Annotated in this window: 144 protein-coding genes, 1 tRNA gene and 2 pseudogenes; 63 read left to right on the top strand and 84 right to left on the bottom strand. The window is 62.1% G+C overall.

Annotation, left to right across the window (positions count from 1 at the left end):
• The 3 genes and pseudogenes from sdhB to gltA all read left to right on the top strand — a co-directional run.
• Positions 1–77, top strand: a pseudogene (gene sdhB, locus AWB80_RS43450) (succinate dehydrogenase iron-sulfur subunit); the annotation flags it as partial.
• Positions 78–89: 12 nt separating this feature from the next.
• Positions 90–371 (top strand): FAD assembly factor SdhE, encoded by a 282-nt coding sequence (locus AWB80_RS22685; protein ID WP_061176889.1) that lies wholly within the window; start codon positions 90–92, stop codon positions 369–371.
• Positions 372–507: 136 nt separating this feature from the next.
• Positions 508–1809 (top strand): citrate synthase, encoded by a 1302-nt coding sequence (gene gltA, locus AWB80_RS22680; protein WP_061176888.1) that lies wholly within the window; start codon positions 508–510, stop codon positions 1807–1809.
• A gap of 75 nt (positions 1810–1884) precedes the next feature.
• On the opposite strand, the gene AWB80_RS22675 is transcribed toward gltA, so the two are convergent.
• The gene (locus AWB80_RS22675; RefSeq protein WP_061176887.1) at positions 1885–2205 is read right to left on the bottom strand and encodes a type II toxin-antitoxin system PemK/MazF family toxin; all 321 of its coding nucleotides are present in this window, start codon (positions 2203–2205) and stop codon (positions 1885–1887) included.
• Positions 2199–2447, bottom strand: coding sequence for an AbrB/MazE/SpoVT family DNA-binding domain-containing protein (locus AWB80_RS22670; RefSeq protein ID WP_061176904.1), 249 nt, complete (start codon positions 2445–2447; stop codon positions 2199–2201). Before AWB80_RS22670 ends, AWB80_RS22675 begins: the two co-directional genes overlap by 7 nt.
• A gap of 345 nt (positions 2448–2792) precedes the next feature.
• On the opposite strand from AWB80_RS22670, the gene leuC reads away from it, so the two are divergent.
• The 17 genes from leuC (at position 2793) to AWB80_RS22590 (ending at position 20841) form a co-directional block, all read left to right on the top strand.
• On the top strand, positions 2793–4202 hold the full coding sequence (gene leuC, locus AWB80_RS22665) for a 3-isopropylmalate dehydratase large subunit (RefSeq protein WP_061176886.1): 1410 nt from the start codon (positions 2793–2795) through the stop codon (positions 4200–4202).
• Positions 4203–4226: 24 nt separating this feature from the next.
• A complete protein-coding gene (leuD, locus tag AWB80_RS22660) occupies positions 4227–4877 on the top strand; it encodes a 3-isopropylmalate dehydratase small subunit (protein WP_061176885.1) in 651 nt (216 codons plus the stop codon).
• Between the two features lie 28 nt (positions 4878–4905).
• The gene (leuB, locus tag AWB80_RS22655) at positions 4906–5973 is read left to right on the top strand and encodes a 3-isopropylmalate dehydrogenase (protein WP_061176884.1); all 1068 of its coding nucleotides are present in this window, start codon (positions 4906–4908) and stop codon (positions 5971–5973) included.
• A 107-nt stretch (positions 5974–6080) separates the two neighbouring features.
• Positions 6081–6275: a hypothetical protein gene (locus AWB80_RS43445; protein ID WP_143328128.1), complete on the top strand. Its 195-nt coding sequence runs from the start codon at positions 6081–6083 to the stop codon at positions 6273–6275.
• Between the two features lie 82 nt (positions 6276–6357).
• A complete protein-coding gene (gene asd / locus AWB80_RS22650) occupies positions 6358–7479 on the top strand; it encodes an aspartate-semialdehyde dehydrogenase (protein WP_061176883.1) in 1122 nt (373 codons plus the stop codon).
• A gap of 150 nt (positions 7480–7629) precedes the next feature.
• Positions 7630–9651, top strand: coding sequence for a motility hub landmark protein FimV (locus AWB80_RS22645; RefSeq protein WP_061176882.1), 2022 nt, complete (start codon positions 7630–7632; stop codon positions 9649–9651).
• Positions 9651–10454 carry a tRNA pseudouridine(38-40) synthase TruA gene (gene truA / locus AWB80_RS22640; RefSeq protein ID WP_061176881.1) on the top strand — a complete coding sequence of 268 codons (804 nt, stop codon included), beginning with the start codon at positions 9651–9653 and terminating at the stop codon, positions 10452–10454. Before AWB80_RS22645 ends, truA begins: the two co-directional genes overlap by 1 nt.
• Positions 10451–11119 carry a phosphoribosylanthranilate isomerase gene (locus AWB80_RS22635; protein ID WP_061176880.1) on the top strand — a complete coding sequence of 223 codons (669 nt, stop codon included), beginning with the start codon at positions 10451–10453 and terminating at the stop codon, positions 11117–11119. The genes truA and AWB80_RS22635 overlap by 4 nt, the downstream gene beginning before the upstream one ends.
• A 49-nt stretch (positions 11120–11168) precedes the next feature.
• Positions 11169–12362 (top strand): tryptophan synthase subunit beta, encoded by a 1194-nt coding sequence (gene trpB, locus AWB80_RS22630; protein ID WP_061176903.1) that lies wholly within the window; start codon positions 11169–11171, stop codon positions 12360–12362.
• An 11-nt stretch (positions 12363–12373) separates the two neighbouring features.
• Positions 12374–13249: a DNA-methyltransferase gene (locus AWB80_RS22625; protein WP_061176879.1), complete on the top strand. Its 876-nt coding sequence runs from the start codon at positions 12374–12376 to the stop codon at positions 13247–13249.
• Positions 13250–13321: 72 nt separating this feature from the next.
• Complete coding sequence (gene trpA / locus AWB80_RS22620) at positions 13322–14125, top strand: tryptophan synthase subunit alpha (protein WP_061176878.1); 804 nt, start codon at positions 13322–13324, stop codon at positions 14123–14125.
• A 70-nt stretch (positions 14126–14195) separates the two neighbouring features.
• Positions 14196–15068 carry an acetyl-CoA carboxylase, carboxyltransferase subunit beta gene (accD, locus tag AWB80_RS22615; RefSeq protein ID WP_061176877.1) on the top strand — a complete coding sequence of 291 codons (873 nt, stop codon included), beginning with the start codon at positions 14196–14198 and terminating at the stop codon, positions 15066–15068.
• Positions 15069–15147: 79 nt separating this feature from the next.
• Entirely contained in the window at positions 15148–16458 is a 1311-nt protein-coding gene (folC, locus tag AWB80_RS22610) for a bifunctional tetrahydrofolate synthase/dihydrofolate synthase (protein ID WP_061176876.1), read from the top strand.
• Positions 16459–16500: 42 nt separating this feature from the next.
• Positions 16501–17331: an SPOR domain-containing protein gene (locus tag AWB80_RS22605; protein WP_061176875.1), complete on the top strand. Its 831-nt coding sequence runs from the start codon at positions 16501–16503 to the stop codon at positions 17329–17331.
• A gap of 9 nt (positions 17332–17340) precedes the next feature.
• Entirely contained in the window at positions 17341–17874 is a 534-nt protein-coding gene (locus AWB80_RS22600) for a CvpA family protein (RefSeq protein ID WP_061176874.1), read from the top strand.
• 143 nt (positions 17875–18017) lie between these two features.
• The gene (gene purF, locus AWB80_RS22595; RefSeq protein ID WP_061176873.1) at positions 18018–19565 is read left to right on the top strand and encodes an amidophosphoribosyltransferase; all 1548 of its coding nucleotides are present in this window, start codon (positions 18018–18020) and stop codon (positions 19563–19565) included.
• A gap of 88 nt (positions 19566–19653) precedes the next feature.
• The gene (locus AWB80_RS22590; protein WP_061176872.1) at positions 19654–20841 is read left to right on the top strand and encodes an O-succinylhomoserine sulfhydrylase; all 1188 of its coding nucleotides are present in this window, start codon (positions 19654–19656) and stop codon (positions 20839–20841) included.
• On the opposite strand, the gene AWB80_RS22585 is transcribed toward AWB80_RS22590, so the two are convergent.
• The 12 genes from AWB80_RS22585 to AWB80_RS22535 all read right to left on the bottom strand — a co-directional run bounded on the left by AWB80_RS22585 (position 20838) and on the right by AWB80_RS22535 (position 35048).
• Positions 20838–21614, bottom strand: a complete 777-nt coding sequence (locus AWB80_RS22585) for a helix-turn-helix transcriptional regulator (protein ID WP_061176871.1) — start codon at positions 21612–21614, stop codon at positions 20838–20840. The genes AWB80_RS22590 and AWB80_RS22585 overlap by 4 nt on opposite strands.
• Before the next feature lie 11 nt (positions 21615–21625).
• The gene (locus AWB80_RS22580; RefSeq protein WP_040049973.1) at positions 21626–21967 is read right to left on the bottom strand and encodes an FKBP-type peptidyl-prolyl cis-trans isomerase; all 342 of its coding nucleotides are present in this window, start codon (positions 21965–21967) and stop codon (positions 21626–21628) included.
• Between the two features lie 100 nt (positions 21968–22067).
• The gene (locus AWB80_RS22575; protein WP_061176870.1) at positions 22068–23480 is read right to left on the bottom strand and encodes a hypothetical protein; all 1413 of its coding nucleotides are present in this window, start codon (positions 23478–23480) and stop codon (positions 22068–22070) included.
• Between the two features lie 59 nt (positions 23481–23539).
• Positions 23540–23776 carry a hypothetical protein gene (locus AWB80_RS22570; RefSeq protein ID WP_061176869.1) on the bottom strand — a complete coding sequence of 79 codons (237 nt, stop codon included), beginning with the start codon at positions 23774–23776 and terminating at the stop codon, positions 23540–23542.
• A 250-nt stretch (positions 23777–24026) separates the two neighbouring features.
• The gene (locus tag AWB80_RS22565) at positions 24027–26378 is read right to left on the bottom strand and encodes a polysaccharide biosynthesis tyrosine autokinase (RefSeq protein WP_061176868.1); all 2352 of its coding nucleotides are present in this window, start codon (positions 26376–26378) and stop codon (positions 24027–24029) included.
• 493 nt (positions 26379–26871) lie between these two features.
• Positions 26872–27969, bottom strand: coding sequence for a glycosyl hydrolase (locus tag AWB80_RS22560; protein ID WP_061176867.1), 1098 nt, complete (start codon positions 27967–27969; stop codon positions 26872–26874).
• 30 nt (positions 27970–27999) lie between these two features.
• Entirely contained in the window at positions 28000–29193 is a 1194-nt protein-coding gene (locus tag AWB80_RS22555) for a glycosyltransferase (RefSeq protein ID WP_061176866.1), read from the bottom strand.
• 49 nt (positions 29194–29242) lie between these two features.
• Positions 29243–30322 (bottom strand): glycosyltransferase family 4 protein, encoded by a 1080-nt coding sequence (locus tag AWB80_RS22550; protein WP_061176865.1) that lies wholly within the window; start codon positions 30320–30322, stop codon positions 29243–29245.
• Positions 30323–30332: 10 nt separating this feature from the next.
• Positions 30333–31484, bottom strand: a complete 1152-nt coding sequence (locus AWB80_RS22545; RefSeq protein WP_061176864.1) for a glycosyltransferase — start codon at positions 31482–31484, stop codon at positions 30333–30335.
• 509 nt (positions 31485–31993) lie between these two features.
• Entirely contained in the window at positions 31994–32140 is a 147-nt protein-coding gene (locus AWB80_RS44080) for a hypothetical protein (protein ID WP_160147471.1), read from the bottom strand.
• Positions 32141–32296: 156 nt separating this feature from the next.
• Positions 32297–33574, bottom strand: a complete 1278-nt coding sequence (locus tag AWB80_RS22540) for a flippase (RefSeq protein WP_061176863.1) — start codon at positions 33572–33574, stop codon at positions 32297–32299.
• Between the two features lie 400 nt (positions 33575–33974).
• Positions 33975–35048: a glycosyltransferase family 2 protein gene (locus AWB80_RS22535; protein WP_061176862.1), complete on the bottom strand. Its 1074-nt coding sequence runs from the start codon at positions 35046–35048 to the stop codon at positions 33975–33977.
• Between the two features lie 582 nt (positions 35049–35630).
• On the opposite strand from AWB80_RS22535, the gene AWB80_RS22530 reads away from it, so the two are divergent.
• Positions 35631–36755 (top strand): sensor histidine kinase, encoded by a 1125-nt coding sequence (locus AWB80_RS22530; protein WP_341866828.1) that lies wholly within the window; start codon positions 35631–35633, stop codon positions 36753–36755.
• A 61-nt stretch (positions 36756–36816) separates the two neighbouring features.
• Positions 36817–38181, top strand: a complete 1365-nt coding sequence (locus AWB80_RS22525) for a hemolysin family protein (RefSeq protein ID WP_061176861.1) — start codon at positions 36817–36819, stop codon at positions 38179–38181.
• A gap of 58 nt (positions 38182–38239) precedes the next feature.
• On the opposite strand, the gene treY is transcribed toward AWB80_RS22525, so the two are convergent.
• The 8 genes from treY to glgA all read right to left on the bottom strand — a co-directional run bounded on the left by treY (position 38240) and on the right by glgA (position 59336).
• Positions 38240–41152, bottom strand: a complete 2913-nt coding sequence (gene treY / locus AWB80_RS22520; protein WP_061176860.1) for a malto-oligosyltrehalose synthase — start codon at positions 41150–41152, stop codon at positions 38240–38242.
• A complete protein-coding gene (gene malQ / locus AWB80_RS22515; protein WP_061176859.1) occupies positions 41149–43347 on the bottom strand; it encodes a 4-alpha-glucanotransferase in 2199 nt (732 codons plus the stop codon). The genes treY and malQ overlap by 4 nt, the downstream gene beginning before the upstream one ends.
• A complete protein-coding gene (treZ, locus tag AWB80_RS22510; RefSeq protein ID WP_061176858.1) occupies positions 43344–45242 on the bottom strand; it encodes a malto-oligosyltrehalose trehalohydrolase in 1899 nt (632 codons plus the stop codon). Before treZ ends, malQ begins: the two co-directional genes overlap by 4 nt.
• Positions 45243–45310: 68 nt before the next feature.
• On the bottom strand, positions 45311–47536 hold the full coding sequence (gene glgX, locus AWB80_RS22505) for a glycogen debranching protein GlgX (RefSeq protein ID WP_061176857.1): 2226 nt from the start codon (positions 47534–47536) through the stop codon (positions 45311–45313).
• Between the two features lie 710 nt (positions 47537–48246).
• On the bottom strand, positions 48247–50472 hold the full coding sequence (glgB, locus tag AWB80_RS22495) for a 1,4-alpha-glucan branching protein GlgB (protein WP_061176856.1): 2226 nt from the start codon (positions 50470–50472) through the stop codon (positions 48247–48249).
• Entirely contained in the window at positions 50459–53845 is a 3387-nt protein-coding gene (gene treS, locus AWB80_RS22490; RefSeq protein WP_096031986.1) for a maltose alpha-D-glucosyltransferase, read from the bottom strand. Before treS ends, glgB begins: the two co-directional genes overlap by 14 nt.
• An 84-nt stretch (positions 53846–53929) precedes the next feature.
• Complete coding sequence (locus tag AWB80_RS22485) at positions 53930–57334, bottom strand: maltotransferase domain-containing protein (RefSeq protein WP_087131521.1); 3405 nt, start codon at positions 57332–57334, stop codon at positions 53930–53932.
• Positions 57335–57674: 340 nt separating this feature from the next.
• Positions 57675–59336: a glycogen synthase GlgA gene (gene glgA, locus AWB80_RS22480; RefSeq protein ID WP_061176854.1), complete on the bottom strand. Its 1662-nt coding sequence runs from the start codon at positions 59334–59336 to the stop codon at positions 57675–57677.
• Positions 59337–59380: 44 nt separating this feature from the next.
• On the opposite strand from glgA, the gene AWB80_RS22475 reads away from it, so the two are divergent.
• Positions 59381–59572, top strand: coding sequence for a hypothetical protein (locus AWB80_RS22475; protein ID WP_143328126.1), 192 nt, complete (start codon positions 59381–59383; stop codon positions 59570–59572).
• A 34-nt stretch (positions 59573–59606) separates the two neighbouring features.
• Here AWB80_RS22475 and AWB80_RS22470 read toward each other — a convergent pair whose 3' ends face one another.
• The gene (locus AWB80_RS22470) at positions 59607–60263 is read right to left on the bottom strand and encodes a DUF1345 domain-containing protein (RefSeq protein ID WP_061176852.1); all 657 of its coding nucleotides are present in this window, start codon (positions 60261–60263) and stop codon (positions 59607–59609) included.
• A 250-nt stretch (positions 60264–60513) separates the two neighbouring features.
• On the opposite strand from AWB80_RS22470, the gene AWB80_RS22465 reads away from it, so the two are divergent.
• Together AWB80_RS22465 and AWB80_RS22460 are read left to right on the top strand one after the other, a co-directional pair.
• Entirely contained in the window at positions 60514–61251 is a 738-nt protein-coding gene (locus AWB80_RS22465; RefSeq protein WP_061176851.1) for a metallophosphoesterase, read from the top strand.
• Positions 61252–61304: 53 nt separating this feature from the next.
• Complete coding sequence (locus AWB80_RS22460; RefSeq protein WP_061176850.1) at positions 61305–62621, top strand: DNA topoisomerase IB; 1317 nt, start codon at positions 61305–61307, stop codon at positions 62619–62621.
• A 13-nt stretch (positions 62622–62634) separates the two neighbouring features.
• Here AWB80_RS22460 and AWB80_RS22455 read toward each other — a convergent pair whose 3' ends face one another.
• The 3 genes from AWB80_RS22455 to AWB80_RS22445 form a co-directional block, all read right to left on the bottom strand.
• The gene (locus AWB80_RS22455; protein WP_061176849.1) at positions 62635–63366 is read right to left on the bottom strand and encodes an RES family NAD+ phosphorylase; all 732 of its coding nucleotides are present in this window, start codon (positions 63364–63366) and stop codon (positions 62635–62637) included.
• Positions 63366–63800, bottom strand: a complete 435-nt coding sequence (locus tag AWB80_RS22450) for an MbcA/ParS/Xre antitoxin family protein (protein WP_061176848.1) — start codon at positions 63798–63800, stop codon at positions 63366–63368. Before AWB80_RS22450 ends, AWB80_RS22455 begins: the two co-directional genes overlap by 1 nt.
• A gap of 93 nt (positions 63801–63893) precedes the next feature.
• Positions 63894–64166: a DUF2866 domain-containing protein gene (locus AWB80_RS22445; protein WP_087131520.1), complete on the bottom strand. Its 273-nt coding sequence runs from the start codon at positions 64164–64166 to the stop codon at positions 63894–63896.
• Between the two features lie 278 nt (positions 64167–64444).
• Here AWB80_RS22445 and AWB80_RS22440 point away from each other — a divergent pair, with 278 nt between their 5' ends.
• Both AWB80_RS22440 and AWB80_RS22435 read left to right on the top strand, forming a co-directional pair.
• Positions 64445–64669, top strand: coding sequence for a hypothetical protein (locus AWB80_RS22440; protein ID WP_061176847.1), 225 nt, complete (start codon positions 64445–64447; stop codon positions 64667–64669).
• Between the two features lie 17 nt (positions 64670–64686).
• Positions 64687–64995: a hypothetical protein gene (locus AWB80_RS22435; protein ID WP_061176846.1), complete on the top strand. Its 309-nt coding sequence runs from the start codon at positions 64687–64689 to the stop codon at positions 64993–64995.
• 92 nt (positions 64996–65087) lie between these two features.
• Here AWB80_RS22435 and AWB80_RS22430 read toward each other — a convergent pair whose 3' ends face one another.
• Entirely contained in the window at positions 65088–65246 is a 159-nt protein-coding gene (locus AWB80_RS22430; protein WP_086971801.1) for a DUF3309 family protein, read from the bottom strand.
• 329 nt (positions 65247–65575) lie between these two features.
• A complete protein-coding gene (locus tag AWB80_RS22425) occupies positions 65576–67159 on the bottom strand; it encodes an inorganic phosphate transporter (RefSeq protein WP_061176899.1) in 1584 nt (527 codons plus the stop codon).
• Positions 67160–67335: 176 nt separating this feature from the next.
• On the opposite strand from AWB80_RS22425, the gene AWB80_RS22420 reads away from it, so the two are divergent.
• Positions 67336–68793 carry a CHAD domain-containing protein gene (locus AWB80_RS22420; protein WP_061176845.1) on the top strand — a complete coding sequence of 486 codons (1458 nt, stop codon included), beginning with the start codon at positions 67336–67338 and terminating at the stop codon, positions 68791–68793.
• Positions 68794–68837: 44 nt separating this feature from the next.
• Complete coding sequence (locus AWB80_RS22415) at positions 68838–69662, top strand: TOBE domain-containing protein (protein WP_061176844.1); 825 nt, start codon at positions 68838–68840, stop codon at positions 69660–69662.
• Positions 69663–69692: 30 nt separating this feature from the next.
• Here AWB80_RS22415 and AWB80_RS22410 read toward each other — a convergent pair whose 3' ends face one another.
• Positions 69693–70379, bottom strand: coding sequence for a phosphatase PAP2 family protein (locus tag AWB80_RS22410; protein ID WP_061176843.1), 687 nt, complete (start codon positions 70377–70379; stop codon positions 69693–69695).
• 334 nt (positions 70380–70713) lie between these two features.
• Here AWB80_RS22410 and AWB80_RS22405 point away from each other — a divergent pair, with 334 nt between their 5' ends.
• Together AWB80_RS22405 and AWB80_RS22400 are read left to right on the top strand one after the other, a co-directional pair.
• Positions 70714–71892, top strand: coding sequence for an extracellular catalytic domain type 1 short-chain-length polyhydroxyalkanoate depolymerase (locus tag AWB80_RS22405; protein ID WP_061176842.1), 1179 nt, complete (start codon positions 70714–70716; stop codon positions 71890–71892).
• 137 nt (positions 71893–72029) lie between these two features.
• Positions 72030–72203, top strand: a complete 174-nt coding sequence (locus tag AWB80_RS22400) for a DUF3563 family protein (RefSeq protein WP_087131518.1) — start codon at positions 72030–72032, stop codon at positions 72201–72203.
• 62 nt (positions 72204–72265) lie between these two features.
• On the opposite strand, the gene AWB80_RS22395 is transcribed toward AWB80_RS22400, so the two are convergent.
• The 5 genes from AWB80_RS22395 to AWB80_RS22375 all read right to left on the bottom strand — a co-directional run bounded on the left by AWB80_RS22395 (position 72266) and on the right by AWB80_RS22375 (position 75719).
• Entirely contained in the window at positions 72266–72685 is a 420-nt protein-coding gene (locus AWB80_RS22395) for an organic hydroperoxide resistance protein (protein WP_061176841.1), read from the bottom strand.
• 131 nt (positions 72686–72816) lie between these two features.
• The gene (locus AWB80_RS22390; RefSeq protein WP_061176840.1) at positions 72817–73278 is read right to left on the bottom strand and encodes a MarR family winged helix-turn-helix transcriptional regulator; all 462 of its coding nucleotides are present in this window, start codon (positions 73276–73278) and stop codon (positions 72817–72819) included.
• Between the two features lie 104 nt (positions 73279–73382).
• Complete coding sequence (locus AWB80_RS22385) at positions 73383–74204, bottom strand: BPSS1780 family membrane protein (protein WP_061176839.1); 822 nt, start codon at positions 74202–74204, stop codon at positions 73383–73385.
• Positions 74195–75181 (bottom strand): homoserine kinase, encoded by a 987-nt coding sequence (locus AWB80_RS22380; RefSeq protein ID WP_061176838.1) that lies wholly within the window; start codon positions 75179–75181, stop codon positions 74195–74197. The genes AWB80_RS22385 and AWB80_RS22380 overlap by 10 nt, the downstream gene beginning before the upstream one ends.
• A gap of 127 nt (positions 75182–75308) precedes the next feature.
• Positions 75309–75719: a hypothetical protein gene (locus AWB80_RS22375; RefSeq protein ID WP_061176837.1), complete on the bottom strand. Its 411-nt coding sequence runs from the start codon at positions 75717–75719 to the stop codon at positions 75309–75311.
• A gap of 231 nt (positions 75720–75950) precedes the next feature.
• Between AWB80_RS22375 and AWB80_RS22370 the strand changes: the two genes are divergently transcribed.
• Positions 75951–77477 (top strand): AMP nucleosidase, encoded by a 1527-nt coding sequence (locus AWB80_RS22370; protein WP_061176898.1) that lies wholly within the window; start codon positions 75951–75953, stop codon positions 77475–77477.
• 55 nt (positions 77478–77532) lie between these two features.
• On the opposite strand, the gene AWB80_RS22365 is transcribed toward AWB80_RS22370, so the two are convergent.
• Complete coding sequence (locus tag AWB80_RS22365; RefSeq protein WP_061176836.1) at positions 77533–78282, bottom strand: LOG family protein; 750 nt, start codon at positions 78280–78282, stop codon at positions 77533–77535.
• Position 78283: 1 nt separating this feature from the next.
• On the opposite strand from AWB80_RS22365, the gene polA reads away from it, so the two are divergent.
• The 3 genes from polA (at position 78284) to AWB80_RS22350 (ending at position 83628) form a co-directional block, all read left to right on the top strand.
• Positions 78284–81022: a DNA polymerase I gene (polA, locus tag AWB80_RS22360; protein ID WP_061176835.1), complete on the top strand. Its 2739-nt coding sequence runs from the start codon at positions 78284–78286 to the stop codon at positions 81020–81022.
• Positions 81023–81174: 152 nt separating this feature from the next.
• The gene (locus AWB80_RS22355; RefSeq protein ID WP_061176834.1) at positions 81175–82539 is read left to right on the top strand and encodes an NAD(P)/FAD-dependent oxidoreductase; all 1365 of its coding nucleotides are present in this window, start codon (positions 81175–81177) and stop codon (positions 82537–82539) included.
• 213 nt (positions 82540–82752) lie between these two features.
• A complete protein-coding gene (locus tag AWB80_RS22350) occupies positions 82753–83628 on the top strand; it encodes a dienelactone hydrolase family protein (RefSeq protein WP_061176833.1) in 876 nt (291 codons plus the stop codon).
• Between the two features lie 6 nt (positions 83629–83634).
• On the opposite strand, the gene AWB80_RS22345 is transcribed toward AWB80_RS22350, so the two are convergent.
• Together AWB80_RS22345 and AWB80_RS22340 are read right to left on the bottom strand one after the other, a co-directional pair.
• On the bottom strand, positions 83635–84504 hold the full coding sequence (locus AWB80_RS22345; protein ID WP_061176832.1) for a sulfurtransferase: 870 nt from the start codon (positions 84502–84504) through the stop codon (positions 83635–83637).
• Between the two features lie 100 nt (positions 84505–84604).
• Positions 84605–85711, bottom strand: coding sequence for an aromatic ring-hydroxylating oxygenase subunit alpha (locus AWB80_RS22340; protein ID WP_061176831.1), 1107 nt, complete (start codon positions 85709–85711; stop codon positions 84605–84607).
• Between the two features lie 311 nt (positions 85712–86022).
• Between AWB80_RS22340 and AWB80_RS22335 the strand changes: the two genes are divergently transcribed.
• The 4 genes from AWB80_RS22335 to folE2 all read left to right on the top strand — a co-directional run bounded on the left by AWB80_RS22335 (position 86023) and on the right by folE2 (position 90194).
• The gene (locus AWB80_RS22335; RefSeq protein ID WP_061176830.1) at positions 86023–86358 is read left to right on the top strand and encodes an exodeoxyribonuclease VII small subunit; all 336 of its coding nucleotides are present in this window, start codon (positions 86023–86025) and stop codon (positions 86356–86358) included.
• The gene (locus AWB80_RS22330) at positions 86355–87242 is read left to right on the top strand and encodes a polyprenyl synthetase family protein (protein WP_061176829.1); all 888 of its coding nucleotides are present in this window, start codon (positions 86355–86357) and stop codon (positions 87240–87242) included. Before AWB80_RS22335 ends, AWB80_RS22330 begins: the two co-directional genes overlap by 4 nt.
• Before the next feature lie 86 nt (positions 87243–87328).
• Entirely contained in the window at positions 87329–89245 is a 1917-nt protein-coding gene (dxs, locus tag AWB80_RS22325; protein ID WP_061176828.1) for a 1-deoxy-D-xylulose-5-phosphate synthase, read from the top strand.
• 142 nt (positions 89246–89387) lie between these two features.
• Complete coding sequence (gene folE2 / locus AWB80_RS22320; protein ID WP_061176827.1) at positions 89388–90194, top strand: GTP cyclohydrolase FolE2; 807 nt, start codon at positions 89388–89390, stop codon at positions 90192–90194.
• A gap of 7 nt (positions 90195–90201) precedes the next feature.
• On the opposite strand, the gene AWB80_RS22315 is transcribed toward folE2, so the two are convergent.
• On the bottom strand, positions 90202–91119 hold the full coding sequence (locus AWB80_RS22315) for a LysR substrate-binding domain-containing protein (protein WP_061176826.1): 918 nt from the start codon (positions 91117–91119) through the stop codon (positions 90202–90204).
• Between the two features lie 105 nt (positions 91120–91224).
• Here AWB80_RS22315 and AWB80_RS22310 point away from each other — a divergent pair, with 105 nt between their 5' ends.
• Both AWB80_RS22310 and AWB80_RS22305 read left to right on the top strand, forming a co-directional pair.
• On the top strand, positions 91225–92454 hold the full coding sequence (locus AWB80_RS22310; protein WP_087131526.1) for an MFS transporter: 1230 nt from the start codon (positions 91225–91227) through the stop codon (positions 92452–92454).
• Between the two features lie 37 nt (positions 92455–92491).
• On the top strand, positions 92492–93118 hold the full coding sequence (locus AWB80_RS22305; RefSeq protein ID WP_061176824.1) for a glutathione S-transferase family protein: 627 nt from the start codon (positions 92492–92494) through the stop codon (positions 93116–93118).
• 6 nt (positions 93119–93124) lie between these two features.
• On the opposite strand, the gene tsaD is transcribed toward AWB80_RS22305, so the two are convergent.
• Positions 93125–94153 carry a tRNA (adenosine(37)-N6)-threonylcarbamoyltransferase complex transferase subunit TsaD gene (gene tsaD, locus AWB80_RS22300; protein ID WP_061176823.1) on the bottom strand — a complete coding sequence of 343 codons (1029 nt, stop codon included), beginning with the start codon at positions 94151–94153 and terminating at the stop codon, positions 93125–93127.
• A gap of 75 nt (positions 94154–94228) precedes the next feature.
• Here tsaD and AWB80_RS22295 point away from each other — a divergent pair, with 75 nt between their 5' ends.
• The 8 genes from AWB80_RS22295 to AWB80_RS22265 all read left to right on the top strand — a co-directional run bounded on the left by AWB80_RS22295 (position 94229) and on the right by AWB80_RS22265 (position 103141).
• The gene (locus AWB80_RS22295) at positions 94229–95455 is read left to right on the top strand and encodes a BaiN/RdsA family NAD(P)/FAD-dependent oxidoreductase (protein ID WP_061176897.1); all 1227 of its coding nucleotides are present in this window, start codon (positions 94229–94231) and stop codon (positions 95453–95455) included.
• Positions 95456–95671: 216 nt separating this feature from the next.
• Complete coding sequence (locus AWB80_RS22290) at positions 95672–96118, top strand: GatB/YqeY domain-containing protein (RefSeq protein ID WP_061176822.1); 447 nt, start codon at positions 95672–95674, stop codon at positions 96116–96118.
• 21 nt (positions 96119–96139) lie between these two features.
• Entirely contained in the window at positions 96140–98023 is a 1884-nt protein-coding gene (gene dnaG, locus AWB80_RS22285) for a DNA primase (RefSeq protein ID WP_061176821.1), read from the top strand.
• Between the two features lie 399 nt (positions 98024–98422).
• The gene (rpoD, locus tag AWB80_RS22280; RefSeq protein WP_087131516.1) at positions 98423–100486 is read left to right on the top strand and encodes an RNA polymerase sigma factor RpoD; all 2064 of its coding nucleotides are present in this window, start codon (positions 98423–98425) and stop codon (positions 100484–100486) included.
• Positions 100487–100611: 125 nt separating this feature from the next.
• A tRNA-Ile gene (locus AWB80_RS22275) sits at positions 100612–100688 on the top strand.
• Positions 100689–101272: 584 nt separating this feature from the next.
• Complete coding sequence (locus AWB80_RS45335; protein ID WP_341866827.1) at positions 101273–101572, top strand: ParA family protein; 300 nt, start codon at positions 101273–101275, stop codon at positions 101570–101572.
• Positions 101517–102464: a ParA family protein gene (locus AWB80_RS22270; protein ID WP_244206665.1), complete on the top strand. Its 948-nt coding sequence runs from the start codon at positions 101517–101519 to the stop codon at positions 102462–102464. Before AWB80_RS45335 ends, AWB80_RS22270 begins: the two co-directional genes overlap by 56 nt.
• On the top strand, positions 102461–103141 hold the full coding sequence (locus tag AWB80_RS22265) for a RelA/SpoT domain-containing protein (protein WP_061176820.1): 681 nt from the start codon (positions 102461–102463) through the stop codon (positions 103139–103141). The genes AWB80_RS22270 and AWB80_RS22265 overlap by 4 nt, the downstream gene beginning before the upstream one ends.
• A 14-nt stretch (positions 103142–103155) precedes the next feature.
• Here AWB80_RS22265 and AWB80_RS44980 read toward each other — a convergent pair.
• Positions 103156–103506: pseudogene (locus tag AWB80_RS44980) on the bottom strand (site-specific integrase); the annotation flags it as partial.
• A 150-nt stretch (positions 103507–103656) separates the two neighbouring features.
• Between AWB80_RS44980 and AWB80_RS22255 the strand changes: the two are divergent.
• The 6 genes from AWB80_RS22255 to AWB80_RS44435 all read left to right on the top strand — a co-directional run bounded on the left by AWB80_RS22255 (position 103657) and on the right by AWB80_RS44435 (position 106753).
• Complete coding sequence (locus tag AWB80_RS22255) at positions 103657–104046, top strand: hypothetical protein (protein ID WP_208635676.1); 390 nt, start codon at positions 103657–103659, stop codon at positions 104044–104046.
• A 211-nt stretch (positions 104047–104257) separates the two neighbouring features.
• Positions 104258–104491 carry a hypothetical protein gene (locus AWB80_RS22245; protein WP_061176817.1) on the top strand — a complete coding sequence of 78 codons (234 nt, stop codon included), beginning with the start codon at positions 104258–104260 and terminating at the stop codon, positions 104489–104491.
• A gap of 99 nt (positions 104492–104590) precedes the next feature.
• The gene (locus AWB80_RS22240; RefSeq protein WP_143328125.1) at positions 104591–105727 is read left to right on the top strand and encodes a hypothetical protein; all 1137 of its coding nucleotides are present in this window, start codon (positions 104591–104593) and stop codon (positions 105725–105727) included.
• Positions 105728–105965: 238 nt separating this feature from the next.
• Positions 105966–106352: a hypothetical protein gene (locus AWB80_RS22235; protein WP_061176815.1), complete on the top strand. Its 387-nt coding sequence runs from the start codon at positions 105966–105968 to the stop codon at positions 106350–106352.
• An 11-nt stretch (positions 106353–106363) separates the two neighbouring features.
• Positions 106364–106558: a hypothetical protein gene (locus AWB80_RS22230; RefSeq protein WP_160147470.1), complete on the top strand. Its 195-nt coding sequence runs from the start codon at positions 106364–106366 to the stop codon at positions 106556–106558.
• 27 nt (positions 106559–106585) lie between these two features.
• Entirely contained in the window at positions 106586–106753 is a 168-nt protein-coding gene (locus tag AWB80_RS44435; RefSeq protein WP_167390472.1) for a hypothetical protein, read from the top strand.
• An 8-nt stretch (positions 106754–106761) separates the two neighbouring features.
• On the opposite strand, the gene AWB80_RS43435 is transcribed toward AWB80_RS44435, so the two are convergent.
• From AWB80_RS43435 to tssB, 15 genes are all read right to left on the bottom strand, one after another.
• Positions 106762–107493 carry a hypothetical protein gene (locus tag AWB80_RS43435; RefSeq protein ID WP_143328124.1) on the bottom strand — a complete coding sequence of 244 codons (732 nt, stop codon included), beginning with the start codon at positions 107491–107493 and terminating at the stop codon, positions 106762–106764.
• Between the two features lie 315 nt (positions 107494–107808).
• Positions 107809–108075: a PAAR domain-containing protein gene (locus tag AWB80_RS22225; protein ID WP_061176813.1), complete on the bottom strand. Its 267-nt coding sequence runs from the start codon at positions 108073–108075 to the stop codon at positions 107809–107811.
• A gap of 220 nt (positions 108076–108295) precedes the next feature.
• On the bottom strand, positions 108296–109300 hold the full coding sequence (locus tag AWB80_RS22220) for a DUF6708 domain-containing protein (RefSeq protein ID WP_143328123.1): 1005 nt from the start codon (positions 109298–109300) through the stop codon (positions 108296–108298).
• A gap of 10 nt (positions 109301–109310) precedes the next feature.
• Positions 109311–112355, bottom strand: a complete 3045-nt coding sequence (locus AWB80_RS22215; RefSeq protein WP_061176811.1) for a T6SS effector BTH_I2691 family protein — start codon at positions 112353–112355, stop codon at positions 109311–109313.
• Between the two features lie 9 nt (positions 112356–112364).
• Entirely contained in the window at positions 112365–113297 is a 933-nt protein-coding gene (locus AWB80_RS22210) for a DUF4123 domain-containing protein (RefSeq protein ID WP_061176810.1), read from the bottom strand.
• 15 nt (positions 113298–113312) lie between these two features.
• Positions 113313–115433: a type VI secretion system Vgr family protein gene (locus tag AWB80_RS22205; protein ID WP_061176809.1), complete on the bottom strand. Its 2121-nt coding sequence runs from the start codon at positions 115431–115433 to the stop codon at positions 113313–113315.
• A gap of 33 nt (positions 115434–115466) precedes the next feature.
• On the bottom strand, positions 115467–116294 hold the full coding sequence (icmH, locus tag AWB80_RS22200) for a type IVB secretion system protein IcmH/DotU (protein WP_087131514.1): 828 nt from the start codon (positions 116292–116294) through the stop codon (positions 115467–115469).
• Between the two features lies 1 nt (position 116295).
• Positions 116296–117633, bottom strand: coding sequence for a type VI secretion system baseplate subunit TssK (gene tssK / locus AWB80_RS22195; protein WP_061176808.1), 1338 nt, complete (start codon positions 117631–117633; stop codon positions 116296–116298).
• Between the two features lie 2 nt (positions 117634–117635).
• Positions 117636–118643 (bottom strand): type VI secretion system lipoprotein TssJ, encoded by a 1008-nt coding sequence (tssJ, locus tag AWB80_RS22190; protein ID WP_061176807.1) that lies wholly within the window; start codon positions 118641–118643, stop codon positions 117636–117638.
• Positions 118640–120007, bottom strand: coding sequence for a type VI secretion system-associated FHA domain protein TagH (gene tagH / locus AWB80_RS22185; RefSeq protein WP_061176806.1), 1368 nt, complete (start codon positions 120005–120007; stop codon positions 118640–118642). Before tagH ends, tssJ begins: the two co-directional genes overlap by 4 nt.
• Positions 120004–121023 carry a type VI secretion system baseplate subunit TssG gene (gene tssG / locus AWB80_RS22180; RefSeq protein ID WP_061176805.1) on the bottom strand — a complete coding sequence of 340 codons (1020 nt, stop codon included), beginning with the start codon at positions 121021–121023 and terminating at the stop codon, positions 120004–120006. The genes tagH and tssG overlap by 4 nt, the downstream gene beginning before the upstream one ends.
• Positions 120987–122753 (bottom strand): type VI secretion system baseplate subunit TssF, encoded by a 1767-nt coding sequence (gene tssF, locus AWB80_RS22175; protein WP_061176804.1) that lies wholly within the window; start codon positions 122751–122753, stop codon positions 120987–120989. Before tssF ends, tssG begins: the two co-directional genes overlap by 37 nt.
• 26 nt (positions 122754–122779) lie before the next feature.
• Entirely contained in the window at positions 122780–123208 is a 429-nt protein-coding gene (gene tssE, locus AWB80_RS22170; protein ID WP_061176803.1) for a type VI secretion system baseplate subunit TssE, read from the bottom strand.
• Positions 123209–123247: 39 nt separating this feature from the next.
• Positions 123248–124729 (bottom strand): type VI secretion system contractile sheath large subunit, encoded by a 1482-nt coding sequence (gene tssC / locus AWB80_RS22165; RefSeq protein WP_061176802.1) that lies wholly within the window; start codon positions 124727–124729, stop codon positions 123248–123250.
• Positions 124730–124819: 90 nt separating this feature from the next.
• Entirely contained in the window at positions 124820–125329 is a 510-nt protein-coding gene (gene tssB, locus AWB80_RS22160; protein WP_061176801.1) for a type VI secretion system contractile sheath small subunit, read from the bottom strand.
• Between the two features lie 285 nt (positions 125330–125614).
• Between tssB and tssH the strand changes: the two genes are divergently transcribed.
• The 5 genes from tssH to tssM are packed head-to-tail and all read left to right on the top strand — an operon-like array spanning position 125615 to position 135792.
• Positions 125615–128218 carry a type VI secretion system ATPase TssH gene (gene tssH, locus AWB80_RS22155; RefSeq protein WP_061176800.1) on the top strand — a complete coding sequence of 868 codons (2604 nt, stop codon included), beginning with the start codon at positions 125615–125617 and terminating at the stop codon, positions 128216–128218.
• A gap of 8 nt (positions 128219–128226) precedes the next feature.
• Positions 128227–129849 (top strand): sigma-54 interaction domain-containing protein, encoded by a 1623-nt coding sequence (locus AWB80_RS22150; protein ID WP_208635675.1) that lies wholly within the window; start codon positions 128227–128229, stop codon positions 129847–129849.
• Positions 129846–130586 carry a type VI secretion system-associated protein VasI gene (vasI, locus tag AWB80_RS22145; RefSeq protein ID WP_087131513.1) on the top strand — a complete coding sequence of 247 codons (741 nt, stop codon included), beginning with the start codon at positions 129846–129848 and terminating at the stop codon, positions 130584–130586. The genes AWB80_RS22150 and vasI overlap by 4 nt, the downstream gene beginning before the upstream one ends.
• The gene (tssA, locus tag AWB80_RS22140; RefSeq protein ID WP_061176798.1) at positions 130574–132055 is read left to right on the top strand and encodes a type VI secretion system protein TssA; all 1482 of its coding nucleotides are present in this window, start codon (positions 130574–130576) and stop codon (positions 132053–132055) included. The genes vasI and tssA overlap by 13 nt, the downstream gene beginning before the upstream one ends.
• Positions 132052–135792, top strand: a complete 3741-nt coding sequence (tssM, locus tag AWB80_RS22135) for a type VI secretion system membrane subunit TssM (RefSeq protein ID WP_208635674.1) — start codon at positions 132052–132054, stop codon at positions 135790–135792. The genes tssA and tssM overlap by 4 nt, the downstream gene beginning before the upstream one ends.
• 1023 nt (positions 135793–136815) lie before the next feature.
• Here the strand turns inward: tssM and AWB80_RS22125 are convergent.
• Complete coding sequence (locus tag AWB80_RS22125; protein ID WP_061176796.1) at positions 136816–137334, bottom strand: Hcp family type VI secretion system effector; 519 nt, start codon at positions 137332–137334, stop codon at positions 136816–136818.
• A 178-nt stretch (positions 137335–137512) separates the two neighbouring features.
• Here AWB80_RS22125 and AWB80_RS44075 point away from each other — a divergent pair, with 178 nt between their 5' ends.
• Positions 137513–137665, top strand: coding sequence for a hypothetical protein (locus AWB80_RS44075; protein ID WP_160147469.1), 153 nt, complete (start codon positions 137513–137515; stop codon positions 137663–137665).
• 253 nt (positions 137666–137918) lie between these two features.
• Positions 137919–138341: a DUF3375 family protein gene (locus AWB80_RS22120; protein WP_087131511.1), complete on the top strand. Its 423-nt coding sequence runs from the start codon at positions 137919–137921 to the stop codon at positions 138339–138341.
• Here the strand turns inward: AWB80_RS22120 and AWB80_RS22115 are convergent.
• From AWB80_RS22115 to AWB80_RS21980, 28 genes are all read right to left on the bottom strand, one after another.
• Entirely contained in the window at positions 138291–138635 is a 345-nt protein-coding gene (locus AWB80_RS22115) for a hypothetical protein (protein ID WP_143328122.1), read from the bottom strand. The two genes, AWB80_RS22120 and AWB80_RS22115, sit on opposite strands and share 51 nt — an antisense overlap.
• A gap of 26 nt (positions 138636–138661) precedes the next feature.
• A complete protein-coding gene (locus AWB80_RS22110; RefSeq protein ID WP_061176794.1) occupies positions 138662–139240 on the bottom strand; it encodes a tetratricopeptide repeat protein in 579 nt (192 codons plus the stop codon).
• A 1-nt stretch (position 139241) separates the two neighbouring features.
• Entirely contained in the window at positions 139242–140021 is a 780-nt protein-coding gene (locus AWB80_RS22105) for a sigma-70 family RNA polymerase sigma factor (protein WP_244206663.1), read from the bottom strand.
• A gap of 5 nt (positions 140022–140026) precedes the next feature.
• Positions 140027–140818 carry a flagellar type III secretion system pore protein FliP gene (gene fliP / locus AWB80_RS22100; RefSeq protein WP_244206661.1) on the bottom strand — a complete coding sequence of 264 codons (792 nt, stop codon included), beginning with the start codon at positions 140816–140818 and terminating at the stop codon, positions 140027–140029.
• A gap of 5 nt (positions 140819–140823) precedes the next feature.
• Positions 140824–141189 (bottom strand): flagellar biosynthetic protein FliO, encoded by a 366-nt coding sequence (locus AWB80_RS22095; protein ID WP_087131510.1) that lies wholly within the window; start codon positions 141187–141189, stop codon positions 140824–140826.
• On the bottom strand, positions 141176–141559 hold the full coding sequence (locus AWB80_RS22090) for a FliM/FliN family flagellar motor switch protein (RefSeq protein WP_087131508.1): 384 nt from the start codon (positions 141557–141559) through the stop codon (positions 141176–141178). Before AWB80_RS22090 ends, AWB80_RS22095 begins: the two co-directional genes overlap by 14 nt.
• On the bottom strand, positions 141556–142362 hold the full coding sequence (locus AWB80_RS22085) for a FliM/FliN family flagellar motor C-terminal domain-containing protein (RefSeq protein WP_061176790.1): 807 nt from the start codon (positions 142360–142362) through the stop codon (positions 141556–141558). The genes AWB80_RS22090 and AWB80_RS22085 overlap by 4 nt, the downstream gene beginning before the upstream one ends.
• The gene (locus AWB80_RS22080) at positions 142362–143555 is read right to left on the bottom strand and encodes a flagellar hook protein FlgE (RefSeq protein ID WP_061176789.1); all 1194 of its coding nucleotides are present in this window, start codon (positions 143553–143555) and stop codon (positions 142362–142364) included. Before AWB80_RS22080 ends, AWB80_RS22085 begins: the two co-directional genes overlap by 1 nt.
• A 42-nt stretch (positions 143556–143597) precedes the next feature.
• Complete coding sequence (locus AWB80_RS22075) at positions 143598–144014, bottom strand: flagellar hook assembly protein FlgD (protein WP_061176788.1); 417 nt, start codon at positions 144012–144014, stop codon at positions 143598–143600.
• Positions 144004–144732, bottom strand: a complete 729-nt coding sequence (locus tag AWB80_RS43430) for a hypothetical protein (RefSeq protein ID WP_143328121.1) — start codon at positions 144730–144732, stop codon at positions 144004–144006. Before AWB80_RS43430 ends, AWB80_RS22075 begins: the two co-directional genes overlap by 11 nt.
• Positions 144729–145184: a hypothetical protein gene (locus tag AWB80_RS22065; RefSeq protein ID WP_061176786.1), complete on the bottom strand. Its 456-nt coding sequence runs from the start codon at positions 145182–145184 to the stop codon at positions 144729–144731. The genes AWB80_RS43430 and AWB80_RS22065 overlap by 4 nt, the downstream gene beginning before the upstream one ends.
• A complete protein-coding gene (locus tag AWB80_RS22060) occupies positions 145181–146509 on the bottom strand; it encodes a FliI/YscN family ATPase (RefSeq protein WP_061176785.1) in 1329 nt (442 codons plus the stop codon). The genes AWB80_RS22065 and AWB80_RS22060 overlap by 4 nt, the downstream gene beginning before the upstream one ends.
• Positions 146506–147228, bottom strand: a complete 723-nt coding sequence (locus AWB80_RS22055) for a FliH/SctL family protein (protein WP_143328120.1) — start codon at positions 147226–147228, stop codon at positions 146506–146508. The genes AWB80_RS22060 and AWB80_RS22055 overlap by 4 nt, the downstream gene beginning before the upstream one ends.
• Entirely contained in the window at positions 147225–147782 is a 558-nt protein-coding gene (locus AWB80_RS22050; protein ID WP_143328119.1) for a hypothetical protein, read from the bottom strand. Before AWB80_RS22050 ends, AWB80_RS22055 begins: the two co-directional genes overlap by 4 nt.
• The gene (fliF, locus tag AWB80_RS22045; protein ID WP_061176782.1) at positions 147775–149262 is read right to left on the bottom strand and encodes a flagellar basal-body MS-ring/collar protein FliF; all 1488 of its coding nucleotides are present in this window, start codon (positions 149260–149262) and stop codon (positions 147775–147777) included. Before fliF ends, AWB80_RS22050 begins: the two co-directional genes overlap by 8 nt.
• Before the next feature lies 1 nt (position 149263).
• On the bottom strand, positions 149264–149560 hold the full coding sequence (gene fliE / locus AWB80_RS22040) for a flagellar hook-basal body complex protein FliE (protein ID WP_244206659.1): 297 nt from the start codon (positions 149558–149560) through the stop codon (positions 149264–149266).
• Positions 149557–150018 carry a flagellar basal body rod protein FlgC gene (gene flgC, locus AWB80_RS22035; RefSeq protein ID WP_061176781.1) on the bottom strand — a complete coding sequence of 154 codons (462 nt, stop codon included), beginning with the start codon at positions 150016–150018 and terminating at the stop codon, positions 149557–149559. The genes fliE and flgC overlap by 4 nt, the downstream gene beginning before the upstream one ends.
• Before the next feature lie 6 nt (positions 150019–150024).
• On the bottom strand, positions 150025–150390 hold the full coding sequence (locus AWB80_RS22030; RefSeq protein ID WP_061176780.1) for a hypothetical protein: 366 nt from the start codon (positions 150388–150390) through the stop codon (positions 150025–150027).
• Positions 150391–150412: 22 nt separating this feature from the next.
• A complete protein-coding gene (locus AWB80_RS22025; RefSeq protein ID WP_244206657.1) occupies positions 150413–151549 on the bottom strand; it encodes a flagellar basal body P-ring protein FlgI in 1137 nt (378 codons plus the stop codon).
• A gap of 5 nt (positions 151550–151554) precedes the next feature.
• The gene (locus tag AWB80_RS22020) at positions 151555–152145 is read right to left on the bottom strand and encodes a flagellar basal body L-ring protein FlgH (protein ID WP_061176778.1); all 591 of its coding nucleotides are present in this window, start codon (positions 152143–152145) and stop codon (positions 151555–151557) included.
• The gene (locus tag AWB80_RS22015) at positions 152142–152960 is read right to left on the bottom strand and encodes a hypothetical protein (protein ID WP_143328118.1); all 819 of its coding nucleotides are present in this window, start codon (positions 152958–152960) and stop codon (positions 152142–152144) included. Before AWB80_RS22015 ends, AWB80_RS22020 begins: the two co-directional genes overlap by 4 nt.
• Positions 152960–153751 (bottom strand): flagellar hook-basal body protein, encoded by a 792-nt coding sequence (locus tag AWB80_RS22010; protein WP_061176776.1) that lies wholly within the window; start codon positions 153749–153751, stop codon positions 152960–152962. Before AWB80_RS22010 ends, AWB80_RS22015 begins: the two co-directional genes overlap by 1 nt.
• A 2-nt stretch (positions 153752–153753) precedes the next feature.
• Entirely contained in the window at positions 153754–154455 is a 702-nt protein-coding gene (locus AWB80_RS22005) for a flagellar hook-basal body protein (protein WP_061176775.1), read from the bottom strand.
• 48 nt (positions 154456–154503) lie between these two features.
• On the bottom strand, positions 154504–156588 hold the full coding sequence (locus AWB80_RS22000; RefSeq protein ID WP_244206655.1) for a flagellar biosynthesis protein FlhA: 2085 nt from the start codon (positions 156586–156588) through the stop codon (positions 154504–154506).
• Positions 156589–156632: 44 nt separating this feature from the next.
• Complete coding sequence (locus AWB80_RS21995; RefSeq protein WP_087131505.1) at positions 156633–157703, bottom strand: EscU/YscU/HrcU family type III secretion system export apparatus switch protein; 1071 nt, start codon at positions 157701–157703, stop codon at positions 156633–156635.
• Between the two features lie 3 nt (positions 157704–157706).
• Complete coding sequence (locus AWB80_RS21990) at positions 157707–158465, bottom strand: flagellar biosynthetic protein FliR (protein WP_061176774.1); 759 nt, start codon at positions 158463–158465, stop codon at positions 157707–157709.
• A gap of 3 nt (positions 158466–158468) precedes the next feature.
• Positions 158469–158735, bottom strand: coding sequence for a flagellar biosynthetic protein FliQ (locus AWB80_RS21985; RefSeq protein ID WP_061176773.1), 267 nt, complete (start codon positions 158733–158735; stop codon positions 158469–158471).
• Positions 158736–158819: 84 nt separating this feature from the next.
• A complete protein-coding gene (locus AWB80_RS21980; protein ID WP_061176772.1) occupies positions 158820–159977 on the bottom strand; it encodes a tetratricopeptide repeat protein in 1158 nt (385 codons plus the stop codon).
• 401 nt (positions 159978–160378) lie between these two features.
• Here AWB80_RS21980 and AWB80_RS21975 point away from each other — a divergent pair.
• Positions 160379–170863 (top strand): RHS repeat protein (locus AWB80_RS21975; protein WP_143328117.1); only part of this gene is annotated, 10485 nt, incomplete at its 3' end.

Raw genomic sequence — 170863 nt, 5'->3', positions numbered from 1 at the left:
ACGTGTGCCCCAAGGGGCTCAATCCGACCAAGGCGATCGGCAAGATCAAGGAATTGATGGTGCGACGGGCTGTCTGAGTGGGCAATGTGATGGTCGACAATCAAGACAACTCGCATCAGTCCGATCCCCTTCGCCGGGCGCGCCTTCGTTGGCGCGCGCGGCGCGGCCTGCTGGAAAACGATCTGATCTTCGAGCGTTTCTTCAGCCGATATGAGCATGACCTCAGTGACGCCGACGTGGCCGCGTTGACCCGTCTGCTGGAACTGAGCGACAACGAACTGATGGACTTGCTGCTGGCGCGCACGGAGCCTGAGGGCGACCTCGCGACGCCGGACGTGATCCGCTTGCTGGAAGTGCTGCGCACCGTGTGATTCCAGCAGGAATTCGCGGAATTTTGCAAAATACGCCTGTTGCAGTGCACACAGGCCGATCGAACAGTTTTGCCGCGCAGCTTCCGTCGTGCAAATTATCGAAAACCTGTATCCATACTTCGATTGAGGATGTGCTATGACCCCGTCAGATGTTAAAGCCACGCTATCGTTCAGCGACAACTCGCCGAGCGTCGAAATGCCGATCTACAAGGGCACGATGGGCCCGGACGTGATCGACATCCGCAAGTTGTACGGTCAGACCGGCAAGTTCACGTATGACCCGGGCTTCATGTCGACGGCGGCGTGCAATTCCGCGATCACGTACATCGACGGCGACAAGGGCGAGCTGCTGTATCGCGGCTACCCGATCGAGCAGTTGGCCGTGAATGCCGACTTCCTCGAGACCTGCTATCTGCTCCTGAAGGGCGAACTGCCGAACGAAGCGCAGAACAAGGAATTCGTGGACACGGTCACGCGTCACACGATGGTGCACGAACAGATGCACTTCTTCTTCCGCGGCTTCCGTCGCGACGCGCACCCGATGGCCGTGCTGACGGCTGCGGTGGGCGCGCTGTCGGCGTTCTATCACGACTCGCTGAACATCAACGATCCGCGTCACCGTGAAGTGTCGGCCATTCGCATGATCGCGAAGCTGCCGACGCTGGTCGCAATGGCGTACAAGTTCAGCATCGGCCAGCCGTTCGTGTATCCGAAGAACGAACTGTCGTACAGCGCGAACTTCATGCACATGATGTTCGCGAACCCGTGCGAAGAGTACAAGGTCAACGACGTGCTCGTGCGCGCGCTCGACCGTATCCTGATTCTGCACGCGGACCACGAGCAGAACGCGTCGACGTCTACCGTGCGTCTCGCCGGTTCGTCGGGCGCGAACCCGTTCGCGTGTATCGCGGCAGGTATCGCGTGTCTGTGGGGCCCGGCGCACGGCGGCGCGAACGAAGCCGCGCTGAACATGCTGGAAGAGATCGGCTCGGTCGACAACATTCCCGAGTTCATCAAGCAGGTGAAGGATAAGAACTCGGGCGTGAAGCTGATGGGCTTCGGTCACCGCGTGTACAAGAACTACGACCCGCGCGCGAAGCTGATGCGCGAGACGTGTCACGAAGTGCTCGAAGAGCTCGGCCTGCACGACGACCCGCTCTTCAAGCTCGCGATGGAACTCGAAAAGATCGCGCTGGAAGACGAATACTTCGTGTCGCGCAAGCTGTATCCGAATGTCGACTTCTACTCGGGCATCGTGCAGCGCGCGCTGGGCATCCCGACGTCGATGTTCACGTGTATCTTCGCGATGGCGCGTACCGTTGGCTGGATCGCGCAGTGGAATGAAATGATTGCGGACCCCGAACAGAAGATTGGCCGTCCGCGTCAGTTGTTCATCGGACAGACGGCGCGTGAAGTGAAGCCGCTCGCGAAGCGTTAAGCTGATTCACGGCTTCAGGTAGGTGTGAAGGCCCCGGCGGGTGATTGCCGGGGCTTTTTGTTTTTTGAGGCTTATCTAGACGGCAAACACTTCTTGCAGCGCGTGCAGCGCGTCTGACAGCGTCTTGTCGGCCAGGGCGCCTTCCTTCCTGACGAGCCGCATCTTGTCCACAGTGCGGATCTGATCCAGAAGGACGAGTCCTTCCTTTCGCTTGAACGATACGGAAATTCGGTAGGGAGCCGAGGCGCCTTTCGAAGTCATCGGCGCGACGATGACCGTGCGCAAGTGGTCGTGCATTTCCGGCGGAGAAACTACCACGCAGGGCCGAGTTTTCTGAATCTCACTGCCCAAGGTAGGATCGAGCGCCACAAGCCAAATGTCGCCGCGCGCTACCATTCGAGCTCCGAATCATCGTCGTTGGCGAACTCACCCATCACCAGCTTGTCATCCCCGCTCGCGGCAATCGACTTGCTTGCCTCAGCCCAGCCTTCGCGGACCCTGCTGCGGGGTCGACGCAGCACGATAGCATCGTCTTCGACGTTCATTTCTACTTCGTTCTCCAGACCCAGTTGCGCCAGAAACGGCTTGGGTATGAGCACCCCTTGCGAGTTGCCCATTTTCCGGATGGTGGTTTTCATGAGATCGATCATGGTTGTTCGTGTAATTACAATGTTATTACCAGTAGGGAAGTGTCGTCAATAGATGCTCGGTCGCGGGCATCGGGTCGTCAACCAACGATACGACGCCACTCGAGCGTGGAGCAGTCAACCAAATGGGCTAAGCCAGTTGTGCGAAGGGATGCCTTCTCGATGGCCGCTCCCCATCCGGGTAGTCTTTATCCGGGTACTGTAGCCACTACGCAAACCACTGTTTTTATTAGCTTTTTTCGTAGCCTAGTACTACCCGGGCGCCCCTTGACGGTGGCATAATCGACTCACAAGTGGTCAACCCATCCCCCGCAGTCACCTACGAAAGCGCTCACCATGGCACAGACTCTCTACGACAAACTGTGGAACACGCACGTGATCCACACGGAAGAGGACGGCACGTCGATCCTCTACATCGATCGTCACCTGCTGCATGAAGTGACGAGCCCGCAGGCGTTCGAGGGCCTGAAGCTGGCCGAGCGCCCGGTGTGGCGCATCAGTGCGAATCTGGCGGTGTCCGACCACAACGTCCCGACCACCGACCGCTCGCACGGCATCGCCGATCCGGTCTCCAAGCTGCAGGTCGATACGCTCGATAAAAATTGCGACGCCTTCGGCATCACGCAGTTCAAGATGAACGATCTGCGCCAGGGCATCGTGCACATCATCGGGCCGGAACAGGGCGCGACGCTGCCGGGCATGACCATCGTCTGCGGCGACTCGCATACGTCCACGCACGGCGCGTTCGGCGCGCTCGCGCATGGCATCGGCACGTCGGAAGTGGAGCACGTGCTCGCCACGCAGACGCTCCTGCAAAAGAAGAGCAAGAACATGCTCGTCAAGGTCGAAGGCCCGTTGCCGCGCGGCTGCACCGCGAAGGACATCGTGCTGGCGATCATCGGCAAGATCGGCACGGCGGGCGGCACGGGTTACGCCATCGAATTCGGCGGCGCGACCATCCGCGCCCTGTCGATGGAAGGCCGCATGACGGTCTGCAACATGGCGATCGAAGCAGGCGCGCGCGCCGGCATGGTCGCCGTGGACGACACCACCATCAATTACCTGAAAGACCGTCCGTACTCGCCGCAGGGCGTCGAGTGGAATCAGGCGGTCGAATACTGGCGCCAGTTCAAGTCGGACCCGGATGCGCAGTTCGATCGCGTCGTCGAACTGAACGCTGCCGAAATCGTGCCGCAAGTGACGTGGGGCACGTCGCCGGAAATGGTCACGTCGATCGATGGCCGCGTGCCCGATCCCGAGAAGGAAAAGGACCCGGTCAAGCGCGACGCGATGGAGCGCGCGCTGACCTATATGGCGCTGCAACCGAATACGCCTATCGAATCCATCAAGCCGGACAAGATCTTCATCGGCTCGTGCACCAATGCGCGTATCGAGGACTTGCGCGCGGCCGCGTACGTCGTGAAGTCGCTGGGCAAGCGCGTTGCGTCGAACATTCGTCTCGCGATGGTCGTGCCGGGCTCGGGTCTCGTGAAGGCGCAAGCCGAGCACGAAGGCCTCGACAAGATCTTCACGAACGCCGGTTTCGAATGGCGCGAGCCGGGCTGCTCGATGTGCCTCGCGATGAACGCGGACCGGCTGGATCCGGGCGAGCGTTGCGCCTCGACGTCGAACCGCAACTTCGAAGGCCGTCAGGGCGCGGGCGGTCGCACGCACCTCGTGAGCCCCGCAATGGCCGCCGCCGCCGCGATCGAAGGCCACTTCGTCGACGTGCGCAAGCTCGCGTGATCAACCGGGATACAGAGAAAGGTCATGGAAAAATTCATTGTGCATAGCGGCCTCGTCGCGCCGCTGGATCGCGAGAACGTCGACACGGACGCGATCATCCCGAAGCAGTTCCTGAAGTCGATCAAGCGCACCGGCTTCGGCCCGAATGCGTTCGACGAATGGCGTTATCTCGATGTCGGCGAGCCGGGCCAGGACAACAGCAAGCGTCCGCTGAATCCGGATTTCGTGCTGAACCAGCCGCGTTATAAGGGCGCATCCGTGCTGCTAACGCGCAAGAACTTCGGTTGCGGCAGCTCGCGCGAACACGCGCCCTGGGCGCTGGATCAGTACGGCTTTCGCGCGATCATCGCGCCGAGTTTCGCTGACATTTTCTACAACAACTGCTTCAAGAACGGCCTGCTGCCAGTCGTCCTTACGGAGCAGCAAGTCGACAAGCTGTTCAACGAAACGTACGCGTTCGTCGGCTTCCAGCTGACGATCGACCTCGAAGCGCAAGTCGTGCGTACGGGCGACGGCACCGAATACGCGTTCGAAGTGCCGGGCTTTCGCAAATACTGTCTGCTGAACGGCTTCGACGATATCGGCCTCACGCTGCGTCACGCGGACAAGATCAGGCAATACGAAGCCGAGCGGCTCGCGAAGCAGCCGTGGCTGAATAACCGGCTCGTCGGATAAATCGATTCACGAACAGAAGGAAGAGACGATGAAGATTGCAGTGTTGCCCGGCGACGGGATCGGTCCGGAAATCACCGCCGAAGCGGTCAAGATCCTGAACGCGCTCGGCGAAAAGTTCGAGCTGGAAGAAGCGCCCGTCGGCGGCGCGGGCTACGAGGCGAAGGGCCATCCGCTGCCGGATTCGACGCTGGCGCTCGCGAAAGAAGCCGATGCGATCCTGTTCGGCGCGGTCGGCGACTGGAAGTACGACAAGCTCGAACGCGCGCTGCGTCCGGAGCAGGCGATTCTCGGCCTGCGCAAGCATCTGCAGCTTTTCGCGAACTTCCGTCCGGCGATCTGCTATCCGCAACTGACGGGCGCGTCGTCGCTGAAGCCGGAGATCGTGTCGGGTCTCGACATTCTCATCGTCCGCGAACTGAACGGCGACATCTACTTCGGCGCGCCGCGCGGCCTGCGTGAAGCGCCGGACGGTCCGTTCGAAGGCGCGAAGGAAGGTTTCGACACGATGCGCTATTCGGAGCCCGAAGTGCGCCGCATCGCGCACGTCGCGTTTCAGGCGGCGCAGAAGCGCCAGAAGAAGCTGACGAGCGTCGACAAGGCCAACGTGCTCGAAACGTCGCAACTGTGGCGCGACACGATGATCGACGTCGCGAAGGAATATCCGGACGTCGAGCTGTCGCACATGTACGTCGACAACGCCGCGATGCAGTTGGTGAAGGCGCCCAAGGCGTTCGACGTCGTCGTGACCGGCAACATGTTCGGCGACATCCTGTCCGATGAAGCCGCGATGCTGACCGGTTCCATCGGCATGCTGCCGTCGGCGTCGCTCGACAAGAACAACAAGGGCTTGTACGAGCCGTCGCACGGCTCCGCGCCGGACATCGCGGGCAAGGGCGTGGCCAATCCGCTCGCGACCATCCTCTCCGCCGCGATGATGCTGCGCTATTCGCTCGGCAAGACCGAGCAGGCCGATCGTATCGAAAGCGCGGTCAAGAAGGTGCTGGAGCAGGGCTATCGCACCGGCGATATCGCCACGGCGGACGGCAAGGTCGTCGGCACGAAGGAAATGGGCGACGCGGTGCTGAAGGCGCTGTAAGCACCGAAAGGACGATCGGCCGTTGCAGGCAAAAGCGCGGCCGATCGTCTCTTTTTACCGATGTTCGCGCACGATCCGCACGATTTTCATACGCGTGCCGCAAGCGCGTGACGAAAACATCGGGTTATCGTGTATATTCTTTGGTCATGGCGAAGAACTCTCAATTCTCTCTGGATTCCATCGGACGCGGCTCAAATGTCGTCGCGACGGAACTCGCCATCATCACGCGCATCGATGCGGTCACACGCGTCCTGAAAACGCGCATTACGAAAATCTCCATCAAAGCGATCACGATTCGCTGATCGTCCCTCGTGTCCGAGCGTCTTCCCCGCGCGGCCACGCCGGGTAAAGATGCGGGGAAGCGTCCACTAGGAAAGGTTAGTCATGAACGTAGGTCTCGTTGGTTGGCGCGGCATGGTCGGCAGCGTCCTGATGCAACGCATGCAGCAGGAAGGCGATTTCGACTTGATCGAACCGGTGTTCTTCAGCACCAGCAATGCGGGCGGCAACGCGCCGTCGTTCGCCAAGAACGAGACAAAGCTCAAAGACGCGACGAGCATCGACGACCTGAAAAAGTGCGACGCCATCATCACTTGCCAGGGCGGCGACTACACCAACGAGGTGTATCCGAAGCTGCGCGCGGCGGGCTGGAAGGGCTACTGGATCGACGCGGCCTCGGCGCTGCGCATGAAGGACGACGCCGTCATCATCCTCGATCCGGTGAACCTGGACGTCATCAAGGATTCGCTCGTGAAGGGCGGTCGTGACTTCATCGGCGGCAACTGCACGGTCAGCCTGATGCTGATGGCGCTCGGCGGCCTGTTCCGCGAGAACCTCGTCGAATGGACGACGGCGATGACCTATCAGGCTGCCTCGGGCGCGGGCGCGCAGAACATGCGCGAACTGCTCCAGCAGATGGGCGTGCTCTACGGTTCGGCGAAGGAAGATCTGGCGGACCCGTCGTCGGCGATTCTCGACATCGATCGCCGCGTGCTCGCCGCGATGAACGGCGAGCGCATGCCCGTCGACAACTTCGGCGTGCCGCTCGCGGGCTCGCTGATTCCGTGGATCGACAAGGATCTCGGCAACGGCATGTCGAAGGAAGAGTGGAAGGGCGGCGCGGAAACCAACAAGATTCTCGGCAAGCCGGCCATGGGCGCGCCGGGCTCGATTCCCGTCGATGGCCTCTGCGTGCGTATCGGCGCGATGCGCTGCCACTCGCAGGCGCTCACCATCAAGCTCACGAAGGACGTGCCGCTGGACGAAGTGCACGGCATTCTCGCATCGGCGAACGACTGGGTGAAGGTCGTGCCGAACGAGCGCGAAGCGTCGATTCGCGATCTGTCGCCGGCGGTCGTCACGGGCACGCTGGCGGTGCCGGTCGGCCGTCTGCGCAAGCTGGCGATGGGCGGCGAATACCTGTCGGCATTTACTGTCGGCGATCAACTGTTGTGGGGCGCGGCCGAACCGCTGCGCCGCATGCTGCGCATTCTGCTCGACAAGTAAAGTAAACTACGCGCCTGGAAGCGCGTGCCAGCACGGAAAGCGTCGCGTTTCTCGCGGCGCTTTTTGTTTTTGTGCCGTTTTATTGCAATTCTGTGTCTGTCTGACTGTTTTCGCCGTATGTTTCAATTTTCCGCCGTACCCGGAGCCTCAATGATCCAACGACCTCGCCGGTCTCTCCTTTCGTCATCGCGTGCGGCGCTCGCCGCGACAAGTTTCGCCGTATGCGCGATGTTCTGGGCGAATCCCGGCGACGCGCTCGCCCAGGCAAGCAACGCGGCGGCGACGCCGGGCGCGACAGGGCAGACCTACGCGGTCAAGCCGGGGCAGTCGCTGAGCGATATCGCCGGCGAACTCACCGGATCGAAGGACCGCGACGTTCGGGCGCGAGCGGCGCGTGCGCTGTTCGACGCCAATCCGAACGCGTTCGGAAATCACGATATCAACAAGCTAAAGCTCGGCGCGGTGCTGAACGTGCCGGCCGATCTGGGCGGCGCGAAGGCTGCGGCTCCCGCTTCCGCGCCCGCCGAGACGCCCGCTCCTGCGCCCGCTCCGGAGGCGGCGCCCGCGTCCGAGAGCGCAGCGCCTGCATCGGCCATCGAGCCGCCAGCGAGTGCGCCTGCGGAAGTCGCGTCAGCGCCGGAGCCTCAACCCGAAGCCGCGTCTGCGACGCAGGTCCCGGCGAGCGCGCCAGTCATCACGGCGCCCGCGAGCACGGGTCATGGCGGCGTGGCGGCCGCGACGATCGGCCTGACGCCGTTCATCGTCGCGATCGTGATCGTGGTGATCGGCGTCCTGCTGGTCAGGATGCGCCGCCGTAAGCGGCCTGCGACAGCGAGCGGCGACCTGGATCGCACACCGCGAACGTTCTCCAGTCTCGAAGAAGCGCAAGCCGATGCAAACGCGCGCAACGAAGCGCTTCGCAAAGCGCGCGCGGCCGAGGCGGCAGGTGCGGCCGTGAGCGCCGAAGCCGCGCAGGCCGGGCACGATCGATCCGGTGCGGCTGCGGCGGCGAGCATCGACAACGCGGACGCGACGGCGAAGCCCGCCGTCGAACCGGCTCGCGATGAACCATTCGCGCCCGTCGCGCCCGCGGCACGACACTCCGACTTCGTTCCGCCCTTGCCCGAAGCCCCCGCAGGCGACGCCGACGCGCACGAGCAGCACCTGCGCGAAATCGAGGCGCGTGAAGCGGCTCGTGTCGAAGCCGAGAAATGGGAACACGAGGAACGCGAGGCCGCGGCACGTCAGGCGGCCGCGCACGAAGCGGAGGAGCGTGAGATCCGCGCACGCGAAGCCGCCGCGCGGGAGGCGCTCGCGCACGAAATGGCTGCCCGTGAAGCGGAGCAGCGCGAGGCCGAAATGCGTCAGGTGACCGAGCGCGAGGAGCAGTCGCGCGACGCCGCCGCACGCGAGATCATCGCGCGCGAGGCCGAGCTGCGTGAATTGCAGGCGCGCGCCGCTGATGAACAGGCCGCCGAACAGCGTGCAGCCGAGCAACGCGAGATTGAGGAACTGGCCGCGCGCGAAGCGGAGGAGTCCGGCATTGCGCCCGACGAGGAGCCGGCGGTCGCGCATCGCTTTCCGATGCCGAAGTTTCCGCAGGACGCGATTCAGGCGCTGGGCTCCCTCGAGATGGAACTGCCGCCGCGCATGGAACTGACGATCAAGCCGCCCGCGATTACGGAACCGGCCACGCTGACTTCGCCGCCGGCTGACCTTGCCCCGCCGCCGGGGGAAACACATCCGAAAGCGTTGCAGCAGGTGCCGTCCGTCACGCAGCCGATCGAGCAGGCGCCGTTCCTTCCGCAGCCGGTGGCACGGCCCGACCCGGCGCAGCAGCCGCAATCGCAGGTGCAGTCCGTCGTCTCGCAGATCGAAGCGGGCACGGCCGGCGCGGCGTCGGTAGCGGGCCTCGGCGCGACGCGATTCGCTCCGCTGAGCCTCGACTTCGATTTCGGCGCGGCGTCGAGCACCACCGAGCCGCTTCCCGCTCTCACGGTCGCGCAACTAGCGACGATCGCGCGCAACAAACTCGAACTGGCCGCCGAATACATCGAGTTGGGCGATCTTTCGGGCGCGCGCACGTTGTTGCAGGAAGTGATCGAATCGAACGATCCGGCGACGCGTCAGCAGGCCGCCACGCTCCTGTCGACGCTCGCGCCGCATTCCTGATGCGTATTGCACTGGGCGTTCAGTACGACGGTTCGGCGTTTTGCGGCTGGCAGTCGCAGCCGCATGGCAAGACGGTCCAGAACGAGCTGGAGCGCGCGCTCGCCGAGTTCGGCCAGACGCCGCTTCAGACGGTCGTCGCAGGCCGCACGGACACGGGCGTGCACGGGCTCGGTCAGGTCGTCCATTTCGACACCGATCTCGATCGCACCGCGTTCTCGTGGGTACGCGGCACGAACGCGTTCCTGCCGGATACGGTCGCGGTGCAATGGGCGAAGCCGATGCCCGACGACTTTCACGCGCGCTTCGCGGCCTTCGAGCGGACCTATTACTACGTCCTCTACGTCAATCCGGTGCGTTCGCCGATGCTGTCAAGACGCGCGGGCTGGGTCCATACCCCGCTCGACGTCGGCGCGATGCGCGATGCGGTCGCGTGTCTGATCGGCGAGCACGATTTTTCGTCGTTTCGCGCGGCGGATTGCCAGTCGAAAACGCCGGTGAAGCATCTCTTTCAGATCGATGTGCGCGCGCAGGGCGACTTCATCCACTTCCGCTTTCGCGCCAACGCGTTCCTGCATCACATGGTGCGCAACCTGATGGGATGTTTCGTCGCGATCGGGCGAGGCCGTCATCCGGCTTCCTGGATGGCCGAGGTCCTCGCCGCCCGCGACCGCCGCGCCGCCGCGCCGACCTTCATGCCCGACGGGCTGTATCTGGCCGAGGTCGGCTATCCTGATCACTTCGCGGTGCCGCCGCCGCACATCGCCAGCATGCCCTGGAGCGCCGTCTGGGCCGAGCCGACATGACCGAACGAGATTTGCATCGCACCCGCATCAAGTTGTGCGGGTTGTCGCGCGTCGAGGACGTGCAGCACGCCGTCGCGCTCGGCGCGGACGCCGTGGGCTTCGTGTTCTATCCGCCGAGTCCGCGCTCGGTGAGCGTCGCGCAGGCGGTCGAGCTGGCGCGCCAGGTGCCGCCGCTTGTGTCGGCGGTCGGGCTTTTCGTGAATGCGACGCCCGAGTGGATTCGCGAAGTCACGTCGAACGTGCCGCTTTCCCTGCTGCAATTCCACGGCGACGAAACCCCGGAGCAATGCGAGGAACTCGCGGCAATTGCGGGTTTATCCTATTGGCGCGCAGTGCGAATTGGGGCTGATGCGTCTACAAGCCATTTGATAGAATCGTCTTTCAAGTTCAAAGCCGCAGGCGGTCTTCTGCTCGACGCTCTCGTCGAGGGCTTCGGCGGCGGTGGAAAGGTATTCGATTGGTCACTTATCCCAACAGATCTCGGGCATCGGGCCGTTTTGAGTGGTGGGTTGAACGCGCAAAACGTCAGTGACGCCATTCGGCGTGTGCGCCCGTACGCGGTCGATGTCTCGAGCGGCATCGAAGTGCCGGGCGCCAAGGGCGTGAAAGATCCCGCCCGAATGGCGGCATTCGTGCGCGCGGTGCGCGCAGCGGATGCCGGGTGAATCGAACGCGGGCCGCGCTGCCGGTCCGCGGAACCGAGAGAGTGACGCAATGTACAACTTGCCAGACGAAAGAGGCCATTTCGGCCAATATGGAGGCGTGTTCGTCTCCGAAACGCTCATCCACGCGCTCGACGAACTGCGCGTCGCGTATGAAGCGGCTCAAAAAGATCCTGAATTCATCGCCGAATACGAGTACGAGCTCAAGCACTACGTGGGCCGTCCGTCGCCGATCTATCACGCGAAGCGCTGGAGCGAGATGCTCGGCGGCGCGCAGCTTTATCTGAAGCGCGAGGACCTGAATCACACCGGCGCGCACAAGGTGAACAACGTGATCGGCCAGGCGCTGCTCGCCCGCAAGATGGGCAAGCCGCGCGTGATCGCGGAAACCGGCGCGGGTCAGCACGGCGTGGCGACGGCGACGATCGCTGCCCGCTTCGGCATGGAATGCGTGGTCTACATGGGCGTGGAGGACGTGCGTCGTCAGGCGGCTAATGTTTATCGCATGAAGCTGCTCGGCGCGACGGTCGTGCCGGTCGAATCCGGTTCGAAGACGCTCAAGGACGCGCTCAACGAAGCCATGCGCGACTGGGTGACGAACGTCGAGAACACGTTCTACATCATCGGTACGGTGGCGGGTCCGCATCCCTATCCGATGATGGTGCGCGACTTCCAGCGCGTGATTGGCGACGAATGCCGCGTGCAGATGCCGGAAATGACCGGTCGCCAGCCGGACGCTGTGATCGCCTGCGTGGGCGGCGGATCGAATGCGATGGGCATCTTTTATCCGTATATCGAAGACAAAGACGTCAGGTTGATCGGCGTCGAGGCGGCCGGCGACGGCATTGATACGGGCCGTCATGCGGCATCGCTGATGGGCGGCAGTCCTGGCGTGCTGCACGGCAACCGCACGTATCTGCTTCAGGACGAGAACGGGCAGATCATCGAGACGCATTCGGTGTCGGCCGGTCTCGACTATCCGGGCGTCGGACCCGAGCACGCGTGGCTGAAGGACGCGGGGCGCGCGGAATACGTCGGCATCACCGATGACGAAGCGCTCAAGGCGTTCCACGACTGCTGCCGCATCGAGGGCATCATCCCGGCGCTGGAGTCGAGTCACGCGCTCGCCTACGGCGCTAAGCTCGCGAAGACGCTGCCGCGCGACAAGGTGCTGCTCGTCAACCTGTCGGGCCGGGGCGACAAGGACATGCACACGGTCGCCGAGCGATCGGGCATCCAGTTCTGAGCGCCTGATACATGCGCACCGTCATCGACGAGCCCTTGTCCGCCGGCGCTCTGCAGGGCACCGGCAACGACATCCGCAACCGCGATTTCCTGGCCGATGCCGCGAACATTCCCGACGCCTCGATCGATCTGATCGTCGCGGACCCGCCCTACGGTCTGGGCAAGGATTACGGGAACGACTCGGACATGCTGTCCGGCGACGCTTTTCTTGAGTGGACGTTTCGCTGGCTCGATCTGGCGATCCCGAAACTCAAGCCGAGCGGCTCGCTGTACATCTTCTGCACCTGGCAATATTCGCCCGAACTGTTCGTGTTCCTGAAGCGTCGTCTTCTGATGATCAACGAGATCGTCTGGGACCGGCGTGTGCCGAGCATGGGTGGAACGACACGGAAATTCACGTCAGTGCACGACAACATCGGCTATTTTGCGGTATCGAAGGATTACTACTTCGATCTCGATCCGGTGCGCATTCCCTACGACGCAGAGACGAAAAAGGCGCGTTCGCGCAAGATTTTCGAAGGCAGCAAGTGGCTGGAGCTCGGCTACAACCCGAAAGACGTCTGGTCGGTGTCGCGTCTGCACAGGCAACACGCGGAACGCGTGGATCATCCCACGCAAAAGCCGCTGGAAATCGTCGAGCGCATGGTGCTCGCGAGTTGTCCACAGAGCGGCCGCGTGCTCGACCCATTCATGGGCAGCGGCACTACAGGCGTCGCGTGCGCGCGTCACGGGCGGCAGTTCATCGGTTACGAGATCAACGCGGACTACTGCGCGATTGCGGAAAGCCGCGTCGCGCAAGCAAGGGCCGCGCGAGTCGAGCCTGAAGACGCCGTTCGCACGCGCCCCAAGACGCTGCTGGCCAACGACATCGCTCAAGCCGCCGAATAGCGCCTTTTCGTTGCTGATCGCGTCAGATGCGAACAGAAGCATCGACGCTAACGAACGTTCAAGAGAATTCTCATGTCCCGTATCAAGCATACTTTTGCGGCCCTCGCCGCGCAGGGAAAGAAAGGTCTGATTCCGTTCATCACGGCGGGCGACCCGAATCCGGAGCAGACGGTCGAGTTCATGCACGCGCTGGCGAAGGGCGGCGCGGATGTCATCGAACTGGGCGTGCCATTTTCCGATCCGATGGCCGATGGCCCCGTCATCCAGCGCTCGTCCGAGCGCGCGCTCGCGCGTGGCGTGACGCTGAAAAGCGTGCTCGCCGACGTCGCGCGTTTCCGCCAGACCGACGACAAAACCCCCGTCGTGCTGATGGGCTATGCGAATCCGATCGAGCGCATGGGCGCCGATGCGTTCGCGAAAGCCGCGCAGCAAGCGGGCGTCGACGGCGTGCTGGTGGTCGATTACCCGCCCGAGGAAGCGATCGAATTCGGCGAGAAAATGCGCGCAGCCAGCATCGATCCGATCTTTCTGCTCGCCCCGACATCGACGGACGATCGCGTCGCGGCGGTCGGCAAGATCGCGAGCGGCTATGTCTACTACGTATCGCTGAAGGGCGTGACCGGCGCGGCAAATCTGGACGTTTCCAGCATCGCGAGTAAAATCCCGGCCATCAAGTCGCATGTGCCGCTGCCGGTTGGCGTCGGTTTCGGCATTCGTGATGCCCAAACCGCGCGCGCCGTCGCCGATGTCGCGGACGCCGTCGTCATCGGCAGCCGCCTCGTGCAACTGCTCGAAGAGGCGAAACCGGACGCCGCGGCTGCATCGCTGACGAGCTTCATCGCCGAAATTCGTCAGGCGCTCGACGCCGCACAGTAAAATACGCGCCGCCGCGGGCCGTCCGATTCGGGCGTGCGCCGCGCGGCAACCGATCAGTCAAGGAAAAACGATGAGCTGGCTCGACAAACTGCTGCCGCCGAAGATCAAGCAAACCGATCCCAAAAGCCGCAAGGGCATTCCCGAGGGCCTGTGGGTGAAGTGTCCGGCGTGCGAGGCGGTGCTGTATCGCAACGACGTCGAGGCGAATCTGCACGTCTGCCCGAAGTGCAGCCATCACATGCGCATCGGCGCGCGCGAGCGGCTCGACCGCCTGCTCGATCCGGAAGGCCGTTATGAAATCGGCCAGGAAGTCGTGCCGGTCGACGCGCTCAAGTTCAAGGACAGCCGCAAGTATCCGGACCGCATCAAGGAAGCGATGGAGGATACCGACGAGACCGACGCGATGGTCGTCATGGGCGGCGCGATTCATACGATTCCGTGCGTCGTCGCGTGTTTCGAGTTCTCGTTCATGGGCGGCTCGATGGGCTCGGTGGTCGGCGAGCGCTTCGTGCGCGGCGCGCGTAACGCGATCGAGCAGAATGTGCCGTTCATCTGCTTCACGGCTTCGGGCGGCGCGCGCATGCAGGAAAGCCTGCTTTCGCTGATGCAGATGGCCAAGACCACTGCCTTGCTGACGAGACTCTCGGACGCGAAGCTGCCGTTCATCTCCGTGCTCACCGACCCGACGATGGGCGGCGTGTCCGCGAGCTTTGCGTTCCTCGGCGACGTCGTGATCGCCGAGCCGAAGGCGCTGATCGGCTTCGCTGGCCCCCGCGTGATCGAGCAGACCGTGCGCGAAAAGCTGCCGGAAGGTTTCCAGCGCGCCGAATTCCTGATGACGAAGGGCGCGATCGACATGATCGTGGATCGCCGCAAGATGCGCGAAGAACTGGCCCAGTTGATGGCGCTCATGACGCGGCAACCCGCCGATTCCGTCGCCTGAGTTGCTGATTTAGCAGCGCCGCGCCGCGCGAGAGCCCTACGGTTTTCGCGCGGCGTTTTGCTTTTCTCCGATCTCGAAAATGAACACTTTCCCCACTCTCGACGCCTGGCTCGCCCATCTGGAAGCGGCGCATCCGGTCGGCATCGACATGGGCCTCGCGCGCATCGGCAAGGTGAAGGACGCGCTCGGCCTGCATTTCGACTGTCCGGTCATCACGGTCGGCGGCACGAATGGCAAGGGCTCGACGTGCGCGATCATCGAAACGATTCTGCTGCGTGCGGGCTATCGCGTCGGCTGCCATACCTCGCCGCATCTGCTGTCGTTCAATGAGCGTGCGCGTATCGACGGCGCCGAAGCCAGCGACGCCGAGTTGCTCGAGCATTTCGAGGCGGTGGAAAAGGCGCGCGCGAGCCTGCCGGAGCCGGTTTCGCTGACCTATTTCGAATTCACGACGCTCGCGATCCTGCATCTGTTCGCCTCGCGCGGACTCGATGCGGTGATTTTGGAAGTGGGGCTGGGCGGGCGTCTGGACGCCGTGAATATCGTCGATACGGACTGCGCGGTGATCACGAGCATCGATATCGACCATACGGACTATCTCGGCGATACGCGCGAGAAGATCGGTTTCGAGAAAGCGGGCATCTTCCGGTCCGGCAAGCCCGCCGTGTGCGGCGATCCTTCGCCGCCGCAGAGTCTCATCGACCACGCCGGGGCGGTCGGCGCGGACCTGTGGCTCGTCGGACGCGATTTTCGTTACGAAGCGCAGCCGGGCAACGAGCGCCAGCAATGGAGCTATATCGGACGCGAGCAGCGGCGCTCGGCGCTGGCCTATCCGGCGCTGCGCGGCGCGAACCAGCTGATCAATACATCGGCGGCGCTGGCGGCGCTCGAAGCGTTGCGTGCCCGCCTGCCGGTCTCGGCGCAGGACATTCGTCTCGGCCTCGCCAATGTCGAGTTGCCGGGCCGTTTTCAGGTGCTGCCGGGCAAGCCGCAGATCATTCTCGACGTGGCGCACAATCCTCACGCCGCCGCTGTTTTGTCGCAGAATCTCGGCAACATGGGCTATTTTCCGTACACGTACGCGGTGTTCGGCGCGATGGGAGACAAGGATATCGAGGGCGTCGTGAATCAGTTGAAGGGCGAGATCGATCACTGGAACGTCACCGCGCTGCCGACGCCGCGCGCCGCTTCGGCGGAGCAACTGGAGCACGCATTGCGCGATGCCGGTGTCAACGATGGCCCCGACAGTAGCGTTTTCCGTTTTGAAACCCCGGCCGCGGCTTTTCAAGATGCCTTAGGCCGTGCCTCCGAAAATGATAGAATCTTGGTCTTCGGCAGTTTCTACACGGTAGCCGGCGTCATGGCCTACCGTAAGTCGCAGCATCACTGAGCAGCATCACCCAGACGGTCGGCCGTCAGCACCAAGCGATACATGGGACTCTTCTCGTTCGGCAAGAAAGACGACTCCGGTCGCGACGCATCCTCCGATTCCTCACGCGGCTCGCGTCACACCGTCCGCACGGAACGCCGCACGCGCAGATCCGACCGTAGCGAGCGCACCGACACCGACGCGATGATGCTCGATCCCACCTTGCCCGAAAAGCAACGCGCGCGCCGCAGGCTCGTCGGCGCAGTCGCGCTGGTGCTGGCCGCGGTCATCGTTTTGCCGATGGTGCTGGATTCGCGCCCGAAGCCCGTCACCGACGATATTTCCATCGATATTCCCAATCGCCCGGCGCCTGCCGCGAAGCAGTCGCGCGACGCGAACGACGCGGACACGCAGGCCGGTGTCGCGCACGAAGCGCCGGCGGGCGGGTCGGGCAGCGTCGCCGCTGGCGTGACGCAACCGCAGGCAGCAGCACCGGCCGCGACGGCGCAGGCGAAGCCGGAATCGAAGGAACAGCCGAAACCGGAAGCGAAACCCGCCGTCGCTGCGCCTCAAAACACCAAGCCGCAAGCGGCACCGCCCTCGGACGACACCACCGCCAACGCAGGCACCGCGAACACGCCGTCGTCGCCGGCCGGCAGCCGCTTCGTGCTGCAGATCGGCCAGTTCGACGATGAAACCGCCGCGCAGAACTGGGTCAACAAGTTGAAGTCCGCGGGCGTGCCCGCATATCTCGAACATCGCAAGCAGTCGGACGGCGCGACCAAGTCGCTGCTGCGCGCGGGTCCGTTCCCGGATCGCGCGGCGGCGCAGGCAGCGCTCGTGAAGGTGCGCCAGGCCGGCCTGGGCGGCGGCACCCGGTCGACATCGAACTAAGCAGGCTCGATGTTCACCGCTTTCGACTACGCCGTGATGGCCGTGATCGGCCTGTCCGCGCTGCGCGGCATGTGGCGTGGCCTGCTGGCCGAGGCGTTCGGGCTGGTCGGCTGGATCGCGGCCATTCTGATCGCCGGGCGCTTCGTCGGGCTCGTCGTGCCCTATATTCCGGCGACTTGGCCGGGCGGCGCGCTCACGCAATGGCTCGTGGCGTTCCTGCTGGTGGTCGCGGCGGTGCTGCTGGTGTCGAGCGTGCTGTCGTCGCTATTGACGCGCATCACCGAAGTGACCGGCCTGCGCGGCGTGGATCGCTCGTTGGGCTTGCTGTTCGGCCTCGTGAGAGGCGCTATATTGGTAGTGATACTGGTCGCGCTGGCTGGCTTGACCGAACTGCCGCAAAAGGATTTTTGGCGCAATGCGCTGCTGAGGCCGATGGCCGAGCAAGGCGTGCGCGAATTGAAACCGCTGCTCCCCGATACGCTCGCCGCGTATGTGCATGTCGCTCCTCAACCGAGCGGACTGGCGCCAGACGCCGCACAATAGACGAACGGCCAGCTACACGAGGAACGCGCGACGGCTCGAAGACGCTTCGACCCGGCCACGTCACGGCCAAATATCGAGAGAAGCGTCGATGAGATCCGGGCAACGCCTTGTCTACCCGTTTCGACTCTTTGAAGGACCATGCCATGTGCGGCATCGTAGGTGTAGTTTCCCAAAGTCCCGTCAATCAGCTGATCTATGACAGCCTGCTTCTGCTCCAGCATCGCGGACAGGACGCGGCGGGCATCGCCACGGCGGACGGCAACAACTTCCACATGCATAAGGCCAACGGCATGGTGCGCGACGTGTTCCGCACGCGCAACATGCGCAGCCTGCCGGGCAACGTCGGCATCGGCCAGGTGCGTTATCCGACCGCCGGTTCCGCGTCGAGCGAGGAAGAAGCCCAGCCGTTCTACGTGAATGCGCCGTTCGGCATCATCCTCGCGCACAACGGCAATCTGACGAACTGGATGCAGCTGAAGGACGAGATGTTCCGCATCGACCGCCGGCACATCAATACCGCATCCGATACCGAAGTGCTCCTCAACGTGTTCGCGCACGAACTGCAGCTCGCCAGCTCGGGTCTGCAACTCGACGCCGCCGCGCTTTGGAAAGCGGTCGCGGGCGTGCATCGCCGCGTCAGGGGTTCGTATGCGATCGTCTCGCTGATCGCGGGCTACGGGCTCGTCGCGTTCCGCGATCCGTTCGGCATCCGCCCGCTCGTGCTCGGCAAGCAGGAAACGGCGACGGGCGTCGAGTGGATGGTCGCGTCGGAATCGGTGGCGATCGAGGGCATCGGCTTCGAGTTCGTGCGCGATGTCGAGCCGGGCGAAGCGATCTTCATCGACGCCGAAGGCAACCTGCACAGCCATCAATGCGCCGAGAAGCCGGAACTCAATCCCTGCATCTTCGAGCTCGTGTATCTCGCACGTCCGGACTCCTGCCTCGACGGCGTGCCGGTCTACAACGCGCGTCTGCGCATGGGCGATTACCTCGCCGAGAAGATCAAGCGCGTGCTGCCCGACGTGCCGATCGACGTCGTAATGCCGATTCCCGATTCGTCGCGCCCCGCCGCGATGCAGGTGGCGGCGAAGCTCGGCGTCGAGTACCGCGAGGGCTTCTTCAAGAACCGTTACGTGGGCCGCACCTTCATCATGCCGGGTCAGGCGGTGCGCAAGAAATCGGTGCGCCAGAAGCTGAACGCGATGGGCATCGAGTTCAAGGGCAAGAACGTGCTGATCGTCGACGATTCGATCGTGCGCGGCACGACCTCGCATGAAATCGTGCAGATGGCGCGTGATGCCGGCGCGAGCAAGGTGATCTTCGCATCCGCCGCGCCGCCGGTGAAGTTCCCGAACGTGTACGGCATCGACATGCCGACGCGTGGCGAACTCGTCGCGCACGGCCGCAGCGATGACGAAGTCGCGCGCATGATCGGTGCGGACTATCTCGTCTATCAGGATGTGGAAGATCTGAAGAACGCGATCCGCGACATCAACCCGGCGCTGAAGGAATTCGAAGCATCGTGCTTCGACGGCAACTACATCACCGGCGATGTGACGACCGATTATCTCGATCGCATCGAAACCGCGCGTCTCGCGCCGCAATCGCAGTCGGATCGCGATGCGGCCAGCGATGCGCAGGACGGCGGCATGACGCGCTCACAGTTGCATCTGCAACTATCGGTCGAGTAAGTTTTCGGCGCTTCAAACGAGCCCGCTTTGTCTGCAAGGACCAAGCGGGCTTTTTTGCGCCGCGAGCCTGACAACAAGGGAGAAAAACATGGACGACCCATTCAACTTCGACACACTCGCCGTGCGCGCCGGCACCTTGCGTAGCGAATTCAACGAGCATAGCGAGGCGCTCTTTCTCACGTCGAGCTTCTGCTTTTCGAGCGCGGCGGAAGCAGCCGAGCGCTTCAAAAATGCCGAAGAAGCCTACACGTACTCGCGCTTCACCAATCCGACCGTGACGATGTTCCAGAACCGCCTCGCCGCGCTCGAAGGCGGCGAAGCGTGCATGGCGACGGCGTCGGGCATGTCGGCGATATTGTCGGTCGTGATGGCGTCGATGCAGCAGGGCGATCACATCGTCAGTTCGAAGAGCCTGTTCGGCTCGACGATCGGCATGTTCACGCAGATCTTCCCGAAGTTCGGCATCACGACGACGTTCGTCGATCCGACCAGGCCCGACGAATGGCAAGCCGCCGTGACGCCCGCGACGAAGATGTTCTTTCTGGAGACGCCATCGAATCCGCTGACGGAAATCGCGGACATCGAAGCGATCGCGAAGACCGCGAAGCACAACGGCGCGCTCTTCGTCGTCGACAACTGCTTCTGCAGTCCGGCCTTGCAGCAGCCGCTGAAACTCGGCGCGGACGTCGTGATGCATTCGGCCACGAAGTTTCTCGACGGCCAGGGCCGCGTGCTCGGCGGCGCGCTCGTCGGCTCGAAACGCTTCATCATGGAGACGGTGTTTCCGTTCGTGCGCAGCGCCGGTCCGACGATGTCCGCCTTCAACGCATGGGTGTTGTTGAAGGGCATGGAAACGCTCGCGCTGCGCGTGGAGAAGCAGTCGGCGAATGCGCTGGAGATCGCGCGCTGGCTCGAAGCGCATCCGGCCGTGAATCGTGTGTTTTATCCGGGGCTCGAATCGCATCCGCAACATGCCATCGCGATGAAGCAGCAGAAGGCGGGCGGCGCGATCGTATCGTTCGAACTGAAGGGCGAGACGCAGGAACAGCAGCGCGCGAACGCCTGGCGCGTGATCGATGGTACGAAGCTTTGTTCGATCACCGGCAATCTCGGCGATACGCGCACGACGATCACGCATCCTTCGACGACGACGCACGGACGCCTTGCCGTCGAAGTGCGCGAGGCGGCGGGCATACGCGAAGGATTGATTCGTCTTGCCGTGGGTCTCGAAGATCCGGCGGACATACGCGCCGATCTGGGGCGTGGGCTGGGTTAGACGCCGCGCGGCGATCTGAACCCGCCATTGCGCCATTGCCCCGGCGAAATGCCGAAGCGTTTCGAAAACGCGTGAGTGAACGCGCTCTGATCCGCGAAGCCGACATCGAGCGCGATATCGGTAAGCGACGTGCGCGGATCGGCCAGCAGCGTCAGCGCCGTATCGAGCCGCAGACGATGCAGGTAGCGATGCGGCGTCTCGCCGAACGCTTCGTTGAATAGCTGATGAAAGCGCCGCATGCCGAAGCCGCAATGCGCGGCGAGATCGGCGATACGCAGCGGCTCCGACAGATGCAGACGCAACCACCGGTCGATGCGCGCGAAGTCGAGACCACGCATCATGTCGATGGAATCGTCCGTGTCGTGCATCAGCGCGCCGCACAGATGCGCGGCCGCCTGCCATGCGACGCGGTCGGAGAGCGAAGCATCGCCGAAACGGGCATGACGGGCGACGTCGGCGACGGCCTGCGTGACGCGCGGATCGATCGCGATCGCGCGGGCCCGCGCGAAGTAGCGCTCGGGCACCGCGACGGACGTGGCGGGCAGATCGAGCACGAGCTGGCGGTTGTCGCCGTCGGCCCAGTAATCGTGGCGCGCGCCCGCCGGAATGATCCACGCGCCGCTGCAGTCGATACGCGCGCCGTTGCCATCGACGGCCATTTCCATCGATCCGTCGAGGCCGAGCACGATCTGATGAAAGTCGTGCACGTCCGACGCCTGCGCCGCTTCATAGCGGCGCAGCGAGACGGCAGGGCGATGCAGCGGCGCGCTCATGCCGTCGACGCTCAGACGTCCAGCAGTTCCACTTCGAACACGAGCGTGGCGTTCGGCGGAATCACGCCGCCCGCGCCGCGCGCGCCGTAACCGAGTTGCGGCGGAATCGTGAGACGGCGCACGCCGCCCACCTTCATGCCCTGCACGCCTTCGTCCCAGCCCTTGATGACCATGCCGCCGCCCAGCACGAATGCGAACGGGTCGTTGCGGTCCTTGCTCGAATCGAACTTCTGGCCATCCGTGAGCCAGCCCGTGTAGTGCACGCTGACCGTCTTGCCCGCGACGGCTTCGGCGCCTTCGCCAACGGTGACATCTTCGTACTTGAGACCGGAATCGGTCGTGACTGTCGACATGGTTGCTCCCTGGTTGCCCGGCGATCCCGAACGATGGATCAGCCGGTGGTCGAAACCGACATTGTAGAACGTCGGACGGAAGCAAGCCGCCGCGCGAACCTCAGAGATGACGCCCGCGCGGACCGAAGCGCGAGCCGATGCGCGCGCCGATCTCAGGCCGCACATGTCTGCCGATCGCCGTGCCGATCGACGCGCCGTCCTGCGACGCCTGCATCGCATTGGCGGCGGCCTTGTCGCCGACGTGCTGGCGCGCGAGCTTGAGCGCACGCACGCGCACGTAGGCCAATGCGACCAGCGTCCACGGCGCGAGATAGGCGAACTCGGGCACGGAGACCATCATCATCGTCCAGGTCGCGGCGCAGCACTGGCGCAGCGCCATGCCGCGCGGGTCCCAGTCGAGCTTGAACGCGGGGTAGAGCATCATCGCGCTGATGAACACCGTGCCGACGACGCCGATGTTCACCAGCAGCGTCGAGAAGAGATCAGTCGAACGGATATAGCCGAAGCCAACGCCGAAGAGCTGATTGAGCGGCGCGGCATGAAACCACAGACGCATCGATTCGAGGAACAGCAGCGAGCGATCCGAGCCCGACTCGGTTTTCGCCTCAAGCTTGTCCGTGACCATCTGCTTGAAGAGGTCGGCGATATAGTCCTGCAGAACATAAGCGACGATGCACAGCACGAACAGGCCGATCAGCGCCTTGACCGGATTGATGCCGAGCTTGCGCACGCGGATGAGCGAGTACACCGCATAGCCGATCAGCACCGTCGACGACGTGGTCATCAACAACGACAGCCCGATGACCCATACCGGCCAGCGCACGCGTGACGTCGCGTTGAAGTAGACCCAGAACGGGAAGATGGACATCGCGTACATCGACGGCTCGCCCGTGAGCGCCTTGAGACGCTGGATCGGAAAGCCCTTGACGTCGATCTGCTGGAACGAACTGCCGTTCACCGTGCCGTCCGAGCGCACGATGCCCTTGCCGAACTGATCGCCGAACGCGCGGTTCGAGATGAAGTCGCCCGGCTGCCCCGTCACGATGTAGTAAGCCACTTCGAACATGCCGTAGAGCGCGAACAGCGTGATGGCCGCGAGCAGCCATTGGTCCCAGGTCGGCTTGTAGTAGTGGTACACGTAGGCCGCATAGAGCACGACGGCCGCCACGTAGGCGGACTGCGTGAACAGGCTCTTGCGCATGAGGAACGTGAAGGGATCGGTGTCGTCGACGAGCACGACCTTGCTGAAGTCGGGATCGAAAGGCGCCATCACGTCCGCGAACTGCGACGTGAAGAACATGATCAGCCAGACGAGCAGCGCCGCGCCCACGAAATGCAGCCAGTGCTTGCGCGCGCGGCCGCCGAACAGCAGCACGAGCGGCACGGAGAGGAAGCACATCAGATAGCCGATCGTCGTGCCTTGAATCGAAGGCATGACGAGAAACGACGTCACCGGCATCGCGAAGGCCCAGATTCGGTAGTAAAGGTCGGTCAGCGCCGCTTTTTCTTTCATCGTCGAAGGTTAGTGTTGGATGGAGCGAGTGCGGCGAACCATCGGATGAAATCGCCGGTTCAGCGCGACAGGAACAGGTGTGTATCGATTCCCGACTCGCCCAGATAGAGGCAGCCGCCGATCGCGAGCAGCGCCAGCACGACGACCAGCGCCATGCGCAAGGGCGCGCGTTTGCGCGATGCTTTCGGCTTGCGATGAAAATCGCAATGAGGGCACACGGACGAATCCGCGGCCACCTGTCTGCGACAGCGCGGGCATTGCACGAGCCGATGCCTGAAGGAAAAACGTCCGCTCATATGCGTCTCTTTCCTCGATCCGGTTGGCGACGCGAAGCGCGCCGAAGCCCCGTGAACCAACGCGCTGATCGCAAGCGCTCAGCGCGCGGCGATCACATCCGGAGGATAGCTCGTCATGCCGCAAATCGTTTGACATCCCGATCGCGCGAGTGTTTCCCGCAACGGATGGAACGTAAAGCGCCGCGTGACGGGCACGCGGCGTGATGCATCGATACATATATACGATGTGCGCCTCATCGCGCGCACGCCGTCAGTTCACCGACCTGAACGTACTCGTGTAAGCCGCCGCATAACCGTAGCTGCGGCGATTGCTCGGGCGTCGCGGAATCGCGTTGAAGACCGAACCGACCAGTCTGCCGCCCGCGCGCTGCACCTTCTTCACGGTCTCTTCGATCTCTTCCTCGCTCTGGATGCCGGAACGCAGCACGAGCACCGTCGAGCCCGCGTCGCTTGCGACGATCGCCGCATCGGTCACGACGAGGAACGGCGGCGTATCGACGATCACCAGATCGAACTGGTCGCTCATGCGCGCAAGCATATTGCGAAAGCCCGGCATCATCAGCAGCTCAGACGGATTCTCCGGATAGCCGCCGCACGACATGAACGACAGGCCCGGCACGCCGACATAACGGATCGCATCGCCGAGCGCCATCTCGCCCTTCAGCACTTCCGAGAGCCCGCCCGGATTCGACTGCTTGAAGAACGAGGCGATATGGCCGCGCCGCATGTCGCCGTCGATCAGCAGCACGCGCAGACCGATTTCGGCGAGCAGCACCGACAGATTCGCCGCGACGAAGCTCTTGCCCGCCGACGGAATCGGACCCGTCAGCATCACGACGTTGTTCGGCGCGTTGGCGAGATCGCGATACAGCTCCGTGCGCACCGCGCGCAGCGCCTCGACGGCCGGATCGTGCGGATAGCGCGTGGCGAGCACGCGGGCGTCGCGATCGGTATCGGCGACGTGCGGCATCGCGAACGCATCATGTTCCGGCAGGTGAACGTACGGCAGCGCCTTGGGTGGTCCGCCCTGCTCGGCGCCGGAGTAGGTGAGCGGCGCATGCTCCGCTGGCGAGACGGCGATCTCGTGATCGAGCATCGCCTGTTGCCGGCTATACAGCACTTCGCCCAAAACGGGCACCGACAGACGGCGCTCGACGAACATCGGATCGGTCACGCCGATCATCGCGTGGCGGCGCAGGAAGATGAAGAAGGTGCCGATGAAAAAGCCCAGACCCGTGCCCGCCATGATGACGAGCGGCTTGTTCGGCTTCACCGGACGATACGGCCGCAACGCGTTATCGACGATATGCGCGCCGCCGCTCGTGCTCGCACGACGCACTGAAAGCTCCTGCGCCTTGTTGACCATGCCCATGTAGATGGTTTCGGCCACGCGCGCATCACGCGTGAGCGTCGCGTTCTGGCGCTCGGACGCGGGCATGCTGTCGAAGCGCTGCTGAATCTGCTTGTTCGATGCTTCGAGCTCGGCGATCTGCTGATCGAGATTGACGACTTGCGGGCTGCTGGGCTGGAAGCGCTGCAAGGCCTGCGTGCGTTGCAGCTTCAGGGTCGCGAGTTGCTGCATCGACACGATGCTGCCTTGCAGATACGCCTGCGCTTCGTTGATCGGCTGCACCGACTGCGACTTCGAACGGAACGCGCTCAGGTTGCCTTCGGCCTGGCGCAGATCGCGTTCGAGGCGCGGCAGTTCTCCGCGGATGAATTCGAGCGTCTTCGTGTCGTTCGCCTGCCGCGCCTGCACGGCCGCCGCCAGATACGCCTGGCCGAGCGCGTTGGCGACCTCGGCGGTGAGCGCGGGGTCGTCGGCATTGAAGGTGATCTGCACGACGCCCGTGTCCTTCGCGGACTCGGCCACCTTCATCGTCTTCTTCATGAGTGCGATGGCGTCGAGCGTATTGAGGCGCGTCACGTCGAAATGCACGCCGGGGTGGCCGACCACGCTATCGACGAGTATCGACACGCCATTCGCCGATGCCGGACGGCCGACCGTGCCGCGCAGAAGCGTTTCGCCGTCCGGGTCGCGCAACTCGTACTGGCTGTTTTCGAGCACGACCAGATCGAGCTTCTGATCTTCGAGCGCGGGCGGCACGTCGAGCCGGCCGATCTGCAGCGACTCGCCGCCCCAGGCGTACGAATCGAGACCGAACCATGCGGGCGCGAGATGTCCCTTCTTCGCGAACAGTTCCGCGATCGAGCCGAGCACGGGGAGCGTGTTGGGCTTGACCTTCACGTCGAAGTGAAACTGCTTGACGACGGGCTCCAGCACCGAGCGGCTCTGCATCATGGAGATTTCGGCGGGCGCGAGCTGATTCACCGTCTGCACCGCCTGCGGCATCTGCTGCTGGCTTTGCGGCGCGATGCCGAGCGCGTTCGGATCCGGTGGATCCACGCGCACGACCACGTCCGACGAATAGATGGGCTTGGCAAGAAACGCATACGCGCTCGCGAGCGCGGCTGCGATTCCGATGAACAGGAAGAGGATGCCAAGGTGATCGCGCAGTAGCCTGAGCATATCGCTCGCGGTGAATTCACCGTCATCCTTGCCTGGGCGCGAAGGTAAGGCGTTGACATAGGGGGTGTTCAAAGGCGCAGTCCTCAGTCGATAAATTGAGCGTTGTTTCCGGGCTGCGGAAAAAGCAGAGAGCCCGCGCGGCATGCCGCGGTACGTTACGTGTCAGTGGTCCGGCGAGAGAGCCGTTGGAACTTCCAGACTTAAGACGCGAGAGGCTCTTGAAAAGCGGGCGAAGCGCTCGACGCCTCGCGTTCGCATGACGAAGCATGTCGGCTCGTCGAAGTGCGATATATGCCTGAAGCACACACCGTGCCTCGGAACCGCGTCCTGGATTCAGCGGATGAAACTCGCCAATCCGTTTCGAATCGCTTGCTAACAACGATACGATACGCCCGGAAAAAATAGCGTTCAAAACTATCTTCCGGGCGTGAGTTGCTCGCGTCTGTTAAGTAGCGAACGTTAAATGCCTTCCAATGCTGGGCACGCCACTTGCGCGCCGGTGATTTCGCGCGATAATCGTCGGTTCGGCGCGCGCTGCTTTCGTCATACAAGACGAGCCGATGCTTCACGGCATCGGGTTCGCCTTGATGAAGTCGCGCACGGTATCGAAGCGGGATTTGCGCGTTTTGCCGTCATCGTGAATCACGCCGTAGTTGCCATCGCCACCATAACGCTGATCGTCGTAAAGCTCATACAGGGTGACGTTCTGAATGTTGTAAGTCTTTGCAAGCGAGACGAATCCCTTCAATGCATCCTTGCCGACGAGATAGCCCGCCGGGTCCTCATGAGTCGGCCGCACGCCGTATTCCGTGATCCAGATGGGCTTGCCATAGCTGTCGCGCAGGCGCTCCAGCACGTTGACCTTGTTCTGTCCCGCCGCCGTGATCGATCCCATGTTCGAATACCAGTGCCACGCGGTGATGTCCCATTGCGGAACCGGATGGCCCTTGCTGCCGTCGGGCTGCGTTCCTGCATAGAGCATGTCCGTGAAGCCGTAGTGAAGCCAACTGAACGATGTCAGCAGGATCTTCGCGTCCGGATTCGTCTCGCGTATGCCCTTGATCAAGCCGAGGATCGATCCGCGCGCCTTCATGAACCGCGCGTTGTCGTAATCCGACGGATGTTCGCCGCTGCGGTCCGAACCCAGGATCGTCCAGTTGTCGTACTCGTTGCCTACTTGATAGTACGTCACGAGACCTTTCAGCAAGCGTCCTGCGATCTTGCCGAGCGCATAGCCCCGCTCGAACGTCTCCTGCTCGTTCGCGCGCTTCTCCTGCTCGAACGGCGTGACGAGCGCAAGCACGCCGATGCATTGCTTCGCCGCCGCGCGCGCGAAATCCGCGACCATGTGCGCACTTTCCTCGTTCGACACATCTTGCGCGTACATCGTGACACCCAGATCGCGGAGTTGTGAAATCTGCAGACCATAGTCGCTCATGCGATACGCGCCGCGATGTTCCAAGTGTCCAGCGATGCCGTAAAACACGCCCGTCGATCCCTTGCCGCAGGATATCTTCGGCGTTGCGTGGCTCGCGGCATCCGCCTTGGGGACAGCCGAGCGACTGCTGTGATACGCGTCCGACGTGCCGCTGCGCGCGAAAATAAGCACCGACGCGCACAGCAACGCGCCAAACACCAATACCGCAGCCACCAGAGTTCGCATCGATGTTCGGCCTCGTGAAAGTGCGCGCGCTTACTTGACCAGCGCGTCGGAGTGTCGTGCGGTCGGCTCGACGCCCGCGTTGCGCGCATCGCCCGCTTGCAACACGACGCTCTGCGCCTGCGCATCGAAAACTTCGCGCGAGAAGCGTCGCCGGAATGCGGCCGACAACGAGGCGAGCGGAAAATCGCGCGCGGCGAAGATGCGCTCGACGAAGGCATCGTGGTCGTGCGCGGGAAAGAGCAATGCATCGGGCAGATACGATTCGAGTCCCGACACGCGCGCGACGACGATCGGCCGTTCCGCGAGCACGGATTCGATCATCACGAGCGGTACGCCTTCATACGCGGACGGCAGCACGAGCGCATCGCTTGCGACGATATACGGCAGCACGTCCTTCTGCGGCCCGACCATGCGCACGCACGCGCAGAGCGCCGGGCTCGCGTCGATCGTCTCTTGCAGACGCGCCGCGTCCGGCCCTTCGCCGACGATCAGCACGAGCGTACGTGCGAATGCATCGGCGTGACGTTCGATGGCCTGCATCAGGAAGTCCTGACGCTTCTGCTGAAAGTTCAGCCGGCCGACATGCGCGATGATCGTGGTGCCGTCGTCGGGCAGGCCGAGCGTCGCGCGCGCGGCCTCTTTCGTGAGCGTCGAGCGGCTGAAGCGATCGTCGACATAATTCTCGAGCACCATTGCGCGCGCGTTCGGCGCGAGCGTCTTGAGCTTGCCGCACAGATGATCGTTCAACGTGACGTACGCGTTCGGCATGCGATACAACCGGCGCTTCACGAGCCACTTGAGCTTGCCGGCGCGGCTCGCGTTCGCGGGCGCTTCGTCGACGAGCGGCAGATAGCTGACCGTCTCGATACGTGCCCGGCGCGCCGCGAACAGCCCTGCTATTCCTGAGGCGATCGTGCCTTGCGCGATCAGCACCTTGTCCAGCCGCAGCGCGCGCAGGGTCGCGGCGGTTGCGCGCATCGTGCGCCAGAGTGCGATCACATTCCCGCGTATCGATTCGGCCGTGTACGAAAGACCGATCGCCTTCACTTTCGGATGCGCGTTCGCCAGATCGCGCACATAGCGATACAGCGGCTCGTTGGTGATCGGCACGAGGATATGCAAGGTTTCGACCTGCGTGCTCGGCACGAGCGCAAGCATGAAGCGCTTGAGCATCTCTTCGTGACCGCCGTTGATACCCGAGTCGCAGTAGATTCCCAACCTCACCGGCTCCCTCCCTCGCTGCGCGCGTCGGCATCGCTGCTCTCACGCGCCATCACGGCTTGTCGATGAACTGCATCAAGAGGCGTGCGCTTTCCGTCCATCGGAAGCGCTCGGCATGCGCGAGGCCGCGCCGTTTCAAGTCCGCGCTCAGCTCCGGCGAATCGAGCAGCTCGCGCAGTTTGCTCGAAATATCGTCGACCGAGTAGGGGTCGCAATAGATCGATGCGTCGCCGCATGTTTCCGGCAACGCGGCCGCGCGGCCCACGAGCGTCGGGCAGCCGTTGCGCATCGCTTCCAGCGGCGGAATCCCGAAGCCTTCGTAAATGGAAGGATAGAGGAAGCATGCCGCATGTTGGTAGAGCGCTCTCAGCTTTTCGTCGCTGACATAGCCTGCCTGCTTGATGTTCGGCGCGCTCGACAGATCATGCGCCTTGCCAAAAATCGACGCATTCTTCATACCGACGATCACCAGATCGATCGACGGATCGTTCAGCTTCATGAATGCTTCGACGAGACGCTTGAAGTTCTTGGTCGGATTCATGCTGCTTACGGCGAGCACGTAGCGATTATTCGTGAGCTTCAGTTCGTCGATCACGGAGGCATCCGGCGTGATGTGATCGAGATGATCCGCGGCGAGCGGCACCACACCGATGCGCTCCGCGGGCACGCCGACATGATGCGCGAGCCGGTCGCGCGAGAACGTCGAATTGGTCAGCACGCAACTCGACGTGCGCGCGAGAATCCAGAACATCACGTGATACCAGGTGCGGAACTTCCACGAGAAGTGCGCGGGCGTATCGAACACCGCGGCATCGTGCATGTAGATGATCTGGTTCGTGCGGAAGATGGAACCCGAGTTGGACAGATTCACGATGCGCGAGCGGCCGGCGAAGAGCGGCAGCACGATCTGCTCCCAGAAGACGCCCTTGCCGAAGCCGAGCTTGACGGTGTCGACACCCTGCACGGGATCGAGTCCGTTTTGCGGCGGAACCGCGAGCGTCACATGCGAGCCTTGCGGCAACTGCACGAGTGCGGCGACGAGTTCGCGCGCGACGCGCTGCACGCCGGTGGTCTTCTGGCTCGTGAAACGGCCGTTGTAGACGAGCTTGTTCGTGGCGAAGGAAGTATCCATTGTCGAGGCGTCAGAACTGTGAATCGGAGCTGGTTTCATAGGCGATCTCGTCCTTGTCGAGCGGCGCGCGCGCGTGCGTGTAGGAGTCGAGCTCGTATATGGAGAGCCATTGACGGAAGATCGCGTCCATCGAAAAGCGCTTGCTCGCCGACGTTCTCGCCGCTGTTCCCATGCGCGCGCGCAGGACGGGGTCGTCGCGCAACATCGTCGTGTACTGCGTCATTTCTTCGACACTCTTTGCGACGAAGCCCGTCACGCCATGCTGAACGACATCGCGATTGCCGACCACGTCAGTAACCACGGCGGGAATGCCCGCGACCTGTGCCTCGATCAGCGCGATAGGCATGCCTTCCCAGCGGGACGTCTGCACATAGATGTCGAGACTGGCGGTAAGTTCAAGCGCACGGTCGCGCGTGACCCAGCCACTGCACGACACGACACCGTTGCGCGTTCCGGCCGGCAACTCTTCGGCATGGCCGCCGATCCACAGGAATTGCGCCGAGTCGCCATGCAAGGCGTTGGCGAGATCCACGAACGCTTCATGATTCTTTTGAAACGTGGCGCGCCCGCTCATGCCGATGAGCACCTCCCGCGCGTCTTTCTCGATGCGTGGCGGAATCTCCGGCACGTTCACGCCGTTCTCGATCATGCGCGCCTGTCGCGCGTGCATCCTCGTTTCGATCTCCGAGAGTTCGCTCTTCGAGCACGCGACGATGGTGCCGCCGAGGCGCGCGGCGATGCGCTCGAAGCTCAGATAGGCGAACTGCTTCGCGGGCGACACGTCGCGGCGCAGAAAGGCGAGGCCGTGCGGCGAATAGAACACGCGGGCACGCGGCGCGGCGATGCGTGCCGCGGCGCGTCCCAGTACGCCGGCCTTCGACGAATGCAGATGGATCACCGATGGATCGCACTCCCTGAGCTTGCGAACCAGGTTCCACAGGCCGGTGAGGTCGCTTCGCATGCTCACTTCACGGACCATGTTCACATACGTCAGCTTGACCGCCGGATGAAACAGCCGGGAAAAATTGTTGGGCGTTTCCTGCCGGATCGAATGAAGGATCGTTACGCCGACGCCCGCGGCTGCCGCTCGGTTCGAAAGCTGGGTCAGCATGGATAGCACACCGCCACCGAAAGCTTCGGTGATATGGACGATCTCTTTCATCTTGGACTCTTCGTTGGCGTCCTGCCGAGCACCCGCGGCAATACGCAATAAGAAGTAAATGGCCTAATCGTTATCGGTGATCGACGTGACAGTTTCGAGAAATGACCGATGCATCAAAGAGGTGCACGGTCGTCACGAGGAGTACTGATCGAGCGTTGAATTGCGCAGTCGAAAAATACGCACGCGATGCGGCATAGCATGAGTCGTTCCCGCGCACGGATGCGAGGAACCCCGTCATGCTCGAAAACCATCCCCGGAGTTACCTGTCGAAAGCCCGGTCCAGATCAATTTGGCCGGATGACTCCCGCAGATCGGTCTTTGTGACGATTAATCTGTGCCGCACGATAGAAAGTGCAGTGGAATCCGGTAAAAAGGACTGCTCTGCAACCGTGCATGAAGCCGACTAATCATTCGGGTTTTTTGGTGTCCCGGTGTCGGGACTGCGGCATCCGGCTCGGGCACCTTCCTCATTGAAGTGCTCAAGAGCTCAAGACACGGATTGTTTGAGGTCATTTCGTTACTGAGGCATTCTGCTGAGCAATCGCCGCTTCGCAAATCTGCAGCACTATCTGCAGGTCCTTGAGCGGAACCGCGACCGATTGCATGCGCAGGCTTTCGGCCTGCTGCACCAGCTTCTGGACGTGTTCGATCGACATTTCCTCTGTTTCCATTCCACAGGCTCTCTTAATTAAACACTGGTCATACCAATACGATACCGGCTCGAACTGCATCGGTCGGTTCGCTGACTCACATACATGTATGCAACTTTGGAGTAGGGCGGGTGTCGAATGTCGCCGCATCGAAAACATGAATCATGTCGTTCCTGAGCGCGCGCCTTCGGCGATTGGACGACGCTTGAGCAACGGCACACCTTCCAGATGCAGCGTGAATGCCATCGCGGCAGCGACCACGGTCTCGGTGATCAGCACCGTAGCCGCCGCGCCCTGCTCGCCGAACAGCGTTGCGAGCACGGCGAGCAAGCCGAAGTTCACTACCGCGGACGCCATCAGCACGCGACTGAATTGCGCCTTCATGCCGAGCGGAAGCATCGTCTGAACACCGAAGAGATCGGACAGACCGGCCATCAACGGCACGAACGCCATCCATCGCAACACCTCTACGGTAGGCAAGAACTTCGGTCCATACAAGAGTTTTACTGCAAGCGGTGCGCCGAAGAAGATGCACAACGAGATCAGCGACACGATCACGGCTTGCGCCACGAACATCTTGCGCAGGAACGCGAAGGCATCTTCCCTTGCGTGATGCATGAGAAAGCTCACGCGTGGATACGCCGCGGTCTTGAGTGGTGTCAGCATATTTAGTGCCGCGCGGATCAGCTTGTCGCCCGCGGCGAAGTAGCCTGCAGCGACATTGCCTGCAATGAACGTGAGTATCACGATGTTGCTCGACGCATAGATGTCCACGATCGCGGTGGCGATGAACACGCTCCAGCCGTCCTTCAGACGAGCGACGATGGTCCTGAACGACACGCGCACGAAGTCGAGTTCGCGCCGGGAGTACAGGTATGTGCAGATCGCGATTCCCGATAGCAGCGGCACCAGCGCATTCACGGCCATTGCAATGTAGACGTCGTCGTGCTCGCGCACGAAGAGATACATCGCAGGAATGCTGAGCGCGCGTCCGATGAATACGAAGAGGCTCAGCATGCCGAGATCTTCGACGCCCTGGAAGTACCACGTGGGGATCAGCATCGCGCCGATCGCCTGGCCATAGCCGATGAGAAGCAGCTCGCGATTCTCTTGCAGATAAGGAATGACCGACGTCAGTATGACCAGCACGACGAATCCTGCGCATGCGAGCGCGGCTTGCGTGAGGATGGTTTCCCAGAAGACGCGCGAGCGCAGTTCGCGGTTCTCGCGATTGATCGAGATCTTCGGCGTGGCCGTCAGCGAGAAGCTGTAGTTGGTGACCGAGATGAAGTAAGCGGTAAAGGCCAGGCCAAATGCAAGACGTCCATATTCGCCCGGACCGAGGACGCGCGCGAGCCACGGCAGCGTCAGCAGCGGTGCGAGGTATGTGGATACCTGCAACGTCATCAGTATCGTGAAGTTCTTTCGAAAAGATGCCATTGAACGGTTTTTCCCCGGCTTGAGCGCAGCGTGGTGATCTTTGATGACTATGCCGCAAGGTTGCGAACCGTGCAGGTTCGCCCGACGCGAGGGGCTTTTGCGTGACAGCTTCTCGAGCGAATAGTTTCGCTTGCGCGCGCTGCCGTCAATGCGGCTCGCGGCCAGGAGAGGTGCACGTCTGCGCCTTTGGGCTGGCGTCGGGTGCGCGGAAGTTGAACGGAATACACCGCCTTCGGGCCGTCGATTCGAAGCCGGAAAGCGCCAGTGTATTGCAAACCTTATTTAACAAAATAAAAGCGTATTCATCAGTGGGTTGGCACACGCAACGATGCGCCTGAAACAGGATCGTTCGATTGCAAACTACCTGAAGTGCTGGTAGGACATCGCGCCTTCCCATGCTTCATTCATTCACCGTCGACGCCTGCCGGGGAACGCGATGCGCACGCGATGCCGCCGCAGGCGGACGCAGTTCGAGGCCGAGCGCCCGCTTGACGAGGCGCTTGGCGAGGAACACGCGACGATCGACTGCAATCTTCCTTTGAAAGCGCAGCTCCTTCGGCGTATCGGTGCGATGCGCGGCGAAGTCGCGATAGCGCGCCGCCGTGGTTTCGATGATGCGCATCGATTCTTCGAACGCGCGGCCATCGACGCGGGCGGCCTGAAAGCACGCATACGCAAAGACCTTGTGGAACATCGCGAGCCAGAACGGATCGAGCGGACCGCCGTTGCAGCGCTGCATGGTGTCTTCCGCGCAGGTCGCGAGCGACTGCACCGTGTACGGTGTCGCGCGCGTCGTGATGCTGCCCGCGCGGCGTCGATAGAAGTAGAGATCATCGGTGAGACGAAAGAGCGACTGCGCGCGCGCATAGACGAGCGGAATCGCGGCGGCGTCTTCATAAACGCGTCCAGCCGGAAACTCGATGCCGTCCCACAGCTTGCGCTTGTACACCCGCGCGACCGGAAACACCTGATACACGCGCGCGAAGTCGAGCAGCGCGTCGAGATCGCATGCGCGATGACCTTCCGTGCCCGCATCGATCAGTGTGACCTTGTCGATGACCTTGCCGCCCGAATCGATGATGCCGACATTGAATTCGATGATGTCCGCGGCGTTCGAATCGAGCAGCGGCATGATCTTCGCGGTGAAGTCCGCTGCCCAGACGTCGTCGGAATCGAGAAAGCCTATGTACGGCGATGTCGCTTCCGCGATGGCGCGATTGCGCGCGGCCGACACGCCGCGGTTCTCCTGATGAATGACGCGGATATTGCGGCCGCGCGCGCTGCGCTGCACGTCGAGAATGCGTTCGAGTGTGCGATCCGTCGAGCCGTCGTCGATGACGATCAGTTCGATTTCATCGGAACGCGGTTGCGAGAGCGCGGATTCGAGAGACGCGGCGATGAAATGCTCCACGTTGTACGCGGGGATGATTACCGACAGCAAGGTTTCAGGGTTGCCATTGCGGATGCGTGTCATTGTGCTCGTGTCACCGGTTAGAGTTGAATCGAAAGCCACCGTGGACAAGGCGGTCATGCGTGCCGGCGGGTCAAGTGCTGAACACCGGAGGGAATGCTATGGACAGGTTGATGCGGGGAAAGTTCTGCTACACGTGAATGCGGAATCGAATGCGTATTCTCCAGATTGCGCGCCCCAAGTCGTGGTCAAGAGAAAAATAAAATCGATGCGAGGATTTGCGTAGGGAATTTTCATTGCCGAAGGCATCGCATTTTGCAGACTGAAGCGGGTTTGCAACCGCAATTCGCGTTTTAAATCTCAACGTGTAAAAAACGTAACGAGACTTTATTGCCGCGACTATTCGGTTATCAAAAAGCGAATTAATAGCATTCCGATCTTTCCAGCGGAGGCGTCTGATTGGCACGATCGTGCACGCGAATTGCTACACAGGCGCGGCGGGCACAAGTGCACCGCTGCCGCATGCGTCGTAGGCGCTCACATATAATGACCCGCAAGGATTCATTCGAGCTGCCCATTCATCAGGCAGATGCAACCGGCTTCGCGACTTCGCCGCAACACCGATACACGCAAGGATCCATAACTGTGACAACGTCTTTTTCCAGTACGGTCGAGCCGGAAGGCGACAACTCCTTCGGCGCGGCCGTCGCAGGAAACGACGGCGTGCTGGTGCTCGACGCCGCCCAGCGCTGCCTCTCCGCCGACGCCGTCCTGGCGCATCTCTTCGATCTCGATCCCGCCGCGCTCGTCGGCCGCGCGCTCGCCGATACCCCATTGCCCCGGCCGCTCACCGCCGCGTTCGCTTCGGCAGCCGATGCCGCGCTCGCGTGCAACGGCACGCGCCGCGCGCACGTGTCGATCGAAGACGACGACGCCACGCGCGCCTTTTCGATCATCGCGCTGCCGGGTCCGGATTGCGTCACGCTGATCGTGTCGCCATCGGCAGGGGCATCGGACAGGGAGCACGACACCGCCGATCGCGTCGCGCATCTGCGTGCGGAGGCTGCGCTCTTCATGCGCGATCATGTGCTGTCGGTGGTATCGCACGATCTGCGCGGTCCGTTGAACGCGATCCATAGCTGGGGCTACGTGCTCGAACGCAAGGTCGACGCCAACGATCCAGCCGCGCAGCGCGCGCTCGCGGGCATCCGCTCGGGTGTTGAGCAACAGGTGAAGCTGATCGAGCAATCCGTCGATACGACGCGCGCCGAGACCAAGGCGCTGTCCGTCGCGCTCGCGCCGGTCGCGGTGCGTCCGCTGCTGGAAAAGAGCGCGGCGCTGGCGCGCGCGGGCGTTGCGCGGGCGCGCGGCGTGACGATCGAGATCGACTCGCCGCTCGCGGACGAGCAACTCGAAGGCGATGCGGAGCGTCTGTTGCAGGCGCTCTGGCTCATGCTCGCATTCGCCGCCGAGGCGAGCGCGGCGGGCGCGACGGTGCGCGCGTCGAGCAATATCGAAGGCAGCATGTGGCGCACCGACGTGCGTTTCACGGTATCGGCCGAGGCGCTCAGCGACGCGGCGTCGCCACACGTGCTCGAAGCCTTCGCGCGCCGGCAGGCGCTGGAACCGCGCGAAGGCGGGCGCATTGCGTGGGGCCTCGCGCTGTGCAAGCGCGTGTCCGAAGCGCATGGCGGCGCGTTCGAGCACAGCGATATCGTGGACGGCGCGGAGGTGACGTTGTCGGTGCGCCTGCCGGTCGCAGGGATGTAAATTGACTTTCGATTTCCTGTCGGCCATATACTGACGCTTTCCATTTTCGAAGAGAGTTGCTTTGGCTCAGGTTGTCGCGCTGATCGGCGCATTGTTGCTCGTCGCGTTGAATGGCTTCTTCGTCGCAGCGGAGTTCGGGCTCGTCAAGCTGCGGCCCACGCGCGTCAAGGCGCTCGCGCGCACCAACGGCCTGCCTGGCCGCCTGCTCGCGAAGGTGCACGGGCAACTCGACGCCTATCTGTCCGCATGCCAGCTCGGCATCACGCTGGCGTCCCTCGGGCTTGGCTGGATCGGCGAACCGGCGTTCGCCACGCTCCTGCATCCGTTGTTCGCGCTGATCGGTGTCGAATCGGAGAAGCTGATCGATTCGATCTCGCTCTTCTTCGCGTTCACGGTCATTTCGTTTCTGCATATCGTCGTCGGCGAGCTGGCGCCGAAGTCGTGGGCCATCCGCCGCGCGGAGCAGGTGGGTCTGTGGCTCGCCACGCCGCTCTATGGCTTCTACTGGGTGATGTATCCGTTCATCTGGGTGCTGAATTCGAGCGCGAACTTCGTGTTGCGGCTTTTCGGCATCTCGGCGGACCACGGTCACGACGCGCATTACTCCACCGACGAACTGAAGCTGATCCTGCGCGGGCGTCATCATGGCGGCGGGTCTTCGTATAACGAGGACGAGTGGAACACCATCGCGCATTCGCTCGATTTCAGCCGCATGACGGTCTCTGACCTGATGCGTCCGGCGCATGAACTCGTCGGGCTGCGCAACGATCTGGCGATGCGCGACAACCTCGCGGTGATTTCACGGCATCGTTTTTCGCGCTATCCGCTGTTCGCCGATGCGTCGGGTGAGCGCGTGATCGGCATGATCCATCTGAAAGATCTGCTGCTTGCGGGCGATGGCAGCGGGCGTGGCTTCAACTTCAGCTTGTCGAAGGATGCCGCGGAAAAGATCGACAAGCTTTCTCGCCATGTGCGGCCGGTGCAGTATGTCGCGCCGAATCTGTCGGCGCTGGAGTTGTTCAGGCGCTTTCGCAAGGGCGCACCGCATCTGGCGATCGTCGGGCGCAAGGGGGCGAAGCCAATCGGCTTCATCACGCTCGATAACCTGCTTGGCGCGCTCGTCGGGCAGATTCACGATGAGTTCCGTCAGGGCGATGCCGACTGGTCGCGCATGGACGATGGCACTTTGATGGGCAAGGGGAGCTTGCCGGTCGTTTCGCTCGAGCGCGCGTTGGGGATCGATATCGATGAAGGACGGGCGGAATCGGTGGGCGGGCTCGTGATCAATGCGCTCGGTGATTTGCCCACCGAGGGGCAACGGGTGGAGTTCGATCGGTTCGATATCGTGGTCAAGAAGATGAAAGGGCCGCGCATCGTGCTGGTGCGGGTTTATCCAAGGGAAGAGGCGCTTCAGGAAGCGGAATGACCGTTGGGTTTCGCCTGGTTTGTCGCCGGGATTCGGCGACAAACCAAAAACTTGAACCCTAAGGCTTCGGCACGCCTTCCTCCACCAGCAAAGCCACTGGCATCACCCCCAACGCATCGCGCAGAAAGAGCCTCTCCCCCTCGGCCTTGGGCGCATTGGGCCCCAACCAATCGAACAACGCCCGCGAATGCAGCGCCTCGGGCAACACGATAGCCGTATCCCCCCAACGCTCAGGCTCCACAAGCGGCACATCCCGCTCGGGGTCCAGCAACGGCGCCGCGAGCCGCGTCGCGATCACGATGGCAAACGCACTTCCTGCATGGCGCGCATAAGCGATCACATGTCCCGCCTGCTCACCCTGAACTTCGAGCGGCACATACTCTCCTTGAGCAAACAACGACTCGCAATGCTTGCGCAAAGCCAAAGCGCGCCTCACGAGCGCCAGCTTCACACGCCCATCGCGCCAGTTCGCCAACTGCTCGGACGGTGGCCCTTTCTCTTCCACCTCGGCAAGCCACTGCCGACGCAACGCATAATCGACAGGCCTGCGATTGTCAGGATCGACGAGACTGAAGTCCCACAATTCGGTACCCTGATAAAGATCCGGCACGCCCGGCGACGTAAGCCGCAGCAACGTCTGCTGGAAACTATTGATCGCACCGAGCGGCGCGACCCGCGCGACGAACGCCGACAACTCCTGCAGAAAGCCATTGCGCCGCTGCGGTGCGACGATATCGAACAGAAAGTCCTTGCACGCGTTCTCATACGCTTCGTCAGGCGCGAACCAGCTCGTGCGGAGCTTCGCCTCGCGCAGCGCCTTCAACTGCCACTGCGCCACACGTTCGGCAAGCGCGTGAACGCCCGCTTCGTCATCGGGGGCGAGCGTCGTCGGCCAGCATCCGACGAGCGTCTGATAGAGCATTGCCTCCGCAGCCGGTCCCGGCGCCCAGTCATGCGGATCGCCGCGTCTTAAAGGGGTGTTCAACGTGGACCATTGCCGGAGCGTCGTGGCCCATTCGTCCGGAATCTCGCTCAACGCCGCGATGCGCGCGCGCACGTCCTCTCCGCGCTTGTGATCGTGCGTCGCCGTGCAGAGCATCGCGTGCGGGAACGCTTCGAAACGCTCTCGATTGCAGGCGTGAAACTCATCGACGGATAACGCGAACTCGCCCGGGTCCGCGCCGACTTCGTTGCGCGAAATGAGCCGCCCGTAGCGATAACACGCCGTATCCTCGACGGCCTTCGCCGCCACCGGCGAGGTCAGTTGCGAAAATAGCGTCTGCGCAGCGCGACGCTGCGAACCGCTCGACGATGGCGGATTCGGCCCCGCCTGCGCCTGATTGCGATCACGCTCGCGCGTGCGCTCCGCGGCACGATCGCGGCCGCGTTCCGGACGCTCACCACGCTCGATGCGCTCAGGCTGCGGCACATCGTCCGGCAGCTTGCCGCCGAGCCATTGCGCGACCTGATCGAGCACGACATGATCCGCCCGCGCGAGCACCGCGCGCGCGGCGTCGAGCGCTTGCGTGAAGAAGCGCTCGTCCTCGGGGCTGCGCACGCTGCCGATCGGATAGATGCGATACACCGGAAACTGCACGACGAGTTCCGCGACCACCCGCCTGATCGACGTAAAGGTGAAATCGCGCGTCGTCTGCGCATCGCGCGCGATACGATGCAGCGCGCGCGTGACGCGATCCAGTTCCGCCGACAGATTCTCCGCGAGTATCTTGCGGCGCGCGGCGAGCGCTTCGTCGGCGAAGCATGCGCTCATTCCCGTGATCTCGGCCCACAACGCGGCAAGCGGTTCCGCGCCCGCCGGATCATGCAGCAGCGCGCCGACATCGTTCATGAAGTCGTAGCCGGTCGTGCCGTCGACCTGCCAGTCGCGCCGCAGCGGTTCGCCACGCGCAAGAATCTTCTCAACGACGAAATACGTGCGGCCATTGCCATGCTGCAGTGCCTCGGGACGTTCGACCGACAAATCTTCGAGCCGCGCGCGCAAACGCTGGCAATACTCGCGCGGTTCGGCGAGACCATCGACGTGATCGACGCGCACGCCGTCGATCAGCCCTTCAGTAAAGAGTCTGAAGACGAGCGCATGCGATGCCTCGAACACCTCGGGCCGCTCGACGCGCACGCCGCCTAGCGTGCTCACGTCGAAGAAGCGCCGCCAGTTCACTTCGTCGGCGGCGGTGCGCCACCATGCGAGGCGGAAATGCTGCCGTTCCAGCAGGCGATGCAGCCGATCGCGGCCCGCGGGCGTATCCGGCGCATGCGCGGCTATGATCGCCTCGATTGCGGCCTGGCCGCCCTCGGTCTGCGCGATGGTGACGAGCGCGGTGCGCGCGTCGGCGGCGCGTGGCTGATCGACGGGCTGCGTCGTCAAACCGACGAAGCGTTGCGCAAGCTCGGGCGCTTCCTGAAACACCGCCGGGTAGTCGACCGGGCAGACCGGAAATGCATTCGAGTAATACTCGATGACGAAGCGCCCTTCGTCCGCGCGATACGCGAGCGCGATCTTGCCGGCCTGCAATTCCTCGCCATAGGACGCGCCGAGAAACGGCGCGAGCACCTTGCCGCGCAACGCGGGATCGGGCGAATGCCAGTCGACGTCGAAAAAGCGCGCGTGCGCCGCATGGCGGCCCCATTCGAGGATGTCCTGCCACCACGCGTTCTGCGATCCGCCCACGCCCATGTGATTCGGCACGATATCGACGATGAGTCCCATCTCGTGCGCGCGCAGCTTCTCGACGAAGCGCCGCAGCCCATCCTCGCCGCCCAGCTCGGGATTGACCGTCGTGTAGTCGACGACGTCGTAGCCGTGCGTGGAACCGGCCGTCGCGGTCGTGATCGGCGACACATAGGCGTGACTCACGCCGAGTTGCGCGAAGTAATCCACGAGCGCGGCGGCGTCGTCGAAAGTGAAGCCTTTGTGAAGCTGAAGCCTGAGCGTGGAACGCGGTACGGTCATGGTGATTCGGGTTTCGATGTAGTTTCGTTCGGCTGCACGGAGCGCTTGCGCGCGGCATCCACGGCGAGCAGGCGGTCGGAGAAGGCATCGTCGAGAAACAGCTCGTCGACGGCGCGGGTCATGCGCCTTCGCCAGTTCGGATGCTCGTCGATCGAGCCGGGCAGGTTCGGCTGCTCCGCGAGCGCGAGCAGGTCTTCGAGCGGATACGTGACGAGCGGCGCGGGCGTCGCGGCGACGAAGGCGAGCGCTTCATCGACGGGCGCATTGTCGATGCCGGGCGCGTCCACGTCGTCGGGTGCGATGCCCGCTTGCTGAAACGCGCGCCATAGATACGCACGGTCCTCGCCGCGCTCTTCGAGCGCGACTTCGACGGCGTCGCGGCCATCGGCGCGCGCGTTCGTCTGGCCGATCTTCGAGCGCCACACGATGTCCTCGCCGCGCCACCATCCGGTGACGGTCGGCAGGTCGTGCGTGGTCGTCGTCGCCGTGACGCCGCTGTCCCATTCGCGCGGCGGCTTGAAGCCCGGGCCATCCACTTCGCGCTCGAACCACAGCACGCGTATGCCCAGCAAGCCGTGCTCCTGCAAGCGTTCCGTAAAGCCGGGCGGCACGGTGCCGAGATCCTCGCCGACCACGATCGCGCGATGCCGCCACGATTCGAGCGCGATGAGCCGCAGCATGTCGTCGAGCGGATAGCGCAGATACGCGCCGTCCTTTGCGCTTTCGCCCTCGGGCACGAGCCAGAGCCGGCGCAGGCCGAGAATATGATCGATGCGGATGCCGCCCGCGCGCGCGAACGCGCAGCGCAGCATGTCGATGAATGCCGCAAAGCCCTGCGTGCGCATCGCGCGCGGCGAGAAGGTCGTAAGGCCCCACGATTGCCCGGCCTGATTGAAGAGATCGGGCGGTGCGCCGACCGACACGCCCGTGAGCATTTCCTCGCGATACGACCATGCGTGACTGCCCGCGCTGTCGCAACCGACCGCGAGGTCCGCGACGAGGCCGACGGCCATGCCCGCATCGCGCGCGGCGTATTGCGCGTGCATGAGGCCCTTGGCCGCGAGCCATTGCGTGAAGAGATGAAAGTCGACTTCGCGGCGATGGGCGCTGGCGAATGCCGTTACCGCGTCGCTGCGCGGGTCGCGCAATGCCTCGGGCCAGTTGCGCCAGTGGCCTTCGCCGTTCTCCGCGATCTGCGCGGCCTGCAGCGCCTCGAAGCGCGCATGGTCTTCGAGCGGGCGGCCGCCTTCCTCGACGAACGCGGCGAAGTCCTTCGCGAAGGGCGAATCGCGGTCTTGCGAAAAGGTGTCGAAGAGGGCGCGCAGAATCGCAAGACGCGCTTTCGATGCGCGCGGCCAGTCGATCAGCGCGAGACGTTCGAGTTCGTCGAGCTCCTGGGCCACGCCCGCCTTCTCGATCGCCGCGCGGGTCGCGGGCGCGCCGAGCACGGCGGCCGGATCGACATGCGCGATGTTGAGAAAGAGCCGCGATGACGGCGAGTACGGGCTGAACTTGTTCGGCTCGGCGCTGAACATCGCGTGCATCGGGCTGATGGCGACGGCATGTCCGCCGCGCTTCGCCGTCTGCGTCGCGAGCGAAGCCAGCGCGGTGAAATCGCCGACGCCGCCATCGCCGTTGCGCCGCAGGCCATACACCTGCGCCGCGACGCCCCAGAGCGGCGGCGCGTGCTCGGCGTTCTCATCGACGGTGCGCCATGCGTCGTCGATCGTATAGCAGCGCGCGGGCGCGACCGCGAGCGTCGTGCGATGGTCGTTGATGACGAGCGTGTGATAACCCGGCTCGGCGATCGGCGAGAGCAGCGCGGTCTCGCCCTTGGGCGACGTGAAGCGCCCGTCGATGACCTCGCCGCTTTCCAGTTCGATGCGATAGCGCGCGCCCGACTTCGCCGCCGACACCGGCAGCGCGATGCCGCGATCCACTTCGGCTGTGATGAGCGGCGGCAGCTTGCGTCCGCTCATTTCGGCATCGACGGCGGCCATGCTCTGTCTGATCTGCGTGGCGTTGCCGCACGGCAGGCCGAGCTTTTCGAGCAGAATGCGCAGCGTCGTTTCCGGCACGCGCTGCATGTTCCTGTGCGCGTTCTGCCATTCGATCTCGAAGCCCGCGCGCTCCGCGAGCGCTTCGATGCTGCTCACGGGACGCGCGGCGTTCGCTTTGTTTGTGGCGGCGCTCACGAGATTTTTCCTTCGGCCGATGCCGGTTCGAAGCGGCGCGCGTCGTGCGCGATTGCGTATTCGTTCACGTCGCCGGTGAGCCAGGCGAGGAACGTGCGTCCGCTGAGTTCGCCGTCACGCGCGCGATCCTGCGCGCGCGCCGGCGTCTCGAAGATGATCTTGCCGGCGGGACTCTCTTCAAGCGTGATGCTCGCATCGCCGAGATTGAGTGCGACGGTCAGCGTCTCGCCGTCGCCGAGCTTCCAGCGCGCGACGAGCGCCTTGTCGCCGAGAACATCCGCGCCGAGCGCTTTCGCGCCCTTCAGACGCGGCGTGATGAGCTTCGCGCGCACCGTGAGCGCCGAGCGATAGAAGTGCAGCCATGCAAGGCGGTCCGCTTCGTCCTGTTCGTCGGACGGCTTCGGCGAGGACATCTCGAAGGTCTGTTTATCGTTCGGATCGGGAATCTGCGCGCGGCGCTTTTCGTCGCTGAACGCGGAGAACTTTGCGAATTCCTTGCGACGGCCTTCGCGCACGGCATCGGCGAGCTGATCGTGATAGTCGGTGAAGAACAGGAACGGTTGCTTCGACCCGTATTGTTCTTCCATGAACAGCAGCGGAATCTGCGGCGACAGCAACAGAAGACCCGTCGCGGCGTAGAGCGATTCATCGTCGGTCAGTGAGCGCAGACGCTCGCCCATCGCGCGATTGCCGATCTGATCGTGGTTCTGCAGGAACATCACGAAACGCGCGGGCGGCAGATGCGCGCTCGTTTCGCCGCGCGGCTTGCCGTCGTGGATCGGCGACGGATCGCCCTGATACGCGAAGCCTTCCTTCAGGATGCGCGCGAGCTTCTCGATGGGCCTGTCGCAATACGCGCCGTAGTAGCTCTCGCTTTCGCCGGTGAGAAGGACGTGCAGCGTGTTGTGCGCGTCGTCGTTCCATTGGGCGTCGAAATGCGTGTCGAGCAGATTCGCCGTGTTGTGCTCGTTCTCCAGCACGAGATGCACGTGACGGCTCGCTTCGACGGAACTGCGCACGCGGTGCGCGAATTCGCGCAGCCATTCGTCGTCGTCGATTGCGTGCACCGCATCGAGGCGCAGGCCATCGAAACGATATTCGTTGAGCCAATACAGGGCATTGTCGAAGAAGAGATCGCGCACTTGCGGACGCTCGAAGTCGATCGCCGGGCCCCACGGCGTGTGCACGCCTTCGCGGAAAAAGGTCTTCGCGTAGGCGTTCAGATAGTTGCCGTCCGGGCCGAAGTGGTTATAGACGACATCGAGAAACACCATCAGGCCGAGACCGTGTGCCGTGTCGACAAGCTTCTTCAAGTCCTCGGGGCGGCCGTAGGACGAGTCGGGCGCGTAGGGCAGCACGCCGTCGTAGCCCCAGTTGCGCGTGCCGGAGAAATCGTTGAGCGGCATCAGTTCGATGGCCGTCACGCCGAGTTGCGCGAGTTCCGGCAGACGCGCGGTGACGCCCGCATAACCGCCCATCGCGCCGACGTGCAGTTCGTACAGCACGGTCTCTTCCCACGGCCTGCCGTGCCAGTTCGTGTGGGTCCAGCGATACGCGCGCGGATCGACCACTTCGCTCGGGCCGTGCACGTCCTGCGGCTGAAAGCGCGAAGCGGGATCGGGCACCGCGAGATCCTTATCGAGCCGATAGCGGTAGAGCGTGCCCGCGCCGCCATCGGCTTCGGCTTCGAACCAGCCGTCGCCGGTTGCCTGCATGTCGACCAGTTCGGGCGCGCCGCCCGCGCGTTGAATCTCCACCTGCACGGCATCGCGCGAAGGCGCCCAGAAGCGAAAACGCGTACGCGGATTTTCGCGCACGGCGCCCGTCAGATGAGCGCCGAAAGGAAGGCAATACGCATGATGATGCTTGTGCGGATCGATCGGACGTTCGGACATGATTTCCTGCCTGTATTGCTGCTGTTCGGCGAATTTCTCGCGGGCGTGTCAAGCGTTCTACTAGCGCGTCAATGCGGCGAATCGCTGTCGGGCGCGTGATGCGCAGGCATCGTACCGGGGTCGGGCGGCAAAGCCGTCAAAAGTCGTGGCCCCTGATGCGCGCCCGCCATCCACACCGCCTGCCAGTCGGCCTCGCCGGTCGGCTCGGCCAGCAGCACGGTAATGCTGTGCGCGGCCACCTCCAGATCGCTGCCGACGAGCGGCCGCGTCACGGAGTCGGGCTCCGCGCTATCGATGAGCACGTTCCATTCCAAGTGCGGCGCGGGCGGCGTGAATACCAGCGTTTGCGACGATCCGTTGAACATGATGAGCAGCACATCGATTTCGCCGTCGATACCGGGGCCTGCGCGCCGCAGCGTGAGCGCGCGCCGCTCGGCGTCCTGCCATGCTTCGATCGCGAGCGCCTCGCCGCGTTCATCGAACCAGCTCACATCGTAGAGTCCCGGCAACACTTCGCGGTCGCCGTAGAGAAAGCGCGTTTCGCGCAGCACGGGGTAACTTTTGCGCAGTGCGATTACGCGCGCGACGAACCCGGTCATCTCGACGCCCTGCGGACTCGCCGCCGCGTCCCAGTCGAGCCACGATATCTCGTTGTCCTGGCAGTAGGCGTTGTTATTGCCTTGCTGCGTGCGGCCGAATTCGTCGCCGGCGAGCAGCATCGGCGTGCCGAGCGAGAGCAGCGTCGTCGCGATCATCGAGCGGGCGAGGCGCGCGCGGATGGCGAGAATCGCGGGGTCGTCGCTCGGGCCTTCCACGCCCCAGTTCGCGCTGCAATTTTCGTTGTGGCCGTCGTTGTTGCCTTCCTGGTTTGCCTCGTTGTGCTTGTGCGAATACGCGGTGACATCGGCGAGCGTGAAGCCATCATGCGACGCGACGAAATTCACCGACGCCCACGGTTTCCTGAAGCGGCGGTTGAACAGTTCCGCGGAGCCGGTGAGGCGCGCGGCGAGATCGGGACGCATGCCCGCATCGCCGCGCCAGAAACGTCGCACGCCATCGCGATACTTGTCGTTCCATTCGGCGAAGCCCGGCGGATGATTGCCCACCTGATAGCCGTCCGGCCCGATGTCCCACGGCTCCGAGATGAGCTTGCGCGTGGACAGGATCGGGTCCTGACGGATGGCATCGAAGAAGCCCGAGCCCGGATCGAAGCCGTGGCCTTCGCGGCCGAGCGTGACGCCGAGATCGAAACGAAAGCCGTCGATATTGAACGCGGTGCTCCAGTAACGCAGCGAATCCATCACCATCTGCAGCACGCGCGGATGCGACAGGTTCACGGTATTGCCGCAGCCGGTCTCGTTGATGTAGTGGCGCTCATCGCCGGGAATCAGGCGGTAATAGCTGGCGTTGTCGAGGCCGCGCCACGAGACCGTCGGTCCGAGTTCGTTGCCTTCGCACGTGTGGTTGTAGACGACATCGAGAAACACTTCGATGCCCGCGGCGTGCAACTGGCGCACGGCGATACGCATTTCGTTGAGCCGATGGGTCGACAGATACGAAGGTTCGGGCGCGAAGAACGCCGCCGTGTTGTAGCCCCAGTAGTTCCTGAGGCTGCGCTCGACGAGAAAGCGGTCGTTCAGAAACGCGTGAACCGGCAGGAACTCGACGGCGGTGATGCCGAGTTTCTGCAAGTGCTCGATGAACCACGGCGACGACAGCGCCGCGAACGTGCCGCGTTCGTGCTGGCGGATGTCGTTACGCATCATCGATGTGCCGCGTACGTGCGTTTCGTAAATGATGGTTTCGCCCCAGGGCGTGTCGGGGCGCACGTCGCGCGACCAGTCGAAGGCGTCGTCGGTGACGATGCATTTGGGCATCGCGGGTGCGGAGTCGCGGCGGTCCATCGACATGTCGAGCCGGTTCGAATGCACGCGATAGCCGAAGAGTGCGTCGGACCAGCGCCAGGGCCCGACTAGCTTCTTTGCGTAGGGATCGAGCAGCAGTTTGTGCGGATTGAAACGATGCCCTTGCTGCGGCTGATACGGGCCGTGGGCGCGGAAACCGTAGACCGTTCCCGGATGCGCGCCGGGGAGATAGCCGTGCCAGATTTCATCGGTGCACTCGGGGAGGTCGAAGCGCATCAGTTCCTTGCGGCCGGTGCTGTCGAAGAGACATACCTCGATGCGGTGGGCATTCGACGAGAACACCGCGAAGTTGACGCCCAGTCCGTCCCAGTTGGCTCCGAGCGGGTAGGAGGCGCCCGGGAGTAACCTTTCGGGGAGTGCATTTGCCATGTGGGCTTTCCTTTAGGTTGGGTCTTTTTGTTGCCGAATCCCGTATTCGTGTTGATGGGTTAGTTCGCCGGATCCCGTTTTCGTGTCGGTCTATTAGCGTTGCCCCTGTGCGGGGCGGCAGTCACTTTCTTTGCTGCTGCAAAGAAAGTAACCAAAGAAAGCAGCTTTCCCCATCCTGAACGCTTCACACCGGCCGCGGCACAGGCGAACGGCTAGGGCACAGCAGTAGCGAGTGCCCTCATAGGCCGCCTCGGGCTTGGACCGCGCACGCTCAGCCACATCGCACCGCAAAACAAACTGGTTCAGCACCAAATAGCTCCGGCCCGCTTCGCGGCCGATGGGTCCATCGGGGATGCGTGTGCTTCTGCGTTGCTCTTCCTCGTCGGTTTCCCTTGCGTACCCTACGGCAGCGCGTAGCGCTGTGCCGGAACTCTTTCGTGCTGAACCAGCGCCCTAAACGTCCTCGCTTGTCAGACCGTGCGCGGTCCACGCCCGAAGCGGCCTATGAGGGCACTTGCTACTGCTGTGCCAAGACCGATCGCCTGTGCCGCGGCCGGCATGAAGTGTTCCGGATGGGAAAAGCTGCTTTCTTTGCCTACTTTCTTTGCAGCAGCAAAGAAAGTAGGTGCCGCCCCGCACAGGGGCAACGCTAATAGACCGACACGACCACGGGATCCGGCGAAAAGCAAACCCAAACCCAAATCCAAACCTCAATCCGCCCTCAACACAATGGTCGCCAACGGTGGCAACGTCAACGCCGCCGACTGCTCCCGCCCATGACTCGGATAGTCATCCGTATGAATAACCCCGCCATTCCCAGTGTTGGAGCCGCCATAGATCGCAGCATCGGAATTGAACACTTCACTCCAACGCCCGCGCCGTGGCAATCCAATCCGATAAGCCAGCCGCGGCACCGGCGTCATATTGCAAACCACAACGAGATCCCGCCCTTCGGCATCCGTGCGACGATACGCATACACGCTGTTCGCATTGTCATCCCCGACGATCCACTCGAACCCGCGCGAATCGCTATCGAGCTTATGCAGCGCAGGCTCGCTCGTGTAAAGCAGATTCAGATCGCGCACGAGCTTCTGCAATCCACCGTGCAGTGAATCATCGAGCAGATGCCAGTGCGGCGATTCATCGTGATTGAACTCCGCAAACTGCCCGAATTCCCCGCCCATGAACAAGAGCTTCTTGCCCGGATGCGTCCACATGAAGCCGTAGTACGCGCGCAGGTTGGCGAACTTCTGCCAACGGTCGCCCGGCATCTTGTTGATGAGCGATCCCTTGCCATGCACCACTTCATCGTGCGACAAGGGCAGAACGAAGCGCTCGGAATATGCATACACCATCCCGAAGGTATAGAGATGATGGTGATACTGCCGATAAACCGGATCTTCCTCCATGTAATGCAGCGTGTCGTGCATCCAGCCCATGTTCCACTTGAAGTCGAAACCAAGGCCGCCGCTCTCGACATTGGCCGTCACGCCCGGCCACGCAGTCGATTCCTCCGCCACGGTGATCGCGCCCGGAATCTGCCGCACTTCGTGATTCAAGCGTTTGAGAAACGCAATCGATTCGAGATTCTCTCGTCCGCCATAGATGTTAGGCACCCACTCGCCCGCCTTGCGCGAATAGTCGCGATACAACATCGACGCCACCGCATCGACCCGCAAGCCATCGACGTGATAGCGCTTCAGCCACGCCAGCCCCGATGCGATCAGGAACGCGCTCACCTCGTTGCGGCCGAGGTTGTAGATCATCGTGTTCCAGTCCTGGTGATAGCCCTCGCGCGGGTCCGCGTGTTCGTAGAGCGGCGTGCCGTCGAATTCCACGAGACCATGCGCGTCGTTCGGGAAGTGCGCCGGCACCCAGTCGATGATCACGCCCAGGCCCGCCTCGTGCGCGCGGTTCACGAACTCCGCGAACTGCTCCGGCGTGCCGAAACGCGCGGACGGCGCGAACTGCCCGAGCGGCTGATAACCCCACGAGCCGCCGAACGGATGCTCGGCGATCGGCATGAACTCCAGATGCGTGAAGCCCATACCCTTCGCATACGGAATCAGGCGCTCGGCCAGCTCGTGCCAGTTCATGCCGCGATTGGCTTCCTCCGGCACGCGCAGCCACGATTCGGCATGCGCCTCGTAAATCGTGATCGGCGACTGCGCGGTCTGCTTTTCGCCGCGCGTCGCCATCCATTCGGCATCGGTCCATGCATAGTGTTCGATGGCGTCCGCATCCGCAACCACCGATGCCGTCGAAGGCGGCTTCTCGCTCTGCATCGCGCAGGGATCGGCCTTCAGCGGCAACGTGTGGCCGTCGCGCGTGACGATCTCGTACTTGTACCGCGTGCCCGCGCCGATGCCCGGAATGAACAACTCCCACACGCCCGCATCGTGACGCAGACGCATCGGGTGACGCCGGCCATCCCACGTGTTGAAGTCGCCGACCACCGACACGCGGCGCGCATTCGGCGCCCACACCGCGAAGCGCACGCCCGCGACATTGCCATGCGTGAGCGGGCGCGAGCCGAGACAGTCGAGCACCGCATACGGGTCCGCGTGCGATAGACGCGTGAGCCATTCATCGGGCAAAGCGGGGCCGAAGGAATACGTGTCGTGCGTTTCCTGCGGCGTGCCGTTCCAGTCGATCTGCAGACGATACGCCGTCGGCCGTTCGACGAAGCCCGCGTAGAGGCCCGCATTGTGGATGCGCGCGAGCGAACCGATATGCTCGCCGTCGCCCGCATCCGTCACGCTCACCGACGATGCGCCTGGCATAAACACGCGCACGACATGCCCCAGATCGGTCTGATGCAGGCCGAGCATCGAGAACGGATCGGGATGCCGGGCCTCGACGAGTGCGTCGATGTCGAGCGGATTGAGGCCGTGCGCCGGATTCCTGGTATCCGCCGGAGCGCTACGATTGTTCATGGTGGGTTCCATCCGGATTGTCCTTGGTTGCTCCGAACACGGGTCGCGTGCCCGGAGCGGGCGGCTCGCCCGTGTCTCCCAGCAAACGGCTCGCGAGCGACGCGAGACCCCGCAACGGAAGGCCGATCCAGGTCGGCCGGTTCGCTGCTTCGTAGCGGATTTCGTAAGCGGCCTTCTCGATCAGGAAGAGATCGAGCAACGGTTGAAACACGTCGTCGGCCGCGATCGTTTCAGGCGACGATGCAATCGCCGCCATGTACTCACGCAAGAAGCTCTCCTCGGCGAACGCGCGCATCCGCTCGAACAGCGCGCGCTTGCGATCGGCGGTCTGCGCGGGCGCGTTTTCAGTCGTCGATTGCGCCGCCGCGCTCGCATACGACAGCGATCGCAGGAGACCCGCGACGTCGCGCAGCGGGCTCGTCTTTCTGCGGCGCTCTTCGAGCGCGCGCGCGGGCTCGCCTTCGAAGTCGATCAGATAGGCATCGCCCTGGGCCATCAGCACCTGGCCCAGATGGAAATCGCCGTGGATGCGGATGCACAGCGCATCGGCGCCGGGCGTGACGAGCTGCTTCACGGCGTCGACCAGAAGGTCGCGTCGATCGAGCAGGCTCTGCGCAAGGAAACGGTCGTGCTCGTTGAACTCGCCGAGCTTCTGCGCGAGGATATCGAGCGCTGAGTCGAGCAGCTTCAGCGTGCCGTCGATCCATTCTTGCGCGTCTTCGGCGCTCGCGCGCTGCGGCGCGAAGGCTTCATCGTCCGTGGGCGTGGCGAGCGCGACATGCAGTTCGCCCAGCCGCTTGCCGATCACGCCCGCAATCGTGCCATAGCCCGCGAAGCCTTCGGCCTGCGCATCGCGTTCCTGCGTATGTTCTTCCGATTCCACCGCGACGGCGAGTTCATCGACCGTGCGGCGCAGATAGTCGAGCGCGTAGTTCCACGCATCGCCCTGATTGTCGATATAGCCCTGCAGGATGATGAGCGTATGCGGCACGCCCTGCGGATCGACACGCACGACTTCGCCGTACAAGGGACCCGTGTTCGCATAGCCGAGCTTCGTCAGATAGCGGCTCATCTCCGCTTCCGGATGAATGCCGCCGACCACGCGCCGCACCAGCTTCAGCACGACCTTGTCGCCGACCACGAGCGAGCTGTTGCTCTGCTCGGCCGCGAGCCAGCGAATTTCGGGCGGATCAGCGGGATAGTAATTGAGCTCGTTCAGACGCTCGGTCGGAATGAAGCGGATCTCGCTCTTCTGCACGGTCGGCACGACCGCGCGCTCCTTCAGCTTGCGCAGCACGCCGTAGGTGAATTGCGGCACCGAGAACGCATCGGTGAGATGCCCGATGTTGCGGTTGCGCCGCACGCGCGCGAGCGCGAGTTGCATATAGAGCGGCGAGGTGGTTTCCGTGCCCCACGCGATGGACAGCGGCAGCACATAGCGTTCGCAATGATCGCCGACATCGGCTTCGATTTCGGTGAACGCGAAGCCGGCGTTTTCGATCGTCGTCAGCGCGGCGAGACGCACCGCATGCAGTTTCTTGTCCTTCGACGCGAACCAGCGGCGCTTGCTCAGGTAATTCGGCAGCACTTCCGATTCGAGCAGGCGCACGTTTTCCGGCGTCGGGCCGGTCTGTCCCGCGCGGATCACCATCGTGACGAATTCGGGCAACTGCTCGGACGGCGCCTGTGCCCACGCCGGCCGCATGTTGCCGGGGCAAAGCTGGAACCACAGGAAGCCGTAGGGCGGGAAAGTCAGCAGATACGTGAGCTTGCCGATGGCCGGGAACGGCGAATCGGCGGTCATTTCGAGCGGCACCGAGCCATCGAACTCCGACAGGTCGAGTTCCACCGCTTGCGGCGCGCGCGAAAGATTCGCGACGCACAGAATCGGCGGTTCGCCTTCGAGCTCGCGCAGATACGCGAGGATCTTGCGGTTCGCGGGCCGCAGGAAGCGGATCGTGCCGCGTCCGAACGCATGCTTCGAGCGACGCACCGCGAGCATCTTGCGCGTCCAGTTCAGCAGCGAATGCGGATCGCGGCTCTGCGATTCGACGTTCACCGCGTCATAACCGTAGAGCGAGCCCATCACGGGCGGCAACACGAGCTGTTCCGGATCGGCGCGCGAGAAGCCGCCGTTGCGGTCGGACGACCACTGCATCGGCGTGCGCACGCCGTCGCGATCGCCGAGGTGGATGTTGTCGCCCATGCCGAGTTCATCGCCGTAATAGATCACGGGCGTGCCCGGCATCGACAGCAGCAGCGAATTGATCAGTTCGATGCGTCGTCTGTCGCGCTCCATGAGCGGCGCGAGACGCCGCCGGATGCCGAGATTCAGACGCGCGCGGCGATCGCTCGCGTAGGTGTTCCACAGATAGTCGCGCTCGGAGTCCGTGACCATTTCGAGCGTGAGCTCGTCGTGGTTGCGCAGGAAGATCGCCCATTGATTGGTCGTGCCGAGATCGGGCGTCTGCCGCATGATGTCGGTGATCGGAAAGCGGTCCTCGCTCGCGATCGACATATAGATGCGCGGCATCAGCGGGAAGTGGAACGCCATGTGGCATTCGTCTTCATCGCCGAAGTATTCCTTCACGTCTTCCGGCCACTGATTCGCTTCCGCGAGCAGCATGCGGTTCGGATACTCCGCGTCGATGGTCGCGCGAATCTTCTTCAGAATGTCATGCGTTTCCGGCAGATTCTCGTTGTTGGTGCCTTCGCGCTCGACGAGGTAAGGCACCGCATCCAGCCGCAGCCCGTCGATGCCCATGTCGAGCCAGAAGCGCATCACCGAAAGCACTTCCTTGAGGACCGCGGGATTGTCGAAATTCAGATCCGGCTGGTGCGCGTAGAAGCGATGCCAGTAATACTGGCCCGCGACCGGATCGTGGGTCCAGTTGGACGGCTCCGTGTCGATGAAGATGATGCGCGTCTCTTCATACTTCTTGTCCGTATCGGACCACACGTAATAGTTGCGATGATTCGAGCCCGGCTTCGCATGCCGCGCGCGCTGAAACCACGGATGCTGATCCGACGTGTGATTGATGACGAGCTCGGTGATCACGCGGATGCCGCGCGCGTGCGCTTCCTGTATGAAGCGTTTGACGTCCGCGATGGTGCCGTAGTCCGGATGCACGTTGCGGTAGTCGGCGATGTCGTAACCGTCGTCGCGGCGCGGCGACGGATAGAACGGCAGCAGCCAGATCGTATCGACGCCCAGCTCCGCGATGTAGTCGAGCTTCGCCAGCAGGCCGGGGAAATCGCCGATGCCGTCGTTGTTCGCATCGAAGAATGACTTGATGTGAACCTGATAGATGATCGCGTCCTTGTACCAGAGCGGATCATCACTGAGACTCGACGCCTTCTTGTTGCGCTTCACCCTTGTATCCACGTTTCGCTCCAATGTTCGTGCGGGCTAGCTGCCGCCCTTGTTATTGGTGTGCTCTCGTTCGCCGCCGGTGATTCATGCTTCCTCGTTCGGCTGGGGCTTCGGCAAGCCCCATGTCGGCGAAATGCGCCATATCGCGAACGGCAGCGAATGCGGATTGAGCCGCACGTGCTGACGCCGTCCACGCCATTCGAATTGTTCGCCCGTCACCTGATCTTCGACCGCGACCGCGTCCCAGTCATGCACGCCCCAGCGTTCGAGCGTCTGCCACGGCAGGTCGATATCCGCGCCCTGCTCGTTGAACGGATCGAGATTGATCGCGACCAGCACGACGTTGTCGCGCGATGCGTTCGCCTTCTCGAAGAACAGGATGTGATCGTTATGCGCGGGCAGGAAGTTCACGCCGAGATGCGTCTGCAACGCGGGATTCGCGCGGCGGATGCGGTTGAGCGCGGTGATCTCGGTCACGATGTTGCCGGGCCGGTTCCAGTCCCACGCCTTGAGTTCGTACTTCTCGGAGTGCAGATATTCCTCGCTGTTGGGCAGCGCCGCAGATTCGCATAATTCGAAGCCGCTATACACGCCCCACAAGCCCGATAACGTCGCCGCCAGCGCCGCGCGGATCACGAAGCCCGGCCGCCCCGAGCTTTGCAGGAAGCGCGGATTGATGTCAGGCGTATTGACGAAGAAGTTCGGCCGGAAGTAATCCTTCGCGTCGGTCTGCGTGAGATCGTGCATGTACTCGATGAAATCGCGCTTGCTTTCGCGCCACGTGAAGTACGTGTACGACTGCGAGAAACCGAGCTTGGCGAGGCGATTCATCACGCGCGGCCGCGTGAAGGCTTCGGCGAGGAAGATTACGTCGGGATGACGCGCGCGCACGTCGCCGATGACCCATTCCCAGAACGGAAACGGCTTCGTATGCGGGTTATCGACGCGAAAGATGCGAACGCCCGCCGCGACCCAGTGCAGGAAGACATCGCGCAAGGCGATCCATAGTTCGGGCTTCGCGTCCTGCGCATAGAAGTCCGGATTCACGATGTCCTGATACTTCTTCGGCGGATTCTCCGCATAGCGCAGCGTGCCGTCGGGACGCCACGCGAACCATGTCGGATGTTCCTTGAGCCACGGATGATCCGGCGAGCACTGCACCGCGAAGTCGAGCGCGATCTCGAGACCGTGTTCATGCGCGGCTTCGAGCATGCGCTTGAAGTCGTCGAGATTGCCGAGCTCGGGATGCAATGCGTTATGGCCGCCTTCCTTGCCGCCGATCGCATACGGACTGCCGACATCGCCCGGCTCGGCCGTGAGCGTGTTGTTCTTGCCCTTGCGGTTCGCAATGCCGATCGGATGGATCGGCGGGAAATAGAGCACGTCGAAGCCCATCTCGCGGATGCGCGGCATCTTGCCGATCACGTCGATGAACGTGCCGTGGCGATTCACGTCGTCGCTCATCGAGCGCGGGAAGATCTCGTACCAGCTCGCGAAGCGCGCGGCGGCGCGTTCGGCATCGACGCGATACACCACCGGATCGCGCGACAGGAACGGCCGATGCCTCGCCGCCGCCACCGCCTTTGCGGTCGCAGGCGCGAGCACGAGTTCTAGCTTGCGTGCGTCGTTGGCTTTGGTGAACTCCTTGACGATCGCGTCGAGCGGGGCGCTGTCGCTGTCGGCGTCGTCGGCGGTCTTGACTTCGGCGAGGATCAGCGCGAACAGATGCTTCGCTTCCTCGACTTCGAGCTCGACGGTCTGCCCGGCCTTCAGCTTCTTCTGCATGTGATCGACGAGCGACGCGTAATCGTCGCGCCATGCCATCACGACGAACTCATGCCGGCCCACGCGTTCGAGCGGAATGCGCGTCGACCACAGATCGAGGCCGGCGGGCTGCACGGCGGTCATCGGCGCTTCGTGCCAGTCGGTTTCGTCGGCGGCGCGCCATTGCACGGAGGCGGCGATCTTGTCGTGGCCTTCCGCGAAGATCGCGGCCTGAATCTCCAGCGCCTCGCCGACGATGCGCTTCGCCGGAAAGCGCCCGTGATCGACGCACGGCGTGACGCTTTCGATCGACACGCGCGGCGCGGCGATCGCCTCGGTCACGGATTTCTTGTCGGCGGTTTTCGCGCCGCGCTTCACCTGCGGTTGCGCAAGCAGAACGAAGGGCTCGGCTTCCGCGCGGAACAGGCGCACCTCGCCCGCTTTCAGCGTGAACGGCGCGAGACGTTCGGCCTTGCCCATCGCATCGTCGATGAGCGCGAAGCGCGTGTAATTGCCCGGCACCGATTCGAGCAGATGCAGCGTATCGACATGCACCGGCGCGACGAGATCGGGATTGATGATCGCGAGCACGGCGCCTTCGCTGTGACGCAGATCGCCGCCATCGGCGCGAATGAGCGCGGCGTACGGCGTGCCCGCGCCCGTCAGCGCGCGCAGTTCGCCGACGCTCGACAGCGTGCCGACGTTGCGTTGCAGTTCGTTCGCGCGCCGCACGCGCGCCGTGAGATCGATGCGCTTCTCGTTCTTCGCGCGCTGGTACTCCGCCGCGACGCCGTATTGCGGCGACATCGGCAGGCCGACGCCGTACTCGAAGCCCATCGGCACCATGATGCCGGTGCCGAGCGCGGCGGCGGTGTCGAGCGCGCGCGTGTAGGCGCGTTCGACGAGCGCGGTGTCGCTCGTGTCGGAGAGATCGCTGATGAGACGCGCGCCGAACGGATCTTCGGGGAACGTGATCGGCGAGGCGATGCGCGTGAGCGCGCCGTGCTCGTCGAAGAGCCATGCGCTTTTGAAGTCCCACCAGCGCGTCGAGGCAAACACCGCGTCGAACGCGGCATCGACGAGACCATGCAGATCATGGCGCGTCGCGCCGACCGTCCATGCGAGCCAGCGCGTGTCCGGATGCTTTTCGCGCACGGCCGCGCCGAGCTTGCGCCAGACATGCGCGGGCACCGCGTAAGGCGAATCGAAGCGAAAGCCGCCGACGCCCGCCGCGGCGAGCACGTTCAACTCCCGCGCCCACCATTCGGTCAGATGATGCGCGGACTCGCCATCGGCGAAATTCGCCCAGGCGACATCGCGCTGACGCGGCGGCTTGCGCGGATCGAGCCGCGCGTCCGCGCTTTCGAACGGCTGGAACCAGTGTTTGTTGTCCTGATAGAGCCCGCCCTCGGCGCTCACGCGATCGATCACGATATCGACGAGCAAGGTGAGTTCGTGTTTCTTCGCGGCGTCGGCGAGTTGCCGCAGACCGTCGGCAGCACTCGCATCGGATTCGAAAACGGGATGCAGCCGATGATGATCCGCCACCGCTTCGCGATGCCCGTTGCTGCCGGGCACGAACGGCGAGCCGATCAGGACATGGTCGAAGCCGAGCGCGGCCGCGTGCTCGAACTGGGCGGGCCAGTTCGCGAGCGGGCCGACGAGCAGGGGATCGATGAAGTAGATACGCGGCGCGTACGCATGATGAGCTTGATGGTTTTCCATCGTTAGTCTTTTCCAGAGTCGTCCTGCGGTGGCGGGGATGCGGGCATCGATCGCGATCACGCTCACGGGCCAAACTGGCTGAAGAGCCGTCCCTGTGTCGCGGATCGCGCGGGCTCTCAGGCGGAACTCAGATTACACCCTGGCGCCGTTCGAATCGACGCCTGCCTGGCCGCGCTTCGCGATGCACCGTGCTTCGCGCGCTGCTCGCGGGCACGGTGGGCGCCACGGTCCCCAAGTGATCGTCAACGCACGGCGAGACAGCACGTAGCGTGCCGCGCCCGGCGTGCCCGGCTCAGTGCAACATCAGGGCACTACTATGGAACAACTGCGGCGGACATGCTCAGGCAGTGCGCGCAAGCGAATGCGCGTCGTGCGCCTGCGCGGGCATCTGAGCGGGCGCCTGCATGATGTCGGCAACGCGGCGCGGGCGCAGTGCCGTGCGGCTCGGGCGCGCATCGCTCACGCCGACGTACAGTGCGACCATCTTCGTGACGGCTTCGTTCCATCCGAAATCGCGGGACATCGCGTTGCGCTGCAGCGCCCGCCACACTTGCGGGCGCATATAGGCGTCGAGCGCGCGGCTCGCGGCGTCGATGACATCGCCCGCGCGTTCGCCATCGAAGAGAAAGCCGGTGGGCGCGTGCGAGGCGCGCGGCGCGGGCATCGACGCGATCGGCATGTCGTGCGTGCCGTCGCGCAGCAACACCGACGGACGCAGCGCGGAGTAGGCAGCGTGATCCGCGTTTTGCGCCGCATCGACGATCGTGTCGGCGAGGCCGCCCACGCGCGATGCGACCGGCAGCGTGCCATAGCGCATCGCGTACATCTGCGTGAGGCCGCAGGGCTCGAAACGGCTGCCATGCAGCAGGATGTCGGCGCCCGCGTGCAGTGCATGCGCGCGCCGCTCGTCATATCCGATATACACGCCGACCCGGTCCGGCCATTCCTGCGCGAGCTTCCTGAAGCCGGCTTCGATATACGCTTCGCCCTTGCCGATCACCGCCAGCTGCAGGCGCGGATGTCGCTCCAGCAGACGCGGCAACGCTTCGAGCACGACATCGGCCAGTTTCTGACCGGTCATGCGGCTGCCGATCGCCATCAGCGGCGCGAACGGATCGACGGGCAAGCCGAACTTGCGTTGCAGCGCGCGCTTGCAGGCGTGCTTGCCGCGCATATCGTCGAACGAATAGTTGCGTTCGATGAGCGCATCGGTAGCGGGATTCCACGCCTGTTCGTCGATGCCGTTGACGACGCCGCACAGCTTGTCCGCGCAGCTTTGGAGCACGCCTTCCATCAGATGCCCGAAGCGCGGCGTGAGAATTTCGCGCGCGTAGGTTTCGGAGACGGTCGTGACGCGATCGGCATGCACGATGCCGGCTTTCATCAGACTCAGCGCGCCGTAGAACTCGATGCTCTTTGGATCGCTGAGCGCGTGCACGAGCCACTTCTCCGGCACGCCGAGCGACGCACCAAGCGAGCGCGCGTAGTTGCCCTGGAATGCGAGATTGTGGATCGTGAATACGCTCTTTGCGTGCACGCCCGCATGCTTCATCAGGAGCGGCGTGAGGCCGGTATGCCAGTCGTGCGCATGCACGATATCGGGCTTCTTCACGCCGCGCACGCCTTGCGCGATTTTGACCGCCGCGGCCGAGAGCGTTGCGAAGCGGATCGCGTTGTCCGGGTAGTCGCGGCCCTGCGCGTCCTGATAGAGGCCGGTGCGCGCGTAGAGCGCGTCGCAGCGCAACAGCAGCACCGGCACGCCGGTGTCGGGCATGCGCGCGCGCAACAGCGTCGCATCGCCGCCAGGCAGGCCCCTGAGCGTGCCGACCTTGCTCAGACCTTGCGCCTGGGCGATCGCGTTCGGGTAAGCGGGAAGCAGGATGGTGGCGTCGACGCCGGCTTCGCGCAGTGCGGCGGCGTAGGCGCTGACCATGTCGCCGAGTCCGCCGGTCTTGGCGAGCGGGACGGCTTCGGAGGCGACCAGCAGAACGTTCAAGGGCAAAGTGGGCTCCTATGGAAGCGGAATGCGCGGGTGAACGGCCGCGCATGCAAGTGCTGATCGGGATGGGATTCGGAATGGCTGGCGCATGGCAGCAATCGGTGTGCCACGCGTCGCGATGTGTGCAGTGCAGCATGCCGGACGATGGCGACGCGCGCTTCGGCCATGCGCGAAACGGCACGAACACGCCGCGTGTAAAACTGACAGCGGCGCGCGCCGCGTTTTTACACGGCGCGTGAGATGAGCTTATGGCGTGCGCGTGACAGCGTCGTTTCAGCCGCCGACCATGCTCGCCGCGATGTTGATGGAGAGCCCCAGCACCGCGAGGTTGAAGAAGAACGACAGCACCGATTGCCCGAGCGCCGTGCGGCGCGCGGAGGTCGAGGCGAGCGCGACATCGGCGGTCTGCGAAGCCACGGCGATGGTGAAGGAGAAGTAGAGGAAGTCCCAGTAGTCGGGTTTCAGATGCTGGTCGGGAAACCTGAGCGCGGGATCGTTGTCCGGCGACTGATAGTAGTGCCGCGCGTAGTGCAGCGTGAACATCGTCGGGATCAGGAACCAGGCGCCGAGCATGGTCGCGCCGGTCAGCAGGTAATGCAGCACCGCGCCGGCGCCCATGTTTTTCGCGGTCGACAACTCCACGACGATCGCGACAATGCTCGCAATCGCCGCGACGCTCACGATCATCAGCACGGTCGCGGCGTTCTCGTCCTCGCGCTCGGCGAGTTCCTGCACGTCGCTCTGGCGCGCGGTCGCCATCTTCAGCCAGATCAGCACGAGATAGAGCCACACCGCGGTGTCCCAGCCGAGCAGTGCGCGCGCAGTCGGACGCACGTGCGCCGGAATCAGGGCGGCCACGACGCAACCGACCAGCAGGGCGATCAGGGCGCGCGGCCGGTTGCGCAGGACGGGCGGGAGAATCTGCTTCATCGCGTTTGATCCGCATGGGAGCCAGGCTTCGCTCGATGGCTGCGATTATTGCCCGCCCGCCTTTCAGCAAGCTGAGTGTGAATTCGTCGCGCAATAAATGCGGTTTCGGATAAGCTGGGGCGGCAGCTTTTACGTCGATGACGAGCGCGCACGTAACGCCGATGTAACGGTTGTCGAGCCGGCTTCCAGATTGCTTGCAAAAGCGATGCAGCCCTCACACGGTGTCATTGAGCAGCGCTATCATCCACGCATGAATGGTCCTACCTATCCTATCGTCTGCAGGCATCCCGTCAACGAAAGCGGCCGCGATTTCGTGGTCGGCGATCTGCATGGCTGCGTCGATGCGCTGCGCTATCTGCTGCACGAAATCGGCTTCGATGGTGCGCGGGACCGGCTGTTCTCCGTCGGTGACCTCGTCGATCGCGGTGCGGATTCGCTCGCGGCCATCGATCTCATCGACAAGCCGTGGTTTTATGCCGTGCGCGGCAATCACGAGGATTCGCTGATCTCGGTCGCGACCGGCACGATGCGGCGCCAGTCGTGGTATGCGATCGGCGGCGAGTGGGCCGAATCGGTCTCCGATGAGCAACTCGCCCAGCTCGCGGCGCGGCTCGCGACGCTGCCGCTGGTGCGTATCGTCGGCGAGGGCGCGCAGCGTTTCAATGTGTTGCACGCGGAATTTTTCGGTTGCGACGCCGAACTCGACACCGCCGATTTCCCCGACGACGTGCGCAACCAGATCCTGTGGGGACGCGGCCTCGCGCTCGGCCACGCGGACCCGGCCCAGCAATATGGTCTGTCGCCCACGTACTGCGGCCACACGCCGACGCGCACGGTGAAGCAGATCGGCGCGCAGATCTTTATCGATACCGGCGCGTTTGCGTCGGACGGGCGGCTCACCATCGTCCAGCCCGGCACCGACGAGCGCTGGTCCGTGAAAGAGCGCTGGGCCACGGCGGAAGGCGCGGGCGCGCTCGCGCTGCCCTGACCACAGGTAGTCCGGCACGCGCGTTGCTCGATGTTTCGCCATCAATCGAATGCATGGCGAGGCGCACGGTGGCACGAATCGAAAACGACATCGAGACGGGAGGCGTGCAGGGCTGCCCCGAGGATCTGCCGCCGGGCTTGCGCTACATGGACGATTCGCGGCGCGGCTACACGCGCGAATGGACCGACGGCGCATTCGCGTACTTCAACACGCAGAGCAGGCGAATCGACGATGAAGCGGAGATTCGCCGCATCAATGCGCTCGCGATTCCGCCCGCTTACACCAATGTCTGGATCTGCCCCGACGCGCGCGGCCATCTCCAGGCGACCGGGCGCGATGCGCGCGGGCGCAAGCAGTATCGCTATCACCCGCAATGGCGCGAAACCCGCGACGCCACCAAGTACGAGCGCATGCTCGCGTTCTCCGGCGTGCTGCCGAAGCTGCGCTCACGCGTCGCGCGCGATCTGACGCTCGACGGCATGCCGCGCAACAAGGTGCTCGCGACTGTCGTGCGCCTGCTCGATACGACGCTGATCCGCGTCGGCAGCGAGGAGTACGCGCGCGAGAACCGTTCGTATGGGCTGACGACATTGCGAAAGCGCCATCTGAAGGTATCGGCGGGGATGCTGAGGTTCAGGTTTCGCGGCAAGAGCGGCATCGAGCACGATGTCGCGGTAAGCGATGCGCGTGTCGCGCGCATCGTCAAACGCTGCATGGATCTGCCGGGTCAGGATCTTTTCCAGTATCTCGATGCGGACGGCACGCGTCATTCGGTCAGTTCATCGGACATCAACGAGTATCTGCACGAGATCACCGGCGCGGACTTCACCGCGAAGGATTATCGGACGTGGGCCGGCAGTGTGTTCGCGCTCGCGGCGCTCAGAAGGCTCAAATGGGAGACGGTGACGGAGGCGCGCAAGCATGTCGTCGGCACGATCAAGGAGGTCGCGCAACTGCTGCGCAACACGCCCGCCGTGTGCCGCAAGTGCTACGTGCACCCCGCGGTGATCGACGCATTCGAGGCGGGTGAGCTGGCGGAGACGTTGCCTGCGTCGCGGCGCCACGGACTCAAGACCGATGAAGCCGCACTCGCGATCTTCCTCGATAAGGAAGCGAAGCGCCGCACGCGCGAGGCGGCGCGCAAGAACCGCAAGGGCGCCACGCCGAGCGACACGCGCCTCACGAAGCTGCTGACCGAATCGAGTCGCAAGGCGCGCGCCGGTGCGCTTAAGGCGAGCGGCAAGAATGCGGCGGGCCAGGCGCTGGAGCAGGTTGTCAGGAAGCCGGCGAAAAAGGCCGCGCGGCCGGCGTCGAAGAAACTCGCGCGCACGCGCACGGAAACCGCGGTGGCGATCGGCTCAGGCGCGTGAAACGTTTGCCCGGTCAGCCGATCTGGTTCAGCTCGAACACATAGTCGACCGTTTCGCCGTTCCAGTTGTACTCCAGATAGGCCGCGTGACGGCAGTCGCGCAGCATGGTCGTGCGCAGGGCGGCGAGGCATTCGCCTTCCGGATCGCGCACCGACGGATACGCGATTCCACGCGCTCCCGCCGCCCGCACCGCGCGGCCGAGCGCCTTGCCCGGAGCGTAATCATCCGGCGCGAGAATGCGCGGATCGAGCCCCGCCTCCGCGATCGCATCGCCGCGCAGATCGACGACTTCGCCGTGCGCCCGCACCGTGTAGAGGCGCATCTGCTGACGCAATGGCGCTTCGTTGGTGGCCGCGAGAAAGAGGCCCGAGTGATAGCGCGTCTCCGCGATCGCCGTCTGCCGTTCGCGACCGCAATAAAACACGCCGTAGCTGCCGTCGGAAAAGCGGCTGCCGTTCGGGTTCAGATGCGTGAACGCCGCCATGATCGGCCCGCATCCCGGTCCGAAGCAGCGTTCCTCGGGCGGCACGAGATCCAGTTCGCCGACTTCGGTGCGCAGGCGGTCGTTGGTCATCGCTTCGAGCGCGTAGAGCGCCTCGAAATCCTGCGGCGAGGCGACCCGGTCGAAGAGATTGACGGCCGGAAAGCGCGTCGGAATCACGCGGTACGCGGGCGTCCAGTCGAGCAGACCGTGCGGCCATCGTTCGCGCCAGTTCGATGTGTCCTTGCTGAATGCGATCCCCATCACGCCCAGCCGCCTCGCATTGCGTCGAGGTACTGGCGCACGGCGACGAGATCGCTGATGTTGCCCGCCAGCAGGCGATCGAGCGCCGGACGACCGCCGAAGGGCGGCGCGGCGTTGGCACGGCGAATCCAGGTATCGGCGGCTTTCGGGTCGGGCAGAAGGATTTGCAGCGCCTTGTAGATGCCGAGAATCAGCGACAGGCGCTCCAGCGTGTCGCGGGCGAGCCGCGCGGACTCCGGGTCATGCTTCCATTTGAAAAACGTGGAGCGCCCCGGCGAGCCGAGCAGCGTGATCTGCTCTTCGGCGGAAAGCGCCCAGTCGCGAGCGATATTGAAGAACGCGCGCAGGCCGGCGGCGGAGAGATCGCTCGAATCCAGCGCCGGACGCGGCACCGGATGGCCGGCCGACGCGGCGGCGTGTGCGGCGTTGGGCATGTCGTTGAGTCTCCAAAGGAACTTTCAACGAATATTAGTCCATATCTGGATTAATACAAGCATGCCATGAGTGTTTCTGCTCGTAGCGCCGGATCAATCCTCGTCGTCGGACGGGCCGTAGCGGCGGCCTGGAACATGGGATTTGAGTGCGTCGGCGATCTGGGAAGGCGTGCAATTGGCGGGAACCACGCGGCGCTGCACGCGCGGATCGTTCTTCAGCGCCCACTCGACCATGCGATATGCCGGTCCCCACGGCGGTTCGACGGGCAGTGACAGACGGCATTCGCGCAGGGTGAGCGCATACTGCTTGCGCAACGTCGGTGCGAGGTTGGCGGGGCGTCGGCGCGCGGCGGTATTGGCGGACATGGCAACATTCCTCACGTTAATGGCTCGGCCGTCCGATGCGGACGGAGGCGATGGAGCCGGATCGTGAGTCGAGTGTGTCGGTAGAGAATTAAGGGCGACTTAATTCGCGGGGGCGCAGCCGACAGGCGCGGCGAAATGTCACCACACGCCGCTGAAGTCGGCTCGGCGCGTCGGTCAAGAGGCGCTTCGGCATTTTCACCACGGCACGCAGCGCCTGTTTGCCGCCGCGATCGCTTACTGTATATTCGTACAGGTTGTCCGCGACAAGGAGGTTGCCGATGAATCCACGCAACGATCCGCTCGAAGCCGCCGCGCTCGAACGGTTCATGCGCGCGACGCGCGCGGTCCACGCAGCGTTCGACGCCACGCGAGGCGAGCCCGATTCCGGGCAGGACGGGCGCTTTGTCGCACGTGCGCTTGCGCGACTCGACGCCGCGTTGCGCGAGTTGCAAACATCCGAGCAGTCGCTCGACGCCATCCTCTCGCGCAGAGCGGGTCACTAATCGTTGGAGCGAATCACTTGAAGCGCGTATTCCTGATCGTCGTTCTTCTGATCGGCTCGTCGACGCTATTTGCGGCCGAGCGCTACACGGAAGTCTGGAATCCTCCCGAAGCACAGAGCGTCAAGGGCAAGAGCAAATCGCACGCGAGCACGCAGGCCTCGGCCAAGAAGAAGCGCAAGAGCGCCACCGCGGTGAAGCAGGTCGCCGACAAGACCGCCATCGAACAGCCGCCGGTGACGCCGCGTCCGAAGGCTTCATCGCCGAAACAGACCGAGCCGGTCATCCCGCGCAAGATCGAGCCGAACGGCCAGGTGATGCGGGTCTAGAAGAAGTTCACAAAGCGTAGACGACAAAAGGGGCGCCCCGACGGAGCGCCCCTTTTTCTTTGCGACTGAACGCGGCTGGCAGCCGCATCGCTTCATAGGCGACCCATCAGCAGCAGGACGATCACCACGATCAGCACGACGCCGACGATCCCGCTCGGTCCGTAGCCCCAACTGCGGCTGTGCGGCCACGAAGGTATGGCGCCGATCAGAATCAGGATCAGGATGATCAGCAGTATGGTTCCGATCGTCATTCGACTTCTCCTTGTTCAAATAGACCGCGTGGGCGAATCGGCGCCCGGCGCGGCCTCCCAACTGTCATCGACAGTCATACGCCAGGGGCTCGGCAGCACGTGGCCGCCGGCAGATCCGTTGTGCGATCGACGAGAGCAATAGAGCAACGGTTATGCCAGCGCGCCTGAAAGCCCGTGGAACAAGGCGCTCGCCGTTTTGGTGAGCGCGCGCGTGAGCATACGATTGTCGAAAAGGAGAGGTGAAAAGCGGTGGGGCGGGCAAAAGTTGCACGGCGCGAAGCATCCCGTCGATGGGATTCTCCGCGCCGTTCCTGAGCGCCGAAGACCGATCAGAACAACCCGCGGAAGGCCCAGAACAGCAAACCCGCGAGCGCGATCGATACCGGCAGCGTGAGAATCCACGCGAGCGCGAGGCTGCGCACGGTGCGCCATTGCAGGCCCGAGCCGTTCGCGGCCATCGTGCCTGCGACGCCCGACGACAACACATGTGTCGTGCTGACCGGGAGGCCGTAGACATCGGCGGCGCCGATGGTCAGCATCGCGACGAGTTCCGCCGACGCGCCTTGCCCATACGTCAGATGCGACTTGCCGATACGCTCGCCGACCGTCACGACGATGCGCTTCCAGCCGACCATCGTGCCGAGGCCGAGCGCCACCGCGACGGCGACCTTCACCCACGTCGGGATGAACTTGGTCGCGTGGTCGAGCTGCTTCTTGTAGTTGTCGAGCACGGCGGTGTCATCGGCGGAGAACGCGGGCGTCTTCTGCTTTTCCATGATGCGCAGCGCTTCGGACGCGATGTACATCTCGTTGCGCACGTTGCGCACGCTGTCCTGCGGCACGCCGGCGATCGTCTGGCTCGGGCGGATTTGCGCTTCGATCGAATCGACCACGCTCTTCAGCGACGCGATCGTGTCCGGTGCAAGGGTCTTCGTCTGCACGAACTTCTCGACCTGGCCGCGCGCGTCGGCGGCGGGCGCCGCGCCGTTGGTGTAGCGCTGCAGCACCTCGGATGCGCTGTGGCTCACCGCGACGAAGGTCTGCGTCTCGTTCGCCGTCACGGCCTTGTTGAGCGCGTAGGCGGTCGGCACCGTGCCGATCAGGATCAGCATGATGAGGCCCATGCCTTTCTGGCCGTCGTTGGAGCCGTGCGCGAATGACACGCCCGTGCAGGTGAGAATCAGCAGGCAGCGAATCCAGAACGGCGGCGGCGTGTTCTTCTTCGGCTCCTTGTAGAGCGCCGGCACGCGCACGACGAGCTTCAGCACATAGAGCAGGAAGCCGGCCGCGATGAAGCCGATGATCGGCGAAAACAGCAGCGATTTGCCGACCGACGCCGCCTGGCTCCAGTCGACGCCCGACGTGCCGTTGGTCCCGTGCAGCATCTGGTTCATCAGGCCGACGCCGATCACCGAACCGATCAGCGTATGCGAACTCGAAGAAGGCAGGCCGAGCGCCCAGGTGCCGAGATTCCAGATGATCGCCGCGATCAGCAGCGCGAACACCATCGCGAAGCCCTGCGAGCTGCCCACGCCGATGATCAGCTCGACCGGCAGCAGTTGCAGGATGCCGAACGCCACCGCGCCGCTCGACACCAGCACGCCGATGAAATTCCATGCGCCCGACCAGACGACGGCGAGGTTCGGCGTCAGCGAGTGCGTGTAAATTACCGTTGCGACTGCATTGGCCGTATCGTGAAAGCCGTTGACGAACTCGAAGCCGAGCGCGATCAGGAGCGCGATGCCGAGCATGATGTACGGAAACGCCGACGATTCGCGCACCGGCGCGAGATCGTCGAGCAGATGCATGACGCAGTACACGGCGCCCGCGAAAATCGCCAGCAGGAACACCAGCAGCGCGAACCGCTGTCCGGGCGTGCGGCCGTTCTGGGATGGGAAGGCAATCTGGTTCATGTCGCGTCCTTGGGGCCGGGCTTGCGCGAGGTCGTATGAGAAGTTGAAAGGCAGACGAGCAGCGTTCAGAAGCACAAATGGCCATGTTTCCTGCGCCATGTGTCGATTTCATGACGCGGGGGAAACGGGCTTTTCGTATGACTTGACAGCGGCGCGCGACCGCTTCGGGAGACTTCATGACGGTGTGGGTCGAAGTGGCGCTGCAATCGCATCGTTCCGGCGACGGTTCCATCGGCGCGCTTGCCGACGCGTTGCAGCGCGTTGCCGCCTTCGCGGGCGTGACGCCCGCGAGCACGCGCTTCACGACGCGCGACGTTCCGCTGAAAACGCCGGGCTGGCGGCTGTCGATCGATACGCTGGACGGCGCGCGCACGCTATGCGCGGTGCAGGCAGAGGGCACGCCGATTTCCGGCTTCACGCGCTACCGCACCTTCGCGCGGCCTGCGGGCGACGATCTGGCGGCATCGCTGACGGAATTCGCCCACGCCGACGGCGCGTTGCGCGAACCGCTCGACGTGCCGCTGCCGGATAGCGATGCGGAGCGCGAGATCGCGCGCATCGAATGGCGCATCGACGCGGGCGGCGCGGACATCCTCGCCACGCTCGAAACTTCCAGCGAGGGGCCGCCGACGTTGCGGCTCGCGGCGGCATCGGTGGACGGCGCGCTCGATGCCGTTTTCAGGGTCGCGGGCGAGGTCATCGACGCAGCGCCGTTTTTCATCGCGCCGGACGAAGCGCAGGAATCCGAGACGGCGCCCGTGCATGCGGCAAGACTCGATCTGCCGCGCACCGCGACGCGCCACGATGCGTTCGTCGCGATCGCGGCGTCGGTGGCGCAGCAGTGGTTCGGCAACGCGGCCGCATCGCATGCAAGTCTCGGCGATGAGCACGTGCATCAGTTGCGCGTCGCGCAGCGGCGGCTCAAGACGCTGCTGAAACTCTTCAAAAGCTATGTCGACGATGCCTGGAACACGCGCATCGCGCCCGATCTCGAGTGGTTCGGCGAGCTGCTCGCCAATGCGCGCGACTGGGACGTCTTCACCGATCAAACGCTGCCCGCCTACGCCGAAGCAGACGACAGCGCCGAGCGCTGGCAGACGCTCATCGCCGCCGCCGACATCAAGCGGCGCATCGCGCGGGACGCGGTGCGCGACGCGCTCGCGTCGAAGCGTTACGCGCGTCTGACGCTCGCCTTCGTCGAATGGCTCGCGCGCTTCGCGTCACAGGAAGATGCAGAGCCGGTACGTCTGGTCAGCTTTGCCGAGAAGCGTATTCGCAAGGATTATCGGCGCATCGCGCGCGTGCCCGATCTCGCGTCGCTCGAAGCGCACGAGCGGCATCGCGTGCGTATCCATGCGAAGCGGCTGCGCTATGCGCTCGAATTCTTCCGTTCGGTCACGTCGCGGCGCACGCGCAAGAGCACGGCGCAGCGGCTCGGCGAATTGCAGACGGTGCTCGGCGAAGCAAACGATGCGGCCGTCGCCGCCGACCGGCTCGCGGCCATTCCCGAGGCCAGCGACTACCAGCGCGGTTTCGCGCGCGCGTGGGGCGCGGCGTCGGCGAGAAAGGATGCGCAGGAAGGCGAGCGGCTGCTTCGCTCGATGCATCGTCCGCGCGTGAAGCGGTCGATATAATGCGGTTCGCGTTCATCGTATAGGCACGTCCGCAGAGGCAACAGATGACCAAAACAGCATCACCAGCGGTGCGCGATCCGCTGAAACTCGGCGGCTCCGTGTGGCTGAGCAGCGGCACGGAGACGCTCGGCGGCGCGGCGCGCATCGGGCTTCTGGCCGCGATTCGCGATGCGGGCTCGATCACCGGTGCGGCGAAAGCCGTCGGCATGAGCTACAAGGCCGCGTGGGATGCAGTCGATACAATGAATAACCTTGCCGGCGAACCGCTCGTGACGACCGCGGCCGGCGGCCGGGGCGGTGGCGGTACGACGCTCACGCCGGCGGCGCTGCGTCTCATCGACACATATCGCGCGGTCGAGCAGGAGCATCGAAGATTTCTGGAAAGAGCGGGCGCGGCCATCGAAGGCTTTGCCCATGACTGGCAACTGATCGGGAGACTAGGAATGAAAACAAGCGCACGCAATCAACTGGCCGGCAAGGTGACGAAGGTCACGCGCGGTGCGGTGAACGATGAAATCGAACTCGGTTTGCCGGGCGGCCAGACGATCGTCGCGGTCGTCACGCACGAAAGCACCCAGTCGCTCGGGCTGAAGGAAGGCAGCGACGCGTTCGCGCTCATCAAGGCGTCGTGGGTCATGCTGATGGAAGACACGAACGCGAAGTTGTCGGCGCGCAATCAGTTGCGCGGCACGGTTGCCAGCGTGACGAAGGGCGCGGTGAATGCCGAGGTGACGCTTTCGCTCGACGGCGGCACCACTGTCGCCGCGATCATCACGAATCAGAGCGCCGACACGCTGGGGCTCGCGCAAGGTCAGAAGGCCGTAGCGGTGATCAAGGCATCGAGCGTGATCATCGGCGTGAACGACTGAGCGTCACGCCATACGAGCGCGCCGGCCGCGTCAGGCGGCCGCGCGCTCTTCGGATTGAACTTCGGTGCGGCGCTCAGGGACGCGATAGGTTTTCGCCTTCCAGCTCGCCCGCACGTAAGGGCGCTCGTGGCCCGACAGCCCGAGCGCGATTTCGGTGATCCAGCGCTGAGTCGGCACCGGCACGCCATGCAGGGCGACGAGGACTGCCGCGAGGCTCGCGGCGACGGGCGTCGCCGCAAGCTTGCCGGATTCGGCCCGCCACGCGATCCACACGAACGCCAGCGCGACCACCGCGCCGAGCGCACAACCCGCCACCACTTCCGACACCGAATGCGCATCGAGCACGACGCGCGATACCCCGACCCATACGCCCACCAGCAGGCCGATCGCGACACCGGCCGCGCGGAATGCGCTGCGCGCGGGCAACAGCGCGACGAAGATCGCGACTGGCAGAACGGCCGTTGACATCAGCGCGTGTCCGCTGATGCCGGTGAAATCGAGATGACGAACGCCGATGCCCCAGCCGATGAAAGCGATCTTGCTCAACGCGACCAGACCGCTCGCCGCGCCGAGCAGTGCGAGCCATGCAAGTGCGTATTTCCAGCGATAGCCGAGTGCGAGCCATGCGGCGACGATGAGCGCCGCAGGGCCCATGACGCCGACGCTACCGAGCGCGGTGATGGAGATCCAGGCGGAGATGGGCAAGTCTACGGTCATTAGTATTCTTGGGAACGAGGTTTGCTGCAGTGCGGCAGCCTTGGCGCAAATGATGCTCAAGCTGAACGGTCAGTGTGCGCCGCCGCAGATCGACAGAAGTATAACGCTTGGGAAGATACTGAATTATGCGACATTCCTTAAAGCAAGCAGACCGTTACATCGCGTAACTTGCGTTTAATTTTGCCTAATGTATTGAATTTACGTTAACTCATCCCGATATGTGAGTGGCGGGCGCGCGACGGTCAGCCATGTTTGGTGTTATTGTGCAATGCACAACCCGGCGCGATCTTTCGTCGCGCCTGTCGACTTGCATGTTTGTGGAGGACCCAGCCGAATGTCGAAAAGCCTTACCAAGCTCTGGTTCCGCGGCTTGAGACGCCTGGTCGCCGGCCAAGTGGAATCGTTTCGCGCACCGAAGCCCCGCCCGGCGGCCAAACCCGCGCGCGCGAAGACCGTCAAATCGAAGCTGAAGTCGGGCGCGGCCACGAAGGCGACCGCGACCGCCAAGGCGACTGGCGCGCCTCGCGCCAGTGCGCGGCCGGCCATGCGCGAGTCGCGCGTGCGGCCACGCGCATCGGCGTGGGCGCGCGGGAAATGGGCGCGCTCGTATCACTCCGCACCGCCTACAACCGGCCGCTTCGTGAATCACATGTCGTATGCGCTTTACATTCCGCCGAAAGACGGCCCGGAACCGATGCCGCTCGTCGTGATGTTGCATGGCTGCAAGCAGAACGCCGACGAATTCGCGCAAGGCACGCGCATCAACCTGCTTGCGGACCGGTACGGTTTCGCGGTGCTCTATCCCGAGCAGTCGAAGCACGATCACGCGCATCGCTGTTGGCGCTGGTACGACGATTCGGGCGCGGGCGGCGGTGGCGAGGCGGCGTCGGTCGTGTCGCTGGTGGGCGCGATCGTCCAGCAGCATGATCTGGATCCGGAGCGCGTGTATGTCGCCGGCATGTCGGCGGGTGCGGGGCTCGCAGCGTTTCTCGCCGTGCGTTATCCGTATGTGTTTGCGGCCGTTGGCCTGCATTCGGGCGTGGTCTTCGGCGAGGCGCGCTCGGCCATCGGCGCGATGGACGTGATGCGCCGTGGCAGCCGAAGCGATCCCATCACGCTGATCGACGCGGCCGTCGATGTGCGCGAGTATCCGGGCATGCCGGCGATCATCGTGCATGGTGAACTGGACTCGGTCGTCACGTCCGCGAACGCCGAACAACTGGCGAAACAGTTTCTTCGGCTGAACGGCTTTGTCGATGCCGCGGGCAATCGCCGCGCGGGCGAAACGCGGGAGGAAACGCAGCCGGACGGCGTCGTGACGGATTACGTCAAGAACGGCAGACGCGTGGTGAAGACCGCGATCGTGCGCGGCCTCGGCCATTCATGGGCCGGCGGCGACGATACCGTGGCATTCCACTCGTCCAAGGGTCCGGACTCCTCGGCGCTGATGTGGGAGTTTTTCAAGCACCAGCGGCGGCCGAGCGTGGCCGCGCGCGATGTCTACGTCGCCTGAGGGCGGGCGGACCGTTTCGAGTGTTGCAATTTGGTCTTTAGTATCAGCGTTCTAGCAAACACGGCTGGTGTTGAGTCAGGGATTACCCTATAATCGGTTTCATAGGTAGTTACCCCAGTATTCAAGCGAGGCCCACCATGTTCCTGCTCAGCCGCATTTTCCTGTTCCTGACCAAATCCGCCGACCAACGCGACCGCGAGCGCGACGACGCTTACCTCGCCGAAGCAACGGATATCTACGATCTCGAATATCGTATGAAGAAGCTGGACCAGCGCGTGACGGCGCGTCACCCGTCGTGGATGTCGAACTAAGATTTCGATTCAGCAGTTTGAAAATGCCGGCCCGAAAGCCGGCATTTTTCATTTCCGCTATCTCAGATGACTTTCACGCGCACATCGACGTTATTGCGCGTGGCGTTCGAGTACGGACAGACCTTGTGCGCGGCATCCACCAATGCCTGCGCTTCCGCGGCGTCGAGACCCGGCAACGAAACGCGCAGCTCGATGTCGAGTTTGAAGCCACCCGTATCGTTCGGACCTACTCCCACGTCGGCCGTGACCGTCGTATCGGCCGGAACTGCGCGTTTTTGCTGGCCGCCAACGAACTTCATCGCCGACAAAAAGCAGGCCGAATAGCCCGCCGCGAACAGTTGCTCGGGGTTCGTGCCCGGCGCGCCTGATCCGCCGAGTTCCTTCGGCGCGCTCAATTTCACGTTCAACTGCTCGTCCGAAGACACTGCGCGGCCATCACGTCCACCCGTGCTCGTTGCGGTTGCCTTGTACAGAATGCTCATCGTTTCTCTCCGTCGGTTTCGGTGTCTGTTGGGTATTGCGTGAACCACGGAAGAAATATATCGCGATAACAATTAGCGTGCAAATTAAAAATTATCAATCGATTCGTTGAGAATTCGCTATCGGGCGACAGTCACGCGTCGAGATATTCGTTGAGCGAGGCGCGCAGGCGCACGAGGTCGTCGCGCAAGCGCAGCATGGCGTCGGCATCGGAGCCCGATGCGCAGTAGATTTCCGGCGGAATCGCCCGGGCGGCGCGTTTGAGATCGCGACCGACGTCAGTCAGCCGGATATGAACCTGCCGCTCGTCCTCGACTCCACGCACGCGCTCGACATAGCCTTGCGCTTCGAGGCGCTTGAGCAGCGGCGTCATCGTCGCGGAATCCAGCGCGAGGCGCGCGGCGATGTCCTTCACGGTCAGATCGTCGGCTTCCCAGAGCACGAGCATCGTCAGATATTGCGGATACGTCAGCCCGAGTTTCTCCAGGAGCGGCTTGTATGCCTTCGTCATCGCGAGCGATGTCGAGTAGAGCGCGAAGCACAACTGCTGATCGAGTTCGAGCGGGAAGTCGGGCGAGGCGTCGGGCGAAGTCATGGAAGGCGCGGCAAAAAGGCCGGGGCGGCCGATGGCGCTAGTGTACGTGCAATGCTTCGCGCACGAAGGATCGCCGCGTGGCTTCGCAGCGCGCGGCGTTTCGGTCAGGCGTTCGGTGTGCCAGGCGCGTCGGGAATGTCCGGCGAGTCGGGCGACTGCACGCCGAAGCAGCCGCGATACGTCGCGTAGAACGAGCAATACAGCGCAGTCGTCACAATGATCGACGCCGGCATCAGCACCGCAAGCGCCATTTCCTGACCCGCGCCGAGCGCCTGCATCAGCGCGGTGAGGCCGAACGACACCGCGAGCGCGATGACGATCCACAGCACGCCGTAGTAAACGAACGCGCCACGGTTGCGCCAGCATGAAACGAGGCTGAAGAACAGCGCCTTCGCGGGCGGCACGTCGTGCCACGCGACGAGAATCGGCGCGAACCAGAACAGCATCGCGACCGGGAGATAGCACGCCATCGCGACGAGCACCGCGAGCGGGCTGAAGCTCGCGGCGACCGTTTCCGGATCGCCGGTCGGGGCGTCGCCCATCATGAGACTAAGTAGCGTGCCGCCGTCGACGAGCGCGGATGCCGCGAAAATCGCGGCCATCGCAATGATGTACAACGCGCCCAGCGCGAGCAGCCTGCGCGCGACGATGCCGCCGTACGAGCGGAAGCCATCGACGAGAATCGTCGGCCAGACGGGCTTGCCCGAGATCGTGTTGCGGCACGCCGCCATGAAGCCAACCGCGATGCCCGGAATGAACAGGAGCGGCAGGATCGGGCCGATGAGCGGCACGCGCGAGATCAGCGTCATCACGAACAGATAGGCGAAGAACACCGTGAGAAACGCAAACGGGTTGCGGCGGAACAGCCAGATGCCCTGACGGAACCACACGTAGCCGGTCTTGGCGGGAACTTCGATCAGTCGCATGTCGCAGGGTTATCGGTTGAGGGGGGAACGGCTTTGACGCGTTCGCGCAGAATGCGTTCGAAATGGCCGGGATCGTGCGCCTTCAGCATCTGAGCTTCGCGCGGGCGATAAAAGTCGAACAGGCGCGAGACCCAGAAACGCATCGCGCCGGCGCGCAGCATGTCGTTCCAGTGACGCTCCTCGGCGGGCGTGAACGGACGCACCGTCTGATAGGCGCGCAGCATCGCATCGACGCGCGCCGGATCGAGCGCGCCCGTCGCGAGATCGATGCACCAGTCGTTCACCGTCACGGCGACGTCGAAGAGCCATTTGTCGACGCCCGCGAAGTAGAAATCGAAGAAGCCGCCCAGACGCGCGTGCTCGCGGCCGGGCGCGAACAGCACGTTGTCGCGAAACAGATCGCAATGGCACGGGCCGTCCGGCAGCGACGCGTAATCCGCCGAGCCGAAGAACGCCGTCTGATGCGCGAGTTCGCTCTCGAACAACGCGCGTTGCTCCGGGCTCAGAAATCCGACGATCGACGGCGCCTTCTCCTGCCACCACGAAAGGCTGCGCAGATTCGGCTGATGCCGCGAAAAGTCGCGACCCGCGAGATGCATGCGCGCGAGCATCTGCCCGACCTCGATGCAGTGCGCGGGCGTGGGCGCAAGCTCGGGCGCGCCTTCGAGCTTCGTCACGATGCTCGCGGGCTTGCCGTGCAGCAGGCCGAACAGCGAGCCGTCGCGGCGCGGCATCGGATCGGGCACCGGTACGCGATGCGACGCCAGATGACGCATCAGATCGAGATAGAACGGCAGTTGCGTCGCCGTGAGATTCTCGAAGATCGTCAGCACGAACTCGCCGTGCGTCGTCGTGAGAAAGAAGTTGCTGTTCTCGATGCCCGACTGGATGCCACGAAATTCGACGACATCGCCGAGATCGTAGTCTTGCAGCCAGTCGCCGAGTTCGGCGTTGGTGACGGGAGTGAAGACAGCCATGCAGGAAAACGTCGGTCAGGTTGGACGGCCAGGAGCGGGCCTGTGAACGATGGCGCCGGGCAGGAAGCCACAGTGCCGCGACCCGCTCGGAAGGAGCGGGTCCGAAGCAATCTTACGGGATCGGCGATCAGTAACGCAGGTTGACCGAGGGCAAGCGCGTGCTTGCCTTGCCGTTGTCGCGCACTTGCGGCGATGTATCGGCGGGCGAACTCATCTGGTAGCGCGTGCCGAGATTCGAACGCACGTCGATTTCGACGGGCTTGCCTTTGTCGCGGAATTCGGTGATTTCGGTGCCATTGGTGCTTAGTTCGTGATAGCTCGGCACGCGCGGCGGCGAAATCTCGACTTTCGAGCTGACATTGGCGGGCGGACGGTTGATGGCTTTCAGGTCCGGAAGGCCCGCGGCTTCTTCCGGCGACATTTTCTGCGCCGCGGGTTGCGGTGCTGCGTTGGCGGCTGGCTGCGCCGGTTGCGCAAATGCGCCGAGGCTTGCTGCGGCGAGGACTGCCGCGGCGGCGGCGCAAAGGTGCGGCTTCATGATGGTTCTCCAGGCGATGGCCGGATTCTAACAAAACGGTTGCTGACGCAGTGGCTCACTCGGGTCGAACGCCTTATTTTGCGCTGCTTTCGCGAATTTTGACCGGACCCGCCAAAAAGGTGTTGCACGGTGTGATCGCACGCACTCACGCGAAGAGGGACTTCATGGTTCGCACATTCTTCCGTGTTAATGTCGATTCATCACGAGGGCATCGAAGAAAGACACAAGATCATGACAAACGACCGGACTCAAAGCACACAGGGCACACCCGCCAACGACTTCCCGACCGAATCCTTCGAGGACCCGGCTGCCGCCGTCACGCGTCTTTCGGCGATCTATGAAGCGAATACCGCATTTCTGCGCGATGCCTTCGCGCGTTATCGCCGCAACGAGCAGTTCACGCATCGCGTGCGCGCGTGTTATCCGTTCGTGCGCGTGCGCTCCGAGCTCAACACGCAGATCGACTCACGGCGTTCGTATGGCTTCGTGGCGGGCCCGGGCATCTATGAAACGACGCTGACGCGTCCCGATCTCTTCGGCGATTATTATCGCGAGCAATTGCGACTGCTTACGAAGAACCATCACGTGGGTCTCGAAGTAGGCGTGTCCGCGCAGCCCATTCCGATTCACTTCGCGTTTGCCGAGGGCATCCATCTCGAAGGCGATCTCGATCGCGACCGCCTGCTCGCGATGCGCAATATCTTCGATACGCCCGACCTTGCGTTGCTCGACGACCGCATTGTCAACGGCACGTACGAGCCGGGTCCGGGCGAGCCGCATCCGCTCGCGCTGTTCACGGCGGCGCGCGTCGATTTCTCGCTGCATCGGTTGAGGCACTACACGGCCACGTCGCCGACGCATTTTCAGAACTACGTCCTGTACACGAACTACCAGTTCTATATCGATGAATTCGTGAAGCTCGGCCGCACGATGATGTCGCGCGCCGATGACGAGGAAACGCGCGCGTATCGCAGCGAGTATTCGTCGTTCGTCGAACCGGGCGATGTCGTCACGTACAACGCGAATCTCGGCGAGCAGCCGGAGGAAGGCGCGCCGATCGCGCGCCTGCCGCAGATGCCCGCGTATCACCTGAAGCGCGCGGACGGCAGCGGCATCACGATGGTGAACATCGGCGTGGGGCCGTCGAACGCGAAGACGATCACGGATCACATCGCGGTGTTGCGGCCGCATGCGTGGATCATGCTCGGACACTGCGCGGGTCTGCGCAATACGCAGCGTCTGGGCGATTACGTGCTCGCCCACGGTTATGTACGTGAAGATCACGTACTCGATGACGATCTGCCGCTGTGGGTGCCGGTCCCCGCGCTCGCGGAAGTGCAGGTCGCGCTGGAGCGCGCGGTTGCGCAGGTGACGCAACTGGAAGGCGTCGAACTGAAGCGCGTGATGCGTACGGGCACGGTCGCGAGCGTCGATAACCGCAACTGGGAACTTCGCGATCATCGCGAGCCGGTGCGTCGGCTGTCGCAGAGCCGCGCGGTGGCGCTGGATATGGAAAGCGCGACGATCGCGGCTAATGGGTTCCGCTTTCGCGTGCCGTACGGGACGCTGCTATGCGTGTCGGACAAGCCGCTGCATGGCGAACTCAAGCTGCCCGGCATGGCCGATCAGTTCTATCGCGCGCAGGTGGATCAGCACTTGCAGATCGGCGTGAAGGCGATGGAGTTGCTGAGGATGAATGGCTTGTCGAAGCTGCATTCGCGGAAGTTGCGGAGCTTTGCGGAGGTGGCGTTTCAGTGATCAATCGATCCTGAAACGAAGCGAGCGGGTTCGAGATCCGCTCGCTTCCACTGCCTCACAGATAGAACATCCGATCCTCATCCGACTTGCCTTCCGCCGGCTGCTCGACCGAATCCTCGCGGTCTTCATAGAACCGCAGCACGGCATCGAGCACCTGATCGGGATCGTCGATCACCTGCATCAGATCCAGATCCTTCGGGCTGATCACGCCATTGGTCAGGAGCGTGGTCTTGAACCAGTCGAGCAAGCCAGCCCAGAACTCCGAGCCGACCAGCACGATCGGCACGTGACGCGACTTCTTGGTCTGAATGAGCGTCAATACTTCGGCGAGTTCGTCCAGCGTGCCGAAGCCGCCCGGCATCACCACGACCGCGTCCGAGTTCTTCACGAAAGTGACCTTGCGCGTGAAGAAGTGACGGAAGCGCAGCGAGATGTCCTGCCACTGGTTGCCCGACTGCTCGTGCGGCAGCTCGATGTTGAGGCCCACCGAAGGCGACTTGCCCGCGTGCGCGCCCTTGTTCGCGGCTTCCATGATGCCCGGCCCGCCGCCGGAAATGACGGCGAAGCCCGCGTCGGAGAATTTCTGCGCGATTTCGATCGTGCGCTGATAGTACGGCGACTCGGGTTTAAGCCGCGCCGAACCATAGATGCTGATGGCAGGTCGGATCTCCGAGAGGTACTCGGTCGCCTCGATAAACTCTGCCATAATCGTGAACATCTGCCACGATGCGCGAGCCTTCTTGGCCGTCGCGCGCTCTTGATCTGCGAGCGATCGCAGACTCGGAATCACTTTTCTCTTGTTCATAATGCCTGAAGAACTAAGTCTTGAAGGTAAGACCCTGCTATTGGTCGACGGTTCTAGTTACTTGTACCGGGCCTACCATGCGATGCCGGACCTGCGTGGCCCCGACGGCGGCCCCACCGGCGCTCTGTACGGAATGATCAACATGCTGCGGCGCTTGCGGCGCGAAATCAATGCAGAGTATAGCGCGTGCGTATTTGATGCCAAAGGCAAGACTTTCCGCGACGACTGGTACGCCGAGTACAAAGCCAATCGTCCCTCGATGCCGGAAGACCTCTCCAGACAGATCGAACCCATCCACGTCGCCGTGCGCGCGCTCGGCTGGCCGCTCGTGATGATCGAGGGCGTCGAGGCCGACGACGTCATCGGCACGCTCGCCGTCGAGGCCGAGAAGCGCGGCATGAAGGTGATCGTGTCGACGGGCGACAAGGATCTGGCTCAGCTCGTGACGGATCATGTCACCCTCATCAATACGATGACCAACGAAACGCTCGATCGCGCGGGCGTGCTCACCAAGTTCGGCGTGCCGCCGGAGCGTATCGTCGACTATCTGTCGCTCATCGGCGATACCGTCGACAACGTGCCGGGCGTCGAGAAATGCGGCCCCAAAACGGCGCTCAAGTGGCTCACGCAATACGACACCCTTGATGGCATCGTAGAACATGCCGGCGAGATCAAGGGTGCGGTAGGAGACAATCTGCGCAAGGCTCTGGAGTTCCTGCCGATGGCGAGAAAACTCGTCACCGTGCACACGGAATGCGACCTCGCTTCGCAGATCGAGTCGATCGACGGCACGCTCGCGACGCGTCCCGAATCGCGCGACGAACTGCGCGATGTGTTCATGCGTCATGGTTTCAAGACCTGGCTGCGCGAAGTCGAAATCGCCGACGCCGTGGAAGGCCCGACCGACACGCCGCCCGCCGAAGTCACCGAAATCGTGCATCACTACGAGACGGTGCAGACGTGGGAACAGTTCGACGCGTGGCTTGCGCGCATTAATGAAGCGGAGATCACGTCGTTTGACAGCGAGACCACCTCGCTCGACCCGATGACCGCGCAGATCGTCGGCGTGTCGATTTCGACCGAGCCGGGACACGCGGCCTACATTCCGGTCGCGCATCGTGGCCCGGATGCACCCGAGCAATTGCCGCGCGATGAAGTGCTCGCGAAGCTCAAGCCCTGGCTCGAAGATGCATCGAAGAAAAAGGTCGGTCAGCATCTGAAGTACGACGAGCAGGTGCTGGCCAATTACGGCATCGAGATGCGCGGCGTCGAACACGACACGCTTCTGCAGTCGTACGTGCTCGAATCGCATCGTCCGCACGACATGGACAACCTCGCGTTGCGTCATCTCGGCGTGAAGACGATCAAGTACGAAGACGTCGCGGGCAAGGGCGCGTCGCAGATCGGCTTCGATGAAGTGCCGCTCGACAAGGCATCGGCCTACGCAGCGGAAGATGCCGATATCACGCTGCGTCTGCATCACGCGCTGTATCCGCAAGTGACGCAAGAGGAAGGCCTGCTGCACGTCTATCGCGACATCGAGCTGCCGACCTCGCGCGTGCTGCGCAAGATGGAGCGTAACGGAGTACTGATCGATCGCCAGAGGCTCGATACGCAAAGCAACGAGATCGCGAAGCGTCTCATCGAACTGCAGGCGCAGGCGTATGAACTCGCGGGCGGCGAATTCAATCTCGGCTCGCCGAAGCAGATCGGCCAGATTTTCTTCGAGAAACTGCAATTGCCGGTCGTGAAGAAGACGCCGAGCGGCGCGCCTTCCACCGACGAAGAAGTGCTGCAGAAGCTCGCCGAAGACTATCCGCTGCCGAAGGTGCTGCTCGAGCATCGCGGTCTGTCGAAGCTCAAGTCCACTTATACGGACAAGCTGCCGCGCATGGTGAATGCGTCGACGGGGCGTGTGCATACGAACTATGCGCAGGCCGTCGCGGTGACGGGACGTTTGTCGTCGAACGAACCGAACCTGCAGAACATTCCGGTGCGTACGGGCGAAGGGCGGCGCATTCGCGAGGCGTTCATCGCGCCGCCGGGCAGCAAGATCGTCTCGGCCGATTACTCGCAGATCGAGTTGCGCATCATGGCGCATATCTCCGGCGACGCATCGCTGATGCGCGCGTTCAAGGAAGGCGAGGACGTGCATCGCGCGACGGCATCGGAAGTGTTCAGCGTCACGCCGCTCGAAGTCGACAACGATCAGCGGCGCATCGCGAAGGTGATCAACTTCGGCTTGATCTACGGCATGAGCTCGTTCGGGCTCGCGTCGAATCTCGGCATCACGCGCGATGCAGCGAAACTGTATATCGACCGCTATTTCGCGCGTTATCCGGGCGTCGCGGCGTATATGGAGAACACGCGCATGAGCGCGAAGGCCAACGGCTTCGTCGAAACCGTGTTCGGCCGACGCCTGTGGCTGCCCGAGATCAACGGCGGCAGCGGACCGCGTCGTCAGGCGGCCGAGCGCGCCGCGATCAATGCGCCGATGCAGGGCACTGCGGCGGACCTCATCAAGCTGTCGATGATCGCCGTGCAGGACTGGCTCGAAAGCTCGGGCATCGGCGCGAAGATGATCATGCAGGTTCACGATGAACTCGTGCTCGAAGTGCCGGAGGAAGCGCTGCCCGAAGTCAGGAAGCGCTTACCTGAATTGATGTGCGGCGTCGCGAAGCTGAAGGTGCCGCTCGTCGCGGAAGTGGGTGTCGGCAACAATTGGGAAGAAGCGCACTGAAATAGTTTGCGCAAGGCATGCGCGGCAGATGTCGCGTATGCCCGACATCTCGGTGACACGCTTGTGACTGTCATCGAAGCTCACGCACAATAAGTCAATAGAGGAAAGCAAGAACGATAGTCGGTCGAATATAAAAGGACAGGGAGAGTGCCATGCATCGCTTCATCATCGTCGGCGGAGGGGCCGGCGGCCTCGAACTCGCGACGCGTCTCGGCGACCGTTTCGGCTCGACGGACGGCAAGACTCCGCCGAAAGCGCAAGTCACGCTCGTCGACCGCAACCCGACGCATATCTGGAAGCCGCTTCTGCACGAAGTCGCGGCGGGCAGCATGGACCCGTTCACGCAGGAGCTCGAATACGCGGCGCAGGCGCTGTGGCATGGCTTCGAGTTTCAGCAGGGCGAACTCGTCGGGCTGAATCGCGCGACGAAGCGCATCACGATCGGCCCGTTGCGCGATGAAGAAGCGGGCGAGCTCCTGCCCGAGCGCGAACTGGAGTACGACACGCTCGTCGTCGCTATCGGCAGTACGACGCATTTCTTCGGCGTCGAAGGCGCGCAGCAAAACTCGATCGCGCTCGATACCGTCGGTCAGGCCGAGCTCTTTCGCAAGCGCCTGATCGCGGCTTGCATGCGCGCGGAGCATTTCGCGCCGGAGCCGGTCGCGGCAGGCGTCGAGGAGGGCGAGGACGAGCCGGGCGTCGATCCGGTGCCGCGCATTCAGGTGGCGATCGTCGGCGCGGGCGCGACCGGCGTCGAATTGTCCGCGGAACTGCGCAACACGGCGCAAGTATTGTCCGCGTACGGCTTGCACAAACTCGATCCGAAACACGATATCGGCATCGTGCTGATCGAGGCGGGGCCGCGCATTTTGCCCGCGCTGCAGGAGCGCGTGTCGAGCGCGACGGCGGAACTGCTCACCAAGCTCGGCGTGAAGCTGATGACGGGCGAGACGGTCGCGCAGGTCTCGCGCGATACGATCCGCACCGCGAGCGGCAAGACGATACGCGCGGATCTCACGGTCTGGGCGGCCGGCATCAAGGCCCCCGCCATTCTCATGAATCTCGAAGGTTTGCCGACTAACCGCCTCGGCCAGCTCGTCGTGCGCCGCACGCTGCAAACCGAAACTGACGACAACGTCTTCGCGCTCGGCGATTGCGCGGCGTGTCCGTGGCCCGGCAACGAGCGCAACGTGCCGCCGCGCGCGCAGGCCGCGCATCAACAGGCCAGCTTTCTCTTCAAGTCGTTCGAGCGGATGTTGCAGGGCAAGCCGCTGCCCGAATACACCTATCGCGATTTCGGCTCGCTGGTGTCGCTCGGGCATTACAGCGCGGTCGGCAATCTGATGGGCGGGCTGATCGGCGGCAACATGCTGATCGAAGGGCTGTTCGCGCGCTTCATGTACATGTCGCTTTACAGGCTGCACATTGCGGCACTGCACGGCTACGCCCGCATGGTGCTCGATACGGTCGCGCACTGGCTGCGCCGCTCCACCGCGCCGCGCGTGAAGTTGCACTGACGTGGAATAGAACGCCTGCGTGATTCGTTGAAAGCTGTTTAGAATGGTCACCGCGATGGGCGGCGCGCCCGATCCATCGCGCGTCCATCGTCGTGCAGCACCGCGTCGCGTGCAGCCTTGAGCACGTTGCCCGGTTCCAACGATCCACGCCGTCGCTGCATCGCGAACATCCACAGCGATAATGACGCGACGGCCCTGCCGCGGGAGTTCTCCATGCTAGACCCTGAAGTCGACAGCCTCATTCCGCACGTGCCATTCAATCGGCGCACCTTCATCAAGGCAACCTTCGGCACAGGCTTCGCGGCTGCGGTACTGCCGGTGTCCGCGCAGACCATCCAGACCGATACCAACGGCCTCGAAGCCGGCGCCATCGGCATTCGCGGCGCGGACGGTACGCTCGTGCCGGCTTATCGCGCGCAGCCAAAGGGCAAGACGCATCTGCCGGTGATCATCGTGATTCACGAGATTTTCGGCGTGCACGAGCATATCGCCGATGTGTGCCGGCGCTTCGCGAAGCAGGGTTATCTGGCGATTGCGCCGGACCTCTATACGCGTCAGGGCGATGCCACGGCGTACAAGTCGATGCAGCAGCTCAACGAGCAGCTCGTATCGAAAGTGCCCGACTCGCAGGTGATCTCCGACATCGACCAGACCGTCAAATGGGCGGGCGAGCACGGCGGCGATCCGAAGCGCGTCGGCATTACGGGGTTCTGCTGGGGCGGGCGCATCGCGTGGCTCTACGCCGAGCACAATCCCAATCTGAAGGCGGCGGTGGCGTGGTACGGACGGCTCGTCGGCAACAAGACGGAGAACACGCCGAACAATCCCATCGACCTCGCGAGCCAGCTAAAAGTGCCGGTCCTCGGGCTATATGGACGGCAGGATCAGAGCATTCCGCAGGACAGCATCGAGCAGATGAAGCAGGCGCTCGCAAACGACCCGCCGCCCGCGAAGAACTCGCAGTTCGTCGTCTACGACGACGCGCCGCACGCGTTCTTCGCGGATTATCGTCCGAGTTATCGCAAGGCCGACGCCGAGGACGGCTGGAAGCGCGCGCTCGCGTGGTTCCGCGAGCACGGCGTCAAATAACGCGCTTCAGGGCGTCGGGCCGGTCGCAACGGGCCGTCCCGGATCGGCGGTCCATTCGCTCCACGAGCCCGGATAGAGCGCCGCGCCGTGCAGGCCGGCGATTTCCATCGCGAGTGCGTTATGGCAGGCCGTCACGCCCGAGCCGCATTGCAGCACGATGCGGTCCGCCGGCACCGTGCCGACCAGCGAGCCAAACGCCTCGCGCAACTCGTGCGCGGTCTTGAAGCGGCCTTCGGGCGTCAGGTTGTTCTTGAAGAAGTGATTGAGCGCGCCGGGAATATGCCCGCCGACGGGATCGATCGTCTCGTTCTCGCCGCGATAGCGGTCGGCGGCGCGGGCATCGATCAGCAGATGATCGCGAGTGCCGATGCTGCGCTCGATTGCCTGGGCGTCGATCGTCACCTGAAGCGGTGCGCCGGCCTTGAACGTGCCTTGCGTCTTCGGCGGCACGGCCGTGTCGAGCGGCTGGCTCGCGGCTTCCCACGCCTGCAGGCCGCCGTCGAGGAGCGCGACGGAATCGTGCCCGAGCCAGCGCAGCAGCCACCAGACGCGCGCCGCGTACATGCCGCCGTGGGCGTCGTAGGCGACCACTTGCTGGCCTTCGTTCAGCCCGAAGCTCGCCAGCTTCGCGACGAGCGCGGCGCGCTCCGGCAACGGATGACGCCCGTTCGCGCCGGTCTTGACGCCGGACAGATCGCGATCCAGATGGAGATAGTGCGCGCCGGGAATATGCCCATTCGCATAAGCCGCTTCGCCCGATTCGGGCGCGGCGAGATCGAAGCGGCAATCGAAGACGAGCACGCTACCGGGCGCGGCGGCGAGCCGTTCGGCGAGATTGGTCGCCGAGATGAGCGTGGTGTAGTGAGTGTGCGGCATGACGGCTCCTGAATCGGCGCGTGTGATGCGGGGATGAGCCAATAGTCTAAAAGAAAAAACGGGCTCGAAAGCCCGTCTTTTCCCGATGACTCAACTGCCGTCAGATAGTCCCGAGTCGATGCCGCAGAAACTCGTGGAAATGCTGCATGCCGGATTCCATCGGGCTCTGGTACGGCCCGACCTGGTTTTCGCCGCGCGCCATCAGCGCGCGCCGGCCGGCGTCCATGCGTTCGGCGATTTCGTCGTCCTCGCGCGCGGTTTCCATGTACGCGGCGCGCTCCGCCTCGATGAACTCACGCTCGAAGAGGGCGATTTCCTCGGGGTAATAGAACTCGACAATGTTGGTCGTTTTCTGCGTGCCCTGCGGAATGAGCCACGACACGACCAGCACGTGCGGATACCACTCGATCATCAGGCCGGGGTAGTACACCATCCAGATCGCGCCGAATTCGGGCGGCGTGCCGTTGCGGAAGCGCAGGACTTCGTCGTGCCACTTGCGGTACGTCGGGCTGCCCGGCTTCTCCAGATTCTTGTGGACGCCGACGGTCTGCACGCTGTACCAGTCGCCGAATTCCCACTCGAGGTTGTCGCACGACACGAAGCTGCCGAGGCCCGGATGGAACGGCGCGACGTGATAGTCCTCCAGATAGACCTCGATGAAGGTCTTCCAGTTGTAGTTGCACTCGTGGACCTCGACGTGATCGAACATGAAGCCCGAGAAGTCGAAATGTTTCGCGGTGCCCAGCTTCGCGAGATCGGCCGCGACGTTGCGGCCCTCCGACTCGAAGAGCAGGCCTTGCCAGTTCTGCAGCGGCGTCTTGCCGAGGTTCAGGCAGGGTTTGTCCGCGAAATGCGGCGCGCCTAGCAGTTGACCGTCGAGATTGTAGGTCCAGCGGTGCAGCGGGCAGACGATGTTGTCCGCGCTGCCGCGGCCATTGAGCATGATCGCCTGGCGATGGCGGCACACGTTCGACAGCAGTTCGATATTGCTCTGCTGATTACGAACGAGCACGCGCCCTTCGCCCTCGCCCGGAAGCGCGAAATAGTTTCCCGCTTCGGGCACCATGAGTTCGTGCCCGATGTAGCGTGGACCCTGCTTGAAAAGTGTGTCGAGTTCGCGCGCAAGAAGCGCTTCGTCAAAGTAAGCCGTGACTGGCAGCTGACTGTGAATGGCGTTCAGCTGCAATGCATTGCTCAGATTGGACATTCCCACTCCCGATGAAAACGTGAAAGCAGTGAACAACCCAACCATCGAAGATTCGATTTAGGGAGCCCGCGATTATACCGAAATCCCCCTCCTTGGGGTGCTTAAGGTCTTGATTTGGGTATAAATTGTCGCGAGAGTTCCTCGCAATCGCAGCAAGAGCGCGGGCCTGTGGCGCACCGTGCAAGGATCGGGAGAAAATGCCGCAATCCGAACGCCAGCCTTCGATGCGGACGGGATGCGGGTCGAAAATTTGGCTTTTGCCGTAGAATGTGCGACTTGGTTCCAAAAATTCAATTGCACATCCACGATTCATGGCGAAGACCGCTGTCCAGGAAACAGGCGAGAAAACCGGCGCCGACGCACAGAGCGCGGACGCCGCGCAGCTTCCGGAAAACTACGAGGCGGCGCTGGCAGAACTCGAATCGCTCGTCGCGCGCATGGAAGAGGGCGCGCTGAGCCTCGAGGCATCGCTTGCGGCGTATCGTCGCGGCGCGGCGCTTGTCGGCTTTTGCCAACAGCAGCTCGAGAAAGTCGAGCAGCAGGTACGCGTGCTCGACGGCGAGACGCTCAAGCCGCTGCCCGCCGAGGTACAGCGCGCCACCCAGGGTGCCGGAGCGACAAACGACAACGGGGACGACGACCTATGACCTTCGAACAATGGATGCGCGCGACGCTCGATCGCGTCGAGACGGCACTCGAACACACCCTTCCGGGCACGGATGTCGCGCCCGCACGCCTGCATGAAGCGATGCGCTATGCCGTGCTGGGCGGCGGCAAGCGCGTGAGGCCGCTCTTGGTCCACGCGGCGGGCGAGCTGACCGGCGCGAGCGCGCAGGCGGTGGAAGCGGCGAGCGCCGCGCTCGAGATGATCCACGTCTATTCGCTGGTGCATGACGACATGCCCGCCATGGACGACGACGCACTGCGCCGGGGTAAGCCCACGGTACACATCCAATATGACGAAGCGACGGCACTGCTCGTCGGCGACGCGCTGCAATCGCAGGCCTTCGTCGCATTGACGGCCACGGGCAATGGTCTGAACGATGCCCAGCAAGCCGCGCTCGTGCGCGAACTGGCGCTCGCGAGCGGCTCGCTCGGCATGGCTGGCGGTCAGGCCATCGACCTCGAAAGCGTCGGGCGCAAGCTGACGCGCCCCGAGCTCGAGACGATGCATCGCAAGAAAACGGGTGCGCTGTTGCGCGCGTCGGTGCGCATGGGCGCGCTCGCGGGCACGCATCCGGGCGCGGACGCGCTCGCGTCGCTGGACGATTACGCTGCCGCGGTCGGCCTCGCCTTCCAGGTCGTCGACGACATCCTGGACGTCACCGCCGACTCCGCCACGCTCGGCAAAACCGCCGGCAAGGACGCCCAGCACGACAAACCGACTTACGTGTCGATCATCGGGCTCGATGCATCGCGCGAACTCGCCGCGCAACTCGGTCGCGACGCGCATGCCGCGATCCAGCCGTTCGGCGCACGCGGCCAGCGTCTGGCCGAACTCGCCGATCTGGTCGTGAACCGGGTGAATTGATTGTTGAACGCGTGACGAACCCCACGGCGAGAAGAGACATAATCTCGCCGAACGAATCACGCCAGTTTTCCTAAAATGGGACGACGATGTACGACTTGCTGAAAACCATCGACGATCCGGCCGATTTGCGGGCCCTCGATCGCCGCCAACTGCAACCGCTGGCCGACGAGCTGCGGGCCTACGTGCTCGACAGCGTGTCCCAGACGGGCGGCCATCTGTCGTCCAATCTGGGCACGGTCGAGCTGACGATCGCGTTGCACTATGTGTTCGATACGCCTAATGACCGCATCGTATGGGATGTCGGCCATCAGACGTATCCGCACAAGATCCTGACTGGCCGTCGCGATCAGATGCCGGGCCTGCGTCAACTGGGCGGCATTTCCGGCTTCCCGCGACGCTCCGAGTCCGAATTCGACACCTTCGGCACCGCGCACTCCAGCACGTCGATTTCGGCGGCGCTCGGCATGGCGATCGCCAACAAGCTGCAGGGCGACAACCGCTTCTCGATCGCCGTGATCGGCGACGGCGCGATGACCGCCGGCATGGCCTTCGAGGCGATGAACAACGCGGGCGTCGCGGATGACGTCCCGCTGCTCGTCATCCTCAACGACAACGACATGTCGATCTCGCCGCCGGTCGGCGCGTTGAATCGCCATCTCGCGCGCCTGATGTCGGGCCGCTTCTACGCCGCCGCGCGCGCGGGCGTGGAACGCGTGCTGCGTCACGCGCCGCCGGTGCTCGACCTCGCCCGCAAGCTCGAAGAGCACGCGAAGGGCATGATCGTGCCGGCCACGCTGTTCGAGGAATTCGGCTTCAACTACATCGGGCCGATCGACGGTCACGATCTCGATTCGCTGATCCCGACGCTGCAGAACATCAAGGAACTGCGCGGCCCGCAATTCCTGCACGTCGTCACGAAGAAAGGCCAGGGTTACAAGCTCGCCGAAGCCGATCCGGTGCTCTATCACGGTCCGGGCAAGTTCAATCCGGCCGAGGGCATCAAGCCGTCGACGGCGCCTTCGAAGAAGACTTACACGCAAGTGTTCGGCGAGTGGCTGTGCGACGCCGCTGCGCAGGACTCGCGCGTGGTCGGCATCACGCCGGCGATGCGCGAAGGCTCCGGCATGGTCGAGTTCGAGAAGCGCTTCCCAGAGCGTTATTTCGATGTCGGCATCGCCGAGCAACATGCGGTCACGTTCGCGGGCGGTCTCGCGGCAGACGGCATGAAGCCCGTCGTCGCGATTTATTCGACCTTCCTGCAACGTGCCTACGATCAGTTGATCCACGACGTCGCGTTGCAGAATCTGCCGGTCGTGTTCGCGATCGATCGCGCGGGTCTGGTCGGCGCCGACGGCGCGACGCACGCGGGCAACTACGATCTCGCCTTCCTGCGCTGCATTCCGAACATGACCGTGATGGCCGCATCGGATGAAAACGAGTGCCGCCAGATGCTCTACACGGCCTTGCAGCAGCCGAACCCGACGGCGGTGCGCTATCCGCGCGGCGCAGGCACCGGCGTCGCGACGGTCAAGCAGATGACCGCGATTCCCGTCGGCCGTGGCGAGATGCGCCGCGAGTCGTCGCAGAAGCTCGGCTCGGGCAAGCGCATCGCGATCTGCGCGTTCGGCACGATGGTCGCGCCGTCGCTCGCAGCGGCGGAAGAGCTCGATCTGACCGTCGCCAACATGCGCTTCGTGAAGCCGGTCGACGCCGACCTGCTGCGCGAGCTCGCCGCGACGCACGACGCCATCGTGACGATCGAAGAAGGCGCGATCATGGGCGGTGCGGGTTCCGCGTGCGTAGAAGCGCTGCTCGCCAGCTCGATCATCAAGCCCGTGCTGCAACTCGGCCTGCCGGACGTTTTCATCGATCACGGCGATCCGGCCAAGCTGCTGTCGAGCGTCGGACTGGACGCGGCCGGCATCGCGCGCTCGATTCGCGAACGCTTCCTCGATGCCATCGAAAGCGCCAATGCCGGCAAGCTGACCAAGCGCGTCGCCTGACGCACGGCTGAAAACGGCGCGCTCGGGGCGCGCCGCGCATCAACGCTTTGGCACACGGCGCGGGCTTAATCCCGCGCCGTGTGCGCTTGAACGTTTCGAACCGCTCGCGTCTCGCGCGATGCGGCGCATAAGGACAAAACAAATGAATCAGATGAATCCCGCCTTCGTGATGCCCGACGTCCAGAGCACCCCCGACACGCGTCAGATCGCGATTCAGCGCGTCGGCGTGAAGGGCGTGCGCTATCCGCTGACGGTATTGACGGAAGACGGGCTGAAGCCGACCGTCGGCGTATGGAATCTCGACGTTCATCTGCCTGCCGAGCAAAAGGGCACGCATATGTCGCGTTTCGTTGCTTTGCTGGAAGAAAACCGCCTGCCGCTTGATCAGCACGCGCTGCGCGGATTGCTCGCGCTGATGCTGGCGAAGCTCGAAGCGCATTCCGGCCGTATCGAAGTGACGTTGCCGTACTTCGTGATGAAGACCGCGCCGGTCTCGGGCGTGAAGAGCCTGCTGGACTACGAAGTGACGTTCATCGCGGAGCGGCGCGACGGCGACACGCGCATGTCGATCAAGGTGCTCGTGCCCGTGACGAGTCTGTGCCCGTGTTCGAAGCAGATTTCGCAATATGGCGCGCATAACCAGCGCTCGCACGTCACGATCGCGGCGGAGCTGATCGAGGATATCGCGGTCGAGGATCTTATTCGCATCGCCGAGGAAGAGGCGTCGTGCGAACTGTGGGGCTTGCTGAAGCGCCCGGACGAGAAGTTCGTGACCGAGCGCGCGTATGAAAATCCCAAGTTCGTCGAAGACCTCGTGCGCGATATCGCGACGCGCCTGAACGCGGATGCGCGCATCGTCGCGTATGTGCTCGAAGCGGAGAACTTCGAGTCGATCCACAATCACAGCGCCTACGCGGTGATCGAGCGGGACAAGCGCCGCGCTGTTTGAGCGCGTCTCAGGCGAGCGCCGTTTCCGAGGGAACGTGCGACTGCCGCACCGAAGCCATCACGAGCGACGCCAGCCGCTCGACCGGCGGCGACGCGCTTCCCGATGCGCGATGCAGCGCCAGCGGAATCGATGGCAGCGCGGGCAATCCGCCTTCGCCGGCGTCGAGCGCGCGAACCGTCGACGGCAATCCGTAGCTCGTGCGCACAGTGACGCCCAAGCCCGCCGCCGCTGCTGCCCATAGCCCCGACAAGCTCGGGCTCGTGAACGCCACCCGCCACTTGATGCCCGCCCGATCCAGCGCGGCAGCCGCGGCGCTGTGAAACAGGCAAGGCCGGTCGAACGCGATGAGCGGCAAGGGCTCGTCGGCGTCGAAGTGCCACGGAACCGTCGATGACGCGATCCAGCGCATCGGCGGCGCGGCGATCGGCTCGGCGATCATCGCGGCGTTGCTGTCGTCGGTGACGGCGCTCGCGCCCCACACGAGCGCGAGATCGAGTTGCCCGGAATCGATGCGCTCCAGCAATTCCGTATTACGCGCGACCCGCGCTTCGATCCGCACCTTCGGATGCGCCCGTGCAAAGCGGCCGAGCACATCCGGCAACACCACTTCGCCGAAATCCTCCTGCAAACCGAGCCGGATCCATCCTTCCAGATCGACGCCGCGTATTGCCACGGCGGCTTCGTCGTTCAGTTCGACGAGACGCCGCGCGTAGCCGAGCATCACCTCGCCGGCGTCGGTGAGCGCGAGCCCGCGCCCAGCCTTGCGAAACAGCGGCGCGCCCGCCTGCTCCTCCAGCTTGCGTAGCTGCGCGCTCACCGCCGACGTCGAGCGTCCGACGCGATCCGCCGCCTTCGCGAAGCTGCCTAGATCCATCCCTGCGACGAAGCTGCGCAGCACCGCGAGATCGAAGGTCGTCTGGCTCATTATGATCGTCCTGATTTTCTGAATTATCGTTTAAAAACTTTGCGATTTTCAGGACGATGCTAAGCCTTCACACTGGTCGCAGTCAAATCCGACATGGACCGCGTGATGGCCACTCCTCTCGTTCTGAAATCGAAAAATGCGCCCGTGCTCGGCGGCGGGCATCGCTGGAAAGTGCTCGGCGTCGGCGTGGCGGCCAACGCGAGCTTCTCGGCCGCGGCGGCGGGTATTCCGACGACGGCCGTGTGGATGCGCAGCGGCTATCACCTGAGCAACGGCGAACTGGGCCTCGCGCTCGGCGCGCTCGGTCTGGGCGTAGCGCTGTCCGAGTTGCCGTGGGGCGTGCTGACCGATCGCTGGGGCGATCGTCCGGTGTTGCTGACCGGTTTGCTGTCGACGGCCGCGGTGCTCGTCGCGATGAGCCTGTACGCGGTGCCGTCGTCGGCGACGCTCGGCTGGCTCGTCTTCGCGATGTGCGCGCTGGGGCTCCTCGGCGGCAGCGTCAACGGATCGAGCGGGCGCGCGGTGATGGCGTGGTTCGCCGAGGGCGAGCGCGGCCTCGCGATGAGCATCCGGCAGACGGCGGTGCCGCTCGGCGGCGGAATCGGCGCGGCATTGCTGCCGTGGCTGGCTTCTTCGCATGGGTTTGCGGCGGTCTACGGCGCGCTGGCGGCGATGTGCGCAATCTCCGGCGCGTTCGCCTGGCGCTGGCTGCATGAGCCGCCGGACGCGGTCCATCGCGCGGCGACGAGCAAAGGCGTTGCGCCGTTGAAGAACGCGCTCGTCTGGCGCGTCGTGCTGGGCATCGGCATTCTGTGCGTGCCGCAGTTCGCGGTGCTGACCTTCGCGACCGTGTTTCTGCACGATGCCGGCCATTTTGGCGTGACGGCGATCAGCGCGACGATGGGCGCGATCCAGCTCGGCGCGATGGCCATGCGCGTGTGGAGCGGCCGTCACACGGACCGGCGCGGCAATCGGCGCGCGTACCTGCGTGGGTCGGTGATCGTGGCGTCGATGTCGTTCGTCGTGCTGGCTGCGGCGATCGTGAGCGGCGCGGCGCGTGCGCCCTTGCTGCTCTCGGCGATGCTCGTGTTTGCCGGCATCTGCGTGTCCGCGTGGCACGGCGTCGCGTACACGGAACTGGCGACGCTGGCCGGCACCGCCCGCGCGGGCACCGCGCTCGGCATGGCGAACACGGCGGTGTACGCGGGGTTCTTCGTGACGCCGCTCGTCATTCCGCAGGTGCTCGCGATCAGTTCATGGCCGACCGTATGGCTGGCGACGGGCCTGTGCGCGTCGTTGGCGTGGCTGTTGTTTCCGAAGCCCGCGCGACCTTAAACTGTGCGTCCGAGAAATCGACCCTGCGGAGCGCACCTTGATCCTGATCGGCCAATACGATTCCCCGTTCGTGCGGCGCGTCGCCATCGCGCTGAAGCTTTACGACATCGCGTATGAGCATCGCCCGTGGTCGGTGTTCGGCGATGCCGACAAGCTCGCGCCCTTCAATCCGCTGATCCGCGTGCCGACGCTCGTGCTCGATTCCGGCGACGTGCTCATCGAGAGCACGATGATCCTCGATTACCTCGATGAACAGGCGGGCGACGCGCGCGCGATGATCGCGCCGGGCGGCCCGCAGCGTCGCGAGGCGCTGAAGGTCTGCGCACTCGCGACGGGACTGGCCGACAAGGCCGTCGCGCTCGTCTATGAACGCGTGTTGCACAAGGAAAGATCGCAGACGTGGCTCGATCGCTGCACGGGGCAGGTGCAGCGCGTGTTGAACGCGCTGGAAGCGGACCGCGCCGCGCGTGCCACGCCTTACTGGTTCGGCGATGCGATCGGGCATGCCGACATCGCCGTGGCCTGCGCGCTGCGCTTCGCGCGCGAGGCGCATCCGGAGATCTTCAGTTCGACGCGCTGGCCGACGCTCATCGGCCATAGCGACCGCTGCGAGACGCTGCCCGTGTTCCGGGCGATCGTGCAGCCGTTCAATCCGCCGAAGTAAAAAGCTTCAGGCGCGCGCGAGCGAGGTGAGATCCCAGCGCGGCTTCACGGTGAACGCGTAGTCGCGCACGGCCTGCTCCGGCCAGCGCGAAAGCCTCAGCGCACCGGCGAGCGCGATCATCGCGCCGTTGTCGGTGCACAGCGAGAGATCGGGGTAATGCACGTCGAAGCGGCGCTTCTTCGCCGCAGCCGACAGCGCTTCGCGCAACTGCCGGTTCGCGCCGACGCCGCCCGCCACGACCAGCCGCTTCAAGCCCGTCTTCTTCAGCGCGGCGAGCGACTTGGCGACGAGCACATCGACCGCCGCATCGACGAAACCGCGCGCGAGATCGGCCTTCGCCTGCTCGCACACGTTGTTGCCGAGCTTGCGGCTTTGCGTGAGCACGGCGGTTTTCAAGCCGCTGAAACTGAAATCGAGATCGCCGGAATGCAGCATCGGACGGGGCAGCGTCACTGCGCCGGGCGTGCCGAACTCCGCGAGCCGCGACACTTCCGGCCCGCCCGGATAGCCGAGGCCGAGCAGCTTCGCGGTCTTGTCGAAGGCTTCGCCGGCGGCGTCGTCCAGGGTTTCGCCGAGCGTCTCGTACACGCCGACGTCGGTTACGCGCATCAGTTGCGTGTGGCCGCCCGACACGAGCAACGCGACGAACGGAAACGGCGGCGGCGCATCGACGAGCAGCGGCGACAGCAGATGCCCTTCCAGATGATGGATGCCTACGGTCGGTTTGTCCCACGCCATCGCGAGCGCATTGGCGATGCTTGCGCCGACCAGCAGCGCGCCCGCGAGCCCCGGCCCCTGCGTGAACGCGATGGCGTCGATGTCGCCACGCTGCGCGCCGGATTGCGCGAGCACTTCTTCGAGCAGCGGCAGCGCGCGCCGGATGTGATCGCGCGAAGCCAGCTCCGGCACGACGCCGCCGTAATCGCGATGCATCGCGATCTGCGAGTGAAGGGCGTGCGAAAGCAGGCCGCGCCCGGTGTCGTAGAGGGCGAGGCCGGTTTCGTCGCAGGAGCTTTCGATGCCGAGAACGAGCATGGATTCAATGCCTTGGAGGAACAGAAAAGTATAGCAGCGGGCGTCAACGCGCGTGCCGAAGGTAAAATGCGCGCCATGGAATCCTTCGATATCGCCGTCATCGGCGCGGGCGCGGCCGGCATGATGTGCGCGGCCGTGGCCGCTCAATCCGGGCGCCGCGTCGTGCTCATCGACCACGCCGAACGTCTCGCCGAGAAAATCCGCATCTCCGGCGGCGGACGCTGCAATTTCACCAACATCAACGCGCAGCCGGCCAATTTTCTGTCGGCGAATCCGCATTTCTGCCGCTCCGCGCTCGCGCGCTACACGCCGCGCGATTTTCTCGCGCTGCTCAAACAGTACCGCGTCAAATGGCACGAGAAGCACAAGGGCCAGCTCTTTTGCGACGACTCCAGCGACACCATCATCGACGTGCTGAAAAGCGAGTGCGATGCCGGCGGCGTCGCGTGGCGGCGCCCAGTCGCCGTGCATGAGATCCGGCACGACGGCGCGCGTTTCGCACTCGACACGAGCGCGGGCGCGATCGGCGCGGAGGCGCTCGTGATCGCGACCGGCGGCCTGTCGATTCCGAAGATCGGCGCGACGGATTTCGGCTATCGCGTCGCGAAGCAGTTCGGCCACACGCTCGTGGATACGCGGCCGGCGCTCGTGCCGCTCACGTTCACTTCGGGCGACTGGGCGCCGTTCGCCGCGCTCTCGGGACTCTCGCTGCCGGTGCGCATCAGTGCAGGAAAGGGCAAGACACGCGGGGAATTCGACGAGGACTTGCTGCTCACGCATCGCGGGGTATCGGGGCCGGGCGTGCTGCAGATTTCGAGCTACTGGAACACGTCGGAGCCGATTCACGTCGATCTGCTTCCCGATGTCGACGCCACCCAGATGCTGATCGAGGCGAAAGCGGGCTCGAAAAAGCAGATCGGCAATTTTCTGGGCGAGCACGTGCCGGCGCGTCTCGCGCACGTGTGGCTCGAGGCGCAGCGCGTGTCCGTCGATGCGCGTCTCGCCGATCTGCCCGACCGCGCGCTGAAGGCGCTCGGCGCATCGCTGTCGGACTGGACGCTCACGCCGAGCGGCACCGAAGGCTATCGCAAGGCCGAAGTCACGCGCGGCGGCGTCGACACGCGCGAGCTGTCATCGGCGACGATGATGAGCGAACGCGTAGCCGGCCTCTATTTCATCGGCGAGGCGGTGGATGTCACGGGCTGGCTCGGCGGCTACAACTTCCAGTGGGCGTGGGCGTCGGGCGTCGCTGCCGGAAAGGCCGCCTCCGAGTTCGCGCGAGGTGCGGCGAGCGCCGCCTGAGCGAGCCTGCCCGGGGGTTTTGGCGAGTCTCGGAATACGAACCCGTTTGCTATACTCAGACGGTCATCGGAGGAGGGTCCTCTCCGCTCTGGCAGGCGCTGGAACGGCCCGCTAAAAGTCCCGCTTGAGGAAGCGTTCCCAAGCGGGTTTTTGCTTTCGCGGGATAGCCCGGGCGCCGGCCGGAATCCATATTTTCGCAATTGCAACGGGTGAAAGATGAGCCTCAAAGACCAGATCAACGACGACATGAAGACTGCCATGCGCGCGAAGGAAACCGAGCGCCTCGGCACGATTCGCCTGCTGCTCGCGGGAATCAAGCAGCGTGAAGTCGACGATCGCGTCACGCTCGACGACGCGGGCATCACCGCCGTCATCGACAAGATGATCAAGCAGCGCAAGGATTCGATCAGCCAGTTCGAAGCCGCGGGCCGCAACGATCTCGCCGACAAGGAAAAAGCGGAACTGGCGGTGCTCGCCGCGTACATGCCCGAACAGCTTTCCGCCGAAGCGATCGCCGCCGAGGTCCAGGCCGCCGTTGCAGCGACAGGCGCCGCCGGTCCGCAGGACATGGGCAAGGTGATGGGCGTGCTCAAGCCGAAACTTGCCGGCAAGGCCGACATGACCGCGGTCTCGGCGCAGGTGAAGGCCGCACTCGCCAAGTAACCGCCGCGGCTTATTCGATCGGTGATTCCGCACGCATTCCTGCAGGATTTGCTCAACCGCGTCGACATCGTCGACGTGGTGGGCCGCTACGTCCAGTTGAAAAAGGGCGGCGCGAATTTCATGGGGCTCTGTCCGTTCCACAACGAGAAGAGCCCGTCGTTCACGGTCAGCCCGACCAAGCAGTTCTATCACTGCTTCGGCTGCGGCGCGCACGGCACCGCGATCGGCTTTCTGATGGAGCACACCGGTCTGAGCTTCCCCGAGGCCGTGAAGGACCTCGCGCAAGGCGCGGGGCTGACGGTGCCGCAGGAGCCATCGAACGGCTTCCGTGGCGGCAGCGGCGGTGGCGAAAGCGCGCCGAGCAAGGCGGTCAGCGTCGCGCTGACCGAAGTCATGCAGACCGCCTGCGATTTCTATCGCAAGCAACTGCGCGGCGCGCCGAACGCCATCGCTTATTTGAAGAAGCGCGGTCTGACGGGCGAGGTCGCCGCGCGTTTCGGCCTCGGCTATGCGCCGGACGGCTGGCAGAACCTCGAAACCGCGTTTCCCGATTATCGGCATGACAACCTGGTGGAATCGGGGCTCGTGATCGTCAGCGAAAAGACCGATTCGCAGGGTCAGGCCCGGCGTTACGACCGCTTTCGCGAGCGCGTGATGTTTCCCATCCGCAATGTGAAGGGCAACGTGATCGGCTTCGGCGGGCGCGTGCTCGACGGCGGCGAGCCCAAATACCTGAACTCGCCCGAGACGCCGCTGTTCAGCAAGGGCAGCGAGCTGTACGGACTGTTCGAGGCGCGACTGGCGATTCGTGAACTGGGCTACGTACTCGTCGTCGAAGGGTATATGGATGTCGTCGCGCTCGCGCAGCTCGGGTTTGCGAACGCTGTCGCGACGCTCGGCACGGCCTGCACGCCGATCCACGTACAAAAACTGTTTCGTCAGACGGATACCGTGGTATTCAGTTTCGACGGCGATTCGGCCGGCCGGCGCGCTGCGCGTCGTGCGCTGGAGGCGGCGCTGCCGCACGCGGCGGACAACCGGACGATCAAGTTCCTGTTTCTGCCGAAAGAGCACGATCCGGACAGCTACGTGCGCGAGTTCGGCACCGACGGATTCGGCGAGCAGATCGATCGCGCGATGCCGATGTCGCAATTCCTGCTGAACGAGGTGTTGAACGACAAGGAACTGGAGCAGCCCGAAGGCCGCGCGAAAGCGCTCTTCGATGCGAAGCCGCTGCTGCAGGCGCTGCCCGCGAACGCACTGCGGGTGCAGATCCTGCATATGCTCGCGGACCGGCTCGACACGCCGTTCACGGAGATCGCCGCGCTGTGCGACATCGATTCGCGCGCGGCAGCGGTCGCCCGCGCGAACGTGCCGAAGAGCGAGCGCCGCCGCGTGACGGGCCAGGAGCAGCGCGCGTTGCGCAATCTGGTGATGTATCCGGGGATCGCGGTAGCGCTCGATCAGGACATCGAGCGCACGCTCGTCACCATGACCGAGCACGGCGAAATTTTCAGCGAGGTGATCGGCCACGCGCGCGAACTCGGCGGCGAAGCGGAATTCCAGATGCTTTCGGACGTCTTGAGAAATGCAGCAAATGCGCCCACGTACGAAGATATCTTCCAGGAAATTCTCGCCTATGATGAAAACGTTCGCGATTTGCTGATGCGCGACCCGTCGGACGAGGATGCGGCGCAGCGCGTCGAGGAGCAGAAGCGACTGCTCGCGGAGGAATTGCAGGCGACGGTGGTGAAGCTGCGGCACGACAGCTATCGTGCGCGGCTGGATCAATTGGCGCGACAGTCGAGCCTGTCGGCGGAAGAGGTCGCGGAGTTCTCGGAGCTGTCGGCGAAAGTCGCTCAGATCAAGGCTGGACGGGGCGCGAGCCCGGATGGCGGAAAATGAGAATGCTATAATCAGAAGTTCAAAAAGAGTTGCTTTTTGTCAACTGTTGATGCGTTCTGGTGCAGCGTCGACGGGGTCATGCAGCGGTCGGTAGAGGAAGAGGGGCGGGATAGAAGCAGGAAGGCGCTGGCTGAACCGGCGGTCCGGGATGCGGTGTCGTGCGCATACGTGGTGCGCGCCGCACAAATCACACGGAACGGGCCGGTAAGCACGCCGACGAACAGACGGGCATAAGGGAAGCGGCTGCTATTGCGGGTAGGGCGAGAAGACGATTCACACTCGTTCGATCCGCGATGGCGCCCCGGGCAGGGCACGCAGGACGAAGCAGCGTGCGCAGATTGGGTATTCACGGTTCCATCGGCTGTTGTCCAGCAGCCGCGAGTCGAGACTAAAGCCGGTATGGCGAACTCCATGACGAAAAAGCTGAACGATGTATCCGTCGAAGACGACGCAATGCAAAACGCAGAGTCTGGCGCCGCTCCCGCGGCGAAGGTCGAGAAGGCCAGGGCCCGCGATCGCCGCGCGAAGGAAAAGGCACTGCTGAAGGACGCGTTCTCGTCGAGCGCTCCCGGCACCGTCGAGGAACTCGAGGAGCGGCGCGGCAAGCTGCGCGCGCTCATCAAGCTCGGCAAGGAGCGCGGTTTCCTCACGTACGGCGAGATCAACGATCATCTGCCCGACAACTTCACGGAAACCGAGGCGATCGAAGGCATCATCAGCACGTTCAATGACATGGGCGTGGCGGTGTATGAGCAAGCGCCCGACGCCGAAACGCTGCTGCTGAACGACAACGCGCCGAATGCCTCCTCCGACGACGAAGTCGAGGAAGAAGCCGAAGTCGCGCTCTCCACCGTCGATTCCGAATTCGGCCGCACGACCGACCCGGTGCGTATGTACATGCGCGAGATGGGCACGGTCGAGCTGCTGACGCGCGAAGGCGAAATCGAGATCGCGAAGCGGATCGAAGACGGTCTCAAGCACATGGTCATGGCGATCTCCGCCTGCCCGACGACCATCGCGGACATCCTGGCGATGGCCGAGCGCGTCCAGAACGAGGAAGTGCGCGTCGATGAACTCGTCGATGGCCTGCTCGATCCGAATGCGCAGGACACGGACGGTTTCTCCGAGCAGGAAGCGGAGGCGATCGAATCCGAGGAGGAGGAAACCGAGGAAGAGAAAGAGAGCGACGAGGAAGAGGAAGAAGAGGACGACGGCAGCGCGCAGGCCAGCGCCAACGCTGCGCAGCTCGAAGCCCTGAAGGCCCAGTCGCTTGAGAAGTTCGCGCTGATCAGCGAATGGTTCGACAAGATGCGCCGCGCCTACGAGAAGGAAGGCTACAAGTCGAAGGCGTATCTGAAGGCGCAGGAAGCCATCCAGACCGAGCTGATGAACATCCGCTTCACGGCGCGCACCGTCGAGCGTCTATGCGACACGTTGCGTGCGCAAGTGGACGAGGTGCGTCAGGTCGAGCGGCAGATTCTGCATACCGTCGTCGACAAGTGTGGCATGCCGCGCGCGGAGTTCATCACGCGTTTCCCTGGCAACGAGACCGATCTCGAATGGTCCGACAAGGTCGTTGCCGAAGGGCACGAATACAGCGCGGTTCTGGAGCGCAATATTCCGGCGATCCGCGAACAGCAACAGCGTCTGCTCGATCTTCAGGCGCGCGTCGTGCTGCCGCTGAAAGACCTGAAGGAAACCAATCGTCAGATGGCGGCGGGCGAACTGAAGGCGCGTCAGGCGAAGCGCGAAATGACCGAGGCGAATCTGCGTCTCGTGATTTCCATCGCGAAGAAGTACACGAACCGTGGCTTGCAGTTCCTCGATCTGATCCAGGAAGGCAACATCGGCCTGATGAAGGCGGTGGACAAGTTCGAATATCGGCGCGGCTACAAGTTCTCGACTTACGCGACGTGGTGGATTCGTCAGGCCATCACGCGCTCGATCGCCGACCAGGCGCGCACGATCCGCATTCCGGTTCACATGATCGAGACGATCAACAAGATGAACCGCATCTCGCGTCAGATTCTGCAGGAGACCGGTCTGGAACCGGACCCGGCGACGCTGGCCGAGAAGATGGAAATGCCGGAGGACAAGATCCGCAAGATCATGAAGATCGCGAAGGAGCCGATCTCCATGGAAACGCCGATCGGCGACGACGACGATTCGCACCTTGGCGATTTCATCGAGGACACGAATACGGTCGCTCCGTCCGATGCGGCGCTGCATGCGTCGATGCGCGATGTCGTGAAGGATGTGCTCGACTCGCTGACGCCACGCGAAGCGAAGGTGCTGCGTATGCGTTTCGGGATCGAGATGAGCACCGATCACACGCTCGAGGAAGTCGGCAAGCAGTTCGATGTCACGCGTGAGCGGATTCGCCAGATCGAAGCGAAGGCGCTGCGTAAGCTGCGGCATCCGAGTCGGTCGGACAAGTTGAAGTCGTTTCTGGAAGGGAACTGACAGGGCTTGTTTTGAGAGGCGTTGTGAGGCAAACTCGCTACCCTTCGAGAGCCGCGCTGCGCAATGTTCGGAAGTATGGAAAGCGCCCGTAGCGGCGCTTTCTTTTTGCCCTCTGTGTGCAAAAAGGGCCGGAAGCTTAACTGGTATAAGCTGTCGACTCATAATCGACCGATAGTGGGTTCGAGCCCCACCCGGCCCACCAGCTATTTCTTCGTTATATCAAACGGATAGCGGTTTTGCGTCCCTGACGAGGGGTTTTCAGGGACAGTCCGGGGACAGTTTCGGGGACCATGTGGGTCTCAGCACCCATACGGGCCTTTCACTTTGCGCTCTTGCCGAGTCTACATTTGCGCCGCCGCCGCTCGGGCCTTTCCTGTTCGCTAGTTATCCCAAAAATAAAAGTAGCCGACGAAGGGAACATGGCCCTGAGATCAGCGCGCTTATCGCGGGGCGAAGGTACAGCGGTTCGCCGCCTCGACGACGGTCGTCACCTTCGCGGAACAGGCGGAGCCGAATTGCCAGAGGAAATTCAGGTGGTGGCCGCATGTCGCGTTTTCCAGCCGCGAATAGCTAGTTCGACGTCAGCGCGGCAACCAGTCTTCCGACGCCAAAACGGAAACCGATTTGAGGCCATTGTCGACCCCTTCCTCGCTCTTCGACTGAACGCCGCCGCTACGGGTCGCGTCGAACGTGCAACGATCGCCCGAGCAGTCGTCTCGGAGGCCGGCCAACAAGTGCGCTCGTCTGTGAGTCGCATCGCGCAGTTGCGGGAACGTCGTCCAGCATATGAACACTGAGAAACGCCCTCGTTTGCACGTACAATTACCAAACCAACTTTCTGCAAACCTCGACCACGACGTGACGGGGCTTGCATCGACGACACCTATGAAAACTATATCTGTCTTCAATAACAAAGGCGGGGTCGGTAAGACCACCTTGACTTTTCATTTGGCACACGCGTTTGCCGAAATGGGCCTGCGAACGCTGCTGATCGATCTGGATCCCCAAGTGCAATTTGACAATCTTGAGCATGGACGCCGAGAAGCTCCACGAAATTTGGCAGACGGAGGACTCCTTTATCGATGATTTCGAGGCGACGAAGAATGGTATGCCTGCTGGAGAATTTAGAAAGATAAGCTCCTCCACGCGATCGATTCATTTCATTCTGAAGCCTACGGAAGATGGTGTATCGGACCTTGACGACGTTAGCCCGCCGTGGAATCTCGCCCCATCCCTCGACCTTATTCCAGGGCGGCTCACTTTGCACATGTACGAAGATCCTCTTTCCAATCGCTTTCCCCAGGCGTATCAGAGCGACCCACTTGCTATTCGTACGCTAACCAAATTTCGAAGTATCGCTGCGAGCTACGCTGATCGGTTTAAGTACGATGTCGTCATTTTCGATACATCTCCAAGTCTAGGGATGCTGAACAAAGTCATCATTTCAACGACCGATGGTTTTGTCATTCCTTGCATGCCAGACATGTTCTCGCTTTATGGAATCAGAAATATCGGCAACGCGCTTCGCATGTGGAAGACTCAGTTCGACTCCTTGTATACTTTATTGTCGAAGGATAAGCGCAATCAATTCCCCGCAGAATACGTTCGCTTGCTTGGCTATACGATCTATAACTCGAAGAAATACTCGAGTCGAAATAAATGGGATCTTGCGACCGCACACTACAACTACGCGATGCAGATCCCTCCGACGATAACCGAGTTTATTGGTGAGCAGGTTCGCGGAAAGCTCACGAACGAGCAACTCAACGAGCCAATCGGGGGCACTGCGGTTATGCACACTCATAACACGCTCCCCAACATGGCGCAAAAGTATCACGTCCCTATGTGGAAGGTTCCCTCTTTGAAAACGCTCGAATCGGATGACGTTCCGACGATTTTTGGGAACCGCACGACGTACGAGACGACGAAAGACAAATATATGTTCTTCGCGGCGGATCTTTTGGCGAGGATGCAATGAGCGACATCCAGCTCAACGAGGAGGCTTTTCAACCAATACTGGAGCGCTACAAAGATGATTACGGTGATCTCGAGCTATGGAGACGTCACATCGTAGATTTCTTTAGCCTGCATCCGAAGCTTAATGACCACGTCCATTCCGTTAAGTCTCGGCTCAAGGACCCGGATCATCTCAAGGAGAAAATTACCAGAAAATGGGATGAGAAAGATCCGATAACTCCGGAGAATCTACTCTCTAAAATCACCGATCTGGCGGGAGTGCGGGTCTTGCTTCTTCATCAGGAGAAATTTCTTCCTCTGAAAACTGCAATCGATGCGAGAATCGATCGGAGGGAATGGTATCTAGTCGAGCCGCCAAAGGCTTATACTTGGGACCCGGAGGCGAAGATTTTTTTTGAATCGTTAGGATATACGGTCCACACAAAGGACTGTTTTTATACGAGCGTGCATTACGTCATTAAGCAATACGAGGAATCGTCGATTTGTTGCGAAATTCAAGTTAGAACGCTTTTTGAAGAGATTTGGGGGGAGGTTGATCATAAAATCAACTACCCAGAGAAGACAACGAATCCGAATTGTCGCGACCAGATTCTGGTCTTGGCAAAATTGATCGGTGCCGGTAGTAGGCTCGTCGATTCCATCTTCGCATCACATGCGATAGGCCACGCGGACCAGTGATCGCCGTCGAATGGCTACGATAGTTTTGCGGTACGCGAGGACGCGTCGGACACCGCAAGGGCACTCTCCAGGCGCGCCATCTCCAGATCGTTTTGGCTACCGTCGATCCACTTCGCATACGTTCGCAAAAACATCTCGACAGTGTGACCGAGTTGGCGCGCGCAGAACGCGGGCGTCATGGCGGCCATCAGCATGCTGGTGGCGTAGGAATGGCGCATGTTGTAGGGGCGGCGGTAACGGATTCCTAGGCGCTTCAGAATCCGCGCCCAATACACGCGCTGGAACGCCTCCTCGCTGTGCCACGGCTTGCCCGAGCGCGGATCCTGAAACACGCGTCCGCCCGCCACTTGCGTGAAGACACGCTGGAGCGTGGAGGTCTTGCCGGCGCCGGCGTATGCCTTGATCTTGAGATTACCGCCGCGCCGCGCTGCTTCGAGAACTGCGTGTTGCTCTTGCGTGGGCTTGATTGAGGTGGACATGGGCGGGGAGCGCTGAGGAGGAAACCACCGAGGAGTGTGCCAGAAACGTGCGCAATCGGTGGCTTCCCGTTCACGGTCAACAGCGACAACTCGATCTCGGTTCCCACTGGCATGTACCTGATCGACGCCGACGCCGAGATCTACGCGCCGGTCGAGGACGATTGGCAGATTCCGGCGCAAATGACATTGTCGGTCTGCAACCGTTACGGCTATCTCGGCGTCTATCAACAGGCGGTGCGACGCTTCCCGGACCTGCCGACGGGCACGCAGAAGAAGGGCGGTACGCTCGGTTCGGTCATCCTCGCGGGGCCGCTCTGGATATCGGCCGGGGATCACGTGTGGGCGGGTTTCAGCAAAGTGCTCGGCGCGAACACGCAAACCTCGCTCACGATTCGCGGGCGCTTGTCGCTCACCAAGGTCGCATAGCGCGCTCGGCTATGAACTCGCTCGCGCGCATGTGCATGCCCGGCGTGCTGCTCGTGCTCGGCGCGTGCACCTTCGTTTATGTTGAGGGCGACCATAACGCTGTGAGCGACACCGGCGGACACGGCGGCGGCATTCAACTGCCTGCTCGCGCAGAGGCATCCAATCCACTTCAACGATTCACTCAACCGCAACACCAAACAGAGAGCACGCGATGAAGCTCAAGATCGAAAACCAGGGCGACACCGATGTGCGCGTGATCGTCGACCGCGACACCGTGAACGATTCAGCGCTTGAGCCGGGCGAGCGTAGTCTTGAGAGTGAAACCGAGAGAATAGTCGAGCTGCGGGCGTTCCATGAAGAGCAAGAAAGCCGACTGGCATCCAGCGAAACACCGACGAGGAGCGAGATATTCTTCTTGTCAATTTTTGACAAATTTCGCTTATAGGCTTTCTTAAAATGCCTCAAAGTACGGCTGTCCTGGGTGCCCAGCCGTCGCGCTGAGCATAAACGCCGTCACGATGTCATGCCCTCGTATAAGTGAACTATGAGAAATTTGAAGATAGGATTGACGGGCATATTGTTGATGCTCTGGACCGCGTTGGCCTTGGCACAAGCGTCAACAAGCAAGCCTACGTTGACGTTCGAGTTGTTGCCTGTCTTAAAGGAATTTACTGTGCTCGGCCTCAATGCAGATGGAACGGTCTTGGTGGGCGCCGTTATGCAGGAGCGCGACACTCGCTCTCAGGCATTCCGTTGGAACGGCCAGGGCGTACCCGAACGGCTAGGTTGTCAGCCCGGTATTTGCGAAAGCGTTGCCAAGGCGGTGAGTGCCAATGGCAAAGTCGTAGTGGTGCAAGGAACCGATAGCGCCGACAAGACCCACGTATTTCTTTGGAAAGAAGGCAACGCTGAACTGGAAGAAGTTACGCCTCAACAAGGTGGATTTTTTGCTGAAGCGATCAATGCTGATGGCAGCATCGTCGTAGGCGGGAGCGGTGAGCGCCAAGAGCAAGGTTCAGAAGTTGCTTTTGTGTGGAACCGACAAAAAGGTTGGAAAGCCTTACCATCTCCGTCCGAATACAACAGTGTTACGTCCTGGGTTACGGCTACGTCCATCAGCGAAAATGGGCAAACCATCGAAGGACTGGTTAGCTTCCCTCTTCAGTCGGATCAGAGCCAATTTCCGGAATCCGTTAAGACCCGCTGGGTGGATGGGCAGAACACGGGCGTGGAATTGCCCTCCGTTTCTCCTTCGGCCTCCGAGAACACCATTCCAAGGGTGCTGCTGACCGAAGCGCAGATCGCTGAAAAATTTGCCAGACATGATCTCTTTGATCCAGAACTTCCCGAAGCGGGAGCTCACGGCGTGCCCATCGACTGGGAAAGCACCGACGGTAAGCTGATTTTGGGTCATCAGATTGCTGGCGGCAGCTCGATGATCTGGACCCAGGCCAATGGAATTTGCAAGTTCAAGGACTGGTTCAATTTGTTAGGCTTGAACGTCACTGCCGATGAACGCTTCAAAGGGGTGCGAGCCAGCGACGACGGGCGTGTTCTGATTGGCGAACAACGCGACGAAGAAGGAGCTAATGTGCCGTGGCGGCTGCGCGCCGATCAGGCGTTGAGTTCCATCACGGTTTCCGACAAGCCTTATTGCGGCGCCGCGTTGGCTCGGGAGTAGGACGAGGCGCGATTTTGAGGACTGACTCCGCGCATGACAAGCGCGATGCTCGGAACGCCTCCTCTAGCGCCGGCTTACCCCATCATCCGCTTGGCGCCTTCCGACGGAAGGCGTAGCCCAGATCCTTCACAAGCCGACATCGCTCGGCGGCTCGGCGTCGGGCTTGCACATCGAACTCGGCTATCAACTTGAAGGCTGAGGCATCGACTGCGGCGACCACTACGAGCTGGATTTCGCGATGGCGACCAACACGTTTGGGAGCTTTCAGTTCGCCGTGAACAGCGATAACTCGATCTCGGTGCCAACCGGCATGTACATGGTCAACGCGGATGCCGAGATCAACGCGACGGTGGAGGACGAATGGCAAATTCCGTCGCAGATGACGTTCTCGGTCTGCGTGGGGTACGGGTATCCCGGCATCTATCAGCAAGCGGTTCGACGCTTCCCCGACCTGCCACTGGGCACGCAGAAGAAGGGCGGCACGCTCGGCTCGCTCGTCATCACAGGACCCTTGCCCATTTCGGCGGGCGATCACGTGTGGGCGGGCTTTACCAAAGTGCTGGGCGCAAACACCCAAACCCCGCTGATGATTCGCGGGCGCTTGTCGCTCACCAAGGTCGCATGATGCACCCGCATATGAATTGGCTCGTGCGCGCGAGCCTGCTCAACATGCTGCTCTCGCTCGGCGCGTGCACCTTCGTGTACATCGAGGGCGATCATAACGCCGTGAGCGACACCGGCGGTCATGGGGGCGGCGTTCAATTGCCTACCCGCACCGAAGTATCGCATCCCGAATCGCCGCTTCAACAAATCATTCCACCGCAGCACTAAACCGCAACACCAAACAGAGAGCACGCGATGAAACTCGAGATCGAAAACCAGGGCGACACCGATGTGCGCGTGATCGTCGATCGCGACACCGTGAACGATTCGATGCTCGAACCAGGCGAGGCCAAAATCTACGAAACGCTATCCGAGGGTGTCATCGAGCTGCGCGAACTCGGGGACGCAGAACAGGATGGTTGAGCTTTGGCTTACGCGTCCTGTTCTTGCGCTACTGGCAGGTACTTGCGCCGCGATTTGTACGTCTTGCATCGAGCAAGCCACGCACACTCGGGGCACCAGCATCCTCTGATGACGTGGCGCGGTGCCGTCGACCATTCATGTCCTCGCTCGCAACGCCAGCGAAGCTTCACGGTGGTCTTGGCGACTTGCTCCGGCGGATGTTCCGACAGACACTCGCCTCCACGGCGTCGCGCCAGCGTTTGCATGTCGGCAATGGTGTAGGAACGCCATGCACAGGCCGGACACCAGTTGCCCCCTCTGATTCTTACCGGCTCAGCCATCCACTCGTGACCCTTGGCGCAGCGCCAACGCAGCTTCGTGTGGTTGTTCTCGTACTGTGTCGACAGGCATATGCCGCCACGGGCCTGTGCCGCCGCGTGCATATCCGCCATTGTTGACTTGGCATTGTTGAGCGCGCACACGCGACACCACGCCCCAAGGCGGATTCGATTCGGCGGTGAATCCCATTCGTGGCCGTCCTTGCATCGCCAGCGCAGCTTGACTTGGCTCTGAACGTAGTGAGTCGACAGGCATTCGCCACCGCGCTCGTGGGCGATGGTCTGCATGTCCTCGATGGTCAGTTTGCGTTCTTCAGCGGCACACTTCATGCACCACGCATCGCGATATAGAAGCGAATGCGACCGAGCTTCCCAGATATGGCCTTTTGCACATTGCCAGCGCAGCTTTTCGTTATCCGACACGTAGCACTCCGATAGGCATCGTCAGCCACGTGCCTCAGCCAGGGCGCGTAGTTTAGCCAGCCAGTGCGCCTGTTTCTCCGCCTTGCTGCAAAGCTGGCACCATATGCCGGCTTTCACGTTGATAGGTGTCGAATCCCAGTCGTGTCCCTGATCGCATTGCCAGCGTAGTTTTGTGTGACTATTGACAAATGCAGCCGACAGGCAGCGCCCATTGTGCTGACGCGCGAGCGCGTGCATGTCGTTCAGAGTTAGGGGTGCTGGCGTTTCAAATACCCGATCACGCGGATGCCGCGGGAAGCCGAGCACCCTTCATCTTCAAAAGCGCGCATAGCTGTCCGCGCACGACGAATAGACCGAACAGCCGCAGGCGAGCAGGGCGGGCTCGAACGCGAGCGGCTTGCCGTTGATGACGGCTGAGCCATCGCCACCCGAGACGAGGGGGAACTTGCCGTCGTGCTTGGGGCAGATGGCCATGTCGCCCAACACGCACTGCCGGATGTCGTTCACGGGGAAGCCGTTGGCGTCCACCATGACGCCGCCGCCCGAGTGTTTGTCGCCTAAGCGAATTGCACCGCGTGACATTCTGAATCTCCTATTGTTAAGAGCATTAAAAGTACGTAAATGTCTTCTCAGATACTGACAGTGTGGCCGGGACTTCTGTGCTGCGTTTAAGGTCGGACGCGCGTAGACGGACAGCGATGAGAAGTGTGTGCATAGCGTTGCAGGATTCCCAAGATTGAATATGATGGATCTCGTTGCTTCACCTATCGACTCGCCCAGAAGAGCAAGCACGGCACTGACCTTACGGGCGCATTCCCTTAGCGGCCATTTCAGGTGTGATCATCGGACCGATATTTCCTACCCAAGCTTCGGAAGGTAGGTCGGTCAGATGAATCCAGCAAATTTTGACGACCAACCACCAAGGCAAAGCGATCGCCATGCAATAGGGAAAAGAGAAAAATGTCCAGATCGGCCAAAAGCGGACCTTTGCGGTCCGTTCGAAGTCGTCAGTAGGCTCAACTAATGGCCATGGAGCATAATGGCGCCAAGCTTCCATGGGTGTGAATGAAATCTTGTGGTCTGCAGTTTGGAACCAGTCACGTTTGGTAGGGATGGGCAGTAGATCTGGGCCTTCTTCCATGAACGTTCGGACATATTCCCATACCGATATAATGTCGGTATTGTTGTGAGGGGCCAAACGGAAGACTTGCGTGGCAGTTTCCAGTTTCCCCCACTTATTGACGCGCTTCAAGTTGAGTTGCAGGCGCGGATGTGTCACGGCTCCGTAGACGCCGAGATCTGTCTCGGTCGTTGCCTGGATATCCTTCCAATCCACTTGCCACAAGTTCTTACCGAGCATGCCATACACGCGTTGCGTATGACGATTGAACACAATATTGCTGAGTCTCTTGAAAGCAAAAATAAGGAAGCAATCAATCGTTAACATTGCTACATCCGCTAGGAGAAACGGCAGTGATGCGGGATCAGCTTGTCGAATTGGGTCTACAAAGTCACGGACCAGAGCGTAACCGACAAAGAGCGTGAAGTAGAAAGTCAATACACTCCACATACGTGCGAGGGTGACACCGCTTCCAGACATGACTGACTGCACTTCAAGACACTGTTGACTGATGGCTACAAACTGTTCGCCGATCTGCGGCTTCACATTTGCATGTTTGCTCCCAGCGCGCCATCCCTCTCCAGTCGTAGTCTGGTAGTGGACCTTTTTGAAAGACTCCTCGGGCAGCTTATCAATCGGCTTCTCCAGGGCCCGCATATCTGGTGCTAAAGGCTTTTGTTTTTTCATGATGAGCGATCTATGCATGTAGCTCAAAGGTTTGCAAGACGCTGACGTCGGCGTCTATCCCTTGATGCGGCCAGTATGTGACCTTCAGCTCAGCGCTGAGTGCTTCGATCTGCCCTTTCTGAGCTCTCGCGAGTAGGCCACCATTCACTACACGGTACGAAGTGTCATAGCTACGGAAGGACGAAACGACGACAGGGGATAGATTGACTACTCCGTCGGGCCCGACAGTGACTTGATGCGGCGGTTGTGCAACCTTGGGTCCCATGTTTATTTGTAAGTCACTGAGACCAACGACAAAGCCTGGCAAGAGCACAGTGAACTCTACGTCATCCTTGTCGAAGTAGTGGCCATGCCAATCAGTATCCACGCCAACCCAACCTAAGGTTTTGGACTGCTTGGCGGTGAGCGTTACGGGAGCATAGTAGGCGTCATAGTAGCCTTGAATCTCGGCGCTTACGTTATCCCCGTAGGAGGTAAGCGAATCATTATCGCCGTCGCTGTGAAGGTTGCCAAAGATGCCTTGCGTGACCCAGCGCTCCATTGGCGTATTGTTCATCGCATCGGCTTGCAACGCGAGCCAAGTCCCACCCGCGATCAAAAGGATACCTGCGGCGACCACCCAGCCCGCGAAAGGGATAGTCGAAGCCCCGGTTGCCGCAGTAAGATACCCGCCGATAAGAGCACTCTCCACGACCATAGCTCCACCCGCAGCATTTGCAAATGCCGCTCCGACACGATAGTTGCGTGCGTCACTGTTTGCTGACCACGCTTTTTGAATGTCAGTGGCGAAACTACCGATCACGCCTCCCCAACCGGCAAACCTTCCAAATCCATCCGATGCCAATCTTCTCAACAATCCTTTTTCAAATGCTTCTCCAGCAAACGCCACCCCCGCATTGGTAGCACGGCGCTTGACCAAATCGCGTGTGGCAACGAGCGCCACATTGATGGCCGCCGTCATACCCATCAAAGCAGCCAGGAAGTTGGTGGAATTGACCCCGGAGTGATCTTTGGCCAACGTGAGCGCGGCGTCTTTAAGGCAAATGGCATTAAAAACCAACAAAATGGGAGCGACAGCTCCGTGGAACATTGCGCGCGGCATCTCGGGGGGGAGACCCTTACCAGCTTTAAGGTGCAGCTCTTCAGACGTGATAACGCGCACGACTTTTGAGCCTGTGTCAGTGCTGACTTTAGACACGGATTTCTCGACTTCGAGCATGCCGTTGTCGATCATCGCCTTGGTTTTTGCGCTCAGGGCGTCAGCTGCGATGATCTCGTCAATCAGGTTGTAGCGCGGGCGCAACTGTCCGAGTAATTTCTTGATGTTGCCGTCGGCCACAGCTCTATCCACCTGAGCCACGAGTGACGGGCTCTTGGTCCACTTTGTCTGGCCGGGAATCTTCGTAAGGATGTACTGACTGAGATTCCGCACGATGACATCGGTTGCCGCATTCGCCTCGAACTTGCTGCCCAACGCCCTGATCGTTTCGTTGGCAGCATTGAGAAGATTTCCAGCGCTTCCCGCATCCTTGGCGAACGGTGCGAACGCCAATATACCCAGATAAAGAGGGCTATTAGTGTCGTTGACCCAAGAGGCGATGCGCTTTGTGCGCGGATCCTTGTCCTCGCGTCCGGACAATGGCATGCCGGCACCTTCCAGGATCAGTGCGATGGAGTACTCTAGTGCGGTGGCGGAGATCAGCTTATCGCGATCGTAACTTCTGAGGGCGGCAGCGACGGACAGGCGATTGGCAGCCTGAGCGTTCTCTGCTGATCCGAGCCAGCCATCGTGATCGGCGCTAGCTTGCTCGATCCGCACGAACAACCGCTCGATCTCAGCGTCTGCCTTGGCGCGCTCCTGCAAGAAATCGGTGTACTTCTTTTTGTCGATGCGCTGTGCAAACCGTTCACCAGCTGGCGATAGCCTTTCGTCTGTCAGCACCTCGTATTGCAACTCCGCGCATGACGGTACGCGACGTTGCGGATACTGAGTTGAGTACGACTCGTGCCGAAGGCGGGCTAAGGTGGCGGGATCGCTTTTGCTCGCGTTCGGTGGATACATCTGTAGCAAAGTCTGCTCGATGAGCATCGCCATCAAGTTCTTATGATGGAAGTTCTCGCTGTTGGCGGTGAGGCGTTGCACATCGAGCTTGAGCGCTGGCGGCAATTTGCCGGAATCGGCAGCATTGTTTGCAGGTGCAGTAGCGGGCTTGGCCTGAGCCGCTGCCTCGACGCCGGGCGCTTTGAGGTCCGCGACCTGGTGAGCGAGCAATGCCTGAATGGCGCCGAGGTCCTGCGCGATGCCTTCTGCATCCAGCAGCGCTACGACCACGGGAATCTTGGGACGATTGGCGCCCCAGCCCGCTGCCAGTGCGTGATAAAGGCCCATACCCTCGAAAGCAGCCTTGTCGTACGGCGCACTGCTCCATTTCAGTTCGGGACGTTTGGCCACCGGTTTGCAGTCTTCGACCCAAGTCTCCATGGCATCAACGGGCAGCACATGCGCCTGCGTCGAGGGCGAACCGGGCTTCTGGATGAACTCCTTCATGTCGAGCTTGTGCATGCACAGCGCGCGTTCGTCTTCGGAGCTTTCGATACGCTGAGCTTGCGTGGCGGTCCAAAGATGCGCGCTATAGCCGATCCAGACCTGGGTGGCGGAGAGATCGGCCCAGACGTTGATGGTGCGCGCGCCTTCGGCGTACACGCGCTTCTTATCCTTCTTGCCTTTGCCATAGGCTTCCAGATCCTTGATGAGCAGTTCGCGGTAATGTCCTCCGCCTACGTGCTCATGGATGACCAGTTTGCGCGCTTGAGGGGACTCCATGAAAACATAGACGTATCCCGGTCTGAGCAGACGCAAGGTGTACTTCGAACAGTTCAGATTGGCGATGCCGGTAAAGCCCTTTTCCAACGGGTACGGTGCGTCGGCATAGGCAAACTGAGCGGTGTCACCGGGATTTTTCGGGATGACCGCGTAGCGTACTGGAATGATGGGGATGTGTGGCGCGCAGGCGGAAGAGTTGGTCGCACAGCCGATTTCATTTTGTTGGCCCATGAATTGTCCTCAGTTATTTGCCAATGCGCGCAAGGCGTCCAGCCGCGATTCGGGCGATCTTGTGGTGTCAGCCACGATGGCTCGCGCTTCGTGCGTGTTCAATGTCCGACCTTGCTCGATGCTCAGCCGAAGCAGGGCGCAGACGATGGCTTCGTTGTGAATGCCGACATTTCCGAAGTATTGGATGGCCTGCCGGGCCTGCTCATAGATCCACGCATGGTCGCGACCTGCGCAAGCCGGCAACTCCACCAGTTCGTTAGTCAATGCGTCCAGGAAATGTTGTTTGTCCAGTTCACCGAGACGCCGAAGTTCGCCGTCTTGCCAGGAAAAGGGAGCAGACGAAGCGGCCTCGCGAGACGCGGGCGTCGGATTGAAGGTTTGACGCCAGTACGATCGCGGCCCGCTGTTTTCGATCCATACCAGCCGTGTAATGGGACCGAGAAACTCGCTGCCACGATGGTGCGTGAGCGCTCGCATGACAGCCGCCCATCGTTGTGGTTCCCATCGCAAGGTTGCCTCGCCTCCCTGTGGGAGCCCCGCGACAACGCGTGTTGTCAGGAATCGGTGCAGTCCTTCGATATCCAGATCGGTGAAGAGGACCATGCCTCCATTTGCAGGCGCCCACTGCTTAACGAATGTTTCGAGAAGGGCCGAGCCGTTGCCCACTTGAACCAGCAATGGTCCACGCTGGCGTCTGACGTCGAACTGGGTGTCGCTCCACATCCAGCGCGAGACTGGAAAGGGTTCGATCGCCTTAACCAGATCCATCACGCCAGGCGCGTCTGGGAACTGTGCCGCGTCGGGCGCGAGCCCGGGATAGGCCCAGTCTTCCAGTGCTTCGGTGGCGAGCAGCAAGATGATGTTCCCTTGGTCGGCTTTGAGCACGCTCGTCAACTGGGACGACGCAAGCGTCTCGGCATTGAGGTACGTCGTATCGTTCACGTATAGAGCCTCCGGTCAAGCGGCTTTGCCACAAGGGCAATCGGATTTCGGACAGGTCCCGTCTGCGCGCATCGCGCAAAGCTCATCCATGGGTTTGCTCGTGTTGGGTGTGCCGCCCAGGGAGGTTCTCGTCGCAACGCCGGGGGCTTGCAGAGCTAGATTCCCTTTGAGTTTGATCGTCGTGCTGTCGAGCGTGATGCCGCTGCTGTCGATAGTGATGGTGCCGCCCGGTCCGCGAAACACCACGCGGTCCTCGGCGCCAAGGTCATAGATCTTGGTGCGCGTGGCGATACGCTCGCCGGCTTCTGTCTCAATGCGGCCTTGCACCCGATGCGTGTAGTTGCCGCCGGTCTCGACCTTCCTATCGGCGGTGGTGCGTTCCTGACGGATGTTGCCGACCGTTTCGATCAGATCCTTGGTCACATCGATCTGGTGGTTGCGGCCGACGTTGAGAAGGCGATCGCGGCCGATCGTTTCGCGACGATCCTGGCCGACGTGAAGTGAATCATCGTGACCGATAGCGACCTGCCGGTCGTTGCCGACGCTGACGGCTTCATCGTTTCCAACGTCTTCTTTTCTATCGTGACCAACGCGAGTGGTTTCGTCGTGGTTGACCTCGATGTTTTGATTTTTCTGCGCATGGACGTAGATTTCTTCCTGATCTTTCTCGTCCTCGAAGCGCAGTTCGTTGAAGCCTTCACCCTTGTGCGTCTGGCTCTTGATGGTCATGCGCGTCTTGTGACGCGGCAGCTCATAGGGCGGCAGGTCGGTGGCGTGATAGGTCCTTCCAATGATAATCGGCTGATCGCAATCGCCGTCCAAAAACGCCACGATCACTTCCTGTCCGATGCGGGGGATCGCCATGTGCCCCCAGGTCGCGCCGGCCCAGTTTTGCGCCACACGAATCCAGCAGGAGCTGTGCTCGTCGTTCTTGCCTTCGCGGTCCCAAGGGAACTGCACGGTCACGCGTGCGAATTCATCGGTATGGATCTCTTCTCCGGCGGGGCCGGTGACGGTGGCGATTTGAGGACCGTCGATGCGCGGCTTGGATAGAAGCGGCGCCTTCCATTCGACGTCATCGGGCACGAGCTCGGCGGTGTAGCTGTAGTGCGTGCCTTGGATCGCCTCGGCCGACTCTTCCTGCTGGCTGGTGTGCTGCGTGCCGCGATGTTCGATACGCACGGGCCGCCAGCCGCGATTCCACTCCTCGCGCGGATGGTCAGCGAGTGTGAACGCCATGCCAGGCACGAGACGCGCATCGTCGCCCTCGGTGATGACGAGACGTGCATCGCGGCGCAGCGCGAGCAGCCGAGTTTGCGTGAATGGCTTGCCGGCCTGGTCATGCTTGTAGCGTCCCGGATAGTCGTAGCGCTCGTACTCACGATTTTGGTGATCGAGGTTCGCGCCGTCTTGCACATGTTGCTGGTTGTACTGGGGGTGCTTGAATGTGTAGTCGCGCTGGGTCTGGCGTGCGGTGCGCACCTGTTCGGTGTAGCGGAACGAACGCAAGCCCGGCTCGGGCGCATCGCCACCGGGGTTAGGGTTGTACGACACCGGACCACCATCGATCGCGCCGTGCACGATGAGCTTATCGCCGTGAATCAGGCGATGGCCCTTCGCGGAATGGAAGTAGGCGTTATACAGCCCTTCCTCCGCAGACACGCGATCGATGAAGCCCAGCGTGGTCTCGCCCGGTTGCACACAATACTCGCGCGGCAAGTGTTCGAGGAACAGCTGTTGTTCGTAATCGGTGACGCCTTGTTCGTCCATCAAGGTCTGAAGGAGCTGGGGCACGGATCTCTGCTGAAAGATACGCCAGTCGCTGCAGAGCTCGGTGCGAGCGAGCGCGGGGGTGACAACGGCCTGATAGCGGGTACGTCTAAACCCTGTCTCGCTTTGATCGAAAGTGCTCACGATACCGTGTACATAGCGCACGGGCGTGACGCCGCGCCAGAGCGTGAAGAGCGCGGGTTGATCGAGCATCTTGCCGAAGTCAACGGCGGGGTCGGCACTGGAGAGTTCCAGCGTGAGTTCGAATATCTCGGAGAGCGCCTCCTTGAGATCGAATTCCAGCACATCGAAGGCCACGCCACTGGCCGGCTCGAAGGTGAAACGCAGGTCGGATTGACGTGGCATAAAACGATTCCCGATAAGTCAAAAAATTAAACTTCAACGCTTGAGCATCGCGTCGAGCGAACGCAGCACTTCATCCGTGGTGCCGTGCAGGCTCAAGGCATAGAGCGCGTAGACGACGGTGAGCACGACGAGTGCGGCGACCCACGGCGTCCACCAGGGCCAGTGCTGGCCAATGCGGTAGCGGCGCGTGGCGATGTTCTTGCTCGCGTCGGTTAGGTGCTCGGGCGTGTCACCACGCAGGCCGCGCAACACATCGTGCAGCTTTCTGATGAGTGTCTGCAGGGCATCGCTCTGGTTGTGCTGCATGCCGTACTTGCCTTTGAATCCCAGGCACAGACACAGGTACTTGAACTCGAGCACGTCGCGATACTTGCGCGGATCCATGAGCATGCGCGAGAGGACGGTGAAGAACTTCTCGCCGCCCCAGGTTTCGTTGTGAAAGGCGCTGAGCAAGGAGCGCGCTGCCCACATCGAGTGCGAACCCCAAGGCGTGGCCATCACCGCTTCATCGATGAAGGCACACAGCGCGTAACGGAAGGCCAATTGCGTGGCGCCGTCGTAGCCGTGCGTGCGTACCTCTTCATCGAGCGCGGTGATCTGATCGCGCACGTTCGCATAGAGCGTGCCGACATCCTCATAGCGATCGAGCCGGCGCAACCGGATGACTAGACCAAATAGCGGCAGCGCGCCGTTGACCAGCGGGTTATAGCTACTGCCGCGCAACTGAAAGCCGAGATCGGCGTCACGGTCGAGCCCGTCGATGGTTTCAAAGCCGATCGCGCGCTTGTTGGGCACAGTGGGCGCGGGCGTGTTATGCAGGAAGTCGCCCTTAGGTTCTTTCGGCGTCTCGATGGTGCTCATTTCATTCACTCCGGATGGCCCAGAACTGCAACTCCAGCTCGGGGTAGTCGCCCGCGATGTGGAAGCCGAAGCCCGCCGTGTCGCGCATCATCTTCCAGGCCGGATGGCTGCGATCGAACTGGAAGTAGGTGAAGCCGGCGTGGTAAGGCAGATGGCGCGGGGCGACCGGCAGGGGGCTCAGCGGGATGCCGGGCAACTGCAGGCTGACCAGCTCGCCGAGCTTTTCAATCGAGGCCACCTTGGCCTGTTGCACGAACTGCTGCCGCAACAGTTCCAGCGGCATGCGCGCACGCACGGCGAGAATGAACTCGGCGCTGGCGATGAGGCTTCGATCCTGTACGGCGGCCGTAAGGATACCGTATTGTTGTCTGACGATTGGCAACGATACGGCGCGCGGTTGCAACACCGTGCTCAGCGAGCGCCGCAGGGTTTCCTCGAGCAGACGGAACGAGAGGCGAAGGTTGTCGTGCTGGTAGGGCGGGTACTCCTGAGGCAGGCGGCCTTCGTCGGTGAACGTGACCAGTTCGCCGCACGCCTGGCTGAAGGCGATGTAGAGCTGCTCGGGATGCACGTGGCGCAGGCGCGCGAGGTGCTGAAAATAGGGCTGCAGGCGGTTGAGGGTTTGCAGCAAGTTGAAGTCGGTGACATCGGCCACGCCCGATTGGGCGGGCGAGCCGATGCGCTCGGCGATGTTCTTGGCGCGTTCGCGCATGAGGCCCGCCGTTTCACCCAGAAATCGAGCGAGCGGCCGCACGGCATTGAGCGACAAACTGGTCGGGTAAAAAGCGTCGTCCAGCACGAGGCTGCCATCGGGGCGGCGGTCCAGGATGCGTGCGAGCGCGATGCCGGTGAAGGCGCTGCGGTCATCTCGTTCCAGGCTCAGTTGCAGATTGAGCGTGGCGAGTTCCATCGAGACGTGATCGCCGTCCTGACTGTGGGTGTCGTGCACTTCCTCCATGCGGGCGCGGTAGCGCGCATTGGCGTAGGTATCGGGCCATTGCACTTCCAGCACGCCGTCGGACCGGAGCGGCAAAGTCAGATAGACCACCTGATTGGCGGCGGAGCTATCGCTGATGGCGAGCGGTGCGGGCGGAGGCTGATCGTTAGGAATGTCGAACACGGAGCCATCGGGCATGATGCCGCGCGCACGCACGATGGCGACCTTGCCAAAGCTCAGGTATTCCTGGTTCAGCTCGAGCTCGGAGAAGCCGTACAGATGCTCGCTGATGCCGCTCACGCGTTGATTGACGTGATGCTCCAGCGCGCGGGCCTGCTGCTGAAAGTGCTGCGGTTTGACGAACAGGCCTTCGTTCCAGATGACGGGATTGCGTGAGGTCATGATTATTTACTCGGCTGCGGGGCGCGGTAGCCTTCGTCGGCGATGGTGACTTCCGAGCCGCGGAGGATCACTGCCAGCGCGTAGCGATAGCCGCGCGATTCGAGGCGCAGCACCTGTTTCCAGGTCGCGCCGTTCTGGTTGTGGAAGTTGGCGAGCACGGCGATGAAGCGTGCTTTCTTGTCGATGCCCGCGTACTCGATGTATTTGAACTGCCCGGGCTGCAGCACGTAGTCATCGTCGTCGATGTAGGTGCTGCCCAGCGTCTTTTTGAGGTCCTTCGTTAGCTGGCTGTAGTCGGCGCTGAGGAACAGCGTGTCGTCCTTCAACTGCAAAATCTTGAAGGAGACGGGCGTAGCCACAGCGGTGGATTCAGAGCGCTCCTGCTCCTGTTGCTCCTGTGCGCGCGAGCGCGTGAAGGAGGGGGCGTCGGCGTACTGGCCCAGAGCCGGTTCCGGCTTGCTGGCGGAGCGTGCGGTATCGCCCACGCCTTCGATCGGAAGCGGCGGGTTGACGATCACGTGCGCGGATGATGCGCCCTTGGGCAACGTCCATTGAACGGGCAACGGAGTGGCCGGCGCCTCAAGCGGATAGCGCGGCTGAGTTGACGCGGAATCCAGTCGTCCCAGTGACGTTGTAGCCGGACGGAAACGTACGCGCGCACCGTGCGCGTCGCCGTCCTTTTGCAACGCGTCGAGCAAGGATTTCAACTGTCTGGTCAGGTCGGCCTTGTTGGCGCCCTTCAGGTTGAGCTCATAGGGACCACGCGCGGCGTCCGGATCGATCGTGATGGCGGGAAGCTCCGGCGTTTCGCGCGTAGTGGCGGCGGAATCGGGAACCACGCTGTCCGGATTCGGATTGACGTCGGGACCGGCATACAGGCTGAAGGCGACCTGCGTCGGGGGCGCATTGTCCTTGCTGAACAGGCTGCACCCGGCGATCGACAGGGCGGCCAGTATCGCGAGAAGCGGGCGCAACGAACGCAAGGGACGGAATGGGCACAACAGCGTCATGGCGTCTCGGTCCGCAACGCCTGATCGTAGGCCTGCTCGAACACTTCCCAGAACAGCTTCTCGAAGCCCTTCTGCCGGGGCGAGGCGAGCTCGTTGTAGTAATGCGTGTACATCTGCCAGGCCCAGTCATTGGCCTCGCCGTCGGGCTGCTGCGTCTGGTCCGGACGATAGCGGTGAAAGCGCTGGAGCAGCAGCTCGGGCGAGAAGGCGCGTAGCAGTGCCTGAAGACTTGCATTGATCGCCTCAACGAGCGCCTTGTTGTGCAGACGCGTCTGCGTGAGGCTCTCGTCGATGGCGGCCATCGGCGACAGATGGACCACGCTGCGCTCCGCGGAAAACAGCGCACGCACGGTGTCCGCGTACTCCATTCCCAGGCGCAACGGATTGTCCTCAATGGGCTGCAATGTGCGACCCATCAAGGCCGGGCGGCCCGCCTGGCTCGGTTCGCTGTCATAGAGCGCCCCGAGACCGCGAATGGCGGCCTGCAAGGCCTGCCCCGCTTCAAGCAGGAGTCGGTAGGCGGCATGCTCGTCGAGCGCGCCGAGCGGCACGCCGAGTCCCTGCAACAGCGGCGTGACGGTCTGCTGAGGGGTACCGTGTGCGGACGACTGGGCGGTGATCCAGTCCTGGACCTGAGGTGAATCGGCGCGTTGCGATGGCATGCGGGTGTTTCCGGGTAAGGATCGGGGGGCGCCGGAGACGGCTTCAAAGCGCGTGTCGGCGTAGTTGAATTGGGCGCGTGCCGGCGACAGTCCGTAGTGGGCGGAGTCGAGCGATTGCGATGCGGCGCCGGGCGAGCGGTACGCGGCGGCGTCGAGCGCTGCGAGCGGATCGAGGTCTGCCCGTGGTTCGTCGGTGGGGCCTTGGGCTTCAGGCGTTGCGTACTGATTGCCCGGACGCGTTTCGCCGTCGACGAGCGTCGACGCGCCAAAGTCGTCCATGCTGGCGTTGCCGCCGAGCAGCTCATCTACGCCGTACTGGGCGAGATGACGTGACGGGTCGGGTAGCAGATCGCCCTGCTCGTGCAGGTGCACGGCAATCTCGTAAGAACCGATATGCAGCAGATCGCCATCGCTCAGAAGGGCGGCCACGTTCTTGCCGATGGGATTGTCGCTGCTGTTCAGACGCGTGCGGCCCGAGCGGTCGATGAGACCAAAACCTCCGTCCTTCGAGAAGATTTCAGCGTGGATCGGATCGATGCCGTCGCGGCGATCGACCAGTATCCAGTTGGCGCTTTGGCTACCGATGGTGCCGCCAACGCTGTCGAAGACATGGCGTGGCGTGCTGCCCTTCTGCAGCGCCTGAGGATTGGTGACGGCCAGCGCGATGCGGCGCGCGGTAGTCGTGGCGGTTGTAGGGTTCATGTACGGACCTTGATTCGGACGGTCGATGATTGGCGCAGCGTCTTGTTATCGACGAAACTGGTCCAGCCGAGATGTGCACCGCTGGCGCGGCCGAGGTTGAACGCCGGAACCTCTTCCTGCCGCAGCCCCAGTTCGAGGTCATACGCGGTGGGATCGCGCAGCAGGAATTCGACCAGCCGGGTGAGACGGGCGAAGTTCTCGCCGCTGGGCAGAAACTGGCGAAAGCGCCGCTGGTCCAGCCCTGAGATGACGATGGTGAACTTGCTGTGGCGTGTGCGAACGCGGCTGCCCAGGACAAAGCTTTCGCCGAGTTCGCCATTGCGCGTGCCCAGCGACAGGCGCTGCTCCTCGGCGATTTGCACGTAACGCGGCTCGAACTCCCGGATATGAACATGCGGCAGATCGAAGCAATGCGTGATGACACCGGCGACCACGGTGGGCGAGCGGCTGGGACTAGCGATCAGACCTGCGTAACTCAGCAACCGGCTCCAGGGCAGGGGCGTGGCGCCGCGCAGTTCTTCATCGCCCAGACCGATCAGGGCGAACACGTGACGCGAGAAGCGATCCTTCGCCTCCTGGCGAAAGCGGATGTAGTAACGGTACTTGCGCCATGCCTGATGCAACAGCGTGAGTACGCGATGATTGAAGAAGTCGAAGAACGCCGGACGAATGCCCACGCCTTGTCCCTGCTCGTAGGCGAGCCGGTCCAGGTAATAACCAGGCAGGGGCGAGTCCGTACCGTGCATGCCGAAGAACGAGGTCTGCACACGATAGGCGCTATGCGCAGCGTCTGGCATGCGCTCGGCCATCAGCACGTCGGAGGCGGGAAAGCCTAAACCGGCGTGCGTGCCCAGCCGCACGCGCTGGCGTTCCGGCTCCAGGGTGTCGAGGGCTTCGAGATCGTCGTCGTGCAGGCCGTGCAGATGTTCGAGCAGGCGGAAAAAGTCGTAGTTTCGCGCATCGGCCAGCAGGGTGTCGGCTAGATCAGGGGCTGTTTGCCGGTCTGCCAGGGCCATTGATAGCGCTCGTTGTTACTGGTGTTGAGAACTTCCAGTTGATGGAAGGAGTTGATGCTCGCGTACAGGGCGAAGAAGTGGCTGAGCACCGTGCCGAACAGGTACAGATCGCCTTCGCAGAGGAACGCTGACTGGTCGAGCGAGAGCCGCGTCTTGAGACCGCGAATGGGCAGTCCCTTGACCAGCATGTCCGTAGGCGTCGTCACCGCGTCGCCGACGCCGCTGAGGCGTTTGCTTGTGGCGCGGGCCTGCTGGATGTCGTGCAGGGCGGCGAAATCGTAGGCTCGGATCACGGCTTTCAAGGGCTCCGCCGAAAGCAGCGACAAATAGTTCAGCGACAGATTGGAGATGAGCGTCCACTGCAATTCGCCGTCCAGTACCGGGCGGCAGGCGAAGGTAGGCCGCGTGATGTTGCCAAAGCGTGCGAACGTCGGCGTGGTCTGGGTCGGGATGCAGATATCGCCCACCCCCAACGCTTGTGGCAGATCGCGATTTGTGCAAGTGAGCGCGAGCGAAACCGTTTCGTTCTGACCGATGTAGCCTTCTTCGTCCCCGCGCACGAACGCAATGCGATGAACGGCGCCGGCGCCATTGGGCACCTCTTCGATTCTCGTGCGGTAGTAGAGGGCGGTGCGCCCTTGCGCGTGCTCGATCTCGTGCTGAAACGACTCGAACGAATGGAACGTGCGCAGGCGCTCGCCGGGCCTGCCGTCTACGGTTCGCCGCCAGCTCTGCACAGAGTCGATGCTGAAAATCTCGTAGCACTCAGGACGCTGGCCCGTTGGCTGCAGGCGTTGATTGACCGCGCGACCGTCAAGCGTGATCGGTTCGGCGTCGTGCTCGAAAAGGTTCACGGCCGGCGCGCAGTACAAGGAGATGTCGGTCGTGCGCAACCTGATGCTGGCGGGCATCGGTCGGCCGAAGTGAAACTCCACGCGAACGTGGTCGGATGTGTCCGCCGGCCACAGCGAACGCAAACCGGTGATGCTGAAGAAATGGAAGCGCTGCGGGAAGATGAAATATTCCTGCAGGATGCGGTAGCCATCGAACACATTCTTTGGATACGGCAGCAGTGCTTCCTCGGCCTCAAAGCCAGGAAACACGATGTTGCGCGCCGGGAGCCGTTGCGTCTTGCCATTGAGCTCGACACGAATATCGACGAGGTATTTGGCGAGCCACAAATACAGGGTTTGCGCGGTTGTATCGTCACCGCTTAAGTGAAAATCCAGCCGGTCGCAATCGATAGTGTCAAGCGCATTGCCGGCCAGGGTGGCCAGATCGACGCGCACGATCGACTTTTCGCGCGAATGCGCGTCGCTCACCTGATCGATGCGCAACGGATAGAGCGCGACATCGACGCAGGTGCGGAACTGGCACTGAATCCCGTTGACGGGTTGAGAAAGGAGCGTGGTTCCCTTGGGGATGACCTGGCGTTGGGTGATGGCCCGTTCGACGGGGTCGAACCGCATGATGACGGCGCTGGGCAGCGGGCGCAGGTAGTTCGGCCAGAGCAGTTGCAGCAGCGAATGGGTCAGCTCCGGAAAATCGTCTTCGATTTTCAGGCGCAGTCGCGCGCTCAGGAAGGCGAAGCCTTCGAGCAAGCGCTCGACGTCCGGATCAGTCGCTTCTTCGCCGAGAAAGCGCGCCAGTTGTGGATTGTCCCGGGCGAACTCGCGTCCCAACCGGCGAAGGTAATTGAGTTCCTCGCGAAACTTCTCTTGCAACGACATGGTCTTGCGCTCTTTCTGGCCTGATCTTAGACGATCCGCGCCTGTCGGTTCTGGTGATGAATCACGAGTTCGATTTCCAACTGCTCTTCCTTGTTGAAAACGGGCATGAGGCAGTCGAGCCTGAAATGCAGGTCCAGCGGCTGCTCGGCGTCTGGGCAAGCCCGGACCCCGAGTACGGAAATGCGAGGCTCAAACGCGGACACCATCGCCTCGATATCGCGGCGAACCTGCAACAACAGATCCGCGCTGCCGGTCACCGCGTCATTGAAATCGCGGAGACCGAGCTCAGGGCTGCTCAGCGAGCCGCCCTGGCGGCTGTTGAGCAGCCACTGCAGGTGCCTGCGGACAGCCTGAACGCGTTCTTGCGCCAGTTGCTCACGCGTGCGCAAGCGTAGCGGCGGGATGTCAGGGTCGAGCCTTTCGAACAGGCTGCCTTGACCGAGCGACCTGGGCATGACGTGCTTCTCCTTATCGAGAGGCTAGATTTCGACCGCTTATTCCTGATCGAGTCGACCGACCAGCGACAACTCGAAGCTGGCGCCCATGTACTTGAAGTGCGGACGTACCGACATGGAGACCTGATACCAACCCGGGTTGCCTGCCACGTCCATCACTTCGATACGCGCCGCGCGCAACGGACGGCGGCTGCGCACGTCGGAGGACGGATTCTCCTGATCGGCGATGTATTGCTTCAGCCACGTGTTGAGTTCGCGCTCGAGATCCTGACGCTCCTTCCAGCTACCAATCTGTTCGCGCTGCAGCACCTTGATGTAGTGCGCCAGGCGATTGATGATGAACATGTAGGGCAGTTGCGTGCCCAGCTTGTAGTTGGTTTGCGCCTGCTGGCCTTCGGCGGTTTTTGCGAAGAGCTTGGGTTTCTGGATCGAGTTGGCCGAGAAAAACGCCGCGTTGTCGCTGTCCTTGCGCATGGTCAGCGGAATGAAGCCTTCCTCGGAAAGCTCGAATTCCTTGCGATCGGAGATCAGCACCTCAGTCGGAATCTTGGCTTGAAGCTGCCCCAACGATTCGTACAGGTGCACAGGCAGATCATCGATTGCGCCACCCGACTGCGGGCCGATGATGTTCGGGCACCAGCGGAAACGCGCGAAGCTCTCGGAGATGCGGCTTGCCATCAGATAGGCCGTGTTGCCCCACAGATAGTTGTCGTGGTTGCCATCGATGCCTTCACGATAGGCGAAGCTGCGCACCGGGTTTTCGAGCGGATCGTACGGCTGACGCAGCAAAAAGCGAGGCATGGTCAGGCCGAGATAGCGCGCGTCTTCCGATTCGCGCAGGTTGCGCCACTTGGTGAAGCGCGGACCTTCGAAGATGTCCTTCAGTTCCTTCAGGTTCGGCAGATCGTTGAAGTTCTCCAGATTGAAGAACTCCGGACCGGCAGCGGCCAGAAAGGGGGCATGCGCCATCGCGCCGACCGAGGCCAGATAGCTGAGCAGCTTGATGTCGGGCGAGGATGGTCCGAAGGTGTAGTTGCCGACCATGGTCGCCACCGGCTCGCCGCCGAACTGACCGTAACCCGCCGTGTAGACGTGCTTGTAGAGGCCGCTGCGCGTAATATCGGCGGCACCCTCGAAGTCGTCCAGCAACTCTTCCTTGGTGACGTGCAACATCTCCAGCTTGATGTTCTCGCGGAAATCGGTGCGATTGACCAGCAGTTGGAGTCCACGCCATGCCGATTCGAGCTCTTGGAGCCGTGGCTGGTGCAGGATCTCGTCCATCTGGGCGCTTAGCTTCCGATCGATTTCGGCGATCATCTGGTCGACCAGATGCTTGTTGACCGGCTGCTCCTGTTCACCGCTCTTGAGCATTTCCGCGATGAAGGCGGCCACTCCTCGCTCGGCCACGGCGTAGCCTTCATGGTTGGGCTCAATACGGGTCTGGGCCATGATCTGGTCCAGCAGGCCCGTGGAGGCGGACGGATCCGTTGCGGCGACGAACGTGCTTTCTTGTTGATTCATGAGACGGAGATCTTTGCTCAACGCTTCAGGTAAGACGGAGCAACGCCGCGGCGTTGGTCCGTCATCGATTTTTCGAGGATCAGGCGCCGGTCAGTTCTTGGCCGGCTGCTCAAGCACCAGATTGAGTTCGCTGGCGAGTTGCGCGCGTGCGGCGTCATCAGCGAGTAGCGTCTGCAACTGCTTGCGGAACGCGGGCACATTACCGAGCGGACCCTTGAGTGCGACCAGCGCCTCGCGCAGGTCCAGCAGCTTGCGCAGTTCGGGAACCTGCTGGGCAATCGCATCGGGTGCGAAGTCCTGCATGGACTTGAAGTTCAGGTCGACCGCAAGCGTGTCATTGACGCCGCCATCGGCAAGCCTCGCGGGCACGTCCATTATCAGATTTAGCTCGGCCTTGGCGAGAACGTCATCGAACGTTTCCTTGTCGATGCGAACGGCCTGACGGTCCTCCAGCGGCGCGGCTTCTTCGTGTCCCTTGAAGTTGCCGGTCACCAGCATCTTCAGGGGCAGCTCGACTTCGGCCTGCTGATCGCCCGTTGCAGGAACGTACTTGATGTTGATGCGCTCTTGCGGCGCAACGGATGAAGATTTTTTTGTCATTATCCAAGACTCCTGACGGATATATCGAGGCACCATACCTGTGGTACAGCAATGGTAAACGGTCGTTGCACGGATTTTCAACAGCAGTTCGAACAATTAACTAAAAAAGGACCACTTAGGACTATTCTGATATATCTCGATGTTTATAAGTGGTCTGCTCACGGGTTCTCGGCATAAGAAAACACGTTGCTTAAATAATAAGCACTTCATATGATCCGTCGGTGTGAGAAATAACTGCTATTAGTCAGGCATGTGCCTGACGTTCATTGAAAGAGAACTGAGTGCATGATCAGAGTTGATCTACCGGCGTTGATTGGACGGCTGAACCTGTTTTGCCGTCATGGCCTTGAAGAGGCGGCGAGCCTGTGCATCAGCCAGCGAGGCGCCGAAGTTACGGCGCCTCATCTATTGTTCAAGCTGCTCGATACGCCGCAGGGCGACTTGCGTATCGTGTTGCGACACGCAGGGCTGGAACTCGACGCGGTACGCCAGGCTCTCGCGACGGCGTTTGTGCCCCAGGATGACAGTCCCGCTCAATACCCGGCGTTCTCGCCGCTGCTGGTCGAGTTGCTGCAGGAAGCCTGGCTGCTGGGTTCGGTCGAACTGGAGCAAAAGGAGATTCGCGGCGGGACGCTGTTGCTGGCGGCGCTGCTCAATCCGGCGCGATATTTGCCGCTGGCGGCCGTGCGGTTGTTCGAGGCCTTCAACCGGGAAGCATGGCGCAAGCAATTCCCCACACTGCTCGCGCCATCAGTGGAAACGCCGGATTCCGCGTCGTCTGCGACGTCGCAGACGAGTTCCGCAAACGCAGAGGGGCAGACGGCGCTCGCGCGCTATGGCCATGATTTCACGGCGCGGGCGCGCGCGGGACGCATCGACCCGGTCTTGTGCCGGGACGCCGAGATCGACCTGATGATCGATATTCTGTCGCGGCGTCGCAAGAACAACCCAATCGTGGTGGGCGATGCCGGCGTCGGCAAAAGCGCGGTGGTCGAGGGACTGGCGTTGCGCATCATGCAGGGGCGGGTGCCCGAACCGCTCCGTCAGGTTTCGCTCTGGGGGCTGGACCTGGGTGCACTACAAGCAGGCGCTGCGGTCAAGGGCGAATTCGAAAAGCGCCTCAAGGCGGTCATCGATGAAGTCAAGGTCTCCGCGCAGCCGATCATTCTGTTCATCGACGAAGCGCACACGTTAATTGGCGCGGGCAATGCCGCCGGTGGCAGCGATGCGGCCAATCTGCTGAAGCCGGCGCTCGCGCGTGGCGAGTTGCGCACGATCGCCGCCACGACCTGGTCCGAATACAAGAAGTACTTTGAGAAGGACCCGGCGCTCGCCCGGCGCTTCCAGCTGGTGAAGCTCGATCCGCCCGATGAGACGCAGGCGGTCCATATCCTTCGCGGCTTGCGCGCGGTCTATGAAAAGGCGCATCGGGTGGAGATCGGCGACGATGCCGTGCGGGCGGCAGTCGACTTATCGACGCGCTACCTGTCGGGACGTCAGTTACCGGATAAGGCCATCGACGTGCTGGACACCGCGTGCGCGCGAGTGGCCACCGCGTTGGGTGAACCGCCGCGGCGGCTCTCGGCGCTGGAGCACGAGCGTATGCAGATCGAGGCGGAAGCGGCTCATCTGGCGCGCGACGAACGAGCAGGGCGTGCGGTCGATGCGCGCAGGCTGCAAGCGCTCGAACAGGCGCGCGAGGAGGTCAACGCACAGATCGAACGCCTTAACACAACGTGGCAGCAGCAGAAAGCGTTGGTGGATGAAATCCTCACCTTGCGACATCAGGCCGAAGAGAACGAGTCATCCGACGCGTCCGAAAGCGATGAGGCAACGCGAACGACCTTATCTGTCAAGGTTTTGGCGCTGGCCGAACTTCAGCGCGAAGGCGCGCTCCTGCACGCGGACGTGGGTCGCGAGCAAATCGCTCAGGTGATCGCCGATTGGACCGGGATACCGGCCACGAGCATCAGCAGCGACCGGATGGAGCGTCTGGAGGCGCTGCCGGCCATGCTGCGCGAACGGGTGAAGGGGCAGGACGCAGCGCTCGATCATCTTTATCGTCATCTCTTGACGGCGATGGCCGATCTCAGGCGTCCGGGCACGCCGCTCGGTGCGTTCCTGCTGGTGGGCCCAAGCGGCGTGGGGAAGACCGAAACGGCGCTGGCGCTGGCCGATACACTCTTTGGCGGTCGACAGTTTCTCACCACGATCAACATGTCCGAGTATCAGGAGAAACACACGGTGTCCCGCCTGCTGGGTGCACCGCCGGGATACGTCGGCTACGGCGAAGGCGGCATTCTGACCGAAGCCATCCGTCAGCGGCCCTATTCGGTCGTGCTCCTCGACGAGGTGGAGAAAGCGCATCCTGAGGTGCTCAACATTTTCTATCAGGCGTTCGACAAGGGCGAGCTTTCCGATGGTGAAGGGCGGCTCATCGACTGCCGGAATGTGTTGTTCTTCCTGACTTCCAATCTGGGCTTTGACCAGCAGGATGGTTTGCTGAATGACCTGGACGACGAGTCGCTGCGCAAGCGCCTGATGCACTTTTTTAAGCCCGCGTTGCTGGCCCGCATGCAGGTGGTGCCGTACCGCTATCTGGACGAAAGTGTGCTCGCGGACATAATTGATGCTCGCTTGGGGCGCTTGATCGCGCAATTCGCCGAGCGTTATGAGGCGGGGCTCAAGATTGACGACAGCGCACGGTTCGAACTGCGCGCGCGTTGCATCCGTCACGAGAACGGCGCGCGCATGCTTGATGCCAATCTTGACGGTGAACTCTTGCCGCCCTTGTCCCTCGCCGTGCTGCAACGCATGGCGTCAGGTGAGTCGTTCGCCCAGGCTACGCTCGGTTGGGAAAACAACGCCTTTTCAGCTGTCCTGCATTGAGCATGCGGATGGATGCGCTAGCGGTGGCGAGGATCGGGCAGGACATGGTGTCCGCGGCACAACTGAATGAATTGTGCGGCGCGTTTATGCAAGGCGTCGTTCAGTCGGGAGGCGTGCAGCTGGCGTTTTGCTATGCCCAGGACGTTACGGGCGAACGACTCTTACCTTTGACCGATGTCAAGGCGGCCACGGCCACGTCATTGGCCACATCCACGCAGGAGTGGCCCGTCATCGAAATGGGCGAACTCGACAATCCGCTGGTGTACAGCCTCTTAGGCAGCGAGCCGTGTCAGGTTGACCACGTCGATCAACTCGTGTCGGTGGGACAGGGGTTTGACCTGTTGCGCGAGCACTTTCCGGCGCGGTGCGCGCTGCTGGCCATGCCGTTGTGCAGCACGCGCGCGCATACACTGGCCGTGCTGGTGTTCGTCGGCTCCGCTGTGACGCTGCGCGCGTGGCGAACCGATCCCGTGTGGCAGACACTCGCTGGCATGCACGAACAGCTCTTCGCGCGGCTGAGCGAGCAGATGGACGAAGCGCAACGCTTGCGCTATGAGCGCACGGTCGCGCACAGACTCGAGGCCGAACAGGGGCGCTCGCGCGCGCAGCGTTTGCTGGCGGCGGAGTTCATTGGGAAAAGCGCACAGGCTCGGTCCATCCGCGAGGATATGCTCAGGTTGGCCGACTCGAGCCTGTCGACCTTGATCACGGGCGAAACAGGAACAGGCAAGGACCATGCGGCTTGGCTGATTCATCAGGCGTCCTCGCGCAGCGGCGCGTTCGTCCCGGTCAACTGCGCTGCGATTTCAGCCGAACTGATCGAGGCGGAACTGTTCGGCAGCGTCAAGGGTGCATTCACTGGCGCGACTCAATCACGCAGCGGTCTGGTTGCGGAGGCGAACGGCGGCACGCTCTTTCTGGATGAAATCGGCGACATGCCGTTGCCGCTGCAAGCGACCCTGCTACGTGTGCTCAATGAAAAGAGATACCGGCCCGTTGGCTCGACGCGGGAGTGCGAGTCAGATTTTCGTCTGATCTGCGCGACGCATCAGCCTTTGCCCAGACTCATCCGCGAAAACCGGTTTCGTGAGGATCTCTACTTTCGCATCCGGCAGATGACGTTGCATATGCCATCGCTGCGCGAACGTGCCGAAGACATTCCCGCCCTGGCGATGCACGTTTTGCTGCATTTCAACCGTGAGCGGCGGGCGCATTTAAGCGGTATCGACGAGCAGGCGCTCGCCTGGCTGTGTGGCCAGACCTTTCCGGGCAACGTGCGCGAGTTGCGCAGTCTTGTCATGGCCGCGGCCGAGTATGTCGGTCCTGGCGCCAGGATCGGCGTCGAGGCGCTACGCAGGCTCAAGGTGAGTCTGGACGTGCCGACCGTTCCCGAGCAATGCGCTCAGCGAGAGGCCGCTCCGGGGCCCGTCGATCAGAGTGTGCGCGAACTGCTATCCATGCCCAGTTTGCCCCAGGCTGTGGACGCCTTCGAACAGATGCTGATCCGCCAGCGTCTGAGGCAGTCCGACGGGTCGCGCAGTCGCGCGGCAGTGAGCCTCGGTATCCCCAAACGCACACTGGCGCGTAAATGTCAGAAATGGAATCTTGATCAGGAGAGTCACGTTTCATGAGGTTATTCGTAACGTTGTTGTCGCTGTCGTTGCTGACGACGACGCTCGGGCTTGCAGGATGCGGCCCACACGATAAGAGCACGGCCGCCGCACCCTGGCACGATTGCACGTCGATTGCCTCGCCGGTTCGACGCTTGGCGTGTTTTGATGCGGCGGCCGGCACGCCGCCTGAACATGCCGATCCGAAGGCCGATTCAACAGTCGCTCCCAGTGCGCCGGCCGCGGTCTCGGACGCGGATCTCCAGGCGCGATCTGCACCCGCCGGCCGCTCGGCCATCGCTGCGCTGGTTCAGCGCAACGAAGCCGAGCGCCGGGGCGCGAGCACTCAGTTCCTGCTTTCGCGTGTGGCCACCGACGACTCCGACGGGGCGCAGATGATTATTTCCGCGCCTGCGCTGGGCAGTGCAGCGCCGCGACCTTACCTAGTGGTGAGTTGCATCTCGGGTATCACGAGGCTGCAATTGCTCACGAGCGAACTCGTGTCCAGCAACCGTATGCGCATGCGCCTTTTTTTGGACGGTAAGCCATTGTCCGACGCCACGACTTGGCAGGTGCTTGACACCGGCGATGTCGTAGACGCCGGACGAGGACTCGTTGCGATCGATCTTGTGCGGCGCTTGAGCGACGGCGCTCGCCTGCGGATCGAAAGCGACTACCCGCAGGCGGACGGGTTGATGTTTGACGCCACGGGCCTGAAGGCGTTGATCGCGCAGGAGCGGGAGGCGTGTCACTGGTGAGCGGCTTTTCTCCCCTTGATCTCAAAACGCTGCTGGAGCCGCTTGGGCCGGGCCAGCCAGCGGGCCGCTTCGATGAGGACGACGAGACCTTCCAGGCCATCGACGCGGAGATGATGAAGCTAGGCGGTTTGCATCAGGCCGCACTGAACTGGACATACGTCGATCAGGCCTCGCGGCGATACCTCGCTCAGCAGTGCAAGCATTTTCGCGTGGCAGGACACCTGATCACGGCATATTTGCGGGCGCGAAGTTGGCAGGCGTGGATCGAAGCGCTCGGTCTTTTCGCCGGCTTGACCACACAATACTGGGAAACAGGCCATCCGAAACCGGGACCGGGCGGCTACGGGCTCAAGCGCAAGCTGGCGGCGATGCTGATCGAACGACTGGTCCAGGCATCAGGCGATCTGGATCCACACACCTTCACGAAAGACCAGCAGGCTTTTGCTCAAGAGAAATTGGGCGAGTTGCAGGCAGTTGCCGCCACAGCCCAGCTCGACGCGCCACTGATGAACCGGCTGGAGGCGAAGCTGCGTCAGGCGACTGAAGCAACACAGGCGCCGGACACGGCGTCGTCAAAGCAGTCGTCCGCGCCTTCACAGGGCCCGAGCGCGAGCGCTGCGATCAGCGAGGAATTTTTCAGCACCAGCAATACGTTGCGGCTCGGCGAAGAACGCGACAATCGCCGCTCGCTCCTGGCCGTGGCGGATTTGGTCAACCTGCAGGATCCCTATGATCCCACCGGCTATCAACTGCGCCGCTTCGCGCTCTGGGGACATTTGCGGGTTGCGCCCGCCGCCCGACGTGAGCAGCGCACCGAACTGATGGGCGTGCCGGGCGACATCGTGGACGGCTATCAGGAAGCGCTCACTCGCAATGCAGTCAATCCGGTGCTGTTGCAGCGCGTTGAGAAAAGCGTAGTGGCGTCACCCTACTGGATACGCGGCAGTTTCCTCGCAGCCGGTATTGCCGAACGGCTGGAGATGAAAGAAGTGGCCGAGGCGATTCGCCATGCCGCGACCCGCTTCATCACGCGCATGCCGATCGTGGCCGAACTTTGCTTTAGCGACGGCCGGCCGTTCGTGGATCCTGAAACGCGCAGCTGGTTGGGCGGCGCTTCAGAGGATGGACACCGCGCTGCTGTTGCTGTGCCAGAGTATGCGGGCTTGCGCGAAGAGCTTGTCGCACAACTGGATCAGGAGGGGGTGGAAGTCGTGCTGCGGCGCCTTCAGGATCTGCAGTCGACATTTCATGCGCCGCGCCAGCGCTGTTACGCCACGGTCATTGCGGCTGACCTGCTCGCCTCCCGTGGTTTGTCGTGGCTTGCCGCCGATCTGTACGCCAGCGTCGGGCGTCTCATGCAGGTTACGCTGGCCGAGCAGTGGGAGCCGGATCTTTACGGTCATCTCGCCAAACAAAATCCGCCGTCGTTGAATTCAGAACAAAGAAGCAAGGGGCAAGAAGCATCATGATGTCGAAGCTGTGGTCATTCTTTAAGCGGTACGGTTCGCTTCTGCGCAACCAATTCCGCAGTGCCATGCCGGTGCTGTTACTGCTCGGACTTCTATTTCTTCTGGTGGGCATATGGTGGCTTGGGCCGCAGTGGACATGGCGCGACACTCACCCCCTTGCCAGTCTGCCTGTTCGCGTCTTGTTGACGCTCGTGCTGCTCATGGTGCCGATCGTGACCTGGGCGCTGGTCTTGCGTCACCGCAATCAGCGCCTGGAGGCCGAGCAAAGGAAAAAGGAAGCGAGCGAGAAGGACGCTCGTTTGCGCTATGTACATGCGCAAGAACGCGCGCTCGATCACAGTCTGGAGACGCTCAGGTCTAACCTGACGGGGCGTGACACGCTCTATCAGTTGCCCTGGTATCTGGTGCTTGGCCAGGAAGGCGCGGGCAAGACGAGTTTCATCAATCGTTCCGGCCAGAGCTTCTCGCTCACGGGTGTGACCAAGGCGGGCAGTCGCGGGGCGTCGAGCGATCCGGAGTTGGCCTACGACATTGATTGGTGGATCGGCGAACAAGCCGTGTTGATTGATCCGCCAGGGGAGATCATCAGCCAGTCCGACATGGCTGGAGGCGATACCATGGTGGCGAATGCCGAGGCGCAGGCAGTCGATGTGGCAACCTCCGCCAACGGCACGGCCAGTGCGCTGGTGGCGTCGGCAGCGAATCCTTCCGCGACCTCTGCACATGGTCATCCCTTGCCGCCCGGCACCCAGGCGAGCCTGTGGAACAACTTGATCGACTGGCTGGGCCGCAATCGCAGTCGCCGTCCACTGAACGGCGTCGTCCTGATGGTTGATCTGGTGACCCTGCTCAATCAGAAGGCGAGCGATCGCAAGGCGCTCGCGATCCTCTTGCGCTCGCGTCTGACCGAACTCAGTAGCCATTTGGGCACGCGACCGCCGGTCTACGTCGTGTTGAGCAAGTTCGATCAGCTAGAGGGGTTCGATACTTTCTTCGCGCGTTTGCCGCGTTCCGTTCGCGAGGACATCTTCGGGTTCACCTTTACGTTGAACTCGGTGCAGGATTTCAACGCGTGGCAAGAAGAACTCTCCGGCCTCTACGACGCTTTTATCGCGCGACTCAATGAGCAAATTTTCGACGCATTGAGCGAGCTGGCGGTGTTGGTTCAGCGCGAAGCGCTGTTTTCGTTGGCTCGCCAGCTCGATGGTATCCGTTCTATCCTGTTCGGCTTTCTCGCCGATGTGCTCGCGAGCGACCGCTACGCGACCCCGGCCTTGCCCCGCGGCGTGTACTTTTCTTCTGTGTATCAGCAGGGACTTCTCAGCAACACATTCGTCTCGGCAGCCGCGCAGTCCTACGGACTCGACGCCCCGCTCATGCGCGCGCAGCCGGCTGGGCGTGGCATGGTCTATTTCGCCCAGCAGTTGTTTCAACGTGTGATCTACCCGGAAGCAGGGCTCGCAGGCGACAACCTCAAGGTACTGGCTACCAAGAAGCACATCCTGTGGGTGGGCTGTGGCGTTGCCGCGCTTGGTAGTCTGCTGATCATCGGAGGCTGGCATCACTATTACACCGTCAATCGCGACATGGCGTTGAGCGTGCTCGCCAAGAGTCGCGATTTCCGCGGCCGCAACATCGACGCGAATGTCGACGCTACGGGCCGCAATCTCCTGCAACCGCTCGACCAGATCCGCGCGGCGGTGTCCGTCTATGGCGACTATCGTTCGGCATGGCCCGGGGTGGCCGACATGGGCCTGTACCAGGGACGAAGGATCGGCCCAAAGGTGGATGAGGCGTATCTGAAGCTGTTGTCTCAGCGTTTCTTGCCAGCGCTCGCCGGTGGCGTCATAGATGCGCTTAATGCCGCACCGGCCAACAGTAGCGTTGAACTGGAAGCCTTGCGGGTGTATCGCATGATCGAGGATCGACAGAATCGCCGCGCGCCGATCGTGGAAGACTGGATGGCTCGGTACTGGCAGATGGCGATGCCAGAAGATGGCGCCACTCAGAACGCTCTGATGCGTCATCTTGATTACGCGATGAAGTACGCCGACACCGATCTGCCGCAATACCACGCTCGGGTGACCGAGGTGCAGCAGCAACTACGGCAGATCCCCATGCCTCAGCGCGTCTATATGACGATGCAGCAGCAGGCTGAAGCCATGCTGCATTCGCCGCTGGATTTGCGCCAGGAAATCGGGCCGGCGTTCGATATTGTCTACAAGCTCGCGGCCACCGGCGCGCAGGGTGACGCGAATCAGGGTACGCGTATCGATGCGCTGCTGACGGCGAGGGGCTTTCGCGACTACTTCGGTCCGCACAGCGGGAATCTCACCGAACTGGCCATGATTGATCAATGGACACTGGGCGAGCGCAACCGCATCGACTACTCGGCGGCGGATGAGCAGGAACTCGGCGAGCGCATTCGCGCGATCTATAGCGCGGACTACGTGGGCGCCTGGCGCCGAGGATTGAATCAGCTCGACATCGTGGATTTCAACGATATCGGACAAGCGGTCAGTGTGCTCGAGAGCATCACGAGTCCGGCGGCGCCAATGCGTCGCCTGTTGGAGACAACGCGAGACAACGCAGTGTTGTACTCGACGGACGACACGAAGGCAAAAAGCGCCAAACCAGTCAGCGAAGCCGACCGCAAACAAGCGGCGGACATCGCTCGCCCCTTCGCAACGCTCGTTGGGACGTTGTCTGCGAAAGGAGACAAGCCGGCCTATTTGGACGAGACTATGACGGCGATCGCCAATGTGCGCGATGTGATGAAGTCCGTGCAGGACAGTCCCGATCGTGGCAAGGCAGCGTTGGGTGTCGTGCTTGACCGTTTCGCGCTCAAGGGACTGGACCCGATCAGTAACCTCCAGCGAATCGCTGCGGGATTGCCGGAGCCGCTCAATCAGCAGGTTAAATCGCTGGCGAGCGAATCATCTCAGGTCTTGCTCGTCGAAGCGTTGCGCGAACTCGAGCGACGCTGGGATACGGAGGTCTACAGCTTCTACAGCGCGCATCTGGCCGGACGCTATCCGTTTGATCCGGCCAGCCGCACAGATGCCTCACTAGAAGACTTCGAAGCGTTCTTCGGGCCGCAGGGTCGACTGCAGCAGTTCAGGGACAAGTACCTGAAGGTGTTCCTGGAAGACAATCTCGATGCGTTGTATTTCGAGCGCCGCGGCGGCTATCTCGTGCGCACTGATGTCATGACGCAGCTGGAGGCGGCCAGCCGGATCCGCGATGCCTTCTTCAACAATCGCGGTGCGCTGGGTGTGCAATTCACCGTGGAGCCGAGAGGGCTGACGCCGAACCGGCGTAGCGCCGTGTTGGGAGTGGAGGGGCAGTTGATCACGTATGACCACGGCCCCAGTACCGGCGTAGGTTTGATCTGGCCTAACAGCCTGGGCGCCAGCACGGAGAGCCGTGTGACGCTAGTCAATAGCAACGGCAGCAGTAGCAGTTTGGTGTATCAAGGCGCATGGTCGCTGTTCCGGCTGTTAAGCCGAGCCCAGTTGAATGGCGCCACGGCGAGTAGTGTGGATTTGAGCTTCACGGCAGACGACGGTGGTGCGATGCGTTACCGGATCACGGCCGAGAAGGCCAACAATCCATTCACACAACGTATCTTCAGTGGCTTTGCGCTACCACACACGTTGTTGAGGGATACCGGGGCCCAGGAAGGTACGCCGGTCAAGCAGACTGTTTCGTCGTCGCCGGCCACACCGGCAAGTTGACGTTGTTGAAGACAAAACCCGCTACGGACGGTCTGCATTGGAACGATTCGCGGCGGGTTCGACTGAATTTCGCAGATTTACGCTGCGATGAATCAGGTGCTTGTCTGGAGCTCCGAAGCTGGAAGTGCGAAGCACTCATGTGAAGTTGCATCAATTCTGGACGCAATGGCCGTCTTGTCGCGCTGGCTTGCTTGACCGATTCAGCGATGTGATTTCAATGGTTCAATGAGTGGATGGGCGGCCTGTTAGTTTTACCTTCCTATGGTGTTCGTCTTTGCCGCAGGACGAGCAGTAGTCCCCTGCTTGCGGCGTGTTCCGCGGTGGTTGCGCTTACAAAATGACCAGCCTGAAATTCAATCCTCACCCGCGCGCGACTGATTCGCTCGCAACTCATCCGAGTCGAGACTGCACTATGAACCACTTGTAACAGGATCTGCGGAGATCACCTTCGAGGCAACCGTTGGATCGAGAGGATGGGTATCTATCGCCGAGAAAATCTGAAGGCTTGCGGAGCGCCGACTGAGTCTTCCTGGCCCGGCGCTGACTTGTATCGCATTGCGGCGATGTTGCTACGAAGCTTTGCCCAAACCCGGTCGAGAATTTGGAATTCACGACCTCTATGAGCCACGGCATGCCTATCGCGTGTTCGATACTTTCTTAGATTCACCATGCAAAAGCGCCGAAGTCGTACAGGAGCGAGGCAATTTCGTTGATGGGCGGTTTTTCACCGGGGACGTCTTTCTGCGTGTCGTTCGTGACTATCTGAACGGCGACGTGGAGGTAAAAGCCATTACACGCGCGAATCTGAAATCCACGGTCTTTCGCGAACTCGACAGATTGAAAATGCACTTGCGAAGCGCTGCGTAGTAGCTTCGAGTCCCTTGCATGGGCGGTGCCCTTGGTCGGCGAAAAGACACAGCAGACACGAAACTGTACTTCGTTGGAGCAGAGACGCGGCCCGGTTCGCGTGTCGCGAGACCGGGCAAAGCTGCTGGCTGTCAAGCCAGCAGCCCGATCCTTGGCTTAGGATTCCATCGGTTTGCGCCAGTCGTCGGCCGCTTCGGTGCCGGCGATAGCGTGGGTCCAGGTGATCTTGCGGTAGGCCAAGGAGACCTTTATCAACTGGGTGTAGTCGGACTTCGTGCTGTCCTGTGCGTGCGGCAGCACCGTGTTGATGTCGACAATGGTGGCGTCTTCGAGCTTCGTGGTGAAGAAGTGCTCCTGCTTGCCGTCGGTCGAAGTGCGATACCAGTGCGTCTCGACGGTCGGCAGCATTTCGCCGGAAGCCAGTGCCTGATACAACAGCGGCACGGACTTGTTCAGCGCGCAAGTGAAGATGAACGGTTTGTGAACACGCTGACCCGAGGGCTGGCCGCTCTGCGGATCAGTCGGGGTGGTCACGCGATGTTCGATTTCCTGAACCAGGATCTGGTCTTCGTGACCTTCGACGTAGACGTTGCCCACGGAGTCCGCAGTGAAGGCACCCTTGGTGATGTTGCCCTGGGTTTTACCGTTGATGCTGATATAAGCCGGTGTCGGCATAGTGTATTCCTAACAATGAATCAAAGGGAGGCCTGTTGGCCCGTGCGCCACTGATGACAATGGCTCAACAGTAAGGCAGAATTCATGCCAGCTTTGATCCGTTTGACCAGTATCAAATTACAACAATAAGTTAGGTATGCTTTGTTAAATTATGTGATGCTCGGATGCGGAGATCACGATGAGCCAGCTGGCCAAGGTTGGCTCGCTTTACTCTAAATGTTTGATAAAAATGGAATGTAATCGGGCCATTCTTGTCCCCATCGGGCCAGAAATGGCTTGGTTTAAATTCTCACTGGTCTCGCGTGGTGTGCTAATGAAGTCAGGGCATTGATGTGCGACGTAATAAGAAAGGTCTGACGTCATCTTCGCCTTGAATGAACGATGATTTATTTTCGATGAGTGATGAACTTGAGGAACTGAGTTTGGAACTGGCCCGGCTCAATCGCGCGATTCATTCCGCGCGAGATCGCCGGTACGGGTCTGCAGCCAAGGAAAAGCGTGTACGTCTGCCTCGAGAGGACTTGCAGACCTCAGCGTGGTCTGCCAACATGCCGCTGCGCACGCGTCAGCGCGGTCCATAAGAAGTGGGTAGACCATCATGCCAACTGGCTGATCGGCACCTCGAACGCTTACGCGCCGACCTGCTTAATAACGAGGGTAGCCGCGGCCAAGTCCTGGAGCTGTTGTTCGCGGGCATGGATCTCATTGGCGAGACCGCGGCTGGCAAAACTTTCTACGGATTCTGGCGTCTGCTGACTGATATTGAGCAATCGACCATCTTCTCCGAGTCGCTCAGCGATGTGCCGCGCGCTAAAAGGAAACCGCGCAGGCGGCTGGTCGCGACCAAAGATGAAAGCGCGCGCGGCGGGGCCGCAATCAACGTTGACTCGTGCGAGTCGCGGATCGTGAAATCTTGCCGCGCAGCGGGCACTTGTTGCGCATGCGATCAAAAGCTTTCAGTTCAACAGCTTGATCAATGCGGCGTTGACGTCCTCGCTGCCAGTTAGTGCTGTGGAGACGTCATCCACCATCTGCTGAAATTGCGGGTCATTGCGAAGTGCGCGGCCGAATTCCCTATCGAGTACGAGTTCGACGACCATGCGATTCAACTGACGCTGATCGAGTCCGTCCGGGCCCTTGAGTTCGTTGACCTTGTGTAAGAGTGCGGCAGCGTCCTCGGCGTTTGCGTCGGCGTGCGAAAGCTCGCTGCTCTTGTTCGCAGCCTTGGTCCGGTTGTCACGAACGGCATGCCGCTCGCTGCTTATCAACTGCTGGCGCAGCATCGCGAGCGCCTGATTCAATGTCGAGACAGGATCCATCACTGAGATTAATGACGCGTTGAGTTGGCGAGGTATCCCGTCATCAGGAAGTGCTGCTCGCCCGACTCCGCCGGAGCGGACGTGTTGTTGCGAGTCTCAATGGCAGCAAGCAGTTTCTCGACGAAAGAATTGAGTTCAGGATAGTGGACGTTCGAACCGAGCGTGGCGTAGAGCTCAACACGCGCGCGCTCGAATTTATCTTCGACCAGAAGGTCCAGACCGTGAGCCAGACTTTGCAATGTGTCATCGGAAGGAACCTCGCTCAACTTTGCCCAACAGCGTCTTGTTTCTTCGAGTTGTCCATGAAGAAGCTGAATGAAACCGAGCATAAACCAGCTTACATAAAATAAAGGGTCGATCGCGATGCATTGTCGAAGTTCTTGCTGTGCCTCATCATAGCGTACGAGGCTTGCAAGCACGGCACCTCGAAAGAAGCGCAGCCTCGGATCCCCCGGATACACGGTGATGAGCTCATCAAGCGCTGTGAGCGAAGTTTCTTCGGAAGAGGACAGGGCGCGGGTAACGGTCTCAAGTGTATCTTGATCTACGTACTCGAGAGATTGCTGAGGTTGATCGGTATGGCTCATATCAGGTTTTCATATAGATTCGGTCGGGCCTGCCGATAAGGTCTCGCAATTGCGTCAAGGCATCGCGATGCATTTGCGAGATGCGGGCTTTGCTCAGTTCCAGAATGCTTGCGATCTGATCGAATGGAAGTCCGTTGAAGTAATGGTATTGGATGATCTTGCGATGTCGCTCGGGCATGGATGAAACCGCGGCGAGAAGACGCTCTTTGGTCTGACGCCACGCAATTCGCTGCCATGGAGAGGGCTCCGGACTCGGCGCGTTCTCGGATGGCGCAAGCATGCTCGTTTCGTCGAGCATGTAGCCGATAGCGAGGCCCGCGGCGAGGTTGGCGACGGCATGGAGGGTCTGATGTTTGTCGGCGTCTTCTGGGAGTTGGCCCGCTTTGAGCGAATTGAGCCGTTCGCGCTGCATGCGTCGTATGAAGGATATCTGTTCCTGACCATCGGTGAGCTTTTGCACGCCATCAAGCACAGCCCCTTTCACACGTGGCGTGCAAAAGGTCTCGAATGCGGCGCGATGTTCGGGATCGTAGCGATCCACCGCCTCGAGCAGTCCGATAAGCGCGAGTTGTCTGAAGTCGTTGAACTCGACATCATCCCGATGTCGCTGCGCGAAGAGCTGCGCGGCCAAGGCGCGGGCATATGGCAGATAGTGCAGAAAGAGCGCCTCCCGCGCAGCGGTTGCGCGCGTCGAAACGAAGGTCTTCCAAAGCGTGTCCCGCGCAGCGCCGTGCGAATCCTGGTCTCGTGTCTCTGTCTGTGGACCCTCGTTGTCCTGCATTGAGGTCATCTGAAACTACCGAGTACGCCTCGTAGCACGAGCCCCCAACCGTCGATCAGCACGAACAACAGAACCTTCAAAGGTAGAGCGATCGAAGCGGGCGGCACCATCAACATGCCGAGCGACAAGAGCACGCTCGAGACCACCAGGTCGATCAGCAAAAATGGCAGCAACACGACGAAGCCAATCTGAAAGGCGACGCGCAACTCGTTCAGGATGAATGCCGGCGTGAGTTGAAGCAGGCTGACCTCTGCCGGATCATTGGGCAAGGGCTTGCCCGATAGCTCATACGTCAGCCTGAGCTCATCATCGCGAACCTGTCTTAGCATGAAATCACGCAGCGGCGCGGCGGCCTTGTTCAAGGCGTCTTCAATACCGATGGCGCCATTCATGAACGGCTGAAACGCATCATGATTGATGGATTCAAGCGTTGGCAGCATTGCAAAAGCCGTCAGAAACAGCGCAAGACTGATCAACACGGGAGTGGGTGGCGTTTCCGGCATGCCGAAGGCGTGGCGAATCATCGAGAGCACGATGATGATTCGTATGAAAGCCGTCATCGAGATCACGAGCGCTGGGCCGATGCTCAGCACGGTGAGCAGTGTCGCCGTGCGAACGGCGGTGGATGTGGCCTCGCCGGCACGGGCCGAGTTCCCGAACGCGTCGGAGACGGAGACACGCAAGGCGGGAGCGGGACCCGTCGGCGTGCGTGCAAGCGCGGGGTCAGCCGCCAGGAACATTAGCCCGGCGATCATTCCGAGCACGAACCTACGGATCATGACAATAAAGCGAGACATCGGAATTACGGTTCCTGCGTCAAGGAGCGAGTGTGCAGCGACGTGATGCCTTCGGGGCCGCAGCCGAGCAGCACTTGGGTGTTGCCGTACTCGATCAGATGAAGCGTGGCACGCGCGTCGAGGCGCAGCGTTTGCAGCAGTCTGAGCTGACCCGTGGAACGCGGCGCAAAAGCGCCCCCGCGAATATTCCACCGTCGCATCAGGAAGATGATCGCGACGCCGAGCAAAAGACAAAAGACGAGTGCGGCAATGATCCGCAGCGGACTGATGTCGGAAGCGATCAACGCGTTCGAGACGGACATGCCACTATGCACGACGGCGTCCGATGCCGGCAATGGCGGTATGCCCCGGCTGCTGTCAAATATCGCCATGGGTCGTGTCCAGGATCTCGCTGATGCGAACGCCGAAGTTCTCGCCAACGGCGACAATCGTTCCCCGCGCGATCGGTCGGCTATTCAACGTGATCTCGACGGCATCCTCGAGATGTCGGTCGAGCTCGACCACGGTGCCGGGCGCAAAATTCATCAGTCGTTCGATGGACGTGAGCGCTGCGCCGAGTCGTGCTTCGAGCCTTACTTCGACGTCGCCAACGAGGTCCAGAGCGTTGGAGCGTGACGGCGTGGACGCTGGATCGACGGCGCCATGATCGAGCACGGGAAGGGGGGCGTCGTGCACCAGGGTTGTCTCCAAAGCCGTTGCGTTTGGGGTGGCCGATTGGCGAGCTTCAAGCTGTTTGGTCATTTGGAGTAGTGTGCGGCAAGAGAGTCCAGTTGGACGGAAAAGCGATCCTGGGTCTGACCCAGACGACCTGTCGCGACCACGGACGGAGCAAGGCTCCCGTCACCCTGGACAAACAGTTCGACGCCTTCGTCGACCTTGCGATCGAGGCGAATCACATCCCCTGGTGCAAGTTCGAGCAGATCGCGGATCGCGAGAGCAGCGCGTCCCAGCCGCGCGTGAAGTTGCACCTTCGTCGCGGCGAGCGCATGACGGCGCGATGTGAGCGAGCGTTGGAAAGCGGTTTTCGAGCGGGCAACCGTGGATTTTCGGATGATCAAATCTGTCGCATAGAGGACGGAGCAAAGCGCCTGACCTTGTTGTGTCGTCAACTGCACGAGGACGCCGTTCAATCGCGCTTCGGATGTCGATTCGATGGCCTGCGGAATGCGGTGCTGTACGCTTGCAAGCGCAAGCGACAACTCGTGAATGATCCGCTCACCGAGCATGGTGAAAGGCGGACATGTAGCGCCGGAAACGGTCGCCGCCTCGTCCTGCGTGAGCCCGAGCGCCATGCCGGCCAACGCGCGCGAGGCCTCTTTCGCGACACTCCACCACACCCTGTCACTGTCCGGTAGTCTCGACAGTTGCGGGTCCGACCACGGCTCAGTCTTGCAGACGATCCGACCCGCCGTGACGCGGACGCCTGGGGCGTCTGACGAACCGAACCAGTCGTCACGCCACAGGGCAATCGATGCTTCCATCATCGTGCATGCCACGTCCAGATCGGACTGAGCCAACGGACGCCAGCGTACAGGCGCGTTCATCAACCCTGACCTCGCATCTGGAACAATTGCATGATCATTTCATTGGCCGTGGTGACGACTTGGGACGATGCCTGAAAGCCGCGCTGGATCAGGATCATTTGCCCGAATTCGTTCGAGAGATCGACGTTGGAGGCTTCGGTGGCGCCAGCAAGCAACTGGCCCAACGCACCGCTGCCGCTCTTGCCGTAGATCGGCGCAGGCACATATGAGGCATCGAAGAGGCCGTGTCCAAGCTGGGTGAGCCGTAGCGGGTCAGTGAAGTTCGCAAGCGCGACGAGTGCCGTGTGGTCCGTCTGCCCGTTCGAATACGCCAATCCGATCTGCCCGTCGTCGTTGATCGACATGGAAGTCAGGGTGCCGGCCGCATACCCGTCCGTTTTGGTGACGCGCAGGCTGGAGGTGCTGCCGGCCGAGAAGTTCGTGACGCCTTGCGAAAAATCGAGCTTGATGGACAGCGGCGGAGCGTCGACCGAAGTCAGCGTGACGTCGATGCTGTCGGCGCCCGGCTGCGGTATGCCCCCGAAGAACTGCAAATGGTCTTCCACAACGGGCATGCCCTGTTCATCGGTGACGGTCACTTTCCAGCGCCCGGGCATGATGGTCGAGTCCGGCTCGAAAGCCGCCGTGAGCGTGTGTTTGCCTCCGTTCGCATCGTAGACGTCGATGTTGGGGACCGAGAAATTCGTCGCCCCCGAGGAGAGGTTGTCGGTGAACGTCACCGCGGTCGTGGCCTGTGGCGGGCTCATTTGTTTGCCCGCTATCGAGATCGCTTCGAGGTTTCCCGACGCGTTCAGCGCCGCGAGCTTCAGGCCGCTCACCTTGTCGACCACGAAACCATCATCGCCGACCGTGAATTGACCGGTGCGTGCGTATCGCACGGCGTTCCCATCGAGCAAAGTCAGGAAGCCGTTTCCTTGAATGGCCAGATCGAGTTTCCCATCGCTGCTGCGCACATCGCCCTGGGACATGTTCAACGATGCATAGCCATATTCGACGCCGCTGCCGTACTGAATGCGCGCGGGCGTCGTCGGCGTGTTGCGCGCGAACTCCTGTCCGTAGTAGACGTCTTCGAAGCGCGGCGTAGAGGTCTTGAAGCCCTGGGTGTTCATGTTTGCAACGTTATTGCTGATGGTTTGCAAACCCTTGGAGTAGGACGCAAGCCCACTCATTCCGATGTAGATGCTGTCCAGCATTGAGCGATTGCCTCTTCGTAATGACGTTCGGCCAGGTGCTGCCTAGCGCACCGCGGCGATTTGCGAAAGGGTGGCGTTGGTCAGGAACTGGCCGTCGGCCGTCTCGATCGTGAGTTGCGGCTGTGTGCCCTGAAACGAGACGCTCTTCACGACACCTGACACGGTGGAAGTGTCTGTCGTCACGTCGACATTGCGGCCGAGTAGTCCAACGGTCTGGTTCGATGATTGCAGCGACAGCAGACTGTCGAGCTTGTCAGTCATTTGGCGAGACTGCTCCATCGAGGTGAACTGGGCGAGTTGAGAGACGAACTCGAAGTTGTCGACCGGCTTGAGCGGATCCTGATAGGTCAGTTGCGTGAGAATGATCTTGAGCAGCGACTGAAGATCGAGACCCGTCGATTCCATATTTCTATCGGCCGTGCCGACGCCCGGTGTCGAGCCGATGGAACTAATTGCCATATGTTTCTCCGTGAAAAGCAGGGTAAGGCGACTTGTGCGAATTCACTTCTTCATTCTGGGCGCCATTCACAACGACCCGCACGGGGCCCGCCATGCGCCGGCGCAGGTCGTCAGTGGTCTGACGGGATATCGCCAGCGCTTCGTCGCGTGACGCGCCCAGTACGCGCATGACGAGTTGCATGCCGTCATCGCCGAGATGAACCGTCGTTCGGTTTTCCGCACGGGGCGATGTCCGTTCTTGATGCTCACGCGCCGAGGACGACGGCGCGGTGTACGCATCCATTTCGCGGACCGCGGGTTCTTTTGCGCATGACCTCGCCTCTGGACGCTCTGGCGACAAGGCGGCGGTTGGCGCGAACACATCGGCATGAAGAAGACGCTCAAGAAGGGGAGGCCCGATTGCCGTGCGGTCCGCGTCTGATCGAGTGCGGACGAACTGGGCGTCATCGCGCGCGTCGGGATAGGGGCCGAGTGCAACTAAATTGCGCTGATCCGTCTGGCGCGCACTCGCCTCCTCGAATCTGTTTTGAGGAACGGCCTTGTGCGCATGCGTTGAAGGCTCGGATCTGGCGGCATGCGTGTGCGACTCGTCCGCGGCGGCGCCAGCCCACATGTCGCGTTCCAGCGCGCGAAGCGTCTGTTCGAATGCACCACCCGATGTCGGTCTGGAAGCGCCTCCAAGCAGCAAGGGCATGGCGCAGCCGGTCTGGATCTTCATGGCGTGAGTTTCCTTGCTCTATATGTGTCCTCGACCAGGTTGCCTTGCCGTTCTTCATTGGCTCTTGCGCATGCCGACGATGCCCGGTTGGCGAGCGTGTCGGCGAGTTCATGAAGTCGTTCCTTTTCGGCGAAAATTGCGCGCTGCGCGTGCGCCTCACGGGATTTCTGTGCGGCCCGCATCTGCGCTGCGAGTACGCTGCTGTGAGCCGATTCGACTGACGCGCGCACGTTATCGGCAAGTTCGATCGGAAGAATCGAATCTGTCGCGCTCAGGATCTCGCGCATGAGCGCATGCTGTGCGTCGAGACGAGCGCGTGCGTTCTGCGCCGAGGCGAGTGAACGCTGATGCTCATGCGCGACGCGCGTCGCATCGTGAAGCGCCCGTTCGCGCTGCAGGTCGCGGATCAACGCGATCTCCCTGGTCATCTTCATGAGCCGGCGCTTGTTCATGATCTGGCTCCGGCGAGCTTATCGAGCGTGGCGAGTGCGTCTTCACGCGAGTGTCGAGACGAGAGATCCTGCCGCAGGAACTCGATGATGCGTGCTCGTTGCGCCAGCGCGCGGTCAAGCGAGGGGACGGTTCCAGCGACGTAAAGTCCGGATTCGATCAAGGTCTTCGATTCCTCGTAAGCGGACAGTTGCGCGATGACGTCGCTTGCGAGCGCGCGCTCGGCCGGACTCGTGATGTGTTGAAACACGCGGCTGACGCTGCGCGGCACATCGATGGCGGGGTAGTGCCCCTGTTCCGCGAGCGAACGGGTCAAGACGATGTGGCCGTCGAGCAGGGCGCGCATGGTTTCCGCCATCGGATCATCGATTTCGTCGGTCTCCGCGAGCACGGTCATCAGGGCCGTGATGGCGCCGCCCGAACGCAAACCTCCACAGCGCTCGACCACCTTCGGAAGCGCGGCGAAAACGCTTGGCGTGTACCCGCGGATCATCGGCGGTTCGCCGGCGGCCAGACCGATTTCACGAAGGGCCAGTGCATAGCGCGTGATCGAGTCAAGCAACAGAAGCACGTGCGCGCCTTGCGCGCGGAAGTACTCGGCGACGCACAGCGCATACAGCACGCTGCGCGCGCGCAGGATGGCTGGCTGGTCGGAGGTCGCCACGATCATCGTCGAGCGCGCTCGCGCCTTTTCGGACAACGTGCGATGCCAGAATTCTTCGGCTTCGCGACCACGTTCACCAACCAGGCAAAGCACGCAAACATCGGCCTCGATGTTGCGTGCGAGACTGCCCATCAGCGTGGTTTTGCCGACGCCGCTGCCAGCGAAGATGCCAGCGCGCTGGCCCTCGCCAAGCGTGAGCAGCGTGTCGAGTGTGCGAATGCCGGTTTGCAGCGCAACGGAAGGAGACGCGCGTTCGAGCGGCCCAACCGCGATACCTTCCAAAGGCCACGACGCGTCGAGCCCGGTGAGCGGTTCAACGCCGTCGAGGGGGCGCCCGAGCGGATCGATGACGCGGCCCAGCAGTCCCCGTCCGAGCGCGACGTCCGCTTTCGCTCGCGTGGCGCATACTGGATCACCGATGCGCACGCCGGAAACGGGCGTGAAGGGCGCGAGCGTCACCTTGCCGATTTCGATGCCGACGACTTCCGCCAAAGCGGTGGCAGTCGAGCCGATTTCACATAGCGAGCCAATCGGCACGGCGGGACCGTCGGCTTCGACGAAGGTCGGCATGACGCGCGTGACCGAGCCGATACGTCGAAGCGTATCGACTTCCGAGACAGCCTGAAGCAAGCGCCGAGAGACAGGACTGACTGTTGACGTCATGCGGTGGCTTCGAGCAGTGCGGTCCGGATGCGGGCGAGTTGCACATCGAGACTGGCATCGAGCGCGCCCAGGCTCAGGTCGATCCTGCACTCGCCGCCCTTCAGCGTCGGCGACACGTTCAGTGCAATGCCCTTGTCGGCAGTGGGTCCCAACAGATCCGACGCGTCGGTATCGGCGGTAAAGTCATCCCGCGATACGTCGACAGCCAGGATTGAGGCCGCAGTCAGCTGAGCGAGGTGATGACGAACTGTCTCGCGAACCAGCGTTGCGCGTGTCGAGGGATTGCCAATGACGCGCTGGAGCGCCGCGAGCGCGATCGCAGCGCACAGTTCTTCGAGCGTCTGCAACTGCGTACCGAACTGTTTCACTGCCGCGTCGATCCCGGAGCGCAATGCGGTGTCGCGGGCATTCGTTTCGGCGACGGTGCGAGCGCGTTCGACTGCCTCACCCTCGGCGAACCCGCTTTCGTAAGCGGAAGCGATTCGGCGTTGCAGTTGCGCTTCGTGCTCTTCGTTTGCCTTCTGCGATTGCGCGAGGCTTGCCCGCAATGCCTCGAGTTCGACTGCATCTCGCTCGGCTCGCAGTTGCTCTATCGACGATGAGCGGGACACACTGCACGCTTTGTCCTCGGGTTCGATAGCACGCGAATCTGATGGATCGTCCAACAGAGGTTGCGCAGCGTGATATTGCACCCTGGCTGCCTTGATCAATGTTGTCATGCGTGCCTCTTGATCCGGCTTTGCGCAAGCCCACGCATGTGACGAAGGGCGCGGAAAAAGAGGGGAACACGTGTGGCCCGCGCTATCGGGTCGAACTCGTGCGCAGCAGGTTCGAGGCTTGCCGCATGTTCGAGACATAATTCGAGCCACACGGCGCGTGTGCGGTCGGTCAGCGCATTCGATCTGGCGAACAGCGCCGTTTGTTCGCACAAAGGCGCTTGCAGCTTCGCACCGGCTGCGCACTGAGCCTGCGCATCGAGACTTGCGAACAGGCGCATCGTCATCGCGGCCGGCATGTGTTCCATCAACGCAATGATGTGTTCGATACGGTCGTTGCTTGCAATGCCGACATGCTCTGGCCGCGCGACCAGTGCCGATGCTTTCTCATTGATGCCCGATGCAGCCTCGATGAGCGGGCGCAATTGCGCACGCTCATCTCGGGAGAGCGAATTCCAGATGAATTCGACGTCCTCGATTGAATTTTCCAGCAGGGCCGCGACAGCCCTACGTAATTCGCGTGGCGAGCCAGAGTTGTTCGCGACGACGTTATTCATGAACGCGTCCTTCGCTGGCGAGCAGGGTTCTCAGGCGGGACAATTGTTCGTCGCGCTGCGAAGCGGTCAGCCGCGGCACAGGCGCGCGGCTCGCTTTCGCTCGGGCTCGGATCAGTAACGCAATGACGAGGCCGATTCCGATTACGACCGCCAACGCGGCGCACACGATAGCCGTTAGCGACGCCGCCGATGCTTGCATCTGTCGAGCAGCGCGTCCACCGGCTGAGCGGAGATCCGCACGCGCCAGGGGCTCGGTTGAGCCGGATGTCGCGGAGCCAACGTTCGCGGGCGGAATGCCGGCGTCCTCATCCGCGCTGCCGCCCTGAGCATTGCGCACGAACGTCGTCAACACATCGCCACGCGTGGCATCCAGTCCGATGGACGCGGAAATCACCGCCCTGAGGCGAGCGAGCACGTCCGGATCCAGATCCTGACTGAAGACGATACCGACGGACAGCTTGCTCACCGCTCCGGGCGCCTTGACGATCTGCTCGACATTGCGCATCGTGCGAGCCTCCTGGGTCATTGGCTGCGCCGCGGATCCGGTGTATGGCGGCGGCAGGGGCGGCTTACCGGCTTCGGGCAGCGAGCGCGACGACGGCAACGGCACGCGTGACTCCTTTGCGGATTCGGCATCGTTCGGCAGCGATCGCGTCTCCGTCACCTCGCGCGTGGAGCGCGCCTGATCGACGTTTACGATTGCCTCGACGCTGACCGAAGCCTGATTCGCGCCAATGACGCTGGCGATCAGCGTGGTGATCTTCTGTTCATAGCCGCGCTCGATCGCGTGCTTGAGTTGCAAGGCAGGATCATCGACTTCAGTGGTCGTCGATCCTGCCGGTGCGCCGCGCGCGTCCAGCACTGACACGTCGGCCGGAGCGAGTTCGGGCACCGATGCCGACACCAGTCTTTGAATGCCTCGAATCGTATCGGTCGACAGTGTCTCGCCATCGCGAACGAACAGTGCGACAGAGGCCTTGGGCTTGGCGCCATCGCGTCTGAAAATCGACGCCTCTGGCAGCGTGATGTGTACGCGAGCCAGTTCAATCTCGTCGAGCGCCATGATCGTGCGGGCCAGTTCGCCCTGAAGCGCGCGCTGATAGTTGACCTTTTGAGCAAAGTCCGTCAGGCCGAGATCCGAGTTGTTGAAGAGTTCGAGACCCACCGCACCAGAGAGCTTCAGATCGCGGCTCATCAATTTCAATCGTAGCGCGCGCGTATCGCCCTTCGGAACGAGGATGGCCGAACTGGCGTCGTCATAGCGGTACGGAATCTTTTCTTTCTCGAGTGCGGCGGCAATCGTCGCTGCGTCCTGGCGCTTGAGATCGCTGAAGAGTATCTCGTAGGAAGGGCGCAACACGAGCCATCCAGCGACGGCGGCCATCGCCAGGATCGTGACGAGTCCCGCGGCAAGCGCGATCAGACGCGCACGTGGCACGGCAGAGAGAACGGCGCCGAGGCGCGAAGCAGCGGCATTCATCCTAGATTTGCATCCGCATCAATTCCTGGTATCCCTCGACCAGTTTCGAGCGCACCTGAAGTGCGAACTGCAATTGAAGGCGCGCGTCTTCGAGCGCGAGCATGACTTGATGCGGCGGCACGTCCGCATTCAGTGCGAACGCCGCGACGGCGGCATTGCTCGTCCGTACGGCCTCATCGACGTGCTCGGCACCGTCGACCAGCAACGTGCTGAAGGATGCCGAGGTCGAAGTGCCTTGCGTCGTGGACGCCCAGACCGGGTTCGCGAAATCGTACGCGCCAATCGACTCGATATTCACGCCTTGCTCCCGAGATCGAGCGCGCGCATGTACATCGCGTGCCCGGCATTGAACATGATCGCGTTGGCCTCATACACGCGCAGCGTCTGAACCATAAGCGCCATCTCTCCGGCCTGGTCGAGGCCGGGGTATTGCACGAAGCCTTGTGCGTTCGCGTGCGGGTGGGCTGGGTCGTAGACCAGACGAGGCTGGGCATCGGTGGTTTCGATACCGAAGGCCTGCACTCCTGAGAAATTCCTGCTCAGATCGGACGGCGCCATTGCGCTCATTTGCGTATCGAAGCTCGTCTCTGACGCGCCAGGCATGCGCGGGCCCGAGACGAGCCGCATCGGCCGATAAACGCCGCCGCTTGCCGTACGCGTCGTGCCTGCGTTGGCCAGATTCTGCGCAATGACTTCCATGCGCTGATGCTCGACATCCATACCCGAGCGGGCGATGGCAAAAATTGCATTCGACATGACGCGTCACGCTCCCTTCACAGCGAACGATTGCATCTGCAGCGTACGATCGAGCATGCCAGTGAGCAGCGCATATCGTACGGACGTCTCCGACGCAGTCGCGATCTCCTGATCGAGTTTCACGCCATCCAGCGCATCGGATTGCGCAGGGGCCACCGACCAATTCACGCTGGCCACGCGGCCCATCCACTGGCGCGCGTCGTCGCCGGGGTGAACGGCGGCCGCATCACGCAAGGCTTCTTCAAATGAAACGCGTGACGGCACGAATCCGTCCGAACTGGCGTTCGCGATATTGTTGGCGGTGGCGGCTTGCCGCGCGAACAGGCCATCGAGCGCTTTGCTCGCGATCAGTGAGAGAGGTTCCAAATACATATTCGGTAGCTTGAAGAAGCGATTATTGGACGATGAGATCGGCGTACAGCGCGCCTGCGGCCTTGATGGCCTGAAGGATCGAGATCACGTCTCTCGTGCTCACGCGTGCCTTGGCGAGTGCGCGAACCAGGTCGCCCACGGTGCCATTCGGAAACGATGCAGCGACGGACTGCCCCGATTCCTCCACCGACAAGTCGGTGTTGCCGATGACGAGACTGCGCACCCCGGGCCCCGCCAGTTCGACGAATTCAGGCTGCGATGCCTGATATTGCGTGACGACCGAGACACGAATGTCGCCGTGCGAAATCGTGATGGGAGAGATGCGCGTGTCGCCGCCCGACACGACCGTGCCCGTGCGCTCGTTGATGACGACCCGCGACGCCTGGTCGGGCGCAACCGCCAGATCCTCGATCCTTGCGACGTAATCGTTCATGGCCGATGCGCTTTGCGGCGCACGCACGGCGATCGTTTTGGCGTCGAGCGAACGTGCCGCGCCTTCACCCATGCTCTGGTTGATTCGCTGCGCAATGCGGCGCGCGGTGCCCGAGTCCGCGTCCTTGAGCACGAAGTGCAACTGACCATCGTCGGTGACGAGATCCGCACGGACCGGAACCTCGACCGTCGCGCCGAGTGGAACCACGCCCGCGGTCGGATGGTTCTTCTGCCGGGAGTTGCCGTTGGCGTCATACCGATATCCACCGACCGACAACGGTCCCTGCGCAAGCGCATAAGTCTTTCTATCGGGGCCACGCAGCGGTGTCATGATGAGCGTGCCGCCGGCCAGACTCCGTGCGTCCCCCATCGACGTCACATTGATATCGATTCGATCGCCGACGTCCGCTGTCGGCGGCAGGGTGCCGGTCACCATGACCATGGCGACGTTTCGGCTTTGAATCTGGTCTTGCGTCACCGCCATATCGAATTGCGACAGCATGTTCGACAGCGCCTGGCGCGTCGCCTGAGAGCGCGGCGAATCGCCTGAGTTCGCAAGGCCTGTGACGACGCCGTAGCCCACCAGCATGTTCTCTCGCCACCCGAGAAAGCGCCCCAGATCCTTGAGCCGGACCTCGGAGGTCGCTGCACGCGCTTCCGGAGCGGGCCAGATGTGGCTTGCTGCGATCGCCAGGCCGAGGGTCAGTGCGATCAAGCTGCGAGTCATAAATTTCACCATAATCCGAGCCATGCAAACAAACGCGGGATCAGACCCGGACGTGACCGATCAGTGATGAACCCTTCGCCGGTATAGTCGATCTGCACATCGGCCAGGCGGTTGGACAGCACTGTATTGTTCTGCGCGACGTCCACGGGACGCACGCGCCCCTTCAGGCGAATCTTGGTTTTTTCGCCATTGACGTCAATGTTCTGATCGCCGGAGACAATCAGATCGCCGTTCGCCTGCACGTCGATCACAGTCGCGCTGATCTGTGCGAGCAAGCGCCCCGAGCGCTCAATCTTGCCCTTGCCGCCGTAGTTGTCGCCCGCGCCGACCTGCGCCATGTTTGCGCCGGCATACAGCGTTGATACTTTGCCGTTGACCGCGAACCCCGTGTTGGTGGACGTGTCGGCACTGTTGCTTGCCGATGAGGTCTCATAGACCAGCACGGTGATGAGGTCGCCTGGTTTCGCGGCACGCCGGTCTGCCGTCATGGACTGGAACCCATCTGCGTCGAACAGATTGGTCGCACGCGCGTGAGTTGTCGCGAGGAGGGTGACGAGAAGCGCTGTGCCAGAAAGAAAGCGTGAATATCCCGTCATGGCTGTCTTACCGAGACGTGCGTGGAGATGGCCTCAGCTTCGGACGCCAGCGCGGCGATGACTCGGGCGGGCTGGTCGACCTGAGCAATCATGCGGTGCGAAATGGTGACGCCGCCCGAAGACGCGACGAGCGTCATGGGTTCCCCTCGGCGGACCTGAGCCAGTTTCGACACGGGCAGCGCAGGGATGAGATCTCCAGGGGCAAGCTCATCGACCGCTCGCACCAGGCGCGTATCACGTGCGTATGCAACCCGGCGGAGGCTACCGGCGCCGCAGGACACGCGAGTAGCCTCGACATCCGCGAGACGAATGGCGTTCGCCGCTTGGACGCTTTCCTTCACGCGCATGCAAGCGTGGCCTTCTTTTGACGCCCCTTGTTCGCCATCCGGTGTGGCGAATTGGGCAAGGTAGGGCGCCCGCAGTACGACCACGAACCCGGAGGCATCGGGCTTGGCTTGAAACCACGGAGTAAGACCTGGCATTTCGCGGCGCACGGTCCGGGCCAGTGCCTGCACGCCGATTTCGAGGCGGCCAGCGCGTTCCGGTAGGGTAGCAACGACCAGCGATGCCGCGGCCTCTTGCCATTCCAAAGGCAAAGCGGTGACGTTGGCTACGTTGCGCAAGCGCACCACGTTCTCGGTCACGTATGCCCTGTCGAAAAACTCGACCGGCCGGTTCTGAGCATACTTTTCCGGGGATGCGAGCGCCGACAACGCCAGAACCGCGCAGCGCACCGCGGCCAGATGTCCGTAACGTGTGTCACGCCTCGAAAAGCGTCCGCGCGCACTCGGACGCTGTCTGATTGCGGGCATCATCACCGCTTCAATCCGTTGGCGATCGACATCAGCTCATCGCCTACCTGAACGAGCCGGGCATTGGCCGCATAGGCACGTTGAAAAAGCATGAGGCTCACGAGCTCATCGGATAACGAGACATTCGATCCCTCGCTGTAGCCCTGCACGATCGTGCTGCTGATATCGTCGCCGGGCTTCGCGCGCGTGAGCGTCAGACTGTCATCCTGAGCGCGAAATATGCCATCGCTTTCCGACTGAAGCACGCGCGTGTCCGAAACAGTTACGAGTTCAATCTGCCCAAGTTCGAGCGGCTCGCTTTGATTGGGCACGACTGCCGTGACCTGACCCTCGGTGCCGATGGTGATGTCAGTCGCATCGCGGGGCACGGAGATCATCGCCTTGAGCGCTTGACCGTTGGGCGCGGCGAGAAAGCCGTCTGCGCCCACGTGCAGGGTGCCGCCGCGCCACAACCGGGTTTCGCCCGAGGTGGAGTCCGCGCCGAGTTCGATGAATCCGTCGCCCTTGATTGCGACGTCCAGTGCGTTGCCGGTCGCGTGCAGTGAGCCGGGCACGAAACTATGCAAAGTCGGGTCAGCCACGACCCCGGATGCCGTGGACACGCCATGGCTATTGGTGAGGTCTGGGGAGCGCGCATCTGTGCGCTGAGCGCTTCCGGTCAGCAATTCGGAAAACGATACGATGCCACGCTTGAACGAGGCCGTATTCATGTTCGCGATGTTGTTCGCCGTGATGTCGACGGCGGTCTGCTGAGCGTTGAGCCCCGTGGCACCGATATAGAAGACGTTATTCAAGATTACATGTCTCCGAGACGTTGCAGCACGGTGCCCATCATGTCGTCGTAGGCGTGCACGATCTTCTGGCCGGACTCGATACGGCGCATCGCCGCCATCATCTGAATCATGTCGTTGGCGAGCGTGACATTCGATGATTCGACGAAGCCTTGACGGACCTGTAGATCATCGACGCTCACCGGGTTCGCGGCGTCGGCGACGAAAAAGCCGCCGTCCAGGCGCCGCAGTTTCGACGGATCGTCAAACGCGACGACCTTTAGGGTCGCCACCGGATTGCCGGCGTCGATGACCGTTCCATCGGGCTCGACGTGCCAGTTGGTAGAGGTCACGACCACATCGCCGGCCGAGCCTTGAAGCGGCCAACCGTTGCGGGTAAGCAAGCGGCCCGAATCGTCGCGTGTCAGCGCGCCCAGTCGCGTGTAAGCGGGGCCGTTCGGCGTGGCAACCTCGAAGAATCCGTCTCCGCTTATCGACAGATCGAACGGATCGCCCGTGTGAACGAGCTTGCCTGCTGAGAAGTCTGTCGCGACCTTGAAGGTGGGCGTACGCGCGCTTGATGGCGAGACCGAGTCAATCATGTCGTCGAAAGCGACTTCCCGTTTGAAGCCGGATGTGGCCGCGTTCGCCACGTTGTGACCCGCAGTCTCCACACGGCGCGTCTCCAGTGCGATGAGATTGGCGCCGAGCGCCATGATCTTGTCCATATGAGCTGATATTTTGTTCGAAACGTGATTCGGAAACCGGAGTGAGCATCACGCCGCAACTGGTACGGAAGGCGGGTTCGACTGCTGCCCGGTTGCTGACTGAGCGCCGCGTGGCGTGTTGGGCGGGCTTGCATTCAGCGCAACCATGGCAAACGAGCGCAGATTGATCTGATGCGGTACTTCGTTCATCGACAGGACGACGAGGCGTGGCACGGTGCGCCGCGTGAATGTCTTGAGGTGTCGACGGATGTCGGGACGACACAGCAGTACGGGCGTCAGGCCTTGTCGCATCATGACGTCCGATTGTGTTAGAAGACGCGACAGGAAAGCCTCGGCCGAGCGTGGATCGAGCAGAAACGAGGCGTTCCCGTCGGCACTGTTCAGATTCTGCGCGATGCTTGCCTCGAGTACGGGGTCGAGCGTGAGGACGGCGAGCGTCTCATGCTCGCCTTGCGCGGTCTGACAGATCACGTGTCCCAGTTTTTGCCGCACCGTTTCCGTGAGCAAGACTGGATTCTTCTCGTGACGTCCGTAGTTGGCGAGCGTTTCGACGATGAGGTCGATGTTTCGAATCGGGACATGCTCGGCGAGCAAACCTTGCAGGACTTGCTGCACGTCGCCGACCGAAAGCATATTCGGCACGAGTTCCTCCACGAGACCGGGCTGTCGCGTGCGCACGCTTTCGAGCATCGTCATGAGCACCGCGCGCGAGAGCAGTTGCGGCGCGTTGGCACGAATCACCTCCGTGACGTGTGTGATCAGGACGGTAATCGGGTCGACATTGGTGTAGCCGCGCGCTCTTGCCTCGGCCTGTTGCGCCTGCTCGATCCAGACGGCGGCCATGCCGAAGGCCGGATCGCGTGTGGCGATACCGGCGATCGGGACCGGTTCGGCGCGTGCGTTGATCGCGAGGGTACGCTCTGGATGGAGCGCCGATTGACCGAAGCGGCTGCCAAAAATGCTGACGCGATAGTCGTTGACCGGTAGTTCGGGTCCGTCGCGAAACACCACCGGCGGCACCACCAGGCCGAGTTCCTCCGCGAATTGAGTGCGAAAAGCGGCGATGCGGTCGGCCAATACCGTCTGCATCGGCATCCAGGCGGCGCTGATGGAAGAGCCGAAGCGGACCTCGATTGCTGCGAGCGGCGTGGCTGCGTTGTCGGCTTCATCTGTGCCCGCCGTACTTTCTCCGGACTTCGAGGTTGCCGCCGAGCCGTCGCTCGAGGCGGATGCGTGCTTGATCGCGAAACGCCCGGCGAGCGCCAGCGCCGCAAGCAGCACCAGGGGCCACTTGGGCATGCCCGGCAGCAGGAGGAGCGCCGCGACCGCACCGATCACGAGAAACTGAATCTTGGGGAACCTGACGAGCTGGCGTAATACCTCGTTGCTCAGTTTCCCATCAGCCGAGGAGCGCGTCACGATGATGCCGGTGGCCACCGAGATCACGAGCGCGGGCACCTGGGTAACGATGCCATCACCAATGGTCAGCAGTGTGAAGATACGCATGGCCTCGCCGAGCGACATGCCCATTTGAGCGACGCCCACCGCCCAGCCGCCGAGGATATCGATGAGCAGGATGACGATGCCGGCGATGGCATCGCCCTTGACGAACTTGCTTGCGCCGTCCATTGACCCGTAGAAACCCGCTTCCTTCTCGAGATCCTTGCGCCGGCGTTTGGCTTCATCCTGATCGATGAGACCCATGTTCAGATCGGCGTCGATGCTCATCTGCTGACCCGGCATGGCGTCGAGCACGAAGCGCGCGGCCACTTCTGAGACGCGTTGCGCACCGGCGGTCACCACCACGTACTGCACGACGATCAAGATGAAGAAGACGATCAGGCCGATTACGAAATTGCCCTGCACGACGAACTCACCGATCGCCGCGATTACCTGGCCTGCCGACGCGCCGGACAGAATGAGCCGGGTCGCCGCAATATTGAGTGACAGCCGGAAGAGCGTTGCGATCAGCAGCAGCGAAGGGAAGGTCGAAAAGTCGACCGGGCGCAGCACGTAAAACGTGAGCAGCAGAATCGTGAACGCGAAGGCGAAATTCACGATGATGAAAAAATCGAGCGCACCCGCGGGAATCGGCGTGAACAGGATGAGCAGGATCACGACCACGCCGAGCACCAGCGCGAGATCCGACTGATGGCGCAAGCGTGCCAGCAAGCCGATCATACTTGACCTCGCTGCGAAGGCGCGCGCTTGGCGCGCAAATATACCGCTGCGGCTTCGCGGAACAGATGCGCGGGAATTTCGCGTTCGAAGGCCGCATCACGATAGAGTTGGCGAGCGAGCATCTTCGATTCGATCACGGGCACGCTGTAGACGAATGCGAGGCGCTTCAGTCGCAGCGCGAAGTCACCGGCGCCGCGCGCGATGAGCTCCGGCGCGGCCATCGTTGCTGAGTCATATTTGAGCGCAACGGCGAAGTGCGTTGGATTGGTGACGAGCACATCGGCCTGGCGCATGTTTCTCATACTGGCCGAGCGTTGCAGCAACTCGCGCTGTAGTTGTCTGCGCCGTTGCCTGATACGTGGATCCCCTTCGCGCTGCTTGTGTTCCTGACGAATCTCGTGGCGGCTCATGCGCATCTTCTTGGCGAACGCGCGGCGCACGATGACCTGGTCGATCAGCGCGAACACGACGGCTGCGCAAAGCAGTGCGGTGCACAGGCTCAGACATTGGCGCAGCAATGCGACGCACAGGGCTGAAGTGGAGAGCGGCGCATGAACCGATGTCGTCACGATCGACGCAATGAAGCGCCAGATGATGACGCCATACACGAGCATCTTGATGCAGGCTTTCGCGGCCTCGATCAAGGACTGCATGGAGAAAATGCGCTTGAACCCTTGTGCGGGGTTCAAGCGACTCATGTCCGCTTTCAGCGCACTCGGCGCAAACAGGAGCCCCGTCTGCATGACAGATCCGAGCAGCGCGGCACCGACCGAAACGCCGACGAGCGGGGCGACGAGGTGTGCCGTTTGCTTCGCGAGAGATTCCGCCAGCGTCAGCACCGCCTGTCCGTTCGACGCCAGGTAGGCAGCATCGTGCAGCGCGCGCGCATCGAGCGCGGCGAGTCGAGCGGCGAGTCGATCGCCGCGCGCCCACAGATATCCTCCGAACCCTGCCAGACCCAGGACGACGCCTGCATCCGGGCTGCGAGCCACCATGCCCTTTTTGCGGGCTTGCTCGAGCTTGTACGCGGTGGCCTGCTCGGATCTGTTTTGTTCGTCCGCCGACATCCCTTACTCCAGCGACGAAACAAAGCGAAGCGCCGAGTCGAGCAGGCGCAGCGTGACGGGCGCGATCAGTCCAAGAGACATCGAGGCGACCACGAGCGTGACGACGGTCTTCACCTGAAGTCCCAGCATCAGCGCGTTCATCTGCGGCAGCGTGCGTGAAAGAAATGCGATCGACACGTCGATCAGAAAGAGGCTCAAGATCACCGCGGAGGCAGCGGCGAGACCCAGACCCATTACCGTGCCGAAATACTCGATGATTTCCTGTGGCCCGACGTTGAACACCAGCAGGCCTGGCGGAAAGAGACGGCTGAGCGTGGCGAGTAGTCTGAGCAGACTGCTGAGACCGTTGGATGAAAAGAAGATCACGCCTGCGACGAGCATGAAAATCGTGCCGAACAAGGGCGCCTGTTGACGTGAGCCGGGATCGATGACCATCGCAAGCCCAAAACCGGCTTGCACGTCGATGACGCGGCCGGCAAACGATAGGGATGCGAACATCGCCTGGAGAGCGAAGGCGAGCGCAAGCCCGAACATCAGTTCCACGCACGCCGCGAGCACCAGGTCACCGTTGCTTAGTGTGAGAAGCTCGGTCGAGGAATTCGCATCGGCCATGCAGGCGGCGAGCGAGAGCGCAATCAACACACGCACGCGCACGGGTACCCGCAATTGCGACATGGGCGGCGCAATCACGAATAGTGATCCTAATCGGAGAGAAAGCAGCAATGCGCACAGGGCCCAGTTCGTGGTGACTTGGATCGCCATCGCTCAGCCCAGAGAAGGGATGAAGGTATAAAGCGAAGTCGCAAAACGAGCGAGGCGACTCAACATCCACGGCGCCATGACCGCAAGCACGATGGCGACGACCGCGAGCTTGGGCACGTAGCTCAGGCTCATTTCCTGAAGCTGCGTGACTACCTGAAACACGCTGACGGTCAGACCCACGATCAGGCAAGCTGCAAGCACGGGCCCGGCGATCACGAGACCCGCCCACATCATTTGAGCCATGAATTGCAGTGCCTGGTCGGCGGACATGATTCGACTTCTACCAGCGATTCCGAGAGATGGGCGCGATTGTAGCGATCAAACTGAATGCGTCGTAACGAGTGGCTACGAATATTACGAATTCCCATGTTCGTTGACTGTCCGCAGGGATCGAAGGGATATCAGCTCACTGAGCGTCTCTCCGTCAGCGCCGAACGGACTACGGAGCGCACGCTGCAGGATCGCCTCGGACTGCGCCTGATCCCCCGCATTCGCAGCGAGCATGCTTGACGCGAGCGCTGCAGCAAGGCAGTTGCGATCGAGTCGGAGTGCCGTAGTGACCAATCTTTTTGCCTCCTCTGTGCGACCTTCCCGACAGGCGATCACCGCGAGCCCGCCCGGTGCCTCCGCCAATCCGCGATCCACAATCGCGGCATGCTCGAATCGCGCGCGCGCGGTTGCAAGATCCGATTTATAGAGATGGGCCCATGCTGCCGCCACCCACGATCCCGCGTGACGCTGTAACGCGGATGCGGCTGCATCGAGGGTATCCGCCGCGCCCTCGAAGTCCCGCTGCGTTAGTTGACACAGGCCCACGCCGAGCATGGCACGCCCGCTTTTAGGGGATGCCGTAAGTGCGCGGCGCAGCAGAACTTCTGCCTCGGCTTGTGCGCCATCGTGCAGCGCGAGCAAACCGAGCACGGTCTGGCTGTCAGGTGCGTCGGGCGCGAGTAGCGCGAACCGTCGCGCATTCTCGAGGCGCTCGGCGTCGAAACATGCTGAGGCGAGTGCGCCCGGAAGTCCGGCATCGATCACGGCGTCTCGCGCGTGACGTTCTCCCAACGCCATGGCCCGGTCGAGTTCGCCTTGATGATGCGCGACCCGCACGGCGAGTGTCACCCCTGCAGGCACCGCGTCAAGCACTGTTTCGTCCAGCAGAGCCGCCGCGGCGTCATATCGTTCCAGCATCGCATGGGCATACGCCATGTTGTAGCGGAGCACCGGAGCATGATGAGTGGCCTCGAGCGAGGCGAGGTGAATCAACGCGCCCTCAAAATCTCCTTCAGACAGAGCGAGCAGCGCTTGAAGATTGACCATCGCGGGCGGCAACGAAGCGTGCGAAGCGTATCGCTCGATCAGGCTTTGACACAGCGCTGGCTGACCTGCGTCGAAGGCGCTCGAGGCGGCTTGCTGCAGCAGGCCTGGATTGTGGGGATCCTGTTCCAGAAATCCTAGCCACTTGGCGAGCTCGTGGGCAGCGTTAGACGGAGAGGGTGCGGGAGTAGTCGGCATGGAAAGTCTCTATAGAAGCGGCTCGATTATCGGCGCAACGCGAAGGAGCGTCCATCGTTGACTGAGGTCGGTGGGGTGATCAATCCAACGCGTAGCTTGTGCCTCGACATCCCAGATGACCAATTCGTCAAAAATCGAAAAGACAAAGGCGAGCTGATTACGCTTGCCGCCGGCTTCTGATAGCAAAGTTCGCCGGCCTTGGTCACACCTCGCACAATTTCGAGCGCCACGAACGTCGTAGCGTTGATAGTTAGGCATCGAATGTAAAGCATTGCGAAAAGTCGAGCGGTTTATTTAACTGACCGCGAATTATCCCGACAACTTGATCATGGACTGGGGTCACTGAGCCGGCATCACTGAGGCGGTATCCCGGAGAGCACATCAATCAGGTTGAGGCGAGAATGGTATCGATCGTTACGGGCAATGGGCTCGGCGTGCAAACGTCATCGGAGAGAATGGGCGCGACCGGGCATGTCGGAGAGGCATCCTTCGGGCAGACCGGGGAGCGCATCTACGTCAACGCGGCCACGGGCAATCTGATCATTGAAGATCAGGATCAACTGCTGATTGGGCGAGGGGTGAATGGTGCAGTCAATCGCGCCTACAACAGCCTTGGCCAGATTGCTGGCGACAATTGGCAACCGGGCGGTACGCGCTCGGTGGGTGGTTTGACCGGCACATTAAACACGGCAGGAAGCACCGTTACCCGGACGGACTGGGATGGCACCACGGTTGTCTACCAGTACGACGCGGCCAAGCTGTGCTATGTGTCGACGGACGGTGCGGCGGCGTATATCGCGGATTACGCGGCTGGGCAACCGGCCATGTTGGACGTTTCAATCGCGGCACGCAGCACGTTGACGTTCGACTCGGCATCGAATGCATGGAAATGGAACGATGCTCAGGGCGCGCTCACGGAGACCTATGACGCGGCTAAAGCCGGGCGCCTGATCGCCGCGCGCGATGTCGACGGCAACACGGTGACCTACACCTACAGCGCTGCGGGCTTGCTGTCTCAGGTCACGACCGACAGCGGCGACGTCACCAATCTCGATTACAACGCGTCCGGGCAGTTGACCGCATTGGGCACCGTCAGTCGTAATGCGAGTGGTCAGTTGGTCACGTCGACCGCTGTGCGCTACGCCTACGACACGCAGGGGCGTTTGTCGCAGGTCATCGTGGACTTGAGTCCGGACGACAATAGCATCGCCGACGGTCAGACTTTCACCACGACCTATACCTACGATGGCAGCAGCAGTCGTATTTCGACCATTACGCAATCCGACGGGGCCAAGCTCGCGTTCACTTATCTGTTGGTGGACGGTCAATATCGTGTGAGCACGATTGCAGAGACGGGTGACGCAGGAGCCGTGCGCGTAACCACGCTTACTTACGACACGTGGGCTAAAAAGACCACGGTGACCAATCCGCTGGGCTATAAGACCTCGCTTGCCTATGATGCCGCCGGGCGCCTTCTCGTGCTGGACGACTATGCGGGGCGCTACGCTACCTTCACGTATAGCGAGAAAGGTGATCTGACATACTTCGAGGATCACATCAAAGGCGTCCGTCTCTCCTACGATGCTGACGGAAAATGCACGAATGTTGGTCTGAATAATTCCGAGGTCGTTCGGACATACGATGAGAACAATCATATCCTGACTGAATCGGTACACGATAACAAGCACAGGGACAACGGCTTCGGAGTTGCTGGTTTATTTACGACTCGCTATGCGTATGATGCGCACGGCCATCTGCGATATGAGGTCGGCAGCGGCGGGAATATAACGGAGTACAGGTACAACGCCGCGGGACAGCTCGTTGCGAAGATCGAATATACAGGTTCGATGTACGACGTCAGTGGGCTGGACGAGAAAACGGCCATCTCCATGGCGATGCTCGATAGCTGGGTTGCGAACTGCCCGGACCCGAGCGCTGCGATTCGCACCGACACGAGCTACGACTATCGCGGCAACATTGCCTCCGTTACCCGCTACGCCAAGTTGCGCGCAGACGGCACAGGCGACCTGACGAATGATGTCAGCGTGACGCGCTACGTATATGACCCGTTCGGTCGTCTGTTGCAGCGTTATGTTGGGGCGACAGGTGATGAGCATTGTGAGCAGTTTGCATACGACGGCCTTGGACGTCTGTTGGCGTCGACGAACTTCGATGGCGCACGCACGACCTATCAGTACGACAGCGCTCAGCACACCGTGGCCATCACGTTCGCGAATGGTTTGACGCGCATCTCGGCCTATGACGCGGCCGGCGAGCTCATCGCGGTGACCGACACCCGGGCGGGTCAGGTCTTGTCGCAAGTCCGGAACGCGTATGACGTGAACGGCAGACTGCGCATGACCACGGACGCCAACGGTGGCGTCACGCACTACCTCTATAACGCTCGAGGACAGTGCACCGCGCAGATTGTCCCGGACGGCACGTTGACAGAGTACGTCTGGTCCAACTATTTCACATGGGTCGATAAGACGATCACCTACGCGACGCGGCTGACGAGCGCTCAGATGGCGATGCTCACCGATGCGCAAGGGCGGCCCGTCGAATTCAAGGAGTCTTCGCCCTTTACGATCGATTTCTGGGGATTTCGTCCGCCGACGAGTGCCGCCGATCGTGCTGTCTGGTATTTCTATGAGGGTTGGAACTACCTCGATCATACGGTCGACTCGGACGGAGTCGTCACGCGAACCTTATTCGATTCGTTTGGCAGACCCGAGAAGACGATTGTCTTTGCCAACCGGTTGAACTTCAACGGCAACCCGCCATCGGAGCTTCCCGCGCCTAATGCGGACAAGGATCACGCGACTCGCTACTTCTATGGTCAAAACGGTCAGTTGGTCGGAGAGCTGGACGCGCTCGGCTATCTCACCGAATACCGCTACAACGGCGCAGGCGAGCGTATTGAAACGATCCGCTACGCCAATGCAACGAACGCGTCGCAACGTGCGACGGGAACGCTTGCCCAACTGATTCCGGGCGGCAACGCACAAGACGTTCATACCCGCTATATGTATGACGCGCGTGGATGGTTGATCGCGGAAGTCGACGGTGAGGGCTACATGACGCGCTACCGTTACGATGCCACCGGCAACGTGATCGAACGCACGCGCGGCGCCAGAATCGATCTGGGTGCGGCTACCGCGCCTCAGCAGGTACAAGTCAGTTTCCGCTCTGCGCTGATGGGTTCATCTCAGCCCGCTTCTGTGGAGGTCTGGATCGATGGCGTGATGGCCGGGACGGCGACAGTGTCGTCATCGGGGCAGGACTATGCGTTCACGGCCTCGAACTACGTATCGCTCGCGAATCACACGGTCGAACTGCGATGGCCAAAGGGCGCGTCGATTTCGGTATCGGAACTCACGGTCAACGGCCGTCTGCAAACGCAGACCGGATCGCCGGTGTGGGACAACGGGGGCACCGACAAGGTTGCGGTGCAATTCGAACTCGACGTCGCGAGCGCATTGGACTCGGCTGTGCTGCCCGGCGAATTCGAGCGCACGACGTACCTGTACGACGCGATGGGACGGTTGGTCGATACGACCTCGTATTCGGTCGGCGCAGATGCTAACGCGCGATATGCCTACGACGCGATGGGACACCTCGTCAGCGAGACGCATGGCAACCGCACTTCGACTTATCGCTATGACGAACAAGGTCGGTTGACCGCGCAACTGAGTGGTGAAGGCAGCGCAGCCCTCGCGGCGCTGGGCGCCAATCCGTCGCAATCGCAGGCGGACGCCGTCTGGGACGCGTGGGGCGTGCGCTACGGCTATGACGCTGCGGGATTGCGCACGTCGATGACCGACGCCAATGGCCACAAGACGCTCTACTACTACGATACGGCTGGCCATCTCACTCACGTGGTGAACGCGGCGGGTGAAGTCGTCGAGAATCAGTACGACACCTTGGGCGATATGACGGCGACGATCGTCTACGCGACGCGTCTGACAGCCCCGGTGCTGGCGTCTCTGGCAGGTGGATCGCTCACTGCGGCGCTTGCGCAGACGTTCATCGCGCTTGGCAATGATGGCGAGGCTTCGCGCACGACCTTCAGCTACAGTACGACCGGACGGCTCTTGAAGCGCACCGACGCACTTGGCGCGAGCACGGACTATAAGTACGACGCGTTTGGCGCGCTCGTGTCGAAGACTCAGGACCTTGCTGCTGGCGTACGCACGACGACCACGTACGATTACGACAGCGTCGGACAACAGATCCGTCAGGTGAGCGACGCCGGCGGACTGAACCTCATCACGCAGGCCATTTACGATGCATTCGGTCGAGTCACGCAATCCGTGGACGCGACGGGCGTCGTGCGGCAGCAGGCCTATGACCGCAACGGCAACGTGGTCGTGCTGACCGACGGCGTTGGCAGCCGAACAAAGCTGACCTACGATGCCTTCGGCAATGTGCTGACGCGCACCGATCGTACCGGCCACACCACGAAGTACGAGTACAGCGCGTTCAACCGGAAAGTGTCGGTCACGACGCCCGAGGGCATTCGTACCGTCACAAGCTACAACGAAAGCGGGCAGATCATCGGAATCACGGACGGTCGAGGCAATACGACGTCCTATACCTACGATCTCGATGGCAATTTGATCCAGACGCAGAACCGGCTCGCGACCACGAAGCAGACCTTCGATCATGCAGGACATCTGATCCAGACCACCGATGCTCGCGGCGTGAAGACCGCGTTCTCCTACGACGCGGTCGGTCGCGTGCTCACGCGTACGGTCGATCCGGGTGGCCTCGCGCTCGTGACTCGCTACGAATACGACGCAAAGGGCGCGCTGGTGCGCACGACCGACCCGTCCGGCATGGTCACGCAGACGCAATACGACCTCGACGGGCAAGCCGTGTCGGTAACGACCGATGCGTCCGGGCTGAAGCTGCGCACCGAGTTCGCGTATGACAGCGCCGGACGGGTGGTGACGATCACCGAAGGCGCTGGAACGGCATCGTCCAAGGTTACGCAAAAGACCTACGACAATCTCGGACGCCTGGTTTCATCCACGCTCGATCCGGCGGGGCTGAAACTGACGACGAAGTACGCCTACGACGCCAACGGTAATGTCATCGCGGTGACGGACGCCGCGGGCGGCGTGACGCACTACGCCTATGACGCTGAAGGTCGGCAGATCTGGTCGGTCGATCCGATGGGCGCAGCCGTTCAATCGGTGTATGACGCTGAAGGGTGGCTGATATCGCAGCAGCGCTTTGCAAAAACCATCTCACTGAGCGGCCTGCCGTTGGCGGCGAGTGCGGAGCAGATTGCCGCGAGGGTTACGACATGGACGCAGCGCGACGAGCTCACGCGTTACGCCTACGATGCCGACGGGCGCTTGCGCTTCGCGCTCGATGCGCTCGGTTACGTAACCGAACAAACGTATGACGCGAACGGCAACGTTATCTCACGCACCGCATACAGCACGGCAGTCGCGCTGAGTGGATCGCCGGATGCGGTGGCGCTGTCGAGTGCCCTGCAAACACAGACGAGCGCCATGCACGCGAACGACCGGATCACGCGCACGGTCTACGACGCGGCCAATCGCCCCGTCTTCAGCATCAATGCGCTTGGCTACGTGACGCAAAATCGCTATGACGCGAACGGCAATGTCGTGGGCCAGACCGTCTACGCGACCGCATGGACCGGCACGGGCAATCCGACCGAAAGCCAGCTCGCAACATGGCTCGCGTCGCCCGGTGTTGCGCGCGCAGATCAAGACCGCAGCACGACATGGATTCTCGATAACGCGGGCCGGGCGGCCTATGTGGTGGATTCGGAAGGCTATGTCACGGCGAATCGCTACGACGCTGCCGGACATCTGGTGCAGACAGTGCGCTATGCGAGCCGTTACGAAAACCTGCGCACGGCGAGCTATGCACAGGCGCCGGGTCAACTGCCGTCGACGCCGCCCGCCGACGCGGTGGTGACGAAGTATGGCTACGATAGCGTGGGCCGTCTGACCGATGTGACCAACGCGTTGGGCTTCGTCACCCACTACGTGCTGGATGCGCAGGGGCGCGCCATCGATACGACGGTGGCGTACGGGTCGGACCAGCAGTCGGTGACGCACGCGGTCTATGACGCGGCGGGCAATCTGATCGAGCAGACGCGGGCCTGGGGTACGCAGATCGCGTCGACCACGCGCTACACCTTCGACGGCATGGGACGCGTGTTGACGACGATCGATCCGCGAGGCGTGGAGCTTGCTGAGCGCGATACTGCGGCGGCACTTGCCGAACGCAAGAGGCTGGGTTACGTCGACAGTTCGGGCAATGGCCTCAGCGCTGCTGCATTGACGCAGCAGCAGCGGGCCGAGCTGCTCGCTAGGTATACGTCGAGAAATACGTTCGATGCGGACGGCCAGCTCATCGAAAGCGATGACGCGCTCGGTAACAGAACACGTTACCAGTACGACGCGTTCGGCAACCGGGTCGCCGAGATCAATCCGGTATTAGGCAAGGCAACATTCTTCTACGACAAGCTGAACCGATTGATTGCGCAGGTCAGCCCGAACTATTCGGTGGTCAAGACGGATTACGACGCGTTCGGCGAGCCGGTGCAGGTCACGCACTACGCCGAGTACAAGTCCGGCGAGACGGGCGGCGTCTGGTATTCGGACGGCTGGACGTACGAGCTGTCGCAGTTCCTGCCTGCGTCGAACCCTTCGGATGCCATTACGCGGCTCGAGTACGACCGCATGGGGCAGCTCATCAAATCGACCGATGCGGAAGGGTATGCGGAGAAATACACCTATGATGCGTTCGGCAACCGGACGGGCTATACCAACAAGCTGGGCGGTGCTTTCACGTACACCTATGACCGGCGCGGATTGAAGCTGTCGGAGACACTGCCTGTAAACAATGAGGCTGGCCGACTCGCAACCACTACGTATGAATATGACGCCCGTGGCAACCTCATCACGTTGGTCGAGAATGCCAAGCTGGACTTGCAGGATTGGCAGGTGGGAGAGCGAAGAACGGATTATGTCTATGACTTGGCGGATCGGGTTGTGTCCAAGACCAATCCCGGGACCTATTTCACGCTCTATGTGCCGACTGTCGAGCGATACGACTACGACGCGCGCGGCAACCTTACCGTAAAGACCGATCCTAACGGCAATAAGACGACGTGGTACTACGACGCCGCCAATCAGCGCGCGGGCGAGGTCAACGCGCTCGGCGGACTCACGCTGTGGACGTTCGATGCGGCGGGCAACATCGTCAGCACGCGCATCTATGCCGACCCGGTAACGCCCACGTCCGGATCGCAGCCTCCCGCGCCGGTCAACGCCGCGAATGTACGGGAAACGCGCGTCACTTACGACGCCGACAACCACATGATCGAATCGCGGGTCATGAATGTCGCCAACGGGTATTTCGATCCGACCGTAGGCGAGGATCAGCGCGGCGCGTACTTCATCACATCCGGAAGCGATCTGGTCACGAAGTATGAATACAGTGCGTTGGGTCTCGTGGTCGCAAAGATCGACCCCGAGGGCAACCGCACGATGTACTTCTACAACGGTACGGGACAGTTGGTCGGGCAAGTGGACGCGAAGGGTTACGGTATAGCGTGGACCTTGAATGCACAGGGCGACGTCAGCCAGGAGATCCAGTTCGCCCTGCCTTATCCGGATCCTATCAGCAGCTCGGCGACACCCGTCGGAACCCTGCCGAGCGACTGGCCGCGAAGTGGCGACGATCGCATCACCAACTACACGTACGACCGGCTCGGACGCAAGACCAGTGAGTCTCGCCTAAACGTGCAGTATGCAAAGGTGGACACGAACGGCAAGCTCCAGCAACTGACGGGCGACGCTACTACCCGTTACACCTATGACGGCAATGGCGACCTGCTGCGCAAGGTGGATGCAAACGGCAGCCAGTACGACTACACCTACGACGCACTCGGACGCCAGACAAGCCAGATTTTGCCGCAGTTCGCGGACTATCAAGGCCGACTCGTCCGTTCGACCACGACCTTCATCTACGACGGCTTGAACCGCGTCAGAGTCGAGCAGATTTCGGCGGGCGACGGCTCGCCCGCGCAGGAGTTCAAGTACAACTACTGGGGTGGGTATGGGCTGTACTACATCACCAGCAACAACGGCTACGCGTCGACGTATTTTGGCTATGACGCTGCTGGGAACATGACCTCGAGCAGTACGGGTTTCGTCGATGCGGGAGGCGAGATGTGGGAGCACCTCACGCAGATTGGCTACGACAAGCTCAATCGTGAGGTGTCGCGCATTGAGAAATCGCGGAACTGGGTCAATAGTTACCTTGTGTTGCCGGGAATGCAGCTCGAGTTGAAGTACAACGCTTTCGGCGAGCTAACGGGCAAGCGTACGAACGGCGGCGGGCTGGGCGGCTCATGGCAGGAATACGCCGACTACGACAACGCTGGCCGGGTGGTGCGCACCAACTTCGGCGACGGCATCTCGCACCTGTTCATGTATGACCGCAATGGCAATGCGACGTTGAAGGTCGAGTCCATGAACACGGATTTGCGCGGCGTGAAGGTCGATACGGGAGAAGACCTGAAGACGCTGTTGCAGAACATCGACATGATGCAGACGTATACGCGCTATGACGAGCGTAACCAGGTCATTCAGATTCGCCAGCCGAAGACGTCAGGCGGGGTGCCGTATATCTTTTTCAGTCCGGTGGATATCCCGATCGATGGTGGGGAGTTCGCTAATACGCAGTTGAGTATTGCGGGGTGGTTGGAGCCGTCGGGGAGGCCAGTAACGGAGCCGGCGAAACAGGTTGAGGCACAATTGAGTTTCCCGATGGAGACCAAGGCCGCTAGTGTAAATGTTGCGTTAGATGGATGGGTAGGGGGCGTTGGAGTTTCGTATCTTGAAAAAATTGAAATCGGCGGTATTCCGGACCTGACGTCCTATTACGGTGACTATGAGATTCAGGCTATTGTCCGCGTGCGGGCCTATGGATTGGATAACAAGCTAAAAAATGATTCTGGTACGGTGACAGTATCGGGAAGGGCCGCTAGCACTCTTGATGTTCTATTGGATTGGCGCCAACCCAAGAATCAATTTTTTCTACGCATGGAGTACGAGGTCGAGCTTGTAGTATCGCCCTTGAGCGGCGGAGAAAAGCAGACGTTAGGCAAGCTATCCAGAAACCCGATTTTCAATCTGGATACCCACGCCATTCCTGAAGCGACAAGTGACTTGAATTTGTCCACCATGCCGCACGGCGTCCTTAACCTCAACCTGCCTAAACAGGGTACTGACAACGTTGTTACGGCAACCGCAGTTGTCAGTGCGGACCGCTCATCCCTGTCGATAAGTCTTTCTTCTGATCTTACCGGCACTTTTGGAGCCTATCAGTTGAGCGTAGCCTTTTATGGCCGGCTCATCGGCGCGTATTCTGCTGACGGAACGAAACAGCAAAGTGACTACTACCAGGACATTGAGTATATAACCTCCGAGGTGAATGGGACTCAGATATCGATTCCTCTAGCAAAACTGTCTCAGTATATTGGGTATTCTTTCACAGCAGATATTGTCGCTGTGCCCATGAATGGGCCGGAAAGGCATGTGCCCCTTGGAACGATTTCCATTGCGAACCTTTTCACAAACAATCCTTTCGCCTTGGAAGAACTGTCGTACATGGGGGTAAAAAAGGAGGATTTGGGCGCATCGAAAACTCTCTCGATTGGAACCGTGGGGAGCAACTTTAGTGTTGCGCAGGACACATTTGCCCATGCGCAGGGCGCGGTGTACTGCCGGCCGGCTGGTTCAACAGCAAACTTTCAGATACTCCCTGCCATTGATCAATCGAATGGTTACGCAGTTAATCTCGCCAATTTGCCGAGCGGCGATTATGAAATGATCTTCATGGCGGTCAGCGACGGGGGAGACGGCCCGGCAGGTACCCTGCTGCGCCGAGACGGTTATCGGGTACATATCCCGCCGTCTGGTAGCCCGAGCGTCACAGATGACGAGATTCCTCAAAAGCTTGCAAGCGAACGCGCGGGCTTCACGGTGGGCGCTTTAGGGAGCTATCTGTGGTCCGCGCCCCAAGTCCTGAACCTGTATTCGCTGCAAAGCAACGAGAATAAGTTAGCCGATCATCTGGACGTGCATATACGTAAAGCTGGCGATGCAGGCTGGAGGATTGATGTACCGGTGTATCGCAACCCGGTTACGGGGGCCTTCACTTTAGACATGTCCGCCTACGGTGCCGATACTTACGCGCTGGACATCGACTTGTATGATGCGAACGGCGTCAAGATTGATGCACTACGCGGTGCGCTCGAACTTCACGGGGGCGATGCCTCGCCGTCGTTCGTACTGGGCTATCTTGCCGATTTCAAGTCAAGTGTGGTGTTCCATACGCAACCCGCCGACACGGACTATATGGTCGTGTCGTGGTTACAGGACGGCACGACCAAATACGCGACGGTGCGCAAGACCGGGGGCGACTTTATCTGGGATACGACCCAGTGCGGCCTCCAGTCCGGCACGCGCTACTCGATCAAGTTCACGTCCTATGACCCGTGGGGTATGCCGCTGTGCATGGGGCAAGGCGACATCACAATCGGCGAGAACGCAAGCGCGACCCTGACTGGCAGCACGCGCCCGTCGATCATGCAGTTCACACCGACGGACAACAAGGGCGTCGAACTCAGCAACGTCGAGACCCTGACGCTGATGTACCGTAAGTCCACGCAAAAGGACAACGACTACAACCGCGAGTTCACGACAGTGACGCTGACCCGGGACGCCGCGGGCCGCTTCCTGTTCGACGCGGGCAGCCTGCCAACGAACGCCGAGTACGAATATCGTTATCTGGCCAAGGATGCATCGGGCAACGTGGTGATGGAGCGCCAG

Source organism: Caballeronia pedi, assembly GCF_001544915.2.
GTDB lineage: Bacteria > Pseudomonadota > Gammaproteobacteria > Burkholderiales > Burkholderiaceae > Caballeronia > Caballeronia pedi.
This window is presented reverse-complemented; position numbering and strand designations above follow the sequence as displayed.

Coding starts and splice junctions, on each gene's coding strand:
- AWB80_RS22125 (WP_061176796.1), bottom strand. CDS start 137,334: ATGCCGACACCGGCTTATATCAGCATCAACGGTAAAACCCAGGGCAAC.
- AWB80_RS22110 (WP_061176794.1), bottom strand. CDS start 139,240: ATGAGCCATACCGATCAACCTCAGCAATCTCTCGAGTACGTAGATCAA.
- AWB80_RS22385 (WP_061176839.1), bottom strand. CDS start 74,204: ATGCGACTGATCGAAGTTCCCGCCAAGACCGGCTACGTGTGGTTCCGT.
- AWB80_RS22085 (WP_061176790.1), bottom strand. CDS start 142,362: ATGAACGCGCCTGTACGCTGGCGTCCGTTGGCTCAGTCCGATCTGGAC.
- AWB80_RS22375 (WP_061176837.1), bottom strand. CDS start 75,719: ATGAAGCCGCACCTTTGCGCCGCCGCCGCGGCAGTCCTCGCCGCAGCA.
- AWB80_RS22535 (WP_061176862.1), bottom strand. CDS start 35,048: ATGACACGCATCCGCAATGGCAACCCTGAAACCTTGCTGTCGGTAATC.
- tssF (WP_061176804.1), bottom strand. CDS start 122,753: ATGTCGTTGCAAGAGAAGTTTCGCGAGGAACTCAATTACCTTCGCCGG.
- purF (WP_061176873.1), top strand. CDS start 18,018: ATGTGCGGCATCGTAGGTGTAGTTTCCCAAAGTCCCGTCAATCAGCTG.
- AWB80_RS22235 (WP_061176815.1), top strand. CDS start 105,966: ATGGCGACCAACACGTTTGGGAGCTTTCAGTTCGCCGTGAACAGCGAT.
- AWB80_RS22575 (WP_061176870.1), bottom strand. CDS start 23,480: ATGAAAGAAAAAGCGGCGCTGACCGACCTTTACTACCGAATCTGGGCC.
- AWB80_RS22030 (WP_061176780.1), bottom strand. CDS start 150,390: ATGTATTTGGAACCTCTCTCACTGATCGCGAGCAAAGCGCTCGATGGC.
- AWB80_RS22560 (WP_061176867.1), bottom strand. CDS start 27,969: ATGCGAACTCTGGTGGCTGCGGTATTGGTGTTTGGCGCGTTGCTGTGC.
- AWB80_RS22445 (WP_087131520.1), bottom strand. CDS start 64,166: ATGTCCGCCAATACCGCCGCGCGCCGACGCCCCGCCAACCTCGCACCG.
- AWB80_RS22095 (WP_087131510.1), bottom strand. CDS start 141,189: ATGGCGATATTTGACAGCAGCCGGGGCATACCGCCATTGCCGGCATCG.
- tsaD (WP_061176823.1), bottom strand. CDS start 94,153: ATGCTCGTTCTCGGCATCGAAAGCTCCTGCGACGAAACCGGCCTCGCC.
- AWB80_RS22605 (WP_061176875.1), top strand. CDS start 16,501: ATGGGACTCTTCTCGTTCGGCAAGAAAGACGACTCCGGTCGCGACGCA.
- AWB80_RS22335 (WP_061176830.1), top strand. CDS start 86,023: ATGGCGAAGACCGCTGTCCAGGAAACAGGCGAGAAAACCGGCGCCGAC.
- AWB80_RS22410 (WP_061176843.1), bottom strand. CDS start 70,379: ATGACCGTAGACTTGCCCATCTCCGCCTGGATCTCCATCACCGCGCTC.
- AWB80_RS22270 (WP_244206665.1), top strand. CDS start 101,517: ATGGACGCCGAGAAGCTCCACGAAATTTGGCAGACGGAGGACTCCTTT.
- AWB80_RS22550 (WP_061176865.1), bottom strand. CDS start 30,322: ATGGATACTTCCTTCGCCACGAACAAGCTCGTCTACAACGGCCGTTTC.
- rpoD (WP_087131516.1), top strand. CDS start 98,423: ATGGCGAACTCCATGACGAAAAAGCTGAACGATGTATCCGTCGAAGAC.
- AWB80_RS22065 (WP_061176786.1), bottom strand. CDS start 145,184: ATGAACAAGCGCCGGCTCATGAAGATGACCAGGGAGATCGCGTTGATC.
- AWB80_RS21985 (WP_061176773.1), bottom strand. CDS start 158,735: ATGTCCGCCGACCAGGCACTGCAATTCATGGCTCAAATGATGTGGGCG.
- treY (WP_061176860.1), bottom strand. CDS start 41,152: ATGACCGTACCGCGTTCCACGCTCAGGCTTCAGCTTCACAAAGGCTTC.
- AWB80_RS22150 (WP_208635675.1), top strand. CDS start 128,227: ATGGATGCGCTAGCGGTGGCGAGGATCGGGCAGGACATGGTGTCCGCG.
- tssH (WP_061176800.1), top strand. CDS start 125,615: ATGATCAGAGTTGATCTACCGGCGTTGATTGGACGGCTGAACCTGTTT.
- AWB80_RS22460 (WP_061176850.1), top strand. CDS start 61,305: ATGGCGAGGCGCACGGTGGCACGAATCGAAAACGACATCGAGACGGGA.
- AWB80_RS22450 (WP_061176848.1), bottom strand. CDS start 63,800: ATGCCCAACGCCGCACACGCCGCCGCGTCGGCCGGCCATCCGGTGCCG.
- tssG (WP_061176805.1), bottom strand. CDS start 121,023: ATGGCCCTGGCAGACCGGCAAACAGCCCCTGATCTAGCCGACACCCTG.
- AWB80_RS22415 (WP_061176844.1), top strand. CDS start 68,838: ATGACCAAAACAGCATCACCAGCGGTGCGCGATCCGCTGAAACTCGGC.
- tssK (WP_061176808.1), bottom strand. CDS start 117,633: ATGACCTCACGCAATCCCGTCATCTGGAACGAAGGCCTGTTCGTCAAA.
- AWB80_RS22105 (WP_244206663.1), bottom strand. CDS start 140,021: ATGCAGGACAACGAGGGTCCACAGACAGAGACACGAGACCAGGATTCG.
- AWB80_RS22465 (WP_061176851.1), top strand. CDS start 60,514: ATGAATGGTCCTACCTATCCTATCGTCTGCAGGCATCCCGTCAACGAA.
- AWB80_RS22340 (WP_061176831.1), bottom strand. CDS start 85,711: ATGTCCAATCTGAGCAATGCATTGCAGCTGAACGCCATTCACAGTCAG.
- leuD (WP_061176885.1), top strand. CDS start 4,227: ATGGAAAAATTCATTGTGCATAGCGGCCTCGTCGCGCCGCTGGATCGC.
- AWB80_RS22230 (WP_160147470.1), top strand. CDS start 106,364: ATGAATTGGCTCGTGCGCGCGAGCCTGCTCAACATGCTGCTCTCGCTC.
- tssJ (WP_061176807.1), bottom strand. CDS start 118,643: ATGACGCTGTTGTGCCCATTCCGTCCCTTGCGTTCGTTGCGCCCGCTT.
- AWB80_RS22225 (WP_061176813.1), bottom strand. CDS start 108,075: ATGTCACGCGGTGCAATTCGCTTAGGCGACAAACACTCGGGCGGCGGC.
- AWB80_RS22370 (WP_061176898.1), top strand. CDS start 75,951: ATGACAAACGACCGGACTCAAAGCACACAGGGCACACCCGCCAACGAC.
- AWB80_RS22425 (WP_061176899.1), bottom strand. CDS start 67,159: ATGAACCAGATTGCCTTCCCATCCCAGAACGGCCGCACGCCCGGACAG.
- AWB80_RS22265 (WP_061176820.1), top strand. CDS start 102,461: ATGAGCGACATCCAGCTCAACGAGGAGGCTTTTCAACCAATACTGGAG.
- AWB80_RS22345 (WP_061176832.1), bottom strand. CDS start 84,504: ATGCCGCACACTCACTACACCACGCTCATCTCGGCGACCAATCTCGCC.
- AWB80_RS22405 (WP_061176842.1), top strand. CDS start 70,714: ATGTCGAAAAGCCTTACCAAGCTCTGGTTCCGCGGCTTGAGACGCCTG.
- asd (WP_061176883.1), top strand. CDS start 6,358: ATGAACGTAGGTCTCGTTGGTTGGCGCGGCATGGTCGGCAGCGTCCTG.
- AWB80_RS22635 (WP_061176880.1), top strand. CDS start 10,451: ATGACCGAACGAGATTTGCATCGCACCCGCATCAAGTTGTGCGGGTTG.
- AWB80_RS22395 (WP_061176841.1), bottom strand. CDS start 72,685: ATGAGCATTCTGTACAAGGCAACCGCAACGAGCACGGGTGGACGTGAT.
- AWB80_RS22420 (WP_061176845.1), top strand. CDS start 67,336: ATGACGGTGTGGGTCGAAGTGGCGCTGCAATCGCATCGTTCCGGCGAC.
- AWB80_RS22380 (WP_061176838.1), bottom strand. CDS start 75,181: ATGGCTGTCTTCACTCCCGTCACCAACGCCGAACTCGGCGACTGGCTG.
- gltA (WP_061176888.1), top strand. CDS start 508: ATGACCCCGTCAGATGTTAAAGCCACGCTATCGTTCAGCGACAACTCG.
- AWB80_RS22585 (WP_061176871.1), bottom strand. CDS start 21,614: ATGAGCGCGCCGCTGCATCGCCCTGCCGTCTCGCTGCGCCGCTATGAA.
- AWB80_RS22215 (WP_061176811.1), bottom strand. CDS start 112,355: ATGGGCCAACAAAATGAAATCGGCTGTGCGACCAACTCTTCCGCCTGC.
- AWB80_RS22540 (WP_061176863.1), bottom strand. CDS start 33,574: ATGGCATCTTTTCGAAAGAACTTCACGATACTGATGACGTTGCAGGTA.
- AWB80_RS22350 (WP_061176833.1), top strand. CDS start 82,753: ATGCTAGACCCTGAAGTCGACAGCCTCATTCCGCACGTGCCATTCAAT.
- AWB80_RS22020 (WP_061176778.1), bottom strand. CDS start 152,145: ATGACGGGATATTCACGCTTTCTTTCTGGCACAGCGCTTCTCGTCACC.
- AWB80_RS22400 (WP_087131518.1), top strand. CDS start 72,030: ATGTTCCTGCTCAGCCGCATTTTCCTGTTCCTGACCAAATCCGCCGAC.
- AWB80_RS22005 (WP_061176775.1), bottom strand. CDS start 154,455: ATGGACAAGATCATGGCGCTCGGCGCCAATCTCATCGCACTGGAGACG.
- AWB80_RS44435 (WP_167390472.1), top strand. CDS start 106,586: ATGAAACTCGAGATCGAAAACCAGGGCGACACCGATGTGCGCGTGATC.
- trpB (WP_061176903.1), top strand. CDS start 11,169: ATGTACAACTTGCCAGACGAAAGAGGCCATTTCGGCCAATATGGAGGC.
- AWB80_RS44075 (WP_160147469.1), top strand. CDS start 137,513: ATGAGCCAGCTGGCCAAGGTTGGCTCGCTTTACTCTAAATGTTTGATA.
- truA (WP_061176881.1), top strand. CDS start 9,651: ATGCGTATTGCACTGGGCGTTCAGTACGACGGTTCGGCGTTTTGCGGC.
- polA (WP_061176835.1), top strand. CDS start 78,284: ATGCCTGAAGAACTAAGTCTTGAAGGTAAGACCCTGCTATTGGTCGAC.
- AWB80_RS21990 (WP_061176774.1), bottom strand. CDS start 158,465: ATGGCGATCCAAGTCACCACGAACTGGGCCCTGTGCGCATTGCTGCTT.
- AWB80_RS22060 (WP_061176785.1), bottom strand. CDS start 146,509: ATGACGTCAACAGTCAGTCCTGTCTCTCGGCGCTTGCTTCAGGCTGTC.
- AWB80_RS22080 (WP_061176789.1), bottom strand. CDS start 143,555: ATGCTGGACAGCATCTACATCGGAATGAGTGGGCTTGCGTCCTACTCC.
- AWB80_RS22685 (WP_061176889.1), top strand. CDS start 90: ATGGTCGACAATCAAGACAACTCGCATCAGTCCGATCCCCTTCGCCGG.
- AWB80_RS22580 (WP_040049973.1), bottom strand. CDS start 21,967: ATGTCGACAGTCACGACCGATTCCGGTCTCAAGTACGAAGATGTCACC.
- AWB80_RS22315 (WP_061176826.1), bottom strand. CDS start 91,119: ATGAGCCAGACGACCTTCGATCTCGCGGTGCTGCGCAGCTTCGTCGCA.
- leuB (WP_061176884.1), top strand. CDS start 4,906: ATGAAGATTGCAGTGTTGCCCGGCGACGGGATCGGTCCGGAAATCACC.
- AWB80_RS22220 (WP_143328123.1), bottom strand. CDS start 109,300: ATGAAAAAACAAAAGCCTTTAGCACCAGATATGCGGGCCCTGGAGAAG.
- AWB80_RS22330 (WP_061176829.1), top strand. CDS start 86,355: ATGACCTTCGAACAATGGATGCGCGCGACGCTCGATCGCGTCGAGACG.
- vasI (WP_087131513.1), top strand. CDS start 129,846: ATGAGGTTATTCGTAACGTTGTTGTCGCTGTCGTTGCTGACGACGACG.
- AWB80_RS22625 (WP_061176879.1), top strand. CDS start 12,374: ATGCGCACCGTCATCGACGAGCCCTTGTCCGCCGGCGCTCTGCAGGGC.
- AWB80_RS22670 (WP_061176904.1), bottom strand. CDS start 2,447: ATGAAAACCACCATCCGGAAAATGGGCAACTCGCAAGGGGTGCTCATA.
- AWB80_RS22050 (WP_143328119.1), bottom strand. CDS start 147,782: ATGAATAACGTCGTCGCGAACAACTCTGGCTCGCCACGCGAATTACGT.
- glgB (WP_061176856.1), bottom strand. CDS start 50,472: ATGAACAATCGTAGCGCTCCGGCGGATACCAGGAATCCGGCGCACGGC.
- AWB80_RS22205 (WP_061176809.1), bottom strand. CDS start 115,433: ATGCCACGTCAATCCGACCTGCGTTTCACCTTCGAGCCGGCCAGTGGC.
- AWB80_RS44080 (WP_160147471.1), bottom strand. CDS start 32,140: ATGTCGATCGAACACGTCCAGAAGCTGGTGCAGCAGGCCGAAAGCCTG.
- AWB80_RS22485 (WP_087131521.1), bottom strand. CDS start 57,334: ATGGAAAACCATCAAGCTCATCATGCGTACGCGCCGCGTATCTACTTC.
- AWB80_RS22055 (WP_143328120.1), bottom strand. CDS start 147,228: ATGACAACATTGATCAAGGCAGCCAGGGTGCAATATCACGCTGCGCAA.
- tssE (WP_061176803.1), bottom strand. CDS start 123,208: ATGCCCAGGTCGCTCGGTCAAGGCAGCCTGTTCGAAAGGCTCGACCCT.
- AWB80_RS22015 (WP_143328118.1), bottom strand. CDS start 152,960: ATGATGCCCGCAATCAGACAGCGTCCGAGTGCGCGCGGACGCTTTTCG.
- glgX (WP_061176857.1), bottom strand. CDS start 47,536: ATGGCAAATGCACTCCCCGAAAGGTTACTCCCGGGCGCCTCCTACCCG.
- AWB80_RS22475 (WP_143328126.1), top strand. CDS start 59,381: ATGCAAGTGCTGATCGGGATGGGATTCGGAATGGCTGGCGCATGGCAG.
- AWB80_RS21995 (WP_087131505.1), bottom strand. CDS start 157,703: ATGTCGGCGGACGAACAAAACAGATCCGAGCAGGCCACCGCGTACAAG.
- tssC (WP_061176802.1), bottom strand. CDS start 124,729: ATGAATCAACAAGAAAGCACGTTCGTCGCCGCAACGGATCCGTCCGCC.
- AWB80_RS22025 (WP_244206657.1), bottom strand. CDS start 151,549: ATGACTCGCAGCTTGATCGCACTGACCCTCGGCCTGGCGATCGCAGCA.
- AWB80_RS22240 (WP_143328125.1), top strand. CDS start 104,591: ATGAGAAATTTGAAGATAGGATTGACGGGCATATTGTTGATGCTCTGG.
- AWB80_RS22600 (WP_061176874.1), top strand. CDS start 17,341: ATGTTCACCGCTTTCGACTACGCCGTGATGGCCGTGATCGGCCTGTCC.
- AWB80_RS22470 (WP_061176852.1), bottom strand. CDS start 60,263: ATGAAGCAGATTCTCCCGCCCGTCCTGCGCAACCGGCCGCGCGCCCTG.
- leuC (WP_061176886.1), top strand. CDS start 2,793: ATGGCACAGACTCTCTACGACAAACTGTGGAACACGCACGTGATCCAC.
- AWB80_RS22075 (WP_061176788.1), bottom strand. CDS start 144,014: ATGGCAATTAGTTCCATCGGCTCGACACCGGGCGTCGGCACGGCCGAT.
- flgC (WP_061176781.1), bottom strand. CDS start 150,018: ATGTCGAATGCAATTTTTGCCATCGCCCGCTCGGGTATGGATGTCGAG.
- AWB80_RS22295 (WP_061176897.1), top strand. CDS start 94,229: ATGGAATCCTTCGATATCGCCGTCATCGGCGCGGGCGCGGCCGGCATG.
- fliP (WP_244206661.1), bottom strand. CDS start 140,818: ATGTCTCGCTTTATTGTCATGATCCGTAGGTTCGTGCTCGGAATGATC.
- fliF (WP_061176782.1), bottom strand. CDS start 149,262: ATGAATGCCGCTGCTTCGCGCCTCGGCGCCGTTCTCTCTGCCGTGCCA.
- AWB80_RS22290 (WP_061176822.1), top strand. CDS start 95,672: ATGAGCCTCAAAGACCAGATCAACGACGACATGAAGACTGCCATGCGC.
- folC (WP_061176876.1), top strand. CDS start 15,148: ATGAACACTTTCCCCACTCTCGACGCCTGGCTCGCCCATCTGGAAGCG.
- AWB80_RS22245 (WP_061176817.1), top strand. CDS start 104,258: ATGAAGCTCAAGATCGAAAACCAGGGCGACACCGATGTGCGCGTGATC.
- AWB80_RS22545 (WP_061176864.1), bottom strand. CDS start 31,484: ATGAAAGAGATCGTCCATATCACCGAAGCTTTCGGTGGCGGTGTGCTA.
- treZ (WP_061176858.1), bottom strand. CDS start 45,242: ATGTCCGAACGTCCGATCGATCCGCACAAGCATCATCATGCGTATTGC.
- AWB80_RS22455 (WP_061176849.1), bottom strand. CDS start 63,366: ATGGGGATCGCATTCAGCAAGGACACATCGAACTGGCGCGAACGATGG.
- AWB80_RS22355 (WP_061176834.1), top strand. CDS start 81,175: ATGCATCGCTTCATCATCGTCGGCGGAGGGGCCGGCGGCCTCGAACTC.
- AWB80_RS22430 (WP_086971801.1), bottom strand. CDS start 65,246: ATGACGATCGGAACCATACTGCTGATCATCCTGATCCTGATTCTGATC.
- AWB80_RS22390 (WP_061176840.1), bottom strand. CDS start 73,278: ATGACTTCGCCCGACGCCTCGCCCGACTTCCCGCTCGAACTCGATCAG.
- AWB80_RS22590 (WP_061176872.1), top strand. CDS start 19,654: ATGGACGACCCATTCAACTTCGACACACTCGCCGTGCGCGCCGGCACC.
- accD (WP_061176877.1), top strand. CDS start 14,196: ATGAGCTGGCTCGACAAACTGCTGCCGCCGAAGATCAAGCAAACCGAT.
- AWB80_RS21980 (WP_061176772.1), bottom strand. CDS start 159,977: ATGCCGACTACTCCCGCACCCTCTCCGTCTAACGCTGCCCACGAGCTC.
- AWB80_RS22310 (WP_087131526.1), top strand. CDS start 91,225: ATGGCCACTCCTCTCGTTCTGAAATCGAAAAATGCGCCCGTGCTCGGC.
- tssB (WP_061176801.1), bottom strand. CDS start 125,329: ATGACAAAAAAATCTTCATCCGTTGCGCCGCAAGAGCGCATCAACATC.
- AWB80_RS22365 (WP_061176836.1), bottom strand. CDS start 78,282: ATGAACAAGAGAAAAGTGATTCCGAGTCTGCGATCGCTCGCAGATCAA.
- tssM (WP_208635674.1), top strand. CDS start 132,052: ATGATGTCGAAGCTGTGGTCATTCTTTAAGCGGTACGGTTCGCTTCTG.
- AWB80_RS22440 (WP_061176847.1), top strand. CDS start 64,445: ATGAATCCACGCAACGATCCGCTCGAAGCCGCCGCGCTCGAACGGTTC.
- folE2 (WP_061176827.1), top strand. CDS start 89,388: ATGAATCAGATGAATCCCGCCTTCGTGATGCCCGACGTCCAGAGCACC.
- AWB80_RS45335 (WP_341866827.1), top strand. CDS start 101,273: ATGAACACTGAGAAACGCCCTCGTTTGCACGTACAATTACCAAACCAA.
- dxs (WP_061176828.1), top strand. CDS start 87,329: ATGTACGACTTGCTGAAAACCATCGACGATCCGGCCGATTTGCGGGCC.
- AWB80_RS43430 (WP_143328121.1), bottom strand. CDS start 144,732: ATGAAGATCCAGACCGGCTGCGCCATGCCCTTGCTGCTTGGAGGCGCT.
- icmH (WP_087131514.1), bottom strand. CDS start 116,294: ATGAGCACCATCGAGACGCCGAAAGAACCTAAGGGCGACTTCCTGCAT.
- AWB80_RS22675 (WP_061176887.1), bottom strand. CDS start 2,205: ATGGTAGCGCGCGGCGACATTTGGCTTGTGGCGCTCGATCCTACCTTG.
- AWB80_RS22570 (WP_061176869.1), bottom strand. CDS start 23,776: ATGAGCGGACGTTTTTCCTTCAGGCATCGGCTCGTGCAATGCCCGCGC.
- AWB80_RS22645 (WP_061176882.1), top strand. CDS start 7,630: ATGATCCAACGACCTCGCCGGTCTCTCCTTTCGTCATCGCGTGCGGCG.
- trpA (WP_061176878.1), top strand. CDS start 13,322: ATGTCCCGTATCAAGCATACTTTTGCGGCCCTCGCCGCGCAGGGAAAG.
- tagH (WP_061176806.1), bottom strand. CDS start 120,007: ATGAACCCTACAACCGCCACGACTACCGCGCGCCGCATCGCGCTGGCC.
- AWB80_RS22090 (WP_087131508.1), bottom strand. CDS start 141,559: ATGACCAAACAGCTTGAAGCTCGCCAATCGGCCACCCCAAACGCAACG.